We start from the raw sequence: 220,212 nt of genomic DNA on the forward strand, positions 1-220,212 counted from the left end.
CCGTTAGTCGCAACATATTGTTGTAGCCCTTTCAGAAACCAAGATTTACCGCTACCCGGTTCGCCAAGCAAAATAACACGCTGAGCCTCATTTAATTCCTGGATAAATTCCTCAAAAAAAGGGACCGAGGTAATTAATTCCTCCTGGACTACCGGAAAATCCTGGTAAACCGCACCATAATCCTGACGGATATCCAAGCGTCTGAAAACTTCAGTGGTGTCTAAATTTGTAAGTAAGCCGCTTCTTGCCTGTTTGATCAACTGAATCAGTTGAAGTAAAAATTCTTCTTTAGATTTTGTTTCGTTTGGAAATACGCCAATGCCTAAATCAGTGACTTGGTCCAATACTATGTATTCCAAATCTAAAGGCTGGTGTACGTTCAAACTGAATTTCGGCAGATTTACCTCGATATAAAACCTGCCACAAAAATCCACGAATTCTTTCCGGTCAAAATCAGCAGCAATTTTTGTTAACCTTTTCCAACTGGTCAATGGCTGCCCACCATGGGGCCAAATCTTATCAGGGTCTATTTGATAAACGACTGTCGGATAATTCTTGAAGGACTTGTTATTATTGTCCTTGATGAGCACGTTGATGATCTCATCAATTGGCTCATTCCAGGCTAGGCACAGGCGTAGTTTACATTTTGCTTTCTCGGGATGCTGTTGCCATGAAGTAAATAAAGTGTCTATTGCCAGATTATAGCCAGTAAGCGTGGCCAGGTCTTTTTTTTCGAGCACATGTTTACCACCTTCTCTACTGTATTTAACCTGGATCTTTTTAACGGCCGTTGCCGTCGAAATGGTCAGATCATCGATCCGATCCTCGTCGAACTCTTTGGTGTCTATGGTAAACCGGCTGTTGCTCTCAGAAAGTAGCTCATTCAGGATAAAATAGGCACTGAGTAAATCCTGGTACTCGTATCCCTCGTGTGCACGTGCTAAAGACATTCTGATGACAGGTTTAAGTAATTTTAGTAGAAATATAAAATTATAAAAATTTATTTCTGCTTAAGTATTTATTTGATCTCAGCAATTTATGGATGTAGGATATGTTATATCTTTCGTTATTGCTTATCAGGTGATGGAAATGACGGGCATAAACTTCAAGGTGATCCGAAGATTTAGCGCTCACTTTATTACGATGGCTTAGCAAACGGATCCAAATGTGACCATGCTATCAGCTATTTGTAAAGCACTGGAGATATAGTTATATGAACTGACTAATTCAGAACGATTAAGATAATATTTGCGCGGCTAGGAAACAACTCAGAAAATCTTCCTTAAGTCCATCCAGAAATGCCTAGGTTTATCAGATCAGGTGCCCTGTAGAGGCGCAAATTGTCGGGCAGTACACCCTCTTCCTGACTTTTATTCTTTACTACTTTTAAATCGAAAAACGCCTGCCTTCCCACCTGGCGGATTGGGATAGTTGGGTAATGACTGTCCGTGACTTTTTCACGAAATTACAACTGTCCCAAATGATTACCTTTAATTAACCATCGGTTATTTAACGCACCAGCTATATTTAATAATAAATATAGCTGGTGGTAATCATAAATCCGGTTAATTTTGAGTATTAATTCCCGATCCTGACCATGAACCTGAATGAAATCACTTATAGACAAATCGAAAGCCTCACGGACGTCCAGTTATCGGCGGTCTTATTGAACCTTTTAAAGCGGGAGGCGGCTGAACGGCAATTCTCGTCAGTAAGGGAGTTGATCGTCCAGCTCAAGATTAATGTTGCCGATGGCGGGCAGGATGGCAAAATAGATTGTGAGGACACCAGGGGATCGATTTATGTACAGAATAAGCTATCTGTTTTCCAGTGCAAGGCTAGCAAGATGGAAAAGGGAGCCATATATAGCGAGTTTTTCAGGGAAAAAGTCGATAAGAAAGGCAGCTTGCCTACAGTACTTGTATTAAAGGGCGGCATTAAGGAGGTACTCGACGCGGGGGGGCAGTATGTGTTTTTTATCAACCAGCCATACAGTCCGGTCCATAAAAAGCTACGTGAGCAGGCGGCGCAACAAGCAATCGATGATTATAATTCGATCCATTCGACCGGCTATCAAGCTGGGCAGGTACGTATCATGGATGCGCATGAAATCACCCAGTGGGTCAACCAGTTCATTGATGTGGTGATCAGGGTACAGGAATACAATCATATCCAGCGTCTCGCTGGACTGCAGACTTTAGATGAACTTGGTTATTTACCGGAGATCTATGAAATTCCATTCCATAGCAATCCTTCGCTGGACGAATATATGACGAAGATCAGCGAGGTGGCCAATAATCCCAGGGCGACGCTCCGGATCATAGGGCATTCCGGTTTAGGAAAAACCAGGCTGGTGTATGAAGCTTTTAAAAGATCAAAAAATAACAGCGCGCTCTATTACAAGATCGAGTCCCATCCGCAGGACATCGTCAATTTCGTTATCACCTATGGAACCTATTATACAGGATTGCTGATCGTTGACAATTGTGATCTGAATGCCCACCGGCTACTTAAACAGCAGATTGACAGGTTAAACAGCAGTTTTAAACTGATTACGGTGGATTTCAATGTCAGCGAGGAAACTGATGCGTCGGCCAGTTATGGCCAAGAATATTTATTTCTGAATAAGAATGATTACCGGGACATCGTTAAGATGATTTTAACGGACGAATACCAAAATAAACTGGGTGCTGCGCAGATCGACCAGATCGCTAATTACGCTGAGGGGTACCCAGGGATGGCGGTGCTTTTCGCCAATGCAAGACTGGATGGACGTGCTAACCTGTCAGAGCTGCTCAAAGACGATATTATCTTCCGGATAGCCTTTGGCCGGGACTGGAACAATCACGATAAGGGAATGCTGGAGTTGCTGAAGGCAGTGTCCGTATTCGGGTCGTTTTTTAAGCCGGCCCCCGGATCAGAAGATATTGTATCACCCCAGGAAGCGAAGTTAGCCGAGGACCAGGCATCTTTTATTACCACGCACGTTTGCCAGCCGGTAAAAACGATACTTGAATACCGTAAAGGAACGGATTACTTTGAGCGCAGCAGGGTAATGGAACGGCGAGGGCATTATTTAATGGTCAAGCCGACTCCTTTGGCTATCAAACTGGCCACGGAATGGTGGCGTTATACGGACGCCAGGCAGCTGATACAGTGGTTCCCCGAGATGGAGCGGATCGGCCTGGCGCTGCCGCTGGTCAACCGGCTTGCGGAACTCGACCAGTTAAGTCATGCGAAACGTATTGTGAATCAAATTTGGGGCCCAAAAAGCCCTTTTGGATCAGCGGAGGTGCTTAATTCGTCTTTGGGTTCGCGCATTTTCCGTTCTGTTGCACCTGTGAACCCGGAGAGTGCTTTAGAGACCTTACAACAAGCATTTGGAAACATGAGCACGGATGAGCTCAAAAGCAAGGTTCGTACCGGCCGCCGCAATATCATTTGGGCGATGGAAATGCTGGTATTTGAGCCGGGACTCTTTGAAGAAGTGGCGTTATTGTTTTTTAAGTTTGCGCTGGCAGAAAACGAAAACATTGTTAATAATGCTACCGGTCAGTTCCTGCAGTTGTTCCATGTCATCCTGCCCGGAACCGCGGCTGATTTAAATCAACGACTGGCGGTTATCGACAAGATCATGGAAACGTCCACTGGCGATGCCTACCATCTGGGCGTGGTGGCACTTTGCAGGGGCATGAAGGGAGATACCTTTAGGCGTGATATCGGCGCCGAGAACCGCGGAACTAGTGCACCATTAAAAGACTTTGAGCCCACCTGGGTCGAGATGGCCGGTTATTGGGAAAACATCATACAACGACTGGTTGAGGTGGCTAAAAATCACGAGTCAGAGCGGAAACTCATAAAAAGTACGTTTGCGGGTTCGATCAGGAACTTGTTCTATAACCGGATGCCCTTCCTGGTTGAAAAGGCGGTACTATTGATCTTAGCGTTTGACAGGTCCTATTGGGATCAGGCCATCAGCGAAATTAAAACAACTATAGCTTATGAGTTTCTGAATGAAGAAGATATCAAGTTAACGGACCGGCTGCTCGCTGAATTAAAACCAGTGACGTTGGCTGACCAGTTCCGGTTCTATGTTAGCTCGCCTGTCTGGAATTTCGAAGCGCGGGACGAGGAAGAACCCGTCGATCATACAGAGATCGCAGCCCAGCAATTTGCAGAAAGGCTAGTATGGGAGCATGTTGACCTGCGGGAGCTGATGGAGCAGATGCAGTCAGGAGAGCAGCGCAAGAGCTATATTTTTGGACGCACTTTAGGAAAAATGCTTCAGGACGTCGGCTTTGCCGAAAATCTACTGCATATACTTGCAAAGATAGCTCCCGAGAAACAAAATATAGAGGTCGCCGCAGCCTATATATCCACTTTAACCGATGATGCCAAACATGATTTATTTAGCCTGATACGCCAAACGCCGGAGATTGCTATACACGCCTTTTATGTGGCCCGGGTGATTGCGCTTCCCTTATCGGAGCTCCTGCCGTTGTTTGATCTGGTAGAACAGCAAATAGCCGGTATCGATTACTTTTACCAGTTCACCTATGGCAGGGGGCTGGATGCCCTTTCCGAAAAAGAAGTATTAACCTTTTTTGAAAAGATCAGCACATATTCGGGCGGTGAAATGCTCGCGCTGGAACTCAGCCAGGAATACATCGGTAAAATAACGGAACGCAGGCTACTATTCCACGATTTTCTATTGAAATTAATCAAGGGAAACAACCTGCTGCTGCAGCGAGGTCGGAACTCCAATTATGCGTGGCAGACAATGATCACCTGGTTGATCGATGAGGCCGGTGAAGCTGCGTTTACGCCGGTGCTCATCCCTCAGTTGATCGAGGCAGCGCAAACCGACCGGATCAGCGCTTTTGATGGGTATTTGACGAGCATTATTCGCCGGTTGATCGAAAAGGATTTTGCGGTCTTCTGGGACCTGATCGCGCCGTCGATCCTCAGCAACGATTATATCAACCTGCGTTTTTTCATGGGGGCTCATAATGGGAATATGGGGACGCCGGGCCTACTCGATAAAGCTGATATTCCAACCCTAATCAACTGGTGTAAAACAGCTCCGGAGATGGGGCTGCTTCGCATAGCCAGGATGATGCCCGTTACCCCGATTGGCAATACGAGGGAGTGGCATCCGCTCGCCAAGGCCATGATCGACAATTTTGGCAGCTCTGCGAAGTTGCTCCATGAAATCGGAGGGAATGTCAACAGCTTTGGATCTGTCGGTTCTAGGGTACCTTATTTACAGGATCAGAAGGAACTGATCAGCAAGCTTAGCGATCATCCTATCGAGCGTGTAAAAAAATGGGCTAAAAGTTTTATCAAACAAAAGGAAACCGAGATCAAGAGAACCATGGTGGAAGAACAATCTTACTATATTAACATTTAACGGATCAGGGGAGCCTAGCCTGCACCGGGCTTCGCGCTACTGATTCTCTGAGGATAAATCACCTGTTACAGACGTCTCCTTACCCATTAAGGTATTTTTGAAATGTTTGCCAACCAGCCCAATATGGGCTATATTTTTAGGTGTCAGGAGTTCTTCCTTTTCTGCGATGGGCCGGCATTGCCGAATCTCCGCCATAAGGCCTGCGGTCAGGTAAAGGAATGTAGAAATGAACCTGGCGCGGTTGGCTCTTTCCGGCTCTGCCGTAAATAATTGAAACTTCTTACAAAGCGCATCAATCGCAAGGCTTTCAAAATTTAAAGGCTGATCCGAGTGGGCAAACGTATTTCTGACATCGCGCAGGTTATCGATTTCGTTAAAATACCCTTTACTGATCAGGCCGAGGGAATAACACATTTTAATTTTTGAAGAAAGGGTGGCTAAAGCGCCATTGTTCCCAAAAAGTTGTTTTTTAAATGTTTTGGAGCCGACCAGCTTTTTATCCAGGAGGTCCTGAAGGATGACCTCCAGCCGTCCTACGGCAAACAGGCAAAGCCCGCGGTCTGATTCTTCAATAAGCTGGTCGCGCAGTTCATAGAGTTTCCGGTGATCCTTGAGTACCTCCGGGTCAAACTTTTCGATGGCTTGCTCTAGTTGACTAACGAATTCGACTACCTCTCTGGCCGCTTCTTTTTGACCCGGCGGCAAACCCTCAATGAATTTATCCAAATCTGAAATTTTTGTATGCATAGGTTGATTTTTGGTACAAATATGAAGATTAATTAAAAAAGATCACGTGTTTGTTATACTTATCACTGGGTAATGAACATAAGGCCATTAGCTGATCTGGTGACTCTTTAATACCTTAATCGAACGTTCTAAATCGCCCGGGGTACAGCTCAATGGCTAACCAAGTCCTGAAATCAAATTGACTAAAGCAGCGCGATTCAAGACTCCATTTTACGTAGAGTTTTATCCCAAAATGCCCCAAAATCAGCTGAAGATAGTACCTGTCGATTAGGTCAGAGGAAATTAAAAAATCATTAATTTCATTAATATTTCGTAAAGTGCTTTTTTGCCATCTTTAGAAATGAGAGTTTTGGAGACTCGAAACTCGTCTAGTGATAGATGATCTCAATACTTAAAAATTGATAAGATATTACTACGCAAATAGATTGCGTAGTAATATCTTTCTTTTGTCTAAGTTGTTTGAATAGCTTACAATTTGTTAGTATTAAGCTATTATATTTAAGAACATAAAATTGCTAAGAAAATGATTGGCCTTCAAGAAATGATATTAATAGGTGAGATTGTTCTACAATCTAAAATTGCAAAAAGAGCTGCTGAGCGTTTGCGCACTGCACATGAAAATTTCGATCATGTCGAAACATGGTGCTCAATTCAATCAATTCTTGTAGCAGCGGGAAATGTATCAAAAGTTCTTTGGCCTAGCGACAAATATAAAATACGTGGACAAAAACTAAGACAAATCCTCAAAATTGAAAAGAACAACCCTCTTTCTGTCCGTAAATTTCGCAACCATTTTGAGCACTATGATGAGCGAATTGAAGACTATTTTGAGTGTAATACGCAAGGGGCATACATAGATTTGGCGATGAACCCTTCCCTAACAAGCGGAATCTTCGGTGATGTCCCTTTGAAAACTCATAGGGGTTATAATTCATTTAATAATACGTTGGTATTCCGCGATGAAACGCTTGATTTAAACGAAATATTAATAGCACTAGACAATGTACTCAATAACTGCAAATCATACTCCCGAACAGTTTCATAACAAATATTAATAGTACCTATTGCGCAAAATATCAAAAAACTTATTGCTCCCATGCAAACTGTTTTGTCTATTTGTAGTACAACGATTAATGGCCAAATACAGTTTTGAATAAATCGTTGAATGATCTTTTTAAAATTTATAATCCATTATAATTTAAGAACTTATAAGCAAAGTTCGATTCCCGATCTCCCCGCAATTTTAAAGATTAAGGAATGTAGAAAAGAAACTGATTTAGACACCACCTCGGGACAAATTGTTTAAATTCTTTTAGGTATCGATCGCAGCACATATTGGAACAATGGGTATTAATGATTATTTTTACATAAGTCATTAGGAATCAATCTGTATCAAATCAATTGTGGGAAATTCGGGAATTACCACAGCTTGAAGATTATAAATTATTGAAAATAAGGATAATGCTGAACTCGGTTCGAGTCCCGTCCACAATTTGTTAAAAGCAAAATAAGAATTGTTAGTCAACGAAAGCTTTAGAGATACACCGACAATTCCAAATTGCAGTCAAATAAAATCAGCGAGAATATCTTGAATTTCGATCAAGAACAATGGAGCGATAAGACTATAGATATACCAATCCGAATTCCAGTCAAATAAGAAATAGGAAAGAATCCGTTGAATTCGATCAAGGACAATGGAATTTTAAAGACTCTAGATATAAAATTCCGAATTCCAGTCAAATAAGAAATAGGAAAGAGTCCTTTGAATTCGATCAAGGACAATGGTCTTTTAAAGACTCTAGATATAAAATTCCGAATTCCAGTCAAATAAGAAATAGGGAAGGGTCCTTTGAATTCGATCGAAGACAATGGATTTGTAAGACTCTATATATTACAATTCCGAATTCCAGTCAAATAAGAATTAGAAAAGAATCCTTTGAATTCGAACAAGGAAAATGGGTTTCTAAGACTCTATATATTAAAATTCCGAATTCCAGTCAAATAAGAAATAGGAAAGAGTCCTTTGGATTCGATCAAAGACAATGGATTTCTAAGATTCTATATATTACAATTTCGAATTCCAGTCAAATAAGAATTAGAGAAGAATCCTTTAAATTCGAACAAGGAAAATGGGTTTCTAAAACTCAAGATATTAAAACTCCGAATTTCAGTCAAATAAGAAAACCGGGGTCAACAATCATGAACTAAAAACTAATAGGCTATTCCGAACTTTCTTTGAATAAGAAATAGTTATGGGAAAAAACAGCAGATTTAAGCCCAATAAGGCCAATAAATTGTAAATTTTTTAGAGTCATTATCTGGGTCCTTTGATTTAATTCTGCCAGCATCAATTGCTTCTTTAATTAGTCTTGAAATTTGAGAAACTTGCTTGTCATGCATGCCGAATCTTTGCCGTAAAGAACCATTTGTCATGCCTTCATTTGCATAATACTGAACTACAGCATGTTGATAACAGGCTTCTATACGTTCTTGTAAACTCATGTCAGCAAATCGTTTAGGGCTGTACATAGTAACTTTAAAAGAATTCTCCGTTTCTGTGAATTTAATAGGTGGTAAACCGTAGAATTCAACTGCTCTAACAGACTTTTCAAATCCAGATCCCCTTTCTTCACAAATATTATATCTTCGAAATGCGGCAGCTAAAATCTCATTTCTAGATTCAGGTGAAGTTCGAATCAGTCTGTCGATTTTTTTACTTGGTAAAAGTCTACCGGGACTTGAAATTTCAATTCGATCTTCAAAAACCTCAATCATTGGTCCACTACCACGTATTGAAAAATCTTGATGAATCAATGCATTAGCAATAATTTCACGAAGCGCTATTTCGGGATAAACAGAAGTTTCTTCTCGTAAAGCATGTTTTATAATTTCGCTTCCTGGTAGTAAGCTTTTTATGAATTGAATTAGACCTTCAAAACCTATAGCGTAACCTTTATTTCCTGGATATTCTTTGCTACCAGCTGACTTGCTTTTTCCCTCATATTTAATTACTCGGATAGATTTTCTAGATAATCCATCAAATTCGTTTAAGTTTTGTGCTGCTGCTAATGCACCGAAGTTTGATATATAATAACCATTACCATCTACCTCAACAATCATTTTCTCCTCTTTTAGCCAAAGCATTATCTCGGGTATATTTGATGGTATTGGTTTTTTTAATAGCCGATAAATTGTTGCATAATCAAGAAGTGTCATAATTTCAACTTCATTCTTTAACTTAGAGGCATTTAATTCTTCAAAAACAGGTGTTTTGCTATTAAGCATTAACCCTCCTATTTCTTGTCGAGATGCTTTCCTAGTACTTCCACCACTACGGATATAACTATCCTCTATTGTTTTTGTGGCTAAGTGAACAGGCTTGACCGAACTTTCTTTGATATGGATAAATAGCAATTGCACACCTCTAAACTCTTCAATTGAATGGTCTATACTGATTAAAGGATCAACCCCATCCCGACATAAACTTGAAAGTTTACTAACAATAGCATTAGCATCTGTTTGATTTATTCCTTTAGGAGTTGCAGTCTTGTCTTCTATACCAAAAATCATATAACCTCCTCCAGGCAAATTTGAAAAGGCACATATGTGCTGACAAAGCTTTTCATTTTTAGGAGATAGTGTCTCTTTCCAATCTAATTCGTTTAGCTCTTGAGGAACTTTACCTAAACTATGATCCAAATATTCTTTTGCTTTTTGAACCCAAACCTTCATGTAGCCGTTTGTTTTTATTCACAAATATACCTTATTGCTTTTGAACATCTCATTTTGAGTTGTCAAGGATTCCTTGACGGTTCGTACCTTTGTCAATTAATTTCAATAGAGATTGTAATCAGAGTTGTATAGATTCAGATTAACAGTGTATTGCTTAACGAAGACTATTGAGAAATCTTTTACGTTCTATTGAACTGTTGCACAACTTGCAACTGTTTAAATCTATATTATTTACCCTCAGCATAAGCATTTCGAAGATATATATGTGGTTAGAAAGCACCTGTAATTCTTGTCGAAATTATAAATACTCTATTTTTCAGGCTGATCATATTGCCGCTAACTTTCCTTTTAAAGCAGCCATATCCTCGCTGATTTTCAAATCCACAATCTTGGCATAATGTTGAGTTTGTTTAAGCGACTTATGACCTAGCATCTTAGATACTGTTTCTATTGGTACGCCATTACTTAAAGTGACTGTAGTCGCGAACGTATGTCGAGCTATGTGAAAGGTCAGATTCTTATTAATTCTACAACTATCAGCGATTTCTTTGAGATAAGAATTCATTTTTTGGTTAGTAAGCACAGGCAGTACCAAGCCTTTATTGACGCATTTAGGATAATTCTCATATCTATCCATAATTTCCAATGCCATTGGCAGCAACGGTAAACGAGTAGGGGATTCTGTCTTTTGACGAGTAGTTACGATCCATTTGCCGCCATCAACGCCGGTAACAATATCAGAACGCCTCAATTGGTAAACATCTACGTAGGCTAAACCAGTATAGCAGCTGAAAAGAAAAATATCACGAACATGATTAAGCCGGTCAGTCTCAAATTCCTTGTTCGCAATGGCGTTTAGTTCTTCTTTAGTGAGCGCAACACGGATCACTTCTCTCCTGTTTGTCTTAAATCCTGCAAACGGATCTCTAAGCAACCACCCTTTTTTGATGCATTCCAGTACGATTTTTTTGAAATTGCCGAGGTATTTCATCGTTGCGTTATGCCCGCACTTCCTGACACTCTTTAGCCAAAAGGCAAACTGAGAAACAAATTCATAGTCTAGGTCTTTAACATCAACATCCTCTACATGGTATTTCCACTGTATAAAAGCTGCTGTATGGTCATGTGCAGTCTTATAGCGCATTAATGTAGATGGTGCGAACTCTTGGCCAACTAGGGCCTTCATCTGTTCATTGTGATGCTTGAAAGCGAGAAGAATCATTCTCTTTTCTTCGCCTTGCCCGGTCAGTACATTTTTGAGATTTTCTGCGGTCAATACCCTATCAGCATCCATTAGCAATTTCTTGGCCTGATATACCTTGCTGCACATGACGTCCAAATAGCTATTGAGTGCTTTTGCGTCTTCTTTTAAGCCGGTCGCCCGACCCGCTGAGGCATTCCATCGCAGATTGTCCCATTGTCTTTTAGTGGCTAAATCTTTTGATATGCCATCAATTGTCAATCGCAGGTAGATGTATCTAACACTACCTTTTCCATTTTTTGGCTTCTTCAGAAAGAAGAACAGCCCGAAGCTTTTTTCTAACATAACGAACATTAAAGGGTTAAACAAATGTCGAAATGCAGCGGCTTTAAATCAAGATGTTTAATCTTTGAACATGTTGACAATCAGTTTATTACATCGATTTCAGCGCGTCTTTTTTTTCAATTTTAAAGACGTCATGAATGACGCGCTTAAGTATTGAATAATTCGGTTCGCTTTGGAGGGGCTTAAAACCAAAAAAGCCTTTAAATCATATGATTTAAAGGCTTTTGAACATTTTTAAAATGCTTTTGGCGGAATGGACGGGACTCGAACCCGCGACCCCATGCGTGACAGGCATGTATTCTAACCAGCTGAACTACCACTCCGTTTTTGGGTCTGCAAATATACGCAGCTTTTTGTATTACGCAAATGGTTTTGAAAAAAAACTTATTTATTGTGGCTACATTACTCTTTACAGGGTATATTATGTATAGCCCGCTATTATCATTCACTTTTATAAACAACTCTATACCAACCAAAAGCAACTACAATTGCTTCAATAACTCTCGTTTGAGACCTTCTAATTTTTTTTTAATTTATTTTACGTCAAAGGTAAAATACCGGCTACCGGCATCTCCATTTGGGGTCAATCCTTGTATTAACCCTATAAATTTCCCGGTTTGATCAGAGGTATAGAACGATAGTTGTCCTTTGCCATCAGTGTTGATATTGACATTGGGTTGCCAAAATAAAAGATTTCGAAAGTCAGGTATCCGGCTTTTGACCGCTTCATCTGTATCATAAACCGGCGAATAAAACTCCCGCTGCAGCTGCAAACCTTCATAATCGAGCACCACGGCATGCGGATCCATTTCAACCCCTCCCAGGTCGCCTTTATAGGTGGTATAACTTAATATACCTTCATGTACCGATGGGCCATAATAATATCTTTCTCTGATTACTTCCAGTTTTTTCACCTTCAATGGGTCGATAGCAATTACTTTATCGATATTGAACACAGGTACATCGTCCAGCATAACCAAGGGGTCACCATCCAAAAATCCTTTGTCGTTCAATACTTTTATATGATACCTTTTATGTGACTGCACAACGTTCACCTCTCTTATATATTCGCGCAGTACCTCTTCCATAGTGGTAAAGCGGGTATAGTTATCTAAAAGATACGTTTTGTAGGGCTTTCCGAAAAAACCGGAGCTATCAACTCCCGGGTCATAAAACTGTTTTATTTTATTGCCTGCATATATATTTTGTACCTGCATAGCCACGCTATGCTCTTCCAGTGTTTTTTGCATCCCGGGTGTTATATTTATCCCGGGCATGTTATATTTCGTATACTGCTCAGAAAAAGGGCTCAAAACATCTATACGAAAAGTAGTGTCCCGTTCTGAGTTTGTTTGAGCAATGATTTCACCAGGGCCAAACAGTTGTTTGGTATTAAATATCAATCGGCCCAATGAATCACTTTTTGACGCGTATAATTGAACCCTTTTCCCCGGAACGCTTAAATACACCAATACATCTCCAGCCGGTTGACCTGTAACTGTATTCGAAACCTTCGCAGTTATCAAATGGTCATTATATTCTGGTAAAAAATTAAACGCCTCAGGCTTACCATTTAATATATTGCTCCACTGAAATCGTCTCCAACCCTGTGTAAGCATCAGGTTATCCAGGGCAACATCAGTTTCTGCGTTAATATTTTTAAAGTAATATCCTGGTGATTCGATATTGCCGCGCAGATCCGATTTCAGCCATAGGTAGTTCACAATATCATCCTCATCTGCATGCTGTAAGGTATCCACCCGAAAGACCGACAGGGACAAATTAGCAGGCAATGGATTCCCCACTATGCTTTTAGCCGAAATATTTATACTAACCTTTTTTCGCACCGCATATTGTGCCCGATCTGCAGAGGCTTCGATCAATAGCTGTTGTTTAGGGCGTTTAAAATAAAGCCGTTCGCAAACGGGTTGCTTAGCGTTGTTAAAAATGGTAATGTGCGATATTCCTTCTCCAAGTTTTGCTTTATCAATTGTAAAACTGGCTGTTCCGGAGTTCATAACGGCGCTTTCGGCTATTTTAATTATTTGCCTGGTATGTGCAAAAAGATATACTTCTCCGGCACCTACGCCATTCACGGTAACCTCCAACTGTGTCCCGCCATTATCTTTCAATTGCATGGTATAACCCTGGCTATTGATAGCCGGCAGTTCTTTAGAAATCACGTCTCCCGCAGCGGTTTTAATAATAGCCTTGTACGTGGTATTCATAGTGGGGTTGAAGATAAAGCTCCCCATACCAAATTTCAAGGGTTCAAACCGCGCTACTGTGTCATTATGCCCATCAACAATAAATCCCTTATAAGCTTCCAATCCCAGGCCTTTAGGGGTTGTTACCTTAAAAGCTACTTTACTGGCAATACCGCCGATCAAATTTCCGCCTTCAGGGAAAAACTGCACATCGTAGCCAACTTGTGCTTGAGTTGTTTCAGCCTCAGGCATTCTTAAAGGGTTGACGATAAGAATTGTTTTCTCAAAATAATAATCGGGACTGAAGTTTTTCATCCAGTTGGTGTAGCCTCTTAATTTATAATTACCGCTACTTAATGACACTGGTATATATAAAGAACCGTTTCCTATACCATTTTTCATGGCAATTTTTGCCTGTAATACCCCATTTTGCTCATGATCAAGCACATCTATGTATACAACCTTACTTAAATTGATTGGCTTATGACGATTGGCATCAACGCTATAAATTTTAAACCAAATGATCTCGCCGGGCAGATAGGTACTCTTGTCTGTATGAACAAATATTTTTTCCTGTACAGATTCGCGTTGGTATTGATTAAAACTATTGGTAATATGATCAAATGCCTGTGCCGAACACTTTGAATGGAGCTGCAACAAAGCAGTAATTAATAAAGCTATGATTTTAGCAATCGCCTTAATTTTTTTCATAACAGATACCTGACATTTAGTTCTATATTTTTATAGTAATGTGTTTATTTATCAATTGTCTATCCAGAATGAAGGCTTTTGTGCTTTCCCCCGTATGGTGCAGTCTGCGCAGTCTGGAGACGAATAAGTGTACCCAGCTATGCCCAAGGGGGTAAATATTCCAGTTACCGGTATTCCTCCGCCCTGAATAATATAAAATAATACATCATTTGTTCCTGTCATTGGGTGGAAAAAAAAGGCCGAATCGGGCATACCACATTCATAAGGGTATTTTTCTATCCAATTATCAGGTAGTTGGCCTTTATTGATGTATATTCTTTTCGATTGTGGATTGGTAATACTTATATACCCAATAACCGGCTCTGTGGGATCGCTTATATTATGAATATTCCCCTGTAACTGAGTAGGCTGTGCATCAAATATACTGCCCAATTGTTCGGTGTTTTTTTTAAGATTTTCCCAAAATTGATACCCGGCCTTGGTTAGTGCATATTGCTTAAGTAATATGCTATATCGTAATTCCAGCTTTTCTGCATCTGATGATATAGTGGTGATAGGCCCCTGAAATATAACATCCTGTGAGAGTTTTTCCGACGAACCTAACACGATATTACTGGATTTATCATTCCCATAGCAATAATATATCCCCTCATTAGCATGCCTGAGCCTTACCGCACCAGCATCAACAATAAAGCCCGATTGAAATTTAGCATGAAAGCGCCAGGTTTCTGAATAATCCCATCTGTAGTAGCGGGTATTATTTGTTGCGTCATGCGCATTGGCATATATCTGCAGGTAGTTACTTTTTGGGGTAAACCCAACACTGTCAATAGGTGGTGTTTGTTTTACTACTTCATAATCTGATGCGTATTGCTTGCCATCAGGAGTTGTAATATGCAACCTATACTTTTGTGATGGATCAAGATGCATGGGGCCAATATCATATATGCCGTTCCCTTCTGATTGTAAAGCATAACTATTGCCTTGCTCTCCTTCTACTGCTACGGTATAATTGGCTACTAGTTGCGTGCTTACATTTTCTGATAACTTCACCGTTCTGCTCAGGTTAATTATCGTGGAATCATTACCACTGTTAATTACTCCTTCTACAACCAGGTAATGATTATCACTACTCACAATAGGTGGGTTATATGGCTTTTTACAGCTAACTATAACTGCAAGCAGGGTAATATAGATGAGTTTATTTATTTTCATTGCTTAAAACCTGATGTTATAATTAATAAATGGTATCGGCTTGGCAAATATGGATAGCTTATAACCACTGATAACGCCATTTTGCGTTGTAAAGTAAGCCGAGTAAGCATTTTGCCTTCCGGTAAGATTATAAACTCCTAAAGTGAACGAATTATGTGTTCGCTGATGTACCTTATGATTGCCTTCGATGTTCATCGAAAAATCCGATCTGAAATAATCGGGTATACGGTAGGCATTTCTGTCTGAATAAAATACCCTTTCAGAACCACCATATTCATATTTAGCGATAGGCAGGGTAATTGGTCTGCCCGTACTATAAGTTACATTTAATGACACGCTAAACCTGTGCGAAAACCGGTAATTACCAATAAAATTAAAATCATGCGGTTTATCAAAATTGGCCGGATAATAGGCTCCTCCGTTAATCAATTCACCTTCATTCACGTTATCCTGCCTCAAAAATGTACGTGAGTAGGTATAGCTTATCCACCCGTTGGCTTTGCCCGTTGTTTTTTTGATCAGGAACTCAATACCATAGGCCTTACCCTGTGTGCCCAATACATCATTCTCAATATGATGATTGAGTACCAGGTTAGCCCCGCTTGTGTAGTCCAAATAATCTCTTAATCGTTTGTAATAAACCTCGACCGATGTTTCAATAGTATTTGCTTTAAAATTACGATATAAGCCTAATGATACCTGGTCGCCGTATTGTGGTTTAATGTTAGGATCGCTAAGCTGCCATACATCGGTTGGCGCTATGGCTGTGGTGTTTGAAAGCAGATGTATATATTGCCTTAAGGTATTATATCCCGCTTTTACCGAAGTATTATCTCCCAGATTGTATCGCGCCGAAAGCCTGAACTCGGGTCCGGAATACGTTTTGATCACTTTGTTTTTGGAATAGGTAGTACTATCTAACAAATTCGCACTTGTTTTTGGCAAATTGGGGGCATAATTATAAACTGTTTGCGGGCCCAGATAATTGTAAAGTGAATACCTGATACCGGCGCTTAATGAAAGATCGTCTGTAATGTCATATTTATCGCCAACGTAAGCCGCGCTTTCCAAAGCCTGCTGTGCCGGAACAACATCTGGCACTACTAGCGATTGTGCATCATTTGGCTGCAAATTACCCGGATGCAACTTGTAGTAAATAGTACTTACCCCAAAGTCAACCGTGTTTTTCCGATTAAGATAGTAAGTAAAATCAGCCTTAAGGTTGGTTTGATTGATATCAAAATTAAGTTTGTAGGCATTTACCACGTTATCAAAACTGGCAATATCGTATTGATACCTGTCAATGCCGGTTGTTATCAAACTAAACAGCTTATCGTTGAAATTATGTTTCCATTTGATATTGATATTCCTGTTACTGTAGCTATAAGCTGTGTCGCTGTTGAGTTTAAACTTATCGTGGCTCAGGTAACTGGTCAAATAAAGATTGTTTTTATCATCTATCTGGTGACTTATATCCAAATTAAGGTCGTAGAACGAGGCCTGGCTATGTTTATACGCATCTGGCAATAGCTTCAGCAACCAATCGGAATAAGTGATACGTCCACCAAATATAAATGAGGTTTTATCTTTAATAATTGGCCCTTCCACATTAAGCCTACTGGTTATTAAGCCTATGCCAGCCGAACCGGTAAACTTCTTTTTATTACCCTCCCTGTCTGTTATATCTAATACAGACGACAGACGGCCTCCAAATTTTTCGGGGATGCTGCTCTTGTACAATTCAACATCTTTTACAATATCAGGGTTAAATGCAGAGAAGAAGCCAAAAAAATGTGATGGGTTATAAATAGTAGCATCATTAAGCAATATCAGGTTCTGATCGGCAGAGCCCCCGCGAACATTAAAGCCGGTTGTGGCCTCACCTACCGACTGTACACCAGGCAGTGTTAATATTACCCGTAATATATCAGCCTCGCCAAATACCGTTGGTACCTGTTTAATACTTTTAATATCAAGCCGGTTTACCCCTAATTGTACATTACGAACATTGGCTACTTTTTCAGCAGATATTTTTACCTCTTTTAAACTGGTTATCTGCTCCTGCATTTCAATAATCAGTTTTCCATCAGCATATAGTATAATCTGACGCCGCGTATCGCGCATGCCAATGCCTCTTATACTTAAGATTTGCCGTCCTTTGGGTAATACGATGGTAAAGTATCCAAACTGATCGGTAGCCACACCGGTTTTGGTATTGGTAACATAAATACTGGCGCCCACTACCGATTCGCCTGATTTGCCGTCACGCACATATCCCGATAAGGTGGCCTTACCTGATGGAATAATATTGGTTTTAGTACCTATTTCGTACAATTTATTTTCTGTGGTGGCTTCCGGAACCTTTTTATCTTTTTCATCAGTAAAATCGGCTACGGTAGCATTAGTCGTAATATTTACGGGCTGCTTTGCCGCAGATGGAGTCGCTCCTGGTTTATTTCCGAAAAAGCCGGCGGGCAATTTGGTTTGTATTTCGCGCCCTCGCGTAAGGAATACCTGACGTTGTGCGGTAATGGCATAATGAAAATCGGTGTTTTTAAAAACCATATCCAGCACAGTTTCAATCGGCTTATTATTTACTTCAACAGAGATTTTTAAACTATCAAATTGGATGGGATTATAGTAAAAATGAAATCCGGTTTTTGCTTCCAGCTCTGTTACAAATTGGCCCATGTTGACCTGTTGAACATTTACACTTATTGATACTGTTGTACCTTGCTGGGCAAAACCCAACTTAGCAAGTACCAAAAAACAGAAAACCAGAAAGTAAATTTTTTTCATCCGCAATTTTATTTTTTACTCACGTCAGTAAAACATCAATTGATGCCCTTATTTTCAGTATACTATATTGCCGCTTGTGTTTAATACATATTATCTGGATAACTCATCATATCGGCCGGCTATAGCAACCATAGCTTCTTCCGGGGCTCTCCTATATTTGATCTTATTGGCTTTAATGTATTGTTGCAGCTCTTTCTTCTTATCTTTTAAAATATCAAGCAGGGCTGCTTGTCCGCTAATACTATAATAATTATTCCCTTTCTTCAGGAAAAAACTTTTACTTGATGAAAAATAAGTGTCGATAGTGTTTGAAATAGAGGTTGTTTGGAGTGATTTTGAGTACTTTGCCAGCACAACAACGTTGCCATGATATAACTCATCATAAAAACCCGCGTTTATACCGGCATTTGTCTGTAATGAATCTGCTATGATATTTACAAAATGATGGCTAAACAAATCAAAATGCTCCAACCGTTCATTTAACAGGGTATACATGGAGAATTTATTATACAAGAGCACTACCACAACGTCTTTATTCAGGTCGTACATCATAGGCACATCTTTAAAAAATAATCCATCGTAATTGACTGTGCCGGGGCTAAACTTGTTTACATCCTGAAAATAGGCGTTTCCTTTTATGTTTGGATTATACAGTTCATATTCTGGCCCATTATATAGGCGTGATTGTTGGCCAATAGCAGTATTGTAGGCATCTGCAATGTGCACCATAGCAATGCGCTGCTCAGATGTATCTGCTGATGAAGTTTGACCCAGGGTTTGTTTCGTAATAAAGGAGAGGAGGGTTACGATAACGCCCAGCAATAGTTTTCTGATCATTTAGGTTTTATAAAGAATGGAATTTACGTTACTTTTAATTAAAAATCAAAGAGTTACGAAAAATAGTTTAGCTCGCGCTTTCATTGTATTAATTATGTTACAATAATTAAGCGTGCTAATCACACCCCTCCGCACTGCTAAACCGATTAGAGAAGATCTAATGCCTTATTATGATATCACACAGGTACCCCGTTAATAACGATAGTTGATCACAATTCAGAATGAAACGCTATTGTTACATCTGCATTGGTTAAACCGCCAATCAAAATGCTTGTCTATCAGTTATACAATTAAATAAACATTTATGAAAGCTCTAAAAATATTAGCGGTTGTATTATTTGCAACATTTGCTTACACCGCAGCCAGCGCACAAACACATCACCGTCGTCATGTAGTGCACCGTCATCATCATCACGTGGTACATCATCCGCGTCATCACAAAATGTAAAATAAAAAAGGCCCTTAAAAGGGCCTTTTTTATTTGAATATGGGAAAGCTGTTATTACAACTTACGTTTCACTTCTACATTTTCATAAGCTTCAACAATGTCACCTACTTCAATGTTATTAAAGTTCAGAATGTTCAAACCGCACTCGTAACCGGTTGCTACTTCCTTAACATCATCTTTAAAGCGTTTTAACGAAGCCAGCTCACCAGTATAAATTACCACACCGTCACGTATAATACGGATTTTGCTGTTACGGTTAATTTTACCATCCAGTACCATACAACCTGCAATAGTACCCACCTTGCTGATCTTGAAGGTTTCACGTATTTCCACATTGGCCACAATCTTCTCTTCAAACGTTGGTGCAAGCATACCTTCCATCGCGGCTTTGATCTCATTGATCGCATCGTAGATGATAGAATATAACCTGATATCGATTTGCTCAGCCTCGGCCAGCTTACGGGCACTTCCTGACGGACGAACCTGGAAACCGATAATGATCGCGTCAGACGCGGAAGCCAGCAATACATCAGATTCAGAGATCTGACCAACTGCTTTGGATATGATATTAACCTGTATCTGTTCGGTTGATAGTTTCAGTAAGGAATCGGACAATGCCTCGATCGATCCATCCACGTCACCTTTAACAATAATGTTAAGCTCCTTAAAGTTACCCACTGCCAAACGGCGGCCGATCTCATCAAGGGTGATGTGTTTCTGGGTACGTAAACCTTGCTCACGTTGCAGCTGCAAACGCTTGTTAGCAATTTCACGGGCTTCAACTTCACTCTCCAGCACATTAAACTTATCACCTGCTGTAGGCGCGCCCTGCATACCCAATACCTGTACCGGCGTTGATGGCCCTGCAGATTCAACCCTTTGACCACGCTCGTTGGTCAATGCTTTAACACGACCGCTGTAACAGCCTGCCAGTATTGGATCACCTACCTTTAAGCGACCAGCTTGTACAAGGATGGTGGTAACAATACCACGGCCTTTATCAAGGGCTGCTTCAATAACAGTACCAACGGCACGTTTATTAGGATTGGCTTTCAGTTCAAGCAATTCGGCCTCAAGCAATACTTTTTCTAACAGCAGCTCGACATTTAAACCCGTTTTAGCTGATATTTCCTGGGTTTGATATTTACCACCCCACTCCTCAACCAAAATGTTCATGGCCGATAACTGCTCACGTATTTTGTCGGCATTAGCACCAGGTCTGTCAATTTTATTGAAGGCGAAGATGATTGGTGCTCCTGCAGCCTGCGCGTGATTTATAGCCTCGCGGGTTTGCGGCATCACACTATCGTCTGCGGCAATTACTATAATTACAATATCTGTTACCTGTGCACCCCTTGCACGCATGGCGGTAAACGCCTCGTGGCCCGGAGTATCCAGGAAGGTAATTTTACCTTTATCGTCTGGCAGGGTTACCTCATAAGCACCAATGTGCTGGGTAATACCACCGGCCTCGCCGCCTATTACGTTTGTTTTACGTATAAAGTCGAGCAGGGATGTTTTACCGTGGTCAACGTGTCCCATGATGGTTACGATTGGCGCACGTGGTATCAGATCTTCTGGTTCATCAACCTGGTCAAGGTTACCCTCTTCATCCTGTGGTTTTACAAACTCTATCTGGTAACCAAACTCATCGGCAACAATGCTTAAAGTTTCGGCATCAAGTCTTTGGTTAATAGATACGAACAGCCCCAGGCTCATACAGGTAGATATGATCTGCGTTACAGATACATCCATCATCAAAGCCAGCTCGTTCGCGGTTACAAACTCCGTAACCTTTAATACTTTCGACTGTAATTCCTGCTCCAATGCCAGTTCTTCGGCGGTAGAGGCTACATCATCACGTTTTTGACGACGGAATTTGGCCCTTTGCGCAAATTTACCAGACTTACCAGCTCCGCTTAAACGGGCCAGTGTAGCCTTAATCTGGTCTTGTATATCTTTTTCAGATGGTTCCTCTTTTGGACCGTTATTTTGAGGCGCATTGTTACGACTGTTCCTGAAGTCAGGACGATTGCCACCACCCTGGTTAGGGCCACCGTTTCCGGGAGCACCGTTACCACGGTTCCTGAAATCAGGACGGTTTGGATTAATGGTTCCGCCAGCTGCAGGGGGGGTAGTATGTCCTTGTCCTTGCTGCGGTTGCTGATGATTGCCACCACCTTGTTGCCCACCGCCATGCTGAGGGTTACCCTGGCTATCTTTACGTTTCCTTTTGCGTTTATGATCAGCGTTGTTGGCATTTGATGATGATGCCACCGGATTACGTTTAGGCGCGTTAACCGGCAATTGTATTTTACCGATCACGTTAGGCCCTGTAAGTCTTTCGGCTTTTGCCCTGATCACATCAGGTTCCTGGTTTTCCTCAGCTGCCGCCTCAACTACCGGGGCCTGCACAACCGGGGCAACTGGTGCTACCGGTGCTTTTGGCTCTTCAACTTTTGGAGTTTCAACAACAGGCTGTGGCTTTGGCTCTTCTGCTTTTGGAGCTTCCGGTGCTTTCTCTACAGGTACTTCGATCTTTGGTTCCGGTTTGGGTTCAGGAGCCACAATTTCCGGTTGTTTAACAACCTCTACGGGTTTTGCTACCTCTGCCGGTTTTTCAACCACTGGCTGAGGTTTTGCGTTCAGATTATTAAGGTCAATTTTACCCACTACCTTAACACCCGGCAAAACGTCATTACGTTCGTCAGTTTTTTCGGCAACTGGTTCAACAGGTTTTGGTTTCTCTGCCTGCGGCGAAGCATAATGACCGGTATTTTTGATCAATATTTCTTCGTTCTCAAAATCTCTTGAACGGCGGTTTTCAACCGGTTTTTCCGGAAACCCAGCAGGTTCTTCTTTCCTGATCTTTCCGATACTGATCTGCTTGGCTTCCTCCTTAATACTTTTGTCAACAGCAAACTCCTTCAACAATGCGGAGTACATGTCGCTATCCAGCTTCGCCATAGGTTGTTTTTCAACTTTATAGCCTTTTGTAGCCAAAAAATCGACAATGGTACTCATACCAATGTTGAGTTCTTTTACTGCTTTAATTAATTTTATTGATTTGTCTTCTGACATTTATTATAATTTCTCTGCTTATTATCGCAAAAATACGATTTTAATTTTGGTTTCTATGCTTATTCAAACTCAGCACTCAATATTGATAACACTTCTTTTACAGTTTCTTCTTCCAGATCTGTACGTTTTACCAATTCGCCTACTGTTAAAGCAAGTACCGATTTTGCGGTGTCTAAACCAATTCGTTTAAACTCATCAAGAATCCAGCTGTCAATTTCATCTGAAAACTCTTCGATGTCCACATCCTCGTCATGCTCATCTGCTTCACGGTAAACATCTATTTCATAGCCGGTTAGTTTACCAGCCAATTTAATGTTATGACCGCCACGGCCAATGGCCAGTGATACCTGATCGGGTTTTAAATATACTGCTGCTGTTTTTTTATCGTCATCCAGCTTAATAGAAGTTATTTTGGCCGGCGATAATGCACGCTGAATATATAACTGAACATTATTGGTGAAATTGATCACGTCAATATTTTCATTTTTCAATTCGCGAACGATGCCGTGTATACGTGATCCTTTCATACCCACACAGGCACCTACCGGATCAATACGATCGTCATATGATTCCACAGCCACCTTAGCTCTTTCGCCTGGTTCACGTACAATTTTCTTGATCGTGATCAGTCCGTCAAAAATCTCCGGTACTTCCAGTTCAAACAAACGTTGTAAAAACTCCGGAGCGGTACGCGAAATAATGATTTTAGGATTGCTGTTCAGCATATCTACTTTATGAACAACCGCTTTTACGCTGTCGCCCTTTTTAAAGTAGTCAGCCGGGATCTGCTCGGTTTTTGGCAGCAATAGCTCATTACCTTCATCGTCAAGCACCAGGGTTTCTTTTTTCCAAACCTGGTAAACCTCGCCGGTAACAATTTCACCAACACGGTCTTTATATTTTTTGAAGATCTCGTCTTTTTCCAGTTCCAGAATTTTGGAAACCAGTGTTTGGCGGGCGGCTAAAATAGCACGGCGACCAAAACTTTCCAGCGTAATCTGCTCAATGTAATCATCCCCTACTTCCAGATCCGCGTCAATCCGCTGCGCTTCGGCTAATTCTATTTCCAGGTCATCATCCTCACTAAATCCATCTTCCATCACCTTACGGGTACGCCAGATCTCTAAGTCACCGTTGTCCGTGTTTACAATTACGTCGCAATTTTCATCGGTACCATACTTTTTCCTGATCATGCTTCTGAAAACGTCTTCCAGAACGCTCATCATGGTTGGGCGGTCAATGTTCTTGAAATCTTTAAATTCCTGAAAAGAATCAATTAAATTAATATTGCTCATTTTCTACTTGAATGATATTAAAACTTTTGTCTCTGTTATTTTATCAATAGGGATCACGCTTTCAACAGCCTCGGCTTTTTTCCCTTTTTCTTTTACTTTTTCTTCAATTATAACGGCATCCTCTGTTATGGCCGTTAATTTGCCTTCTCTTTTGGTTCCGTCGGCCATTTTTATGCCTAAGTTACGCCCTATGTTTTTGGCGTATTGCCTGGTTGACGATAGCGGGTAATCAATTCCCGGCGACGATACTTCCAGGTTGTATGCGGTTTCTATCACATTTTCCTCTTCCAGATGGAAGCCTACATGCCTGCTTATCTGCACACAATCATCAATTCCCAGGCCGTTATCACCATCTATCAGCACAATCAGCTTTCCGTTCGAGTGCATTTTAATATCCACTATAAACAAATTCGGCTTATCGGCTATCTTCTCTTCAACCAGCTCTCTTACTCTTTTTTCAATATTCATTACCCTCCGGTATTTTGATTGATAATTTGATTGATAAAATAAAAGAGGGGACAAATCGCCCCCTCTTTTATTAATTAGATGCAAATATACATAATATTATTTGATTTTCAAGCAATTCGCAGTAGTTTATTGCTTAAAATGTTAAATCAATGTAATGTAAACTACCCGGCCGATTGTGCCCTCCTATAAAATCCGTAAGCTTGTTACCGCTATCCAATTTATAATACCGCACAAAATAAGTTTGATGACTTACAAACGGCGTATCCGGAGTAAAAATAACGGCGCCATCAGCTATATGGTATGTGCCGGGCTGCATGGGCTGATAATTTTTCATATCCGTATCAACCGGCATTTTGTATACCGGTATCAGCCCCTGCCAGTTTGCTCCCGACGAATCACGGGCGATATCCTGAATAACGGCAACATCTAAACCACTTATTTTGACAGAGCGCTCCTGATCAATCTTACCGATATGGATTACGGGCGACTTGGACGTATTGCTACAGCCTATACAGGAAAAAACCAAAAGAAACCATAACTTTTTCATATCGAATATCTCTTGTTTGATAAAATTATCCAAACCTTATCATTATAAGTAAAACGCTCGCTTCTCATTATTTGGAATTGCCTAAAAATAAGCTGAAATTAGTTTAACTATTACACTAAACCTTAAAACTTTTTTTGATGACATCAAAGACTTTCTGGACCATTATTCTGCGGATAACTGGCCTTTACCTTGCCTGGCAGTTTACTGCTCTTATACCCCAATTCCTCTCGGCGTTTATTTATTTTGGGCAAGACAAATTACAAGGGATAGCAACGGCTACTATACTTGTTTTTGAAATTGCTGTATATGCCCTGATGTTATATTCTTGCTTTTTTAAAACTGATTTGGTCATTGAAAAATTAAATCTTGAAAAAGGTCTTGAGGATGAAAAATTTGAAATCAATGTCCATCGATCTGTTGTCTTAAAAATAATTGTTGTTGTGCTGGGTGGCATATTCGTAGTTGATGCGTTTCCATCCCTTTTCCAAAATCTTTTCACCTACTTTCAACTTCAGGCTTCCTATGATGGCTTTAAACACAACCGGTCATCGCCATGGATAGTTTATGCGTTTCTCAAACTCGTTATAGGCTTTTTCATGATGGCCGATAGCAGATTGATTGTGAACTTTATTGAACGCAGAAGAAAAGGCTAACTTTTACCAATTACTTTTTCAGCGTTTGTTCAAATAGTTTAAATATGCGTTTGTACTCATCCGACCAGCTGCTGGGTTGTTCAAAGCCATGATCTTCTACCGGGTATGATGCCAGCTCCCAGTTCTCTTTATGCAGCTCAATCAGTTTTTGCGTGAGGCGGATGATGTCCTGATAATTCACATTCTGATCTATCATACCATGCAGCATCAGCAGGTTGCCTTTTAAACCATTGGCAAAATATATAGGCGAACTTTTGCGGTAAGCCTGCTCATCGGTAAAAGGTTCATTTAAAATATTGGAGGTGTATCCGTGATTGTAATGCGCCCAATCCGTCACCGACCTGATGGCCCCACCGGCTGCAAAAACATTGGGCTCGGTAAACATGCCCATCAGGGTGATAAAACCACCGTACGAGCCGCCGTATAAACCCACGTGCTTAGGGTTAACACCAAATTTTTCAACCAGGTATTTTACCCCATCCACCTGGTCGGTCAGGTCCTTGCCGCCCATATGGCGATATATCCCCGTACGCCAATCGCGGCCATAACCCGCACTGGCTGTATAATCGATATCCAGTACCGTGTAGCCATTGTCGGCCAGCATATTATTGAACATATACTCGCGGAAATAATAGCTCCAGGAATAAGTTACCTCCTGCAGATAACCGGCACCATGCACAAAAATAACGGCAGGTTTAGCCGGATCGGCTTTTTTAGGCAGATACTGGCGCGCGTAAACATCAGCCCCATAGCGGTTCTTAAAAGTAATGATCTCCGGATCGCGCCATGCGTATGAATTAAATTCTGCCGAAACAGAATGCGTTACCTGTACCGCCTTCGCCCCGGGTTTATTGGCTTGCAGATACAACTCCCAGGGCTTATTGGAGTAGGAATAACGGATAGCCAGCCATTTTTCATCAGGCGACAGCGTTACTTCGTTCCCCCCTTTCATCTCCGTTATTTTTACCGATTTACCACCGCTTACCGGAATGCTGTAAAAATGCGTAATACCCGGGTGATCTATATTAGCGGTGAAGTAAAATGTCTTTTTGTCGTTTGATAATTGCAGGGTTTGTACTTCCCACTTGCCACTGGTGAGCTGTTTTTTTGCGCCGCTTGTTACATCAACCAGGTAAATATGCGAATAGCCACTAGCTTCGCTCTGGAAATAAAAATGGGTGTCATCTGTAAAGCCAACATTCCCTGCAGCGCCCGTTTCAATACCCGGACCACCGATCCAGGCTTCATCACGCTGTCGATCAAGCAGGGCTAGTTTGCCTGTTACCGGGTCGAGGCGCATGATCCAGCGGTCTTTATTATCCTGCGCGCTGATCACCACAACCGCATTTTTACCATCCGCGCTCCAAAAAGGACCTTCTATATCCACCTGCCTGTCTGCATTTGCTTTTTTGCGCTCAGCCAGTTCTGTTGGATAATCTTTCACATAATCGGGTAGATCTTTAATACCCGGGATGTCCTGGGTAAGTACCGGGTAAACAGCTTGTCGACGGGTATCAAACACCAGCATTTTTGAAGTGGATGATGGCCGGCCAACTTTGGATCGGTTCGGAATATCCTCCGTAAAACCCGAAGCGGTTACATAATTAGGTACAATAGCGTTTTTTACGCCATCGGCGGCCTTGGTTAAGCGATAGGTAACGTACTTACCATCCGGACTTATTTTTACCAAACCCACACGATCGCCGCCGGTAACCAGTTCTTTTAATTGTCGGGGCTCCAAAGCAGCTGTTTGGGCCGAATCCTGTTTATCCTCTTTCGCTTCTTTTTTAATGATATCAAAAAGTTCTAGCTGTTGTTTTTTGAGCCACGATTGCTCATCATTCAGCTTTTCTTCGTCCTTCTTTTTTTCTGGTGAACGTACAAAATTGGTAAGCTGTTTTAACTGCCCACCATTAAGACTTAGTGCAAAAAGATTGTTGTTTTGTTTAAATATGATCTCACGCTCATCACCGTTGAAAATGGGATCATCCTCGCGCTGTTCCGTATTGGTTAATTGAATAACCTTCCCGCTTTTAATATCAGCCAAAAACAGATCTCCGTTTTTTTCAAAAACCTTTTGGGTGTGGCTTTTATTCCACTCCCCATCAGTTGTTAACCCACGCTGACCTGCAATACTTACTTTTTGCGGATTAGTGTTACCGATGGCAATAGCGTATAATACATCTGCATCATCATGGCCGGGGTTCCATTTAAAATAGATCTTTTTACTGTCGTCGCTCCAGCGGATATTGGATGGCGATACGCCTACCCATTTCGGGTCACGCATAATTTTTTCAACAGTCAGCGTATCCAGTTTCTGGGCAAACGCGCCGGCAGTGTTAGCTATAAGCAGTAAAGTGATCAGTTTTTTCATGTAATCAGTATGGCAAAACGCCTTAAAATGTCTGCAATTTAGCAGTTTCGGTTATCATTGCTATTTTTAAACATTTTATTGTTACAAAATGGAATTACAGGGCTCTACGTTTACTTTAAGGGGATGGTTTGATGGTGATGAAGAATCGTTGCAAAAACATGCGGATAACCCGAAGGTATCTGCCTTTTTATTGGATCGTTTCCCCTATCCCTATTCCCTGAGTGATGCCATTACCTGGGTGGCCTTTATGAAAAAACAAGCCACACAGACTAATTTCGCCATAGCTATTGACGGCCAGGTTTGCGGCGGTATTGCTGTAGATATGAAGGTTGATGCCAATCACAATGAGGCTGAAATAGGCTACTGGCTTGCCGAAACCTACTGGGGTCGCGGCATCATCACCGAAGCTGTACAACTGCTTACCCGTTATGCTTTTGAAACCTTTGGTATCATCCGTGTGCAAGCGGGTGTATTCGGTAAAAATACCGCATCCATGCGCGTACTGGAAAAGGCAGGTTATGTTAAAGAAGGTATTATGCGTAACGCGTTGATCAAAAAGGGTGTGGTAATGGATAAGCATCTATACGCCATTTTGAAACCCGAATAATTTAACGATTTGCCTAAGAGAATAATATCGAATAACGAACTTTGAATTTCCAATATCGAAATTATTATTCAACATATGACATGGAATACACTGCTCCAGGATGGTTAACACATTATATGATGATTTCATATTTAACATATTTATTTTCAATCATATAAGCCAGTGTTAACTATAAAATGTGTAAACCATGTAAACCCACTTTTGTTCACTCAGGGTCTCTCGGTGATGGCAAAAAAGGATGTCATGCTGAGCTCCGTCGAAGCATGGTGGGCAGGCCTCTGCGCTCGACCCTTCGACGGAGCTCAGGGTGACAGGCCTTTTTTAACATTTTGTCCACTCAGGGTCTCTCGCAGAGAACCCTGAGTTATAGAAGGCCTTATGCAACCTCCGGGTCCCTTTCAGGAGACCCGGAGGGGACAAACATTACTATACTATACTAATTCACCATCCGTCCGGAAAGATCAACAGTACGGGCAAAGGGGGTTAAAAATTTATTAGCCAAAATAGCAAACTCACGCCGGGTTACCGGTCGGTTCATGTCAAAATCAGAGCTGAATTTGTACTGCGTTTTCCAGGCTTTCTGCATACTTATCTGCAGGGTTTTAGGCTCCGTCAAGGTGATCTCACTAATGAATGATAACAGGTTACCCTGGGTAAACTTTTCGCCCGGCTTTTCTTTATTGAACCATAAAAAAGCACGGGCGTATATCTCTTTAAAAAAAGGTTCCACTTCGGCGGTGCTCACCACAGAATCTGGCATGAACAGTAACTGTGCACTGTTGCCGTTTACTTTTTGTATCCCTTTAAGCAAACCCGTAGCTCCAATTTGCTGCATCGGCCTGAAATAAGGGTCGTTGGGTTTGATATCCGTAAAGGGTAATAGCCATGCCTTAAAATCAAGCAGCTCGCCCTGTATTATCCGCACATTTAGTTTTTTGGTAGTGGTTTTAAAGAAAGCGCAAAAAGCAGCCGTTGCCCCTGCTCCCTGCCCTACACACATTTGAACAGAAGGATACATACTGCTGGCATTGACCAAATGTGATACCGAAAGGGCCTTTTCTGTAACCAGCAGATTGTCCAGATCTTTGAGCACAATAGAACCTAGCGGAATACTATAAGCCATAAACGGCGGGTAATCTGTCTTCGGCGCTGTACCCTCGCCATAATGCTGCCCGGGCGTGGCATCGCCAACAGCTATAGCAGTGCGGTACAATTTTGCCGCAAGATCATAAGGTTGATACAGATCATTCAGCGTCATACGTACCAGTCCTTTAGTACGACTAGCTTCCCGGATATAGGGAAGGTAAGGCAGATGATCTGGCGTTGGATATTCATCATCCAGTCCCAGATTTTTAAAGCCCAGTTCCGTTTGCAGATAATAAATGAGCCCCAAAGTATGCAGGCGCGCTTTAGCATAAAAAGCATCACGATTAGCGGGTTTCAGGTCATCAGCAGTAGTTGGATACTGGTTGCCGCAGCCCGCCCATTTGATCATGTATTTATCATTAGGCAACCTACCCTCGTTCAGCATTTTACTGATATCTTTCCCTTTTAAACAGGCATATTCTCCCGCGTCATAACCTTGCGGTTTGGCCATGGTTTTATCGGCCGTTTTTCCAAAATCTTTTACAATGGCTATCCAGGTAATATCCTGTATACGGGGTAAAGCTGTAGCAGGGGCCAAACTTTCGCCGGTATCTTGTGCACTGTCAAAACCCGATATGAACACCTCTCCTGCTTTAGCTGCTACATCGCCGGTTTCTGTGGCATCAATTACTACTTTGGCTTTTATGGTGGTTGTTCTGTTATTTTCGGTAATGCTTACCTGCCAGCCTGTGCCATCCTTTTCAATGGCAGTAAAAGGCGTGTTTAATTTTACGGTGAGATTTTTAACCGTATCAGTCATTTTTTTGAGGATGGCAGCACCGGTGTAGGGCTCAAAACGCAAGGTAGCATTATAGGTAGTATCATAACCTAGCCTGCTTTTATAAAAATCGCGTACATGCCTGCGAAATTCGCCCCAGATACCCGATGGTAAATTTCTGTTGCCTTCTACTACGCACATACCAGCGGCGGTCATGCTGCCACCCAGCCAGGGACCAGGCTCAACCAATAAAGTTTTTAGTTTGCTGCGTGCTCCCTGCATAGCAGCCGCGGTTCCGGCAGCTCCGCCACCAATAACCAAAATATCGATCTTAATGGTTTGGGCGTATGAAAATGAGGCGTTTAAAAGCAGGATTACTAACAATATCTTTCTAACCATCGGCTGAAGTAAATAGGTACAAAACGCTAAATTAGGGCAAAAGCTTGTGGTAGTTTTAAATTATACCTAAATTAAATTTTTTTACAGCCCATGACAGACGAACAAATGAAATTCCCGATAGGGAAATTTACGCCACCAGCGTCATATACCAACGAAGATATCCGGGAATGGATAGAGGATATCAGGACCCTGCCAGGTAAATTAAGACACGCTATTGCCGGTCTCAATTACCAGGAATTGGACACGCCTTACCGTACCGGCGGATGGACATTACGACAAGTAATACACCACCTGGCCGATAGCCACATGAACTCCATTACCCGCTTTAAGCTGGCACTAACCGAAAACAACCCGGTGATAAAGCCATACGAAGAGGCCGACTGGGCCCTGCTGCCAGATTACCGCCTGCCAGTTGAACCATCCTTAAAAATCCTGGAAGGTATACACCAGCATTTTGTTGCCCTGTTTGAAAGTTTTACGGAAAATGAATGGTCGCGCACCTTTGTTCACCCGGCTTCGGGCGATACCGTTTCGCTCATCAGGGGACTCGGGCTCTATGCCTGGCACAGCAACCACCATCTGGCCCATGTTACCGAAACCGTGAAGAAATTCAAGTTGAAGGAAGAGGTAAAAGGTTAAAGGCGAAAGGTCAAGACAAAAGATTAACAGTGAAATAAGGGCAAGCCAAGGGGAGTTACAAAGCAAAACCTTTATCCTTTCGCCTTTATTCTTTCATTTAAACAGCTGCCGGAAAGCTCAGGTAAAAAGAGGTGCCGCTGCCGATGGTTGTTTCGAACCAAATTTTGCCATTGGCATTTTCGATGGAGTTTTTAACAAATGCCAGTCCCAAACCCGTACCGGAGCTTTTGGTGGTAAAGTTGGGTTCAAATATTTTTTCGCGCATGTGCTCGGGGATACCGTTACCATTATCTTTAATGGTGAGCAGCACATTTTTACTGGTGATCAGGTAATTGATATCGATAACCCCCTGCCTGTCTGGTGGGGTTGCTTCAATAGCGTTCTTGAGCAGGTTGTTAAAACAGCGCAGTAACTGGTCGCGGTCAGCATTGATGATAAATGGAGTTTCCGGCGACTGATAGGCAATATGGATATTATCCATTTGCTTAAATATAGTAACCGCCTGCCCCAGCATTTCAAAAATGTTGATCTGTTCAATACGGGTATCGGGCATTTTGGCAAAGGCCGAGAACTCCGACGCAATGGACGACAAACTTTCTATTTGCTCAACGAATGATTTACTAAAACGCTCAAACTTCTGATCAAATTTAGGGTCTTTATCCTTCCATGACTTATCAAGCAGCTGCAAGCCCAATTTTAACGGAGTTAGCGGATTTTTGATTTCATGGGCCACCTGTTTAGCCATTTCGCGCCAGGCGCTTTCCCGCTCAGACTGAGCCAGGCGGTGCGCACTGTTTTCTAGTGCTGATATCATTTTATTATACTCAGTTATCAACGCCCCGATCTCGTCATTTCGTGCCCATTTGATGTGCTCGTTCTTTTTACCATATATGGTTTTACTCAAGCTTTCCTGTATAAAGTTGAGGGGTGCTGTAATTTGCCGGGCAATAATAACCGCAAACAACCCGATAGCCAAAAACACCACCGCGTAAACATTGATCATTACATTGAGCAAGGCACTGATACGCTCCCGATAATCGGCCTCGTTCGAAAAATACGGCAGCTGGATATACGCTATCGTTTTATTTGAACTGATGATAGGTGCATAGGCTGCTTTATAGCTCAAACCACCTATTTTTTCTTCATTTACAAACTCCGATTTTTGCAGCCTGCTTAGGTAAATAAAAGCTTTGGCATTCATTCTTTTGGCCGTTAATCCGTATTCGTAAATTTTGGGCTGGGTGGTTACCAACGGCACTCCATTGGTATCAAACAGGGTAAGATCGGTTGAATAATTATTGGCCAGCTCATTAAAGCTCACCTGACTTTCTTCGTTAACACTATAAATATACTTGTTGAATACGCCGCTTTCAAAAGCCGTAACTATACGGGTTATCTTATCACGGATCATTTTGTCCTGTTGGGTGTGATATTGCGTGCTGATGGATAAAAAAGTAATAAAACCAACCATCAACAGGGTGATCATTACAGCAAACACCATCGAGAACTGGATGCGTGTGCGGTATAATATCCTGTCGAAGTTTATTTTGAAGCCCCATTTCAATTCATGATCGTTAATACTCCATAACTGTACGCGCATCCGTAACCATCGTATGGTTAAAATAACCGCGCTAAACAGCAGCAACACCACAAAAAAGAAGGTAACGGAAGTAATCCCGTTATATAAAGGGTTCTCTTCTTTACTTACTACTATTAAATTACGGTTACTGGGCTTATATATTAAATGACTGTAGGTTGTAAAGCTATCATACCACTCCGCATTAGTACTACGGGTAGTTTTAATGATATACTTTTTAATAACTCCCTGAAATTCGGTATTATTAAGCGTGTAAACATAATTGCCTTTTTGGCTCAGCAATTTATTATCAATATAAAACGCGTAGGAATAATCTTTAAACTCATCCTCCGGTTTGATGTGCCCGTCAACCAGTAGCTCCGGAAAGGTGCCCGATGGTTGCAATGGTTTTGATTTTAATTCAATAACCAGCGTACCCCATTGTTTACCGCCATGGTTAACCGGTAAAATGGCAAAGTAATTCTGAAACCCGAACGATTCATTTTCGCGATAAAAATAATCTGATACCTTAAATGAACTGTACAATACCAGGTCTTTAAATACATTCAAAGTATAATTATCGTCTGATAAGGGCTGCTCCAGTTGGTTATACTCGTGCACCTTGAATTCATATTTGGATAAATAACCATCAAAATATAATTTCTGAAAGCGGGTTTTCAGGAAATCCTTATTGTGTACCGCTTTCGGGTCAAAGTAGGACATAATAGCAGTATCAGCAATGATCTGTCCTTCTATTTTTTTGAAAATATAATCGGCTGTCGCATCATCCGGAACTTCTAGTTTCTGGACAAGCGCTTTGCGTGTTTCCCGTTCCTTTACATTTTCAAACTGGTTAAGCTTAATAGCCGAAATAAGGGCACATATCAATATAATAGCCAGGAGCGTTGTACCATTAAGTCGTCCTTTGTGAAATAAATGCCCGTAGGCCCTGATAATAACCAGGATGCACCACAAAAGATAAAACGAAGTATACTCCCGGTACAGGGCAAAAACTACGGTTGTGGCAACCACTCCTAGCAATAGCAGGAATAGCTGATGTGAACGCGGTACTGACAGTTTCAGGCAAATAGAAAGAATGATCTCATCGATAAGATAAAAGATCAGGAAGCTAAAACACAGCATGATTACCCCAAGCAAACTAAAGCCCGAAAGGCTAAGCACATTATTGACGTTAAAACTTATTTTTGAATTGATGATTAGTCCATAAAATAATTTTAACAGTAACGTTGAGCTGGTTATAAGTATTAATATACAGGCTATAACAATAAAGTAACCGATTGTTTTACCGGGCACAATTGTAAATAACCTACGCCGTTGCAGGTATATAAAAGTAACAAACCAGCATATGCACAGGATATTGATACAAAAATCGCCCAGGGAGGGATATACTACACTGGAAGCGTAATATATAGGATTAAATACAGATAGCGAATAAGCAAAATCGGGCAGGTTATAATGCAGGTTAATATATCTGAACAATACGATAAACGCTGCCAGTAATATGATAGATAACACAGCATGCCCCTTTAAAGCTACGTAACTGCACACCCTATGCATTAAAACACAAAGCACTATAACGGTTAATATCCAAAACGCCAGCTCGTAATAAACAAAGGCGTAATTAATACTGTTGGCCTTTAATTTTATGGAGAATAAATAGCTGTGGTTGCTGCTGTGTACCTCATAGATATTCTTGTCGGCAAAATCGGCTATTTCAACATTGTTATATTTAACCAGGTCTTTATCAAAGGTATTTTGCAGATACTGATTTTCAAATGCATAGTTGATCTTTACCGGAATAAAAAAGATAACAGAAAAATCGCCTTTGGTTTTTCTTATCGTTTCATAGTAACCGTTGGATTGCCTGATAAAGGAGTAGCCCTCTTTTATAGCTCCCGGATTATCCGGAATAACCCTAATACCGCTCCAGAATCGTAAATTATTGTTTTTCAGCGTTATAAACAATATGCGGTGATTAACCGTAATATCATTAATATCATCCAGGGCATCCTGCTCATTATCAGGCAGGTACTTTAACAATCTGAAATTTAGTTTATTATTGATCAGCTCATTTACATAAGCCTCTTTTTTGTGCAGACTTTCCTCCAGCGTTGTGCCGGCCTTTACCAGATTATTTACGGGGGTATACTCTTTTTGAACAATAATAGCTGTAATTAATAAACTAAGGCCTATTAAGGTAAGCAACAAGCGTATTTTTCCCGAGGTTGTCAAATTCCCTGTATAATATAATGTTTAGTCCGGTATCAGGTAGTTAGTATCAAGTAACTAGAATTGAAAATCTTATATAAATCGTGATACTTGATACTAACTACCTGATACTGGATTTATTGTGGTAAAACCGCGCTGCTGGTGGGCACCGCCATATCTACCTTTTTTACTAGGCCCTGCAGCACTTTGCCCGGCCCTACTTCGGTAAATGATGTTGCTCCATCTTCCAGCATTTGCTTTACCGTTTGCGTCCATCTTACCGGCCCGGTAAGCTGGGCTATTAAATTTTGTTTTATGGATGCCGTATCTGTGTAAGGCTTGGCATCAATATTTTGATATACCGGGCAAATAGGCTCTTTAATCTCGGTAGCAACAATGGCTGCTTCCAGTTCTACCCTTGCCGATTCCATCAATGGAGAGTGGAAAGCACCACCAACTTTAAGCTTTAATGCCCTTTTTGCACCGGCTGCAAGTAATTTTTCGCAAGCTTCGTCAATACCTTCTATACTGCCCGAAATTACCAGTTGCCCGGGGCAATTATAATTAGCGGTAACCACTACACCGGCTGCCCGTTGGCAAACATCTTCTACCGTAAAATCATCCAGACCTAAAATAGCTGCCATGGTTGATGGCTGCAGTTCGCAGGCTTTTTGCATAGCATTAGCACGTGCCGCTACTAAACGTAACCCGTCTTCAAATGATAATGCACCTGCGGCTACTAAAGCAGAAAATTCGCCCAGTGAATGGCCGGCAACCATTTCTGGTTTAAAGTCGTCGCCTAAAACGGCGGCTAAAATAACCGAATGTAAAAATATGGCCGGCTGGGTAACATTGGTTTGCACCAGGTCTTCGGCAGTGCCGTCAAACATCACATCGGTGATGCGGAAACCCAATATCTCGTTAGCTTTTTCAAATAATTCACGGGCTTTATCTGATTGTTCATACAGATCTTTACCCATACCTGGAAACTGGGAGCCTTGCCCCGGAAAAACATATGCCTTCAATTTAGTGTTTAATTAGTTACAGTTTAGATTATTATAGATAAAAACAGCTTAAACTGAAAGCTTTGTTCAATCAGTAATAAGCTATTTTTTAATTTTTTGTTTTAGATTTTATTGTTGAATTGGTACTAATAAGCCAGGTAATTGCCGTTAGCCTAACTTTGCCGATATCAAATTTAAAAATTCCGTACGGGTTTTCTCTTTCAAAAATTCCCCGGTAAACGCCGATGTGGTGGTTACCGAGTTTTGTTTTTGTACGCCGCGCATGCTCATGCACAAATGGCGGCATTCAATAACAACCCCTACACCAATAGGATTCAGGGTATCCTGTATACAATCACGAATCTCGTTAGTTAAACGTTCCTGTACCTGCAGGCGGCGGGCAAAAACGTCAACAATACGTGGTATTTTGCTCAGGCCAACTACATAACCGTTAGGAATGTAAGCAATGTGCGCTTTACCAAAAAATGGCAGCATATGATGCTCGCACATGGAGTATACTTCAATATCCTTTACAATCACCATCTGGCTGTACTCTTCCTTAAACATGGCCGAATTCATGATCTCTTTAGCATCAAGATCATATCCATGTGTAAGGTATAGCATGGCCTTCGCCATACGCTCGGGAGTTTTTAATAAACCCTCGCGCTCGGGGTTTTCGCCAATTTGTTTTAAAACGTCATGGTAATGGCCAGACAGGTTTTGGATCAAAGAAGGGTTATAACGGTCAACTTTGGTATAGCCATCCAAATCGTCATCATCATCGCGATGAGGGAGGTGCTCTTTATCTATCATCTTATCAAATTATCCGCCAAAGTACTCGGCAGAATTGTTTTCAGTTTCATACAACTTAACCGAGTGCAAAAACACACCTTCGTAAGCTTCAATAGGTGCTTTAAGCTGGTTAAATATCTCAATACACAATAACTCGGTGGATGCCATTTTGCCTTCCATAAAAGGTACATCCTTATTGATGTTCTTATGATCGAGCTTTTCAATCACGTAATCGTTAATGATGGTTTTGAGTTCTTTCAGATCTATCAGGTAACCCGTAGCGTGCGTAACTTCGCCTTTAACGGTTACAAACAGGTTATAGTTATGCCCATGCCAGTTGGGGTTGGCGCATTTGCCAAATACCTCAAAGTTTTTTTCAGCGCTCCATTCCTCACGGTACATCCGGTGAGCGGCATTAAAATGTTCCTTGCGCGTAATATGTATCATCATAATATTTGTGGGTGCAAATATACAAAACAAAAATAGCTGAGTTGTTTTATCTTAGCGTTCAAAAAAAAGCAATATGCTGATATTAATTGTAGCAGCCACCTCTTTTGAAGTTGAACCTTTAGTAAACAGTTTTGGAAATAAGTTGGATGTACTGATAACCGGCGCCGGCATGGTGCCCACCGCCTTTGCCATGGGTCGCCAGTTTAATATGCACAAATACGACCTGGTGATTAACCTGGGTATTGCCGGCAGTTTTGACAGCGAAATTACCCCTGGCTACGTAGTGGAGATTACCGAAGATACCTTTGCCGAAACAGGCGCCGAGGACGACCAGGAATTTATACCTATTACCACCCTGGGCTTTGGCGAAAATACATTTAAACCAACAACTACCCTGGAGCAGGTTTGCAGCAGCCTTTACCTGACCAAAGCAAAAGCCATTACGGTCAATACCGTTCACGGCAACGAAGAATCTATCCAAAAAATACAACGGAGATTAAACCCGCAGATAGAGACGATGGAAGGTGCCGCCTTTTTTTATGCCTGCCGCCAGTTTAACACGCCTTGCCTGCAGATCAGATCAGTGTCAAATTATGTAGAAAAACGTAACCGCGACAACTGGGACATACAGCTTGCCATTAAAAATCTGAATAACTTTGCCATTGAACTGGTTAACCGGATCGTTAATAATTAAATTGAGGTGCGAGAAGTGAGTGTGAGTGACAGACTGATCCGATAAACTTATGGTCTCCCTCCTCGCACTCACTCTTCGCACCCGCAACACGCACTTACCATGAAACTAACACTCGGCTTTTCGCCCTGCCCTAACGATACTTTTATTTTCGACGCGCTGATACATCATAAAATTGATACCGAAGGATTAGACTTCGAGGTTTTTTATGACGATGTGGAAACCCTGAACCAGAAAGCTTTTCGCGGCGAACTGGATGTAACCAAACTGAGCTATCATGCCTTTGCCTACGTAGCCGATAAATATGTTCTGCTCGATTCAGGCAGTGCCCTTGGCTACGGTGTAGGACCACTCTTGATTTCGGATGTCAAAATTTCGATTTCGGATTTAAAAGAGGGACAAATCCAAGATTCAAAATCCGAAATCCGAAATCCCTTAATCGGCATTCCCGGTAAATACACCACCGCTAACTTTTTGTTAGGCTATGCATTCCCTAATGCTACTAACAGGGTTGAGCTGGTGTTTTCGGATATTGAAAATGCGGTTCTGGAAGGCCGTGTTGACGTGGGGCTCATCATCCATGAAAACCGCTTTACTTACCAGGAAAAAGGTTTAAAAAAGATCCTTGACCTGGGCGATTACTGGGAAAAACAAACCGGCTGCGCCATACCCCTTGGCGGCATTGTAGCTAATCGCAATTTACCTGTTGATGTTCAGCATAAACTGAACCGGGTACTGCGTAAATCGGTAGAGTTTGCCTTTGCCAATCCAAAATCCGGTCTGGAGTTTATCCGCTCGCATGCCCAGGAAATGAGCGAAGAAGTGATGTACAAACACATCGAACTCTACGTAAACAAATATTCTATTGACTTGGGCGAAGAAGGCCGCAAAGCCATCAACCTGCTTTTTGATACGGCGCTGGCCAATCAAACCATTCCGGCTATAAAGGAAGAGTTATTTTTAACTTCTCTTGCGCATTAAAGGGTATTAACTACTCATTCTCCACTTGTCATCCTGAGGCACGAAGGATCTTCTTCGAGAGTCCAGCAAACTACATGCTTGATAAAGAAGATTCTTCGCTGCGCTCAGAATGACAAACTTTTCTAATCTTTCATTCCTAAAACTTTTTTCAAATAAAGCTTGCGTAAGCAAATACTTACATATATATTTGAGTAAGCAAACGCTTACGCATTATGACAAGTACCAGAAGAGATGTATTCCAGGCTATAGCCGACCCTACCCGCAGGCAGATCATTAACCTGATCGCCCAGCAGCCCCTGAACCTCAATGCCATTGCCGACAATTTTGAAGTAAGCAGGCCGGCCATATCGCAGCATATCAAAATATTGATAGAGTGTGGTTTAATAGATGTTAAAAAAAATGGACGGGAACGGTATTGCGAAGTGAGGCTTGAGCCATTGAACGAGGTGGCCCAATGGATTGAGCCATACCGCAAAAGCTGGGAAGAACGCTTTACTAAAATGGATGATTTGCTGGCGCGTTTGCAAAAGGAAAACACATCAAATGATAAAAAATAAACAGACACCAATTAAAAATCAAGAAAATGGAAAAGAATAAAACAACCATCACCGCCGTACCCGGCAAACAGGAAATTTTCATCACCCGCGAATTTGATGCTCCCCGTGAGCTTGTTTTTAAAGCATATACCGATCCGGAATTGGTGATACAATGGCTGGGAGGTCAGTGCGACCTGACCATGAGGATTGAAAAATTTGAAGCACGAGCTGGTGGCTCCTATCGCTACATTCATACCGACCCAGCCGGAAATGAATATGGTTTTCATGGAGTTTGCCATGAAAGCACAGCCCCCGAACGCATCATCCAAACGTTTGAATTTGAAGGATTACCGGAAGCAGGTCATGTAGCATTGGAAACTTTAAAATTTGAAGCATTACCCAATAACCGGACAAGGATAGTTGCCCAGTCAGTATTTCAATCAGTTGCTGATCGCGACGGCATGCTGCAATCAGGCATGGAACAAGGCGTTCTTGACTCGCACGCCCGCCTGGAAGAACTCCTGGCAAGTGTTACCGCATGATATAAAGATGCATTGCAACCACCACGTCATTGAGGAGGAACGACGTGGCAATCCCCGATGTGCAGAGTCACTCTGTATTTTAGGGATTGCCACGCTATCGCAATGACGCATTTTTTACTATTTACACACCTCCCCTTCCTCCTAATTTGTAATCACCCCGTAACAAAGTTTTAATAACGTCCATCTGTTAAATAAAGTTAAATTACTCTTTATGATTGCTTTATAATCAAAACAATGGTATGTTGCCGTGATTAATCAAGCAATATCATGAAGTCATTGTTCTACCTGTTAACGGGCATCTTTTGGTCATTAACATTCACCTCCTGCAACAATCCATCTAAAAATTCTGGATCAAATGCTATTGATAAAACTGCCATTTATGATAACGGCGTCAATATAGCTTATACCGACTCCGGTAAAAATGATACTACTTTACTTTTTGTGCATGGCTGGTGCATCAACAAATCATATTGGACAAATCAGACCGCTTATTTCGGCAAAAAATATCGCGTGGTGGCTATTGATCTGCCCGGTTTTGGCAAGTCGGGTAAAAACCGGAAAGATTGGAGCCCTATGGCATTCAGCAGGGATGTCGATTCGGTGATTAAACAATTAGACCTGAAAAAGGTGATCCTGATAGGTCATTCCATGTCGGGTGATGTCGCTTTACAGGCTGCAGTTGATAATCCTAAACAGGTAATTGGCCTGGTTGTGGTGGATATTTTCAGGAATGTAGGCAAAGTATACGTCCAGAGCAAGCAGGATAAAATCCAATACGCTAAGGATATCGATTCGTTAAAGCGGTACTTTAAAAAAGTAACCTTTGATTATTTTAACCAGGAGTTGTTTTATAAAACTACATCGGCAGCGGTAAAAAAGAGAGTATTACATGATGTTGCTACCGGCGATACAAGTATAGCCGCAGCTTGCATGGAACAAATGGGCGATTTTAACGAAATAGAAAAACTTAAAGCTGCTAAAACTAAACTATATCTTATTAACAGCGACATAAAACCAACCGACACTACGCATCTGGCAGCCAATAAAATCCCCTTCAAGCTACTGTATATCCACGCTACCGGGCATTTCCCGATGATCGAAAAGCCACAGGAGTTTAATACCCTTTTAGATAAAGCAATTGCGGATATAAAAACCCGCTAACTTTCAATCGCAGAATTTTTAATTGACTCATTGCTGCCACCAGATCAGAATAATGTATCTTGTAGATGGATCGGAAAAATCAATTAAAAACACATGAAATATCTTCTTTTCTTCACCATTTGCTTATGGATTGAGGCGGGGTTTGCGCAATCAAAACTGCCGGTCATCAAAGCTACCTCAAAAGGTGTATCCATTAATGATGGGGGCTATTTAGATAAAAATTCCTGGACACTTTCGCCAAAGATCAGACCGGATGTTTTTACCGCCGAAAGATCCAGAAAAGCCAAGTGGGTGACCTTTTATACCGATATCGACTCCATCAGGGTAAAAGTAAAACCGGGAACCAGGTTTAATTTTGTGGTATTGCTAAACGGCAAAGACTCCTGCTACACACAAATTGCAAGCGCAATACCACCCGAAAATAAATCGCAAAATAATATTGCCACACATGATACTATCCCGTTTACTTTAACCGCTTATGATGCCATCTGTGTAAAAACTGTTATTAATAATACCGATACTTTAAATCTTGATTTTGATACCGGCTCCTGGGATTTTAGGTTAACCCGGGACGCTATCCTCAAAAAAACAAAACTACTCGCCAACCAGCCCGATGCTTTAGCCGGTAAAGCCAAACCCAATTACAATAACTTAAATAAGGTGTTTAAGTTACAAATGGGGAAATCCGTTTGGACCAATCCCGAAATAGTGGCTACAGGATTAACTGCGTACGAAATGGACGGACGTTTTGGCTGGAATTTGTTTGAGAGCAAAACTTTAGAGATCAACTACGATCAGAGTTTGCTGATCATACACTCCAAACCTCTAAAAATCCCCAAAGGCTATGTACGGTCGAAGCTGGAGATCATCCGTTCCTTTGTTATCGCCAAAGGGAGTTTTGAAATAGAGCATAAAAAATATAGCGGCAGCTTTTTATTCGACACCGGTTCGGAACAGGCCGTAGTTGTAGATAGCACTTGGGTAAGTCAGCAAAATTTCCCCAGGAATTTAAAGCTGCTTAAATCATCCGTACTTCATGACCCCAGAGGAGTAGGATACGAAACTAAAATAGTGCTTGTCCCTGCGTTAAAGATCAATGGTTTTGAACTGACCAATATCCCAACCCTTATTTTAGGCAGTAAAAACCCGGTGGGCTTTATGATCAACTATTTAGGCGACGATGTTTTGAAGCGATTTAATATGATACTGGATTTCAAAAATGATTACCTGTACCTGAAAACCAATAAATTAACTAATTTAAAATACCGGGAAAGCTCCTGACAAAAACAAAAAAGCATCTCTTGCTTCGAGATGCTTTTTTATTATGCTAGTCAAAAGTTCCCTCTTCAGGGGGGCTAGGGGGCTCAATACAACAACTGATCATACGGGTACCTTTCGGTATGTATGGCCTTTACCTCGTTATAAAGCAAATCCCTGAACTCATCTACATTTTCCTTTTTAGTAGCTGATATAAATATCGCCGGGCTGTTATTCTTCGCCATCCAGCTATGTTTAAAATCATCCAGTGTAAGCGGCTCGGCCTGAGGCTCCAACTGGTGCTCTTCGGGCTTAAAAGCATCTATTTTATTAAACACTGTGATCATCTTTTTATCAATAGCGCCAATGTCTTTCAGGGTTTCGTTTACCGTACGTATCTGATCTTCAAAATTGGGATGCGATACATCCACCACATGTACCAGGATGTCGGCTTCACGTACCTCATCCAGGGTCGATTTAAAACACTCCACCAAATGGTGAGGCAGTTTGCGGATAAATCCAACCGTATCCGACAGCAGGAAAGGCACATTCTCAATCACCACTTTCCTCACGGTAGTATCCAGGGTAGCAAACAACTTGTTCTCGGCAAACACATCAGATTTGGATATCATATTCATGATGGTCGATTTACCCACGTTGGTGTAGCCCACCAAAGCGGCACGCACCATCTGGTTACGGTTTTTGCGCTGGGTTTCGTTCTGCTTATCAATCTGTTTCAGTTTTTCTTTCAGCAATGATATTTTATCCAGGATCAAACGTCTGTCAGTTTCAATTTGCGATTCACCCGGGCCACGCATACCAATACCACCCTTCTGGCGCTCCAGGTGGGTCCATAAACGGGTAAGCCGTGGTAGTAAATATTGCAGCTGGGCCAACTCCACCTGGGTTTTAGCCTGTGCGGTTTGTGCCCGGTTGGCAAAAATGTCCAGTATCAGGTTATTACGATCAAGTATTTTCACCTGCAGTTCCCGCTCAATATTGCGCAGTTGCGATGGCGATAGCTCGTCATCAAAAACCACCATATCAATCTCTTCTTCTATTACAAAGGCTTTAATATCTTCCAGCTTACCAGAGCCTACAAAAGTTGCCCTGTCTGGCCGTTGCAGTTTTTGGGTAAAACTTGTTATTGTTTCGCCACCGGCAGTGGCCACCAAAAATTCCAGTTCCTCTAAATACTCCTTCTCCTGCTCATCGGTTACGTGCGGTGTCATTACACCAACCAAAACAGCTTTTTCCTGCTTCACAGCAGTATCATAAAATTTTTGTTTCATTAATTACAGTATATCAATCCAAATGCCATTTCAGCAAATGGCACATATTTAAGCACAACCCTTATTTTGCTGATGCCAAAATTACAGTAAAGCAATATATAAATTATATTCCTATTTATTATACGGAGTCACTTCAGCAATAATTACAAAGTCGGGAACGGAATAAAAATGAAAGAGCTACAATCAATTGAATAAATTGTTTTATTTTTTAAAAATTCTTATATTACTTTCGTATTCAATTGTAATTAGAGAGATTAAACCTTATCACATGAACAAGATTTTTACCCTACTCCTTTTAGGGTGTATGGCAGTTGCTGCCAACGCGCAAACACCCGCGCCTGTACCCACCGCTCAAGCATTTGGCAAAGCTGATAAAGCCGATCTGGAGCTTAAAGCCTGCGATTTTGAAAAAGACGCTAACGCTGAGATCCTTTTTGACAAGGCCGAGGTTTACTTTGACCAAACCTATAACATTGTGACCGAAAGACACAAGCGCATTAAAATATTTAACGATAACGGCAAATCAGAAGCCAACATCCGTATAGAATATTATAGTGCCAATCGTTCCGAATACATTAGCGGCTTACAGGCACAAACCATTAACGCAGCCAACGGCACTCCCGAAATAGTAAAAGTTGATAAAAAGCAAATATTTACTGAGGTGATCGACAAGTATCGCTCGGCCATGGTATTTTCTTTCCCTAACGTAAAGCCGGGTTCTATCCTGGAATATAAATATCGCTTAACATCTGCTTCCATCACTGATTTTCCCGACTGGTATTTCCAGAGTGATCTGCCAACCCGCTATAGTGAATTAAGCACCAACGTACCTGATATTCTATTTTATAAGCAACTGGTAAATGTACATTCTCCTTATGTGGTAGACAAAACCAATTCAAGTAATGCCCACATACAGGCACTGGCCAACATACCATCGCTAAAAGATGAGCCCTTTATGGGTTCCCGTAGTGATAATTCAGAACGCATACTTTTTCAGCTGTTAAGTATAAAACCAACCAACGGGTTTACACAAACTTATCAGGATTCCTGGAAAAAAGTTGGTGAGAATAAAGCAGACGACGAAGATTTTGGTGGCCAGATAAACCGTAAACTTACCGGCGAAGAGGCGATCATTGCTAAAGCCAAAGGTCTGAAAACTGACGACAATAAGATTTCTTACTTATTTAACGAGGTTAAGAATACAGTAAAATGGAACGACTCTTATGCCCGCTATACTAATGATGGCACGGTAAAAGCCTGGGACAAAAAAATAGGTAACTCAACCGAAATTAACCTTATTCTTACCCACTTGCTTAAAAAATCAGGAGTTAAAGTATATCCTATGCTAGTGAGTACACGCAGTAATGGTCGTGTTAATCCGGCTTACCCAAGCTTTTACCAATTTAATACTACGGTAGCCTATATTCCGGTTGATAGTAATAAATACTATGTATTGGATGCTACCAACAAATACAATATATACAACCAGGTACCTAACAACTATTTAAACTCATTTGGTTTGTACATCAATAAGGACGATCAGGTTTATGATCTCGCATTTTTAGATGATAAAGACCCGGTTAGACAGATAGTGCTCATTAATGCCGAAATAAAACCAGAGGGCAAGATGAGTGGCACAGCCGACATCAGCAGCTTTGCCTACAATCGTGTTAATTGCATCAAGAAATACAAAACCGATGGCGAAAAAAAATACATCGACTTTTTGCGTAACGATAACAATAACATGAAAATTGCTTCGGTAAAGTTTGAGAATATGGAGGTCGACACTTTGCCGCTGCAACAAAAGATGGACTTTAACCTCGATCTTCCCGGGGCTGATGAAAACTATATTTACTTTAACTCCAACCTGTTCACCAATCTTAAAACAAATCCATTCTTAAACGAAAACCGCGTTACAGATATCGATTTCGGTTACCGCGATAATTACGCTATAACCGGCATATTCAAATTGCCTGCCGGCTATAAGGTTGACGCCCTGCCCAAAAGCATCAGCATGATGATCCCCGACAAAAGCATTATCTTCAGGCGTATTGTGGCCGAACAGGATGGCTCCATTATGATTAGGCTCAACGTCGATTTTAAACAATCAATGTATTTTAAAGAGAACTATCCGGAGTTTCATGAATTCTGTAAAAAAATGTACGAAATGCTGAACGAGCAGGTAGTACTCAAAAAATCCTGATAAATCATGTTTACTAAAAAATATAACAGGCTGCTATTAACTATAGCAGCCTTGTACGCGGCACATAGTCAAAGTTACAGCCAGGATAAAAACATCCCGAAGGATCTGTACGTGGCTTCAACCATCCCCGATTCGTTAAAAGAGGATGCCAACGTGGTAATTCGCTATGAAGCACGTGAAACTATAGTAAAAGAACCCGGCAAACAGATAACCAAAGAGCATAGCATTGTAACTATACTCAATGAAAAAGGCGATGATGACGCTACCTTTATGTTACCCTACAATAAAAAATATGATTCCTACAGCGGTATCGAAATAAGCATTTATAATGCTGCCGGCCTGCTCATCAAAAAGTATCATAAAAGCGATATGTACGATGGCTCGGCTGCAGACGATGAAACCATGGTAACGGATCAGCGTTTTTTGGCTATAAGACATGCCATAGCCGCCTATCCGGCAACTATTGAAATTCAGTACGAAGAAAATGAAAGCAGCTTCATTAGTCTGAACAGCTGGTATGTGCAGGACAAAATGGAACAAGCAGTACAAAACGAATACTGCAAAATTTCGGTAAACCCTACCATAGGTTTCCGGTACCAGAACAGCAATACTAACCTTAAACCTGTTAAAAGCAGCGCCGACGGTCTTGACACCTATACCTGGACAGCTAAAAACCTGAAGGCCATCAAAAAACAGGAACATATTGTAAGCTGGACCATCATTCCCAAAATCAATTTTGCAGTAAATACCTTTAATTGCTATGGCTATCCCGGCGACTTTACCAGCTGGCAATCATTCGGCAACTGGATAAAATCGCTAAATGACGATGTTTCTTCCTTAAGTCCCGAACGTATAGCCCAGATAAAACAAATGACCGATACTATCAAAACCGATAAGGAGAAAGCCCGTTTTCTGTATAACTACATGCAAAAAAGCATGCGCTATGTTGGCATTCAGTTAGGCATTGGGGGTTTTAAACCTTTTCCGGCAACTTTTGTCGACCAGAAAAAATACGGCGATTGCAAAGCACTTTCCAACTATATGAGGGCCTTACTCAAAGCTGTAAACATTCCATCAAATTACGCTATCATCAGGGCAGGTTACAATGCTGAACCCGCCAGCGAGGCATTCCCCAATAATTCATTTAACCATGCCATACTATGTGTCCCCTTTAAAAATGACACCACCTGGCTGGAATGTACCAGCAGCACCACCCCATTTGGCAAACTAGGCCCTTTTACCGAAAACCGCAACGCCTTGTTGATTACAGACGAAGGTGGCAAACTGGTAAATACTCCCCGAAGCAATCCACAAGACAATCAGCTTAACGGCCAGGTACACCTGGTATTGGACGCAGATGGCGGAGCCAAAGCCCATATCAATATTTTAAGCAGCGGCGAATATCGCAGCATGTTTGTTGATGTACTGCCCAACTATAAAGCCGACGAACAAAAAGAATACCTGTTAAAAAACCTGAATATTAAACAGCCCTCTGTTTTTACCTTTAAGCCTGCTGATGATACAAAAGGCTTTAAGGAGGTAAACATTGATATGGAGTATGATAAGTTTTGCGACATCGCCACTGGCGATAAGCAATTTTATCGTCCGCTGGCCTTTATACTTTGGGATGTTACATTGCCTGCCGAAGAGAAAAGAAAAACTAATTACTATTTCAAGGCCCCGGTTGCTAAAACCTGCATCACCACTATCGACCTGCCTGCCGGTTTTGAGGTAGAGACCCTACCTACCGATCAAAGCCTAAAGTTTACCTATGGCAGTTACGAGGTAAAATATCAATATGATGCTACCAAAAACCAGGTGATCAGCACGGCAAAGTTCAACTTAACCAACCAGGTGATCCCGGCCGCAAAATACACCGAAATGCAGGTTTATATGGATGCGGTAGCCAAAGCGCAAAATAAAAAACTGGTGATTCGCCGCAAAGCTTAAATTTGCGCCTGATGATATTCAGGCTCAATAAACGTTTAGTATTTCCTGAGCCCGATCTGGCCGAACCAGACGGGCTTTTAGCTGTAGGCGGCGACTTATCGACCCAGCGCCTGCTGCTGGCCTATCAAAACGGCATCTTCCCCTGGTATAGTGATGATACGCCAATCCTGTGGTATTCGCCGCATGAACGTTTTGTGCTTTATCCGCAGGAGCTCAACATATCCCGGTCTATGCGCCGGGCGCTCAACTCAGGCCGGTTCAGCGTTACTGCCGATACTTGTTTCCATGAGGTGATCACAGCCTGCTCCACCGTTCCGCGAGAGGATCAGGACGGCACCTGGATCACCGACGATATGAAAGCTGCCTATAACCAACTACATGCCGAAGGCTATGCCCACTCCGTTGAGGTTTGGCAAAACCAGGAATTGGTTGGCGGCATTTACGGCGTACGGGTAGGCGATGTTTTTTGCGGCGAAAGTATGTTTAGCAAAGTAAGTAATGCCTCCAAAACCGCGCTCATCCATGTATGCCAAAGCGGTTTGTACAAATTAGTAGATTGCCAGGTACATACCAACCATATGGAATCTATGGGTGCCCGAATGATCAGCCGGGAGGAGTATATGGCCATTTTAAACTCCGAAAATTAAAAAGCTTTCGGCCTTGAGCCTTCCGCTTTTAGCTCCGATATAGTTACCTTTGAAACGTGCAGCAAGCAAACACCAAAGAACGTATTATTTTAGGCATCGACCCCGGCACTGCCGTAATGGGTTATGGCCTGGTTAAAGAAACCGGACCAAAAATTGAGCTCATAGCCCTGGGCGTAGTGAAAATGGAAAAGCTGGACGATCATATGCTTAAACTGCAGCGCATCTTCGAAAAAACCGTGGCTCTTATTGATAATTACAAACCCGATTGCCTGGCCATTGAGGCCCCATTTTACGGTAAAAACATACAGGTAATGCTCAAGCTGGGCCGGGCGCAGGGCGTGGCCATGGCTGCAGCATTATCACGTAGTATTGATATTACCGAATATGCTCCCCGTAAAATAAAACAATCCATCACAGGTAATGGCAACGCCACTAAAGAACAGGTGGCTGCCATGCTGCAAAACCTGCTCAGCTTTAAAGAAACCCCCGATTTTCTGGATGCTACCGACGGACTGGCCGTAGCGGTTTGTCACTCTTTTCAACGCATGTCCACAGGCAGTAAAACCGGCAGCAAAAAATCATACTCCGGCTGGGATACCTTTGTAAAAGATAACGTGAAAAGAATTGTGAAGTAGATCCGTAACATTTCCACCTACGCCAAAATTTTCGTATATTTATATTAATCAACAGCCCGGGTGTCTTTTAACAGACATCCGGGCTGTTTAGCTTAAAGAAAAACAGGCCCAAAAATCGACTAACTAACATCTAATCACTTTATAGTTAGTTATTTAATACTTTTTAAAGTTTCAAAAACACGTTAAAACTGTGCTAAAATTTGTTAAAAAGTGTTAAAATCAATGGTTTTGAATGAATTTTGAGCTGTTTTTACGCCATTTTCGACCAGAAATTTGTTAAAATTTAAGGTTTAAAAAGTTTTTTGGAACCATCTTAAAGGCGGTTGACATTTTAAATTCAGCTGCCGTGTATTTTTTATATTTTTGCTGAAAATAATTAGTCATGGCTGAGATCAGTATCACCAACAAAGATTGGGAGCGCATCAAAATAAAAGTACAACGCAAATATAACCACCTTACCGACGAGCAATTACAATACGCCGAAGGCCAGGAAGAAAGCCTGATAACCAAATTAATGGATCTGGTGAACCGTGACAGGAAGTATGTAGTGTTCACTTTGAAAAAGGCTTTGGTAAATATTGACAATAACCGGCTGTAAATAAGGCCTGATTTGTAAAAAACAATAAGCTTTTTTGTATTTTTATAGGCTTAATGAAGAAACTGGGTATGGCGATCAATAAAAGATACAAAAAGATAGGTTTAGTTGCCGGTATAGTATTGCTGGCAGGCGGTGGGCTGGCTTTTAATGACGACCTGTTCCAGATATCGAAAAACCTGGATGTTTTTGCCTCTGTTTATAAAGAGGTGAATATCAACTACGTAGATGACATCAATTCGGCTAAACTGGTAAAAACAGGTGTTGATGCCATGCTCGACGGGCTCGATCCCTACACCGAATTTGTTCCCGAATCGGAAATAGAAGATTATAAGATGCATTATGTAAGTACCCAGTACGGGGGCATCGGCTCCAGCATTTTTGCACGCAACGGCAAGGTATATGTGTCTGATGTTTTCTCGGGTTTTCCTGCTCAGAAGGCCGATATACACCCCGGCGACCAGATCCTGAAAATAAATGACATTGATCTTACAGGAAAAAATAACGACCAGGTAAGCCTGCTACTGAAAGGTTCAAAAGGAGCGCCTATCAAATTACTCCTCAAACGCGATAATACACCACAATCTTTTGAAAAGAACCTGATCCGCGATGAGATCAAACAACCCAACGTATCCTATTTTGGTATGGTTGACGGTAACATGGGCTATATCAAACTGGATAAATTCCTGGAAAATTCAGCCGCCGAGGTAACCAACGCGCTGGTAACACTAAAAAAGAGCAATCCTAACGGTATCATATTGGATCTGCGCTCAAACGGTGGCGGTATACTGCAGGAAGCGGTAAAAATCGTCAACCTGTTTGTACAAAAAGATGTAGAGGTAGTATCGCAAAAAGGGAAGATCAAGGATAAAAACTTTACCTATAGCACGGTTAATACACCATTAGAGCCTAATTTGCCTTTGGTGGTATTGGTAAATAGTCATTCAGCTTCAGCCTCAGAAATTGTAGCGGGCTCCTTACAGGATCTTGATCGCGCTATCATTATAGGGCAACGCAGTTACGGTAAAGGCCTGGTACAGCAAACGTTTAACCTCCCTTATAATAGCCTGGTTAAAATAACCATCGCCAAATATTATGTACCATCGGGTCGTTGCATACAGGCGCTTGATTATACGCATCGTAAGGATGACGGCAGCGTGGTAAAAGTAGCCGATTCGCTGATCCATGAGTTTAAAACAAAAAATGGCCGGTCGGTTTTTGACGGCAGTGGCATTTACCCTGATATTTTTATCAAACAGGAAAAATTTGCCAATGTAACCCAGGCCTTGGTAGGCAAACTGCTAATATTTGATTACGCTACCGTTTACCGCGATGCACATGCTAAAATAGCCGAGCCAAAAGAGTTCAGCCTATCGGATGCTGACTACGGTGATTTTGTAAAATACCTGGCCGGTAAAAATTACAGCTATACTACTACTGCAGAAAAAGTACTGAGCAGTTTGAAAACAGAAGCCACCAAAGAGAAGCAGTTTAATGATATTCAGAGCGAATACGATATTTTAAAGTCAAAACTGCTGACCAGCAAAAAGAACGACCTGCAACAGCACAAAGCCGAAATAAAACAGGTGCTTGAAAATGAAATAGCTTCCCGCTATTATTTTGAACGGGGCCGTTACGAAACCAATTTTAAATACGATAAAGAGCTGGCCCAAGCGGTAAAAACCATGCAGGATAAGGCCCAGTTAGCGTCGATATTAAAAGGTGAAGGCAACTACAAAGTGATTGGAAAACCCGTGCTGGCCATGACCGGAAAAAAGACTTCGGATAAGGACTCGGACGACGACCAATAGACTAACTTTCTGCATATCAATTCATTACACATTTGTAACCGATTAGTTACTCCGCAATACAGGCGTTAGCTAAACTTTTGTTTAAGCTGGTTGTCATACATACAACCAACACACAAAAACAAATGAAAAAGATCATTTTAACTGCGATTATACTGCTAAGCTGCTTATCAGTAAAAATAGCCAGTGCTCAAATAAGTTTAAGTATAAATATAGGCAGTCAGCCAGAATGGGGCCCTACAGGCTATGATCATGCTGATTATTATTACCTGCCCGATATCGATTCATATTATGATGTGAATGCCCATCAGTATGTTTATATGAACAATAACGCATGGGTACGTGGTGCCGCTCTGCCACCTCGTTATGGCAATTATGATGTTTATCACAGCTACAAAGTAGTTGTGAATCAGCGCACTCCATGGGTTCACAATGATGTGATCAGGCAGAAGTATTCAAGCTACAGGGGCCGTCGCGATCAAACTGTCATCCGCGACAGCAAAGAGGTTAAGTACACAAATCATTGGAGAGGCGACCGCGGAAATAGCCGCAGGGTTGTGGATCACAAAACCGTTAGAGATGATCACCGCGACGATGATCACCGCGGTGACGGACACAGGAATTAATTATTGTTGTTAAATTTTATATACGGAACGAGTCTGCCATGATGGGTGGGCTCGTTTTTTATGATATTGGTTTAGATGCAGAAAAGTCCGAAATGAAAAATTTAAACTTTTTGTGCTAACGAGTGTCATACATTACAAACAATGTTATAATAAGTGATCGTGGCCTGCTAATTCAGTTAAATGAAGTTTTACCACGATAACTTATCAACCACTTAAAAAACATTAAAAAATGAAAAAGCTCATTTTGTCGGCAGTTATACTATTAAGCTGCTTTACAGTCAAAAATGCCAGTGCCCAGGTAAGTGTAAGTTTGGGAGTGAATATCGGCAGCCAGCCGGCCTGGGGCCCTGTGGGTTACAATTATGCCAACTATTATTACATGCCCGATATTGATACTTATTACGATGTGCCTACCCATCAATATGTATATTTTGATAACAATATATGGGTACACCGCGCCTATTTGCCGGTACGCTATCGTCACTATAACCTATATAACGGTTATAAAGTGGTGATCAATGATCGTAACCCATGGTTAAGGCACGGGTATTACAGGGATCATTACGCTGGTTTCCGTGGCCGTCACGACCAGGTGATCATCCGTAACAGCCGGGATGCACATTATGCCAACTACTGGCGTGGTAATTATGCCCGCAGAACAGCTTATGCACGTCCACACTATAATAACGGCAACCATTGGGGCAACCGCGGTGGTAATCGTGGAAACGGTAATTGGGGTGGTAATCGTGGCGGCGGACGTGGTAACTGGGGAGGTGATCGCGGAAATCACGGCGGAGATCATGGAAACCATGGCGGTGGACGCGGTCCCGGAGGAGATCATGGCGGCGGCCATGGTGGAGAACATGGACACCATTAACTAAAAATATTTAGGATAAAAAACGGGCTTTCTATGATAGAGAGCCCGTTTTTGAGCTTTGATCAAAAATGTAAAATAACCTTAAAGCTTATATTTCGCCCCATATTATAAATACCAGTATGCCCATTAGGCGATGATTTATAATATTCAAAATACTTTAATCGGTTCAAATTAGCCTGGTACGCGGTATCAAATAAATTATCTCCCTGGATAAAAAACTCATAAAAGGAAGATTTAGCTTTTTCGGCTTTAATGGTAAAACCCAGGCCCGCGTTAAACAGGGTATATCCTTTAGTAAACGTTTCGGTATTATCCAGCGCATAAAAATGGTTCTGGTTAGTATAGCCATCAGCCTCAATGCGGGCGTTTAGTTTATTAAATACACCATAAGTTCCAGGCAATGTTGCTCTTAATGCCGACCGGGTATGCAACGGAGGTATAAAGGGAAGGTACTTTGCTGCTTCGCCATATTTATCTATCAATGGCTGATTTTTGTTTATCCCGGTTACATAGGATATGCTGTTGTCAAATGCCAGCCACTTGATGCTTTGCGGATGCAGGTTGAGGGTAAGTTCGGCACCATAAAGCCGGGCTTTTGATTGCTGGTATTGATAGGTGCTGTTTCCCGGTACAATAATAACAGGATTACCGTTGGCATCATTCAATTTGGCCTGGTAAATATAGTTGTTGATATTATTGTTGAATACTTCGGCAATGATGTCCATATCGGGCAGATAAGCAATAAAACCAAGATCTTCCTGCAAACTAAATTCGGGGTTGAAACTGCGGTTACCCAGGTAAACAATGTGCGCACCAGGATCAAGCCCGTTTGAACCAATTTCGGTAATGTTTGGTGCCCGATAGCCTCTGGCAATATTAGCTTTGAGCAGCAGGCGATCGCTGATATTATAGGTAAGACCTAAACTACCCGAAAAGCCCCGGTAATTATGTTTAAAGGCAGGAAACTGTAGACTGGCGCCCGCTGTATCAGGCAGATGTACTTGCTTACCAAACCCGGTTTGTGCATCGGTGCCCACATAAAAGTTGTTCCAGGTAATGTGCCTGGTATCATACCTTAAACCACCGGAAATATCGATTCGGCCAAAGCTCCTTTTAGCGAACAGGAAGCCTCCGGCATCAAACAAATTATAATCGGGTATCGGAAAATCGGTTGCAGCCTTACTACGGTTAGTTTGATACATACCATTGATACCCGCCGTCGTTTCAACACCACCTAAACTGGGCAGGTTATACCGCACATCATAATTAACGGTATTCAGTACCACATATAAGCCGGCCTGCTCCGGAATAGTAGGATGGTCATATTCCCTGCGGATACTTTGTTGAAAGCCCAATGATGTGTTGATACTGCCATCGCCGGTTTTAAAAGAGTTGGTATTGTATACCCTGTAATGCTGTATACGCTGATGTAAAGGTGTTATGGCATAAGAACGCAATTCATCGTTGGAAACTACAGGACGGTTTTTGATATCGTCTTGCCCTGCCTCATAGATCTGCTTGGTAAAACGGCGACTAAGCGAATCGCGACTGCCATCGGGTATTTCCTGGCGGTTATCATATAGTGTAGCGCCAATTTGTGAATAGCCCCATGATTTATCGACCCGGGCAATGCCGGATAAGTTAAACTCCCGGAAACCGGTATTATAAACAAAACCATCGATCTTATTTTGATAATCATGTGCCGCTTTGGCGGTAGCCCGAAAAGCGTATTTCCAGTTGTTCTGTTTGTAGGATAAGCCCACGGAAGTGCCGATCATGCCGTTGTTGGTATGATAATCGGTTATGAAATCGCCATTGAGCTTGCCATCGTCGCCACTGGGGATGTATGGGATGAGGTTGATAACACCGGCCAGCGCATCGGAGCCATAAGTTAAACTGGCAGGGCCCTTTACCACTTCAGCACGACCGATACCGTATTGATCTATCTCGATACCATGTTCGTCGCCCCATTGCTGGCCTTCCTGGCGTATACCATCGTATAAAGTCAAAACACGGTTGTAACCCAGGCCTCGAATAAAAGGTTTGGAAATATTGGGCCCGGTGGTAACCGCGCTTACACCTGGTACACCTTTGATAATAGCATCAATGATATTGTTATTGACATGCTGCTCGATCTCTTTTTTGCTCATTACCGTTATGGGCACGGGGTTGCTTCGTAGTTGTGTAGCTCGCGATACCCCTGTTACCACCACTTCATTGAGCTTAGATGGTTTTTCTTTCAGGCTCACATTTTTTATAACCGGTTCATTGTTGTTAATGGTGATACTGACGGTGTCGGCTTCATAACCGATGCTGGTAAAAGTGATACCATAGGTGCCGGGAGGAATGTTCTTGATCTCGAAATAGCCCTTGGTATTGGTACTTACGCCTTTCCCAAGCCCCTTAATGCTTACTGAAGCATAAGACAAAGGTTCATTATTGGCGGTAACATGCCCTTTTAAAACTCCGTTTTGGGCAAAAAGTTGATTAGTTATCAATAATATAAAAAGTAAAAGTAGTGCTCGCATATAGTTTAAATTTATGCAAACATATTTAATTTATTTGATTAATAAAATATATAAAATTAGTCTTAACTAATTTTATAATAAACGAAATGTTTTTAGCTATGTTTGTGTGTAATCATAAAGGTGGATGTACACATTATCAGAAGAGAATTACCTAAAATCAATTTACCGGCTTAGCCAGCAATCTAATTTTAAGATAACGCCTACAGCCATTGCCGAATCGTTGAAAAACAACCCGGCATCTGTTGTGGATATGATACGCAAGCTGACCGACAAGCAGTTGATAGAGTACGACAAGAAAAAAGGCGTTAAACTAACTCCTGTTGGTTTAAAAGACGCGGTGTTGATTGTTCGTCGTCACCGGCTTTGGGAAGTGTTTTTGTTAGAAAAACTGGGGTATCATTGGGATGAGATTCATGATATTGCCGAAGAACTGGAACACATCAGCGATGCTACACTGGCCGACAGGCTGGATAAGTTTCTCGGTTTCCCGGAATATGATCCCCATGGCGACCCTATACCAAAAGCAAACGGTAAGGTTCCGAAACCTTATTCGGTAACCTTAGCCGATCTGAAAATAGGAACTAATTGCCGGGTAGCCGCTGTAAAAGATACCAGCAGTTCGTTTTTACAGTACCTGCAAAAATTGGATATTGGCATAGGTACCAACATCAAGCTACTGGAAAAAATAACTTACGATAATTCGTTGGTGATCAGCATTAATGACAAAGAAAATACTACTGTATCACAAAAATTTGGCGAAAATATTTTGGTGGACTGAAGAGCTGAAAGCTCAAAGTACAAAGCCTAAAGCTATATAAGCAATGATAAAAAAAAGGCCTAAAGCAGAAGATGCTTTAGGCCTTTAGCTTTCTTCTTTAAGCTCGCTTACGGTGTTTTCCCGTTTATCTTGGCCGATTCTTCCAGTTCATTATCAACCTGATCGTCAAAATACAAGCGGTATATTAACCAATCGTTTTTGGGTTTGTAAAACATAAAGGTGAAACGTACCGGTTGGTTCTGGTGTTTTACCAGGTAACTGTACAATATCAGGCTGTTTGATGCCTTGCGTTGCACAATCAATTCCTTTCCGATGTATAGGCCAATTAAAGCCCGGGTAGTATCAATTTTGGCAATTAACCCTCTCAAACTGGTTGAATCAACCAGTGGATTAGTTTTAAAAATGTTGATGATAGCCCTTGAAGTACCATCTTTTTCATACGTTTTAAAAAACTTATCAATGTAGGCAGTTGCCCCGGTAGCATTGATGGTGGGCGCTTTTGTAGTTGTAGCCGCCGCCTGGGCTTGCGCATTTGTGCTGTTACAAATAATAAAAGCTATTGCTAATAGAAATATTGACTTTAATGCCTTTGGATTGAAGTATCGCATACTGATGATTTATTAGCTAAAATAAGCAATTAAATTATACCAGTTCCTCTTCACGGTAAAATGATGGTAAATTTATTGTTAGGAAACATGGTGAAATAAGGTTGCCCGAACCCGGTGCTTGGATAAGAAAGATAATATCGAACAATAAATCTTGAATTTCCAACATCAAAATCATTATGCAACATCTTAGTCTTCGCTACCGCGAGATTAGCGCAGCGTATCTCGTGGGTGGCATGGTTAAAGCTTCCAGCTTAAGTACTTTCAGCTGAAAGCTGAAGCCATGATCACCACAGGCTGGGTGGGAGCCTGAGGTAGCTTAAATTTAGCCAGAATCATGGTTTACACTATTTTGGGGTGCATTTGAGTTAATTTATTGACAATAAGTAAATTAACTCAATATTAACCGTGAAAAGTGTAAACCATGTAAACCCACTTTTTTAATAAAATGGCGTGCCTTTTCAGAAATTACACTTACCCATCTTTTAAATTGTATGCCAATAAAAAAGCCTGCTACAGGGAGCAGGCTTTATATAATATTGTATAACGTTATTATTTAGTAACGTACATTACCTCTTTAACTGCTTTAATCACACGTTCAGGATTTGGCAGGTATTCCTGGATCAGAGTTGGTGCATAAGGCAGGGGTACGTCGCCACCCATAATGCGTAATATAGGTGCATCAAGATAATCAAACGCGTCTTTCTGAACTTTAAAGGCAACCTCGGTAGCTATGGAGCCCAAAGGCCAGCTTTCTTCAATGATCACTAAACGGTTTGTTTTTTTAACCGATTCAATAACAGTAGCGTAATCGATAGGACGTACAGTACGCAGGTCGATCACTTCAGCATGAATACCTTCTTTTTCCAGTTCGGCAGCTGCGGCAATAACCACTTTCATGATCTTGCCAAAGCCTACTAAAGTAACGTCAGAGCCTTCTTTAACAACTTTTGCTTTACCTAAGGGTATATAATAAGTTTCTTCTGGAACTTCGCCTTTATCGCCATACATTAACTCAGACTCCATGAAAATAACCGGATCCGGATCAATGATAGCTGATTTTAATAAACCTTTAGCATCGTAAGGGTTTGATGGTACTACCACTTTTAAACCCGGGCAGTTGGCATACCAGTTTTCAAAACACTGGCTGTGCTGTGAGCTTAGCATACCCGCATTACCGGTTGGGCCGCGGAAAACGATTGGAACCGAGAATTGGCCCCCGCTCATAGACATGATTTTGGCTGCACCGTTGATGATCTGGTCAATAGCTACTAACGAAAAGTTAAAGGTCATAAACTCGATGATCGGGCGCAATCCATTCATGGCAGAGCCAATGCCGATACCGGCAAAGCCTAATTCAGAGATGGGCGTATCAATAACGCGTTTGGCACCAAATTCATCCAGCATAGCCTGGCTTACCTTGTAGGCGCCATTATATTCGGCAACCTCTTCACCCATCAGGTATATTTTATCGTCGTTGCGCATTTCTTCGACCATGGCCTCTCTTAGCGCTTCTCTGAACTGTATTTCTCTCATTATATTTATATAAAATGATGTTTTTTGCGACCGCAAATATAAACACTAATGTGTAAAATGCAATCCCTAAGCAAGTGCAGATAAGGTTTTACCGCATATATTTTACAAAAATCAGCACATTGGATAAATAAACCTTGTACCAATGAAATTTCCATCATTGAAAAACCTTGCCAGCGGTATTTAAGACACTAAATGCAATCCTTTTGAGGTTTTGATTTTTACATATTATCCAGCATACTCATATCAAACTTGGGTTTGAGGGTGTATTTAAGTTGTACCAAGCCGCTGCTGAATTGTTCACTACTGATTAGTGTTAGATCTATACGTTCTTTTATATTGATAAAAAGCGGTTTACCCCCACCTAAAATTACGGGATGAACGGATATTAATAACTCATTGATCATGTTATTGACTAGAAATGCCGATACCAATTCTGCCCCTCCAAACAACCAAATATTTGCGCCGGGCTGGTGCCTGATCTCTTCTATCCGGGTTTTAAAATCTGCCTCAGTAATAATTTCGGCATTGTCACCCACATTCTTTAAGGTATTAGAGAAAACGTACATTTTAATCGCCGAGAATACCTCAGGGCTTGCGCTCATGAGCATCTCGTAACTTTTGCGGCCAAGAAATATGGCATCGGTATTACCTAAAAATTCGGTCATACCATAATCCTGATCGGTAAAACACCAATCATACTCGCCATTAGGGCCTTCAATATATCCATCGAGGCTCAAGGCCAGGTTCAAAATTATTTTTCGCATGGTAGTTTTAGATGTTATACAGATTTATTCGTCTTCCACAACACGGTTTTTTTCCTGCCATTGTTTGCTGAACGATTTTTCGGCCACATTGGGCATATCACGCAGATGTCCCCATGTCTTTTTAAAGAAAGTTTTAAGCAGAAAATTTTTCATTTTGCCGCCAAAAAAGTCGGTAAGCTTGCGTTTAAGCATGCCCTTCGTCCAGATGGCCCAGCCCCAGCGTTCTTTAGTGGTAACAAGATGCTCCTTTACCGCATCACGGCGATTAAGCAGTAGCATTTTATGAATGTCGATCTTAACGGGGCAAACTTCGGTGCATCTACCACATAAGCTGGAGGCGTAGCTTAAGTGTTTAAACTCATCCATCCCTCTGGTATGTGGTGTAATAATAGAGCCAATAGGGCCGCTATAAGTAGTATTATAAGTGTGGCCGCCGATATTTTTGTAAATAGGACAAACGTTTAAACAAGCACCACAGCGGATGCAGTATAAACCCTGACGCTGCTCTTTCTGAGCTAAAAGATTGGTGCGACCGTTATCCAATAATATCACATACATTTCATCTGGGCCATCGGTTTCATTTGGTTGGCGCGGGCCGCTTAAAATAGTGTTATAAACCGTAAGATTTTGCCCGGTGCCATGGGTTGATAGCATAGGCCAGAACAGATCGAGATCGGTAATAGATGGTATAAGCTTTTCGATACCAACGATTGCAATGTGTATTTTAGGAAAGGTGGTACACAGGCGAGCGTTCCCTTCGTTTTCGCTAATAGCTATACTGCCTGTATCAGCCAGTAAAAAGTTGGCGCCCGTGATACCGATATCGGCTTGCAGATATTTCTCGCGCAGTAATTCACGTGCTTTAAGGGTAAGTTGTTCCGGGGTGGCATCAACAGGGGTGCCGAAACGTTCGTGAAACAGTTTGGCTATATCCTCTTTACTGAGGTGCATAGCCGGGGTAACGATATGGTAAGGCTTTTGCCCCAGGAGTTGCACAATGTATTCGCCCAGGTCGGTTTCTAATGACTCAATATGGTTACTTTCCAGGAACTCATTTAAGTGAATTTCCTCGGTAACCATTGATTTTGATTTGACGACAGTTTTGGCGTTAGCTTTGCGAATAATGCTCAAGATCTCACGATTGGCTTCTTCGGCATCATTGGCCCAGATTACTTTGCCCCCACGTTTTTGGAAATTGGCTTCAAACTCTGGTAAAAACTTATCCAGGTTTTCCATTACCTTCCATTTAATCACATGCCCCTTACGTTTGGCATTGTCAAGGTTAGTAATACGGGAGAGGCCTCGTTCCACAGCGGTGCTGTATTTATCAATGTTATTATTGATAATACGGCGGTGATCAACATCAAAGGCCTTCTCTTCAGAGGCTACTAAAAACTCTTCCGCTGTGCTTCCCATATATGCGAAAATAAGGTTTTTTTTGTTGAGACGCATATTTTGCGCCATCTGAATATCTGCAGGAAACAAAAAAGAGACGCAAATATGCGTCTCTACATTTTAAATCTTATAAAATCGATTACTCGAAATAATTTATCTTACTTCTTCAGATATCTTGCCGTCTACAAAAGGGCGTTTATCACGGTTCGCTAAATCCCAACCAGTATAAAACACCAGTTGCGCTCGCTTAACCAGCAACGGAAAGTTAATTTTACTTACCTCATCGCCAGGTGCGTGATAATCGGAGTGAACACCGTTGAAGTAGAAAATAATAGGAACACCGTGTTTGGCAAAATTGTAATGATCGCTGCGATAGTAAAATCTGTTAGGATCATTTGGGTCGTCATATTTATAATCTAAGTGCAACTTAGTATAAGTGTTATTGGCATTCTCTCCAATTTCATGCAGTTCTTTACTCAGCATGGCCGAGCCGATTGCGTATACATAATTGGCCGAGTCTGGTTTACCAATGTAGTCATAACCTACACGACCAATCATATCAATGTTGAGATCGGTAATGGTGTTAGCTAGCGGAAAAACTGGATGCTCAGAATAATACTCAGATCCCAGCAAGCCTTTTTCTTCACCAACGTTACCCAAAAACAGGATACTACGGCGAGGTCCATGGCCATCTTTTTTTGCTTGTGAAAATGCACGGGCAATTTCCAATATCCCGGTAGTACCAGAACCGTCATCATCGGCACCGTTATTTACTTTGTCTTTGGCATTAGGATCAGGGTTTAAGCCAATATGGTCATAGTGCGCCGAAAATACTAATACCTCATCTTTAAGATCTGTACCCGGCATGTAGCCCAATACATCAACTGCTTTTACTGGTTTCTTTTCGGTAATATAACTGATCACTACATCGGCTTTAACTGTAGTCGCAGGTATTATAGTGCCTGCAGCAGCCGTTTTTAGCTCATCATAAGTTTTTCCGATTGTTTTTAAAAACTCATTAGCAACAGGTATATCAATCATAAATACAGCAGCATTACCTGTATCTTCCTTTTTAATGCCTAAACGCGGACCTGTAACACTTTTGCTGTAACGTTTTAAAACCATTGGCACATCGGCATTTGTGGCCAATATAAGCGCAGGTTTTTTACTTTGCAGATCAGCCAATATCTTGTTACGTATAGCACTAAAGCGACCACTTATATTAGGTTTTGTACCCGCTTCTGGTCTATCCTCATTTATCCATAGTAATATTTTACCAGTCAGATCGGTGTTGGCTATTTCGCTTTCGGTACCATAACCTATAAATACTATATCATGAACATTCAGGTTTTTATCAGCATAAATGCCATTAACAAAAAAATCCTGGTTAAAAACAAATGGTTTTCCGTTTACGGTAAAGGTGCTTACATGTAGCTTGCTTTCAACCAGCGGCACATCCAGAAAATAAGACCCGTTTACGGGGGCTTGCAGGCCCAATCTTTTAAATTCGGCAGCAATATAGTTTGCCGCTTTCTCGGCGCCGGGCTTGCCGGTTTCGCGGCCTTCAAATGCATCGGATGCTATAATACTCAGATGCTTTTTGGCATCATCAGCAGTGATCAGTTTGGCGTACTTGATAACGGTTGGATTTTGCTGGGCACAGGCATTTAAAGCAAATACCGATGAAATGGCCCATAGATATATTTTTTTCATGTTTATAGGTTAGTTATGTTCATGGAATAATTTCTGCCTCCGGCTTCTTCAGCACGCAATTTTACCTACGCGTGTTGCATGGCGACCGCCTTCAAATTCTGTACTTAGAAATGCAGCTACAATTTTTTCGGCTTCATCAATACTGATAAAGCGTGCGGGGATGCATACAATATTGGCATTATTATGCTTACGGGCCAGTTCGGCGAGTTCAACTGTCCAGCAGATGGCTGCGCGAATGCCCTGATGTTTATTGGCGGTAATAGCCACACCGTTAGCACTGCCGCAAACCAGTATTCCCAGGTCAAATTCACCGCTTTCAACTGCCGAGGCAACGGGGTGAGCGAAGTCGGGGTAATCTGCCGAGGCATTAGAGTAGGTGCCGAAATCTTTTAACTCGGCGGCGGGTACAGTTTCCAGCAAAGCCTGTTTATAATCAAAGCCGGCATGGTCGGCACCAATGGCAATCTTTAGCCCTTCTTTCATCAGTTAAATAAGTGTTAAGTTAATATACAAATGTGCAAATTATTTAGCTGTACAAATGTGCAAATTTCACATATGTGGGTAGCTGCCTATAAAGACGCCATGGGTCTGGGCCCGATCCTTAAAAGCCAGACCATTTGCTTAAAAAGTGGGTTTACATGGTTTACACTTTTTATGGTTAACATGCACGTATATATTTATCAATCAAATAGTTATATAAATTAATGTCATAAAATGACGAATTTATGTTAACCATGTTATTAACTAAAAAAAGCCGTCCGAAGAGACAGCTTTTTTATAAATCATGTGTATATCTGTTTTATGACATTACCTCTTCGTGGCGTTTCCGTTTTCTTTTTTCAACCAGGCCAGCTACTATAATACTTACTTCATAAAGTACAAACAGCGGGATACTTACAACGGTCATGGTTAACATATCAGGTGTTGGGGTTACCACAGCCGCGATGATCAGGATGATCACAATAGCATACCTGCGTGTTTCGCGCATAAATTTAGGCGTTAAAATGCCCAGGTTTGCTAATATGTAAACCAAAATGGGTAACTGAAATACCACACCAGTGGCCAGGGTTAAGGTGGCAACAGATGATATGTAAGAATCGATCGAGAATAAGTTCTGAATCTGAGTACTTACTGTATAGCCCGACAAAAAATTGATAGACATAGGCGTAATAACATAATACCCAAACATAATACCCAAAAAGAACAGCAAACAAGCATAAAAAACAAAACCTGTTGCGGCCTTACGTTCCTTTTCATGTAGGGCTGGCTTTATAAAGCGCCATATTTCCCAAATGAGATAAGGAATACCCAGGGTAACACCTATGATAAGAGCCGAATTGATCTGGAGGGTAAACTGGCCGGCCATTTCGGTATTGATGAGATGTATATTGATCTTATCAATACAAAAACCCGAGCGATGCAAAGCCGCGCCAAGATCGCACAGCATACGATAGGTCCAGAAAGTGGGCTTGCTGGGGGCCATGATAACATGAGCAAAAATCCAGTCGTAATAATAAAATACTACAGCGGTAAATATTACAATAGCTATTGATGCTCTTACTAAGTGCCATCTAAGTGCTTCTAAGTGACCGAAGAAGGACATTTCTGCCTCCATCGTTTTTCCTTTTTCTTTTATGGCCTTAATTAGTTTGTTATCGCTCATGGTTTAAATACCGCTGTAAAAACGCTATTGTGCTAAGTACGTTTAATTATATGAAGATAGTTTGAATTTATTTTAAAATTCAAAGGTTTCCATAAACTTGGTGGTGAAATTACCGGCACGGAAGTTAGGATCCTGCAATAATTTAAGGTGGAATGGTATAGTTGTTTTTACACCTTCTATCACAAATTCACTTAAAGCTCTCTCCATGGTACTCAATGCTTCATCACGGGTTTGCGCCACGCAGATCACCTTCGCTATCATTGAGTCATAGTTTGGCGGGATCACATAACCGGTGTACACATGTGTATCTATACGCACGCCATGACCTCCTGGTGAATGGAAATTGGTGATTTTACCAGGTGAGGGACGGAAACCATTAAACGGATCTTCGGCGTTAATACGGCACTCGATAGCATGCATGGTTGGCTCGTAGTTTTTGCCAGAAATAGGTATACCTGCAGCAACTTTGATTTGCTCTTTAATAAGATCAAAGTTGATTACTTCTTCGGTAACCGGATGCTCTACCTGTATACGGGTGTTCATTTCCATAAAGTAGAAATTACGGTCTTTATCAACCAAAAACTCTACGGTACCGGCACCTTCATATTTAACGGCTTTGGCGCCTTTTATAGCTGCATCGCCCATTTTTTTACGCAGTTTTTCGGTCATGAACGGAGATGGCGACTCCTCAACCAGTTTCTGGTGACGGCGCTGGATAGAACAGTCACGCTCAGAAAGGTGACATACTTTACCATATTGATCGCCCACTACCTGTATTTCGATGTGGCGCGGATCCTGTACATATTTTTCCAGGTAAAGTCCGTCATTGCCAAAAGCAGCACCCGACTCAGCACGGGCCGAATCCCAGGCGTTCTCGAACTCTTCGTCTTTCCAAACAATACGCATACCACGGCCACCACCACCGGCAGTCGCTTTTAATATAACCGGGTAACCAATTTTATTGGATATGGCGATGCCTTGTTTTACATCGGTAAGTAAACCTTCTGATCCTGGAACAATAGGTACGCCGGCTTTTTTCATGGTTTCTTTTGCCGAGGCCTTATCGCCCATTTTATTGATCTGATCGGCAGTTGCACCAATAAATTTGATACCATAATCGGCACAGATGGCCGAAAATTTAGCATTCTCAGACAAAAATCCGTAGCCCGGATGTATCGCATCCGCATTGGTAAGTTCGGCTGCCGAAATGATATTAGGAATACTTAAGTAAGAATCGCGACTTGGAGGCGGACCTATGCAAACAGCTTCGTCAGCAAAACGTACATGAAGACTATCACGGTCGGCGGTTGAATATACAGCTACGGTTTTTATACCCATCTCTTTGCAGGTACGGATAATGCGTAAGGCAATTTCACCCCGGTTAGCTATTAATATTTTTTTAAACATCTTTTTTTAAATGTGCAGATTACAAATGTGCAAATATGCAGATGATAAATTACAGATATGCAGATGCGCAAATTATAAATGTGCAGATGAATTAAAACTGATCATCTGCACATCTGAAATCCGCATATCTGCACATCTACTAAATAGGTTCTACTAAAAATAAAGGTTGATCGTATTCAACGGGAGATGCATTGTCAACCAATACTTTGACGATACGTCCTGAAATTTCAGACTCGATCTCGTTAAAAAGTTTCATGGCTTCGATGATGCAAACAACAGTACCTGTTTTTATCTCATCGCCAACATTTACAAATAACGGCTTGTCAGGACTGGCCGAACGGTAAAAAGTGCCGATCATTGGAGATTTGATAGTAAGATACTTGGAGGTATCCGCCGCTGCCGGAGCAACCGGAGCCGCAGGCTCTGCTGCTGCAACTGGAGCAACCGGTAATGCTACCGGGGCAGTTTGCGCCGGGATACTTGCATGAATAACCTGTGGTTGTACCTCGTTGGTTTTTATGGTAATCTTAAAATCTTTTTGCTCAATTGACACTTCGTTTACGCCTGATTTTGAAACAAAACGAATAAGGTCCTGAATTTGTTTAATATCCATACTTTGGGATTGAGTGGTTTTGGATAAAGTTTATTATCTAAGTTAATATGATAATGTGCAAACTGGCAATATGCAAATAAGCAGACTGCAAATGTGCAAATGTTTTTTATGATTTAGCTATAAATTTAGTAACATATTAAAATGAACAGATGTTTTATTTTTGTGACCTGTACAGTTAATAAGCCCATTTTAAATAAATAGAACCCCAGGTAAATCCACCTCCAAATGCCGCTAAAATAAGATTATCACCTTTTTTAAACTTGCTCTCCCACTCCCACAAACATAATGGAATTGTTCCATTAGTAGTGTTACCATAACGTTCAATATTGATGATCACTTTATCGGCACTTAAACCGGTGCGGCTGGCGGTAGCGTCAATGATCCGCTTATTGGCCTGATGAGGTACCAACCAGGCCACATCATCAGCACTAAGAGCATTGCGCTCCATTACTTCATGGGCTACATCGGCCATGTTGGTTACCGCAAACTTAAATACTGCAGGGCCTTCCTGATAAGCAAAATGCTCACGGGCCTCTACGGTTTCATGCGTTGCAGGTTTTACAGAACCTCCGGCTTTTTGATGTAAATATTGTGCACCCGCGCCATCGCTTTTCAGGATAGAATCCATAATGCCATAGCCGTCGGTATTAGGTTCAAGCAATACTGCGCCGCAACCATCACCAAAAATAATGCAGGTAGCGCGGTCCTCGTAATTTATTATCGACGACATTTTATCGCCGCCAACTACCAATACCTTTTTATGTTTACCATTTTCAATAAACTGGGCACCTGTGGTAAGGCCAAATATAAACCCGGAACAGGCGGCCTGAAGGTCAAAACCCCATGCGTTCACTGCACCAATTTTGTTGGCCAGGATGTTTGCTGTTGCCGGAAATGGCATATCGGGCGTAGTTGTGCAAAAAATAACAAGGTCAATTTCCTCGGCACTTATACCTCGTTTTTTTAACAAGCCATTAACCGCGGGAACTGCCATATCAGATGTACCCAAGCCCTCGCCTTTAAGTATACGGCGCTCTTTAATGCCAGTACGGCTTACAATCCACTCATCGTTGGTATCAACCAGTGTTTCAAGCTCCTGGTTGGTTAGGATATAGTCGGGAACGTAACCATGTACAGCAGTAATAGCAGCATGAATTTTACTCATCTTTTATCTTTTTACTGAAAAGCTAGTTTAATTTTGTCCACCAATTTGCTCTCAATCATGTTTTTTGATAAAAGGATCATGTTTTTGATAGCTTCTGGACTCGAGATGCCATGGCCCACAACTACCGGTGCATTTACACCCAGAATAGGGCTGCCACCGTATTGCTCATAATTGAACCGGTCAAAAAACTCATCTTTAAGCTGTTTTTTTCGTGTTATCACATAAAACGATTCGGCCAGCTTTAATATGACGTTACCGGTAAAGCCATCACATACATACACATCGGCAGTTTCACTAAACAGATCGCGTCCTTCAACGTTACCTACAAAGTTAAACAGGGATGTTTCTTTCATTAGAGGGTAAGTTGCCTGACTTAGAATATTACCTTTTTCTTCTTCTTCGCCAATGTTCATTAACGCCACACGCGGATTGGCTATATCATATACCGACTGTGCGAGTAAGCTACCCAACACACCAAACTGCACCAGAACATCTGGCTTACAATCGGCATTGGCACCTACATCCAACAAAATACCCAAACCTCCTTTAAGTTTGGGTACAATAGTGGTCATAGCCGGGCGAATAACGCCGGGAATAGTTTTTACGCTGAACATGGCACCAACAAGCATGGCGCCGGTATTACCAGCCGATGAAAAAGCCTGTATTTGTCCCTCCTTAAGCAATTGAAAGCCCACCGAAATACTTGAATCCGGTTTTTGAACAATCGCTTTTGTAGGATGCTCGCCCATACCTATCACTTCGGTTGTGTGTACAAACTCAAAATGATCGGGGCTCATATTGTTTTCCTGAAGAATAGTGGCAGCAATTTCTTTATCGCCAATGAGCACCAGTTTTTGGTCGGCAGATAAAGCCTTATAAGCTTCGATTGCCCCTAAAACGGCTGCTTTGGGAGCAAAATCACCGCCCATAATATCTAAGCCAATCTTCATTTTCAGAAAATTAAACTTATGCTACTGCTGCTTTCTCTATCAGTAATTTACCGTTGTAGTAAACATTACCATCAACAGTATAAGCTCTGTGCGGTAAATGCACGGCACCTGTAGTTTGGCAGGTAGTTAAAGTTGGAGCTTCAGCTTTGTAGTGTGTTCTACGCTTATCTCTTCTTGATTTGGATATTTTACGTTTTGGATGTGGCATGATCCTGTTATTTGTTATTTATTTATTTTCCTGAGAACATCCCACCGTGGGTCTGTCTGCTCATTTTGTCCTTCATTTCCCGAAAGGTTATTTAACTTTTCGAGCATCTCTTTATCACAATAAGAGGTGTTACCCTCATCGCCGCATACCGATATAAATGGCATGGCAACGTTTATATATTCATATATCAACCCTGCTACATTGATCTCATGATCATTTTTATTCAGGGTGATGATCTCATCATCTTCATCAATCACCTCGTCGCTAAACTTGGCGATCTGTTGTTCGGTTATATCCAATGGCTGCGGATATTCAGCCAGACACCTGTCGCAGGTGGCATTAACAGTTCCGCTGATATGAAAATCCAAGATCAGCATGGTTTCCTGTTTATCCAATTCTACCTGGCACTGCAGATTAGCCTTTTTTACAAGCGAGTAGTCAAACTCGTCAAAAAAAGCATCGTCAACAGTGAATTCAAACTGGTGTTTTCCCAGTTTAAGCCCTGTAAAAGGAATCGAATATGTTCTAAGCGATTTCAATGAGCAACAATTAGCCCGCAAATGTAGGGAAAAATACCATAACTGGAAACTGTTTTTTTAATTTGCTTGTAGGCCTGGTAAAACACCAATGGTTAAAGGTAAAGATAATATTGTAATCTACAATGCTAATTATCAGAAACAGGGCATAATATAAACCAAATACCATTTCGGTATTTGAAAATCGATAGGCGATATTGGGGTCAAGCACGCCTTTTTTGATGTTTTATTGAGCCAGTATTTATGGGTTAAATCGGGATTGTTTTTACTTGATCAGGCTTTTATCATTGAGTGGGATGAGTATGTAAAGCAGATCGCAAATGGCCTGAAGTTTTTTTTCTGATAGGGTGTTTTTACCTGTAAGAAACAGGCTTACTTCTTCGTCACTGCCAACAATAAATGTTAGGTGAGACGGATTCATTTCGAACATTTCCATTTTAAGTTTAATCACATCTAAAAGAGCAAGCCGGGGCAACTCAATATTTGTGGCTTCGTAATGCCAGATGAGTGGTAGCAATAAAGATGGTTCACCAAATTCAGGTGTATCCGGCTTCGATTCAAATAGGGCGATCGCCCTATCCAAGGCATTTTCATATTCGGTTTTAGTTTGGAGATCAAACTCACTAACTATATGATCTTCAATTTTAGATGGAAATATTTCCGGAGCATTACCCAAATGAACATTGGTAAGATCAACAGGTATACCTACGGAAACAGTTTCATCGGATTCGCCCGACTCATAAAGGTTACCATCTTCTGTATTTACGGATGGTTCCGAAAATTCTGGGGCTTCGATTCGAATAGTGGTGGTAAACACTTTTCGCTGCGAGTCAGGGTATTTAGCCTTCAGCTTTTCAAACTCTCTTTCCTGGTGTTCAACAAGGGCTGCCTTAGCGCCAAGCCAAACAATATACCCGATTTTAAGCCATGGATTAAATTTAAATTCGACTGAATAATCGCCTCGACCTAAATCAAACCATCCGTTAAGTATATAATCAATAGGTTGATTTTTATGATCTTTAAACAAACTTTTGCCTTGTGAGTAAGGAAATTCTTTAATCCAGGTTAAAAAAGCGGTTTTAGCCTCGAGATGTTGCGCAATATAATCGGCTATTTTATTTTTGGTGATGAAGTACATATAACTAAGATAAGAAGCCTAATGCTAAAAGCTGTATTTGCTTTATGATTTGGGCCTTTGACTTTAAGCCTTAAGCTATATTTTCAGCCGGATATTGATCTTATCCAACAAGCCGGTTAGCCAAACCATTACAAATGCAAATAAGATACATTTGATTAATCCGCCGGTTCCCTGGTTTAGGTATTCAGGGTAGCCCAGGTTGCTCATTTCATATATGGGGTAAAACAAAAAAGGTACAATATAACAGGTAAATGTATTGGTACCGGCCGGCTCAATGATCTTGAACCAACTATATTTATGTTTAAAATCAACCACGTAAATAAAAATAGCATACATCACTAAGCTAATGCCTGTACAAATGAGCACCCATGAAGGGGTATCACGTGCTTTGGAAATACCACCACTAAAGTACCGTACAATAAAGCCCATGTTAAACATGATGATAGCGATCATGAACAGGGCAGCCCATAATAGTTTAAGCTCATTATTAGCTTTAAGCCGCATATAGAGTACGGATACAAACACGCCCGACATGGTAAAGGCCTGCATGGCCCCGTTGCCGGCTATCCATACATATTTTTGCAGGGGAGCCAGGAAGTTGAGGAAGCCAAAGTGAAAATCGATGTTAAAGAACATGAAGAATATCCATGCCGCTGCCTGGATCCATAAATATCCGCCTGAGTAATAGTATATCAGCGCACAAAGTAGGTATGCCCAGCCAATCAGTCCCAGGATGCCCCACCACGTAAAATGCAGCCAGGTATGCCCCGGATCGCTGGTTTTATAGAGGATGGACATGGCCAGGAGCAACGCAATGCCAAAACCTTGTAAAATGTACCGCTTAAGCTTGGAGGTGTCTTTACCGTAATCTAAAAAGATAAAGAAGAAGCTAAATGTAACCAGGCTTTCCCAAACGGGCTTGGGCAGCAGTGTAGTAACCTCATTATAGGTTTCCATATTGGCGTGGTAAAAGCCAATGAACACCAATGCGAACGAGCGGCTCATGATGCGCCACAACTGTTTATAATCGCCGCTCTTTAACCTGTTTTGAAACGCAAATGGTATGGATAAACCTACGATAAATAAAAACGCAGGGAAAATAGTATCGGCTAAGCCTAAAGCATCAACGTTTTCGCCAGCATGTTTGAGCCAGTTTGGTGTATTTGGAATACCGTCGAGGTCATTCACAAATATCATCAGGAACATGGTTACCGCACGAAAAGCGTCAATGGACCGGACTCGACTAAAAAAATCATTCATTAAAGTGGTAAATGCGATAACTAAGCAAATGTTTTAATCTAACGTTAATTAAATTGAAACATTATTATTACAGACCGGATATTTAATCTCTGTCGCGGCTCAGTTTGGTAAATACCAATGGATTTTCATTTAGCTCCAGGGTTTCACGGCGATGTTTCACAATATGTATAGCCGTAAACAGCGCCTCGCGGAAGGAGATTTCCGAAGCCTGATTCTTACCGGCTATGTCATAAGCGGTACCATGATCGGGCGAAGTGCGAACGAAGTTTAAACCAGCGGTAAAATTAACTCCCGATTCAAAAGCTATTTGCTTAAAAGGAATAAGTCCCTGGTCATGATACATGGCCAGTACAGCGTCAAATTGTAAATAAGTTCCGTTGGCAAAAAAACCATCGGCCGAGTATGGGCCAAAGGCCATGATGTCATTATTGCGGGCCTCTTCAATGGCCGGTATGATCACTTCTTTTTCCTCGCTGCCGATCAGGCCGTTATCACTGGCATGGGGGTTAAGACCCAGCACCGCGATTTTTGGTTTGCGTATCCAGAAATCATTTTGCAGGCTTTGGTTCATCAGCTTAAGCTTAGCCAGTATTTTTTCGCCGGTAATGCTTTCTGATACTTTACTGATAGGGATATGTCCGGTTACAACGCCAACCCGCAGGGTATCGCTCACCAGAAACATCAGCGATTCGGCCGCGCCATCGCGCTGTTGTAAATATTCCGTATGACCCGGAAAATTAAACTGATCGCTTTGTATGTTGTCTTTATTGATAGGTGCTGTGATCAGGGCATCGATATAACCCTCTTTCAGGTCAAAAGTTGCACGCTCCAAAGAGATAAAGGCGTATTTGCCACCGGCCTCAGTAACCTGGCCCATTTCAATTTTCACATCTTCTTCCCAGCAATTGATCATGTTGGGTTTTTTGGGTTGCGATTGTGACGGATCGTTAATAACATGAAAATTAAGCTCATTAACCTGGGTTGCACGGCGGTGAAACGAGGCAACCTTGGTATGCCCGTAAACAATGGGGGTACAATAATCGTAAATGCGGGCATCCGCCAGTGTTTTGATAATTATTTCTAATCCAATGCCATTTACATCACCTATGCTTATCCCTACTTTAATTTTTTCGCTCATGTTATTATGTATGATTACACGGATCATTCATTGATTTCATCGATTTTGGGATGATTTCACTGATGATGATCTGTGATTATTTTCGTTAATAATTCGTGGCTCAGACCTTCCCTTTTGCCCTTAACCTTTCGCCTTTTACTTCGTTTTTTTACTGCAAATAAAAGATTTTAAGCTTATAGTTCCCGAATAAAGCACAAATATGCCTTAATTTGCTCAAATATTTGATTAATAATGACGTTGGTAAGGGCAAAAAAACATTTAGGGCAACATTTTCTTACAGATAAAAATATCGCGGCCAAAATTGTGGACAGCCTGAAACCCGATGGCCGTTACAACCACGTATTGGAAGTTGGCCCGGGTATGGGTATCCTGTCCGACTTTTTATTGCAGAAACCGGAGTATGAAACATCCCTCATAGATATTGATGAGGAATCATATCAGTATCTGCAAAAAAAATACCCCCAGCTGGGCAATCGCCTCATTAATGCCGACTTTCTGGAGATGGATTTTAAAGGCGTATTTAACGGGTCGCTGGCTATTATTGGTAATTTCCCCTATAATATATCCTCCCAGATATTATTTAAAGTGCTCGACAACCGCCAGCAGGTGGTTGAGGTAGTGGGCATGTTCCAGAAGGAAGTGGCCGAACGCTGCGCCGCCAAAGCAGGTAGCAAGGAATATGGCATCCTAAGTGTATTTTTACAGGCCTATTACAAGGTTGAGTACTTATTTACCGTAAAAGCCGGTGTGTTTAACCCGCCACCCAAGGTACTTTCGGCAGTGATCAGGCTGACGCGGAATAGTGCGGAGGGGCTGGATTGCGACGAGAAGCTGTTTTGGCAAATTGTAAAGGCGGGTTTTAACCAGCGCCGCAAAACCCTGCGTAATGCCATATCATCATTGATCAACAAAGAACAAATGACCGGTAATGCGACCCTCGACCTACGGGCCGAACGCCTCACCGTTGCCGATTTTGTAAAACTCACCAACGAAGTAGCGGCTGGCAGAAGTCCCCAATAAAAATTTATCCAAAAACTTTTTAAACCTTAGATTTTAACACTTTTCGTATCGAAATTGGGGCAAAAACGGCTTAAAAACGCTCGGAAAATCTCCATTTTAACACTTTTTAACAAATTCTGCTACGATTTTAACGTGTTTTTAAAACTTTAAAAAGTACTAATATATTGATATTAAAATAACTACGCGCCAAACGCGTCGGTTTTTGGCCTGGTTTGCTCTTAACTAAACAGGCCGGTTTCCTTTTTATTAGGAAACCGGCCTGCCGTTTTTATAAATATACCAAAATTTTGGCGGATTATCAAATGAACAATACTGTAAGCATTATACCTTGAGTGGCATACCTATGGCATGCGAGATACTTATCTTTTGTTGACTACAAAGGTTTTACCCCTACGGAGTATCTTTCTTTAATTTTATAGCAGTATATGTTCCCCCTTTAGCGGATTAGTCAATGGGGATCACTACCGGGTTATCTTGCATTTTTTTAACCATTTCGCCCATGCGTTTAATGAACAGGTAATTGGCAGTACCTCCAATTACAGCGCCTACCACAGGTATCATTCTTTCGGCGGTGCGGGTGCCCAGTACCATCAGGAATTTTTCGGCAATGCCCTCCATCATGGTTTTGGATATGGCTACGCCAGCCTCCACTCTTAACGAAGTGGCAACCAGACCCATAAAATCATTAAATTCAATTTGGTAACTGCCCTTATTATAATACATAACAGCCATGGTTACCCTGAACTGCTGGGTAATAAGGTTAGCAAAGTCAATGGGCATACCTGCTATCAGCGTAATCATACCGCCACTACCGGCTACAGCACCCGAACCGGCTGCCATAAGTGCGCATTGGTTTATAAACTTATCCAACCCCATGGTATCTACACCTTTCTTTATCTTGAGCTGATCTATATGGACAAATATCTGTTTAAAGCCACTATCGGCCAATTTTTCGGCCTGGTGTTTTATATCAGCGCCCAGTTTTTTTATTTTGATTAATTTCATGTCTGTAATTACTTTTAAGTTGGGAGTATGGAGCTATAAGTAAAAAAACTCCCTATTTAATACTCAGGACTTTAGACTTATAAAGCCATTCCCGTGCCAATTTATAAAGGCATGCAAAATGGCAGACTATTATTTGGATGTTATTACTTCGCCTTTGTCATTCAGCGTTTCTATAACCGGCTGGTTTTGGGAATTGATATAAATTTTCAGCCGGGGCTTGCCTTTATCATCCCGCAAAAACAAGCCTACCTCGCCTTTGGTGTTTTTGCCTACAAAAAGCCGCTCGGCGGTTATTACTCCCGGTTGCTGTAGCTTTTTGATGCCGGCATTGTAGGCTGCTGTATCCTTTAGTTTCTTCAGCGAATCTATATTGGCCATTACCTTGGTTGAGGGATAATTATCGTATTTATCCCACAGTTTAAAGCCATAGCTGCGTTGCATGGTTTTACCCTCGTTATACTGATTATATTGTAACTGCATGATCTGATCGTTCAGGTATTGATCAATAGAATAAACCATACCGGCGCCCTTTTTGTTGCCATCGTACACCAGTCCGCCGCATTCGTCGCCATCATCATTAAAAAATATCATACCGGCAGGGCGGTCACGTTTGGGTAGCTCTTTACCCCCGAGGGTTCCCGGGTGCTGACGGTCGTGATTACTGATGGCCATACGGATCTGGCCATTAGCATCAACAATATCGATACGTTCGGCGGTGATATGTTTAAAATGTTCGTTGTCGCTATTGTTCTGTCTGAACGCTGTTACTATTAATGCCAATACCAGCATGGTTAAAATACCTGAGTATATTTTTAACGCCTTCATTTGTTTCTGTAAGTTTTCCATAATTGAGATTTGTTGCTAAACAAATATATTTAAATGCGGGCGAAACGACTCCCACAATCTGCGCAAGTATAAAGAGTGGGCAAAGTCTTTAAAAAACAGCGTCATTGCGAAAATAAAGTGTTCAAACCCTAAAATATATTCAAACTGTAAAAATCAAGGATACAATAAATAGCTAATGGCTAATAATAGGAGGTTTTGTAGATTTGCCCTTTCCTAATATTGCGAAATTGAAAAATAACATTCTTATTGTTGACGATGTGCACCCCATATTTATGGAGATGGCCACCACCAAAGGTTACCAGTGCGATTACAAACCACTGATCAAAGCCGATGAGGCTTTGCAGATCATTGGCGACTATGCCGGCTTGGTGATCCGCTCCAAATTCAGGGTTGATAAACAAGTGATAAATATGGGAACCAACCTGCGTTTTGTGGCGCGCGCCGGCGCCGGTATGGATAATATTGACGAGGCTTACGCTGCCGAAAAAGGTATCAGCCTAATCAACGCGCCTGAAGGCAACTCCGATGCTGTTGGCGAACATGCCATTGGTTTGCTGCTATCGTTGATGAATAATTTAAATAAAGGCGATGCCGAGATACGCGGCGGCAGCTGGCAACGCGAAGCCAATCGCGGATTTGAACTCAAAGGTAAAACCGTTGGTATTATTGGTTATGGGCACATGGGGCATAGCTTCGCCCGTAAACTATCTGGTTTCCAGGTAGAGGTAATTGCTTATGATAAATACAAAACCGGCTTTAGCGATCGCTACGCCCGCGAAGTAAGCATGGAGGATATCGTGAAACATAGCGATGTATTGAGTCTGCATATACCGCTTACGCCCGAAACAAACGGACTGGTGGATGATGAATATCTTTTCCACTTTAAAAAGCCTATATTTTTTATCAATACCTCGCGCGGTAAAACCGCTAAAGTGAGTGCCGTACTGAACGCTATTAAGCAGGGCAAAATACTGGGTGCTGGCTTAGATGTGCTGGAAGTAGAAAAATTCCCGGCCCTGGCCGAGCAGGTATGGTTTGATGAATTGCGCCAAAGCGGCCGGGTGCTACTGAGCCCCCACGTTGCCGGCTGGACATTTGACTCGTACCGCAAAATAAGCGAGGTAATGGCAGAGAAATTGGCTGCGGTATAATAATGTGTAGATTTTAAATGTGCAAATATGCAGATGAGAAAGAGCATTATTAATCATCTGCACATTTAAAATCTGCACATCTGCACATCAAATAAATTTGGATATTAAAATTTAAATAACTTATCTTCGTTAAATACAAAAGCAAGACTATGTAGGCTCGGGCCCATGTAGTCTTGTTTGTTTTTAGAGTCATTGCGTCCTTCTTAAAACAAGGGGGGCGGTTTTTTTTGGATGACCAACAGAATACACATTTAATAATTTAATGTTATGGCAGAGGTATCATACTTTACCAAAGATGGTTTAGAGAAATTAAAGGAAGAATTACAACGATTAAAAACAACCGGACGCTCGGATATATCAAAAGCTATAGCCGAGGCACGAGATAAAGGTGACCTTTCTGAGAACGCGGAATACGATGCCGCAAAAGAAGCACAGGGTTTGCACGAAGCTAAAATAGCGCAGATGCAGGAAACCCTGGCTAACGCCCGATTGCTTGATGAGTCGAAACTGGATGTATCAAAAGTATTGGCATTATCTATCGTAAAGATCAAAAATCTTAAAAACGGCACTACCATGAGCTACCAGCTGGTAGCTGAAAGCGAAGCTGATATGAAAGCCGGTAAAATATCGGTAACATCGCCTATTGCTAAAGGCTTGCTGGGTAAAAAGGTTGGTGAAACAACAGAGATCACCGTACCTGCCGGCGTAATTGAATTTGAGATACTGGAGATCAATAGGTAAGGTGAATGGTTGATTAGGTGAGTGGTTTTTTAAGTTTTAAAAGCCCTTAAACCAATCAACCGCCCACTTAATCAACTTAATAAACCACTCATCAATCATGAGCATTTTTTCAAAAATAATAGCGGGAGAAATCCCTGCGCATGTAGTAGCTGAAAGTAATGAGTTTTTGGCTTTTCTGGATATTAGTCCGCTGGCCGAAGGGCATGTGCTGGTAATACCCAAAAAAGAGGTTGACTATATATTTGACCTGGACGACGAAACCTATACCGGGCTACATATTTTCGCGAAAATTGTGGCAACAGGGCTCAAAAAGGCTATCCCCTGTAAAAAAGTTGGCGTGGCGGTGATTGGTTTAGAAGTGCCCCATGCCCACATCCACCTGATACCCATGAACCGGGTTGACGACATGAATTTTGCCCGTCCCAAATTAAGCTTTACTCCCGAAGAATTGAGCGCTACCAAAGAAAAGATCAAGGCCGCGTTGCGGGACTGAGTTACTGTATAGATGTGCAGATAAAAACATTTGTCATTCTGAGCGAAGCGAAGAATCTGATCTACAAGATACAAGTCAGCTAATAGATCCTTCGCTCCGCTCAGGATGACAAACTTTTATAATCAAATTTAATCTACCCTGCGCTAATCTCTCGAAAACCTGAAATTATCAAAGATAAACTCACTGACAGCAGGCGAATTTCAAATTGACATTTTTCCTGATCCTGATTTTCAGCCCGACTCAACAGCTAATGTTCATGAGTATAACGCCGTTTATGTTAATGAAGAGGGTTATCAATCTACATCAGCTTTTGGAATAAAGATTTATAAGGAGGGCTCACTTTTGAATAGTGCACTTATTGGTGCATCCGGCGGAGGTACGGCAATTCATGCAACCGGAATGATCGTTGAACCTGAAAAATTGGTGATCTGTTGCTCTGACAGTGTATTTTGCATGGCTATACCAACCTTATTGTTACAGTGGAAAACAAAAGGAGATTTTGCTACCTGTTTTGAAGTATTCAAATACAAATCAGACTACATTGTTCATGGTGAAGTGGAGATCAGTCGTTTAAGCACAGATGGGGATATCATTTGGCAGCAGAGCGGTGCAGATATTTTTGTAACGCTAGATAGCAATGAGGCTGAATTTATTATTACTGACGATTACATTTTAGCTACCGACTGGGAAAACAGAAAATATAAGTTCGATTTTGACGGAAACGTTATTCGATAAAATCTACCGTTGCCACCGCGAGCGTCCCGTTTAACTTAAACCAAAGGCTTTAGCTATTCTGCTAATAACAATCTGCAGCATTGGGCTAAAGCCTTGTTTTTGTAGCCAATTATCCGTTGGCTGAAGCCAACGGCAATGAATTAACTATTTATCATCCTTTTTAATTCATTGCCGTCCCTTTTAAGGGGCGGATAAATAGATCAACAGCCGATGGCTTTAGCCTAACCTCCTACTGCGAAGATTTGATTTGCCTATTTCTGCCCCTCACCCAATGAAGGAATCACACTCTATTTCTCCTTTATAGACTCAGGACTTCAAACTTTCGACTAAAGACTTCCAACAAGATGCGCTGGCAAAGGCATATGCTCACTGAATTTATCTGGCAGTGGTGCCATTCGTCCGTTTTGCAGCGGGATCAGTCCAGACCAGATAGGCAATGCCTCATCTTCTTCGTCGTCAACCGGCATACCTGAGCGGATCTTGGCCGATGCCTCATCTATTTTGAAAGCCAAAGCCGTTGTTTTACGTACTTCGTTTTCTTTAATAGGCCGCAGGTAATCCCAGCTGCCGGGTACAATTTTATCGGTGAGCCATTTAAAGGCTTCTATTTTATCCTCCACACTTTCCACTTTTTCGGCTTGCGCAAATATCACTACCGAGCGATAATTCACCGAGTGGTTAAAAGCCGATTTGGCTACCACCAGGGCATCCATCAGCGTTACTGTGATACAAACCGGGATGCCTTTTTCCAGCTCGCGGATAAAGTGACTACCTACCGAACCATGTATGTAAATTTTATCCTCATAACGCACAAAAGCTGTGGGAATGGAGAATGGTTTATTTTCATACGAATAGCTAATGGTGCAATAAAGGGCTTCATCAAGTATACTATGGATGGTTTCCGGTTCATAGTTGGCCCTTTTAGCCGACCGGCTCGGAACGAGATGCGATTTTGGAGTTGCCATAATTTTGTTTTATGTATTTAATATTAAAAATCCCCTCTTGAGGGGGCGCGTAAGGTTTAGTAGTGGCAGGGGTGTGTTTACGCGTTCATTCCGCCTTGATAAACACGCCCTCCGCCCCTCTCAAGAGGAGATTCGCACAATCCCCACACTTGGTTTTGTTTTTTTATAAAATTATGCGTTTATTGGATCATCGCAATCGTCCAATTTTTATAAAACCGATAGTCCAGTTTATTATGCAGGTACTTTCATCCTTTTTACATATCGATAAAAACGATACCTCGCCTGTTTATTTGCAGATAGGCAATCAATTAATGGGACTGGTGAAAGCGGGAACTTTACCTGCCGGATACCGGCTACCGAGTACCCGCCAGCTGGCACTTTCATTAAGCGTCCACCGTAAAACGGTGATACGCGCCTATGATGAATTGCTGGCACAGGGCTGGCTGGAAAGCAAAACCGGCAGCGGCACTTTCGTAGCCAGGCATTTACCCGCGTTTAAACCGCAGACCCTAACTCCCGGTTTGACCAATACCGCTCAGGTAGCCGGTTTTAATATTCATACGGCAACACATCTCCACCGGAAAGTGATCCTTACAAATACACCCCTGCACCTTGATGATGGCTTTCCGGATACGCGCCTGGCACCGGTGCTTGATATGTCAAGAGCATACCGTACCCAGCTATTAACCGGCAATCCTTATACCCGTTTGGGTTATGGCGATACCCGTGGCTCGGCCTGGCTGCGCGAGGAGCTGGCCACTTACCTGAACCAGACCCGGGGCCTGCACATTACACCGGCCAATATTATCCTGGTACGTGGAACGGTGATGGGCCTATACCTGGCCTGCACCGGTTTGTTGCAAGCCGGTGATACCGTAGTAACTGGCGAACCGGGTTGGATGGGCGCGCAAATGAACATTTTACAAGCAGGCGCAAACTTGATTAAAATATCTGTTGACGAATACGGGTTGGATATAGATGAGCTCGACCAGCTTTGCCGGCAACAACCGGTGCGGATGGTTTATGTTACCTCACACCACCATTACCCCACCACGGTAGCCCTGCGGGCAGACCGACGCGTGCAGCTGCTGGCATTGGCCCAAAAGCATGGCTTTATTATTTTTGAGGACGATTATGATTACGATTTTCACTACCAGAATAAACCATTGATGCCACTTGCCAGCGCCGATGAGGCGGGTATGGTATTGTACTGCGGTTCGTTTTCAAAAACCATATCACCGGCCATCCGGGTTGGGTATCTTGTTGGGGCCGAAAATGTTATTGAACACCTGGCCCGCCTGCGCCGCATCGTTGATCGTCAGGGTGATACTTTGTTGGAAAACGCGGTGGCCGAGCTCTTGCAAAACGGGATCATTCAGCGTCATTTGCGTAAATCATTGCGTGTATACCGGCAACGGCGGGATGTTTTTTGCGATCTGATGAACAGCCAGCTGCACAATCATGTACAATTTAAGATTCCCGATGGTGGCCTGGCCGTATGGACGCAGTTTGATCAGCACATAGATCTGACAAAGCTTTCGCAGAGTGCCTTAAAACAGGGCCTGTATCTAGATGGAGAGAGCGTCGATTCAAATACTATCCGGCTTGGTTTTGCATCATCCACCGTTGAAGAATTGGCGCTGAGTGTTGAAATTCTGGCCAAATTGCTTGGCGATATTTAAAATAATCATCTCAATTTTTTGTCGAGACTCATATATGTGTCTCCTGTAAAATGTATACACATATATGCTCCGTTAGGAGCTACCTGTTTATAGCATTAATGTACATCAATTTATGCCTCGTAGAGGCTACCCTTTCCAGGCTTTACGTGCAGATTGTGGGTTGCTTCTATGGAGCAAAGGATCTTTTTTATAACATACTACAAGTAGGTAGCTCCTAACGGAGTACAATATTTTTTGTACTCTGCTCAAAATTCTAAACAAGGTTGGCAGCATACCAGGAGCTGCAAATATGTCTCTACAACCAGTCATAAAACAGAAATGGCAAGCAACATCCAAACTTTTGGTGTGTCAATCGATAAGTTAGGTATACGCTTTAGTTATAAAATCCGTTTTATAAACTAATTTATTTTAAAAACAGTCGTGTGTGTAAACCAACAACCACACGGCATCACCAACATCAAGATTATGAAAAAATTATTATTGAGTGCGGCATTACTGATAGCGGTCAGCATCGGGGCCAAAGCACAGGTTTCATTAGGCATTAAAGGGGGTGTCAACTTTTCAAAAATCAGCACCGACAATGTAAAAGAATCAACCCTTACAGGTTACCAGGCCGGTTTATTTGCCCGTATAGGCAGCGCATGGTATTTACAGCCCGAGCTTTATTTAAGCGGTACAGGCGGTAAATTTGAATCGAGCGATAACAATACTGCGTTTGACGGCAAAGTGCGGTTCACCAACCTGAACGTACCTTTATTAATTGGCAGATCATTTGGTCAAAAAGATCTGAACTTCCGCGTAATGGGTGGGCCTATTTACACTTACCAACTAGATAACAGCGTGAGTTTAGGCAGTAATCTCAGCGGAGCAGCTAATAATTTTAACAAAAGTAATATCGGTTACCAGGTGGGCGCAGGCGTCGACATTGGATCGATCACCGCCGATCTGCGTTATGAAGGCGGTTTAACCAAGGTGAGCGACAGTTTTGCCAAACGCCAAAATCTTTGGGCACTTAGCGTAGGGTTTAAGATATTGTAAAGCGGAAGGTTTACTTAATGAATATTAAAAGCCCCGACAGATAATCTGCCGGGGCTTTTGTTCTTATAATTTGTACAGGTATTTTTTATTTCGCATTAAACAGCAAACCGGTTACGCCAGCCACCAGCGCTACCTGTTTTACAGGCTTGTAAATAAAGTACAGCTTATGCATTTTACCATCCGTTACCGGGTTGATGGCTACGTGAGTAAGGCCTCCTTTTTGATCGGCTGTAGGTACGGGCATGCTTCCTTTACCTATCAGTTCACCATCGGGCGCATCTAAGCGGGCCTCAAAATCAAGAGTGGTGCTTGGCGGTGCCTGCCAGAAGTTGGTCATATCTATGGAGCGAACACCAGTTAAATCAATATCGTCCACTTCAAACCAGCCACCGTTCTGCGGCATGATCATCAGGTTGATGCCGTTATATTTAAACGCGGTAAAACCGTTCGATTTTTCGGTGCCGGCAAATAAGTAGCTGTTGCTTTTTAACGTTGCCACACCCCTGCCGGTTAAAGCTTTGATGTTTTTACCGCCATTATCTGTATAAGCGGCTGATAATACCATGGTAGCATTTGGCTGTTTACCTGGTTTGGGTATGATGCTGCCTGCTGCAGGTAACGATTTCTTTTTATTGCCCTGGTTATTGATCGATAGTACCCAGGTAATAATCTGCTCCACATCGGCTTTCTTAATGCTTGGGTGTGCTGACATAGGCACTTCGCCCCAAACACCGGCGCCACCTTTAATTACCTTTTGGATCAGTTTATTCATCGCCTTAGGGTCTTTTTTATATTTAGCCGATACCTCGGTAAATGACGGACCTACTGATTTACCAACCTCTTTATGGCAGCTTTTGCAATCCATACTCAGCATAATGGCCTTGCCACTGTTTTCAGGTGTGGTTTGTTCTAATTGTGTTGCTGATATGGGCTTTTTATAATCATCGATATAATCAACCGCCACAAAAATACGGCTGCGGTCGACACTGGCAGTTTTAGTGCCATCGGTTACCTTAACCGCATATTTAACCGGTACTCCCGGAAGGTAAAAAGATTTGTTACCGCCTGTTAGTTTTACTGTTACCTGTGGCTCTTCGTTACCGGCATATACATTTAATGGCGTGCTTTTAGTTTTGGCACCGTGAATGTCCTTAGCGGTAACTGTAATATTATAGCTGCCCACCTTGGTGTAGGTGTAATTTAATTCCGGAGTTGTTGTTTCTTTAGTAACTCCATTACCCAGGTTCCAGGAGTAGGTAATATTATCACCTTCGGGATCGGTAGCCTTAGCGCTTAGCTTAACAGCAAACGGTAAATTACCCGATGTTTTATTCGCCTTTAAGAAAGCTATGGAAGGCGGTCTGTTGCCGCTGATATAATCAATACGGAACAAGCCGGCATCGGGGTTTTTACTGAACCAGCCGCTGCCATACTCTAAACCATATAACCGGCCGTCGGGGCCTACTTCCATATCAATCATGGAGTTTACTTTCAGTTTCGGGAAAAATGGCTCCATTTTATCAAAGTCGCCTTCTGGGGTCATGGTAACCGCTTTTACCCAGCCGCGCATCCAGTCGTAAGTAAGGAATTTACCATTATAATACTCGGGCAGACGTGTTGAATCCGGGAACATATCGGTATAATAAACCGGACCGGCCATAGCATTACGACCGCCTGTACCTACCTGCGGAAAATCGGCCGAAGGCCCGTACGGATACCATATAAATGCAGGCTGTGCCGGCGGCAGATCCCTTAAACCAGTATTGTTGCGCGACTCATTAATAGGATGCTGCGGATCAAACGCTGCGCCGGAAGTGCCGGTAGCGTAATCATAAACATGGTATGGTTTATTATCGGCCACAAAATACGGCCAGCCAAAGTTCCCGGCTTTACGGGCCTGATTCACCTCGTCGTAACCCATTGGGCCGCGGGTTTCTAAACTATCGTTGTGCGCGTCCGGGCCAACTTCGCCCCAGTATAGGTTACTATTCTTTTGATCGACAGTAATACGATATGGGTTCCTATCGCCCATTACATAAATTTCAGGACGTGTTTTTGGCGTTCCTTTCGGGAAAAGGTTCCCTGCGGGGATATCATAAGAGCCATCATCATTGATCTTGAGGCGCATAATTTTACCCCGCAAGTCATTGGTATTACCAGCCGAACGACGGGCATCAAACTGGTAGTGACCCGGTCTGTCATCTAAAGGTGCATAGCCGCTGCTCACATATTTCTGTCCTTTCTCGTCAAATGGCGTAGAGTTATCACCTGCGGAGAAGAACAATATTTTATCCGGACCCGGACCAAAAGCTATAGAACCACCGGTATGGCAGCAAATTTCGCGCTGGGCTTTTACTTCCAATATTACTTTTTCGGTTTTCTTGGTAATCGTATCTCCCTCAAAAGTAAATCTCGACAAGCGGTTAACCGAGCTATCGGCAGGACTGTAATAAATATAGATCCAGTGATTTTTGGTAAAATCAGGGTCTTTAGCCAGGCCCAGCATCCCTTCTTCGGCATTTACACCCGGAGTATGCAGGGTTTTATAATATACATCAAAAGCACCTACCTGTTTTACCTTTTGGGTGCTGTGGTTGTATAGCATGATCTCGCCGCGACGCTGCAATACCAGGATATCCAGGTTTGGCAAAATGGTCATCTCGGTAGGCTCATAAAAGTGACCTGTTACTAACTGCGTTTTTTTAAACCGGTCCTCATCAGGTGGCACCTGTGTTTTAACTTTTGAATAATCCAGATCTTTGTTTTCGCCAATGGCATATTTTATACCGCCAAGCAGCATTTTAAGGTAGTCGGTATCTTTATAGGTTTCATCGGTATGGCCAAGCTCTGTATAAAAGGCACGCCCGCCATCAAAATCATGGTACCATACCATAGGATGATAGCCCATTCTTTTGCCTCCGGTATAGCTGCTTTCATCAATAGTAACCAATACATGTACATCGGGTGCAGGCGCTTTTTTAAAGCTGTAAAACTCATCAGTATGTTTCCATACTTTGGGCAGGTGCTTGGTAGCTGCGTTATTATTATCTACTACGTTTAAGACACCCGGCTGCACGTTAGGGCTTTTATCATGAATGCCCGGATGGTCATAAAACCAGGCACCCGCCAAACGGCCATACCAGCCCCAATCATACTCGGTATCAGTAGCCGCGTGTACACCCACATAACCACCGCCGGCTTGTATATAACGCTCAAAGGCGGCTTCCTGCCGGTAATTGAGCACATCGCCGGTGGTGCTTAAAAAAATAACGGTAGAGTATTTTTTAAGGTTATCGTCGGTAAACATGTCGGCATTTTTGGTAGTATCCACATCAAATCCGTTCTCGCTACCCAGCTTCTGAATGGCTACTATACCGGCATCAATGGAGGCGTGATGGTAGCCCATTGTTTTTGAAAATATAAGCACACGGGGTTTACCGCGCCCGGCTTTATTGAATGCAAGATAAGTGATGCAGCAACAAGCTGTGAGCAAAAGGAGTAGGATTTTTTTCATGATGCTATTACAATTGGTTTGATTGGGTTTAATGATCAGGAATGGGGTCTTCGCAATCGATTACAATAATAAGTATTTGATCAAATTTATCATAAATTATTCATAGAATAATAACAATGCGTTAAAAAGACACAATAATATTTTTCCTGCAGGAAAAAGAATCAAGAAGTGAGAGTCAAGAATCAAGAAAGAAGCTCTTCCAAGGCAAAAACTAAGTAGACCAAGACGTAAGTGTCAGGAATCAAGAGAGGAAATATGCTAAATACAAGAATAAAAATAAGTGAGGTGTACTTTTTTGTCTTAATTCTTGATTCTAATGTCTTGACTCTTATTACAAAAAAGTCTTAAAAACAGCAAAGCCCCTGATGGGCAGGGGCCTTTACTAACCAATTATAAACCTAAATTATGAGAAGAGCTGTAGGAGAAGGAGTCGAACCTCCACGGAGTGGTTATTTTCATTACTGAAAGTTTCCCAATTTCTCCGCCACCGCGACAAGGAGGTGTGTCTGCCAAAATTTCACCATCCTACAGTAAAGTATTAAGTCTTCAGTTCGAAGTTTCAAGCCTTAGCCTTTTTGATGACTTCAGACTTTCGGCTTCTGACTTAGAACTTAATCGCTGTTGGGGAAGGATTCGAACCTCCACAGAGTAGTTAGCCCGCTTCGGGTTTTCTATGATCTCCGCCACCGGGACAAGGAGGTGTGTCTGCCAAAAATTTCACCACCCAACATTGTTTTTTTGATTAAAGAACAGAAAGCAATTGTCATTTGCTTGATACAAATTTAATAGACCCATCAATTCCTTGCAAATATTTCAACAAAAATATTTTATTTTTATTCAAATTTTAATTAAACTTGTATTTCAATATAGATATTCAAATTTATGTCCCACAGAAAAGCTCAAAATTTAGAAATTGATAATCTTGATATCCAGATTTTATCAATATTAATGAAGAATGCTACCACTCCGTACACCGAGATAGCAAAAGAGTTAATCGTTTCTGGCGGAACCATACACGTGCGAATGAAAAAGTTGGAAGAGATGGGTGTAATAAAAGGAGCCAGCCTGGAAGTAGATCCTCAAAAATTAGGTTATGATATTACAGCGTTCCTGGGTATCTACCTCGAAAAGGGCTCTCAGTACAACGAAGCGGTTAAGCAATTAAAAACCATAAAAGAAATTGTTGAGCTGCATTATACCACCGGCGAGTGGAGTATTTTCGCCAAGATTGTGTGTCATGATACTACCCACCTGCGCGAGGTTTTGAACGAACAGATTCAGGGTGTTAAAGGTATCCAACGCACCGAAACTTTTATTTCGCTTGAAGAAAGTATCAGGAGGCAGATCACTTTGGAATAAAATTTTACTCGATATATTAAGCTTCATAACGAGCCAAATCAAATTGGTTTATTATCAAGTTTCAACCCCAATATGTCATCCTGAGTTTGTTTCAGGATCTCTCCACTCAAAATCATCCAATGCAAATAGAATGCCGAATCTGGTTCGACATTCTATTTGCATTGGATATTATTTATTTAAACTTACTCTTTAAGGCAGCCAGCTTTAAGGCCATATCAGTTTCCGGTTCTTTTTCAACCCGTTTGTTATAAGTGGGTTTATTGTTACCTCCGGCGGGTCTTCTATCGTCATTCCGCCTTTCTTGCGGGGCGCTTTTATCATTTTCTTTCATCGATAAAGCTATGCGCTTGCGATTCACATCCACCTCGGTAACCGTAACCTCCACTTTCTGGTGTACTTTTAATACTTCGTTTGGATCTTTAATATATCGGTTGGTAATCTGACTCAGGTGAACTAATCCATCCTGATGAACACCGATATCCACAAAAGCCCCGAAATTGGTAATGTTGGTTACAATACCGGGCAGTTTCATGCCTACCTTCAGGTCGCCTATCGCATTTACACCGTCGGTAAAGCTAAATGCCTCAAATTGTTCACGCGGGTCGCGGCCTGGTTTGGCCAGCTCGGCCATAATATCATTCAGGGTAGGCAGGCCTACCGTTTCTGAGGTATATTTTTGCAGCGGGATGCTTTTACGCAATGGCGCGCTGCCTATCAAGTCTTTCACCGTGCAATTCATGTCTTTGGCTATTTGCTCCAGCAGGCTGTAACGTTCCGGGTGTACCGCACTTGAATCCAGCGGATTTTCGGCATTGTGAATGCGTAAAAATCCAGCGGCTTGTTCAAAAGCCTTATCGCCCAGACGGGGAACTTTCTTCAGTTGATCGCGGCGTTTAAAGGCGCCGTTCTGATCGCGGTACTCCACTATGTTTTGTGCCAACTGCGGACCAAGACCCGATACATAGGCCAATATCTGTTTGGAAGCTGTGTTTAGTTCCACACCAACAGCGTTCACACAGCTCATTACGGTATCATCCAGTGAGGTTTGCAGTTTGTTCTGATCCACATCGTGCTGGTATTGCCCTACGCCTATTGATTTTGGGTCGATTTTTACTAACTCAGCCAGTGGATCCATCAGTCTCCGGCCTATGGATACAGCCCCCCTTACAGTAATATCCTTATCCGGGAATTCCTCCCTCGCCACATCAGATGCCGAGTAGATGGATGCACCGCTTTCGTTCACCATAACAATAACCACGCCTGGTAAATTCAGATTGCGCACAAACACTTCCGTTTCGCGACCGGCGGTACCGTTACCAATGGCAATAGCTTCAATATTATATTTTTGAAACAAATGCTGAACAGTTTTTTCGGCTTCACGCGCCTGCCCTGCCCCAGTGTGCGGGTAGATGGCGGTATTTTCAAGCAGTTTGCCCTGTTCATCCAGGCAAACCAGTTTACAACCTGTACGGAACCCCGGGTCGATGGCCATAACGCGTTTTTGACCCAGCGGCGCACCCAATAAAAGCTGACGTGCATTTTCGGCAAAAACACGGATAGCCTCTTCATCGGCTTTCTTTTTGGTAAACAAGCGCACTTCTGTTTCCATAGATGGTTTCAGCAAACGCTTGTAACCATCGGTAATGGCCTGTTTTACCTGGTCGGCAGATGGATTGATGCCTTTTACAAAAGTATCTTCCAATATAGCAATCGCTTGCTCCTCTTCGGGCTTAATATCCAACCACAGGATCTCCTCCTTTTCGCCACGGCGCATGGCCAGGATACGGTGTGACGGTGCCGACTTTACAGCTTCTGTCCAGTCAAAATAGTCTTTATATTTAATGCCTTCCACTTCCTTACCATCCACCACTTTGGATTGAAAAGTTCCTTTTTCGATAAACAGTTCGCGGATACGGGTACGCACTTCCGCATTTTCGCTGATGGTTTCGGCGATGATATCCCTAGCACCAGCCAATGCTTCTTCTATACTGTTCACGCCTTTCTCGGCATCTATATAAGCTTCAGCAGCGGTTTCCAGGTCAACTTTGTTTTGTTCAAGTAGTAAATCGGCCAAGGGTTGCAAACCTTTTTCGCGGGCCGTGGTAGCACGGGTTTTGCGTTTGGGGCGATAAGGAAGGTAAATATCCTCGAGCGATACCATAGTTTCGGCCTCGTTGATCTGTTTTTCCAGTTCGGGTGTTAACTTGCCCATGTCGGTCAGCGATTTCAGGATGGCCTCACGGCGTTTATCCAGGTCGCGCAGTTGTTGCACACGGTCGCGGATCTCGGTCACCTGCACCTCATCGAGCGTACCGGTAACCTCTTTACGGTAGCGGGAAATAAACGGAACAGTAGCGCCCTCATCAAGCAAATCAACTGTGGCACTCACCTGCTTTTCGGCAATGGAAAGCTCCTGGGCTATTTTTTTATAATGCGATATCATAGTAAACTTTGGACTGCGAAGTTGGGTACTCTTTGGTAAAAAAACAAAAATGGTTTGTAAAAAGAATGGTGACGATATAATAAATCCAGTCATGTTGAATTTATTTCAGCATCCCTTTAGGATTACCTAAATCTCAAAAATGTCATACGAGGAGGAACGACGAAGCAATCTCGTAGCTATTCGTACCGATGAGAACGCGAGGAGATTGCCACACTGCGTTCGCAATGACATGATGTAGAATTTCATTATTCAGAATAATCTATCAATTAGATACCTTCCTCACCACCCTCTCAATCGCTTTACCCCAAAACTCACCTAAAACCAAAGCACCCTGTTTGTTCGGGTGCAGATAAAATGTACCCTGATTGCCCTTTTCGGGTATCAGATGGGTAAGGTGGTGTTTTTTAAAATAGTTGAATGCCTTTTTATCCCCCACAAAAACATGGCGGGGATTGGTTGCGCCGTAAGCAGCCACCAGGCTATCCAGCTTGGGCACATAACTTTGCAGGCGGGATAAACCCTCCTGTAAATATTTGGCGCCATTATAAGTGTTTGGACTATACCAGATGGGGTGCTGATAAATAATGATGGCTTTTGGAAAGTCGGCCAGTAGTTTATCTGTAATAGTTTTTACGTTCTGGATATAATCTGCCGGCGATACAGGCGCGCCGTGAGGGCCTTGTATAGCGCTGTCATTAGTGCCCAGCTTCATCGAAAATATAAGCAGCGCTTCTTTATCCATAAAAGCCCCTGCGGCTTGCTCTACCTTTGTAAAGGCATTGGTACCTGGTAAAAAATCAAGCGTAGTATAGCCGCTGTGGCCCTGGTTGCTAAATTCAACCGTACCCAGGCCTGTTTGTTTGCGCAGCCAGGCTATGGCAATAGCAGGGGGCGCTTCTGTAGCCGGATCACTCATTTGCACACCCTGTGTAATGCTATTGCCTATAAAAACTACGTTGATATTTGTTTTTTTTGATTGGGCAAAGGCTGATGAAATGCTGCAAAGAAATAATATCGCAATAAAAAAATGTTTCATAAACTTATTTAATCTACTCCGGATAGTGTAATGGCGGGGTGTGTTTATACGTGCTGAAGAACACACCCCGCCGCCCCTCTATACACTCAAATTTGCGCTAAAGTAATTACCTACTGGCCATGATGTTAAATTATGGCTTTGGGGTGGTCATTTTTGCATCGATCAAAGGTTTTTTACTTGATAATCCCTTCACTATGGAAAGAGAGTCTCGTAGAATTTTTGATTCTGATTTGAGAGAGTCTATTTCTTGTTGGTGAGATACTAATGTGGTGGTATTATTTAAGGATAGATAAGTAAATATTCCACTTGCAAGTATTGATACAGCCAACAAGCCATTAGATAGTCTATTAAATATTCTTTGCGTTCGAATTGAATCTTTAGAGTTTTGAAAGGCCGAATGCCGAATCAAAAAATCCATCCCCTCAAAGGTTATTTCACAACTTAATCCTATCTGTTTACCGGGAGTTTGGCCGCCAGATGGGTCTATTATTATTTCATCGAATTTATGATGAAATTTAATATGCTTTGCCTCAATGATTGCTTTCAGTTGTTCAACTGCATCTTCGTAGCTTTTTCCTTCAAACAAAGGCATAATATCAGTCTCGACATACATGCCTTTATTACTTAGGTATTCTAAAACCCGAATATAATGGTCTTTATTCACAAAGATAAATATATGAATTTTCGGACATTAATGTAAAAACACACCCCTCCGCCCCTCTCAAGAGGGGAATCGCACATACCCGACTTTCTCACTCACTACTCATCACTCACACCCCCCTTACCACTTCACGCCCATATTCCAAAACATGAAGGCCCATTTATCAACCTGTCCGCTGATCACTTGGGCTGTTGATTGTCCGGCGCCATGGCCCGCTTTGGTTTCAATACGGATGAGTACCGGGGCTGTGCCTTTCTGATATTCCTGCAAGCGTGCTGCAAACTTAAAGGAATGCGCGGGCACTACACGGTCGTCATGATCGGCGGTGGTTACCATCGTAGCCGGATATTGCTGTGGCTTTAGGGCATGATATGGTGAATAGTTATATAAATATTCAAACATTTCTTTGGAGTCTTCGGCTGTTCCGTAATCATAGCTCCAACCGGCTCCGGCGGTAAATTTGTTGTAACGCAGCATATCCAGAACGCCAACAGCGGGGAAGGCTACTTTAAACAGGTCAGGGCGCTGGGTGATCATGGCACCTATGAGCAAGCCCCCGTTAGAGCCGCCCGAAACTGCCAGGTGCTCTTTAGAGGTATATTTATTTTTAATGAGGTATTCGGCTGCGGCAATAAAATCATCAAATACGTTTTGCTTTTTCATTTTGATGCCTTTGCGGTGCCAGGTTTCGCCATACTCGCCGCCGCCACGTAAATTCGGCACGGCGTAAATACCACCGTGTTCCATCAATATAATATTTGATGTGCTGAAAGCCGGTGTTAAGCTGATACCGAAGCCACCATATGCATACAGCAACGTTGGGTTTTGGCCATTCAATATCGTACCTTTTTTATAGGTGATGATCATCGGAATCTTGGTTTTATCCTTCGAAGTATAAAACACCTGTTTCGATTCGTACTGCTCGGGATCAAACTTCACCCCCGATTTTTTATATAGTGTTGATTTACCCGTGGCTATATCCAGTTTAAAAATGGTTGGCGGATATACATAACTGGTAAATGTATAATAGGTTTCTTTCTCTGCCTTCTTGGTGCCAAAGCCAGAAGCGGTACCTACCGATGGCAGGTTTATGGTGCGCTCCAGTTTGCCGTTCATATCGTATTGCTGTACAAAGGAGGTAGCATCTTTCAGGTACTCAGCGAAAATTTTGCCGCCGCCTGTTGTGGCGCTCAATACATTTTTAGTTTCGGGGATGAGGTTTTGCCAATGGGTTACGGTTGGGTTTGCTGCATCAACGGTAACAATTTTAAAATTGGGCGAATAGATATTGGTAAGGATATACAGCTTACTGCCTACATTCCCCAGTATGGAATGCTGGTTATCAAAATTGTCAATCACGTTGATGATTCCGCTGCCGGGCTTGCTTAAATCCTGTATATATAGTTCGTTCCCGGTGGTTGATGTGGCTGCGGTAATCACCAGAAAGCGTTCATCTTCAGTAAGGTAAGCGCCAATGTAGCGGCGCGGGGTTTTATCGCCACCAAAAATGAGTTTGTCGGTACTTTGTGGTGTACCCAGCTTGTGGTAATATAGTTTGTGATACTGCGTCAAGCCCGATAACTGGCTACCGGCTTTGGGTTTATCATAACTGCTGTAATAAAAACCATCAGTACCTTTCCAGGCCAGACCGCTGAATTTGATATCAGTCAAAGTATCCCCTACTATGCTATTATCAGCGGTTTTGATCACGATTACCTTGCGCCAGTCAGATCCACCTTCAGATATCTGGTAAGCGGCCAGGTCGCCATCTTTTGTAAAATCTATCCCCTGCAGCGACGTGGTACCATCGGCCGAAAATTTATTGGGATCTAAAAATATCTCGGGCGTGCCGGTATCTCCTACCTGCCGGTATAAAACCGACTGGCTTTGCAATCCATCATTCTTATAAAAATAGGTGTATTTACCTTCCTTAAAAGGGGCGCTGTATTTTTCATAGTTCCACAAAGTTTCCAGTTGCTTACGCATTTCTTCGCGGTAAGGGATCTGACCCAGGTAATTTTGGGTAACCTTATTTTCGGCTGTCACCCATTCTTTGGTATCTACAGCCTGGTCGTTTTCAAGCCAACGGTATGGGTCGGGCACTTTGGTGTCAAAATAAGTATCAACGGTGTCAACTTTTTTGGTTTGGGGGTAGGGTAGCGTTTTTATAGTCATTTGTTGTGCATGTGTATAGCTGCAAAATAAAACAGCAAATGCAAATAAACAGGTAGTTAGTTTCATGTTGATTTTAAGTTACAGGAAAACTAAAGGTAGGAAATTGGTTCATTAGTTCATCGGTTCATTCGCTCATTGGTGCAAGACAGGTGATCATGCAAGACCATATCGCTAAGACTAATGAACAAATGAACCGATGAACTAATGAACCAATAAAGTTAAAAGTTGTTAATTTTAATCAATCCTGCTGTTTAATTGGGCGGGGCAAGCTATATTAGCCCCCGATTACGAAAACAAGCCAAAGCCGGGTTATTTAACCCCACTTGTATTGATAACAGACTCCGGATGTAATTATTTATTTACAATGGATTTTTACTATCTGTGTCTTTATTGATAATAATGCTTTTTTTTACACGTTTGCTAAACCGTATAAGATGGTAAATGGCAAACTTATACAAGTTGTTAGTACAAATTTATAACATGAAAAAAATCTTTACATTACTTACGGCAGCCTTAATGATGCTGATAGTGTTTAATGCACGGGCTCAGGATAGTCAAAATGATGGTGACGCTCCGGCCAAGCTTAAAAGCTATTTTGGCATATTTGGCGGCCAATCGCGCGCGCTCAGCGACTTTAAGAGCACCGATTACAGTAACACAAAAGCTGGTTTTGCCAAAAATGGGGTTGTATTGGGTATTGATGGAGCCTATTATTTTTACAAACATTTTGCTATAGGCTTTACCGTATCAAAACAAGATCAGGGTAATTTAACCTATAATGATGATCAAATAATTTCCCAAGGATATACTAATGATTTTAAAGCCGACGGCTCAACCGTTACTGCCGACAAGCGGTACAGAAGCTATAATGTTTTGCTTGGCCCGCAATACACATTTGTATACCATCACTTACGATTTGACTTGAGGGCATCGGCAGGCGCTATTAAAAATACCGCTACGCCAAGTGTAGCTGTTGATATTACCGGTGTGCCGGCACAAACCGGAACATTCACTCAACAAAGCTCAAAAGGTACCGCCTTTGCTTATGGCGGTAGTGTAGACGTTCGTTTTGATATGGGCTCTGGCTGGGACTTGCTGCTGAAAGGCAACTATATTAAGTCGGACGGCCCAACTATTTCTACCACTGGCCGTACCAGCAACCTGGGCCGTATAGTTACCAAACAACCGATGACCGAAGGTCAGATTGTGTTTGGCTTAGTAAAAGAGTTTTAATTGAAACAGGCTTTGCCTGTACATATATATAAAAAGGCCTCGTTGATCAACGAGGCCTTTTTTATTTTAGTGAACTTCTATTTGTTGAGGCTGACTGGCCACTACTTCGGGCTGTTCTTTAAACATTTCAAAAGTGCCGGTTACACAAACCTGTTTCCCTTTAATATGTGGCAGATCCAACTTTGTTTTACCCTTTACCGCAACGGTATATTTCTGATGCGGATAGGCCCCTCCCAGGTTTAACAGGGTAAGTGTATCGTTTACCATTTTCATGGAGTAAACGGTATCGCAAAGCGTACCGGTTTTACCCAGGTTGTTTTTAAATTCCGCAGCGTTAAAAGCGTGCTGGGCATTGGCCGCGCCTGCAAACAGAAACAACAAAGCGGCCGAGGTTAATATCTTTTTCATTGCAATTATTTGTTCGATGGTTTCATTCCTGTAATTATAATTCAAAGCATCGAAGTTATGGCATGAGTCATAACATATTTACAAATGTACCCAGCCTATGTTTATAAACAGTTAATTACCCGGCTGAGCATCTGGCTTTTTACCTGGCTGCTGATCGGCCCTTGGCGCAATACCATCTTCGAAGTTTAGTGTAAAGGCCGATTCTGATGCCCGGCTTGCCGCTTCTAATGCAGAAACATTAGGTTCATCGGTATCCAATATCTGATTGCCGGTATCTATTCCGTCGCCCTGTTCAAATTCATTGCCGGGGTCTTTATCTTCCTGAGCGTCGTCGAGGTTTGGGTTTTCTGGATTTGCCATAATTTTGTGGGTTTAATAACTATACAACGATAAAGATGCCCGGATGTTTCGTTTGGATGTCTCCGGGAGATGGGGTAATCATCAACACAAAATTCTCCCGGGTAAGGTTTTGCCCGGGAGAAAAGAATACGTTTTAGCTACCTATTTTAATGGAAATATTAAACAAATACATCTCCTGTGAAACAACCGTATCAAGTGTGACGATATATGGTGTGCTTTGTGTAACGCTGCAGCTGTAGGTTGGAGGAACAGGATCATTCGAATTATAGCCTGCTCCTTGATTATATGAATTATTGATGGAGATACTTCCCACACTATCTGCATTATTATTATCGGTAATAACTAAAGTACCATACATTCCAAAAATATACCATGTAGCAGGTCCCGAAGACCCCTCTTCTACCTCCCAACAGGTACCCGCCACTGTTTGCAGGCCATAAGGCGTTATTGATCTGGTTGTATTAGCCTCCAGGGCACCACTCTGACCTGGTGAGCCGCTAAAATTACATCCGTTTCCTAATAAGCCATAAAAACTCGATATCGTAATCAAAAGTTCCTGATTTGTAAAATTTTGTATGTTTACAATAGCGCTGGCGCCAAAGCTTGATGGCGCAGAATCTTTGCCACCAACCCATACAATATATTCACGAGGCAAGTTCCATCCGTTGATACCCCTGAAGAAACTGATAGGATCAACCCCATTAGCCCAAACAACATCCATCATCTGTTGGTTTACCGTTGTAGTATAAATGTTCTGCGTGCCATCATCATTATTTTCTACAAATGAGCCATCGCTTTGCAAACCCGCCGGGCTTAAGCTGCCCTGATTAGCATGCATAGTGGCACTAATCTTATAGCCGGTATTTGCCGGCATCAGCGTTTGCAGTACACCAATGGTATATCCGCCAAGCAATTGATTCGCCTGCATCGGTGTCATGGTTGATGGCCAGAAAAGTGATGACATGGTTCCTACGCTACGGGTCATATTATAAACAGCCCCCAATTTACCCCAATCAGATAAGATCAAAGCTTCTATCTGGCCCAACGTTGAGCCAATTGCTTCAAATTCATTTAAAAGCGCTTGCTGCATTTCCAAAACCGTCATTTCATAGTTATACATATTCTGCATAGCCTTATTAAATGCAGTTTCGTATTTTGCTGTCATGGCGCTTGCCTTTGTCTGCTGTATCCCCTGGGATGTTGTAAACCCGGTTGCCATCAAATTAGCGATGCATGGCAAACCATCTTTTACAAATTTCCCCGCCATAGTGCCCACTTCCGGATCACCAACAAAAAGCCCGGCCGCATTGAGCGAGGTATAAGCCAGGCCCTCTATCAGATCACCTATCCAGCTCTTTTTCTTTTTTTGAGGTTGTATTTTTGTTTGTAAACCTTTGGGCAGCTCGCATCCTGTTACCAGTTCAGATAGTGTCATGGCCTGTGCCTGGCTCAACGACAGGTGAAGCGCGGTAGCCTGCGCAAAAAGCAACTGAACAGCTGTTGCCGCTGTTAATTCTTTATTTAACTGGGTTACAACACTTATCCAGTCTTCAAGCTCCTCTTTTGATGGCTTTGTTTTACCGGTTAATGCTCCATCATTTACAAGAGGCAGCAGAATCAGATTCATCTGCAATTGGTAATTACTTAAAGGAGCTGCAAGGTTGGCATATTGCACGCGGATACCATCGGGCAAACCAAGCTCTTGATTAATAGCCTTGTATGCGATGGCCTGGCCCGGTGTCCAGGCAGGAAAAGGTACCGGCGATTGTTGCAGCGTTGTTTGCAAAGCCACCCCGGGCGAAAAATCCCAAAGCTGGAGGGCTGTCTTAGGACTATCGGAAAGGGCTGTTGTAATTGCATTTGATGGCGCAGTAGTTGCTGACGCCGTAAGCGCCTGGCCACTATATTGATTAACGATAAGGCCTTCGAGGCTAACGGACCAAAGCTGAAACAGCTGCACATCCGGCTGGCGGGGATAGGCAACCACATTATTGGTATAGGTGGGATTTTGAGGTGTGCTAGTAGGGTCCACCTCCAGCGACAGTACTACATCCGGATCTGTACCGCTTACAATGTAGCCCGGAAATTGAAACTGCCACATGGACAGGGCTGCAATATCCGACTTTTCATTTACCGTAGCTTGAAAGTTTCCTGAAGTGGCGCTGGCCGGCAATGAAAGAAACAGGCCTGCCACCTCATCTGTACCACCAACATTACGAATGGTAGTACTCTGTCCAAATGTTGGCGCATGGGGCAATACATACCATAATTGGTTGCCGGTATCGTTAATTGCCGCTGCCGGCTGAAGCGTTATTGAACCATTTGGTGAACCGGCAGCCCAAAGCACCTGGTTTTGCCCCAGGTTTTGAAGAACACCACAGGGAACATCGCCTTTGTGCCCTTCTACAGCCAAGGGCTGGGAATAGTCCCAAAACCATTGCTGATTTGTTGAACCAGGCTGCAAACCAGCAAGGGTCACAACACCACCGGCCGAAGCGCCCGTTAGTACCAGGTTAGGATTAACAGCGCTCACGATATTGCCATTAAACATTTTACGCCATAACTGGTTTATTGATGCTTGCCCCTGTGGCAGCACATAACCACCAAGCGGCGGCGAGGCCTCCAAATTCCCATCGGCAGATACGGTAAGCAATAACGTGGCTGGAGCCCCCGGCGGTGTTAGTGAATTCTGAATGGTAAACCACTGTCCCGAAGGTTCTGGTATATAAGGTATCGTGTTCCAGACACCATTTGATGAAGTATCGAATGTAAATGTAATAACTTCGGTACCAGCTGTAGCAGTTCCATCATCTACATTTAAAAACCATACATTACCCGATGTACCTACAGCTATCGTCCCATTGCTGTATCTGTACCACTGCTGCCAGGCCTGGTTGGACTGAACTGGCTCAATCGTTACCTGCTGTTTACCATTACTGCTTGCCGTTAATGCCATGGAGCTGTCGAGCGCGCTGAATATGACACCATTGGCGTTGATTTGCCAGAGCTGATTAACCGCGCCAGGCTGCAAAGGCTCTATAACTACGCCGGCGCCCGCCTTAGCCACGGTACCAGAGACAGTTAAAACAAAAGGCGGTGCATCGGAACCGGCCGACACTTCGGTTGCCAGATAAAACCACTCACCAATGGGCATGCTTTGTGCCGAAAGGGTATACCAGGTTTCATCGCTCATATCATTGCTGCTGTTGAGGTGCCAGGCAATAACAATAGCGCCATTGGACTGATCTGCATCATTTACATTCAGGTACAATGCATTGTTATTAGTAGACAAACAGTTATTTTCATAACTCCATTGTTGTGCATATGAATCTGATACCCCCGTAAGTACTACCTGATCAGTACTATTGCCATCATTGGGCAGCAATACCGACAGCAAGCCTGAATCTGACACCGAAGCGATAGTACCATCTCCATTAAATGCCCAAAGCTGCGATGGAGCACCTGGTTGCCACTGTTCAATTACTGCCCCAGATGCAGCTGCAGCCAGCATATATGGGTTAGTCCCGCTGTGAACATATCCGCTTAAAGCACTTTGGATATAAAATTGATTATAGGGTAATAACACTTCGTCCGCAGCTTGCATAGCCCAAAGCTGCCCGGGTGACGGCGGGCTGTTTAAAGCAGCCGTACTTAGGTTAGGAGCTATCGAATTAGAATTATAAACAACCTGCGTATCAGGCGCGGTAATGGCTTCCTGCGTTTGCTTATTCACTATAGTATAGGAGCCCGGGGTACCGGCTATTGTCCAGTACTGACTGGGATCGCTGTAATTTCTTATACAGGCTATTACAGTTGATGAATTAACGCCCAGCACTATTAGTGGATCCGACGGACATATAATCATACCCGTTGGTGTAAGAAACCAGGCACTGTTCCATGAAAACGTACCGGGGGTTATCGCCCATAAAATAATAGGCTGCCCAGCCCCTGCCACGCCTGCCGCTATATTCATAGCATTATTTGCAAAAACAGGGCTCGCCGCCGATACAAAATATAACTGGATGTTTGGCACAGGCGCTATGCCAATGGGGTTAGTGCTTAAATTAGGTGTGTTGGAGATAGACATAATTTGGGGTTTTAGGTTATATATTTATAATAAATACGCACTATAAATTTAGCCATTCAAACAGGAACAATCATATTATCATAATATTATTACAATTAATATGGCGATGATTTAACGCTGATTATCTATTATTTACATCTTTTTATTGATGATCACCCGGGTTCATTATACCAGCTTCGCGCTTTCGCGCTTAAAATGTATTTTTGCGAGGTATGGCAATCCGTAATAAACTTTACTTCGCTTCTGATTTTCATTTAGGCGCCGGCGGTTACGTTAATAGCCGCGACCGTGAAGACCGGATAGTGCGCTGGCTGGATAGCATTAAAACCGATGCCGCCGAACTGTTTTTAATGGGCGATGTATTTGATTTTTGGTTTGAGTATAAAACCGTAGTACCCAAAGGTTATATCCGCTTTTTAGGCAAACTGGCCGAGCTTACGGATGCCGGTGTAAAGCTTTATCTTTTTAAGGGCAACCACGATATGTGGATGTTTGATTATTTTGAAAATGAGCTGGGAGCTGTTATCATCAGCAATGAATTGAAGATAGAACGTAACGGCAAAAAGTTTTTCCTCCATCATGGGGATGGCCTTGGCCCGGGAGACGGCTTTTATAAAGTGATGAAAAACTTTTTCAGGAGCGGCTTTTGTCAATGGCTTTTTGCCAGAATACACCCCAATCTGGGGGTTGGCATTGCTAATTATTGGTCGACACACAGCCGCATCAGCAACGAGAAAAAAGAAAATCCAAAATCTGGCGAGCAGGAATGGCTCGTAACTTTTTGCCGTGAAGAACTGCAAACCAATTTTTACGATTACCTTATTTTCGGTCACCGACACCTGCCATTGGACATACAGCTAAACCCCAACAGCCGCTACATTAACCTGGGCGAATGGGTGAATTACAACACCTACGCCGAGTTTGACGGAACCGAACTCAAGCTAAAGTATTTTGAAAAGCTTTAATCTCTGTTTGAGTTTAAAATTTTGGCTTTTTGAATCTGATATTCGGCTTCTGTTATGGCACCGCTATCTAATAGCTGTTTATATTTTTTCAATTCATCCGCCGAGGATTGGTTAGGGAAGTTATAAAACTTTTGCTCATCAACCCTTTTGCTGCAATAAACTATAATTACACCAAATACACTCAAAAATAAGCCCAATAATAAACCTGCCACAGGCCCTATTGTTCTGTTTAAACCTGCATTATATCCCCATATTGGCGGGATAATCATGATGCCAAATGCGATAATAATAAGAATGATTTCTGGTGCGCCTAGTCCACCCATGATAAGTAAGATTTAAGTTGATGGTTAAATATATGGATTAGTTTTTTAATAATTTATGCTCTTATAACGCCAATATCTCTTTACTCACAACTTCCCTATCCATAACTTACAATACACTGAATTATATATGCCTGAAAATATGTACTTTTGTGCGCTTTTTGCAGTATGTCTGTAACCCGATCGAAAACATGAAGAACTTTCCTGGCCGGACCATCATTAACTGCAGTATTGCCATAGATATTGAGGATAATATATGTTAGAGAAATTAGAACTGATATTTCAACGTTGGAAAAGTGTAGAAGGTGAATTGAGCAATCCGGAAGTAATGTCGGATATGAAGCGCTTTGCCCAGCTGAATAAGGAATATAAAGACCTTGCCAAAATTGTTGATGAGTATAACATTTACCGCAACATCATGAGCAATATTGATACAAATAAACACATACTAGCCACAGAAAAAGACGAAGAATTTCGTGAAATGGCCAAATCAGAACTGGATGAGTTATTAACTCAGCAGGAAGAAATGGAAGAAACCATCCGCCTGATGCTGATACCTAAAGATCCGGAAGACAGCAAAAATGCCATGATTGAGATTCGTGGTGGTACCGGTGGTGATGAAGCAGCCCTATTTGCCGGCGACCTTTACCGCATGTACATGCGCTATTGCGAAAAACGCGGCTGGAAAACCGAACTGGTTGATTATACAGAAGGCACCAGCGGTGGTTATAAAGAAGTTGTATTTAACGTAATTGCCGAAGATGCTTACGGGAATTTAAAATATGAGTCGGGCGTTCACCGGGTACAACGTGTACCGGATACCGAAACACAGGGCAGGGTGCATACGTCGGCCGCTTCGGTAGTGGTATTACCCGAGGTTGATGAGTTTGATATCGACTTACAGGTAAGCGATATCCGTAAGGACCTTTTCTGCGCGTCGGGACCAGGTGGTCAATCGGTAAATACTACTTACTCCGCTGTTAGATTAACCCACCTACCTACCGGTATAGTAGCACAATGCCAGGATCAAAAATCACAGTTAAAAAATTACGATAAGGCTTTACAGGTATTACGTTCACGTGTTTATGAAATGGAATTACAGAAACACCTGGAAGAAACCTCTAAAAAACGTAAAACCATGGTTTCCACCGGCGACCGTTCTGCTAAGGTTCGTACCTACAATTATCCGCAGGGTCGTTTAACCGAACACCGCATTGGGCTTACTATATATAACCTACCCGGCGTAATGAATGGCGATCTGCAGGAAATAATGGAAGCCTTGCAATTTGCCGAGAATGCCGAAAAACTAAAAGAAGGAACAGTAGTTTAAAAATATCCACTTCTGGTTTTTCGAGATCGGGAAAGGTTATTTGATGATATATAAAATGCCATAAGTATGTTACTTATGGCATTTTTAATTTACAGGCAACCAGCTCCATCTAACCAACTGTAATCCAATTGTTAAAAAATGTAAAAACTATCGCGATGCGATAATTACAATCCCTTTTTCATCTTATTTTCATATAAGGGGGCTACTTTAGCCCTTGTACAGTGATCATGTAGCGCTTTTGATAACACTTTCGTATTGTACTTAGCACTTCATAACACCGCTTATTTTTTTGACAATAACTAAATTTTATTTATGCTGGCAGTAAAAACTTTAACCAATAATTTAACCACTTACAGGCGTAGTGTACGCCTAATGGGTGATAAATTTGAAATTAGTGTAGTTGGGAACGATCCCCTACTGGCCGATGAACAAATTGATATTGCCATCAACGAAATTAACCGCGTTGAAAAATTACTGTCGGCTTTTAGCGAAGACAGTAATATTAATCAAATCAACCGCAATGCGGGTATCGAACCGGTGAAAGCGAATGCTGAAATTTTCAGACTGATTGACAGGGCACTTCAAATATCAGAGCTTACACACGGAGCATTTGACATGACTTACTTTACCGGCAACGCTTATACCAGTGACGATGCCATGCTTACCGAAAATGCCGATGTTAAAATAGCACCTTCGCCGGTAATGCTTACCAATTATAAAAACGTAGTGGTTGATGCCACTAAACAAACCGTTTTTTTAAAGGAAAAAGGCATGCGCATTGGCTTTGGCGCCAATAGTAAGGGGTATGCTGCCGACCGCGCCAAATACATTTTGCAAATGAATGGCGTAAGTAGCGGTGTTATTAACGCAGGAGGCGATCTGCTAACCTGGGGTACACAGCCTAACCAAAAACCATGGACAGTTGGCACAGCCGATCCGGAACAAAGAAAACAACCATTTGCCCATCTGGACATCAGCAATATGGCCTTTGCCACATCCGTTAATGCCGAAAAATATGCCAGCATCAGCAACAAAAAATTTGTTAGCGTAATGACTGCTAAAAAAGGCTTCCCGGTAAGTGAGATCACCAGCGTGAGCATCATCAGCCCAACAGCCGAACTATCAGATGCTATGGCTTCACCACTGATTAACATTGGTGTTAACGCAGGCCTGTATATGATTAACCAGCTAAATCAAATTGCCTGTATTATTATCGACGACCAAAACCGTATTTATACGTCAAAGGATGTTAGTATCTGATACAAGCATTTATATTTAAACATATCATAATTATTCTGGCAAATCTGCAGCTTCATTACTCATCTGCCTTAACGCTTTGTATACAAAATGTTAAGGCAGATGGTATTTTATTAACAGTATCCCTCCCCTTGGATTTAACTGTATAAATTGACCGATATTTGACAACAATTTTAAGTTTTTCATCCCCTCAATGATAAAGTGGTTTGCGTATATTGTCCTGGTATTAATATTTGCACCATGTTTGTTATTTGCAGGCGCTAAAAACAGTCTGTCGGACCCCGTTTATAGCAAAATCCCACCCATTCTGCACAATAAAATTCTGGCGGATACGATATTGGCAAAAAATGCGAAACAGGATGAAAAAAATAAAATTAAAGAGGTAGCAAAACCAAAAAAGCAGGCTAAGCCCACAAAGGTTGATGATTCAGGGGAACCCGTGACCTCTAAACCCAAACCCAAGAGACAACGCCGGCCAGAGGGCCTGGAACGCCCGCCGGAGATACCCAGAAGAAATGGCAATTAACAGGTTAATAAAAAAATTTACCAATTATTGATGAAGTACCTTTGCTTACTTTTTTTTATTGCCGGCAGCAATGCCCTGTACGCTGCAGGTATTGACAGGAACCTCCTGACTATAGGTAACAGCTATCAGCTCAATGCCGATACCGATACTATTGTCAGAAAAAAATCGCTTTCTGTAGGTGTAAGTTATGGCAGCGATGCTTTGTTTTTTGGGCGTACAGGCCCCATCAAATATCCGTTCGTTACCGGCGATGCTATATATAACACTAAATCAGGCGTGTTTATATACGGTTCGGTACTCAAAGTATTAGGCTATGCCCCAGTTGATGAGGTTGATGTGGGTGGCGGTTATTTTTACAAGTTTTCAAAATCATTTTCGGGCGCGGTTAGTTACACCCGGTTCATATTTAACAAAAATGCCAATGTGATTAAGTCGGCATCGTCAAATGATATCAATTTTAAAAACGCCTACGACTGGAAACTCTTTAAAACAACCATTATTCTGGATTATCTTTTTGGAAAATCGAATGATTTTTTTACTACCGTAAGCACCTCAAAATATTTCGAAACCAGCTGGAGCATTTTTGACGATAAGGATTACCTGTCTTTCAACCCTTCATTCAACGTGATCGTGGGAACACAAAATTTTGTACAGCGTTATGAAGTTGATCATAACTATCAGTATGTTTTACCTCCAGCCGTATTAGAAAACCTCAACCTGAGCGCTGCGCGAAGAAACAGGATCTTCAACGTGCTTAATTATAGCTTTAAAGTACCAGTTGCCTATAATAGGCCGCATTATACGCTGGAAGCTTCCTGGCGCTATTCGATGCCCGTTAATGTGGAGGGAAGCCTCGAAAACAGGCGGGAATCATTTTTTAACTTTACATTTTACTACCTTTTTTATTAACAGCGTATGAATGTATTGATTATTGAGGATGAACGGGCGCTTGCACAGGAACTGGAAATATTTCTGACCAATTATAACTACATCTGCGATGTGTGCTTTAACGGAGCATCAGCTTCTGAAAAAATTGCGGTTAACCTGTATGATTTTATTTTAATAGACCTTGGCCTGCCTGATTATGACGGCCTGGATCTGTTAAAAGAAGCCAAAAAAATAGATTCCGAAGCTGCATGTATCATACTCACCGCCCGTGCAGAAATTAACGATCGCATTAAAGGGCTTGATCTGGGAGCCGACGATTATTTACCTAAACCATTTTCGTTGCTCGAGCTTCAAAGCCGTATGCAGGCCATTATACGTCGCAAATTTGGGGTAAAAAATAACACTATTGAACTGGGTGAATTCCTGATCGATCTGACTAATCGTACTATATCGCATGGAAATAGCGTTGTAAATACGATTACCAAAAAGGAATTTGACCTGATAGCTTATTTAATTTTACACAAAAACAGGACTTTAACCCGCATGCAGTTAAGCGAACATATCTGGGGTAGCGTGGTAAATAATGATTACGACTCCAACTATATCGATGCTCACATTAAAAATATACGAAAAAAGTTAAATGCCTTTGCCTCTCCCGATTGGCTGGAAACGGTACGCGGTTTAGGTTATAAAATAAAGATCAACGCTTAAGCATTGAGACTCAGGACAAAACTTACCCTTTTTAATGCCATATCAAAACTGGTGATCGTAGTACTGTTTGTACTGCTGGTACCCGTATTGATCAAAAACATAAGCAGTAATTATGTAGATAGTAAACTCATCAAGCAAAAAAACAAGCTTCTGCAAATAGTAAAAAGCCGGGGTATTGAAACCTATATAGAAAACGGCGAAGCTTATGGTAGCTACCTGCCCCTTAAAGAAGAATACATAGGTTTGGATGAGGTTGAACCCGGTTTTTTTTTAGACACCATTAAACTGGGCAAACGCAAGTTTAGCGAAGGTGATACACTGGAGTACCGGATACTAAGTCACACTTTTAAAGTCAAAAACCATAACTACTTGCTGGAGATAGGTAAAAGTGTAGATACGCTTGATGAAACTAGTGCCCCGCTGCAAAATATTGCTTTCCAGGTATTGCTGGGTATGATATTGCTTACCATTCTGGCCGATCAGTTTTATTCTAATTATGTGCTCAAGCCTCTGCGGCTCATTATTAAAACCAAACTTGTTGGCCAAAAGTTCCCTAATTTTAACTCCTACCGTAAGGTACGCACAACCACCAGCGATTTTGAATACCTGGATATCAGTATCCATAAAATGGTGGAGACCATTGCTGATAAATTTCAGAAAGAACGGGAGTTTATTTCCAATGCTTCGCATGAGTTGATGACGCCGATATCTATTCTGCAATCAAAAATTGAAAACATGTTTGAGGAGGAAGATATCAGCGATGACTTGAAGGGTCGCCTCATTGAGATGCAGAAAATACTGAACCGCTTAAAAAGCATCACCAAAACCCTGTTATTGATATCGCAAATTGAAAACGAACAATTTTTAAAAGAAGACAAGGTGCCGGTGGTTGAACTGCTTCAGGATGTATACGATGAAATTTCTATACGCTTACAGGACAAAAATATCAGTTATAGTATCGATATACCCGAGAATTGGAATTTGGTAAATATTAATAAGTTCCTGCTATTCAATTTATTTTTCAACCTCATCAATAACGCCATCAAATACAATAACGAGGGCGGCTATATTCAAATAACCGGAATCGCGGGGCACAATAACTTTATCATCAGCATAACCGATAATGGTATCGGTATCGACGCCGAAGCCATCCCTTTTATATTTAACCGCTTTAAAAAATTCAGGCAATCGCTTCGGCAGGATAGCTTTGGTTTGGGTTTACCCATTGTTAAATCAATAGCTACTTTTCATGATATCGATATGGAGGTGATTTCTGTTAAAGATACCGGCAGTACCTTTAAATTGATATTTCCAGCCACGCTCATTGTGGTGAATTAATCACCTCAGTGGCTATAATTGTATCGACAATTTTACATTCCTTGTACTAAAAATAAGCCATTTTTTGAGATTTGGACAAAATGTCAATTACTTATTTGAAAATTCCTTTCCTAAACATTAAAAAAATATAGCTATAGTATGCTTTTACTCGGTTTAAAAAACAATCGCTGTTTTTTGCTGTTTTTGGCATTGGCTTTGCAAATGATACATAAAACATATCATAATTATATATGAAAACTCTTAGAATTAAGATAGCCACTCTGAGTTTGGCTTTAGCCACCGTCGGTATTTTAGGCTCAGGTTGCGATTCATTGACCAAAACACAAAAAGGCGCAGCAATTGGTGCAGGTGCGGGTGGAACAATAGGTGCTTTTATTGGTAAAGCAGCCGGTAACACCGCATTGGGAGCCATTATTGGCGGTGCTGTAGGTGGTACCGCCGGTGCATTTATTGGTCGTAACATGGATAGGCAGGCTGCCGAAATAAAGCAAACCGTTCCGGGAGCTACTGTTACCCGTGAAGGTGAGGGCATTTTGGTTAAGTTTGACTCAGGTATATTATTTGATACCAACAAGTCTGATCTTAAACCAGAGGCACAAAGCAACCTGCAAAAACTGGCTACTTCATTACAAAACAATCAAAACACCAACATTTTAATAGTAGGGCATACAGACAATACTGGTTCAGATTCTTATAACATGGATCTTTCTGTAAGAAGGGCCGAATCTGTAAAATCATACATCGCAGCCAACAATGTAAGTCCATCACGTTTAACCACTTCAGGTAAGGGCGAAAGTGAACCAATTGCCGATAATACAACCGTTGAAGGTCGTGCTCAAAACCGCAGGGTAGAGATTGTAATTGTTGCTAATGACCAAATGAAACAGCAGGCTAAACAATCTGCTCAGTAATAACCATATAATAAGATCAAGTTAATTTCAAAGCACCGGGCCGCGAGGGTTCGGTGCTTTGTGCTTGTATAGGGTTTTGGTCATATTTCGGGAATACATAAAAACAATTTGTAATCAACAAGTTAATCCATTATTTTTGCTATTATGGTAAAAAGATCAGGAGCTTTATTATTGACCTTACTGTACACGGTTACGGTATTGGGCTTTGCTCTTAATCTGCATTATTGTGGTACGCAGATAGCCTCTGTTAAAATTGATTCCCCGGCTATTAGTTGCAAAATGGCCCAAAGTTGCGGCAAAATGAAATGCTGCAAGGATAAGCACCTGCAAATTAAAGTAAAGGACGCGCACCAGATTGAACCGGTTTCCATCATATCCAAACTTTTTGGGTTTGATATACCCCGGTTATCTTTCAACGGATTCTTTACGCCTTCCAGGCAATCATTCGCCAATCCGTCCCTTGAACGCAGGCCACCTGGTATGCCCTGGCAAAACATTGCCTCATTTATTAAAAATTGCATTTTTCGTATTTGATCAACACTGATTGTCCATAGAATACCCGGTAAAATTACCGGTGGTTTATTTCCCAGCAATTAATTAAAAGATCAAAATGAAAACCCTAAAAATATTTATCCTACTTTTTGTATTTACTGTTACAGTTGCAAAAGCCCAGTTCACCAAAGCCGAACTGCAGGTTAGTGGCCTTACCTGCGCATTGTGCGCCAAATCAACCGAAAAAGCGTTGCGCACCCTTCCTTTTATAAGCGATATCAAGACCGATCTGATGCACAACTTATACCTCATTACTTTTAAAAGTGATGTACCGGTAAATTTTGAGCAGATTAGCAAAAAGGTTCAGGGTTCAGGGTTTTCGGTAAACAGTTTAAAAGCCACCTTTAACTTTGATAATACCAAAGTTGCCGATAACATTTTCAGCTATGGCGGCGACACTTACAGATTACTGAATTCTGCAGATAAAGCTATAAGCGGCAATGTGAATTTCACTATAGTTGATAATGGCTTTGCCCCAAAATCTGTATCCAAAAAATACCTGGGTCAGGTTACCGATACTACTCCGGCAAGTGGTCGTATCTATCATTTAGCTATATAATCTTCATCAACAAACAATTATGAAGAAATTAATATTGGCTATTGGCCTTATGGCTTTGGCATGTTCTTCGTTTTCGCAGGAGCTGTATGTAAATACAGAACCGGCCAGTAACATGGCCACCGGCTCATTGGGCCTTCGTTTAGAGAACCAGGGATTTTTTAAACCCGATTATAAAAACCGTACAAGTTTTGAGGCGATGTATGGTGTAAGTCGGCACTTAATGGTACATGGATCGTTGTATGCATCCGACTATTACAGCAACGGCCAGCATTTTGAGGGTGGTAGTGTGTATGCCAAATACCGTTTTTTATCTATTGATACAGTGCAGAAACATTTCCGTGGAGCTTTTTTCGCGAAAGTGTCCAGTATCAATAACCCTATCGTTAACCAGGAAATAACACTCGAGGGTGATAATTCCGGCTTGCAAAGTGGTGTGGTATTCACCCAGCTTTTACATAAGCTGGCATTATCAGGCTCGGCAAGTTATTTGCGTGCTTTTGATAACCGGGGAGGCTATGACCTTACACCTTTACAGGCCCACAACGCGGTAGCCTATACCCTATCAGCCGGATACTTGTTATTCCCAAAAAACTACCGCGACTACCAGCAAACCAACGTTAACCTGTACGCCGAACTACTGGGTAAAACCAATCCGGGTCATGGGCAAAGTTACCTGGATATTGCACCGGCAGTGCAGTTGATATTTAACAGTGTTTGCCGCCTGGATTTGTCATACCGCACACCGATCTATAACGACATGACACGCAATAGTAAGAACATGTACCTAATACGGTTGGAGTATAACTTTTTTAATTTGTAAACCCCACCCAACCCTCCCCAAAGGAGAGGGCTTTATAAAAAACGCTTTAGACTCTCTCTTTTGGATGGTGGTTGGAGTGAAGTCGCTTAAAACAAAAAGCCCCGTTCCGGTATCCGGAACAGGGCTTTTATATATGTTTAAATAAGCTTATTTAAGTGTAAAGCCGGTTTTACCCATAGTACCACCATCGGCATAAAGCAACACGGTGTAGGTACCTTTTTGAAAAGGCAGGTTAGGATTTACCCAATCAATAGTGTATTGACTGCCATCGTCTTTAAAATCAATAGACGTTTTATAAGTGTATTGCAGATCCTGGTTATCAGCACTGAAAGTTCCACCATCGGCAGGTGTTATCAGGTTGCCGGTTGGGTCAATAATGCGCACATAAATATCATGCATGCTTTTTATAGCGATGCTGTTGCTGGCTACTGTAAAATTGATCTTGATTTTTTTAGCGGGATTTGCACGGGTAACATCAACCTCTTTACCACTGCTTTTAACCTTATATGCCACCACATTTGCCTGAGCCAGCTTGAGCGCCTGCGCCACCTTTACCTTCGCATCCAAATCCTGGTTTTGCTTAGTGAGCGTATCAGCCTTTTTAGCTACCGTAGCCAGATTGGTTTTTAGCGTATCCCTTTCTGATGCTAAGGATTGATTTTGCTTCTTCAACTCGTCGATGTCGGCGGTGTATTTAGTTACAAAATACCTTAATTGTTTTACATCCTCCTGTGCTTTGGCCAATTCTTCTTTGGTTAATTTACCTTTAGCCAACTGTGTTCTTAACACATGGATCTTTGCCTGTAACGAATCATTTTTGGCCTGCAATGCTACCGACATTTTGGCTTTACCTGCATTTACCTGCTGAATTTGCGACTCAAGACTATCTAATTCTGTTTGCAGGCGGGTTTGTTCATCATGCTGGTACACTATTTTAGTGTCCGACTTGTTTTTTTGCAAGTACAGATACACATCAGTACCCAATAGAGCCAATACCACCACAATGAGGAAATAAATGACGTTGGAGTTTTTCTTAGATGGTTGACCGGATTGATTTTCCATAGCAATTAAATGTTTAATGTTTTAATACAGTTAAAAAGCAAAGCTGTTTTAAAAAAGTGCAGCTATTTAACTGTTGTGATTAATTTACAAGCAACTCTAAACGGGTAGATATTGCCCGCTTTACCTGTATTTTTCCTTTGATCAGCACTTTCATGCCCAACAATATGTAAACGTTGAAACACTAAAAATATGATTTTTAATAGAATCACAGGTAAACAAATACCTTAGGCAACGGTTAAAAATAAATACAATATGCTAAAATCACAATAAACCTTCAAATTTTATACTTCATAATAAAAGTGCAGCGTTATGAGTTTTATATCTTTGCAACTTTTACTTTAATCCCCATTGATGCATATATTTCGCCGCTTTATACTATTGATCACACCTTTGCTTACCATGGCAACTGTTTATGCGCAGCCTGCCGAACCTTCATCTAATGAACCAATAGTTAAAACAGCACCTAAACGGGAATTTAGGGGGGTGTGGATAGCAACCGTAGTAAACATCGACTGGCCTACAAGTACCAAGTTTACCACTGATAAGCAAAAACAAGAGCTTATAGATATACTCAATTCACACCAGGAAACAGGCATCAATGCGGTAATGCTACAAGTGCGCCCTGCTGCAGATGCCTTTTACGCCAAAAGCCGCGAACCCTGGTCGAAATATTTAACAGGAAAACAAGGCCAGGGACCTAGCCCTGCTTATGACCCGCTGGAGTTTGCCATAACCGAAGCTCACAAACGTGGTATGGAACTGCATGCCTGGTTTAACCCCTATCGTGCTACTTTCGACGGCAATTTCGCCGCCCTGAGTCCGCAACATATCACCAAAGTAAAACCCGACTGGTTTTTTACCTATGGCGGCATCAAAACTTTCAACCCCGGATTGCCTGAAGTACGCGAATATATTGTACAAGTGATACTGGATGTAGTTGACAACTATGACATTGATGGCGTGCATATGGATGATTATTTTTATCCGTACCCTATTGCCGGCCAAAAGATCAATGACGACGAAACCTTTAAAAAATATGGCCAGGGCTATGATAATATTAAAGATTGGCGCCGTCACAATGTTGACCTGCTGATAAAAATGATAGGAGATAGTGTACACGCTCACAACCTCGATATTAAATTTGGCATTAGCCCATTTGGTATATGGGCCAATAAATCACAAAACGACGAGGGCTCTGAAACCAACGGTGGCTCATCTTACTATGAAAACTACGCCGACTCGCGCGAGTGGGTAAAACAGGGATGGATAGATTATATCAATCCACAGCTTTACTGGCCCATCGGTAACCGGGCAGCCGATTTTGAAAAACTGCTTAACTGGTGGAGCGACAATACTTATGGCAGGCACCTTTACATCGGGCAAGCGGCGTACCGCATCAACGAGCGTAAAACTGTGGCCTTTAAAAACCCCAAACAACTACCCGATCAGATCAATATGATGCGTGCCAATCCCAGGGTCCAGGGCAGTGTTTACTTCAGCTCGAATTCGTTAACCAGCAATCCATTGGGCTTTACCGATTCGCTTCGTGAAAATTACTACAAGTATCCGGCCCTCCCACCAGTGATGCTTTGGCGCGACTCTATTGCCCCTAATGTACCACGGGAATTCACCGCGAAAGCCATACAAGGCCATGTACAATTAAGATGGATGGCACCCACCCTGGCACGCGACGAACAACCCGTTTATGGTTACGTGATCTACCGGTTCACCGATGGCGAAAAGATCAATATCGACGATCCTAAAAACATACTGCGTATTCAGTATAACAATGGTTTAATCTTTGAGGATACTACCGCGCAGAAAGGCAAAACCTATATGTATGTGATCACCGCGCTCGACAGGTTAAAAAACGAGAGCGACCGGTCGCCTACTATCGCTGTAACCGTTCGGTAATCAGCTATTCATCACCGAACCGCCATTGATATCAAGGGTTTGCCCGGTGATAGATCGCTGACTTAACAGGTAGGCTACCAAACCGGCAATTTCATCGGGCTGGCTCATGCGCCGGAGTGGTACGCTTTGCATGGCTATTTCATAAAACTCCTGTTTGCTGATGCCTATACCATCGGCAATACCCTGCAAACCATCCTGCGACATTTCAGTATCTACCCAACCCGGGCAAATGGCATTCACCAGTATATTTTCTGGAGCAAATTGCACGGCCCATGAACGCATCAGGCCCAGCAAACCGGCCTTAGAAGCACAATAAGCCGAATAGTTGGCTATACCCAACCGCGCCAGTACCGACGAGGTGATGAGAATATGTTTCTCCCCCGTTGTATTCCGCAGTGCAGGTAAAAATGTATTGACAAAATTATAGGTACCAGTAAGATTGGTGCCAATGATGTCGGCCCAACGGTCATCATCGCCCCAATAATTTTCTCCACCGATACCAGAGTTGGCTATCAGTCCGTTTACTGCCTTGTTATTCAATTGTTCAAAGGCCAGTGCAAGACTTTTTGGCTCGCGGATATCCGCTACCAGCAGGTTATGATTACTCACCGGCAGACCATGCAGTGTTTGTTGCAGCTTTTGTTCATTACGTCCGAGCAAAATACAGGTATTCCCATCCCGTGCCAATTTTTGCGCGATAGCTTGTCCAATGCCGCTCCCGGCGCCGCTGATGATATAGGAATTGCCCATATTTTATAGGTTGAGAAGTTGCTTTTGCTGCAGCCGATCAAGGTAAATATCTATTTCTGTATCGCCCATACCAAATATTTTATCTTCGTTCCAAAAGGTAGCGTATATAGCCGATCGTGTTTTAGCGCCGCTATTGTAAATATCCAGCAGCCGTTGTTCAATATAACCTAAACCTACCTCATTTACCTGCAAGCGCTTCAAATGGGCCTCCAATGCAGGTTTTAGTAAAGGCACGCCACCCCAGAAGCTATTTTCACCCAGCCATTTTTCCAGTTCGGCGGCATCACCTTGTACATATAACTGCCAGGCTTCGTTGGCCAGTTCAAACTCCCATTCGTTCAGGCGTTCGCGGCTATCGTATAGTTCCTCAAACTGATCACCATTGAGCTCACCAAGGCCTTTGGCAAAATTAAACTGTGCACAATCGCCCAGGCAAATCAAATAAATAGCCGGGTCAGACATATCTGTTTTGCGACTAAGCATTTGTAAAACACCCAGTAAGTTTACCTGGCAATGCAGGTCAAACTCAAACCACAGGTTAATTTCGATATAGTCGCTGTTGAGCTTACCCAGCTCCTCAATTACTTTATGCTGATAGGCGTCAAAGTCCTCTTTGAACGTTTGGGTGATCCATTTGGCACGGGTGCTCCAGAAACTACCCGAGAGGATATTTTCCTGCAATGGGCCCTCAGAAAGCACTTCGCGCCATACCAGTACATCGCCGTCCAGGCCGGTTTCATTAAATCCTGACAGGGCGGCATCCCCGTTTAAAATATGCAATATGTTACTCATCGGTTTTAGAATTAGTAGTGAGGCAACGGCCTTAGTCGCCGAGCGTCCTGATGGTAAAAATAAATTTAAAAAAGCAGCAATTATATCCAATCAAAAATTTAAAGAAAATTCTGAAGATGAAATGACGCTCACGCTTTCGCCCGGAGCTGTTCTGCTGACTGAGGAAAGAAAAAATAAACATTTTGTTTTTCTAAAGCCCTTTCCTTTGGAGAGGGTTGGGTGAGGTCTACTTCGTTTTAATCAAGCTATCCCTCATCATTTTTTGCTGACTTACTTTGATATATACCCTGATATCATAGTCAGACATTTTTTTGATCTGATCGATGCCCGGGCGATATCTATCCATAAAATCCAGCAGGGAATCGCCTTTAAGGTTAGTAATAGAGCTAACCAGGTTTTCGCTGAACCGGCTGTCAATGTACCGGTTTTGTTCATCCCTGATCAGTTCTTTTTTTAATTTATACTCCCGGCTGTGTTTGTATGTTAAGGCCCTGATAACCTGGGATGGAACAATAGTAATGCCGACCATCGGTATAGGTCCGACATTACCGCCTGATGGCGCTATCATATCTTTGAGTTTAGGAGCCGAAGAATTAAACTCTTTCGCAAACATTTTACGGTTATTCAATGAATCTTTTATGCGGTCTCTTTTGGCGGTTACATGAACTTCGTTGAGTTCAATAACCGCAGCTTCTAAACCGATCCGGATACTTTTACTATTTGCCAGATTGAGTGGCAGCACATACAATTTATAGCCTTGCATTTTTACCCAAAGCGTATCTTTTGTTTTAGTTCCAACGATACTAAACTCACCCTGTATGCCGGTAATTACGTTTGCTTTGGATGTAGCTACCCAGGCGCCAGTGAGCGGCTGCCCGGTTCTTTTATCGGACACAATACCGCTTACAGTTTGCCCATAGGAGCTTAAACAGGCACATATCAAAAGCAGGATAAGCAGGCCACGCATAGGTTTGTATGTTTTGATAATCAAATCATTACAAACATAACTACCAGTTAGGCTTGGTGAAATTGATTTAACGTTTTTTAACTTATAACGGTTACTCCCCTTCCTACGGGATAAACCCCTCCCTTCCCCCTCCCGTTGGGAAGGAATCGCACCAGGCCAATGCTTTCATATGGAAAGTATAGGAGAAAGCATTGAAGATGGTTTAAAATACGGGGTAATTGATTGAAATATTGGCGATTAATAATTAAAAATTTCTGATATTTAATTACCATCAAAAACCAAAGCCATGAAAAGTATCTATATCGCAATCGTGTTCCTTATGGCGACTGTACCAGTAATTTTGGCACCGCCGTCACCTATCCTGAACAAAAAAGGCATGCATCATTCCAATATTTGTAAGGCGAGTATGCTTTTGAAAAAGGGAGGAAAGTCTGGGCGCTGCAATCATCACAGCCCGAAAATCCAGCACATTTAACAATAGATCCTTCACTGCGTTTAGGATGACAAAAAGGGTTTAGGAATTAGAGTCATGCCGAACTTGTTTCGGCATCCCATAAGCAGAGTTGTACAACCTGATGGACGTCTGTCCTGTGAGGTCCTGAAACAAGTTCAGGATGACTATACTTATTTGAACTTATCGCGCGTAAAAGATCTCTCCTCGTTCGAGATCACAACCGTTTGTTTTTAATTTTACTTTATCCTTCCCCGTCAGCAGATAAGCTTCGGATAAAAGCGGGCAGAACAATGTTGACCAGTGCGGTTGGCGGGGCATTAGCAAACCTCATCAAAGTAAGGGAATGAGCGAACAAAGTGGAGGTGAGGTTTAGCAGTCCGTGGTTCTGACTGATTTGCAGGGTAAGGGCCCGTGCGGCAAAGAAGCATTTCTGGTGACTTGATCTTTTGGTTACTTTTGTATCAAGACAAAAGTAACAGCCTTAGCGGCAATTGAGCGCTCTACGACATTCTCCTTCGCCCTGTATACGATGCGATTGCCACGCTCCGCTCGCAATGACATATAGTATAAGTATAATTACAGAACAAAAAACCCTGCCTTGCGGCAGGGTTTACACATTTAACTATTTATACTGAACAAAAAACTTCATTTGTTTAGCCCAACTTACGAACACCCCATGGAGTTACCGCAGTTAAGGCATTTGTAACAGGTGCCCGAACGCAGGGTGGTATGCCCGCATACGTTGCAACTGGGGGCATCACTTTGCACGCCCATACTTAGGTCGACAGAAAGACCTTGCTTTTTGGCGTTGTTAAAACCACCCGGATTGTTAACCTGCACGTACACATTGCTTTCGTCGGTATTAAAATCCTCATCGCCCATTTGGGGGTTACCGAGGGTAGCCTTATTTTCGGTAAGCACATGCACCAGGTCGGTACGGTTCTGGTATTCGTAGCCCAGCATCCTGAAAATATAGTCGATGATACTGGTGGCGCTTTTGATATTGGCATGGCCTACCACCATACCGGCAGGTTCAAAACGGGTGAAAGTGAATTTCTCTACATATTCTTCCAGCGGCACACCATACTGTAAGCCCACCGAAACGGCGATAGCAAAACAGTTCATCAAGGAGCGAAAAGTAGCTCCTTCTTTGTGCATATCCACAAATATTTCGCCCAGGGTACCGTCTTCATATTCGCCGGTGCGCACAAATACGGTCTGTCCGTCGATAATGGCTTTCTGGGTAAATCCGCCGCGTTTAAAGGGCAGGTTCTTTTTCTCTACCACGCGCGATAGCTGCCGCATAAAATTGGTATCCTTCGATCTTTCCATGATAGCCATGGCGGCTTCAATCACCTGCTCCGGGGTCAGGTCGCTTAGTTTTACGTTAGCCGCTTCGCCAAGTACCTCTTCTACGGTTTCCAGTTTGTCGTCGGCCTCTTCTTTGGTGTCTGATTTGGTGGATAATGGCTGACTCAGCTTGCAACCATCCCGGTAAAGCGCGTTGGCTTTTAAGCCCAGCTCCCATGACAGTTGATAACAATCCTTGATCTCATCAACTTTAGCCTCATTAGGCAGGTTGATGGTTTTTGATATGGCGCCGGACAGGAATGGCTGCGCCGCGGCCATCATTTTGATATGGCCATGCGCGTGGATGTAACGCTCGCCTTTGGCACCGCATTTATTGGCGCAATCAAATATAGGATAGTGCGCTTCTTTTAGATAAGGCGCGCCTTCCATAGTCATAGTGCCGCAGATGTATTCGTTGGCTTCGGCTATTTGTTTTCTGCTGAAACCCAAAGCGCGCAGTACATTAAAGTCGGGCGCGTTGTACTGGTCGGCGGTAATACCCAGGCGTTTCAGGCATTCTTCGCCCAGCGACCAGATATTGAATGCGAAGCTGATTTCAAAGGCCGATACCAGCCCTTTGTCGAGTTTTTCCAGTTCATCATCCGTAAAACCTTTCGCTTTCAGACTGTCGGTATTCACGTGCGGCGCACCTTTTAAGCTGGCCGAGCCTTTGGCATAGTTTACAATGGCGGTAACTTCGTGCTCGCGGTAGCCTAAATTGCGCAATGCTTCGGGCACGGCCTGGTTTATGATCTTGAAATAACCACCGCCTGATAGCTTTTTGAATTTCACCAGCGCAAAATCGGGTTCGATGCCCGTAGTATCACAATCCATCACCAAACCAATGGTACCGGTTGGTGCAATAACAGTGGTTTGCGCGTTGCGATAGCCATGCTTTTCGCCCATTTCTACAGCCTTATCCCAGGCGTTGCAGGCCGCCGAAAGCAGGTAATCCGGGCAATATTTAGGATCGATGCCCGGAGGAGCGATCTCTAAATCCTCAAAGTTTTCGGTAGAGTTATAGGCCGCGTAGCGATGGTTGCGCATCACCCGCAACATATGCTGTTTATTATCGTTGTATTTGCGGAAAGGTCCCAGCTCGCGGGCCATTTCGGCCGATGTAGCATAGGCTGTACCCGTCATGATAGCGGTGATGGCCCCGCCAATAGCACGGGCCTTATCACTATCATAAGGGATACCATTCACCATTAGGGCCGAACCTAAGTTAGCATAACCCAGGCCCAGGGTGCGGTAATCGTAAGATAACTGGGCAACCTCTTCGGATGGGAATTGCGCCATCAGTACCGAGATCTCCAATACGATAGTCCACATACGGCAGGCGTGTTCAAAACCTTTTACATCAAATACCCTGGTTTGCGGATCAAAGAAATGAGCCAGGTTTATAGAGGCCAGGTTACAGGCCGTATTATCCAGGAACATGTACTCGGAGCATGGGTTAGAGGCATTGATACGGCCACCTTCGGGACAGGTATGCCACTCATTAATGGTAGTATCAAACTGTACACCCGGATCGGCACAGGCCCAGGCCGCGAAAGCGATATCATCCCACAGTTTTTGTGAGGCAACGGCTTTGGTCACCTTACCGGTAATGCGACTGGTAAGCTCCCAGGGCTTGCCACCTTTAAGCGCATGGAAAAAGCTATTGGGTACCCGCACCGAATTATTGGAGTTTTGGCCCGATACGGTACGGTAAGCTTCGCCCTCGTAATCGGATGAATAACCGGCAGCAATTAGCGCGGCTACTTTCTTTTCTTCCTCTACTTTCCAGTTTACAAAACCTTCAATTTCGGGGTGATCCAGATCGAGGCAAACCATTTTAGCAGCCCGGCGTGTTGTACCGCCCGATTTGATAGCACCTGCGGCACGGTCGCCTATTTTAAGGAAGGACATTAAGCCCGATGAATAACCACCGCCGGCCAGTTTTTCTGTTTCGCCGCGAATTTTGGAGAAGTTGGTACCCACGCCCGAGCCATATTTAAATATGCGGGCCTCGCGAACCCAAAGATCCATGATGCCGCCCTTGTTCACCAGGTCGTCATCAACAGAAAGTATAAAGCAGGCATGCGGCTGCGGGCGCTCGTAAGCGGAGGTCGATTTGCTCAAGGCTTCGGTAAGCGGGTCGATAAAGTAATGTCCCTGCGGCTTGCCCGTAATGCCATATGAATTATGCAGCCCGGTATTGAACCATTGTGGCGAATTTGGCGCCGCCAATTGCCCTACAATGGTATAAACTATTTCGTCATAAAAAATATCGGCATCTTTCGGGGTGGCAAAGTAACCGTAGCGTACACCCCAGTCTTTCCAGCAGTTGGCCATGCGATGGGCCACCTGCTTTATGCTTTTTTCGGCGCCGATGCTGCCATCGGCCTGCGGTACGCCAGCCTTGCGGAAATACTTTTGTGCTAGTATATCGGTTGCCACCTGGCTCCAGGTAACAGGCACTTCTACATCGTTCATTTCAAATACAGCATCGCCCGATGGGTTACGGATCACCGACGATCGTTTATCGTACTTAAACAGATCAAATACGTTAGTTCCTTCTTTAGTGAAGTAGCGTGTTGTTTTAAGCCCTTTCCCGCTGCTGGTGGCGGACATTTTGGAGGTAATGTTTCTGGCCATAGTATAATAGATTGAGGATGAGTAGTGGAATTTTCAAAACACTAAGGGTGTTTTAATCAAAGCTATTAGTATCGGTATTACCTTTTATTTCAGAGTTTTCCACACATGTCAGTTAATAGGCCCCTGCGCCATATATTAATTTTCAATTACCTGATTATTAAATAATTATACGTGTTAATAATTAAAAAACTATCGTTCAATATCATTTTTTTGTAGCTTAGAGCATATTGGTCCGGTTTGATACGCGTATATTAAACTGTCAATTAAATTACCGATCCCTACACATGAAAAAATTAATTCTGATCGCGTTCGTCGCTGCTTTTACACTGAGCGCCCGCGCGCAGGAGCAACCTAAAATATACAACTCTGATGCCGATGCCAAAGCAGAGATTAAAGCCGCGGTAAAACAGGCGGCACAACAACATAAAAACGTGCTTTTACAAATTGGCGGCAACTGGTGCATTTGGTGCCTGCGGTTTAACGACCTGGTGACCAAAGATGCCGACCTGAACAAATACCTGAACGATAATTATGTGGTTTTGCACGTAAACTACAGTAAAGAAAACGAGAACAAAGCGGTGCTGGCCGATCTGGGCTATCCGCAGCGTTTCGGTTTCCCGGTATTTGTGGTGTTAGATGGCAAAGGCGCACGCCTGCATACCCAGAATTCGGGCTACCTGGAAGAAGGCAAGGGCCACAGTAAAGAAAAAGTCATGGATTTTTTGAAAGACTGGTCGCCGGCAGCAATCGATCCTAAAACTTACGAAAAGGCGAAATAAGCCTCTCTCCAACCCTCTCCAAAGAGAACAAAAAAGCGGAAGGTTGTGCGATTCCCCTCTCTTGAATAACTGTAACAATTTAAACCAATGGCAATCAAAATGGCAGTTATAATCACTAACCTATACCGCAATGACTGATCTTACCACCGGTTTATCCCCTCAAAAAAACGCCAGGATTGCAGGTTTGCTATACCTGATCAATATAATTACAGGCATTTTTGCCCTGATGTACGTTCCAGGAAAGCTGATTGTTTGGAGCGATGTCGCTAAAACTTTTAAAAATATCACCGAATCCGAAACATTATTCCGCACCGGTATTTTGGTTTATTTGGTTTGTTATATTTTCTTTTTGCTGCTTCCACTGGCTTTGTACAAATTATTAAAACCTGTAAATAAAACCTATGCTATCCTGATGGTGATATTGGCTGTGGTTCAGGTGCCAATGGCATTTGTAAATATCCTTAACTATTTTGCGGTATTAACCCTTATTGGTAAAGCGGCGTACCTGCAAGTATTTGACCTGCCCCATTTGCAGGCCCAGGTCATGTTAAACCTTCATTTTTATAGCCAGGGTAACCAGGTAGCTACCATATTCTGGGGTCTTTGGTTGCTCCCTTTTGGTTATTTAGTATATAAATCGGGCTTTCTGCCTAAAATTTTAGGCATTTTTTTGATCCTGGGAGGCTTTAGCTACCTTATAGATTTTACCTGTGATTTCCTTTTTACAGGCTATGGTAAAATGACCATTTCCAGTTTTGTTACTATACCTGCCAGTATCGGCGAAATAGGTACCTGCCTGTGGCTGCTGATCATCGGCGTAAAAAAACAACAAAAGGCTTAAGACTATCCGCAATAAAATTATAATCAACAAAAAAGGCTCACCATTACGGCGAGCCTTTTTCCATTAAAAGTATATTTAAATAAGGTTATTCAACAATGCTTACTTTAAGCATATTGGTTTTACCTTGTTTAATAATAGGCACAGCAGCAGTGTTGATCACTACATCGCCGGCTTTGATGAGGTCTTCTGATTTCAGGATGCCATTCACATCAGCAATGGTTTGATCGGTGCTTTCCAGTTTATCATAGAAAAAGGCACGTACACCCCAAACCAAACTTAATGCATTTAGCAATTGCTTGTTGGATGTAAATATATAGGTGCTTGCCTGTGGTCTGTGGCTCGAGATCTGGAAAGCTGTATAACCCGATGTGGTCATGGATACGATACCTACCGCATTGGTATGCTGTGCCAGGTGAACTGCCGATTCGCAAACCGCGTTGCTCAGATAATCTGGCGATGACGGGTCGGTATCACTAACTCTGGCGGTATTGAAGCTATAACCAAACTCTTCTACGTTACGCACAATTTTGGCCATGGTTTCAATAACAATAACCGGGAACTCACCAACTGAAGTTTCGCCGCTTAGCATCACCGCGTCGGCACCATCCAGTACAGAGTTGGCTACGTCATTAACCTCGGCACGTGTTGGGCGCGGGGTAGTGATCATAGACTCCAGCATCTGGGTAGCCACAATTACCGGTTTTGAAGCCGCACGACATTTCGCGGCAATCATTTTTTGCAGCAATGGCACTTCTTCCAATGGCATTTCTACACCAAGGTCACCACGGGCCACCATCACGCCATCAGTAGCGGCAATAATTTCATCAATATTATCAATGGCTTCTGGTTTCTCTACTTTAGCAATAACCTTAGCTGCTTTACCGCTTTGGGCTATGATGTGTTTAAGCTCGATAATGTCCTGACCTGTACGTACAAATGATAAACCTATCCACTCCACATCATATTTTAATGCGAATTGCAGGTTGATCAAATCTTCTTCGGTTAAACTTGGGATAGATACTTTGGTGTTTGGCAGGTTAACCCCTTTACGTGAAGTTAGGATACCGCCGTGTACCACTTCGCAGATAACGGTGTCTTTTTTGTTGGTTTCAATAACCCTTAACTGCAGTTTACCGTCATCCAGCAAAATAATTTCGTTGGCCTGTACATCCTGAGGGAAAGTATCATAAGTAATGTAGATCTGCTCGTCATTACCGATACATTCCTGAGTGGTAATTTTAATATGAGTTCCGTTAACCAGGTGAATACCACCATCTTTTACCAAACCGATACGAATTTTGGGGCCCTGTAAATCGGCCAGAATGCCTACGTTGGTTTTGTATTGTTCGTTAATTTCGCGAATGATGTCAATTACGGCTTTATGATCCTCCGGTCTTCCGTGCGAAAAATTAAGGCGGCAAACATTAACACCGGCTTTGATCATAGCTAATAAAACATCTTTTTTAGCTGACGCCGGGCCCATGGTGGCTACAATTTTAGTACGATTATAGTATAGTTTCATATTGTTCGGGTTAAACTGGCTTACATTATATATTTAGTGTAAAACCAACACTCTATTTATAAATTTTGCGCTAAAATAACAGATTTTCCCGTGATTTTATTTTTTTCGGATCAATCTTTACGGCGGCCACAACTTCGGGTATCTTATTAATGGTTGATACCAGGTTGTCAAGGTCGTCGTCGTCAATGTAATTCTTGATCATGATGAAGTAATCGGCGCTCCTGATCTCGGGCACCAGATAACCGTCAGACCCCTTATTACCAATAAAATAGAAGTCAGTTTCGGTGGTTTCCCACTGGTAATGAAATAGCGAGAACAATACAGGTTCGGCCCCCTGATAGATATCAACAGAAAGGTCGTTTGTTCTCACGAAATTAAAATTTAAAGATTTGTTGATAAGGTAACAAATACGGTAGTCTTTTAATGATGTGGTTATGGCGATAAGCACAAAATCAAAATCGATCTCAAACTTTAAAAATTTCCTGTTCAAAATCATTACTTTTACAAACGTCAAAATTACGAATACAAACCCTTTGAATAAAATTTTGTTACCGAAATATATTGTAAAAGTTTTAGATTTGATAATTGACAGAATTTATTTTTCTTTGCACTGAATTTTTATTAATCATTAAACTATAAAGACTATGTCTGATATCGCTTCAAGAGTAAAAGCTATTATCGTAGAAAAACTGGGTGTTGACGAAAGTGAAGTTACACCAGAAGCGAGTTTCACCAATGATCTTGGTGCCGACTCGTTAGACACCGTGGAACTAATCATGGAGTTTGAAAAAGAATTTAACGTGGCTATTCCTGACGATCAGGCTGAAACTATTGGTACTGTTGGCCAGGCAGTTGCTTATCTTGAAAAAAACGTTAAATAAGACTCCCTAACTGGATTAAATGGAGTTTAAAAGAGTTGTAGTAACCGGGCTTGGAGCACTTACTCCAATTGGTAACACAGTTTCAGAGTACTGGAACGGTTTGATCAATGGGGTAAGTGGCGCTGCCTTAATTAAAAGTTTTGACACTGAAAAGTTCAAAACTAAATTCGCATGTGAAGTTAAGGGCTTTGATGCGGATGGTTTTTTGGGCCGTAAAGACGCCCGTAAATTAGATCCTTTTGTTCAATACGCCCTTTTCTCAACCGAGGAAGCCGTAAAAGACGCCGGATTGGATTTTACAAAATTAGATACCAGCCGTATAGGAGTTATCTGGGGATCAGGTATTGGTGGTTTAAAAACGTTTTTGGACGAAGTGGTTAACTTTGCCAAGGGCGACGGTTCACCCCGTTTTAACCCCTTCTTTATCCCTAAAATGATAGCAGATATTGCTCCCGGCCATATTTCTATCAAATATGGTTTACGTGGGCCAAATTTCTCAACTGTTTCTGCCTGTGCTTCATCAAACAATTCATTGATTGATTCATTTAACTATATCCGCCTGGGTAAAGCTAACATGTTCATCAGTGGTGGTTCTGAGGCAATCATTAACGAAGCAGGTATCGGGGGCTTTAACGCTATGCACGCTTTATCAACCCGTAACGATGACCCGGCAACGGCATCACGTCCGTTTGATCTGGACAGGGATGGTTTTGTGGCCGGCGAAGGCGCGGGTACCATTATTTTAGAAGAACTGGAGCATGCAAAGGCCCGTGGAGCTAAAATTTATGCCGAAATGATGGGCGGTGGCATGAGTGCCGATGCTTACCACATGACAGCACCACACCCTGATGGGCTTGGCGCGGCATTGGTTATGCGTGCCGCTTTGGAAGATGCTAACCTTACCCCTGCAGACATTGATTATGTAAACGTTCATGGAACATCTACACCAATTGGCGATCCGCAGGAAATTAAGGCTATACATGATGTTTTTGGCGATGATCTTTATCGTATCAATATCAGCTCAACCAAATCAATGACTGGTCACTTGTTAGGTGCAGCGGGTGCGGTTGAAGCGATAGCGTCAATATTGGCTTTAAAAAATGGTATCATCCCCCCTACTATTAACCATTTTACCGACGATCCTGCTTTTGACCCCAAAATCAACTTTACCTTTAATACCGCTCAAAAGCGTGAAGTAAGGATAGTCCAAAGCAACGGATTTGGTTTTGGTGGCCATAATGCTTCTGTTATATTTAAAAAGTACGAAGATTAATTGTGGTTGTGGATGCCTATCAGTCAGTTTTATAAGCTATATATATCACCCAATAGGAAATACGTTAAGATTTTAAAGAATTTGCTCGGTTTTGTGCCGGGCAATTTGTCTTTATACCGTTTGGCTTTTCGGCATAAATCGGTTGCCCAAAACGTAAAAAAAGGGGTAAAAAACAGCAATGAACGCCTGGAGTTTCTGGGCGATGCTGTGCTGGGCAGCGTTGTGGCCGAAGTACTCTTTAAGCTATATCCCTACGAAGATGAAGGCTTTTTAACCGAGTTGCGCTCCAAAATAGTAAGCCGCGTAAACCTTAACCAGCTTGCCCGCAAACTGGGGTTTGATAAACTCATTGAGTATGATAGCCGCATGCTTAACTCAAGCCGGCAGGGGTCATTATTGGGCGATGCTTTTGAAGCACTCGTGGGCGCTGTTTATTTAGATAAGGGGTATGATTTTACCAAAAATTTCCTGATCAACCACATCATCAAATCGCATATTGATATCCACAAGCTGGAGCAAACCGAAACTAATTTCAAAAGCAAATTGATTGAATGGTGCCAGCGCCATGGTCGTGATATTATTTTTGAACTGGTAACCAACCTGGAGGGCGAAAGCGCCAAACTTTTTACTATACAAGCCAGTGTTGACGGAGAGGTTGTGGGCGAAGGCAAAGAGTTTAGTAAAAAGAACGCCGAAAAACTGGCAGCCGAAAAGGCCTGTGAGTCTTTAGGGATTTAACTATCCTGTTTAAACACGTCATCCTGAGAATTAAAATCAGCGAATCTGAAGGCAAAATGACGTGTTATTTGGAAAATCCAAGCTCAACCATTTATAAAGAATATGTCATTGCGCAGCGTGGCAATCTCCTCGCGTTCTCATGGATAGGAATGGCCACGAGATTGCTTCGTCGTTCCTCCTCGCAATGACATGAGGGAGACTCATGATGCCTTCTCTAATGTTTTTCCTTTTTCAACGTTTCCCCTGGCTCTGACAGCCTCAACGTAGTATCTTTTTTGATAAAGGTTGGTGAATTCAATCCCTCCAGCATATCTTTTTCCCCGCTGTTTTTATAATACTCATATGACTTTTGCATGTGTTTGATCAGGTCATAATCAGTCCAACCTTTCAGGTCCTCGTATGATGGAGTATAGTAATTCATGAACCTGCGGGCAGCACTATCTGTTGGCAATTTGGTATATTGTTTTACAAAACTAGTATTGTACCGCCTGTTAACCTCGGCCTGTTCAGCCTCTCCTTTAGCAAAATTGGCAAAACGGCGCGCACGGCCGGGAGTTTTACCAAACAATTCGTAAAGCCCCGTAAGCGGACTGCTTAAAAACGAGAGTACAGGGGGTTTACCGTTATAAAAAGTCCCCTGCTTGCGGTAATCGCTCATGATCTCGTTAAGCTCCTGCTTTTTGGTTTGGCCCAGTACCCTTACTTCACTTAACTTGATTACCGGCTGCATATATACCGGCATATCGCTATTATTCAGCACCAGAATTTTTTGCGGGGTAAACTCATCCTTAGTAAAAAGCAAGGTATCGCCAGCAGAAGCTTTTATCGAAAACCAACCCAGGTCGTCGCTGATCATCAGGCTGTTTGTTTTGAGGTTTTTGATCAAAACCTGGCCCACACGTTCGGGTGTGCTCTTTTTGGAGATCACTCCTTTGAGTGTAAATTCCTGAGCTGAAGCTATTAAAGCAGAACAAATGCAGGCAATGAGAAGCAGGGGAAAACGATAACGCATGAGTGTGATATAACGTAAAGATACCAACTGTATTTTACACCAAATGTAAAAAAGTGTTAAAGTTGGTTTTTGAGTCTGATGTCTTGTGTTCTGAGTCTAAAATCCAAAAGTAAAGAAAAAGGATTCTTTATTATACCAGTATTCAGTAAAAAATCAATTAATGGTTCTAACTTCCGGCTTAAAACTCAAGACTTCGGGCTCAGAACTTCCCTCTTTCAAACTTCAAAACAAAAACCCTATCTTTGCACATGATAAAATCCATGACAGGGTATGGAATTGCCAGTTTTGACTCCGGTAATACTAAATATACCGTTGAGATCAAATCCCTGAACAGCAAATTCCTCGAACTATCCCTTCGCTTGCCGAAAATTTTCTCTGAAAAAGAGTTTCAACTGCGTAATGATTGCAGTAAGCAAATTGAGCGTGGCAAAGTAAACCTGTCTATCAACATTGAGCAAGTCAATGCCGCGGTAAAAGCTGCCGGCATTGACAAAGACTTGCTTAAACAATATTACCTGCAGCTTAAAGAAGTGAGCCAGGAACTTAATGAACCAGCTACCAACCTGTTACAGCTTGCTTTAGGGTTACCAGAGGTGGTGAAATATGATGATGAAACCGCATCAGAAGATGAGTGGAAACTGGTTGAAAAAACATTTCAACAGGCTTTAGCTGCGTTTCAACAGTTCCGCTCAGATGAAGGTAATGTATTGGAAAACGATGTTAAACATCGCATCAACATCATCCTGAAAAACCTGGAACTGGTAGAATTGGAAGACCCTAAACGTGTACCCCTGATACGCGAACGCCTGAACACCTTTTTAAGCGAAGCTACCGACAGGGAAGCTATCGACCAAAACCGTTTTGAACAGGAGCTGATATACTATATTGATAAGCTGGATATCACCGAAGAAAAAATACGTTTGAAAACGCATTGCGAGTATTTTATTGAAACCCTGAAAAATGCCGATGCAAACGGCAAAAAGCTCGGTTTTATCTCTCAGGAGATCGGTCGCGAAATAAATACCTTGGGCTCCAAAGCCAATGATGCCAATATTCAGAAACTGGTAGTGGGCATGAAAGAAGAACTCGAAAAAATTAAAGAACAACTGTTAAACGTATTGTAGTATAGTCATTGAATCATTTGGTCATTAAGTCATTACAAAATCAAGATGAATAATGACCTAATGATATTAATGACCCAATGACAGAATCAAGAATGGCCATAGAAGGTAAACTCATCATATTTTCAGCTCCGTCTGGAGCAGGTAAAACAACCATAGTACATCACCTGCTTAGCAAAATGCCCGAGCTTGAATTTTCCATTTCGGCAACCACCCGTGAATGCCGTGGAGATGAAGTTCACGAACAAGACTATTACTTTATCAGCAAAGAAGAGTTTTTGCACCGTATAGCTAAAAAACAGTTTGTGGAGTTTGAAGAAGTTTACTCAGGTACATTTTACGGCACTCTGCGTACCGAAATTGAACGGATCTGGGCAAAAGGCAAAACCGTTATATTTGATATTGACGTAGAAGGAGGCATGCACCTGAAACGTAAGTACGACGGACAAGCCCTGGCCATATTTGTACAACCCCCGTCACTGGAAGTTTTGATAGAGCGCCTTACCGGCAGAGGTACCGATAGCGAAGAAAAACTGAAGGAGCGTTTTGCCAAAGCCGAAAAAGAACTAAAATACGCTCCCCAATTTGATATTATCCTTAAAAATTACGATCTTGAAACGGCTTGTAACGAAGCTGAGCAACTGGTTCGGGATTTTATTAGCTCCCCGGCCCTCTAAAGGCGGAGCATCAGTTTGCTAAATCAAGGGTTTTAATTCAAAAATATAATTTATTCATTCCCCCTTTAGGGGGTTAAGGGGCTTCAACTGATGAAAATAGGCTTACTGTTTGGTTCATTTAATCCCATACACATAGGGCACCTGATTATTGCCAACTATATGGCCAATCATACCACTTTGGATAAAGTTTGGCTGGTGGTATCTCCGCAAAATCCGCTTAAAAAGTATGGCGACCTGATTAATACTTACGACAGGTTGGAAATGGCTAAACTGGCTACAGACCATGCCACCAACATTAGTGTAAGCGATGTAGAGCTAAAACTACCCCAACCATCGTATACCATTGATACCCTCGCCCATTTGAAAGAAAAATATCCGGAACATGACTTTGCCCTCATTATGGGTTCAGACAACCTTGGTACGCTGCATAAATGGAAAAATTATAAGTTGATACTGCGCGATTACAAAATATATGTATATCCACGCCCCGGTTATGAAAATGCCGAACTGGCCGATCATCCTTCGGTAACCATCACCATGACGCCGCAAATGGAGCTATCGGCTACCTTCATCCGCAAATCCATCGCCGAAAAAAAGAATGTGCAATATTTTGTCCCAGATCCGGTCTTGAAATTTATTGAAAGCAAGGGACTATATAGGTAGGTAAAAGGCGAAAGGTTAAGAGTTAAAGGTTTTTGTATTAACCATCTTTCATTCTCCTTGCCTTTTACCTTTCGCCTCCTTAAACTATCTTTGTTCCTGTGAGCGAAAAAACTATATTGAAACTGCAGCTGCCTACCGATCCGCTTTGGGTTAAAAACGTGGTGGAAAGCAATATTGAAGAGTTACTGACCGATCATGCTTATTGTGAACAAAAGGCCGCTACAAATGGCATTACGCTGATTGTTCAAAACCCAAACTTGTCTGATCTGGTGCAGGAAATGATTGCGCTGGTACAAGAAGAAATGGACCACTTTAAACGGGTTCATGAAATTATTATAGCACGCGGCTTTGTACTGGGTAAGGAGCGGAAGGATAATTATGTGAATGAGCTGCGTAAATTCATCATTATAGGCGGTGGCCGCGAAGCCCAGTTGATTGACAGACTGCTGTTTTCGGCCATGATAGAAGCCCGTAGTTGTGAACGGTTCAAGGTATTATCAGAAAATATTGGCGATACCTATTTATCTGAGTTTTACCATGAACTGATGGTGAGCGAAGCCACCCATTATGCCATGTTCATTCGCCTGGCCAAAAAGTACGCTGTGGAAATCGACGTAGAAAAACGCTGGAAAGAATTCCTGGAATATGAAGCCCGGGTAATACAGAACTACGGCAAGAGCGAAACCATACACGGGTAATTCGTCTATACAAACAGGCTAAATACCGATACATTTTTTATTACTGGCTTTGAATGCGTTACTTTATACATGTTGCGCTTTAAAGCTTTTTCTGTTATTATACATATTGCCGGCTGGCTATTGTTCATGGCTTTCCCGCTGCTTTTCATAAACAACCGGGGGCAAGATGATATTACCTGGTCGTTATTACAAAAGCACAGTTACTGGCTCTTTTGCTACACTTATATTTTTCTTTTTTACAGCAATGCCTACTTTTTTATCCCTGAGTTTTTTTTAAAAAAGAGGTATGTGTTGTACAGCATCATTGTAGTGCTGCTATTTGGCGGGGTGTATTATCTGCAACCATTTGACAAGCTGTTACGCAGCATTGGGAACCGCGGAAAGGGCACGTACGGAATTAACAGGCCACCATTCGGATCATTCCCTCCAGGATATTCGGGGCCCGGAGCTCCGCTACCTGATGGAAGGATGGGGCCGCATGCCGACTCTCCGCAGGATGGACCGAGGCAATTCCCGCCGTTTAATGGACAAGACCGCGGCAGGCATCATTTTCTGCATTTACGACCGATGGATAGCATCAGTCTGTTCATATTTATTATGGTTATGGCATTAAGTACCGCTATCCGCATCATACAGCAATGGCGGCTTACCGAGCGCCGCGCCATACAAGCCGAAGCAGATAAAACTACCGCCGAGCTTTCCTTTTTAAAGGCACAGATCAATCCACATTTTTTGTTTAATACGCTCAACAATATTTACACATTGGCCGTTATAAAGGATGATCATGCAGCAGATAGCATCATGAAGCTATCGAACATTATGCGTTATGTGACCGATGATGTAGTGGCTGACCTGGTACCGCTGCAAAGCGAAATTGATTGTATCAGCGATTATATTGAATTACAGCGTTTACGCATTGGCAATAATACCAGGGTCAATTTTATTGTGACGGGGGATGTTGAAAGCAAAAAAATAGCGCCCCTTGTTCTGATGACCTTTATTGAAAATGTATTTAAATATGGTGTAAGTAAACATGAAAAAACAACCATCGATATTAAGATCAGCGTGAGTGATACCGATATTTCATTCTTTTGCAGAAACCATATTTTTGTACTCCGGGAGGAAAATCAGCGCGGTGGAATAGGCATCAGGAACACACAGCTGCGTTTAAATCATTTGTACCCTGACAAGCATTTACTCAACATATGGAATGAGGATAAAGAGTATTCGGTACAGCTTATCATTAATCAAATATAGTTTATGACATTGCAATGTATAGCTATTGATGATGAGCCCCTGGCTTTAAGGCTGATAAGCGAGTATGTATCGCGCTTCCCGGCCCTGCAGCTAGTGAAAACATTTGATGATGCCATATCAGGCGCTGAGTTTTTAAAAGCCAAGCCCGTCGATCTACTTTTTATTGATATCAATATGCCCGATATTACCGGTATCGATCTGGTACGATCTCTGGAGATAAAACCCATCGTCATATTTACTACCGCTTATAAAAACTTTGCCTACGAGGGCTTTGAGCTGGAGGCGCTTGACTATATCCTGAAACCCATCGACTTTAAGCGGTTTGAAAAGGCAGTAGAAAAAGCCATTGATTACCACCGTTACAAGAACCAGGCAAGCGGCGAAAAACCCGAAGAAAGCTTATATGTATATTCAGAATACCGCATGGTAAAAATTGACTTGAACGCCATTGAATATATTGAAAGCATGGAAGATTATATCAAGATACATCAAACCAATGCCCCCACGGTGCTTACATTGATGTCCCTAAAAAAAGTGCTTGAAAAACTGCCTGCCGATAAATTTCAGCGCATACACCGCAGCTATATTGTACCGCTGGGCAAGATCCGCTCTATCCAGAACCGTAAAATTAAATTGACCGATGTGGAGCTCCCGGTAAGCGACAGTTACCATGACATCATTCGCAACTGGATGAAATTCAGATGAAAAAACCGCATCTATCGGCACAAAATCGCTGTTCACCGATACATTCCGCTTCCTGATTACTTCCTCACATACATTTACAGGAGTTAATAAAATACATTGTTTAACTCCTTATTAATCCTGTAGATCATGGAACGTAAAAGCTTTCTTCGCACCTTTGCTGTAGCTGCAGCAGCGGGCCCTTTGCTCATTGAAGCCTGTAAAAAAGATTCAACGTCAACCCAAACAGACAGTACCACCACAACTACTACATCAACTAACGGCACTACCTGTACCACCACCCCAACAGAAACAGAAGGGCCTTACCCTTATGTTGGCGGCGAAATAACCAACCCGCTGAACCGGGCTGATGTTACCGGTGGGCAAACCGGAGTACCCCTGGCCGTGAATTTCCTGGTAGTAAACGTGAACGACAACTGTAACGTAGTTACCGGTGCCCGGGTAGATATATGGCATTGCAATAAAGATGGCTACTACTCCGGATATGCAAACCAACCAGGATTGCTGGGCAGCAAAAGCTACGTAGGCGAAACCTGGCTGCGTGGATACTTACTTACTGATAGTTCTGGGCTGGCCAAATTCACTACTATTTATCCTGGTTGGTATGGCGGCAGGGCCACCCATATACACATGGAAGTTTTTGTAAACAGCGTATTGAAAAAAGTATCACAGCTTACTTTTTCTGAAACTATATCTGATGCCGTGCATGTTTCTACTTTATATGCTACGCACGGGGTAAATCCTATACGCAACGCAAACGACAGCGTTTTTGGCGACTCAGCAACCGATCTGGCTTTGGAAACCCTGGCTTTAACCGGCAGCGTTTCAGCAGGATATTCCGGCACTTTTACTCTTGGCGTAGCACTTTAACGTTTTACGTACGACGTTTAAAGTTGTACGTAAAACATCAGTACTTCTAGATCAAAACGTATCACATACAACATATAACCCAAAATGGCACTCATCAAATTAGCGTACAAACAGATCATTGATGCATCGGCGCAGGGCAAGTTTGAAAGAAGCGTGTTGCAGGCATCGTACCAGGAATTTTTACTCAAAATGCAGACTTACAATCCCAACCGGGAATTTAAAACTTTTACAGCGTTAAAGGTACATGACGGCCGGGCCAATTCATTGCATTATAAATTGAGTTTCGCGGTTGGGCATTTTATACAGACGTTGGATAATAAGATACCTGGACTTAGCGATAACCTGGGCAATCCCGTCAAATTTGAAATACCGCAATTTGAGCTCATAGAATCGCACATCAATGATATCTCATCGCACAAAGTGGCTATCACTTATACTACCGGTATTTTAACCCTGGTAAATCAACTGGCGGAGTTTATGGTATTGGCAGAGGGCGATGTATCTGAAAAATTTGTGGCCGATACTTTTATATTAAAAATGCAGCAGGGGCTTTCTATAACCAGTTACCAGGAATATCAGCCCGAGTCGCTGTTTAAAGATACTTTCCAGCAGGTTTAATCCTATTACCCCTTTTTTCATCATGTCAGGTTGGGCGTCTGTGTGTTTTACATGCAGGCGCTTTTTTGTTATGCTTTAACAAAACCCACTACGTTTTGCAGGTAGTTATCCATCATTTCCATATCTACCACATCATTAATAAAACCGATGTGCATATCCGGGCGAACGATGAGCGCTTTTTTCTGCTTTTCTTTAATGCCGAAAGCATCAAATACGTGTTGATTTTTAGCTGATGGCGGCAGGTAAAAAAAGTTGAGGGCACCTGTATAATTCTGGGTAATCCATTTGGCGAGGGTAAACAAGTCGAGCTCCTGCAATTTGCCCAGGGTTATCATGGTAAAACCAGGCTTGCTGCACCATTCATGCAGATCGGTTTCCTGTTGTTTCTTTTCGTCGAACACTTTGAGGTATGGCAGCCTGTCACCTGCTTTTATGGGCGAATCATGGCTCAAATGCAGATTGATCTGGCTTTCACGATAGTTAATGCCGGTTTGGGATATCCGCTTAAAAAAAGCTTCTCGTAATGCCGGTTTGCCCCAAACGTTTTTCAGTATAACAGGTAACACCCATTTTTTGAACAGGCCAACAAACCAATTACGCGACAGTATTAATTTAAAAACACGGTCGGTGGTGTTCAGCAGATCTTTGGCTACTGGCATGCGTTCGGCAGCATAACTTTCCAGTATTTTTTCCTGTAGTTGATTATTTACGACGCCAGCCAGTTTCCAGGCCAGGTTGTAAGCGTCCTGCAAACCGGTATTCATACCCTGTCCGCCTACCGGCGAATGGATATGTGCGGCATCACCAATTAAAAAACACCTGTTCTGCCTGAAATTATCGGCCATTCGGTGATGCAGCCGATAGGTGGTAAACCAGTTAGTATGTTCTACGCCGATAGTTTGCCCGGTAATGGCATTCAAAAAAGGCAGTGCTTCTTCTATTGAGAAGTCACCTCTTTGATCAAGTCCAGCAGGCAACTGACCAACAATACGGTAACACTGCTCTTCGGGCATTGGAAAAAATGCGGCGAATCCTTTTTTTGCTAGAAACAGGTTCACTTTATCGCCAAAAGCATTATTTATCTTTACATCGGCCAGGTAAAACTGGTGTTGGTAGGTATCGCCATTAAAAGGTATCTGCAGCTGTTTACGCACCAGGCTGTGTGCACCATCGGCACCAACGAGCCAATCGCAGGTGATGTGTTGGGTTTCTTCACTGGTTTGCAATTGCACCAATACTTTACCCTTCTGCTGTTCAATAGTCAGTAAGGATGTATTCCAGTAAACCGGGCAGCAGTTGAGCGTTAAAAAATCGAGCAGAAGGCGTTCGTTCTTGCTTTGCTGATACAGGTGCACAAACGGGAATGCGGTTTGACCATCGCCCACATTACTTAATGATAATGAGGCTACTTGTTTACCCTCCTGGTTAAATACTACGCCCAAAGCTTGCTTACCACCTTTTATAATGGTATCAATAAGCCCCATTTGCCGGTAGATCTCCAGCGAACGGGCCTGTACTGCAAGTGCTTTAGAATGGGTTGTTGGCCCCTGCTTACTATCAATAATAACGGGCTGCACACCATAACGCAATAGCTGGGCAGCCATCATCAAACCCGAAGGGCCGGCCCCTACTATCAACACGCTGGTATGCTGCTGCGTAACCGTCATTTAATTCTAATGAAAAAGCAGGAAAATGGTTGGCCGTTTATGCAGCTCAGGCACCTTTTTTTGCCACTCGGCAATGGTTTTGGTTTGTACAAATTCTGTAGGGGCGGTAAGATCGGTTGCTATGCAGAGCTTGGTTCTGGGGTTGGCAGTCTTTAATATTTCTTCCAGCATGGGGTTATTGCGGAAAGGTGTTTCAATAAACAGCTGCGTTTGATCGAGCTTAATAGCTGCGGCTTCCAGTTCTTTGATCTTTTTGCTGCGTAGCACCTTATCAATAGGTAAATAACCATGAAAAGTAAAGCTTTGGCCGTTAAAGCCAGAAGCCATCAACGCCAGTAAAATAGAACTGGGACCTACAAGTGGTACCACTTTAATACCCATGCGGTGCGCTTTATCTACAATTTCGGCGCCGGGATCGGCAATGCCAGGGCAGCCTGCTTCGCTCATGAGGCCCACATCGTTACCGGCCTGCAAGCCTTTAAAAAAGTCGGCCGTACCCATGTCGCGGTTATATTTACTATAATCATGAATGAGGAGTTCGCTTTGAGGTATTTTTAAACCGGCCAGTTTTAAAAATTTTCGGGCGGTTTTTTCATTCTCCACAATATACTCTTTGATACTGTTAATGGTATCAACCAGGTAAGGGGTAAATGATTTGGCAGCCGTTTCTTCGGCCAGCGGTACGGGGATTAAATAAAGGGTTCCATAAGGCATATTGCAAAGTTGGTGTTTTTTGTTTAATTTAAGCTATTGAAAGGGGGCCGAAAAAATGAATTCATTAGGCGTAAACTGGTTTATTGAGGGATATATTGATTTTGAGCAAAAAAAATATGTATTGTTAAATTATTTACAGGAAATTAACCGCCACTTTGATAAGAGCCGGCTATACCCCAACCTGGCCGATCTTATTTTTCATTACAACAACCTGGTTGATTTCAGGAAAAACAAAACGGTGCTGCAACAAGCCTTCCCCCAGCGCTTAACACAGGCCGATATCGACGCGGTAAAGCTTACCTATCAAAAGATTATTAAGGATGATCAAAACATGCAGGAAATAGAGCAGATCATCGCTTACGCTATGTCGCAGATGGATCCTGCTATACAAACCGGTAAAGAAATATATGATTTTGTGGAGAGCCGGCTTAATATTGACCCGGTAGGTATTGTACCGCTGATGCCTTATCATGGTTATTTTTCGTTACGCAACGGCAAGGAGCGTACTAACTGGATATATGAATATCACCTTACTATTTTTGAGGACAAGGACGCTAAGTACCGGGGTATCAATATATCATTTATTGATACCTATGAGCACAGCATCACCAACACGCCAGAGGCCATAAAGCTGGGCCTGATCAACCGGAACAAATTTTTACCCAACCCCGCTGTATATTATGTACACAGCGATATTACATTCCCGCTGGAGCAAACCTTATTGCCGGTAGCCAAAAGGAGCCTGGTAAAATACATTTCGAGCGCAGCGTAAACCCCTCTAATCTCCCCCGATCGAGGAGACTTAAAAAAACAAATTAAAGCCCTATCCTTTGGAGAGGGTTGGGAGAGGTGAATAAATCTTAAACTATTGTGATAGCCCAAAGTTTTATTATTTTTGAGCACATAAAATCAACATCATGAATTTTCCAGCTGAATTAAAATACACTAAAGACCACGAGTGGGTAAAAGTTGAAGGCAATGTTGCTACTATCGGCATTACCGAATTTGCTCAACGCGAATTAGGTGATATTGTTTTTGTTGACATCCCTACCGTAGGAAAAGCCCTTGAGCAGGAGGAGACTTTTGGAACTGTTGAGGCTGTAAAAACAGTATCAGACCTGTTTATGCCTATAACAGGAACGGTTACAGAATTTAACTCGGCCTTAGAGGGGGAACCTGAGTTGGTGAATACCGATCCTTATGGCGAAGGCTGGATGGTAAAAATCACGATAACAAATGCATCAGAAATAAATAACTTATTATCGGCTGATGCCTATACTACGTTGGTTTCTTAAATGAAGCTGTTTCTAAAATATCATGGGCTCACTATTTTGTGGGCCTTATTTGTTTTTACCATGTGTGCTGTTGACTTGGGGGATGCTGGCAAGTCGCCGATGTTTTTCCCGGGTTTTGATAAATTGACCCATACCGGCTTCTTTTTCACGTTGGTAGTGCTTTTTTGCAATGGACTAATAAGGCAACAAAAACCACGGCGGTTCTCGTATAAACAGATAGTTTTAGTTACAATAGTTGCCATTTTTTTTGGTGGGCTGATAGAGATACTTCAGCTCACCATTTTTACTTGGCGCAGCGCCGAGTGGGACGATCTTTTTGCAGATACTTTGGGTACCTGCATGGGTATGTTTGCGATATTGGTAACATTAGGAGCAACGGGTTATGGTAAAAAATAAATTCATTGTATTAGGGGCATTCGTGTTATTGACGAGCCTGTCGTCATGCGGCATATTTAAAAAAAGCTGCAACTGTCCGCACTTTGGGAAGATAAATCTTCCTGATGTGCAGATGTGCAAATATGCAGATGTGCAGATGATGGGATAGATTGATGTACAGGTGCGTAAATGATGGGTTATCATTAAGTAGTGTATTGCACATCGTTTTTCATAAACCCTAACTGATTTTTATATTCCTTTATCACTTTTCATATGCATATCCGCATATCTGCATATTTGCACATCGTAAATCGTCATCCTTTTATCATTTCACATCTGCACGTTTAAAATCCACACATTTGCACATCAATTGCACTCTCCTTATTTGGATTTAATATAAATAAGATTACATTTGCTGTGGTTTAAAATTATACGATGACACTTTCACAACTTGAAGTAGGCGAAATAGGAATTGTAAAGGAATTTACTGATCTGGAAATGTCGGTAAAGCTGATGGAAATGGGTTGCCTGCCAGGCGAGGAAATAAGAATTTCGCGTATTGCTCCCCTTGGCGATCCCATCGCTATCCATGTTTCGGGCTACCAGTTAAGTTTGCGTAAATTTGAGGCCTCCACCATTGTGTTGCAGTAGTTTTATAAAAATTGAAAGCCGATATAAGAGTTGCACTTGTAGGGAATCCCAACACCGGTAAATCAACTCTCTTTAATATACTAACCGGTCTTAATCAAAAAATAGGAAACTTTCCAGGGGTTACTGTTGACAAAAAAACAGGTTTTTGCCAGCTGCCAGATGGCCGTACCGCCGAGATCATTGACTTGCCCGGCACTTACAGCATCTACCCCAAAAGTAAAGACGAATCCGTTGTATTTTCCGTATTGGCCGATAAAGCCAAAGGACTAACACCCGATCTGATCGTGGTAATACTGGATGCTAGCAATCTTAAACGCAACTTACTGCTTTATACCCAAATAGCCGATCTTAAAATACCCATAGTGGTAGCCTTAAATATGATCGATGTATCTGAAAAAGCAGGCATTGATATCGACATTGATCTGTTTGCGAAAAAATTGGGGGTACTGGTAGTGCCTGTTTCCGCGCGCAAGATTAAAGGGATCGATCAGCTTAAAAACGCGATTGCCTATACCAATAAAATAGCCCTGCAGCAAGATACCATTGATGTAGAGGTTATCGCCCCGCAAATTATAGCGCAGATTAAGGATGATCTAAAGATCGACAATCCGTACCTTGCCCTGCAACTGGCGCATCAGCATGAAACGCTGAGCTACCTTTCAACCGAGCAAAGCGACAGGATCGAGAAGCTGGAACATGAATTTTCGTTCCACTCGCAAAAATCGCAGGCTGCAGAAACGATTGCCCGCTATAATTTTATCAATGATTTATTATACGACACCGTTAAAAAGCCCGAAACGGCCCATGACGAAACCGTAAGCAATAAAATTGATAAGATACTTACCCATAAGGTATTTGGCTTTGTGATCTTCTTTGCCATATTGATGTTCATTTTCCAGGCCATTTTTTCGTGGTCGGCCTACCCGATGTCATTGATTGGGGATCTGTTTCTCTGGTTACAAAAAGTGATAAGCAACGTATTGCCTGCCGGTCCGCTGGTAAGTTTAATAGTTGATGGTGTGCTGGCTGGCTTAAGCGGCGTAATGGTATTTATACCGCAGATAGCTATACTCTTTGCCCTGATATCCATACTAGAAGATACCGGCTATATGTCGCGTGTTACATTTATGATGGATAAGGTGATGCGCAAGGTTGGCCTCAATGGCAAATCGGTAGTTCCGCTCATTGGTGGTTTTGCCTGTGCGGTGCCCTCTATTATGAGTACCCGCAACATCGAAAACTGGAAAGACCGGATGATCACCATTATGGTTACTCCCTTAGTTGCCTGTTCTGCACGGTTGCCTATTTACACCCTGATGATCGCCCTGGTGGTACCCAACCGTAATGTATGGTGGATATTTAACTTGCAAGGTTTGGCGCTAACCGCTATGTATCTACTTAGCATTGTATCGGCTGTTACGGTGGCCTTTGTCATGAAATTTATTTTAAAGGCTCGCGAACGTGGTTACTTCATCATGGAGCTGCCAGTGTACCGCATGCCCCGGTGGAAAAACGTAGGCTTTACCATGTATGATCGTTCCAAAACATTTGTACTACAGGCCGGTAAGGTAATTATAGCCGTATCGGTTATATTATGGGTACTGAAATCATACGGCCCGGGAGATACTTTCTCCCATATCGATCAAAAATATCATCAAACACAATACACCAAAACCATGACGCCTGATAGCCTGACCAAGGTTATTGCCTCAGAAAAACTGGAAAGCTCCTACGCGGGTGTATTCGGCCACGTCATTGAACCGGTGATTAAACCATTAGGCTTCGACTGGAAAATAGGCATAGCGCTCATCAGCTCCTTTGCCGCTCGCGAGGTTTTTGTGGGTACTATGGCTACCATTTACAGCGTGGAAGGCGATGCGGATAAGATGGAATCGGTACAGCAAAAAATGCACAGCGCGACCAATCCCGATACCGGGCAACCGGTGTTTACATTGGCGGTGGCTTTTTCGCTCATGATGTTTTATGCCTTTGCTATGCAGTGCGCCAGTACCGTGGCCGTGGTATACCGAGAAACCAAAGACTGGCGCTGGCCGGCAGTGCAGTTTGCCTACATGACCGCCCTGGCTTATACTGCTAGCTTCATAGTTTATCATTGGCTGAAGTAGGTTTTGGGTTCATGGTTGATAGATCATAGTTCATGGCTACTTGATTTTCGAATCATAAACAAATAATAATCTCTTTGTAAATACTTGAAAAACTTCTGGCTATGATCTATGAACCATCAACTATGAACTGATGATTCCCTATATTTGTGTTGAGGTAAAAATTGGATAAAGTAAAAGTTTTAGAAAAGTATCTTCCGTCAGACGCGGCGCCATTGATTGGCCGCTGGATAGATTACTTTAAATGTGAGTTTAAAATTTCGCGCAACCGCGGCAGTAAATTTGGCGATTACCGTTCGCCTTACGGCGGTAAAGGGCATCGCATCTCCGTTAATTACGACCTTAACCCCTACGCTTTCCTGGTAACTACTGTACATGAATTTGCGCACCTGCATACCTGGAACGAGCATAAACAAAAAGCCAAACCGCATGGCACCGAGTGGAAAGCTAATTTCAAAAAAATGATGCAACCCTTTTTTGAAAAAGATATTTTCCCCGCCGATGTAAAACACGCCATCACCAGCTATTTGAATAACCCGGCCGCATCCAGCTGCTCGGATCTGAACCTGTACCGTTCCCTGCGCAAATATGACGTGCCAAAAGAGTCGGTACTTACAGTAGAAAAAGTTCCTCTTAAAGCTTTGTTCAAAATAAAAGGGGGACGAGTTTTTCGTAAGGAAGAACAATTGCGTAAACGTTTTAAGTGTGTAGAAATAGCCACCAAACGCGTTTACCTGTTTAGCCCGGTTGCCGAAGTGGAGTTGGTGGAAGATTAGTTTTGATTTGGGATTTCGGATATTCGATTTGGGATTTATTTATTTGAAACTCCAATCAAAGTTCAGAAATCAAAAATTCCCAAATTCTCAAAATCCCAAATCGAATATCCGAAATCCGAAATCAAAAAACATCCTTACTTTTACGGCATGGCAAAAGTTAAATCATTTGTAAATAACCCTTACCAGGAAAACACATACCTTTTATATGACGAAACCGGTGAATGTGTCATTATTGATCCCGGCATGTATACCGCTACCGAACAAAATGTAGTTACCCATTTTATAAAGGATAATAATTTAACACCGGTAATGTTGCTAAATACCCATTGCCATATTGACCATGTGCTGGGGAATAAATTTGTATTTGATCAATACGGGTTAAAACCAAAGTTCCATATCGGTGAGTCGGAAGTGTTGGCAGCCGTGGTAGCCTACGCCCCGCAAATGGGCATCCGTTATGAAGTATCCCCCCTACCCGATGAATATCTACCCGAAACCGGCAGCATACAATTTGGTCATACCACACTGCATTTGATCTTTGCACCCGGTCATTCCCCTGCATCCTTGTGTTTTTATGATAAAGAGGCCAATATCTTGATAGGCGGCGATGTGCTGTTCAGGCTGAGCATCGGCAGGTATGATCTCCCCGGCGGAAGTTTTAGCACACTGGTGGATAGCATCACCACCAAACTGTTTCTCCTGCCCGATGATTGTACGGTTTATCCCGGCCATGGCCCCGAAACTACCATCGGTTACGAAAAACAAAACAATCCGTTTATGAATTAACCCTACATTAGGGTTTTACGTGATACGTTTTATGTAGTACGTTTACAAAAATTAGTAATTTACAGATCAAAAAAACGTATAACGTTATACGTAAAACTTACAACGTAATTGAACACTTCGATATATATAGCTAAACGGTATCTGTTTTCGGGCAAAAAAATGCACGCTATTAATATCATTTCGGGCATTTCTATGCTCGGTGTTTTAATAGGCAGCGCGGCGCTTATCATTATTTTATCGGTATTTAATGGTTTCGAAAAGGTGATCCTTTCCCTGTATAGCAACTTTACACCCGAGATCAAGATCGAAACCCGCCTCGGTAAAACTTTTAATCCGGATACCCCTTACTTCAATACCTTACATCAGGATAAGCGCCTCATCTCGTATACAGAAGTACTCCAGGAAAAAGCCTTGATCAAGTACGGCGACAAAACTTTTTTAGGAACCGTAAAAGGTGTAAGCGACGATTTTTTAAAAAACAAGCGCTTGGATAGTACGGTACAGGTAGGCTCTTTCACTTTAAAAAGCGGGGGACAAAACTTCGCAGTTATTGGGGCAACTATTCAAAATAACCTGGGCGTTAATGTTCACGACGAGCTTTCGCCCATACAAATATATTCACCCCGGCGTGGAACCGAAAGCTCAGACAATCCGCTTAATGAATTTGTGGTACGTTCTATCAATCCGTCGGGCGTATTCGGTATACAACAGGAGTTTGATGACATCGTAGTAACACCACTCGAGTTTGCCCGCGACCTGCTCGATCAACCAAAAGAAGTATCATCTATCGAGCTAACTTATAAAAAAGGCACCGACCTAACATCAGTACAAAGCAAAATCATAGATGATATAGGCACAAAGTTCACCGTAAAAAACCGCAAGGAGCAAAACACAGAGCTATATAAAACGCTCAATTACGAGCGCTGGTCGATATTCATGATACTTACCTTTGTACTTATCATAGCAATATTTAACATCATTGGTTCGTTAACCATGCTGGTGATTGATAAACGTAAAGATATTGCCATACTAAGCAGCCTGGGCGCTAACAAGCAAACCATACAAGGCATTTTCTTTTTTGAAGGGATGATGATATCATTCATAGGCTGCATTGCCGGCATTGTTTTAGGTTTGATATTCTGCCTGTTACAGCAACATTTTGGCTGGATAAAAATGGGCGCGCAAATGTCGGTAATTGATGCCTACCCGGTTGATATTAACCCGGTTGATGTTGGCCTGGTATTTTTAACAGTTGGCATCATTTCTGTAATAGCATCGGGCATCAGCGCACGATTAAGTATTAAAGGTTTAGATGAAATCAAACAGGATTTGTAAATTTGCCATATGAGGATAGGTTATATTAAATATTTCGCGTTCTTATTTGTTTTAATTGCTGCATGCTCATGTAACAGGAGCCCGTCAAAAACCAAAGAGTCAACGATTTATAAAGGCTTGTACAGTTTTGGCCCCGAAATAAAATCATTTAAGGATTGCGACAGCGGCAGAGAGTTTTGGGTTGCCGACAGTTCGGCCCAGTTAGAACTGCAATATTCGCAGCTCAATTTCGAAAAACCTTATGAGCCCGTTTATGTTGAGGTAGAAGGTATCAAATTAAAATCAGGGAAAGAGGGTATGGGATCTGAATATGACAGCACCCTGGTTGTAAAAAAAGTTATAAAAATAACCAAAGAGATACCCCAGGACATTTGCAATTAATAACTTATTATTAATAGCTTTAATTATTCGCAACGCCTGCTATATTTCAGCCGTTCTAAACCAAATAAATAAAACTCATTTGCCACAGTGGCGTTAACTAACTATTATGGAATCAAAACGTCAGCAAAAATTTGCAGGAGTAATACAGCAGGACCTGGCCGCCATATTTCAGCGCGAAGGCATGAACTATTTGCCCAATACCATGGTAACCATTACTAAAGTGCGCGTAACGCCCGATTTGGCGATTGCCCGCATATTTTTAAGCTTCTTTGGCAATAACAATTTGCAGCTGGCCCTGCAAACCATCAAATCGCACGCCTCCGAGATCAGGTACAAACTGGGTGCCCGCATTAAAGACCAGGTAAGGATCATTCCGCAACTGGAGTTTTTTGTGGATGACACTAGCGAGTATGTAGAGCGCATGGACAAAATATTTGAAAAAATAAGCAAAGAAGAGCGCCAGCCCGATACCGAATAATTGCCGGATGAATCTGCATGCCCGTTTAAAAACGTATTTGCAAAACAACCCTACTGCTATTGGCAAAGTGGTTGACTATAATGCCGGCACCGACCGGCTTTTTCCGTTGGATTTTACTGCTGCCAACATCGAGCTCAACATGACCATTATTGCAGATACGCAGCAATTTAGTGATTGGGTAAGTGAAAAATTAAAGGTCAATAACTGTCGTTATGGTATTGGTGGCTATATGGAGCATCGCACCATTTATGCTGTAAGTCCGCATTTTGATACTGATGCCGAGCCTCGTCGTTTGCATTTAGGTGTTGATATCTGGGGTGATGCCGGCACACTCGTTTATTCGCCGTTTGACGGTACCGTGCACAGCTTTCAGGATAATAATAATCTGGGCGATTATGGCCCTGCCATTATATTAAAACACAATCTTGATGGCTTAACCCTATACAGCCTCTACGGCCACCTAAGCCGCAAAAGTTTGATCGGACTGACCATTGGCATGCCCATCAATAAAAACCAGCAGATAGCCACGCTGGGCAACAACCAGGAGAATGGCCAATGGCCACCACACCTGCACTTTCAGCTCATGTATGATATGGAAGGCAAACATGGCGACTATCCGGGGGTGTGCAAATATTCTGAAAAGGAACAATACGGGTTGAATATTCCTGATCCAAACCTTGTTTTGAGGTTTTGACATCCGAATAAAAGCGAATTCGCATTAAACTTTATATCCGTTTTATTGTCGATATTTATAGTATGGTAAAACGCTTGTTTATACTTGTTTCGATGATGGCAACAACAGCCTCTATGGCTTTTGCCCAGCCCGCTTTTAAGGGCGGCCAAAACGCGCTCATGGACTTTTTAAGAACAAAAATTGTATATCCGGAATATTCCAGCAAAAATTGCATCTCAGCCACCATTGACGTGGCCTTTAGGCTTGATAATAATGGTAAGGTTACCAACGCTAGCGTGCAGCGCGGACTGGGTATTGATCTGGATGATGAAGCTCTGCGCGTTATTAAATTGACATCTGGCCATTGGACCATACCTGCTGATTATAATGAGAACACCAACCTGGTACAACCCATTCGTTTTGACCCTTCCCAAACCAATTGCGGCACCTTAAATAATGCAGCAAATATGCAGGCTGCTATCGACGATTATAAAAACCGGCAGGAGCTGGAAAACGCCGTAACCAATTACTATATCAATAAATACAAAGGCAAAGCTGACACCAGTAAAGAACCTGCCATTCTGGCTTTAAAGAAGCAATTGGGTTTTGATGACGAGCTAATTGGCGACCTGCTGAAACAGGCTAATCAAAAATTAAAACAAGACGATAAAGAAGGCGCCTGTACCGACTGGACTTTTATCCGCAACATTGGCAGTGATAAGGCCGATAGCTTTATTAAAAAATATTGCGGGCAATAATTTTATAAAACCATTACATTCACTGCATGGTTCAACACGAGCAGCAATTACGCAAAAAAATAAAAACCTGGATCATTATATTCATCATCGGCTTAGTATTAAGTGGCGTAACCGCCTTCCCAATTGAATCAGAATTGGCTTTTTTCGCATCGCACACTCAGGCTTTTCCTGCCTTTATGCAGCCCTGGATTATAAAGGTTTATCTAGCTGTAAAAACCACTAATCAAAACTATCCCTACTTAAGCTACGGTACCGATTGGCTAGCATTTGGTCACTTGGTGATAGCTCTGGTATTTATTGGCCCGTTAAAAGATCCTGTGAAAAATAGCTGGATCATCCAATTTGGGATGATTGCCTGCGTCATGGTTTTTCCGCTGGCCTTTATTGCTGGCCCCATACGGGGGATACCACTTTACTGGCGTTGCATTGATTGCTGCTTTGGCATTTTTGGTATTATACCGCTTTATATCTGCTATCGCGATATCAAAAAACTGGAGACCTTAACGTTAACTCCCTGAAGGCTGAATAACTGATCTCGATTTGGAGATAACGATATTTCTGTTTCCCAGTGGTACCTGTGAATTACTTCGATGCAGCTGATCCAAAATATATTGCACAATCAATTTTCCCATCTTTTGTTTTCCGGCTGTTGAAAGATGCCCGCTGTTACGATACAATATCTTATGCTTTTTATAATCGTCGCATACCATATTAAAGGGCACTACGATGGTTGAATCCTGCAGATGGGTATCTTTTAACAATTGACCAATCTGCTTTCTGTAATCATCAAGACTGCCGGTGCTGCCATTATCAATAATTAAAGAGGCCACCTCATTACGGGCTTTTTGTAGTACGTCGAGACTATCGGTTGTTTCTTTAAAACCAAAGTCGGGCATGGTTATAAAAACCGGTTCGATATTATTTTTCAGCAAATCGCTTATAATGAGCGAGCAGTAGTAAGCGTAAAATTTGGCTCCCATCTCACCAGTGGCATCGCTGGTACCTGTCAAAACAATGCAGTAATCAAGGTTATGATGTAAAATTTCGCTGCTGGAGTAAGGCGAACCCGAGCTCGCATAAAGGTTATCATAGATCTGTTTTGTTTTGGCTTCTGGTTCGCCAAATGAAATGATCTCTGTTTTTAAGCCATGTTTTAAAAACTCATTACTAATAATGGTATCCAGGGTAGTTCCGCTGGCCCAGCTATCACCTATAATACCAATACGGAGTACCTCGTTTCTGTGCTTTACCTCATGCCGGGATATGTGCCTTGGCTCAAAAGAATATCTTTTATACAAGTAATAACCAAATTCAGCTAACAGCATACCTGCTAATAATAACAACAGCTTTATTCGCATACTTATATCCAGTTACAAAGGGGGTTACGTAACAGCACTATTTTACGATCAAATATCCGATAAAGATTTGCTTTTTATAAAAAAAATTTCATGTGTAATTATAGGAAAAACAGGTAGGTTACATGTTTTAAAGTTTGCCTCAATTTTTCAAGTGCTATACCTACCTGGCGCTCAACAGTTTTGGGCGAAATATTGAGTTTACTGGCAATCTCTTTATACTTCATATCACTGAAGCGACTCATCACAAAAATTTCACGACACTTTTCTGGCAGGGTATCAATGGCTGCATTAATTTGATGAGTTAGTTCTTTTTCTTCGTACCCACTTTCTACGGTATTCCGTACTTCATCGAAAAGATTATTCTTTTCCAGGTAAGCCGCGTATAAGTTCTCTATTTTTTGATGTTTTAAATAATTCAGGCTCCGGTTTTGCACCATTTTAAATAAATAAGAGCCTACCGAGGTTGAAAAAGTAACTTCATGCCCCTTCTCCCATAAAAGAGCGAAAACATCAGCAACAATTTCTTCAGAAATAGAAAGATCATTTACAAAACGGTTGCAAAAAAGCGTAAGCCGGGTATAATAAAGCTTAAATAAAGCCTCAAATGCCCTTGCATCGCCTTGTGTAAGTTTGGTAATGCGTATTTCGTCGTTTTTAGTAATCATTTATTCATAATCCAATCAAAATGAGGCACTTTTTAAAAAACTTTAACAAGTTAGATAAAAAAATTTAAATGTTTCAAATTTAATATGGAAATAATGATAAAGTAATTATAAAACATTCTGCATAGTGTAACATAAACACAATTAACTCGGGGTTTTAAAGCCCATTACCGAATATTTACAAAAAATATTTTCAATGTGTTTGAGGGTAAGCCGTTTTTTGATTGTCTTGCTATTATAATAAGAATGGATAACGACGAGATAAAACTATTATTGGTAAAGTATATTACCCGTGAGGCTAACGAGCAGGAGACCGACCAGGTTAGGGAATGGGTAAAAGCACACCCAGAGAATGAGCAGTACTTTGCGCAACTATATGAGGCCTGGCAAAATATGATGTATCTGAAGCCGGAAATTATTGATGAAGAAAAAGCATATCAAAAATTTTTGTCGACCATACCACAGGAAACAAAATACAGGCAATTATATAGATGGAGTAAGGTAGCAGCCGTTGTAGCGCTGTTTAGTGTGCTTTCTGTTTTCTTAATAAGGCATTATTCACAAAATGTAAAAAGCATCAGGATAGTGTCTGTTAATAAAGGGGGGATTAAAAAAATAGTTTTAACAGATGGTACACTTGTTTGGCTAAACGCAGGCAGCAAGTTAAACTACAATACTGATTTTGGTAAAAAAAACCGAACGGTTTATTTAGAAGGCGAAGCGTTTTTTGAAATAGCGCCCGGTAAAAAAACTATACCCTTTATTGTAAATACAAAAAATTATACCATTAGGGATATCGGCACCAAGTTTAATTTGAAATCATATCCAAATGACTCTTTCTTTGAAACAACGGTTGTAAAAGGCGAAGTTTCGGTTGAAGGCAATATTGATAATAACAACCGCGAAATGAGTCGCATATACGTTAAACCGCGACAGGTACTGCGGATCTATCGTCAACAACAGAAAGAAAAATACACCTATAAACCAGATGATCAGACTACTAAAGAACTGAACGAGATACAGGTTTTACAGATCGACTCAGCCAACACGGATAAATATGATGGCTGGAAAGAAGATTTGCTAGTATTTGATGGAAATACGCTTGATGAGATATCGAAAGTGCTGGAACGCCGGTACAATGTAAAAATAATCATGAATGATGCCAGGCTACAAAATATAAGATATTCCGGAAGTTTTAAAAAAATAGCCACTATTGACAAGGTATTGAGTTTAATAAAAGGGAATACAGACATTGATTATACAATCAATGGCAATACTGTAACCATTATCAAAAGAACCAACTAATCAACTATAAAACATACACCATTAAAAAAGCAGCTATGGCAAAAAAATAACTTCTCTCTCCTTTCAATAAAAAACCCGGCGTGCGCTAACACTCCGGGCTATGTAAAAAATTAATAGCTAATACCCTACGCTTGGGGAAGCATAGTATTAACTAATTAACAAACACAAATTTATGATAAATTTTGACAGAAAATCTGTAATGGCTGTGCATGCATGGCAAAAAACCATTAAAATTATGAAGCTTGTTACTGTTTTGCTCTTTATGGGTATAATGCACATACATGCTGCTGTTTATTCACAAAACGTTTACAATTTCAATCTCAATAACATCTCGGTAAAACAGATGTTCAAGCAAATAGAAAAAAACAGCAAATACACTGTTTTTTACCGGCTTGATCAGGTAAATGCCGACAAAAAAATAAGCGTGGAGTTACAGGACGCCAGCATCGAAACGGTGATGAAAAACGTGCTTCAGAATCAGCAATTAACTTTTCAGGTGGTTGATGATATTATTGTGATTAAACCAATGGGTAGTAATAACGTGGCAACTGTTGCGGTAAAGGGTTTAGTTACAGATATAAACGGCATTTCGCTCCCAGGAGTAAGTGTTAAGCTTAAAGGCACCTCACTGGGTACAATAACAGACGCTAACGGAAAATACAGCCTCACACTTCCTGATGGCAACGGAATACTCGAATTTTCTTTTTTGGGTTTTACAACTCAACAGGTACCTGTTAACGGACAAACAACTATCAACGTAAAACTACTGGAAGAATCAAAATCATTAAACGAAGTTGTTGTTGTAGGTTATGCTACACAAAAGAAAAAGGACCTGACCGGCGCTGTTGCGGTAGTTGATATACAAAACCTGGTTAAAACTCCTACATCTTCTGTCAATAATCAGTTACAGGGACAGGCTTCGGGAGTTACGGTAATCGGTTCCGGTCAGCCGGGACAAGAGCCAACGGTTCACATACGCGGGTTTAACACCTTTGGCGATAATACCCCTTTGTATGTAATTGATGGTGTACCCACACAGGATGTCAGTACCTTAAACCCTAATGATGTGGCCAACATGCAGGTATTAAAGGATGCAGGTTCGGCATCTATTTATGGTTCAAGGGCATCAAACGGCGTTATCATTATTTCTACGAAAAAGGGAGCCGGAAAGGTTAAAGTTCAGTACGATGCTTATTATGGATCACAAATACCCAAAGGTGGCAATGTGTATAACACGCTTTCGCCGCAGGAGATGGCAAATTTAAAAAGGATAGCACAAACCAATTCGGGTGTTACAACCTTTAATGATGCTCAATACGGTAGTGGGCCAACTTATGTATTACCAGATTATATTTCGCCAGCTGGCGCAAAACTGGGCGACCCAGCCGCCGATCCTTCCAAGTATTATGTTAATCCTTTCTATACCTCGTCTGACGACTATAATAATTTTTATCGCATAGTAAAAGCAAATAAAGCAGGCACCGATTGGTATCACGAAGTATTTAAAACAGCTCCCATCATGAGCCATAACGTTGCTTTAAGTGGCGGCAATGACCAAGGCAGCTATCTATTTTCCTTAAATTACTACAATCAAAAAGGCACCTTAATTGACACCTATGAAAAGCGATATACTATACGAGCTAACAGCCAGTATAATTTAGGCAAGCATGTAAGGGTGGGCGAAAATTTAGCGTATTCCATTATTGATAATCCGCAGGTAAGTATCAATAACCCAGACGCAGTACTGGCTATGGTGTTTCGAGAGCAGCCTATCATTCCGGTATATGATATTAAAGGCAATTATGCAGGAGGCAGCGGGCCAGGTTTAGGAGACGCGGCCAACCCCGTAGCCATACAGGAACGTACCAAGAACGACAGAGCTTATAATTACCGTTTGTTTGGAAACATCTTTGCGGAGGCAGATATTCTGAAGTATTTTACCCTGCGTACCTCATTTGGCGGCGAGGTTAATTCAGGCACCTCACATTCCTTCCAATACCCAACCTATGAAAATGCCGAAAATTCACAATTAAATCAATACTCCCAAAGTTCAACCAGTGGATATAACTATACCTGGACAAACACACTCTCCTATCATCAAACCTTTGGAAAACATGATCTGAAAGCTTTAGTGGGTGTAGAATCTTACCAGAGCCGGCTTGACATACTTGGTGGCACCAGGCAAAATTATTATTCGTTTGATCCCAATTATGTCAATCTTTCAACAGGCGCCAGTGATGGTCAAAGCAATTATAGTTATGCCCTTACACCTCCAGAAGGCTTATTCTCTTACATAGGCCGGTTAGATTACAGCTACAACGACAAATATTTGTTAAGCGCTGTTATCAGACGCGATGGCTCATCAAAATTCACTAATCAATATGGTTGGTTCCCGGCAATAAGTGCCGGCTGGCGCTTATCGCAGGAAAATTTTATGAAAAATATTTCCTGGTTATCAGACCTGAAAATACGAGGCGGATACGGCGTTTTGGGAAATCAGTTTAATATTACTGCAGGAAACAGATTTACCAACTTTTCAAGCTCAATTGGCCAATCGTATTACGGCATTGGCGGTGGCACAAGTATAGTGCCCGGATATTATCAAAGCACGCAGGGCAATCCGGATGCTAAATGGGAAAAAGACATCAACAGCAATATTGGTATTGATGCCTCTCTGTTTAATGACAAACTATCTTTTACAATTGACTACTATAGAAAAGACATACGCGATTTGTTATTTAACCCTCCGAGCCTGGCAACCTATGGTAATGCGACACCAGCCTACGTGAATATCGCAAAAATGAAGAACGATGGTTTGGATGCCTCCGTTACTGGTAATTTTAAGGTAAACCATGATATTGGCATTAATGCAACACTATCGGTTACTACTTATAACAATAAGATAGTTAAAGTATCAAATGATGCCAATTATTTTGACACTGACAATGGCCGCCGGGTTGGAGCTAGTTTAGTACATAACGCCGTTGGGCATTCCATCGGAGAATTTTATGGTTACCAGGTGGTTGGCTTTTGGAATTCACAAGCAGAAGTAGATGCCGCCAATGCAAAAGCACGGAAAGCAACCGGAGATCCGAACGCGGTATACGAGCAGGACATTGGTGTTGGTCGCTTTAAATATGCTGATATCAATGGAGATGGTCAAATAACTGCTGCAGACCGTACCTATCTGGGTAACCCTAACCCTAAATTCAGCACAGGGCTTAACCTGGGATTTAATTATAAGCAATTTGATTTCAGCATCTTTTTATATGGGGTATTTGGGAATAAAGTATGGAACAACGTAAAATACTGGAGAGATTTTTACTCATCATTTGAAACGGCAAAAAGCCATACAGCACTATATGATTCCTGGACGCCACAAAATCATAATGCAAAAGCGCCTATACAAGAACTGGGCGGCTATTTTAGCACCAATGGTGCACCAAACTCTTACTTTGTAGAGAATGGATCATACCTGCGGGCCAAAAACACTCAAATTGGATATACTTTTACAAGTGGAGCCTTAAAAAAGCTCAGTATACAAAAGTTAAGGGTGTATATTTCTGCTGCAAATTTATTTACAATAACCAAATACTCGGGGCTTGATCCTGAGCTTGGCGGCACCACAACCGACTTTGGCGTAGATGAAGGCACCTACTCAAGTTCACGTACCTTTTTAGTAGGTGTTAATCTTTCATTATGATAAACGTTTAAATTTTAGCGACATGAAAACATCAAAATATTTACTGGTTGTACTGATATTAAGCATCACACAATCATTTTACTCGTGCAAAAAATCATTAGATAAGCCACAGATAGGCTCATTAAGTCCGGAATTATTGCAAACAAAAGATGGCGTAAACGGCCTTTTAATTGGCGCATACAGCGCTTTGCGTGGTCAGCAGGGCGGCGACCAGAGCTTTGGCGGCGCAGATGCATGGCAGTCATCGCCAGACAACTGGATATACGCCGGCGTGGCCGGCGGCGATGCATCGAAGGGAAGTATTGCCGGCGACCAGCAGCCTATTGAGCCCATTGCAAACTTTTATATTGATGCAAGCAATCCATTTTTAAATACCAAATGGATTGCCATTTATGAAGGCGTTTCCAGAACAAATAATGTTTTACGTACACTTCCAAAAGTAACCGGTTTTGCAGCTACAGACGCAGCAAACATTCAGGCGCAGGCACGGTTTTTAAGGGCCCATTTTTACTTTGAGGGGAAAAGAATGTTCAACAATATACCCTACATTGATGAAACAACAACCGACTTTAATCAACCTAACACAGTTGATGTATGGCCAAAAATTGAAGCCGATTTAAAGTATGCATATAATAACCTGCCCGCAACACAATCAGATATAGGCAGGGCCAATAAATGGGCAGCCGGCGCTTACCTGGCCAAAGTTTATATGTATGAGTTAAAATACGCCGATGCCAAGGCACTCTATGATATTATTGTTACCCAGGGAGTTACATCTGGCGGCTTACCATATGCTTTAACACCGCTGTTTCATGACAATTTCAGGGTTGCTACAAAAAACAACTCAGAATCTGTTTTTGCCATACAAGCGGTGGCCAATGTAGACCCAAGCGCACCCTCCCAGGCCAATGATTTCGATCTGTTAAACTATCCGTATGGCACAAGCAGTCCATTTAGTTGCTGCGGGTTTTATCAGCCGTCTGTTGATCTGGTAAATCATTATCGCACCAATCCTACAACTGGCTTGCCTTACCTGGATGATTACGACGCACACCCTATAAAAAATGATATCGGTATATTATCAGCCAATGATTTTGTACCCGATGACGGCGCCATTGATCCTCGTTTGGACTGGACCGTTGGTCGACGCGGAATTCCTTATCTTGATTGGGGAATCCATCCGGGTAATGACTGGATCCGTGGTCAGGATTATGGCGGCCCTTATTCGCCAATAAAACATGTTTATACCCAGGCTAACCAAAATACAGAAGGCGACCAGCACTCTTACGGGCCAGGTACAGCCGTAAACTATAACATCATTCGCTTTGCCGATGTTTTATTAATGGCTGCCGAAGCAGAAGCGCAATTGGGTAATTTATCAAAAGCCGAAGATTATGTAAACATGGTGCGCAACAGAGCCGCAAACCCGGATGGATTTGTTTTCAAATACACGGATGACTCTAACCCAACCGGTGGTGTATCCACTACGCCGGCTGCCAATTACAAAGTAAGCCCTTACCCTCCCGGCGATTTTACAAAAGGATTAACCTATGCCTTAAAAGCCATCTATTATGAAAGGCAGATAGAATTGGCTATGGAAGGGCACCGCTTTTTTGATGTGGTAAGATGGGGGATAGCAGATCAGGCGCTAAATGCTTATTTCCAATATCAGGGAAAAATCACCAGCGATGTAACCCAGGGACACTTTATAAAAGGAAAGAACGAGTACTATCCTATCCCTCAGATACAAATTGATTTGAGTACAAAAAATGGCAAACCTGTGCTTAAACAAAATCCGGGATATAATTAATTATAAAACTAACCAAAACATACAGGGGTGACCCACCCCTGTATGTTTTTTTAACCACAGCTTATCATCGCTCCTGTTTTAAGCATTAAAAAATCTTAATATTAGTTTTTATGAATAAATCATCAACGCGGTTTTTATCGTTGGATGTGTTTCGGGGAATGACTATTTGCTTTATGATCATTGTAAATACCCCGGGCAGTGGCGCGGCCGCCTTTTCGCCGCTTGAACATGCCGCCTGGCACGGCTTTACCCCTACCGATCTTGTATTCCCTTCCTTTTTGTTCGCAGTAGGCAATGCCATGAGTTTCTCGATGAAACGTTATCAGGAAATGGGCAACGCGGCGGTTTTAGGCAAAATATTTAAACGTACCCTCCTGATTTTCCTGATAGGGTATCTCATGTACTGGTTCCCGTTTTTTAATTTCAAGGGCGGCCATATTTCCTTATCACCTATTGCAGATACCCGTATCATGGGTGTATTACAGCGCATAGCCCTATGCTACTGCTTCGCATCACTTATGATCCACTTTCTTTCAAAGCAATCGGTTATTATTGTATCAATCCTGTTATTAATTGGCTATTGGGTTTTGCTCCTGGTTTTTGGCGACCCTAACGATCCGCTGAGCATGACCGGTAACGCCGGTATATTCCTGGATAAATTTATCCTGGGCGACAACCATCTGTATCATGGCGAAAAAATAGCCTTTGACCCTGAGGGCATCCTCAGTACCCTGCCCGCTATCGTAAACGTAGTTATTGGCTATTATGCCGGCAAATTCATACAGCAAAAAGGTAAGGGTTATGATACCATAGCAAAAATGCTGCTTACTGGGGCACTGTTTATATTTCTGGCTCTGTGCTGGAACATGGTATTCCCTATCAATAAAAAATTGTGGACAAGCTCCTTTGTATTGGTTACCACCGGGCTCGATCTGGTGATCCTTTCCTTCCTGGTTTACGCACTCGAGATCAATAACTGGAACAAAGGAAACTGGACACGCTTTTTCACTATCCTGGGTAAAAACCCGCTGCCTATCTATGTGCTGTCAGAAATACTGGTGATATTTTTTTACATGCTCACCGTTAAAGGAACCAGCTTCTATGACTGGATAAATACTTCTGTATACCAGGTAATAGCTCCGGGAGCTATCGGCTCACTGCTGTTTGCCATAAGCTACATGCTTATTTGCTGGTGTGTAGGCTGGATATTGGATAAAAAGAAAATCTATATCCGGGTTTAAATTTTTCAACCTAAATATATTGCTAAAAGGGGCTGTATCATATATCATGATCAGCCTCTTTTTTATTTGATTTATCCGGATACTCAGCCAAGAATTGATGTATAATTCTGGGTTGGATAGATCGGCTCTATTAGCAAAAAAGTGGGTTTACATGGTTTACACATTTTATGGTTTACATTGATTTATATTGCTTAAAATCAATTAGTTATGAATTTATTTGACAAAAAAGTGTAAACCCACTTTTTGCATAAATATCACCGGCTTAAAGTCAATTCACAGGTGACAAAATATCAGTGAGAATCAATTCGATTTATGATAAAGCCTCTTTTTATGTCATACCCCTTGGTCATCAGCCTTGTTTGCCAATGAGCTTGTATCCATCGGCCATATCTGGTATTTGATCAAAGGACATACCTGCATACCGCTTTTCTATCCTGCCAATATGAGTGCAGGCATGTTCCAGATATTCATCGTCAATAACTTCCTGTATCGTATCTCTTATACCTTCCCGGCTCAAATTTGCCGCGATGATCATATCAGATGCCCAGAAACTGGCCGAACTGGATTGGGTCATTAATTTTTGAATATTGGCCAGCGTGAATAGCGTAGCTACAAACACATTGCCATTTTCAAGTATAATATGAACATCGATATTGTCATCAAGTTCATTGGTTTCATTATACCCTGCCGGAAAAGTGATCTTAAAATCCATCATTATCTTAAAAAGAGTAAAGATAAAACTTGGCCAGCCATTAATTTCAACTAATTCATTTATAACTTTTCAGCACAAAAAACAACAATTACATAAATAAAGAATTAAAAATTAAAATTATTAAGCATAAATTCAGTTAAAATGAAAATTTGATATAAATAATTGAATTTTTTTATCAAAAATTTGCTTTTTTATCAAAAACACTTTATAAATTACATTTTTAAAAATAACTGATTGATAAATTTCTAATTAATTACGATTTTATATGGAGGAATCAGCTTATTTTAACAAATACGACCCTATTAACGGCGTATGGGATGAAATGTATGGCGCCAATTGCAGCGTTCGCGATCATTATTTGAAAGTAATCGAATATATCTCGAAAGAATCTGCCGATGATCTGAACAAAAAGGAAGAACTGGCCAAGAGCCTTTTCATGAGCCAGGGTATTACTTTTACGGTTTATAACAGCGGCGAGGGTATCGAAAAGATATTCCCTTTTGATATTATCCCCCGTATTATTACTGCCAGCGAATGGGCTTTTGTAGAGAAGGGCATCAAACAACGACTGACTGCCCTTAACCTGTTTCTGAAGGACATATACAACAACCAGTTTATTGTAAAGGATGGTATAGTACCCATTGATATTATTTACTCCTGTCCGCATTTTTTGCGTGAGATGTACCAGCTCAAGGTACCTTATGATATTTATGTGCACATATCCGGCATCGATCTGATCCGCGATGAAGATGGCACTTTTTATGTACTGGAAGATAACCTGCGTACCCCATCCGGCGTAAGCTATATGCTCGAAAACCGGGAGATCACCAAGCGCCTGTTTCCCGATCTGCTGCCGCAATGCGGGGTTCGCAGCGTAACCGAGTATCCAACCATACTGTATAAGAACCTTTTGGCGCTATCGCCGAGGCAAATATCAAACCCAACCATTGTATTATTAAGTCCGGGTATATACAACTCGGCTTACTTTGAGCATACCACCCTGGCCCGCCTCATGGGCGTTGAACTGGTGGAGGGCCGCGACCTGGTGGTTAATAACCATAAAGTATACATGAAAACCACAACCGGCCTGCAGCAGGTAGATGTGATATACCGCCGTGTAGATGATGAGTATCTTGATCCGCTGGTATTTAACCCCGAAAGCATGCTGGGTGTTGCGGGCATTATGGGCGCCTATCGCAAAGGCAATGTGGCTATAGTAAACGCTATTGGCACCGGCGTTGCCGACGACAAAGCAGTTTACGCCTACGTGCCGGATATGATACGCTATTACCTGAACGAGGAACCCATCCTTAAAAACGTGCCTACTCACCAATTGGGCAACCCCGACGAACGCGAACATGTTTTCAAGAACCTGAACAACATGGTAGTTAAAAAAACCAATGGCAGCGGGGGCTATGGTATGCTCATGGGCCATGCCGCGTCTGAACAGGAAATTGACGACTATAAAAAAGAGATCCTGAAAGATCCGCGCAATTTTATTGCTCAGCCAACTATTAGTCTTTCGGCGGCGCCTTGCTATATGCAGGGTTTATTAAAACCCCGCCGTGTCGACCTCCGCCCCTATGCGCTTTACGGCCCGGACGGCATTGAAATAGTTCCGGGCGGATTAACACGGGTGGCCCTTAAAGAAGGCTCACTGGTGGTAAACAGCTCGCAGGGCGGCGGCAGTAAGGATACCTGGGTGCTCGCCTGATTTGGGATTTCGGAATTTTGATTTCGGATTTAGTGGCAGTCCATTACTTTCATAATTTAAACTCCGCAACCCATCAGGCACAATAAATAATCAAAATAAATCCGAAATAGAACATCCGAAATAAAAAAGACATATGTTAAGCAGGGTTGCAGCAAGTTTTTATTGGTTAAGCCGTTACATTGAGCGCAGCGATGGCATGCTGCGGATGCTCAAAATAAACTATGCCTCATCGCAGGATACCGTACAGGAATTTACCTGGGAACCGGTGATTAGGATATTTGTTGGTCTGCATGAGACCGATGCCGACACACTGGATAATGATAGCCGGTCGGTTTTAAAGTATATGGTTACGGGCAAAAACAACCCAAATTCCATACTCAATATTATTACACTGGCCCGTGAAAATGCCCGGGGCGTTCAGGAACACATCACCAAGGATCTGTGGCAATGTCTCAATGAGTATTATCATACCGTAAAAGATCCGCGGATAGAGCGTGCTTTACAGCGGGAAGACCCTATTGGCGTACTCGATGTTCTGATCAAACAAGTGATGCTCTACTACGGCACCGTCGAGATCACGATGGAACGCGGCGAAGGACGTAGTTTTATGAATATCGGCAAATACCTGGAACGGGCCATACAATCGGTCGATATCCTGGATACTAAGTTCAGTTCCGTAAGTGATAACCCCAACCTGCTCACCGATACCACTTATTGGAAACACCTCTTACTTTCATTGGGCGGCTATGAACTGTATCTAAAAACCTACCGTGAAGGCTTTGAAGCCGAGAATATCCTGGAGCAAGTAGTGCTCAACAATGATTTCCCACGATCGGTTATTTACGCGGTAAACAATATCCAGCGTTATTTCGACAGGTTGAAGAACGATACCAATGTGGATACCTACCGGGAAATGTCGTTCCAAATAGGGCGTTTGCAAAGCCGGATTAAGTATAGCTCGGTACGCAGCATTAAGCAGGAAGGCCTGCACGGTTTTTTAACCCAGATCCGGACCGAATTGTACAATGTCGGTAACTCGCTGAATGAGTACTATTTTGCCAATTCATAATTTAATTTGACAATTATGCCTGAATTTAAAATACAACACATCACCCGCTATACTTACGAAAGCCTGGTGCGCGACAGCGCCAACCAGATCATTCTTTTCCCCATAAAAGATGAATACCAGGATGTAATAAAGCAGGAACTGCACATCACCGGCAACCCGGTTGTTGACACCCATATTGACTATTACGGCAACGAAGTAGGCAGTTTTACCTATAGCGAACAGCATTCCCAGCTAACCATAAACTCCAAGCTCGATGTAATTACCCGCCAGCGCCCATTGCCCGTGAATGATATTTTCCCCGAACAGCAATGGGAAGATCTGAAACGCCTGCAATACAGGGTACCCTATATTGATTTTTTAAAGCAGGAATATTTTGAGGGCCTGCCCGAGCTGCAGGTTATTGTTGAACAGGAACGATCAAAGGACGATACGCCTTACCGGATAGCGCTCCGCTTTTGCAATTATGTATACCAAAACTTCGACTATATTAAAGGCGTTACCACTGTTGAAACCACGCTCGACGAGGTATGGAAATTAAAGGCCGGTGTTTGCCAGGATTTTGCCCATATTTTAATGGTGATGCTTCGCCTGCTCAAAATACCGGCACGCTATGTAAGTGGTTATATATGCACCCACAGCAGCTCCATGCGTGGTGAAGGCGCCACCCACGCCTGGGCCGAGGCTTATATCCCGGATTATGGTTGGCTGGGTATCGACCCTACCAATAATTGTATAGCTAATGAAACCCATGTACGCCTGGCCGTTGGCCGCAGCTTCCCGGATTGCTCACCGGTAAAAGGTGTTTACAAAGGATCATCGGGGCATAAGCTGGAGGTTTCTGTAACGGTTGATGATGAAAATTCTCCGGCTTACGATAATAACGCTATCCATGAAACCGCCCCGCTGCAACCAGTAACGGAGTACACCAAAAACAGCTATCAACGGCATATGGAAATCATTCAACAGCAACAACAGCAGCAACAGCAATGATGTGCGGATGTGCAGATGTGTGGATATCTGCACATCCGCACATCTACAAGCTTAAACTTTTTTAATAGCCGCCATCAGTACAGGGATTGTTGGCACCCTTGGATATGTCTGGGATAATTTGCCATCACGGTCATAAATAGCGATAAAGGGTGTTTGTCCTATCTTATAATATTTTTGTACTAAATAAGTATATCCCTCTGTACCTATAGTTATGTTATGATATTGGGCCAAGTCAAAATCTCGCTGAAAAACCTGTATTGCCTTTAGCCTGAGCACAGCAGAGATCATAACTATCTGTATATCTTTAAGATTTTTTAATTGCGGCTTCAGGTCATACATCAAGTGCTGGCAATGACCGCAGTCTGGCATAAAATAAATAATCATTACAGGTTTATTCTTTTTTAGGTTGGCCGGCGTAACATAGACGCTATCAGTTGTTAGTATGTGATAAGGAGGTATCCCCGTATTAGGGGAAATAGTTTGAGCCTTTACCTGTGAGTTATTACCCGCAATGAAAGCCACAATACCTAAGTATGCGAATAGAACTTGAATAATTTTTTTATGTTTCATATGATTAAAAGTGCAAATAACTTTAACGCACATTAGTTAAAGTTATTTGCAAAGGGTTGAGAAATCTAAAAATTTGATTTAATTTAAAAAGGTCCAGTTATCATAGATTCCGATGGGACTTTACAGGCTACCTGAATCATCTCCAGGCAATTAGCAGTCGCCTCACTTCTATTATCTGCATAGAGCCCCCAACTATCCCCTGAGTTTGTACGACAAACGTACAGACCCGGACCGTCACCACCGCCGCCGCCGCCCCCATCATTATTGGGGAATGGCATTTTTAAGTCTCCTCCTAAAACATCTTTCAATTGCGATCTGGTAAGCATTATTCCATTAGAACTAAGAGGAATGTCTTTTAATTTAGATTTTTTCATGTTAAAAAAATTTTATTATTTAATTTATTTTTAAATATAAATATATTAAAAAATAAACCTCTATGCGTATAAAGAATATTAGCTGAAATTGATGAGGTTAATCAACTTTGTTAATATTTTTAACTTTCCAGCAATTCCAGCTGCCAGGCTATCTGCTCTTCGGTTATAGGGAACAACGCGTTTTCCCGCACGGTATGATAAACCGCGTCAAATAAACCATTATAATTACCCTTGTCTGACGCAATCCATTCTACGGATTTCTGATTATCCACCCCCATCAGTACCAATTTACCTTCGCTGCCTTCGGGTTCAATACCAAAACCCGCGTCGGTTGGCTTCATCCCCGCATCCAGCTGCGCCTCTTGTACATCGGTACGCAGCTTCACAAAGCTACCCAGCGTTCCGTGGATCACAAAGCCAGGCAATTGCTCAGCTATCAGCAAACCGGAGGTTAAGTACACATTGAGCTGATTAGGGTACGACAGGTGGATATTAAAATAATCATCAACCTGCGAACCGGGCCGGTGCGAGGCTGTTGTTTTTACATAGCTCAACGGCTTGCCAAATATGCTGATGGCATTATCCACCAGGTGCGCGCCCAAATCGTAAGTAAGCCCATTACCAGGAGTATCTTTAGTCTCTTTAAATACCTTAGCTCCAATTGGCATACGGTACCTGTCCAGCCTGAAATGTACTTCGATGAGTTCGCCCAGGCGACCGCTCTCAATTACTTTTTTTACCGATATAAAGCCACTATCATAACGGCGGTTCTGATAGATCATCACCTTCAGATTGAACTTTTTACCCAGGTCGAACAAAGTTTTCACCTCTGCCGAAGTTACTGCAGCCGGCTTTTCTATCAGTACATGCTTACCCCCGTTTAGGGCTTGTACGGCATAGTCAAAGTGGGTATTGTTGGGTGTATTTACGATGATCAGTTCAATTTCGGCATCGTTCAGCAGTTCATCGGTAGTATTATAACTGATCACCTCAGGATAAACCTTTCCGGCCTTTTTTTCGTGGCGTTCTACCACCGCTTTAAAGGTGAAACCCGGGTTGGTGGTTAAAAATGGCGCGTGAAATATCCGGCCCGACATGCCGTAGGCCATAAGGCCCGTTACGATTGGTTTTGATGACATAGATAGATAATTATTCCGAGCCGAAAGTTCCAAGCCGAAGGCCGAAAGCTTTGCTTATTTATTTTTTAGTGTTATTATAAAAATCAAACAACGTGTATCTCAAAAATACTTTTTAAACCTCAATTTTTAACAAATTTCTGGTCGAAAACAGCATAAAAACATCTCAAAATTCGCTCAAAACCATCGATTTTAACATTTTTTAACAAATTTTAACGCGGTTTTAACGTGTTTCAAAAACCTTAAAAAGTATTAGATTATTGAAAATCAATAAAATACATTACAAACGGTCGATTTTTGAGCCTTTTTATTCCTTTAACCAAACAGCCCTGCTTACATTTTTCAAAGCAAGCAGGGCCGTGGAGGTGATACACCTAAAGATACGATCTTTTAAAGCTAAATCCTAAGGTTTTAATCACTAAATTCTAAGTTCTAAATCCTAATTTTTAAAACCCAAACTTTAAATTCGAACCCGAGCACCCGAAATCGAAACAAATCCGAAATCATCTGTACATCTGTAATTTGCACATCCGCACATCTATATTATTTCATTCCTTTTTTAATGGCTTCTATTTCGGTCAGGTGACCTTTTATAACCGGCAAGGTACTGGTTGCAAACGCTTTCAGGTCGGCATCTTTGCAGTTTTTAGCCGCATCCTCAAACATCGCGATGGTTTTTTTGTGCCCATCAACCATGGCATCTACATAAGCCTTATCAAAATCGGTTGTTGATTTGGCCGAAAGATCTGCCAGTTCCTTTTTCTTGTCTTCGCTTGGTTCGGCAGGCAGGGTAATGTTCTTGGTTTTCGCGATAGTAGCTAACTCCTCATTGGCTTTGCTATGATCTTTTACCATCATCTCGGCAAATTTTTTCACTTGCGGATTAATGGCTTTTTGTTCTGCCACTTTGGCTACTGCAACTTCGGCCATACCGCCGTTGGCAGCATCAGTGGCAAATTTAGCGTCATCCTTATCAACCGCGATGCCTGTAGCACCGGTTGTGGTGGTATCCTTAGTATGATTTGCGCTGTCTGCACTTTCTTTACTGTCTGTCTTCGCGCCATTATTACAAGCCTGGAACATCCATGCCGATAGCACAACCATCATTATTAAACTTAACTTTTTCATAGGTGAGTGTTTATATTGTTTTTATAGTAACAGTTTTCACTCAGATAAGTTTCATTTTCTTATTTGTAAATTTTTTTACCTTTTAATATTGCGGATTATTTAAACTGGAGATATCTATCAAAGAAAGGGAGCACTTCTGTGTAGACTCTTCCATCTATACCCGCCAATTGATCTATATGCCCACCTCTGTACTCTTCAGCAAAATGGCTTACGCCATATCTTTCCAAAACCTTGCTGAACTCTGTGCAGGTTAGTGGTATATGCCTTCCTTCATCATTTCTCCCCCAATCAAACTTAATGGCGTTCATGCTTTTCAAAGCCTTCAAATGGCCCAGGATCATTTGAGTGGGTAAATTGACATTCCAACGCGCAATCACAGCCGTATCCACAATCATATCATCGTTAATATAATTTGCAGGCATATCTGCATAAAATGGTGGTTTGTTGATATCTGGCGAAAAGCTGCGGGCCAAATCCACCATCAGTGTTGCCGGAAAACTTTTAAATATATCATGTTCAGATTTTGCACCTGCAATCTCTTCAAAAGCTTCACTGCTGGTATTGTTTCCATCCGACCAATTTAAAACTGCCGGACTCATGGCGTATACAGCACCAAATACATCGGGATAAAGCATAGATAATTTTAATGCACCGTGCCCTCCCATCGAGATGCCTGCTATTCCACGACTATCCCGATTGGCTATGGTTTTGAAGTTGTGATCTATAAAGTTAACCACATCTTTTCCTATAAAATCGGCCCAATTACCATTTAAACTGGAATTGGTATAAAAGCTACCTTTATAACGGGTGTTACTATTAGGTAATACAATGATACACGGCCGTATGTGATTGGTATTTAGTGCGGTATCCATTAACTTATCCAGTTTAAGGAACGCTAATGTCGAGGTATCCGTTCCGGTATATCCATGTAAAAAGTAAATCACAGGATATTTTTTCCCATCCTGATTATATCCCGGAGGCAAATAAATGGTGACACTTCTTAGGGAATCTTCCCCGGCCGGGTTACCTTTGAGTGATTGCGAAAGAAGTTTCATAACCACTACCCTTCCTTCCGGCACTTTCTGGCCGAAGGAAGTAGAGGCTATACATATCATTAAAGCTATAAGGAGAGATTTCATCTTACAACAAAGCTAAGCTTTTACCTTATCAGGCTCTCTTTCTGATAGTGAAACTATTGAAAAAAACGTCCCCTCAAGGTCGCCTGCAAGTTTAAGTTAACCCATAAAATTGATCAACTTGAAATTTCAACGGGAGGCACCTACGGAGCCAAAGAACGTGCTTTTTTAGAGCTATAAACAGGTGGCCCCGCTGGGGCCAGCAATGCTTTATACTATAATCAGTATACCTGGAGTACCATTCGGCCTCAGAGAGGCCACCTGTTTATAGATAAAATCTAAAGAAATACCGGACTCCTGCGGAGTCTCCTGATCCTGAACTTGCCTTCCGGGGACTCTTTAGTTCATATTTAGATTTTATGGGTTAACTTAAATCTCCGAGAGACCCTGGGTAGACAAAAGTCGGAGATTGCCACGTCGTTCCTCCTCGCAGCAATGACGCGTGGAGGAACGAAATTATTTAACATTAAATATTGTCATTGTTTTTAATTCCCTCCACGGGAGAGGCGTGTTGGGTAGGTGTAATGGCTGGGAGGGGTTTATACGCGCAGTAATTATCCTATTCCATAAACCCCTTCCTCCCCTTCCCGCAATGTCATTAAGTTAAGCACATATAGCCCCACCTAAATCCTCCCCGGTAGGGAGGACTTTAAAAAATTGAAGCTAAGTCTCCCCTTCCGGGGGAGATTTACATGAGGGCTTCGCCGTTTAGAGGGGGCTTTTGCGGAATTGCTTTTGCGTTTCCCCTTAACTTAATGACATTGCCCCTCCCCGAGGGAAGGAATCGCACGGGGCCTTGGCTTTTGACCGGGATGACTGGCTTTTCGACCTCTACCGGTGCTATCTTTTTGTTCCCTTCTCAAGAGGGGAATCGAACGAGGGCTTTTCCGCATATTTAGCTTTAAACCCAAAAAGGCCGTCATGCAAGCATGGCGGCCTTTGTAAACATATAAATGAAAATTATTTCAACTTTGCTAAAGCAGCTTTAACACGTGGTATCAACTGTTGGATATCTTCCAGGGTGCTGGCACCTACTGAGGCACGGAACCAGTTTACTTCATCGCCGGTACCAAAGGCAGAAAACGGCACGAAGGCTACTTTTGCTTCTTTGATAAGGTAAAAGTTAATATCGGCCGAGTCTTTCAATACGGTTCCATCGGGAGTGGTTTTTCCGGCGTAGTCAATTTTCAGCGTTAGATAGATAGCACCCATCGGTTGGATAGAATCGACCTGGAAACCTTCGGCTTTTAATGCCTGGAAACCTTCGTGCAGCGTATTCAAGCTAGCTTGGATTTTTGCTTTGATATCTGTCAGGTAAGTATCAACCGCAGCTTCATTGGTAATAAAGCTGGCCATAGCCACCTGCTCGGCTTTGGGCGACCATGCCCCCATGTGCCCCACAATCGCTTTCATATTATCAATAACGTGGGCTGGACCAAAGCCCCAGCCTACCCTTACACCGGTTGAGGCGAAACATTTGGATGCACCATCGATAAATATGGTATAATCTTTCAATTCCGGGCGCAATGTAACCGGATCAAAATGCTCGAAGCTTCCAAAGGTAAGTTGCGAATAAATCTGATCGTACATCAGGTACAGCGGTTTTTCGCCGGCCGCACGACTTTTATTTTCGGCAATAACCAGGTCGCAAATTTCTTCGAGGTCCTTTTTGCCGAACATGGTACCTGTTGGATTTAATGGCGAGCATAAAGCCAGTAATGCCGCGCCTTTTAAATGCGGACGGATCTCATCGGCTGTAGGCATAAAGTTATTTTCGGCCCTGGTAGGTATCATGATGGCTTCGGCGCCCAACAAATCGCTGTAGTGGTTATTGTTCCATGATGGTAAAGGGAATACTACCTTTTCGCCGGGGTTAACAACCGCCAGAAAAGTAGAATAGATCAACGGACGTGAACCGCCGGAGATCAGTATTTCATTATTGGCCGAGTAATCTAAATTAAAACTCTTCTTTAAAAACGCAGAAACACTTTGACGCAAACTAAGCATACCATCGGCCGGTGGGTAGTTGGTTTGGTTTTGGTTATATGCCGCTACAATACCGTCCTTCAGTTCGGTTGGGATGGGATAAATGTTGGAGTCAAAATCGCCGATGGTTAAATTAGCAATATTTTGGCCTTGTCTTTTCAATTCGTTTATCTCGCCTGCTATCTTGATGATCTCAGAGCCGCGCAGATTTTGAGCTAATACGGAAATACTCATGGAAATATGAATTTTATGAGCGGCAAATATACGGGGAAAAGCCGAAAGCGAAAGGCCTCAAATAAGCCTAAAGCTTAAGGCAGAAAGCGGAAAGCCCAAATTTGGTGATGAGACTCACCCGATCTGGGTTACATATTTCCTATATGTCATTGCGAGGAGGCACGACGAAGCAATCTCCTCGCGTTCTTACGAACAGGAATAGCTACGAGATTATTAATATCGTTAATCGTTTTTTTAAGGCATTAATGAGCTCCCTCCGGTCGGTTATCCGCGCTACGCTCAATGACATGGTTTTGTTTGCGCTTCGCTGGACATCCCTCTTTCCGCCGCGGGCTAAGAGAGGGATGTCCAGCGAAGCGTAGACAGGGTGAGTCGATTATACGCCAGGCATACGGAGAGGCGCCTAAAGCAGAAAGCTATAAAACAAAAAAGCGAAAAGTAAACATCCGGAGACTTCACTTTTCGCTTTAAGCTTTTTGCCTTTGGCTTTTAGCTTACAAATATGCTTTTCTTAGTTTGATAATGCGCATCCAGTGCATGAGTTTCATGACCGGGTAAACGGGATCTATCTCAAACCATTTTGCACCAAAGTTGGCCCTGTTAGGGTTTTTGTGGTGATTGTTCTGAAATAATTCGCCCAGCATTAAAAAGTCAAATGGAGTAGTATTTTTTGATTTGTCGCCATTGTCAAAATTGGCATAACCATATTTATGACCGCACCAGTTTACGATAGCACCGTGGATAGGGCCCATTAAAAAGTGGATCGGGATTAACAGGTACATCCACCATTGGGTAGCAAAAACCACATAAAAAGCGATGTACAATATCCCGAATGAAATACGTGAAACAGCTGATGAGCCAATATAATCAACAAAACGCCATTCAGGAATATTGCCTTTAAAGCGCTCTTCGGGTTCTTTTAATTTTTTAACATGCAAACGATAACTTTTAGCCGTATAGATCATCATCTGGAAAACATCTTTGAAAAAATGCGGGGAATGCGGATCTTTTTCGGTATCACTGTAAGCATGGTGCTCGCGGTGCATAATAGCGTAAGCCCGGGGATTTAAAAACGAAGAGCCCTGGCAGATATAAGTAAGCAGGTAAAATGTTCCTTCGTAAAACTTGTTCGTAGTGAACATTTTGTGAGAAGCATACCTATGTAAAAAGAACGTTTGGAAGAATAGCGACAAAAACCAGTGCGCTATAAAGAATATGATGATTACCACTGAATTGAATGAATTAGAATTTGAATGTTATTTATAATCTTTCCAAAGATACGATTAAAACCCAAATAAAGTTTTTACAGTTTCAGAATGATTACTATCTAACGCAAAAAAGACTGTTCTATGTTTATAAGAATGGTCTTTTTTTATCAGTCGGCAGGGTATATTCTTCGCTACCGCTCAGGATGACAACTTTTTGTGTTATAAAACCAATTTTGTCATGCTGAACGAAGTGAAGCATCTATTGTGCGACATCCTTGTTGAAAAAGATCCTTCGCTGCGCTCAGGATGACAAGCTGTTTTTTGAGGCTATTACAATTCAAACTGTTTAGCCAGCAATTCATATGATTTTAACCTGTCATCAAAGTTTTCGGTGATGGTTACGGCCATAATTTCATCCACATCATAATCTTCGGCCAGCCAGGTAAGTTTTTTCTTTATTTCCATTGGCGTGCCGGTAATTACCCGGTAGCGGTTTTGTCTGATGCGTTCCAGATCGCTGGGAGTATATACTTCATCTTTTACATCATCGTAACTTAACGGTACAATAGGTCCGCCTTTTTCAAATTGTAAAAAGCGATGATCCATTACTGCCTGGTGCTGCTTTATTTTTTCCTCATCTTCCGAGCAAAAAACAAATATGGCCACATTAACCTCCGGTTGCGCCAGATCATCAGACGGCTGAAAACGCTCGCGGTATAGCTTTACATTGAGCGGACCACCACTAGGGTTTATAAAATGCGCGAAGGAAAAGCCCATGCCAAAGTGCGCGGCAAACAAACCGCTTTGTCCGCTTGAGCTCAGCAGCCATTTATCGGGTACGGTTTTTACCTGCGGAATGGCCCTTATTTTGGCCTGTACGGTACCGGGTTCATAAGTATCATGAAAATAATTATTCAGATCGGTCAGCTGCTCTACAAAATCATCTTCCCTGAACTGGTTTGACGGATTGAGCACAGAAGCGGTAATACGGTCGGTACCTGGTGCGCGGCCCATGCCCAGGTCAATACGGCCGGGGAAAAGCGCTTCGAGCATCCTGAAGTTTTCGGCAACTTTCAGCGTACTGTGATTGGGCATCATGATACCTCCCGAGCCAATGCGCATCCGTTGGGTTTGCGAGGCCAGGTAAGCGATCAGTACTTCGGGTGTTGAGCCGGCCAGGATGCCGGTATTATGATGCTCGGAAACCCAGTAACGGGTATAGCCCAGCTGTTCGGTATATTTTGCTAATTCGATGGTTTCTTTTACGGCTTGCTCGGCAGTGGCGCCTTTTCTTATTGGCGACTGGTCGAGCACGCTTAAACGGATTTTCTTTGTGTCCATAATGATGATAAACACAAATGTAATGATAGGGTTGCGGCCGGGGTTTAGGTGCGGCTTTTTATGGCATTGGGATTACTTTGGGAGAGTGCGGGATCGAGGTACGTGGATCGGGGTGCGTGTAAGAAATCAGGAAAACCCGATCCACGTACCTCGATCCCCGATCCTTGCTCTCAATCAATAAAATGATACAGAAAAACCACATCACCGGCAAAGGCGGGTTTCTTTTGGCCTTCAATTTCCAGCTCGATGGTCATGGTGGTTTTTGTAACGCCGCGTAAATTGATCAGGTTGGAGAGTTTAACTTTCAGTCGTACTTTGTCATTTACCAACACTGGTTGCGCAAAACGCAAGTTTTCGATGCCATAGTTGATCTCCATTTTAAGGTTACGGATATCGGCTACCTGTTTCCACAAATATGGGATGAGCGACAAGGTCAGATAACCATGCGCGATGGTAGTTTTAAAAGGGCTTTCGGTTTTGGCTTTTTCCGGATCGGTATGGATCCACTGATGATCAAGCGTGGCATCGGCAAATTTATTGATCTGTTCCTGGGTAATGGTATGCCATTCAGACACCCCTAAATCTTTACCTAATTGCTGCTCAAACTCGTTATAGTTATTGATAATGATCATCGGTATGCTGTTTATAATTTGTACAGCAAAGTAATAAATTAATTATGTGAACTGATATTAAATTATCAATCGCCCAGCAAAGCCCTTAAACTCTCCAAAGTATCGGCCTCCTCTTTGGGTTTATCATGCCGCCATCGCAGTATCCGCGGAAAACGCAGGGCGATGCCCGATTTATGCCGCGTTGACCTGTTGATGCCTTCAAACCCTATCTCAAACACCAGCTCGGGTTTTACGGTACGCACAGGGCCAAACTTTTCGATGGTGTTACGCTTGATGAAATAATCAACCTTGCCAATCTCGGCATCGGTTAAGCCCGAATAGGCTTTGGCAAAAGGCACCAGTTTATCGCCATCCCAAACGGCAAAGGTATAATCGGTATACAGATCGGCCCTCCGGCCATGGCCTTTTTGCGCGTAGATCATGACGGCATCAACAGATAATGGGTCAATTTTCCATTTCCACCAGTCGCCCCGGCGGCGGCCCACCTGGTAAGCGGCGCTTTTTCGCTTCAGCATAATACCTTCGGCAATCATGGCGCGTGCTTGCTCCCTGATTGTCCCCAGTTCATCCCAGGTATCAAATTTTATCAATGCCGAAATCCTGAACACTTCCGGATATGGCGTAGCCGCCTGCAATTGTTCCAGCACAGCTCGTCTTTCCGTTTGGGTTTTATAACGAATATCTTCACCCGCATACTCCAGGCAATCATAGGATATCACGGCCACCGGACTTTCTTCCAGTATCTTTTTACTCAGATTTTTGCGACCAATGCGGGTTTGCAGCACATTAAAGGGCATGGGTAAACCGTTTTGAAAACTCAGTATCTCGCCATCTATCACGGTACCATCGGGCAGGGCATTTAGGAACGGGTGCAACTCCGGAAATTTTTCGGTAGCCAGGTCTTCACCCCTGCTCCAGATAAATATTTCGCCGTCGCGTTTAATCATCTGGGCACGGATCCCGTCCCATTTCCATTCGGCCTGCCAATCGGCGGCATCACCAAGCGCAGCGCCTACCTCCTGGGGTGTTTTCTGTTTTTCGGATGTTTCCTGTATGGGATAGGCCAGGAAAAACGGATATGGCCGTGATCTGTTTTCGGCTATATCCTGCTCACCCATCAACTGGGTATATGAAAAAGTTTCGGGCATCCAGCTCCCCATGATGCGGTGGGTAAGTACGGTAGCTTCCAACCCCGAAATATCTGCCAGCGCTTTGATCACCAGGTTTTGTGATACCCCCACCCTGAAACTGCCGGTCAACAGTTTGTTAAATACAAAACGTTCCTGGCTATCCAGCATGTCCCACGAATCCAGCAACCATAGCTTTTTTTCCGTCTCTGTTTTATTATTCAGCCCGTTAATTTCGGCTATCCATTCGGTAAGGGTTTTATTGCTGCTGTTGGTGGTTTTGGGCATCAGTAGCGCCATGGTTTCGGCCAGGTCGCCTACTACATGATAGCTTTCTTCAAACAGCCAGGCGGGTATATTGGAGGCCTCGATGGCCCAGTTACGCACCAGCGTGGAGTTGATCTGCCGTTTGGGTTTGCGCCCCGTGAACAGGGCCAGCATATGCATTTTGTCGGTATCGGGAACACTGTTGAAATAATCTTTCAGTACCCTGACCTTTTCATTGGTCTTATTGGTTTCATCTAACGACAGGAAGAGTTGAGCAAAGGCTTTCATGATACCGGGCCTCCAGCCTCACCTAAATCCTCCCCAAGGGAGAGGACTTGATCTGCATTTTTCTGCTTTTCATCACCCTCACTTGTCTGCTCCCGCTCCTCTGAAGAGGGTTGGGGCGAGGCTTCTTCGTCATCCCCATACAATGTATGCACCTCATGGGCATCAAAACCTATTTCATTCAAATATCTTGAAAACGATGCTGTATAGCCGTGTGTGAGGTAAACACTTTCACATCCCGTGGCATCAATAGCGCTGATGAGGCCATTCCAGTCGGCGTGATCTGACAGGACAAAGCCCCGATCGGCAGCCCGGCGGCGTTTAGCGCCCCGAATAGCCATCCAGCCGGAGCAATAGCCGAAGCTATAGGGCTGAAATTTACGCATCCAGGTTGTACCAACAGACGATGGCGGTGCCAGGATGATCCCTTTTCTAACTTCTTCTTTAATCGAATCGGGCGTTATCCTTTCCGTTGGATTTAACAACACCCCGTTACGGCGCAAGGCATCGTTGGTATTTTCAATAACGCCATGGGTATATACTTTGCCGTTAAACAAATCGAGGTTTTGTAATATGCGCTGCGCTTTACCTAGTGAATAACCTACCAGAACCGTAGCCATGCCATTGTGTAAATTAGTACGCCACCAGTTATTGATATCCTCAAATATCTGCACCTGTGGTTTCCAGGTATAAACCGGCATGCCAAAGGTGCATTCCGAAATAAAGTGATGACATTTTACAGGTTCGAACGGGGTTGATATACCATCATCCTCTACTTTATAATCGCCAGATACTACCCAGACTTCGCCCTGGTATTCTACCCTAATCTGTGCCGAACCGATGACATGGCCCGCCGGGTATAGCGAAATAACTACACCATTCTTCATCACGGTTTCGCCATATTCCACTGTTTGCAGCTGAATTTCGCCCAGGCGGTAAAGCAATACTTCTTTTGATAAATGGTGCGCCAGGTAATGTTTGTTTCCCGGGTAGGCGTGATCTGCATGTGCATGGGTGATCACGGCATCATCAACGGGCTGCCAGGGGTCAATATAAAACTTGCCCCGGGCGCAATAAATCCCTCTGTCGGTAAACTCCAATAATGGTTTTTTAGCCATGGTGTTAACATAACCCACGGAGAGCCAATTGGTTTGCCCTCTAACCCCCAATAAAAAATGTGCAGATGTGCAGATTTCAGATGTGCGGATTTTATATCCTGCTAATCCTAATCATTCGCATATCTGCACATCTGAAATTTGCACTTCCAGCCTTTGGGGCTTATTGTTTTATCATCATGCCGGTGCTTGTTAGTTTAGGCTCCAGGCTAATGTAGTCGGTCATGATCTGGCCGGCTTCTTTTTTTACAAAATCCAGGTCCTCATCTTTTGGCTTGGCCTGTCCTTTTTTAAGCGCCGGTAAACCGAAAGCTATCCTGCGCAGATTATTGCGTTCAAATGCTTTCTTTTCGTCGGCATCGCGTTGTTTCTTTAAAGCGGCTTCGTTTAAGGTTACGCTGTCTTCAGCATCGTGTTTTTTGAAATCGGCAATGTCTTCCAGCATATATTTATAGCTTTCGCTGGTGGTCATACGCTGATCATGCAATTTCTGCAGCTGCGGTAAAACCGTATTAAAGTTGCCCACTTTGGTATAATCCGTTTTAGCAATGATGTCAAATGGCATAGCCGAAGGCTCGGTATCCTCACCATATTTATCCAGCGGAATTAATGACGGGAATGAAATATCTGGTGTTACCCCTTTATGCTGTGTTGAATTACCACTAATGCGGTAAAATTTGGCAATAGTGAGGTTAAGCTGGCCGTAAGTGCTTTGACTACCTGTTGATATTGCTTTCTTGCCTCCGGTTGCTGCGCCAGCCAGTTGATTAATTTTATCGCGTATCGGCGAGCCTAAGACCCTGTCCAGATCGATAGCGCTTTGAACAGAACCCTTACCATAAGTTTGTGAACCCATGATAATACCACGACCATAATCCTGTATCGCTCCGGCAAATATTTCGGATGCTGAAGCACTGAAACGATCGACCAGGATACTCAACGGACCTGAATAGGCTATTGCAGGATCATCGTCTTTGTCTACCTCTATCTGACCCTGGGTATCTTTAACCTGTACTACCGGACCGGTTTTAACGAATAAACCCGTAAGCTCAATAGCTTCCATTAAAGATCCGCCGCCATTTTCGCGCAGGTCGATGATCACGCCATCCACATTTTGTTGTTTCAGGGAGTCCAGTATCAGCTTCACATCGTGGGTGGTGCTCTTGTAATTGGGGTTACCTGCTTTATAATCGTTAAAGTCGATATAGAAGGCCGGGATAGATATCACCCCTATTTTAACGGCTTTACCATTACTGTTATAAGTACGTATTTCCTTTTTAGCAGATTGATCTTTCAGGATAATCTTCTCGCGCACCAGTTCAACAATCTTAGGTTTGCTGCCGGCACCTGCACCTGCTGGTAATATTTCCAATTTTACTACAGTACCTTTTGAACCACGGATGATGGCAATAGCATTATCAACCCTCCAGCCTATGATATTCTGAAATTCGCCGGTTTTGCCCTGGGCCACACCAACTATACGATCATTGATATTAACCTGGTGGCTTTTATCTGCCGGACCGCCCGGAACTACCGTTTTTATAGTCACGTATTCGTTCTCGGTAAGGAGCGAAGCACCGATACCCTCCAACTGGCGCGACATTTCGATATTAAAGTTTGCCGCGTTTGATGGGTTAAAGTAATTGGTGTGCGGATCAATAGCCTCGGTAAAGGCATCCATAAAGTACTGGAAAACATCCTGGTTGGATAGTTTATTGGCCTGCGTTAATAAATTCTGGTAGCGTTTTTTTAGTGTTTCTTTATTTTTAGCCATATCGCTGTTGGCTAATTTCAAATTCAGCAAATCGTATTTAACACGTTGCGTCCACATGGCATCCATATCGGCTTGGGTTGCAGGCCATGGCAATTTATCGCGGTCATAAACAAAGTTTTCATCTTTATTGAAATCAAAGTTTGAATTGATCTGCGCCAGGGAATAGTTTACATGTTCCAGGTATCTTTTTTGAAATACATTAAATATATAAAACGCGTCATTTAAATTTCCGCTCTTCAAATCGTCGTCTAAAACGGTTTTATATTTTTCAAAATCTTTGATATCAGATGCTAAAAAATAACTGTGGTTTTCGTCCAGCAGTTTAATGTAACGATCAAAAACCACGGTTGAAATAGAATCATTCAGATCAACCTTTTTATAGTTGTGGTTCAATATCAATGAGGTGATCTGCTTACAAACAACACTTTGCTGTTCATCGGGTTGCAGATCGGTTGAGCCTGGGACTTTTATTGGTTTTGACGGCGACGCTTTACAAGCAAGTGCGGCAGCCAATAGCAATACTAAATATACTTTCTTAAACATATCTTTTACTGTAGTTAAGTCGGGGTTTGTGTAAAACATCAATACTTGTGCCTTTTATTAATTTGCTAATGTAAATAAAAAGAGACAGTGAAATACTGTCTCTTAATTACAATAACAATTATACGATAATGTTTTGCTTGTAGTATATAACTACCCGCATTTTACGCTATTGTTACATAAAAATTTTACTTTATAGCCGAATTGCCGTCACTATCAGCCGTTTCGGCATAGCGGATCTCGGTTTTTAGGCGGGTTTTGTTCTCTTCCAGGTAGCGCATTTGTTTATCAACCGCGGCTACATCCATACTAAGCCCTAATGAACTGGCCAGCGTACGGGCTTCTATCAGATCCTGTTTGGCCTGCGGAAAATCGCCATAACCGGTTTTTACCGCGGCCAGGTTAATGAGGTTGGTGATAGTATGCCGGCTATCATTTTGCTGGCGCGATATCTGCAGGCTTTGCAGTAAATACCATTTAGCCTCTGATAACCTATTCTGTTTCAGGTACATTTGAGCCAGATCACTAAAATTATAGCTGGCCGAATTATAAACCCGGAAACGCATATTATGCTGCGCCGTTTTCATCACCGAAGCCTCCATCAGAAAAAGGGCGTATGGCGTACGCTCTATTTGAGCATACATAATCTTGGGTTTAGCAATCTGTGCAACGGGCAATCTTTTGATAGAATGATCCTTCAAAAGCGCAAGTTGCGGATAGCGTTCATGCTTCTTGAAAGGGTTGTACTTATACCACTGTGCAGATGCAGAGAGGCTAAGTGAACATAACAATACGAGTAAAGTGATCCTCATCTAATCTTTTTAACTTGGCTTAATCAATTTAATCAGCAAACAAATATAATAATATATATTATTGTTATGCAACATCCTGTATGTGGGCTGCTTACATAAACAGCTTCTTTAACGCAGGAAAGTGACCCAATGTTATAATTAATTATTTTAATTTATTCAAAAAAGACCATTTGAATTTGATTCAGATTATTTATATACCATGTAAAAATCATTGCCGTTGACTAAAGTCAACGGAATAGTGACTGAGAAACAAATGGCTTTAGCCAAAATACCGCTTAGATAATTGGGCTGAAGCCCGCCTTAATACTTTCTTTTTACCGTTGACTAAAGTCAACGGCAATGAATAATCTTCGTTTTAAACAGTTGCTTTATTCAAAAACCTCCACATCGCCATCATGCAGGGCCCAAACCATATAAGGATGGGTGTCGGCATGATAAATATGACCATCGGCTGATATTCCAATGATGCCGGCAAACCCGTCAAAAGGTTTTAATTCATCGAGGGATTTGTGGGTAGCTACCGATATAGGCATGCCATCTGTAACCCGTGTAACAATTTTTGAAGCAACAGAACCGCTTACAATATCTTCGCCAACACCGGTGCAGGAGATACCAGCATGGGCATTGGCATAATTACCGGCAGTAGTAGCCGAATCGCTCACGCGGCCGGGAATCTCAAAGCCTTTGCCCCCGGTTGAGGTAGCCGCCGCCAGATCGCCGTAGATATCAAGCGCTACACAACCTACGGTACCCAGGCGGATAGAGTCGCGCAGTTTTTGTTCATATTCCTGGCGGCGCTGCGGGGTTTCGGGGTTATAATAGCCTATGCCATTTTCGGTAGCAAAATCCCGTGCTCCCTTGCCGCTCAACACCCGATCATCATAAGCCAATAACTTTTCGGCTATACATATCGGGTTCTTCACATCCTCAATATTGATCACGCCCGAAAAGCGCTGTGTTTTACCATCCATCAGTGAGGCGCTTAACCTAATCCTGCCATCGCTTTGTATTTGTGAACCGGTACCAGCGTTAAACAGGTCGCAATCTTCCAACAGCCTAACCGTGTACACTACCGTTTCCAGCGCGTTATGCGTTTGCAGATATTTATGACCGGCCTCTACTATTTCTTTTAAAGCCTGTTGTTTGGCCTGCTTTACTTCCTGGTTGGTTCGCGATTCACTAAAGAAACCGCCGTGTATTATGATCTTCATAGTAGGTTGAGTTAATTGATCAAAACTGTATAAACTATAACTCTTTTGTGATGGGTTTATTTTGAGTGGCACGAAGCCCTGCCCAGCCCCCTCTAAACGGCGAAGCCCTCATGTAATAATCTTCCCCGGCAGGGGAGACTTTTGATTGTCTTCTTGTTTTAAAGCCCTCCCTTCCGGGGAGGGTTTTGGTGGGGCCGGTTTATTGTAACAGGTCGCTATCAGGCGCCTGTATAAAAACGCCTTCTTCTACTTTAAGTGTTTTTTTTATAATTAAACGGTGCTGGGAAAGGTCGTATATATCAAATATCGACATTACATGTACTTTAAGGTTATCGATAGATACCGGCGAGCCCATCTCCACATCGTAAATATTGGTTGCTACAATATTACGGCCATCTACCAGGATAATTAGTCCCGAGCCTATAGCTTCCATCATATTGCCTTCGGTGATCAGCAAGCCAGTATCTTCGCCTAGTCCAATACCTAAAATGCCGGGATTAGTAGCCACCGCGTACATTAAACGGCCAATACGGCCACGCTGTACAAAGTGGGTATCTACTATGACCGAGTCGATAAAGCCTAAACCGGCTGTGATCTGCACTTCGCCTTTGATCAGGGCTTCGTTACTTTGACCCCGGTAAATCATATGTGTGGATGCCGCCGCTGCGCCTGCAGACGTGCCTGCTATCACAAAATTTTCGTTTTGATAACGCTGTTTCAGTATCTGTAAAAATTCGGTACCGCCAAAAATAGCTGTTAGCCGCAACTGGTCGCCACCGCTAAACATCACCACATCGGCTTTGCGAATCCGGTCGAGATATTCCGGGTTAGCCGCATCTTCTCGATTTTTAATATGCAATACGTTTACATTGGTTACATTTAATTGCCCAAAAGCCTTTACATATTCGTCGCCAACCAGCTCCGGGATCTGCGAGGCTGTGGTTATTACTTCAATTAATGAACCTTCATGCTTGTCAGATTCGGTAATAATTCGCTTTAAAATTCCCTGTTCAAAAAATTTAATATAATCGGGCTGCAAAATATGCTCCTGGATGGTCACGTTACTTCCCATGTCAACAGCGCCGCCTATAATGATTAGTTTTCCTTTCGGGACAGTCATAGTTCTTTTGTTTAGTTGAAGGGGCTGATTGGGCTATATCAGGCCGACCGAGTTAGCCTAAATTGGGCAATATCCCATAAATAACCACTTACTCCGTCAACTTTTTCACCTAATCAACCGGTTTTAAATACAAATTAAGATAAAAACCCGCACAAACGCAGGCTGTTGTGAACATTTAATGCTTTTTACCTGCAAAAGTTTTATTTACACTATTAAGTTTTATAGTTTTAAAGAAATTAAGCCGGCTTAAATTTTTGTAACCAAGGTATGAAGATCGAGAATATACAAGTGTTACGCGGACCAAACATCTGGAGCATCCGTCGTAAAAAATTAATACAAATGCGGCTTGACCTGCAGCAGATGGAGCATAAGCCCACCAATGAAATTGAGGGCTTTTATGACCGGTTGGAGAGGCTGTTGCCAAGCCTGTACAGTCATCGTTGCTCACCAGGCGTACCGGGCGGATTTTTTCAGCGGGTGGTAGCAGGCACCTGGATGGGGCACGTAATAGAACACATCGCATTAGAGATACAAACCCTGGCGGGCATGGATACAGGCTTTGGCCGCACCCGCGAAACCAAAAGCAAAGGTGTATATAATGTAGTATTTGCCTACCTGGAAGAAAAGGTGGGTGTTTTTGCCGCCGAATCGGCCGTGCGTATAGCCGAAGCCTTAATAGCGGGCGATGACTATGCCATGCAATTGGAAGATGATATACAACAGATGCGCGAGATACGGGAAAATACCCGCCTGGGACCAAGCACCGGCTCTATTGTGGAAGAAGCCATTGCCCGCGATATTCCCTGGATCAGGTTGAATAACCAATCTCTTGTACAGTTGGGTTATGGTAAAAACCAGGTACGCTTCCGGGCTACCATGACCGAAAAAACCAGCAGCATAGCCGTTGACATTGCCAGCAATAAAGACGAAACCAAACGTATGCTGCAGGAACAGGCTATCCCTGTTGCCAAAGGCATCACTATATCTTCTCTGGAAGGTGTTGCCGAGGCAATACGCAAAGTAGGTTTCCCATTGGTATTTAAACCATTGGATGGTAACCACGGTCGTGGTATCTCCATCAATATTAAAACTGAGGAGGATGCTATCGCAGCTTATGAACATGCCGCTAAAATATCGCGCCGGGTAATTGTAGAGCGCTTTGTTTCCGGTTATGATTTCCGCGTACTGGTGATCGATAACAAAATGGTGGCGGCCGCCCTTCGCGATCCGGCACATATTATAGGTGACGGCACCCTCACCATACAGGAACTGATTGACAAAGAAAATGCCGACCCACGCCGCGGCTATGGACATGAGAAGGTTTTAACCCTCATCGACATCGATCGCGATACGCTCGACCTGCTGGAGAAGAAAGGTTACACACTGGAGACCGTACCCGCAAAAGGCGAAAAGATCTTTGTAAAATCAACTGCCAACCTAAGCACCGGTGGTACTTCTGTTGATGTAACCGACCATGTTCATCCGCAGAATATTTTTATCTGCGAGCGCATTTCCAAAATTATTGGTCTGGATATATGCGGTATTGATATTATGGCCGAAAACCTCACCGAACCGTTGACCGAAAACGGCGGTGTGGTGTTGGAAGTAAATGCCGCGCCGGGCTTCCGGATGCACATTGCACCCAGCGAGGGCCTGCCGCGCAATGTAGCCGGGCATGTGCTGGATATGCTTTATCCTACCGGCAAATCGGCACGGATACCCATTATTGCCGTTACCGGTACCAATGGTAAAACCACAACCACGCGCCTGATTGCCCACATTGTAAAAAACAATGGCCACAGGGTAGGTTTTACCACCTCAGATGGCATTTACGTACAGAACAACATGATGCTGAAGGGCGATACAACCGGCCCGGTAAGCAGCGAATTTATATTACGCGACCCTACGGTTGATTTTGCCGTGTTGGAAACCGCACGCGGCGGTATTCTTCGTTCGGGTCTGGGTTTTGGTTTTTGTGATATTGGCGTAGTGACCAACATACAGGAAGATCACCTGGGATTGGCCGATATCCATTCGCTTGATGACCTGGCCCGTGTAAAAAGCGTGGTACTGAACTCCGTAAAAAAAGATGGCTGGGGTGTTTTAAATGCCGATAACGAGCATTGCGTGCGCATTGGCAACAAGGCTGACTGCAATATTGCCTATTTCAGTTTAAATGAAAACAACCCCATCATCAAATCGCATTGCCGTAAGGGTGGCATAGCTGCCATTTGCGAAAACGGCTTTATTACCATTCAAAAAGGCGACTGGAAGATCCGCGTGCAGCGTACCATACTGATCCCGCTAACCTTTGGGGGTACGGTTCCATTCATGATCGAGAACGTCCTGGCCGCTACGCTGGCCTCGTTTTTATGGGGATTCAAGACCGAGGATATTAAAATGTCTTTGGAAACCTTTATCCCATCGGCAGCGCAAACGCCGGGCAGGATGAACATCTTTGAGTTCAAGGATTTCCGTTTTATGATCGATTTTGCGCACAATCCAGATGGCTATAACGGGATCAAGGCGTTTTTAAGCCATATCGATTCTCCACTCAAAATAGGTATTATAGCCGGCACCGGTGACAGGCGCGATGACGACATCCGCGAGTTGGGTAAATTATCGGCCGAGATGTTTGATTACATCATCCTGCGCCAGGAAAAACACCTGCGCGGCCGTACTGCCGAAAACATCATTGGCTTATTGAAAGAGGGTATAGCGTCTGTTGATGTGAATAAGCCTGTAGAGATAGTACCTAAAGAGGTCGACGCCATAAAACATGCCATGAGTCTGGCCAAACCCGGCACCTTCATTACCGCCCTGAGCGATGTGATAGACAACGCCATCGAAACTGTACAAAACTACCAGGAACAAGAGAGGAACGGGCTGTTTAACGTGTAGAGCGGCCCCTTCTAAATCTCCCCCGGTAGGGGAGACTTTTGATTATCTTTTTATCTTAAAGCCCTCCCTTCCGGGGAGGGCTGGGTGGGGCTGGTGTTCGCGCGCTCAGGTAATAATGCCACAGCAACATACTCGCCACCGTACGGTATGGCACCCATTTTTCGGCTATGGCTATCACCTCCTCGCGGGTAGTTTCTTTGGGTAATGATTTTACTCTTTTTAGCGCATTCACGGCGGCCAGATCACCGATGGGGAAAATATCGGCGTGTTGCAGTACAAACATCAGGTATACATCGGCGGTCCAGTTACCAATGCCTTTGAGGGCGGTTAGTTTGGTACGGATAACATCGTCGGACAATTGTTCCAGTTCGGTCAGGTTGATCTGCCCGCTCAGGATGGCCTCGGCCAGGTATTTGGTATACGTAGTTTTTTGGCGACTGAAATAACAGGCTTTAAATTCCTCATCCTTCAACAGCAATACCCTTGCCGGGGTAATTTCCTGTATATACTCCTTTAATTTATTTAACGCCGATAAAGCAGAGGCCAACGAAACCTGTTGCTCCAGGATAATGTGCACCAAAGTTTCAAACGTATTGGGCCTCGACCATAATGGTGGATAACCATGCGCCTTGATGATATTGGCCAGGTCGGCATCTGATTGGGCAAGCTTATCGCAAATAGAATGGTAGTTGGAATGGTTAAACTGTTTTAACATAGGGATGTTGATCAATTGATGCTTTTCACAAAATAAATAATTATTTTAGCATTAAATTCAATGGTATGGACATTCAAGCAGAAAAGTTGAGTCTTTTACAAACTATTTTAAACTCCAACGATGAGGGTTTAATTATGGATGTGAAAGCCTTTTTATCTGGCAGAAAAGCCGACTGGTTTGATGAACTGGGAACTGAACAACAAAAAGACATATTGGAGAGTATATCAGAAGCCGATCGTGGCGAAACTGTTCCTCATGCCGAAGTGGTAAAACTATTCGGAAAATGGGGATTGAAATAGTATGGACCCAAAAAGCTGTTGAAACATTTGGCAAAAGAATAGCTTATTTACAAGAACACTGGACAGAAAAAGAGATATTTAACTTTACAGCCCGTGTAAACGAATATCTCGAAACATTGCAAACTCAACCTTTAATGTTTCGTAAATCTGTCAGGATAAAACATACACATATCGGTGTAATCATAAAACAAGTTTCACTCGTTTACAGAATAAAACCTAAAAGTCAGCGCATTGAACTGATTGCGTTTATTGACAATAGACAAAATCCCAGGAAAAACAAAAGTTAAACACCGATTAAATTACTAATTTTTTTAGGATTTAGCATTTAGTTTTCTGAATTTTACCTTTATGAACAATCTGCCTCCTTTAGCCGAACGTATGCGCCCGGGATCGCTCGACGATTATGTGGGCCAAAAACACCTTGTAGGGCCGGGTGCGGTTTTACGTAAAGCCATTGAATCGGGCTCACTGCCATCCATGCTATTCTGGGGGCCTCCCGGTGTTGGTAAAACTACTTTAGCTTATATTATTTCGCAGTCCTTATACCGGCCGTTCTTTTCCCTGAGTGCCATTAACTCTGGTGTAAAAGATGTTCGGGAGGTGATTGAAAAAGCATCCCAGTTGAAAGAACTGGGCGAAACCTTACCCGTATTGTTTATTGACGAGATCCACCGCTTCTCCAAATCGCAGCAGGATTCATTATTAGGCGCTGTAGAGCGCGGCATTGTAACCCTCATTGGTGCAACTACCGAAAATCCATCGTTCGAGGTGATCTCGGCTTTGCTCTCCCGTTGCCAGGTATATATCCTGCAGTCCCTCGCAGAGGAAGACTTGCTCAACCTGCTTGACAAAGCCATGAAGGAAGATGTGGTATTGAAAGATAAAAAGATCGTCATCAAAGACCATGAAGCACTCCTCCGGCTTTCCGGCGGCGATGCCCGTAAACTGCTCAATATATTCGAGCTGTTGGTAAATGCCTTTGATACCGATGAAATAGTTTTAACAGACGAGGTAGTGCTGGAACATGTACAGCAAAACATGGCCCTGTATGATAAAACCGGCGAGCAGCATTATGATATTATTTCGGCCTTTATCAAATCCATGCGGGGATCTGACCCTAATGGCGCGGTGTACTGGCTGGCCCGCATGATCGTAGGCGGAGAAGACCCTTTATTCATCGCCCGTCGTATGCTCATCCTCGCGTCCGAAGATATTGGCAATGCCAATCCCAATGCTCTTTTACTGGCCCAAAGTTGTTTTGAGGCTGTCAATAAGATCGGCATGCCTGAGTCGCAATTGATATTATCACAAACGGCTATCTACCTGGCCACATCGGCCAAAAGCAATTCGGCTACCACGGCTATTGGGGCGGCTATAGCATTGGTACGTCAAACCGGCGATCTGCCTGTTCCACTACATTTGCGTAATGCCCCGACCAAATTCATGAAAAACATTGGCTATGGTAAAGATTATAAATACGCCCACAGCTACGAAGGCAATTTTACCGATCTGGATTTTTTACCCGATGCCATCCGCGGTACTCAGATCTATCAGCCCGGCAATAATGCCAAAGAGAATGAATCAAAAGAAAAGCTCAGAAAACTCTGGGGCGACAGGTATAAGTATTAGTTTGGAGAATTAGGATATAAGAGCCAGGAATCAAGAGAGAAAAAGCGGTTGATGCCTTTCCTTTGTCCTGATTCTTGACTCTAATATCTTGCCTCTATTTATCCTTTGTGAAAAAAAACCTGGATACGTTTTCGTCACCTAAAATTTTTGCACTCGAAACAGTAACCAGTTTCCAACCATCAATATAATAGGGTTCCAATAGCTTCATGATCTGGTTTTCATGGGCCGCTTCTACATCTTTCGCTTTAACCTTGAGATTAAATTCCACATATTTCTGAACTTGTGCCGTATCATCCCGGTTAATGAACATATTTGGATCATGCCCCCGTCCGGAGTATGTTTCTATAATGGAGATGGTCATATGCCTGGTTTTAGTACTTTGCTGGGCAAAGGCATGATAAACCGAACCGATAATCAATATCGGGATCAGAATTGCTGTTTTCATAGTTGAGTTTGAGTTGTTGTTTAATTGATAGACTAATTCTTTTATATTGGTTTAATGCACTTACAACTAATATTTTAAAGACACTTGCCAGCCTCTGCAAGATTTACAGGGATTGTTTTCCTTCTCTCTTGATTCTTGACTCTTATATCTTAACTCTTATTTTGTATATTGAGCCCTTACTTAACCTAATACTTTAAACAGCCCATGGTATCTACTTTCATCAGGCACGAATTAAAAGCTTTCTGGCGATCAAAAAACACAGGTAAAAGCGTTGCTATACGCGTGGTCATGGCGCTGCTCATTCTCTATTTATTTTTAAATGTATTATTTGTAGGCATCTTTTTAGACAAGCTTCTGGGAGAAATATTCGCCAATGATGACCTGGTTAAATCATTTTGCGGTATCCTGCTCATCTATTTTTTGTTTGATTTGCTGATGCGCCTGCAATTACAGGAATTACCTACCTTAAGGGTACAACCTTATCTGCATCTGCCCATTAAAAGAAATACCCTGGTAAGATACCTGGCACTGACCGCCGTTTTTTCGGTATTTAACCTGTGGCCTTTTGTATTGTTTCTGCCCTTCATATTCAAGATTATTGCTCCAGATTCTGGTTTTGTTACCGCTCTTGCTTTTATTATAGCCATTGCGGGGCTCACCGTTTTTAATAATTACCTGGCATTGTACATCAAAAGAAAATCGAACTTAAACGGCTGGGTTTTCCTGGTTTCGGCAGTTGTATTGATATTGATCACCTCCTGCGATTTTAAATGGCACTTATATTCCCTGCACGATATCTCTTATGCTTTTTTCGGTCGCCTGGTTACTTTCCCTGTTCTGGCTATTGTGCCATTAGTTTTAGGAATTGTGATGTACTATTTTAATTTCCTGTACCTCAAACAAAACATGTACCTGGAAGAACTTACGGCGCATAAAGTAAAAATATATAAAAGCAGTACTGATATTCCGGTACTGGCCCGCTTTGGCGCCGTTGGCGACCTGGCTGCAAACGAAATAAAACTGATACTCCGCAACAAGCGGCCACGCTCGGCCCTGGTTATGGGTTTGTTCTTTATGTTTTACGGGCTTATATTTTACACTAACAGCCACTACGGCCAAAACTGGTACATTTTTGTGGGCATGTTTATGACCGGTATATTCATTATTAGCTACGGCCAGTTCATGTTTAGCTGGCAGGCCTCACATTTTGACGGTATCCTGGTAAGTAACATTAGTTTTTCTGATTTTTTAAAGGCCAAATACCTGCTGTTTACCATGGTATCAACAGTAGCCTTTTTATTAACCACGCCTTACGCTTATTTTGGCTGGAAGATAGTGGTAGTACATTTTGTAATGTATTTATGGAACATCGGCATCAATACCACGATGGTGCTGTTTTTTGCCAACCGCAATTTTAAACGCATCGACTTATCAAAAGGCGCATCATTTAACTGGGAAGGTGTTGGTGCAACCCAATTATTATTGTCGTTCCCGCTTATTTTAGCACCATATCTTGTTTACCTGCCCTTTATGGTTTTTAAACATCCCGACATGGGACTGATAGCTCTGGGAGTTATTGCCACTTTATTTATACTAACCCGTAATTATTGGATAAAACAACTGGAAGCCGATTATTACTCCAAAAGATACCAGATAGCCGAAGGCTTCAGAAACAAATAATATGATTGAGATAAAAAACCTAAAAAAAGTATATAACGACGTTACTGTTGTTGACATTCCGCACTTGACCATAGCCAAGGGCGAAAGTGTTGGTCTGGTGGGTAACAATGGCGCGGGTAAAACCACGCTGTTCCGCATGATATTGGATTTGATACGCCCGGAAAGCGGTGAAATACGATCAAACGGCGAAGTAGTTGCCGGACACGAAAACTGGAAAACTTACACCGCATCGTACCTGGATGAGGGCTTTTTGATTGACTACCTTACCCCCGAAGAGTACCTGTATTTTGTTGGCGGTTTGCATCAGCAAAACCGCGCTCAGGTTGATGAAACGCTGGCTGCTTTGGGCGATTTTTTCAATGGCGAGATATTAAACCGGGGTAAATACATCCGCGACCTGTCAAAAGGGAATCAATGTAAAGTCGGTGTAGCATCGTGCCTGCTGCAAAACCCACAATTATTGATGTTGGATGAACCTTTTGCTAATATTGATCCCAGCACACAGTTCAGGCTGAAAAACATGCTGAAGGACGCGAATAAGAGCAAGGGCATTACCACCATTGTATCCAGTCATGACCTTAACCACATCACCGATGTCTGCGATCGGATCCTGCTGATGGAAAAAGGTGTGATCATTAAAGATATAGCCACCAACTCATCTACGTTAAGTGAGTTGGAAGATTATTTTGGAGTAGGACAAACCTTGGGCTCGGTACCGGTTGCAGGTATTGACGAAGAAGAGAATCATTAAATGAAAAAGTTTGTCATCCTGAGAAACGAAGGATCTATACTATGCATAGCTGAATAATGGATTCTTCACTTCGTTCAGAATGACAAATTTTATATTTTACTTAGAAGCCTCTCCCTTCTCCGCCAGCAAATCCTTAGTCAGCTTTTCAAACTCACTGATAAACTCGGTATAATATTCGCCGGTTCCGGGGCCGCTGAAACCGGTATGTATCTTGCGTACATCGCCACTTTTGTCAATAATAATGGTGGTAGGGAAACCCACTACTTTGGCCAGCATAGGCAGGCTTTTAGCCGTTTCGGCCTTGTTACTCGTGTAACCGGTTATCAGCAAAGGATAAGGTACATTAAACCTGTTTTTTACCTGCTGCAAAGCTTTTTTTGATTTTTCAAAATCATTGGTACGCTCGTAGGCCAGGCCTATAACCTCCACGCCTTTCGGCTGAAACTTTTTATAATAGTTTACCATATAAGCCGTTTCGTCCATACAGTTGGGGCACCAGGAGCCGAGTATCTGCACAATTACTACTTTGTTTTTATAACGGGCATCCTGAAGGGAAACTTCTTTGCCGTTCATATCCTTAAAGCTGAAATCTATTTTCTTATACCCTGGTTTTAGCGCGGTAAGTGAATAGGCATCGGGCAGTTTAGCGTTCGCGTCTTTTACTGCTGTCCATGATTGTACCGATGCTACACTTATAAATTTACCCTGGGTTATGGTTTGCGCATCCTTAACCGTTGCCGTAAAAGTGTAAGCATGCCCGCCATCAAAACAGGAAAGATATAATTGGTTGCCAGATACCGATCCTTCCAGGAAACGGTAATCGCCTGTAGTGGTTAAAAAGGTACCGGTAAGTTTATTGCCGGTTTGCTTAAACTCGCCAACCGTGGTATCGGCCTGTTCACCCTCACCAATCACAGCCGACCAACGCCCGCTCACATCAAAGGTTGCCTTCTCCGGTGCAGTCGCAAAACGCCAGGAAGTATTTGGGGTGGCCGAAAATTCGATCAATGCATCGCGCTCACCTAAATGCCTTACCCAGTTCCCTTTTAAGTTGCCGGCTTCCAATTTCAGTTTAAATTCTGAATCAAACAAGGGCATGTGGATGAATACCGAATCGCCTTTGGTGGTTACATCGGTTACTTTCAATCGCTCGGTACTGTTTATTACAAACAACTCTTGTTTGCCGGCATTATCTTTTACCTCAAAATTAAAGGGAATATCTGTACCTGATTTTGTTTTAAGGGCACCGCGCCACACCCCGGTTTTAAGTTTGGTTTGCGCAAATGATGCCTGTAAAGTTAAAACGAGTATCAGTGCTGTGATGATCGATTTATAGTTCATTTTTAAAAATAGTCTACTAAGTTGATATACTTTGTCAAAAGTATAAAAACTGCCCGCTATTTCAAAACCATTTAAGCTCTCCCACACTTGAGAGAGGCTAAAACAGTAAACTATTTCAAAACTCCGCGTGAAATTACAATCCGCTGAATTTCGGATGTGCCTTCATATATCTGGGTGATCTTGGCATCGCGCATTAAGCGCTCTACATGGTATTCTTTTACAAAACCATAACCACCGTGTATCTGCACCGCTTCGACGGTAGTACGCATAGCCACTTCAGATGCAAAAAGCTTGGCCATGGAACCTGCCTGTGTGTATGATTTGCCATGATCTTTTAACCAGGCTGCTTTAAGGCACAATAAGCGGGCAGCTTCAATCTCGGTAGCCATATCAGCCAGTTTAAACTGGATGGCCTGCAAGTCGGCAATGGTTTTACCAAAGGCCTTACGCTCTTTGGCGTATTGAACGGCCAGCTCATAAGCGCCGGAAGCTATTCCTAATGCTTGCGCGGCAATACCTATACGGCCGCCCTCTAAAGTGCTCATGGCAAATTTAAAACCGAAACCCTCATCCCCTATGCGATTCTCTTTAGGTACTTTCACATCGGTAAACATCAGGGAATGCGTATCAGAGCCACGTATGCCCATTTTGTTTTCTTTTGGGCCTATTGTAAATCCTTCCATGCCTTTTTCCATAATAAGGGCATTAATACCATGATGTTTTTTGGAAGCGTCTGTTTGAGCCATTACAATATAAGTCGACGCGGAATTTCCGTTGGTGATCCAGTTTTTGGTGCCATTAACCAGGTAATAATCGCCCATATCAATAGCGGTGGTGCGCTGTGAGGTGGCATCCGATCCTGCTTCCGGTTCCGAAAGGCAGAAAGCACCTATCACTTCGCCTTTAGCCAGGGGTACCAGGTACTTTTGTTTTTGCGCTTCTGAACCATATTTCTCCAGGCCATAGCAAACCAGCGAGTTATTTACAGAAACCACTACTGATGCCGACGCGTCAACCTTGGAGAGTTCCTCCATCACCAGCACGTAGGATATGGCATCCATACCACTCCCCCCATATTGCGGCGAAACCATCATTCCCAAAAAGCCCAGCTCGCCCAGTTTTTTTATTTGCTCGGCCGGAAACTTTTGGTGTTCGTCGCGTTCTATCACTCCCGGCTTTAATTCTGTTTGTGCAAAATCGCGAGCCGCCTGGCGTATCATGAGTTGTTCTTCTGTAAATTCGAATTGCATAATATTTAAAAAAATAAATATAGTAATTACTATGCACGCATAGCAAATTTATTGCATAAAAAAAAGAGAGCTCTTTTCAAAGCTCCCTTTCCCCTAATTAATTTAAACTATTGATTAAACCCAAAACAAAGAACAAAAAATCTCAACTTGGGCGTCTGAGAATTCAAAAAAAGTTTTTCATTGGTAGATGATTTTTTAATTTTTTTCACAGATCAAATGCAGGGCGAGTTGTAGTAAACAATTTTGTTGCCACAATTCTTAATTTCGCTAACTTAAACGTCAGTAAATATCTGTTCAGACATATATTATTATCAATATTTTTACGCAATTTTAAATACTTATAGTTATTTATTTTTTCATAAGCGCAATTACCCGATTTATAAACCAAGCCGACACGCTATATGCTACTTACTGATTTTGAATACCTTAACAACTCCGACGAAGCCTTTAAAAAGAAAGTAGCCCTGCAAATTAAAAACCTGAGAAGGCAGAATCAGGTAACTCAGGAAAAATTCTTTACCGAAACAAACATCAACATAGCCCGTTTAGAATCAGGTAAAATTGATATCAGATTAGATACTTTAAGGAAAGTTTGTTACTATTTTGATGTTTCTTTAGCCGGTTTTTTCCAAGGCATTTATTAAACAGGTATTTTTTTTATTAAATTGCTATTTCAAATTCTATTATTCCATACATCCGTTGTATTTTATAACATACACACTCAAAAATTTATGATCAAAAGAACATCCCCCCCGGCAGCTATCGCAATTGCTTTTGGCTTGCTGGCGCTTACCGCCTGTAATGATAAAACCAAGACCTATGCCGATAACGATCCCGTTTTTAAAAACATGGATACAACCGTAAAGCCTGGCGACGATTTTTTTAAGTATGCCAACGGTGCCTGGCTCAAAAAAAATCCCATACCCGCGGCCTATGCTTCCTGGGGAATAGGCAATGTGGTGGAAGAGGAGTTACGCAACCGCATGAAAAAAATAAATGAGGATGCGCTTAAAGCCGATGCCCCCAAAGGCAGTAATACTCAAAAAATTGGCGATTTTTATTACAGCGGCATGGATACTGTTGGTATCGAGAAGCAAGGTTTATCGCCCCTTAAAGAAGAGCTCTCTAAAATTGACCAGGTAAAAGATATTAAAGGCTTAATAGAAGAGTTTGCACACCTGAATACCATTGGCGTTACTACGCCTCTGGGCACTTACGCTGGTCAGGATGCTAAAAACAGCGGCAAAATCGTTCTGCAACTCGGCCAGGACGGTATTGGTTTGCCAGACCGTGATTATTATTTTAATACAGATGCACATAGTATTATTGTACGTAACGATTATCAGCAAAAACATCTGCCTACCCTGTTTAAGCTGATTGGCTTGCAACCTGATGCGGTAACTATAGCAACCAAACAGACCTACGCTCTTGAAAAATCACTGGCCGATAGCAGTCGTAAACTCGAAGACCTCCGCGACCCCTATCATAACTATAATAAATTGCCGCTGGCTGGTTTAAGCAAGCTGGTGCCTGAGGTTGACTGGAAACCGACATTCGAAAAAATGGATTATAAGAATGTGGACACTGTTATTGTTGGTCAGCCGGAATATTACCGGGCGTTCAGCAAAGCGCTTCATACCTATAGTATAGACGACTGGAAAAATTACCTCCGCAAAAACCTAATCTCCAGTTTCGGATCTTACCTGAGTAAACCTTTTGATCAGGAACTTTTCCGCTTTTACGGAACTGTGCTTAATGGTAAAAAAGAACAGCTCCCCCGCTGGAAACGTGTACTGGATACCGAGAACGGCGTTATGGGCGAAATACTGGGGCAGATATTTGTAAAAGAATACTTTCCCGAAAAAACCAAGGAACGTTATGTGAAACTAGTGGAGATCATGCGTGCTACCTTTAAAGAACATATTGAAAGGTTGGACTGGATGAGTCCGCAAACCAAAGAAAAAGCATATTATAAACTAAGCAAAGTAATGCCAAAAGTAGGTTACCCGGATAAATGGAAAGATTTTTCAAGTCTGGAAATTAGCCGTGGCCCCTATGCTTTAAATGTAATGCGTGCCAATAATTGGTGGCATAAATACAGCGCAGCCAAACTGGGCAAACCGGTCGACCGTACCGAATGGGGTATCACTCCGCAAACTTATAATGCCTATTACAATCCATCAAATAACGAAATTGTATTACCTGCGGGTATATTTACTATCCCGGGTGCCAAGGATGAAGATATTGACGATGCGGTTATATACGGTTATGCAGCAGCTTCTACCATTGGTCACGAAATGACTCACGGTTTTGATGATGAAGGCCGTCAGTTTGATGCCGAAGGTAACCTGAAAGCATGGTGGCTGCCGCAAGATTCGGTAAAGTTTACTCAACGCGCCCAAATGCTGGTGAACCAGTTTAATGGTTATAGTATTTATGGTTTGCATGTAAACGGTAAAGCCACACAGGGTGAAAACATTGCCGACCTTGGCGGTATAGTGATTGGGCTGGATGCCTTTAAGAAAACCGAACAATATAAAGAAGGAAAAACCATTAACGGGTTAACCCCGGTACAACGCTACTTCCTGGGTTATGCACTGGGTTGGCTTGGGCAGGATCGTCAGGAATCTTTATCTAGCCAGATACTCACCAATCCACATGCTCCTGGTTTTATGCGTGTAAACGGACCATTTACCGATGTGCCGGAATTTTACGATGCATTCCATATTAAAAAAGGCGATAAAATGTGGCTGGATCCGGATAAAAGAGTGAAGATCTGGTAGCGAGCCCCCCAGCTCCCTAAAGGGGGAGCAATAAGCCCCACCCAACCCTCCCCAGAAAGGAGGGCTTTAAAATATTTCCAAAAAGTCTCCCCTTCCGGGGGAGATTTAGAGGGGGCTTATCTCGCTTTGTACCCCCCATCAATACTTTTACAAACAGCAGTAAATGAACAACTTGTTTTTATTTAAATTTACCAAAAAACACATACCCCATATGATAAAACTTTACAAAACAACTCTTCTGGGCTGTGCCTCTGTAGTTCTTTTAACATTAAGCGCCTATCAGATTAAACAAGCCGAAACGCCTAACGATCCGGTTTATGATAACCTGGATAAATCTGTTGATCCGCGTACCGATTTTTTTAAATATGCCAATGGCGGATGGCTCAAACGCAACCCTATCCCCGCAGCATATTCCAGCTGGGGAATTGGCAATGTGGTGCAGGAAGAGATCCGCAACCGGTTAAAAAAGATAAATGAAGATGCCTTAACCGCCAATGCGCCAAAAGGCAGCATCACCCAAAAAATCGGCGATTTTTATTATAGTGGCCTGGATACTGTTAACATCGAAAAGCAGGGCATAAATCCTTTAAAAAGCCAATTGGACCTGATAGATCAGGCCACTGATATTAATGGCATATTGAATGCCGCAGCTGTTTTAACTACTACAGGTACCCGTAATTTTATTGGCAGCCGTGTTGGCCAGGATGCAAAGAATAGTTCAAAAATGATGTTGCAACTAGGTCAGTCAGGTTTAGGCTTACCTAACCGTGATTATTATTTTAAAACCGATGCCCGCACTACGCGCGTACGTACCGATTATAAAACCAATCACCTGCCAACCATGCTTAAAATCAGTGGATGGGATGAGCAGCAGGCTGCTAAAGGGGCGGAAAGCATTTTTAAGATAGAACAGTTTTTGGCCGACAGCAGCCGTAAACTCGAAAACCTGCGTGATCCATATCGCAATTATCATAAAATGACTATTGCGCAGTTAAATACCCTTACCCCCAACATCAACTGGGCATCCGTATTTAAAACGCTGGAGTTAAAACCGGTGGATAGCGTAATAGTTGGCCAGCCTGAATATTACAGGGCAGTTAATACCGCATTGAAAACATTCCCGCTTGATGATTGGAAAGCTTACCTCCGCTGGAAACTGATATCATCTTATGCTGCCTATTTGAATGCTGCTGCTGAACAGGAAAGTTTCCGTTTTAGCGGTAAAGTAATATCTGGTCGAAAAGAGCAGCTACCCCGTTGGAAACGGGTATTGGATACCGAAAATGGATTGATGGGCGAGGCCTTGGGTCAGCTGTTTGTGAAAGAATACTTCCCGGCTACAGCCAAACTACGTTATACCGAAATGGTAGAAGCCATCAGACAGGCCTATCGCGAACATATTGCCAAATTGGATTGGATGAGCCCTGAAACCAAGCAAAAAGCATTAATAAAATTGAACGCCATTCATCCAAAAGTGGGCTATCCGGATAAATGGAAAGATTTTTCGACTATGGTGATGGACCGCGAATCATACGCTGGTAATGTGATGCGTGCCAGGCATTGGGCATATACGGTAAATATTAACAAATTAGGCAAACCCGTTGATCATACTGAATGGGGCATGACACCGCAAACCTACAATGCCAGCTATAGCCCATCCAATAATGAGATCACGCTGCCTGCTGCCCAGTTCACCATTCCCGGAGTTAAGGATAGCGAAGTTGATGATGCCGTGGCTTATGGCTATGTAGCGGCATCAACCATTGGGCACGAGATTACTCATGGTTTTGATGATGAGGGCCGCCTGTTTGATGCCAAAGGCAATTTAAAAACCTGGTGGACCGCTACCGACTCCGTTAAATTCAACCAACGTGCTAAAGTACTGGCCGATCAGTTTAGCAGCTATATAGTATTAGATAGCCTGCACGTAAACGGGAAAGCTACTCTTGGCGAAAACATCGCCGACCTGGGCGGTATTGTTTTGGGTATTGATGCCTTTAAAAAGACTCAGCAATATAAACAAGGCAAACTCATTAACGGATTGAGCCCTATGCAGCGTTTCTTTTTAGGCTACGCGCTGGGCTGGCTTGGGCAGGAAAGGGATGAGGCACTGGCTAACCAGATATTGACGGATGTACATGCCCCCGGCTTCTTACGCGTTAACGGCCCTTTTAGTGACGTACCTGAATTTTATCAGGCATTTAAAGTTAAAAAAGGCGACAAAATGTGGATAGACCCGGCTAAGCGGGTAAAGATTTGGTAGGTTAGGATATAATAATGTGCTGTAAGGGTTTAGTAGGTTAGAATCTCTTTCGCAACGGCGAGTCATTCTCCGTTTAGCTATTCATTTTAGCAAAGGCTCTCCGTATCTTTGCTATGTATGCCAAACGAACCTACGCAGATTATCCGTAAAATTATCCATATTGATATGGATGCTTTTTACGCGTCTGTTGAACAGCGCGATTTTCCGGAGTATCGTGGCAAAGCGCTGGTGGTTGGCGGTTCGCCGCAAGGCAGGGGCGTGGTAGCTACAGCCAGTTATGAAGCGCGTAAGTTTGGGGTTCGGTCGGCCATGTCATCCAAAAGGGCCTTACAGCTTTGTCCTGATGTCATATTTGTACGGCCACGATTTGCGGCCTATGGCGAAGTATCACAAAAGATCAGGGAGATATTTAGCCGGTACACAGACTTGATTGAGCCATTATCGTTAGATGAAGCTTACCTGGATGTAACCCATGATAAGCTGAACATAGGCTCGGCCATTGAAATAGCCCAACAGATAAAACAGGCCATCAAAGACGAATTACAGCTCACGGCATCGGCAGGCGTTTCCATCAATAAGTTTGTAGCCAAAATAGCGTCGGATATCAATAAGCCCGACGGGTTAAAATTCATAGGTCCATCCAGCATCGAAGATTTTATGGAGCAATTGCCTGTTGAAAAATTTTTCGGCGTAGGGAAAGTTACTGCTCAAAGAATGAAACAAATGGGCCTGCACACCGGCGCCGATCTGAAAAGGCTAACTGAAGAGGAATTATTAAGGCATTTTGGCAAAACCGGCAGGTTTTATTACCAGATAGTACGGGGGGTAGACAACCGCGAGGTACAACCCCATCGCGAAACAAAATCATTAGGTGCCGAAGATACTTTTGTGTATGACCTTACCACACTGGAAGAAATGAATACCGAGCTGGATAAAATAGCGCTCACAGTTTATAACCGCTTGCTTAAATATGACCTGAAGGGCCGTACACTTACCCTCAAAATAAAATACAGCGACTTTAAACAGATCACCCGTAACCAATCATTTCCCGAAGCTTTTAGTGATCTGGAAACCATCAGCCAAACGGCTAAACAAATTATGGCAGTAACTTATACAGAGGAGGCTAAAGTAAGGCTGTTGGGTATATCCCTGTCCAATTTTGGCGATGTGGCGCCTAAATCTAAACAAGAAAAAGAAGCAGGCCCGGGCGATCAGTTGACGTTGGAATTTTAGTCCCCTCCCGCCAATGTCATTATTTAAGCATACTCCGTAGGAGTAAAAGCTTTGTAGCAAGCAAATAATAAGCATTTAGCATGCCGTAGGTATGCAACCTGAGTACAGTACCTACTGCACTGAGTATGAATTGGCTTTTTTCTACAAAGCTTTAACCCCGATGGGGTTACAAAATCTCTTAATTTAATGACATTGCCCCACCCCTAAATGGGGAACTAAATCAACTTTTAATTAAATAATAAGCCGTGTTAACAATTATTTAACAGAAAACACTTTCAAATAAAGTAAATTCTCATTACGTTTGAATTTTTTGTTGATGTAGCTTCTATTAATTTTTTATCAAAAGTTAATGTTACGCGTCGACAGTACCAAACCATGCCAGATCATTTATGCCATTGCCCGGCATGAGTATTTGTCGTACGTTATTGAGCCACACATCGTTCAGCTTAATCCCAACGGCGAATTTTCATTAACCCACCAGCGTTTATTCTCCAATACAGCCAAAGAATTTATCCATTGTTTGGATGATACTGATATTAAATTGATCAGGATATTGGAGGAAATGGAACAGGGTAACGTGATCAAGCGTTACTACAAAAAGCCTATCCGCCCTTTTGAGTTTTTCTCTAAGATATTTAACGAGCAGCTTTTTGATACCATCCGCCCCAAAATGGAAAAGCGTATGGCCGAAGCGCTAGCGTTGCTATGCAGCAAACAGGTATACCAGATGAGCAAGGAAGGCTATCCGGCTGAGCGTAAGCTGCAGATAGCTACCGAAGCCGCTTCGATATTGTTTCATTTCAGGCGTAACGAGGAAGAGATCAGGTATTTCCCTACTATCAAATACCAGGGCATGCGCATTGAATTCATGTTCAAAAACGCCGAGATCATTTGCAACCACCCGGCCTGGATGTTGTTGGACGATACGCTGTATTATTTTGATAAAGAGATAGAGGGTAAAAAGCTGGTGCCTTTTCTTAACAAAAGGTTTATTGCCATACCCCGATCGTCAGAGCAATCCTACTTTGAAAAGTTTGTGGCGCCGTTAATCGAAAAGCATAATGTATATGCCGAAGGTTTTATCATCAACACCGAAAAGTACGATGCACAGGCGGCGCTGAAACCTATCTATATCGAGGGTGGTACCTCACAGCTGCAATTGTATTTTAAATATGCCGGCTATATTTTTCCGTATGGCGATGGCAGGCATGTATCCGTGCGGATGGAAAAAAATGGCGATGATTATATCTTTCACCGTATTAAGCGTTCCATCACCTGGGAAAAGAACAAAATGCAGCAGCTGGAGCAAATGGGCCTCAAAACGGCATCGAGCTTGTTCCAGAACCTGGAAGTGGATAACCATGATGAGGATGCCGACCATTCTTTCTCGGTTTTTGAGTGGCTTAACCAACACCACGACCAGTTGATTGAGCAAGGCTTTGAACTGGAACAGCCCGAGGGCCAAAAACGCTATGTATTTGGCAACAGTAAAATAGACCTGGAAGTAAAAGAAAATAACGACTGGTTTGATATCCATGCCATTGTATGGTTTGGGCCGTACAGCATACCATTCATCCAGCTTAAGAATCATATCCTTAACCGTAAAAAGGAATTTACACTACCATCCGGTGAGATTGCGGTGATTCCCGAAAAATGGTTTTCGCAATACGGCAACCTGCTGCATTTTTCTGAAGGTGGTAACGATCTGAAGCTGCGCCGCCATCATATAGGCCTGGTAAATGATTTGGCAGAAGGCGAAATGGCCAACGTGACCATGACGCGCAAGCTCCAGAAACTAACCGACTTTGAGGAGCTGGAAGAGGTGGAGATGCCGCAACATTTTGCCGGTAATTTAAGACCCTATCAAAAAGCCGGGTATAACTGGTTCCACTTTTTAAAGAACTATCATTTTGGCGGTTGCCTGGCTGATGATATGGGGCTTGGTAAAACCATACAAACCCTGGCTCTGTTACAAAAGCATAAAGAAGATACCGAGGCGGCAGATAGCAAAGCTACATCGCTGGTAATTATGCCTACCTCACTCATTTATAACTGGCTTAACGAGGCTAAAAAATTTGCACCACAGCTTAAACTGATGGTGCACACCGGCACCATGCGCTACCGATCGGCCGATGTGTTTGCCAATTATGATGTGGTGATCACTACCTATGGCATCAGTCGCATTGACATTGGCATGTTCAAAGAGTACTTTTTTGATTACGTGATACTGGACGAAAGTCAGAACATCAAAAATCCATCGTCCAAATCGTTCCAGGCGGTTAAGCAGCTTAAATCGCGCTTTAAACTGATACTGAGCGGTACCCCGGTTGAAAACTCGGTGAACGATTTGTGGACGCAAATGTCGTTCATTAACCCGGGCTTGCTGGGTGGGCAGCAGTTTTTCCAAAATGAATTTGTAACGCCCATTGAAAAGAAAAAGGATGAGGATAAGGCCCGCAAGTTGCAGGCCCTTATAAAACCTTTTGTTTTGCGCCGTACCAAGGAGCAGGTAGCCACCGAGCTACCGCCAAAAACCGAAAACCTTTTCTATTGCCAGATGAGCGAAGAACAGGCATCGGTTTACGAAAAAGTTAAATCGGAATATCGTAACGAACTGCTCAAAAGTTTGGAAGACGGCACTTTTGCCAAAACCCAGATACAGGTATTGCAGGGCTTGATCAAGCTAAGGCAGATTGCCAATCATCCAATCATGATAGATAGTGATTATGAGGGCGATAGCGGTAAATTTGAAAACGTGGTGCATACCCTGGCCAACGTATTGGATGGCGGGCATAAGGTGTTGATATTTTCGCAGTTTGTAAAACAGCTGAGCATTTATCGTGAACATTTTGAGCGCGAAAGCATACCTTATGTATACCTGGACGGCAGCACCCAAAACCGTGGCGACGTAGTAAAACAATTCCAGGAAGACCACAAAACACGCGTGTTCCTAATCTCGATAAAGGCAGGTGGTGTAGGACTAAACCTTACCGAGGCCGATTATGTATTTATACTTGACCCCTGGTGGAACCCTGCTGTGGAGCAACAGGCCATTGACCGCACCCACCGCATCGGGCAAACCAAAAACGTATTTATCTATAAATTCATCACTAAAGATACGGTGGAAGAAAAGATACTGGCCCTGCAACAACGTAAACTCAGCCTGAGCCGTGCACTCATCACCACCGAAGAAAGTTTTATCAAATCGCTTACTGCTGATGATATCAGGGAGATATTGGGGTAAAAAACATTTCTTGTCATGCTGAACACAGTGAAGCATCTGTTATACAACTAGCATATCGAAGAAGATCCTTCGTGCCTACCCATGACATACCGGCTTTACAGATAACCCTTCAAAGCCTCTTCCAATATCGCAACCAATTCCGGATCATTAAATTGGTAGTTGTCTTCAATATCCAGTATTACCAATTGTCTATCGCCTATATCAAAACGTTGCTTTAACAGTTGCTGATGTTTACGTTCCATTACAAAAATAATGTCGGCCCGATCAATCATTTTCTGATTGATACGGATGCGCGCCTTATCGCTGGTGCCGGCAGAATATGCTTGGTGCACAGGGTGGTTCCTGAATAAAAGCTCGGCTGTTGGGCTTCGCCATTGATTTTTACTGCAGATGAAGAGGAGGATAGACAATTTAAAAGCTAAATTAAATTATCAGAGACCATTTTTGGGGACCCAGGCCTGGCTTTTGATGAGCCATTTATCGCCTACCATGCGGAGTACAAATGAAAATGCGCCTTCTTCATTAAATGGGTCGCCATTAATGGTTCCAGTATATTCAACGGGAACAACCAGGTAGGCTACTTCTTCGGTTTGCTGAAAAACTTTAATGCGTTTTACATCAACCTTAAAATCCTTTATTTTAAAACCCTTTACAGCTTTTTGTACCGAGTTTATCCATTGTACACCTGCCAATGGGCCCGCCCAGGAAAAAGGTGGCTGTTCATCGCTTATTACAGCATTAGGTGTATAAAATTCAGCTACTTTTTCGATATTAAAAGTATAGGACGCTTTCAACACCGTGTTCACAATTTCCAGAACCTCGGGCTTTAATGTTTTTATGGTTTTTGCAGTATCCACACTATTGATGCCTGTGGCATATGTTTTATGCCCAACCGAAAAGGTTAAAAGCAAGCCTGCACATACTATCGTGAATATGTTTTTCATTTCAGGGAGCAATTAATATGATCTGTACTATTTACCATAGCTATTCATATAGTCCAAAGTTAAGTTACAAAGGGCCTTAACTCCTAATGTAAATCCACTTTCATCAATATAAAAATCGGGCGTGTGGTGTGATGGCGCTTTGAGCGGGTCCTGGCCTTTGGGCATTCCGCCTAAAAAGAAGAATAGTCCGGGCACTTTTTCCTGGTAAAAGCTAAAATCTTCGGCGCCGGTAACGGGTGGGCGCAGTAGCACATTTTCGGAGCCGGCGGTATGTTGCAGGCTGGGCAGCATTTTTTCGGTTAGCTTAGGATCATTAAAGGTAACCGGGTAATGGTTGCTGTACGGGATCTTCACTTCGGCGGTAGCCCCCTGTGCTTCGGCGGTTTTGGTGGCTATTTGTTTAACCCGCTCAATCAGTAGCTTCTCATCGGCCAATGTAAAAGATCTAAGCGTACCCAGCATTTCTACCTGCTCGGGTATAATATTTGATCGATTGCCTCCTTTAATAGCGCCAATGGTAACCACCGCCGGGTTTTGTGTTACATCAATATTACGACTTACAATGGTTTGCAGGTTATTAATGATCTCGGCCGAAACCACTATCGGGTCGATGCTTGACCATGGGTAGGCGCCGTGAGCAGATCGTCCTTTTACAATGATCTGCATATCGTTAACCCCCGCCATTGTTCCACCCGGGCGATAGGTGATCTTACCCACCTCGGTTTGGGAATTGATGTGCAGGCCAAATATGGCATCAACCTTTGGATTTTCCAGCACGCCTTCTTTCACCATTTCTTCGGCACCGCCTTTTTGACCAGGCTCTACCCCCTCTTCCGCAGGTTGAAAAATAAATTTTACGGTACCGTGCAACTCACTTTTCATGGTGGATAGCACCTGAGCAACAGCCATCAAAATAGCCATATGCGAATCGTGCCCGCAGGCATGCATTACACCAACTTCCTGTCCGTTATAGGTAGTTTTTACTTTGGATGCAAAGGGCACTGGTGTGCGTTCAATTACGGGCAAGCCATCCATATCGGCCCGCAAAGCAACAACCGGTCCGGGTTTATCGCCTTTTAAAATACCTACTACACCGGTGGTAGCAATCCCGGTTTGTACCTGTATACCTAACGACTGCAGATGTTTGGCAATAATACCCGAGGTACGCACCTCATGGTTCCCCAATTCCGGGTGTTCATGAAAGTCCCGTCGCCAGGCAACAATCTGGCTTTGTAAAGCATCAGCTTTGGTATTTATTTGTGCGGTTACATTGGTTTGAGCAATAGCTTGCAGGCTGCTTATGGATAGTAATAAGGTGTAAAGTTGTTTCATGCCGTATTATTTACTCTAAATATAAGCATAAACAATAAAAAACGGCTGTATTTTGAAATGTAGCCGTTTTTGTGGATAGTTATATAAAAACTTAATTGATGCTGATAAGATCTATCGTAAATATCAATACGGAGTTAGGTGGTATCGGGCCATTGGCCACATTGCCATAACCTAATTTGGATGGGATAAGCAGGATAATGCGCCCGCCTTTTTTTATAAGAGGCACACCAATGGTTAAGCCAGGTATAGCTCCCGATAAACTAATTTGGTAATTAACTTCGGAATCAAAAGGATTGTCATTAAGCAGCTTGCCGGTAAAACTAATCGTAACGTTTGATCCTCCCGATGGATTAGCAGGTCCTGTTCCGGGGTTAACAATCTGGTAATAGAGGCCTGTTGTAGTGTCTTTGGTAGCCGTAATATCGGTATGCGCAGCCAGGTATGTTTTTATGGCCGCATCATCGGTGGCTGCCTGTGTCGCAGGGTCAACCACAACGGGAGGCTTCTGTGGATCTGTTTTTAAACAGGCTGATAAAGTGATGATGGCCAGGCCCAATAGTACAAAGTATCTTTTCATGTTCATATATCGCTAATAGCAGTTTTTTAAATCTAATATAAATTTAACTGTTTATTAAAGCGAAAAATTCTTGAAATTCAATTCCTTATACAGAATAGTATTAAACAAAACAGGCCCGGGGAAATTCCGGACCTGTTTTGTTTAAAGACGGATGTGGTATGATCAATTAAAGCCAGTTAGCCCAATAGTAAATACCAATACTGAATTTGCGGGTATATCGGGGCCCGGCGAGGTATTGCCGTAGCCCAATCGTGAGGGTACAATTAATAAAATACTGCCCCCTTGTTTTATAAATGGTAAACCAATTTGCCAGGCAGGAATTAAGTTGGATAAAATCCCGGTAAATCCGGTGCTTGAACCAAATACAGATCCGTTTAATAAACTGCCGGTGTAAGAAACCGTTACGGTTGAGTTGATAGTTGGGCTTGTAGTACCTGTACCCGCATTAAGTATCTGATAATACAAGCCGGATGTATCTTTTTTTGCCTTGATGGTTGGGTTCGCCGCCAAATAGGCTACAATTGCAGTGCTGTCAGCTGCGGCTTGTTTTACAGGGTCAACAGCAACCACAGGATTGACGACTTCTTGAGGATCTGAATTTGTTTTTAAACAGGATGATAAAATAATGGTTAATAAACTTAAGAGTAAAAAATATTTCTTCATAATCGATCTTTAACGTTATAACAGATTTTGTGACCAAAAATTATAGTAATTCAAGGGAGCTCGGGCATAAAAATGCCCTCTTCTCTGATAAACAGGTTTAATTTACTACGTTGACCTTGTTATAGCTGTTTCGTATCGATAATGTTACCTGACCGGGGCATTATTGGCTGCCCGCAATAATGATTTATTGAACGCTGATGAGGTCAATATCAAATGTAAGTACCGCGTTTTCGGGGATCGGGCCGGCACCATTTACACCGTAGGCCAGGTGTGAAGGCACATACAGAATCATGTTACCACCGGGTTTTAAATGAGGTACCCCTATTTGCCATGCCTTAACCAGGCCGGATAAAGGACTCGAGAAATTACTGCCTTTGTCATACAGCTGCCCACCCATGAGGGAGCAGGTATAATTAACGGTTACGGTTGAGCCTTCGGTAGGTGCAACACCGGTACCCGGTTTTACAATTTGATAGTACAAGCCCGACGGGTCTTTTACTGCCTTGATCTGCGGATTGGCTTTCAGGTATACGCGAATCAGGGAATCATCAACTTTGGCCTGCTGCGCCATCTGGCCCGACATGGAACCGCCGCACGAGGTCAGAAAGATAACAAACGCGCTTAATAGTAAAATGTATTTCTTCATGGTAGTATAATCAAAAAAGCTCCCTCCAAATATCAGCTAAAGCGCGGAATTTGAAGAGAGCTTTTTTGATTTTTATTGTTTTGATTTAAACCCTCGCTACCGCGAGCGCCCCGCTTGTGCTTAACTATGATTAGTCAATTCATTGCCAGTGTCCACAAGCGGGACTCGTACGGCAGCGGGGAGGATGATGCCCGTGCAGGGCCGATTTGGTATGCGTTCCAAACCGGCCTTGATCAAGTTAGCTAACTGATCGTACGCGTGAGCAGATTTGATGTCGTTTTCAGATCTGGCTAATATACCCGCCTGTAAAAGCTATCATAATATCCTGGTATATCTTCTGCAATTCGGTCTCGCCTTTCGCAAATATCATTAGCCCTGCCATTTAGTGATCTGTTTGGGAACTTCTTATTCACTGTAAAACATCCATAGGATTTTCCGCTTCTATCTAGTATTATTGGTGGGTATTTGGCTTTTTCATTAAAAACAGAGTAATTACTTGTTTTACTGCCATATTTCCCATCGGGGTTCCATATGGAATTTGCACTATGTATAATACCATAATCACTGTAGGGGCTCCATATCGAATTTAGATCCTCGTTATCGCAAGTTAGGCAACCCAAAAACTGATCGTGATTTTTACCTCCGTAAATTTTCAATTGCTTTTACATTAAGGGGAGTAAAAGCAATTAAGGAGAATAATATTAAGAGGTATTTCATTCTTTCAACATTGGTAAACAAAGCCGAATCACAAGTGTAAAGTTTGCGTTAATGCGTAAATATTTAATATGGCCATATTATTATTTTTTATACTTAATGCCGAACGCCATTTTATAATGACCAGGTATGTCTTCTACAATTTCGTCTCTCCATTTGCAAATATATTCGGTCATCCTGTTCGAGGCCCGTTTGGGAAACTTTTTATTGACGGTAAAATAACCATACGGTTTTCCGTTTTCATCTAATATTATCGGTGGGTATTTGGCTTTTTCGTTAAAAACGGAGTAATTACTTGTTTTACTGCCATATTTACCATCAGGGTTCCATATCGAATTTGGATTATGCATAGAGCCATAATCACTATAAGAACTCCATATTGAATTTGAATCTTCATCATCACAGGTCATACAACCTAAAAACTGATCGTGATTCTTGCCTCCATAAATTTTGAATTGCTCTTTAGGGCTGTGAGATATAAAAGCGATTAAAGCGAATAATATTGTTAACTGTTTCATGATTTTTAATTTATGGTGAACATTTATGTCCTACAGAAGTTCCTTTAGTAACATCTCGTTCGGCATCGTTATAATTTTTAAATAAATCAGTTTTGGTTTGAATAATGCCTGTTTGAGCTAATGCTAATGCTCTATCAGATGGAAAACTGGGATTGTAAGCAAGAATAGCATCCCGAAGCCCGTTTACGAAATAATCGGCCATTGTTAAATGGTCTTTACCCACAATTTTTGTTTGATACGCGGGATCGATATAATAATCGTATTTGTCGGCATTTACTACCTGAGAAAAATTTTGTCTTGGGAACACATTTATCATGGGGTATTTGGAAGCAAACGCAGCATCACCTAAAGTAGTATGCTCTGAATTTAAAAACGCATGTAAAGCCTCGTGATACAATGTTACTAATCTATACTCATTTGTTGAATTTGCCAATACCGCAGGATTAATATATACACTGCTAATAAGGACACCATTAACTTTATCCGTATTGGTATAACCATCTTCATCAGCATCGGTACCGGTAAAATGAGCAGGATCTCCCTCAAGGAATATGATATCATTACTGGTGTTCGTGCTAAAGGCCTGATAAATAAGCTGGGCGATATTGGTATTCAAATTTGGCAGTGCGGCTATCAGTACCTTGGTACACGGATATTTTTTGCCCAAACTATCTACTATAGTAGGCACTGGTATGGTTATAGTACATGGAGTAGATGGCGGCGGCGGTGGTGGCATTGTCGGCGGTGGGAAAGTTCCGTCGCCATCACCAGGGGGTGGTTGTACCACATTTTTGTAAACAACCAAATGCCCATCCGTTGATTGCACTTTTAATGTGCTGGAATTAGTACCGGCACATGGTGGTGGCGTTGGCTTCGATGGTGTAGAACCGGCACTGCCTGCTCCTCCGCCACTGCCGCTCGGAGCACCTCCTTTACCACTATTATCGCCACCACCTCCAGAGTAATCACACGTCGGACCGAGGTATTTTACATCTACTACAGTACCATCCACCTCCGAATATTGGTACCAGTCTGTACAGTTTACCTGGGCTAAATCCGGATGCAGGCTTTGTACCTTTTGACCACCGCCCGTTGCAGCGCTGCTATTGGGTTGCATGGTATGGATAATGCTGCCATTTTTATAAAACCAGCCGCTTACAAAAGTCCCTTTGGGTGTACTATATAAAACTACCCCGCTAAAATCAGTATCTCGTTTATTGTATTTGTTATGATCTAGCTTGGTCATGTCATTTTTAAGATATGCTTCATCAGCAATAACGGTCATGATATAGGCATTGTACTGCTCCCCATCTTTTAATAACAGGAAAGAGCTACGGCTGTTATCTTTGGAATAAACAATACTATTGGTAGTCATGTTTTTCATGGACTGTGCAAATTTAGCCGATGGGTCAATGGGTATTTCAAGTACTGGTTGATCACCTCGCTTATAACTGGTTGTATGTTGCCAGTCGGGTTTAATAATCTGACTTAGGTCAGAATTTGTACCCGCAGCCTGATTAGATATTTTGGGCGCATTCACGGGGTACGCGCTTTCGTACCAGCTTTTTGCTTGTGCGATGGCCGGATAAGTAACAGAATTTTGTTGATCAGTTCGGGAGTCCTTTTTACAGCTATTGATAATAACAGCAGCTAAACACGCAGTGGCGAGTAATAGCCAGGAGGCTTTTTTTATAATGGGTCTATGCATAGAGCAGCTGGATTCATTTCTTATTAGTAATATGCCTAATATGTATTTAATACTCTAGCGCTGCAATAGGTGAAAACACGGTATTTGAAAAAACTTATAAATATAAAGTATCTGTATACGGCCCCGAGAAGAGGTGTTACCAATGAGCTTGAAAACTCATCGGTAATAGAAGTATTTTAATCAAAAAAGCTCCCTCCAAATATCAGCTAAAGTGCGGAATTTGAAGAGAGCTTTGGTTATTTTTATTGTTTTGATTTAAACCGTTGTTTTGATCTTGAGTTCGGTCATTTGCGCATCGGCGATGGTGGATGGCGAATCGATCATTACGTCGCGGCCTGAATTGTTTTTCGGAAAAGCGATCACGTCGCGGATAGAATCCAGTCCGGCAAAAATAGATACCAAACGATCGAAACCCAATGCTAAACCACCATGCGGAGGTGCGCCGAATTCAAAGGCATCCATCAAAAAGCCGAATTGCTTTTGTGCTTCTTCCGGCGAAAAACCAAGGTGTTTGAACATCAGCGATTGCATAGCGCGGTCGTGGATACGGATAGAACCACCACCAACTTCGGTACCATTGATCACCAGGTCATACGCGTTGGCGCGTACTGCTCCCGGATCGGTATCCAGCAGGGCAATATCCTCTGGCTTTGGTGAAGTGAACGGATGGTGCATCGCATGGTAACGGCTGGTTTCCTCGTCCCACTCCAACAGCGGGAAATCGAGTACCCATAGTGGTGCGAACTTGTTTTTGTCGCGCAGGCCTAAACGGCTGCCCATCTCTAAGCGTAGCTCATTCAGTTGCTTGCGTACCTTATCGGCATTGCCGGCCAGTACCAGCATCAAATCGCCTTTTTCGGCGTTGAAAGCGGCTGCCCAGTTGGTGAGCTCGTCTTCACTGTAAAATTTATCAACTGATGATTTCAGTGTGCTATCCTCGTTATAGCGGCAATAGATCATCCCGGTAACACCAATTTGCGGGCGTTTTAACCACTCGGTGAGTTCGTCTATTTGTTTGCGGGTGTAGCTGGCGCAACCTTTAGCGTTGATACCTACTACCAGTTCGGCGTTGTCAAAAATGCCAAAGCCTTTACCTTTAACAATGTCGTTTAGTTCTACAAACTCCATCCCGAAACGAACATCGGGCTTGTCTGATCCATACAAACGCATGGCATCAGCATATTGCATACGCGGGAAATCGCCCAGGTCGATACCTTTTACGGTAGTGAACAGGTGGCGGGTTAATCCCTCAAAAATATTTAATATATCTTCCTGGGTGATGAATGATAGCTCACAATCTATCTGAGTAAACTCCGGCTGACGGTCGGCACGTAAGTCCTCATCGCGGAAACATTTCACGATCTGAAAATAACGGTCGAAACCGCTTACCATCAATAGCTGCTTAAAAGTTTGCGGCGATTGCGGCAGGGCATAAAACTCACCCGGGTTCATACGGCTTGGCACCACAAAATCACGCGCGCCTTCGGGTGTTGATTTGATCAGCACCGGGGTTTCTACCTCAATAAAATCCAGCTTATCTAAATACTTGCGAATCTCCTGTGCCATTTTATGGCGCAAAACCAGGTTGTTGCGTATTGGCGTACGACGCAAATCCAGGTAACGGTATTTCGCACGAAGCTCTTCACCACCATCGGTTTCATCCTCAATTAAAAACGGGGGCAGCTTGGCTGCGTTCAGTATTTCAATATCCTCAACAGTAATTTCAATTTCGCCTGTTGGTATTTTGGTATTCTTATTAGAACGTTCAAGCACCTTGCCCGTAACTTTTATTACAAATTCCCGACCAAGCTCCCGGCTTTTTTCGCGCAGATTAGCATCTGAATCGGTATTGAATACCAATTGAGTTAAACCATAACGGTCGCGCACATCAATAAAGGTGGTACCGCCCAAATCGCGCGATTTTTGTACCCATCCGCACAAAGTAACCGATTGGCCTAAGTTGCTGATATTTAATTCGCCGCAGGTATGAGTTCTAAGCATAACAATTTTGTATAAAAGTCTGCAAAAGTAAACTTTTGATTTCGGATTTTTCACTGCTGTTTATTTTTTAAAGGTGTTCAAGGGGGCATTGCCGTTTCGGAAGTTCGATTTCGAAATTTAAATTTTAGAAGTAACTTTAAATTGGTTAAGGGTGTGGCTGAGTGGAGAAGGCTATTGCTGAATAAGCGGTATACTTGTAAAAGAGTTCCGGGGTTCGAATCCCTCCATTCTTAACTTTATATTAATCTATCTGTTTCGGTACAATCAGGAAATCCGAAATCCCACATTCGAAATCCAAAATCAAACCCTATCTTTGCCCTATAATTTTCTCAAGGGGGTGCCTTGCTTTGAGCAATCAAACTGAAAGACAGGCTGAGATCAAACCCATTGTTTTGGAAGTAAAAAGTAAAAAGTCAAAAGCAGTTAAGCGACTTAAGACCCGATACTTAGAACTGAATACTTAAGAAACATGCACCTGATCCGGATAATGCCGGCGTAGGGATAGGTAATAAGTTAAGTGTACTGCGTATTTACCCTGATGGGCAGATGGTTTAACTATTTTTAGTTTATTAGTTATTTTGAAAAATTTGTTTGCAGCCATTGCTGCTTTGCTGTTGCCTGTTGTGGCATCGGCCCAGCTTTCCATCAGCGGAAAGATCACCAACACCGTGGGCGAGGCGCTACCTGGCGCTACCGTATCTATTAACAACCCAACGGCCAGCGCTGTTGCCGACGCCACCGGTAAATATCATTTTAACGATCTGAAACCAGGGAACTATACCCTAAAAGTAAGCTACATCGGCTATCAATCCCTTACTAAAAATGTGGTTTTAGGAGCTAATGAGATAGTAAACATTGCCCTGAGTAATGGTACGCTCACTGCCGAAGAGGTGACCGTAAGCTCTACCCGGGCCATTAAAAATTCGCCCACGGCTTATACCAATTTGAGTAAGAAGGATCTGGCGAAAAACAATTTCGGGCAGGATCTGCCTTATATGCTCAACCAAACCCCATCGGTAGTGGTTACTTCTGATGCCGGGGCGGGGATTGGTTATACCGGTATCCGTATCCGCGGATCAGATGCTACCCGTATCAATGTTACCATCAACGGTATTCCGTATAACGATTCAGAAAGCCAGGGCTCGTATTTTGTCGACCTGCCGGATATCACCTCCTCTATCGATAACATCCAGATCCAGCGCGGCGTAGGCACTTCCACTAATGGCGCGGGCGCTTTTGGCGGCAGCATCAACGTACAAACCACCACCCGTCGCGATACCGCTTATGCCGATATCAACGCTTCGGTGGGCTCCTATGGATCCATCAAAACTACGGCCAGCGCGGGTACAGGTTTGCTGGGTGGACATTTTAGCCTGGACGGCCGGGTATCACGCATCCACTCCGATGGCTATATCGACCGGGCATCATCCAACCTTAAATCGTTTTTTGTGAGTGGTGCCTGGTACGGGAAAAACAGCACTTTAAGGGCCAACGTGTTTTCTGGTTACGAAACCACTTACCAGGCCTGGAACGGTATTGCCGATTATGTGATTGGTGATAATACCCGTTCAGATAACCGTACCTATAATGAATTGGGATATATAGATGCAACCAACTCGTTCTATAAAAACCAGGTGGATCATTATACCCAAAACCATTATCAGTTACTGTACGATAAAAAAATATCCAACAAGCTATCCTTTAGCGGGGCCCTGCATTATACCAAAGGCAAAGGTTATTATGAAGAATACCGCAATGCCGACTCGCTAAAAAACTATGGTATAGCCCCTATTGTGGTTGGCGGTAACACCATCAGCGCTACCGACCTGGTACGGCGGCTTTGGCTTAATAATGATTTTTATGGCGTAACCTACGCCCTTAAGTATCAGCCCCAAACCAACCTGAACATGACCCTGGGTGGCGCTTATAACCAGTACAAGGGTGCGCATTATGGCGATGTGATTGATGTCTTTACGCCTATCGGTCTCCCATCCAATTATGAATACTACCGCGATAACGCCAAAAAGAACGATTTTAACATTTTTGCCCGTGCCGAGTGGCATTTGGATAAAGTTTTGCTGTATGCCGATATGCAGTACCGCCATATTTATTATTCATTTTACGGGATAGATAAGAACCTGAACAACGCGCAGCAAACCGCCGAACTTAACTTTTTTAACCCCAAAGCAGGTATAACTTACCAGTTTAATGAGCATAGCAATGTATACGCCTCCTTCGCGGTAGGTAATCATGAACCCAATCGTGATGATTACGTCGACTCGCCGCCGCAAAACAGACCAAAATCTGAAAACCTGAAAGATTTTGAAGCCGGTTACCGCATCAGCGGCCCCGTATTTACAGGTGGTATCAACGGGTTTTATATGTTGTACAAAAATCAGCTGGTATTAACCGGGGCGTTAAATGATGTAGGCAGCCCGGTGCGTACCAACGTGAAGGACAGCTACCGGGCCGGCTTGGAGTTTGATGGTAAGGTAAAAATTGTCAACCAACTTTACTGGGGCTTAACCGCTACCTGGAGCGCCAACAAGATCAAGAACTATCAGCAGTTTTTTGCCAACGAAGATGGCGGTCCTTTAGTAGGCGAAACGCTTAAAACAACAGATATTGCTTTCTCCCCATCGTTAACAGGTTCAAGTGTCATCAGCTATAACCCGGTAAAAGGCGGCGAGATTGCTTTCATCAGCAAATATGTAAGTAGGCAGTATATCGATAATACCTCCAACCAAAACCCGCAGGGCTATACTATCACCCCGGAAAACGCGGGTAACCCGTATGCTGCCAACCGCTTATTAAACAGTTACTTTGTGAATGATGTACGGATAAGGTATACCTTTAAGGTGAAGGGTGTAAAAAACATTGGACTGGGCTTGCAGGTGAACAATATCTTCAGCGAAAAATATGAAGCCAATGGTGCTACCTATGCCGATGTTAAAGGAAATAATATCCTGAATTATAATTACTTTTTCCCACAGGCGCCACGCAATTTTATGGCCTCGGTGAGTTTGAGTTTTTAACGGACACTAATTGCACGAATTACACGAATGGGATGCACAGCTTATTAAATCTGTTTATTGAACAAATACGGGAAACCACCTGGGTACAATGGCTTGCTGTGGTACTGGGTGTTGCCGAAGTGTTGCTGGCGCGGGTAAATAACATCTGGCTTTACCCTGCGGGGATACTAGGCACGGCCCTATCCATCCTGTTATTGATGGAAGCCCAGTTGTACGCAGAATCGCTGCTTAATGTGTACTACATTGTGATGAGCGTATACGGTTGGATATACTGGATAAAAAAACGCGATCAGCCATCGGTGAAGGTTACATGGTCTACAAAAACAGAATGGATCATCAGTTTATCCATATCATTGGGTGGTTGGGCAGTACTGTATTTTTTGCTCCGGTATTTTACGCCCTCAAATGTGCCGTTATGGGATGCTTTTGTATCCTCAACCGCCTGGGCAGGCATGTGGCTGCTGGCCCGCAGAAAAATAGAAAATTGGATATTTTTAAACATATCCAACCTGTTTGCTGTGCCGCTGTTGTTTTATAAAAAACTACCCATGTTTGCCGCACTAACCATATTTTTATTTATAGTGGCCTGCTTTGGCTATTTTGACTGGAAGCGGAAAGCGGTGAAAAAAGATATGAGATTTGAGACATGAGATTTGAGATCGGGCGGTCGATTTCCTGGCAACATCTTTTAATTATTAAGCTATTATTTTTTTGTCTCATATCTCATGTCTAAAATCTCATATCTAATGAGTCATCCCTCAACCCACCTCAAACCCGAATGGGTAAAAATAATAAGGGAGGCGGTACCCGCGGCCGAGAAGGCGGGAATGCTGCAACCATCACAATTGGAGTTGGTTCATGAACAGGGCTGGTTTAAGTTTTTGGTACCTGAGGTTTATGGTGGCTTGCAACTGTCGCTGCCTGATATGGTGAGGCTGGAAGAAAGCCTGGCCTGGGCCAATGGCAGCCTGGGCTGGGTGGTTACGCTTTGCGCCGGAGCAGGCTGGTTTGGCGGATTTTTATCGCCCGGGATTGCTCCCCTCATTTTTGCCCATCCTCTATTATGTCTGGCTGGCAGCGGTGCGGCAACGGGAACAGCAACGATAACTGAAGGCGGATACCTGATAAACGGTCACTGGAAATATGCCAGTGGGGTACATCACGCTACGCACTTAACGGCAAATTGTATCATTAAACAAGGAGAAGAAACGGTATTGAACGATGATGGCACACCACTGATATTACCTTTTATTTTCGATCGTAAAGATGTCAGCCTGATATCGGCCTGGAAGTTTATGGGAATGATGGGTACAGGCAGCGATGCCTATGAAGTGCATAACCTCTTTGTAGAAAAGAACCGGTGTTTTAAAATCGACCCGGACAATGCAGCTATCGGCGGGCCTTTATATCAATACCCTTTTATGCAACTGGCCGAGGCAACACTGGCGGCCAATATATCGGGTATGGCGGTTCATTTTACCGATCTGTGCGCTGCTGTTTTTGACGAAAAGCCGGAGAACAAATACCTTAACGCCAACAGGCGGGCGAATATCAAACAGCTGCATGAAAAACTAACCGGCAGGTTAAACGCGGCACGCCTGGAGTTTTACAGCACCGTTGATGCTTCCTGGCAGGGTGCACTGATGGGCAAAGCCACGCAACTACAACAAATTGGTCAAAGCAGCCGCAAGCTAGCCCGTACAGCGCGGGAATGCGTAGACGAGCTATATCCCTACTGCGGTCTGCAAGCAGCTAATCCCGATACGGAACTCAACCAGGTATGGCGCGATCTGCATACCGCCAGCCAGCATTCGCTGCTGGTGTTTGAAGATGTCTGAACCAGGATTAACTCCGTTGAGAGCCACGTCGTTTACCGAATTTTGGAATTAACAGAATGTTTTTAGTTGCACTCTTTCAGCCTGTGGCTGGTGCTATCACCACAGGCTAAATGGGACGAAAATGAAGGATAAATAGCTATGGGCTTTAGCCTAATTTATTTGCTTTCGTTTTTCCGAATACCTACCATAAGCTGAAAGATTGAAAATTAGGCTTTAGGCCTTCCAAAAAACAAAACATAGCCATCAGCATCCATTACTTCAAATCCGCGCAGCCCATCGCTGTTGTCATGAATAGGTTTCCGAAATGTAATACCGGTTGAACTAAATTCTTCAAATAAGGTATCTGGTTCTTCGGTAGAAATGTACGCATCCCAGGAGGCCCATTCATGCCGGGTATGATTGGGAATGGGTTTTATGTCGTCAATAATTACCTTTAGCATAATAGAAACAGAACCCCGACCCACCATAGCCCAATATGGACTATCGTCAGGGCCAGTATACCATACCTCAAAGCCAAGTTTATTTTCATAAAATGATACCGAATCTTTTAAATTCGAAACAATAAAAAAAGGCGTAATGAAGTTAAGTTTTGACATCGTTTTGCGTTTTTTATCTTGAAATAAACAGCTAATAAATACGGCGTTGTTACAAATATCGGGAGTTGAAAGAATGAAAGCAAATCAAAACTTTTACTGAATACGGAGAGCGAATTGTAACAGCCCGAACGGAGTCACCACCCAACAGTTATATTTAACAAAAAACTATACTGCATTTTAAAAGCATTGTTGATATTTGGGCTTCTCCAAATTCATAAAAAATGAAGCTTAAACATCTGCTTTTTATTCCTCTCTGCCTCGCTGCCGTTTCGGTATCAGCACAAAAAAAGAAAGTTAGTATCTCACCTGCTAGTGCATCATTATCTCACCCCAAATTGGTAGTAGGCCTGGTGGTTGATCAGATGCGCTGGGATTATCTGTACCGGTATTATGACCGCTATCAGACAGGAGGTTTTAAGCGTTTATTGAACGAGGGTTTCACTTGCGAAAATACCAATATTGATTATATACCAACCGTAACTGCTGCGGGTCATACCTGTATCTATACCGGATCAGTACCGGCCTTGCATGGCATTGCCGGCAATGATTTTATTATACAGGCCACCGGAAAATCTATGTACTGCACAGACGACAGCACCGTGCAGGCAGTGGGCAGTACTTCAAAAGCTGGCCAAATGTCGCCGCGCAATTTACTGGTTACTACCGTGACCGACGAATTAAGGTTAGCTTCCAACTTCCGCTCCAAAGTTATCGGTATCGCCCTGAAAGACAGGGGTGGTATCCTACCCGCCGGGCATACTGCCAATGCCGCTTACTGGTTTGATGATGAGAGCGGTAACTGGATCAGCAGCACTTACTATATGACCGATCTGCCGGCCTGGGTTAAGAAATTCAATGATCAGAAAATAGCCGAAAAATATCTGAAACAGGATTGGAACACACTGTATCCTGTGAATACCTATCTGCAGAGCGCACCAGATAACAGCCCTCGTTATGAAGGTAAATTTGGCGGCGCAGAAGCCCCAACCTTTCCCATTAAAACATCCGAATTATATAAGGGTAAAGTAGGGCTAATTCGTTCAACGCCGTTTGGAAACAGCATGACGCTCGACCTGGCCCGCGCCGCGGTTGATGGCGAACAATTAGGCAAAAACACCGTGACCGACTTTTTAGCGGTTAGTTTGTCTTCTACAGATTATATTGGTCACCAGTTCGGGCCCAATTCGGTGGAGGCAGAAGACACCTATTTAAGGCTGGATAAAGACCTGGCTTCATTTTTTAGTTACCTGGATGCTACTGTTGGCAAAGGCAATTACGCTGTTTTTTTAACGGCCGATCATGGCGCTGCCCATAATCCAACCTTTTTAACCGATCATAAAATACCGGCCGGTTTCTGGGATGACGGAAAAGCCGTTGTGGATATGGAAAAGCTGATGGAGGATAAATTCAAAGTAAAAAACCTGATCCGCAGTATGGCCAACTATCAGGTTACTTTTAACAACCCCATTATCAAAAAAGAAGGTTTAAATATTGACGCACTGAAACAGATTTGTATCGATTACCTGCAAACACAACCGGCCATTGCTTTTGCTGTAGATATGCAAAAGGCTCAAACCGCCAATATTCCCGAAGAGCTGCGCAGCCGTATCATCAACGGGTATAACGTGGAGCATAGTGGTGTGATACAGATCATCCTGAAGCCGGGATATTTTACAGGGCATGGTAGTACAGGGACAACTCACGGTTCCTGGAACCCTTATGATACCCACATCCCACTGGTATTTATGGGCTGGGGTATTAAGCACGGCAGCCTTACCCGTCAAACACACATGACGGATATTGCCCCTACCGTAGCTTCGTTATTACATATACAAGCGCCAAACGGCAACATTGGTAAAACCATCAGTGAAGTCTTGACGCAGGAGAAATTGTAGTTTGGAGCGAGTTGCGGGTTATGTGGATCGAGTGTTTTAATGTAACAAAAATTAGAACAATGCAAGGATGTGTTACGACATCTCTGCATTAATAAATACAGGATACCGGAAACCCGAACCTGGCAACTAAATCAAATGAAAAAATACATCTCCAAATTTCATTACCTCACGCAGGATCTGCCCGATCGCAGCCACGTACAGCAAGTACAGCTAGCCTGCGAAGCAGGGGCCAACTGGGTACAATACCGCTGCATGACCAAGGCCGAAGATGAGCTGGTTGATGAACTGAACGAAATAGCCGGCATCTGCGATGATTGGGGCGCAACACTCATCATCACCAATCATTACCATTTACTGGATAAGGTAGATGCCCAGGGTGTGCACATCGAAGATCCCCTGGCCGATCTGGCAGCTATACGCGCTACCATAACGGATGAAAAAACATTGGGCGCATCTGCCAGTAACACGGACGCCCTGTTAAAAATACAAAATCTGGGCGTGGCCGATTATTGCGGCTTTGGCCCCTTTGCGCATACCCATACCAAACAAAACGATTACCCGCTGCTGGGTTTCGATGGCTATCGCCAACTGGAAAAATTACCCATAGATATCCCAGTGATAGCTGTAGGCGGCATACAGTTGAATGATGTAGAGCACCTGCTGCAAACAGGCATTTATGGCATAGCCGTATCAGGAGCCATCAACCTTGCGCTCAATCCTGGGGCAGCGTTAAAAGAGTTTTACAGGAAGGTTTATTGAAAGCTTATTTGTTGTAATGGATTTCCTTCACTCCCGCGAGATTAGCGCAGCGTATCTCGTGGGGGGGGGCATGGTTAAAGCTTCCAGCTTTAGTTCAGCAGAAAGCTGAAATCATGAAAAACAACGGGTCTAAAGTCCAGGCGACAGAATTTAAATCAGTTTTTTTGACTTATGACTAAAAACTTCAGACTTAAATACCATTCCCCAAGCTTGGCATTCTGTCCGATATTTCGTATCTTTATATAAATCACAGCCCGGCTTTCTTTTTATAGAGAGCCGGGCTGTTTTATTAAGGGATAAAGCAGCCCAAAAACCGGCTGCTTTGCGTATAGATACTTGATAATCAATAAATTAATACTTTTTAAACTTTTAAAAGCGCATCAAAATAGCGTTGAAATTTGTTAAAAAGTGTTAAAATGGGCATTTTGGGGTCAATTTTTGAACAGTTTTGCCCTGTTTTTAAGCAGAAAAGTGTTAAAATTTAAGGTTTAAAAAGTTTTCGTGCGTAGGGGTACTAGTTTAACACTTGTTGTTTTAACACATTCATTAAATATTCATTTATTCTATCTACTTTTAATCGATGTCTTCTCACCATATTGTAAGGGAAAAACAGGAACCGGCATTATTGGTGTTGGGGCTTGATGATTTTCCGGAGGAGTTATTGGGTCAGTTGCTGGAGTGGAGCCCCACGGTAATAACCACCCCCCATACCGCCGAAAAGCTGAATATGCTGGGTATTAAGGTTGATTGGGTGATTGGTAACGGTGAAGAAGACATGGTACAATCAGATGTAAAACTGATGTCTCCTGGCAATAATACGTTGGCAGTAACGGCATTAAATTACCTGATAGCCAACCATTACCCGGCCGTAAACGTAATAACAGACGAACCTGCATTTGATGATCTGTTAAATTACGCCGGGAAAATTGACTTGGTGATATTTCAGGGGCTTCAAAAAATTTATGCCATAAGCTCCGGTTTTAGCAAATGGAAACCGGCTGGTGATGAAATACGGGTACTAAACAGTACAAAAGGACTAAATTACACCGGTTTGGAGCAAATAGCTCCTGGCAGTTTTAAAACCACACATGATGGTTTTTTTACCCTGAGCTTTGAACAATCCTTTTTATGGGTTGCAGAAGGGCTGGATTAGGTCAGAAAAATGTATAATTGAGCTGTTTTTACAGCAAACTACTATATTGGTGTACTTTTTGTTAAATATAATTAAAAACGCGTTAAACCGTTTAATCATTTATTAGTCTATATACTTATATCAGCAAAGAATACCAGGCTGATTAGTTAAAAAATTTTCATCATGAAACGCACATATAAAAATTTATTCACACTTGCTTTAGGAACTCTGTTGAGTTTGTCTTTAGCTTTTACCGCCAATGCACAGCATAGAAGTGGCGGTGGTGGTGGCGGCGGTGGCGGCTCAAGATCATCTGGTGGTGGAGGCGGAGGTGTCTCCCGTTCATCTGGTGGTGGCGGCTTTTCACGTCCATCATATGGTGGTGGTGCACAACGGTCGGCAGTAGCCGCGCCTCAGCGTACCTATGGAAGCAGTGGTTTTGCTTCACGTACTAATGTTACCGCAGCTCCACAACGTACTTATGGTGCCGGAACGCGTACTAACGGGAATGTTGCGCCTGGTCGTACCAGTGTTAATGGAGCCACTCGTAGCTATGGTTATGGAACCCGTGGATATGCCAGCGTGAGCAGAAATTCATATGCCGGTGGCCGTGGTACTTACTACAGAAGTGGTGGTAACGGTTATGGAACCCGTGTTTATTCTAACTACCGTTACGGCGGTCGTGGCGGTTACTTCGGAAACCATTACTGGTACCCATACCATAACTACTATAACTCATACTATTTGCCAAGATTAGGCTTTAGCATAGGATTTTTGCCTTATGGTTACTACCCATTTTTTTGGGGCGATTATCAATACTACTATAGTGATGGTTTGTATTACCAACAGGTTAATGATCAATATACTGTAGTTGAGCCACCTGTAGGTGCCGAGATCAAGAATCTGCCAAAAGATGCGCAGTCTATCATGATCAATGGCGAGCAGTATTACGAGTCAAATGGTGTTTACTACCAACCAATTACTAAAGACGACGGCACCGCCACTTATGTAATTGCAGGTAAAGACGGTGAATTGAATACTGATCAGGGTGGTAACGGTAATGTTCAGCAAGCACCTCAAATAGGTGATATAGTTGGCCAATTACCACAGGACAGCAGAAAAATAAAGATCAACGGCGAAAAATTGTATGTATCTCCCGATGGCTACTACTATCAGGATACTACCGACAATAATGGTAACAGGGCTTACAAAATTGTAGGTACACCATCTGATGACCCTGCGGATCAGAACCAGCAATAAGGCGTATAAATTACCTTAAATAGCATATAACGGGCTGCCTCTTCATTGAGGCAGCCCGTTTTTTTATAAATTCAGGGAACACTGCGGCGGTAAAAACGTTATAGGAGTATTTGACCGGTATCCGTAGAAGCTAATTTTACGCTATAACTTTAACCTGATATGATAAAATATATAGCTGGTTTACTTTTTGCCCTACTGCTGCAGCTATCCTACAACACCCATGCAGCAATCCCCAAAGCAGCCTTAAAATTATACAAGGCCAATAATGCGTACATACAATACGTAGGGCGTATTGACTTTACCAATCCGCTAAAACCCAGAATGTGGTCGCCGGGTGTTTACATCAAATTGCGCTTTGAAGGCAAAAAATGCGAGCTATTGATCAATGATGAAGTGCTGTATGGCAAAAGTCACAATTACTTGGAAATAGCCGTTGATAATAATGCACCGTATCGCATACAAACTACAGGCAAAACCAATGTGATCACGGTGGCTGATGGATTGACGGAGGGCGAACATACGGTTGTTATTTGCAAAGACACCGAATCGCAGATCGGTTATATTGATTTTGTAGGTGTGAAGTGTACTAAACTTTTATCGCCACCTGCTCAGCCAACTCGTAAAATTGAATATATTGGAGATTCTATTACCAGTGGAGCCGGTATGGATCAGTCGACTACCCCATGTGGGAAAGGCGAATGGTACGATCAGCATAATGCTTATATGAGCTATGGGCCGCGCACGTCTCGCAACTTAAATGCCCAATGGCAGCTTACTTCGGTTGCAGGTATTGGTATGGTACATAGTTGTTGTAATATGAATATCACCATGCCCCTGATATTTGATAAAGTTTTCCTGCGCAATGATTCCGTCGCCTGGAACTTTAAACATTACCAGCCAGATGTAGTAACCGTTTGTCTTGGTCAAAATGATGGCTTTGGCGATTCTATCCGCTATTGCGATATCTATACCAAGTTTATTAAAACGGTAAGGCAAAAGTACCCCACAGCCGATATCGTATGTTTAAGCAGCCCCATGGCCGATGACAAGCTATCAGCCGCATTGCAAAACTACCTAACTGCTATTACTGCCGAGGCCAATAATAGCGGCGATAAAAAAGTATATAAATATTTCTTTTCCAGGCGATATTATCAGGGCTGCGGCACACATCCGGATATGAAAGAACATGAATTTATAGCTGACGAGCTAACCGCTTATCTGAAGCAGCTTAAAGGTTGGTGAATCCGCCTAAATAAATCACGTCACTGCGAGGAGGAACGACGTGGCAATGACGCCCCACGCAACCCTCCCCGGAAGGGAGGTCTTTAAAATTTGCTACCGCGCCGTTGTTGGTGTTGTCACCAACAACTTATTATCACTGACCGAACAGTAGAATGTTGGTGACAACACCAACATTGGCGATAGAGCAAGGAGTGGAGATGAGCGTAGTGCGAAAAAGAAATCTTTTACAGTATACAAATCCTCATTGCAAATCCTAGAAGATTTCTCCTCGTACCTCGTTCGAAATGACACTCTTTTTATTTCTTCCGAACACCAACATTGGCGAGTAGACTTTTAGAAAATTTTAAAGCCCTCCCTTCCGGGCTACTGTGTGTACACATCTTTTTAGTTATAATCTTGAAAGAGCAGCCATCCTTCATAAACATTATAGAATTTAGCCAGTCCTTTTTGGAGTACAATAGGACCTGGTTTTCTTTGAGAGATATATCCTTTCCATCCACCCATTCTGGCAATTATCCAGGTTGCCCATTTCAGGGTGTTTACTTTTGCGGGATTTCTTAGCTTTTCGGTTGTCCCGTCCATTTTTTTACCGATCATTTGTAAACAGTCTTGCTCTTTTTTATCAAATACCTCGTCTATAGATTGCTCATTATCATCTAAATAAGCAAGCATCATCTGCAATATTCTAAGGCTTGCCATCATCGCCAG

186 protein-coding genes, 2 tRNA genes and 1 pseudogene (1 of these 189 cut by a window edge) are annotated in these 220,212 nt (G+C 42.5%); 96 read left to right on the top strand and 93 right to left on the bottom strand.

All coding sequences use genetic code 11. The features are described 5' to 3' along the window. Nucleotides 1-950: the beginning of an NACHT domain-containing protein gene (locus tag BW976_RS13450; RefSeq protein WP_076373822.1), read on the bottom strand. Its footprint begins 4,687 nt before the window's first position; the window shows 950 of its 5,637 coding nt (coding positions 1-950); the start codon lies at nucleotides 948-950; the stop codon falls past the left edge of the window. 647 nt (nucleotides 951-1,597) lie between these two features. Between BW976_RS13450 and BW976_RS13455 the strand changes: the two genes are divergently transcribed. After that, nucleotides 1,598-5,410, top strand: a complete 3,813-nt coding sequence (locus BW976_RS13455; protein WP_076373823.1) for a hypothetical protein — start codon at nucleotides 1,598-1,600, stop codon at nucleotides 5,408-5,410. A 36-nt stretch (nucleotides 5,411-5,446) separates the two neighbouring features. On the opposite strand, the gene BW976_RS13460 is transcribed toward BW976_RS13455, so the two are convergent. Beyond that, entirely contained in the window at nucleotides 5,447-6,157 is a 711-nt protein-coding gene (locus tag BW976_RS13460; RefSeq protein WP_076373824.1) for an MltR family transcriptional regulator, read from the bottom strand. A gap of 523 nt (nucleotides 6,158-6,680) precedes the next feature. On the opposite strand from BW976_RS13460, the gene BW976_RS13465 reads away from it, so the two are divergent. Beyond that, nucleotides 6,681-7,202, top strand: coding sequence for a hypothetical protein (locus BW976_RS13465; RefSeq protein WP_076373825.1), 522 nt, complete (start codon nucleotides 6,681-6,683; stop codon nucleotides 7,200-7,202). A gap of 1,226 nt (nucleotides 7,203-8,428) precedes the next feature. Here the strand turns inward: BW976_RS13465 and BW976_RS13470 are convergent. From BW976_RS13470 to BW976_RS13500, 7 genes are all read right to left on the bottom strand, one after another. Further along, complete coding sequence (locus BW976_RS13470; RefSeq protein ID WP_076373826.1) at nucleotides 8,429-9,889, bottom strand: ATP-binding protein; 1,461 nt, start codon at nucleotides 9,887-9,889, stop codon at nucleotides 8,429-8,431. A 325-nt stretch (nucleotides 9,890-10,214) separates the two neighbouring features. Beyond that, nucleotides 10,215-11,435: a site-specific integrase gene (locus tag BW976_RS13475; protein WP_076373998.1), complete on the bottom strand. Its 1,221-nt coding sequence runs from the start codon at nucleotides 11,433-11,435 to the stop codon at nucleotides 10,215-10,217. Between the two features lie 246 nt (nucleotides 11,436-11,681). Then, nucleotides 11,682-11,758: transfer RNA gene (locus BW976_RS13480), tRNA-Asp, on the bottom strand. A gap of 210 nt (nucleotides 11,759-11,968) precedes the next feature. Further along, complete coding sequence (locus BW976_RS13485) at nucleotides 11,969-14,353, bottom strand: hypothetical protein (protein WP_076373827.1); 2,385 nt, start codon at nucleotides 14,351-14,353, stop codon at nucleotides 11,969-11,971. A 51-nt stretch (nucleotides 14,354-14,404) separates the two neighbouring features. Beyond that, nucleotides 14,405-15,568, bottom strand: a complete 1,164-nt coding sequence (locus tag BW976_RS13490) for a DUF4249 domain-containing protein (RefSeq protein WP_076373828.1) — start codon at nucleotides 15,566-15,568, stop codon at nucleotides 14,405-14,407. A 3-nt stretch (nucleotides 15,569-15,571) separates the two neighbouring features. Next, the gene (locus BW976_RS13495; protein WP_076373829.1) at nucleotides 15,572-18,367 is read right to left on the bottom strand and encodes a TonB-dependent receptor; all 2,796 of its coding nucleotides are present in this window, start codon (nucleotides 18,365-18,367) and stop codon (nucleotides 15,572-15,574) included. 90 nt (nucleotides 18,368-18,457) lie between these two features. After that, nucleotides 18,458-19,204, bottom strand: a complete 747-nt coding sequence (locus tag BW976_RS13500; RefSeq protein WP_076373830.1) for a hypothetical protein — start codon at nucleotides 19,202-19,204, stop codon at nucleotides 18,458-18,460. Between the two features lie 304 nt (nucleotides 19,205-19,508). Here BW976_RS13500 and BW976_RS29390 point away from each other — a divergent pair, with 304 nt between their 5' ends. Then, on the top strand, nucleotides 19,509-19,652 hold the full coding sequence (locus BW976_RS29390) for a hypothetical protein (protein ID WP_175614105.1): 144 nt from the start codon (nucleotides 19,509-19,511) through the stop codon (nucleotides 19,650-19,652). Between the two features lie 54 nt (nucleotides 19,653-19,706). Here the strand turns inward: BW976_RS29390 and infB are convergent, their stop codons facing one another. From infB to BW976_RS13520, 4 genes are all read right to left on the bottom strand, one after another. Further along, entirely contained in the window at nucleotides 19,707-22,733 is a 3,027-nt protein-coding gene (gene infB / locus BW976_RS13505; protein ID WP_076373831.1) for a translation initiation factor IF-2, read from the bottom strand. 59 nt (nucleotides 22,734-22,792) lie between these two features. After that, nucleotides 22,793-24,028: a transcription termination factor NusA gene (gene nusA, locus BW976_RS13510; protein WP_076373832.1), complete on the bottom strand. Its 1,236-nt coding sequence runs from the start codon at nucleotides 24,026-24,028 to the stop codon at nucleotides 22,793-22,795. A gap of 3 nt (nucleotides 24,029-24,031) precedes the next feature. Continuing rightward, nucleotides 24,032-24,496: a ribosome assembly cofactor RimP gene (gene rimP / locus BW976_RS13515; RefSeq protein ID WP_076373833.1), complete on the bottom strand. Its 465-nt coding sequence runs from the start codon at nucleotides 24,494-24,496 to the stop codon at nucleotides 24,032-24,034. 133 nt (nucleotides 24,497-24,629) lie between these two features. After that, nucleotides 24,630-25,043 (bottom strand): hypothetical protein, encoded by a 414-nt coding sequence (locus tag BW976_RS13520; protein WP_139332297.1) that lies wholly within the window; start codon nucleotides 25,041-25,043, stop codon nucleotides 24,630-24,632. A gap of 137 nt (nucleotides 25,044-25,180) precedes the next feature. Here BW976_RS13520 and BW976_RS13525 point away from each other — a divergent pair, with 137 nt between their 5' ends. Further along, the gene (locus tag BW976_RS13525) at nucleotides 25,181-25,696 is read left to right on the top strand and encodes a hypothetical protein (RefSeq protein WP_076373835.1); all 516 of its coding nucleotides are present in this window, start codon (nucleotides 25,181-25,183) and stop codon (nucleotides 25,694-25,696) included. Between the two features lie 10 nt (nucleotides 25,697-25,706). On the opposite strand, the gene BW976_RS13530 is transcribed toward BW976_RS13525, so the two are convergent. Continuing rightward, entirely contained in the window at nucleotides 25,707-28,070 is a 2,364-nt protein-coding gene (locus BW976_RS13530; protein ID WP_076373836.1) for a S9 family peptidase, read from the bottom strand. 88 nt (nucleotides 28,071-28,158) lie between these two features. Here BW976_RS13530 and BW976_RS13535 point away from each other — a divergent pair, with 88 nt between their 5' ends. Continuing rightward, on the top strand, nucleotides 28,159-28,677 hold the full coding sequence (locus BW976_RS13535; protein ID WP_076373837.1) for a GNAT family N-acetyltransferase: 519 nt from the start codon (nucleotides 28,159-28,161) through the stop codon (nucleotides 28,675-28,677). A gap of 436 nt (nucleotides 28,678-29,113) precedes the next feature. Here BW976_RS13535 and BW976_RS13540 read toward each other — a convergent pair whose 3' ends face one another. Further along, nucleotides 29,114-30,940, bottom strand: coding sequence for an FAD-dependent oxidoreductase (locus tag BW976_RS13540; RefSeq protein WP_076373838.1), 1,827 nt, complete (start codon nucleotides 30,938-30,940; stop codon nucleotides 29,114-29,116). A gap of 90 nt (nucleotides 30,941-31,030) precedes the next feature. Between BW976_RS13540 and BW976_RS13545 the strand changes: the two genes are divergently transcribed. Next, complete coding sequence (locus BW976_RS13545; protein WP_076373839.1) at nucleotides 31,031-31,579, top strand: YfiT family bacillithiol transferase; 549 nt, start codon at nucleotides 31,031-31,033, stop codon at nucleotides 31,577-31,579. A gap of 97 nt (nucleotides 31,580-31,676) precedes the next feature. Here BW976_RS13545 and BW976_RS13550 read toward each other — a convergent pair whose 3' ends face one another. The 4 genes from BW976_RS13550 to BW976_RS13565 all read right to left on the bottom strand — a co-directional run bounded on the left by BW976_RS13550 (nucleotide 31,677) and on the right by BW976_RS13565 (nucleotide 37,627). Beyond that, nucleotides 31,677-35,408 (bottom strand): sensor histidine kinase, encoded by a 3,732-nt coding sequence (locus BW976_RS13550; protein WP_076373840.1) that lies wholly within the window; start codon nucleotides 35,406-35,408, stop codon nucleotides 31,677-31,679. A 113-nt stretch (nucleotides 35,409-35,521) separates the two neighbouring features. Beyond that, a complete protein-coding gene (gene fabD / locus BW976_RS13555; RefSeq protein WP_076373841.1) occupies nucleotides 35,522-36,409 on the bottom strand; it encodes an ACP S-malonyltransferase in 888 nt (295 codons plus the stop codon). 147 nt (nucleotides 36,410-36,556) lie between these two features. Then, nucleotides 36,557-37,201, bottom strand: coding sequence for a GTP cyclohydrolase I FolE (folE, locus tag BW976_RS13560; RefSeq protein WP_076373842.1), 645 nt, complete (start codon nucleotides 37,199-37,201; stop codon nucleotides 36,557-36,559). Between the two features lie 9 nt (nucleotides 37,202-37,210). Then, complete coding sequence (locus BW976_RS13565) at nucleotides 37,211-37,627, bottom strand: 6-pyruvoyl trahydropterin synthase family protein (protein ID WP_076373999.1); 417 nt, start codon at nucleotides 37,625-37,627, stop codon at nucleotides 37,211-37,213. Between the two features lie 76 nt (nucleotides 37,628-37,703). Between BW976_RS13565 and mqnB the strand changes: the two genes are divergently transcribed. From mqnB to BW976_RS13595, 6 genes are all read left to right on the top strand, one after another. Next, nucleotides 37,704-38,324: a futalosine hydrolase gene (mqnB, locus tag BW976_RS13570; protein WP_076373843.1), complete on the top strand. Its 621-nt coding sequence runs from the start codon at nucleotides 37,704-37,706 to the stop codon at nucleotides 38,322-38,324. A 99-nt stretch (nucleotides 38,325-38,423) separates the two neighbouring features. After that, entirely contained in the window at nucleotides 38,424-39,302 is an 879-nt protein-coding gene (locus tag BW976_RS13575; RefSeq protein ID WP_076373844.1) for a menaquinone biosynthesis family protein, read from the top strand. Between the two features lie 212 nt (nucleotides 39,303-39,514). Next, complete coding sequence (locus BW976_RS13580) at nucleotides 39,515-39,859, top strand: ArsR/SmtB family transcription factor (RefSeq protein WP_076373845.1); 345 nt, start codon at nucleotides 39,515-39,517, stop codon at nucleotides 39,857-39,859. Nucleotides 39,860-39,885: 26 nt separating this feature from the next. Continuing rightward, complete coding sequence (locus BW976_RS13585) at nucleotides 39,886-40,380, top strand: SRPBCC family protein (RefSeq protein WP_076373846.1); 495 nt, start codon at nucleotides 39,886-39,888, stop codon at nucleotides 40,378-40,380. A 267-nt stretch (nucleotides 40,381-40,647) separates the two neighbouring features. Beyond that, complete coding sequence (locus tag BW976_RS13590; protein WP_076373847.1) at nucleotides 40,648-41,541, top strand: alpha/beta fold hydrolase; 894 nt, start codon at nucleotides 40,648-40,650, stop codon at nucleotides 41,539-41,541. 93 nt (nucleotides 41,542-41,634) lie between these two features. Then, complete coding sequence (locus BW976_RS13595; RefSeq protein ID WP_076373848.1) at nucleotides 41,635-42,822, top strand: hypothetical protein; 1,188 nt, start codon at nucleotides 41,635-41,637, stop codon at nucleotides 42,820-42,822. Nucleotides 42,823-42,905: 83 nt separating this feature from the next. On the opposite strand, the gene hflX is transcribed toward BW976_RS13595, so the two are convergent. After that, on the bottom strand, nucleotides 42,906-44,090 hold the full coding sequence (gene hflX, locus BW976_RS13600) for a GTPase HflX (RefSeq protein WP_076373849.1): 1,185 nt from the start codon (nucleotides 44,088-44,090) through the stop codon (nucleotides 42,906-42,908). 268 nt (nucleotides 44,091-44,358) lie between these two features. Here hflX and BW976_RS13605 point away from each other — a divergent pair, with 268 nt between their 5' ends. From BW976_RS13605 to BW976_RS13640, 8 genes are all read left to right on the top strand, one after another. After that, nucleotides 44,359-46,293: a DUF3857 domain-containing protein gene (locus BW976_RS13605; RefSeq protein WP_084192187.1), complete on the top strand. Its 1,935-nt coding sequence runs from the start codon at nucleotides 44,359-44,361 to the stop codon at nucleotides 46,291-46,293. 6 nt (nucleotides 46,294-46,299) lie between these two features. Then, the gene (locus BW976_RS13610) at nucleotides 46,300-48,243 is read left to right on the top strand and encodes a DUF3857 domain-containing protein (protein WP_076373851.1); all 1,944 of its coding nucleotides are present in this window, start codon (nucleotides 46,300-46,302) and stop codon (nucleotides 48,241-48,243) included. 11 nt (nucleotides 48,244-48,254) lie between these two features. Beyond that, nucleotides 48,255-48,890: a leucyl/phenylalanyl-tRNA--protein transferase gene (gene aat / locus BW976_RS13615; protein ID WP_076373852.1), complete on the top strand. Its 636-nt coding sequence runs from the start codon at nucleotides 48,255-48,257 to the stop codon at nucleotides 48,888-48,890. A 56-nt stretch (nucleotides 48,891-48,946) separates the two neighbouring features. Next, nucleotides 48,947-49,525 carry a crossover junction endodeoxyribonuclease RuvC gene (gene ruvC, locus BW976_RS13620; protein ID WP_076373853.1) on the top strand — a complete coding sequence of 193 codons (579 nt, stop codon included), beginning with the start codon at nucleotides 48,947-48,949 and terminating at the stop codon, nucleotides 49,523-49,525. Between the two features lie 382 nt (nucleotides 49,526-49,907). Then, the gene (locus BW976_RS13625; protein ID WP_076373854.1) at nucleotides 49,908-50,123 is read left to right on the top strand and encodes a hypothetical protein; all 216 of its coding nucleotides are present in this window, start codon (nucleotides 49,908-49,910) and stop codon (nucleotides 50,121-50,123) included. 53 nt (nucleotides 50,124-50,176) lie between these two features. Further along, a complete protein-coding gene (locus BW976_RS13630) occupies nucleotides 50,177-51,931 on the top strand; it encodes a S41 family peptidase (RefSeq protein ID WP_076373855.1) in 1,755 nt (584 codons plus the stop codon). Between the two features lie 122 nt (nucleotides 51,932-52,053). Then, nucleotides 52,054-52,554: a hypothetical protein gene (locus BW976_RS13635; protein ID WP_076374000.1), complete on the top strand. Its 501-nt coding sequence runs from the start codon at nucleotides 52,054-52,056 to the stop codon at nucleotides 52,552-52,554. 229 nt (nucleotides 52,555-52,783) lie between these two features. Continuing rightward, entirely contained in the window at nucleotides 52,784-53,431 is a 648-nt protein-coding gene (locus BW976_RS13640) for a hypothetical protein (RefSeq protein ID WP_076373856.1), read from the top strand. A 62-nt stretch (nucleotides 53,432-53,493) separates the two neighbouring features. Here BW976_RS13640 and BW976_RS13645 read toward each other — a convergent pair whose 3' ends face one another. Next, on the bottom strand, nucleotides 53,494-55,959 hold the full coding sequence (locus BW976_RS13645; protein ID WP_076373857.1) for a TonB-dependent receptor: 2,466 nt from the start codon (nucleotides 55,957-55,959) through the stop codon (nucleotides 53,494-53,496). A gap of 124 nt (nucleotides 55,960-56,083) precedes the next feature. Between BW976_RS13645 and BW976_RS13650 the strand changes: the two genes are divergently transcribed. Further along, nucleotides 56,084-56,737 carry a metal-dependent transcriptional regulator gene (locus BW976_RS13650; RefSeq protein ID WP_076373858.1) on the top strand — a complete coding sequence of 218 codons (654 nt, stop codon included), beginning with the start codon at nucleotides 56,084-56,086 and terminating at the stop codon, nucleotides 56,735-56,737. 107 nt (nucleotides 56,738-56,844) lie between these two features. On the opposite strand, the gene BW976_RS13655 is transcribed toward BW976_RS13650, so the two are convergent. The 16 genes from BW976_RS13655 to pdxA all read right to left on the bottom strand — a co-directional run bounded on the left by BW976_RS13655 (nucleotide 56,845) and on the right by pdxA (nucleotide 72,828). After that, nucleotides 56,845-57,345 (bottom strand): hypothetical protein, encoded by a 501-nt coding sequence (locus BW976_RS13655; RefSeq protein WP_076373859.1) that lies wholly within the window; start codon nucleotides 57,343-57,345, stop codon nucleotides 56,845-56,847. Between the two features lie 549 nt (nucleotides 57,346-57,894). After that, complete coding sequence (locus BW976_RS13660) at nucleotides 57,895-58,878, bottom strand: pyruvate dehydrogenase complex E1 component subunit beta (protein ID WP_076373860.1); 984 nt, start codon at nucleotides 58,876-58,878, stop codon at nucleotides 57,895-57,897. A gap of 218 nt (nucleotides 58,879-59,096) precedes the next feature. Beyond that, complete coding sequence (locus BW976_RS13665) at nucleotides 59,097-59,642, bottom strand: dihydrofolate reductase family protein (protein ID WP_076373861.1); 546 nt, start codon at nucleotides 59,640-59,642, stop codon at nucleotides 59,097-59,099. 24 nt (nucleotides 59,643-59,666) lie between these two features. Further along, the gene (locus BW976_RS13670) at nucleotides 59,667-61,058 is read right to left on the bottom strand and encodes a LutB/LldF family L-lactate oxidation iron-sulfur protein (RefSeq protein ID WP_076374001.1); all 1,392 of its coding nucleotides are present in this window, start codon (nucleotides 61,056-61,058) and stop codon (nucleotides 59,667-59,669) included. A gap of 132 nt (nucleotides 61,059-61,190) precedes the next feature. Beyond that, nucleotides 61,191-62,750 carry a M28 family peptidase gene (locus tag BW976_RS13675; RefSeq protein ID WP_076373862.1) on the bottom strand — a complete coding sequence of 520 codons (1,560 nt, stop codon included), beginning with the start codon at nucleotides 62,748-62,750 and terminating at the stop codon, nucleotides 61,191-61,193. A 48-nt stretch (nucleotides 62,751-62,798) separates the two neighbouring features. Then, nucleotides 62,799-63,233: a ribose 5-phosphate isomerase B gene (gene rpiB / locus BW976_RS13680; RefSeq protein ID WP_076373863.1), complete on the bottom strand. Its 435-nt coding sequence runs from the start codon at nucleotides 63,231-63,233 to the stop codon at nucleotides 62,799-62,801. Between the two features lie 316 nt (nucleotides 63,234-63,549). Continuing rightward, nucleotides 63,550-64,413 carry a twin-arginine translocase subunit TatC gene (tatC, locus tag BW976_RS13685; RefSeq protein WP_076373864.1) on the bottom strand — a complete coding sequence of 288 codons (864 nt, stop codon included), beginning with the start codon at nucleotides 64,411-64,413 and terminating at the stop codon, nucleotides 63,550-63,552. A gap of 72 nt (nucleotides 64,414-64,485) precedes the next feature. Beyond that, nucleotides 64,486-65,820 carry an acetyl-CoA carboxylase biotin carboxylase subunit gene (accC, locus tag BW976_RS13690; RefSeq protein ID WP_076373865.1) on the bottom strand — a complete coding sequence of 445 codons (1,335 nt, stop codon included), beginning with the start codon at nucleotides 65,818-65,820 and terminating at the stop codon, nucleotides 64,486-64,488. Between the two features lie 139 nt (nucleotides 65,821-65,959). Further along, the gene (gene accB / locus BW976_RS13695) at nucleotides 65,960-66,433 is read right to left on the bottom strand and encodes an acetyl-CoA carboxylase biotin carboxyl carrier protein (protein ID WP_076373866.1); all 474 of its coding nucleotides are present in this window, start codon (nucleotides 66,431-66,433) and stop codon (nucleotides 65,960-65,962) included. A gap of 175 nt (nucleotides 66,434-66,608) precedes the next feature. Then, on the bottom strand, nucleotides 66,609-67,598 hold the full coding sequence (locus BW976_RS13700; protein ID WP_076373867.1) for a beta-ketoacyl-ACP synthase III: 990 nt from the start codon (nucleotides 67,596-67,598) through the stop codon (nucleotides 66,609-66,611). Nucleotides 67,599-67,609: 11 nt separating this feature from the next. Next, nucleotides 67,610-68,548 carry a phosphate acyltransferase PlsX gene (gene plsX, locus BW976_RS13705; protein ID WP_076373868.1) on the bottom strand — a complete coding sequence of 313 codons (939 nt, stop codon included), beginning with the start codon at nucleotides 68,546-68,548 and terminating at the stop codon, nucleotides 67,610-67,612. A gap of 16 nt (nucleotides 68,549-68,564) precedes the next feature. Then, entirely contained in the window at nucleotides 68,565-68,756 is a 192-nt protein-coding gene (gene rpmF, locus BW976_RS13710; RefSeq protein WP_076373869.1) for a 50S ribosomal protein L32, read from the bottom strand. Nucleotides 68,757-68,770: 14 nt separating this feature from the next. Then, on the bottom strand, nucleotides 68,771-69,295 hold the full coding sequence (locus BW976_RS13715; RefSeq protein ID WP_076373870.1) for a YceD family protein: 525 nt from the start codon (nucleotides 69,293-69,295) through the stop codon (nucleotides 68,771-68,773). Nucleotides 69,296-69,557: 262 nt separating this feature from the next. Continuing rightward, the gene (locus BW976_RS13720) at nucleotides 69,558-70,430 is read right to left on the bottom strand and encodes a hypothetical protein (protein ID WP_076373871.1); all 873 of its coding nucleotides are present in this window, start codon (nucleotides 70,428-70,430) and stop codon (nucleotides 69,558-69,560) included. Nucleotides 70,431-70,505: 75 nt separating this feature from the next. Further along, complete coding sequence (locus BW976_RS13725) at nucleotides 70,506-71,690, bottom strand: heparan-alpha-glucosaminide N-acetyltransferase domain-containing protein (RefSeq protein WP_076373872.1); 1,185 nt, start codon at nucleotides 71,688-71,690, stop codon at nucleotides 70,506-70,508. An 82-nt stretch (nucleotides 71,691-71,772) separates the two neighbouring features. Continuing rightward, nucleotides 71,773-72,828 carry a 4-hydroxythreonine-4-phosphate dehydrogenase PdxA gene (pdxA, locus tag BW976_RS13730; protein ID WP_076374002.1) on the bottom strand — a complete coding sequence of 352 codons (1,056 nt, stop codon included), beginning with the start codon at nucleotides 72,826-72,828 and terminating at the stop codon, nucleotides 71,773-71,775. 231 nt (nucleotides 72,829-73,059) lie between these two features. Here pdxA and rsmA point away from each other — a divergent pair, with 231 nt between their 5' ends. Beyond that, nucleotides 73,060-73,848, top strand: a complete 789-nt coding sequence (gene rsmA, locus BW976_RS13735; protein ID WP_076373873.1) for a 16S rRNA (adenine(1518)-N(6)/adenine(1519)-N(6))-dimethyltransferase RsmA — start codon at nucleotides 73,060-73,062, stop codon at nucleotides 73,846-73,848. 444 nt (nucleotides 73,849-74,292) lie between these two features. On the opposite strand, the gene BW976_RS13740 is transcribed toward rsmA, so the two are convergent. Beyond that, on the bottom strand, nucleotides 74,293-74,853 hold the full coding sequence (locus tag BW976_RS13740) for a hypothetical protein (protein ID WP_076373874.1): 561 nt from the start codon (nucleotides 74,851-74,853) through the stop codon (nucleotides 74,293-74,295). A gap of 129 nt (nucleotides 74,854-74,982) precedes the next feature. Continuing rightward, the gene (locus BW976_RS13745) at nucleotides 74,983-75,699 is read right to left on the bottom strand and encodes a hypothetical protein (protein ID WP_076373875.1); all 717 of its coding nucleotides are present in this window, start codon (nucleotides 75,697-75,699) and stop codon (nucleotides 74,983-74,985) included. Between the two features lie 227 nt (nucleotides 75,700-75,926). Between BW976_RS13745 and BW976_RS13750 the strand changes: the two genes are divergently transcribed. The 4 genes from BW976_RS13750 (at nucleotide 75,927) to BW976_RS13765 (ending at nucleotide 78,819) form a co-directional block, all read left to right on the top strand. Beyond that, a complete protein-coding gene (locus BW976_RS13750; protein WP_076373876.1) occupies nucleotides 75,927-76,850 on the top strand; it encodes an NAD(P)-dependent oxidoreductase in 924 nt (307 codons plus the stop codon). A gap of 267 nt (nucleotides 76,851-77,117) precedes the next feature. Then, a complete protein-coding gene (gene greA, locus BW976_RS13755; RefSeq protein WP_076373877.1) occupies nucleotides 77,118-77,591 on the top strand; it encodes a transcription elongation factor GreA in 474 nt (157 codons plus the stop codon). A gap of 94 nt (nucleotides 77,592-77,685) precedes the next feature. Next, on the top strand, nucleotides 77,686-78,084 hold the full coding sequence (locus BW976_RS13760; RefSeq protein WP_076373878.1) for an HIT family protein: 399 nt from the start codon (nucleotides 77,686-77,688) through the stop codon (nucleotides 78,082-78,084). A 342-nt stretch (nucleotides 78,085-78,426) separates the two neighbouring features. Next, the gene (locus BW976_RS13765; RefSeq protein ID WP_084192190.1) at nucleotides 78,427-78,819 is read left to right on the top strand and encodes a hypothetical protein; all 393 of its coding nucleotides are present in this window, start codon (nucleotides 78,427-78,429) and stop codon (nucleotides 78,817-78,819) included. 326 nt (nucleotides 78,820-79,145) lie between these two features. Here BW976_RS13765 and BW976_RS13770 read toward each other — a convergent pair whose 3' ends face one another. Continuing rightward, the gene (locus tag BW976_RS13770) at nucleotides 79,146-79,784 is read right to left on the bottom strand and encodes a pyridoxamine 5'-phosphate oxidase family protein (protein ID WP_076373879.1); all 639 of its coding nucleotides are present in this window, start codon (nucleotides 79,782-79,784) and stop codon (nucleotides 79,146-79,148) included. Between the two features lie 233 nt (nucleotides 79,785-80,017). On the opposite strand from BW976_RS13770, the gene pdxR reads away from it, so the two are divergent. Both pdxR and BW976_RS13780 read left to right on the top strand, forming a co-directional pair. Next, on the top strand, nucleotides 80,018-81,466 hold the full coding sequence (gene pdxR, locus BW976_RS13775) for a MocR-like pyridoxine biosynthesis transcription factor PdxR (protein WP_076373880.1): 1,449 nt from the start codon (nucleotides 80,018-80,020) through the stop codon (nucleotides 81,464-81,466). A 465-nt stretch (nucleotides 81,467-81,931) separates the two neighbouring features. After that, complete coding sequence (locus BW976_RS13780) at nucleotides 81,932-82,504, top strand: porin family protein (protein ID WP_076374004.1); 573 nt, start codon at nucleotides 81,932-81,934, stop codon at nucleotides 82,502-82,504. A gap of 85 nt (nucleotides 82,505-82,589) precedes the next feature. Here BW976_RS13780 and BW976_RS13785 read toward each other — a convergent pair whose 3' ends face one another. Then, on the bottom strand, nucleotides 82,590-86,018 hold the full coding sequence (locus tag BW976_RS13785; RefSeq protein ID WP_076373881.1) for a ThuA domain-containing protein: 3,429 nt from the start codon (nucleotides 86,016-86,018) through the stop codon (nucleotides 82,590-82,592). Nucleotides 86,019-86,636: 618 nt separating this feature from the next. Beyond that, nucleotides 86,637-86,748 (bottom strand) — tRNA-Asp (locus BW976_RS29395). Between the two features lie 152 nt (nucleotides 86,749-86,900). Here BW976_RS29395 and BW976_RS13790 point away from each other — a divergent pair. After that, nucleotides 86,901-87,377 carry an Lrp/AsnC ligand binding domain-containing protein gene (locus BW976_RS13790; protein ID WP_076373882.1) on the top strand — a complete coding sequence of 159 codons (477 nt, stop codon included), beginning with the start codon at nucleotides 86,901-86,903 and terminating at the stop codon, nucleotides 87,375-87,377. Nucleotides 87,378-87,549: 172 nt separating this feature from the next. On the opposite strand, the gene BW976_RS13795 is transcribed toward BW976_RS13790, so the two are convergent. The 4 genes from BW976_RS13795 to BW976_RS13810 all read right to left on the bottom strand — a co-directional run bounded on the left by BW976_RS13795 (nucleotide 87,550) and on the right by BW976_RS13810 (nucleotide 93,758). Continuing rightward, a complete protein-coding gene (locus tag BW976_RS13795) occupies nucleotides 87,550-89,820 on the bottom strand; it encodes a Tex family protein (RefSeq protein WP_076373883.1) in 2,271 nt (756 codons plus the stop codon). A 262-nt stretch (nucleotides 89,821-90,082) separates the two neighbouring features. Next, nucleotides 90,083-90,856 carry a GDSL-type esterase/lipase family protein gene (locus BW976_RS13800; RefSeq protein WP_076373884.1) on the bottom strand — a complete coding sequence of 258 codons (774 nt, stop codon included), beginning with the start codon at nucleotides 90,854-90,856 and terminating at the stop codon, nucleotides 90,083-90,085. Between the two features lie 130 nt (nucleotides 90,857-90,986). Then, a complete protein-coding gene (locus tag BW976_RS13805; protein ID WP_139332298.1) occupies nucleotides 90,987-91,520 on the bottom strand; it encodes a hypothetical protein in 534 nt (177 codons plus the stop codon). A gap of 117 nt (nucleotides 91,521-91,637) precedes the next feature. Continuing rightward, nucleotides 91,638-93,758, bottom strand: a complete 2,121-nt coding sequence (locus tag BW976_RS13810) for a prolyl oligopeptidase family serine peptidase (RefSeq protein ID WP_076373886.1) — start codon at nucleotides 93,756-93,758, stop codon at nucleotides 91,638-91,640. Between the two features lie 414 nt (nucleotides 93,759-94,172). Between BW976_RS13810 and BW976_RS13815 the strand changes: the two genes are divergently transcribed. After that, nucleotides 94,173-94,925, top strand: coding sequence for an outer membrane beta-barrel protein (locus BW976_RS13815; RefSeq protein ID WP_175614106.1), 753 nt, complete (start codon nucleotides 94,173-94,175; stop codon nucleotides 94,923-94,925). Between the two features lie 66 nt (nucleotides 94,926-94,991). Here the strand turns inward: BW976_RS13815 and BW976_RS13820 are convergent, their stop codons facing one another. The 3 genes from BW976_RS13820 to BW976_RS13830 form a co-directional block, all read right to left on the bottom strand. Then, on the bottom strand, nucleotides 94,992-95,333 hold the full coding sequence (locus tag BW976_RS13820; RefSeq protein WP_139332299.1) for a hypothetical protein: 342 nt from the start codon (nucleotides 95,331-95,333) through the stop codon (nucleotides 94,992-94,994). A 111-nt stretch (nucleotides 95,334-95,444) separates the two neighbouring features. After that, on the bottom strand, nucleotides 95,445-95,693 hold the full coding sequence (locus BW976_RS13825; RefSeq protein ID WP_076373889.1) for a hypothetical protein: 249 nt from the start codon (nucleotides 95,691-95,693) through the stop codon (nucleotides 95,445-95,447). A gap of 133 nt (nucleotides 95,694-95,826) precedes the next feature. After that, a complete protein-coding gene (locus tag BW976_RS13830; RefSeq protein ID WP_076373890.1) occupies nucleotides 95,827-99,780 on the bottom strand; it encodes an RICIN domain-containing protein in 3,954 nt (1,317 codons plus the stop codon). Nucleotides 99,781-99,992: 212 nt separating this feature from the next. Here BW976_RS13830 and BW976_RS13835 point away from each other — a divergent pair, with 212 nt between their 5' ends. Continuing rightward, a complete protein-coding gene (locus BW976_RS13835) occupies nucleotides 99,993-100,745 on the top strand; it encodes a UDP-2,3-diacylglucosamine diphosphatase (protein ID WP_076373891.1) in 753 nt (250 codons plus the stop codon). On the opposite strand, the gene BW976_RS13840 is transcribed toward BW976_RS13835, so the two are convergent. Then, on the bottom strand, nucleotides 100,742-101,068 hold the full coding sequence (locus tag BW976_RS13840; RefSeq protein ID WP_076373892.1) for an SHOCT domain-containing protein: 327 nt from the start codon (nucleotides 101,066-101,068) through the stop codon (nucleotides 100,742-100,744). The genes BW976_RS13835 and BW976_RS13840 overlap by 4 nt on opposite strands. Before the next feature lie 253 nt (nucleotides 101,069-101,321). Between BW976_RS13840 and prfA the strand changes: the two genes are divergently transcribed. From prfA to BW976_RS13890, 10 genes are all read left to right on the top strand, one after another. Next, entirely contained in the window at nucleotides 101,322-102,395 is a 1,074-nt protein-coding gene (gene prfA / locus BW976_RS13845) for a peptide chain release factor 1 (RefSeq protein WP_076373893.1), read from the top strand. A 312-nt stretch (nucleotides 102,396-102,707) separates the two neighbouring features. Further along, the gene (locus BW976_RS13850) at nucleotides 102,708-103,655 is read left to right on the top strand and encodes an FAD:protein FMN transferase (RefSeq protein ID WP_076373894.1); all 948 of its coding nucleotides are present in this window, start codon (nucleotides 102,708-102,710) and stop codon (nucleotides 103,653-103,655) included. A 190-nt stretch (nucleotides 103,656-103,845) separates the two neighbouring features. Further along, nucleotides 103,846-104,178: a hypothetical protein gene (locus BW976_RS13855; RefSeq protein WP_076373895.1), complete on the top strand. Its 333-nt coding sequence runs from the start codon at nucleotides 103,846-103,848 to the stop codon at nucleotides 104,176-104,178. Between the two features lie 30 nt (nucleotides 104,179-104,208). Further along, nucleotides 104,209-105,087 (top strand): hypothetical protein, encoded by an 879-nt coding sequence (locus BW976_RS13860; protein WP_076373896.1) that lies wholly within the window; start codon nucleotides 104,209-104,211, stop codon nucleotides 105,085-105,087. A 6-nt stretch (nucleotides 105,088-105,093) separates the two neighbouring features. Continuing rightward, entirely contained in the window at nucleotides 105,094-105,777 is a 684-nt protein-coding gene (locus BW976_RS13865) for a response regulator transcription factor (RefSeq protein WP_076373897.1), read from the top strand. 3 nt (nucleotides 105,778-105,780) lie between these two features. Further along, nucleotides 105,781-107,115, top strand: coding sequence for a sensor histidine kinase (locus BW976_RS13870; protein WP_076373898.1), 1,335 nt, complete (start codon nucleotides 105,781-105,783; stop codon nucleotides 107,113-107,115). 230 nt (nucleotides 107,116-107,345) lie between these two features. Continuing rightward, nucleotides 107,346-108,026, top strand: a complete 681-nt coding sequence (locus BW976_RS13875; RefSeq protein WP_076373899.1) for a YiaD family glycine zipper/OmpA-like lipoprotein — start codon at nucleotides 107,346-107,348, stop codon at nucleotides 108,024-108,026. A gap of 144 nt (nucleotides 108,027-108,170) precedes the next feature. Next, nucleotides 108,171-108,560 (top strand): HYC_CC_PP family protein, encoded by a 390-nt coding sequence (locus tag BW976_RS13880; protein WP_076373900.1) that lies wholly within the window; start codon nucleotides 108,171-108,173, stop codon nucleotides 108,558-108,560. A 76-nt stretch (nucleotides 108,561-108,636) separates the two neighbouring features. Next, on the top strand, nucleotides 108,637-109,137 hold the full coding sequence (locus BW976_RS13885) for a heavy-metal-associated domain-containing protein (RefSeq protein WP_076373901.1): 501 nt from the start codon (nucleotides 108,637-108,639) through the stop codon (nucleotides 109,135-109,137). Nucleotides 109,138-109,156: 19 nt separating this feature from the next. After that, complete coding sequence (locus tag BW976_RS13890; RefSeq protein ID WP_076373902.1) at nucleotides 109,157-109,957, top strand: hypothetical protein; 801 nt, start codon at nucleotides 109,157-109,159, stop codon at nucleotides 109,955-109,957. A 147-nt stretch (nucleotides 109,958-110,104) separates the two neighbouring features. Here BW976_RS13890 and BW976_RS13895 read toward each other — a convergent pair whose 3' ends face one another. Continuing rightward, nucleotides 110,105-111,019, bottom strand: a complete 915-nt coding sequence (locus BW976_RS13895; RefSeq protein WP_076373903.1) for a hypothetical protein — start codon at nucleotides 111,017-111,019, stop codon at nucleotides 110,105-110,107. A gap of 351 nt (nucleotides 111,020-111,370) precedes the next feature. Between BW976_RS13895 and BW976_RS13900 the strand changes: the two genes are divergently transcribed. Continuing rightward, nucleotides 111,371-112,933, top strand: a complete 1,563-nt coding sequence (locus tag BW976_RS13900; protein ID WP_076373904.1) for a glycoside hydrolase family 10-like protein — start codon at nucleotides 111,371-111,373, stop codon at nucleotides 112,931-112,933. Here BW976_RS13900 and BW976_RS13905 read toward each other — a convergent pair whose 3' ends face one another. Continuing rightward, nucleotides 112,934-113,683 (bottom strand): SDR family NAD(P)-dependent oxidoreductase, encoded by a 750-nt coding sequence (locus BW976_RS13905; protein ID WP_076373905.1) that lies wholly within the window; start codon nucleotides 113,681-113,683, stop codon nucleotides 112,934-112,936. It lies immediately after the preceding gene. Between the two features lie 3 nt (nucleotides 113,684-113,686). Beyond that, the gene (locus BW976_RS13910; RefSeq protein WP_076373906.1) at nucleotides 113,687-114,475 is read right to left on the bottom strand and encodes a DUF1835 domain-containing protein; all 789 of its coding nucleotides are present in this window, start codon (nucleotides 114,473-114,475) and stop codon (nucleotides 113,687-113,689) included. On the opposite strand from BW976_RS13910, the gene BW976_RS13915 reads away from it, so the two are divergent. Next, on the top strand, nucleotides 114,465-114,698 hold the full coding sequence (locus BW976_RS13915; protein WP_076373907.1) for a hypothetical protein: 234 nt from the start codon (nucleotides 114,465-114,467) through the stop codon (nucleotides 114,696-114,698). The genes BW976_RS13910 and BW976_RS13915 overlap by 11 nt on opposite strands. A 3-nt stretch (nucleotides 114,699-114,701) precedes the next feature. Here the strand turns inward: BW976_RS13915 and BW976_RS13920 are convergent, their stop codons facing one another. Then, nucleotides 114,702-115,442, bottom strand: coding sequence for a carboxypeptidase-like regulatory domain-containing protein (locus BW976_RS13920; protein ID WP_076373908.1), 741 nt, complete (start codon nucleotides 115,440-115,442; stop codon nucleotides 114,702-114,704). Between the two features lie 286 nt (nucleotides 115,443-115,728). On the opposite strand from BW976_RS13920, the gene BW976_RS29400 reads away from it, so the two are divergent. Further along, nucleotides 115,729-115,917, top strand: coding sequence for a hypothetical protein (locus BW976_RS29400; protein ID WP_175614107.1), 189 nt, complete (start codon nucleotides 115,729-115,731; stop codon nucleotides 115,915-115,917). Nucleotides 115,918-116,559: 642 nt separating this feature from the next. Here the strand turns inward: BW976_RS29400 and BW976_RS13925 are convergent. Further along, nucleotides 116,560-119,886: a vitamin B12-dependent ribonucleotide reductase gene (locus BW976_RS13925; RefSeq protein ID WP_139332300.1), complete on the bottom strand. Its 3,327-nt coding sequence runs from the start codon at nucleotides 119,884-119,886 to the stop codon at nucleotides 116,560-116,562. Between the two features lie 284 nt (nucleotides 119,887-120,170). Between BW976_RS13925 and BW976_RS13930 the strand changes: the two genes are divergently transcribed. Beyond that, nucleotides 120,171-120,665 carry a thioredoxin family protein gene (locus tag BW976_RS13930; protein WP_076373909.1) on the top strand — a complete coding sequence of 165 codons (495 nt, stop codon included), beginning with the start codon at nucleotides 120,171-120,173 and terminating at the stop codon, nucleotides 120,663-120,665. Between the two features lie 130 nt (nucleotides 120,666-120,795). Beyond that, the gene (locus BW976_RS13935; protein WP_076373910.1) at nucleotides 120,796-121,506 is read left to right on the top strand and encodes a DUF4386 domain-containing protein; all 711 of its coding nucleotides are present in this window, start codon (nucleotides 120,796-120,798) and stop codon (nucleotides 121,504-121,506) included. Nucleotides 121,507-121,591: 85 nt separating this feature from the next. On the opposite strand, the gene pyk is transcribed toward BW976_RS13935, so the two are convergent. Continuing rightward, on the bottom strand, nucleotides 121,592-123,028 hold the full coding sequence (gene pyk / locus BW976_RS13940) for a pyruvate kinase (RefSeq protein ID WP_076373911.1): 1,437 nt from the start codon (nucleotides 123,026-123,028) through the stop codon (nucleotides 121,592-121,594). Between the two features lie 70 nt (nucleotides 123,029-123,098). Beyond that, nucleotides 123,099-123,518, bottom strand: a complete 420-nt coding sequence (locus tag BW976_RS13945; RefSeq protein ID WP_076374006.1) for an IPExxxVDY family protein — start codon at nucleotides 123,516-123,518, stop codon at nucleotides 123,099-123,101. 154 nt (nucleotides 123,519-123,672) lie between these two features. Here BW976_RS13945 and BW976_RS13950 point away from each other — a divergent pair, with 154 nt between their 5' ends. The 3 genes from BW976_RS13950 to rnc are packed head-to-tail and all read left to right on the top strand — an operon-like array spanning nucleotide 123,673 to nucleotide 125,920. Beyond that, nucleotides 123,673-123,909 carry an acyl carrier protein gene (locus BW976_RS13950; RefSeq protein WP_031266521.1) on the top strand — a complete coding sequence of 79 codons (237 nt, stop codon included), beginning with the start codon at nucleotides 123,673-123,675 and terminating at the stop codon, nucleotides 123,907-123,909. 19 nt (nucleotides 123,910-123,928) lie between these two features. Beyond that, nucleotides 123,929-125,182: a beta-ketoacyl-ACP synthase II gene (fabF, locus tag BW976_RS13955; RefSeq protein ID WP_076373912.1), complete on the top strand. Its 1,254-nt coding sequence runs from the start codon at nucleotides 123,929-123,931 to the stop codon at nucleotides 125,180-125,182. A 12-nt stretch (nucleotides 125,183-125,194) separates the two neighbouring features. Next, nucleotides 125,195-125,920 carry a ribonuclease III gene (gene rnc, locus BW976_RS13960; RefSeq protein WP_076373913.1) on the top strand — a complete coding sequence of 242 codons (726 nt, stop codon included), beginning with the start codon at nucleotides 125,195-125,197 and terminating at the stop codon, nucleotides 125,918-125,920. Nucleotides 125,921-126,134: 214 nt separating this feature from the next. Here rnc and BW976_RS13965 read toward each other — a convergent pair whose 3' ends face one another. Then, the gene (locus BW976_RS13965; protein ID WP_076373914.1) at nucleotides 126,135-126,932 is read right to left on the bottom strand and encodes a hypothetical protein; all 798 of its coding nucleotides are present in this window, start codon (nucleotides 126,930-126,932) and stop codon (nucleotides 126,135-126,137) included. 248 nt (nucleotides 126,933-127,180) lie between these two features. Here BW976_RS13965 and BW976_RS13970 point away from each other — a divergent pair, with 248 nt between their 5' ends. The 8 genes from BW976_RS13970 (at nucleotide 127,181) to BW976_RS14005 (ending at nucleotide 133,538) form a co-directional block, all read left to right on the top strand. Beyond that, the gene (locus BW976_RS13970; protein ID WP_245834693.1) at nucleotides 127,181-128,056 is read left to right on the top strand and encodes a YicC/YloC family endoribonuclease; all 876 of its coding nucleotides are present in this window, start codon (nucleotides 127,181-127,183) and stop codon (nucleotides 128,054-128,056) included. Between the two features lie 77 nt (nucleotides 128,057-128,133). Next, nucleotides 128,134-128,730, top strand: a complete 597-nt coding sequence (gene gmk / locus BW976_RS13975; protein WP_245834695.1) for a guanylate kinase — start codon at nucleotides 128,134-128,136, stop codon at nucleotides 128,728-128,730. A gap of 90 nt (nucleotides 128,731-128,820) precedes the next feature. Further along, entirely contained in the window at nucleotides 128,821-129,393 is a 573-nt protein-coding gene (gene nadD / locus BW976_RS13980; RefSeq protein WP_076373917.1) for a nicotinate (nicotinamide) nucleotide adenylyltransferase, read from the top strand. A 98-nt stretch (nucleotides 129,394-129,491) separates the two neighbouring features. Continuing rightward, nucleotides 129,492-130,091 carry a MiaE family protein gene (miaE, locus tag BW976_RS13985; protein ID WP_175614108.1) on the top strand — a complete coding sequence of 200 codons (600 nt, stop codon included), beginning with the start codon at nucleotides 129,492-129,494 and terminating at the stop codon, nucleotides 130,089-130,091. Between the two features lie 69 nt (nucleotides 130,092-130,160). Further along, nucleotides 130,161-131,348: a sensor histidine kinase gene (locus BW976_RS13990; protein ID WP_076373918.1), complete on the top strand. Its 1,188-nt coding sequence runs from the start codon at nucleotides 130,161-130,163 to the stop codon at nucleotides 131,346-131,348. Nucleotides 131,349-131,351: 3 nt separating this feature from the next. Further along, a complete protein-coding gene (locus BW976_RS13995; RefSeq protein ID WP_084192191.1) occupies nucleotides 131,352-132,053 on the top strand; it encodes a LytR/AlgR family response regulator transcription factor in 702 nt (233 codons plus the stop codon). A gap of 126 nt (nucleotides 132,054-132,179) precedes the next feature. After that, nucleotides 132,180-132,920, top strand: coding sequence for a dioxygenase family protein (locus BW976_RS14000; RefSeq protein ID WP_076373919.1), 741 nt, complete (start codon nucleotides 132,180-132,182; stop codon nucleotides 132,918-132,920). Between the two features lie 84 nt (nucleotides 132,921-133,004). Beyond that, on the top strand, nucleotides 133,005-133,538 hold the full coding sequence (locus BW976_RS14005; protein ID WP_076373920.1) for a hypothetical protein: 534 nt from the start codon (nucleotides 133,005-133,007) through the stop codon (nucleotides 133,536-133,538). Nucleotides 133,539-133,606: 68 nt separating this feature from the next. Here BW976_RS14005 and BW976_RS14010 read toward each other — a convergent pair whose 3' ends face one another. Then, nucleotides 133,607-135,205, bottom strand: a complete 1,599-nt coding sequence (locus BW976_RS14010) for an FAD-dependent monooxygenase (protein ID WP_076373921.1) — start codon at nucleotides 135,203-135,205, stop codon at nucleotides 133,607-133,609. 6 nt (nucleotides 135,206-135,211) lie between these two features. Beyond that, nucleotides 135,212-135,919, bottom strand: a complete 708-nt coding sequence (locus BW976_RS14015; RefSeq protein ID WP_076373922.1) for an SAM-dependent methyltransferase — start codon at nucleotides 135,917-135,919, stop codon at nucleotides 135,212-135,214. A 55-nt stretch (nucleotides 135,920-135,974) separates the two neighbouring features. Here BW976_RS14015 and BW976_RS14020 point away from each other — a divergent pair, with 55 nt between their 5' ends. The 13 genes from BW976_RS14020 to BW976_RS14080 all read left to right on the top strand — a co-directional run bounded on the left by BW976_RS14020 (nucleotide 135,975) and on the right by BW976_RS14080 (nucleotide 146,068). Then, nucleotides 135,975-136,691 carry a hypothetical protein gene (locus BW976_RS14020; protein WP_076373923.1) on the top strand — a complete coding sequence of 239 codons (717 nt, stop codon included), beginning with the start codon at nucleotides 135,975-135,977 and terminating at the stop codon, nucleotides 136,689-136,691. Between the two features lie 145 nt (nucleotides 136,692-136,836). Continuing rightward, nucleotides 136,837-137,214, top strand: a complete 378-nt coding sequence (gene gcvH, locus BW976_RS14025; RefSeq protein ID WP_076373924.1) for a glycine cleavage system protein GcvH — start codon at nucleotides 136,837-136,839, stop codon at nucleotides 137,212-137,214. Continuing rightward, nucleotides 137,215-137,610 carry a VanZ family protein gene (locus BW976_RS14030; RefSeq protein ID WP_076373925.1) on the top strand — a complete coding sequence of 132 codons (396 nt, stop codon included), beginning with the start codon at nucleotides 137,215-137,217 and terminating at the stop codon, nucleotides 137,608-137,610. Between the two features lie 414 nt (nucleotides 137,611-138,024). Beyond that, nucleotides 138,025-138,240: a FeoA family protein gene (locus tag BW976_RS14035; protein WP_076373926.1), complete on the top strand. Its 216-nt coding sequence runs from the start codon at nucleotides 138,025-138,027 to the stop codon at nucleotides 138,238-138,240. An 11-nt stretch (nucleotides 138,241-138,251) separates the two neighbouring features. After that, complete coding sequence (gene feoB / locus BW976_RS14040; protein ID WP_076373927.1) at nucleotides 138,252-140,366, top strand: ferrous iron transport protein B; 2,115 nt, start codon at nucleotides 138,252-138,254, stop codon at nucleotides 140,364-140,366. A gap of 161 nt (nucleotides 140,367-140,527) precedes the next feature. Then, the gene (locus BW976_RS14045) at nucleotides 140,528-141,139 is read left to right on the top strand and encodes a SprT-like domain-containing protein (RefSeq protein WP_076373928.1); all 612 of its coding nucleotides are present in this window, start codon (nucleotides 140,528-140,530) and stop codon (nucleotides 141,137-141,139) included. A 147-nt stretch (nucleotides 141,140-141,286) separates the two neighbouring features. After that, nucleotides 141,287-141,925 carry an MBL fold metallo-hydrolase gene (locus BW976_RS14050; RefSeq protein WP_076373929.1) on the top strand — a complete coding sequence of 213 codons (639 nt, stop codon included), beginning with the start codon at nucleotides 141,287-141,289 and terminating at the stop codon, nucleotides 141,923-141,925. A 108-nt stretch (nucleotides 141,926-142,033) separates the two neighbouring features. Further along, nucleotides 142,034-143,260 (top strand): FtsX-like permease family protein, encoded by a 1,227-nt coding sequence (locus tag BW976_RS14055; RefSeq protein ID WP_076373930.1) that lies wholly within the window; start codon nucleotides 142,034-142,036, stop codon nucleotides 143,258-143,260. Between the two features lie 9 nt (nucleotides 143,261-143,269). Continuing rightward, a complete protein-coding gene (locus BW976_RS14060) occupies nucleotides 143,270-143,641 on the top strand; it encodes a hypothetical protein (RefSeq protein ID WP_221276035.1) in 372 nt (123 codons plus the stop codon). A gap of 106 nt (nucleotides 143,642-143,747) precedes the next feature. Then, nucleotides 143,748-144,119, top strand: a complete 372-nt coding sequence (gene rbfA, locus BW976_RS14065; RefSeq protein WP_076373931.1) for a 30S ribosome-binding factor RbfA — start codon at nucleotides 143,748-143,750, stop codon at nucleotides 144,117-144,119. A gap of 7 nt (nucleotides 144,120-144,126) precedes the next feature. Continuing rightward, nucleotides 144,127-144,813 carry a peptidoglycan DD-metalloendopeptidase family protein gene (locus tag BW976_RS14070; protein WP_076373932.1) on the top strand — a complete coding sequence of 229 codons (687 nt, stop codon included), beginning with the start codon at nucleotides 144,127-144,129 and terminating at the stop codon, nucleotides 144,811-144,813. Nucleotides 144,814-144,875: 62 nt separating this feature from the next. Continuing rightward, the gene (locus tag BW976_RS14075) at nucleotides 144,876-145,550 is read left to right on the top strand and encodes a TonB family protein (RefSeq protein ID WP_076373933.1); all 675 of its coding nucleotides are present in this window, start codon (nucleotides 144,876-144,878) and stop codon (nucleotides 145,548-145,550) included. Nucleotides 145,551-145,576: 26 nt separating this feature from the next. Continuing rightward, a complete protein-coding gene (locus BW976_RS14080) occupies nucleotides 145,577-146,068 on the top strand; it encodes a hypothetical protein (protein ID WP_076373934.1) in 492 nt (163 codons plus the stop codon). Here BW976_RS14080 and BW976_RS14085 read toward each other — a convergent pair. Beyond that, nucleotides 146,057-146,908 carry a hypothetical protein gene (locus BW976_RS14085; RefSeq protein WP_076373935.1) on the bottom strand — a complete coding sequence of 284 codons (852 nt, stop codon included), beginning with the start codon at nucleotides 146,906-146,908 and terminating at the stop codon, nucleotides 146,057-146,059. The genes BW976_RS14080 and BW976_RS14085 overlap by 12 nt on opposite strands. A 98-nt stretch (nucleotides 146,909-147,006) precedes the next feature. After that, nucleotides 147,007-147,573, bottom strand: a complete 567-nt coding sequence (locus BW976_RS14090; protein WP_076373936.1) for an RNA polymerase sigma-70 factor — start codon at nucleotides 147,571-147,573, stop codon at nucleotides 147,007-147,009. 243 nt (nucleotides 147,574-147,816) lie between these two features. On the opposite strand from BW976_RS14090, the gene BW976_RS14095 reads away from it, so the two are divergent. The 4 genes from BW976_RS14095 (at nucleotide 147,817) to BW976_RS14110 (ending at nucleotide 155,629) form a co-directional block, all read left to right on the top strand. Then, the gene (locus BW976_RS14095; RefSeq protein WP_076373937.1) at nucleotides 147,817-148,875 is read left to right on the top strand and encodes a FecR family protein; all 1,059 of its coding nucleotides are present in this window, start codon (nucleotides 147,817-147,819) and stop codon (nucleotides 148,873-148,875) included. A 235-nt stretch (nucleotides 148,876-149,110) separates the two neighbouring features. Further along, complete coding sequence (locus BW976_RS14100; RefSeq protein WP_217696253.1) at nucleotides 149,111-152,578, top strand: TonB-dependent receptor; 3,468 nt, start codon at nucleotides 149,111-149,113, stop codon at nucleotides 152,576-152,578. Nucleotides 152,579-152,600: 22 nt separating this feature from the next. Continuing rightward, entirely contained in the window at nucleotides 152,601-154,388 is a 1,788-nt protein-coding gene (locus tag BW976_RS14105) for a RagB/SusD family nutrient uptake outer membrane protein (RefSeq protein ID WP_076373938.1), read from the top strand. Nucleotides 154,389-154,498: 110 nt separating this feature from the next. Further along, on the top strand, nucleotides 154,499-155,629 hold the full coding sequence (locus tag BW976_RS14110; RefSeq protein ID WP_076373939.1) for an acyltransferase family protein: 1,131 nt from the start codon (nucleotides 154,499-154,501) through the stop codon (nucleotides 155,627-155,629). Between the two features lie 349 nt (nucleotides 155,630-155,978). Here the strand turns inward: BW976_RS14110 and BW976_RS14115 are convergent, their stop codons facing one another. Then, nucleotides 155,979-156,344: a hypothetical protein gene (locus BW976_RS14115; protein WP_076373940.1), complete on the bottom strand. Its 366-nt coding sequence runs from the start codon at nucleotides 156,342-156,344 to the stop codon at nucleotides 155,979-155,981. Between the two features lie 262 nt (nucleotides 156,345-156,606). Here BW976_RS14115 and BW976_RS14120 point away from each other — a divergent pair, with 262 nt between their 5' ends. The 3 genes from BW976_RS14120 to BW976_RS14130 all read left to right on the top strand — a co-directional run bounded on the left by BW976_RS14120 (nucleotide 156,607) and on the right by BW976_RS14130 (nucleotide 160,114). Beyond that, a complete protein-coding gene (locus BW976_RS14120) occupies nucleotides 156,607-158,055 on the top strand; it encodes a circularly permuted type 2 ATP-grasp protein (RefSeq protein ID WP_076373941.1) in 1,449 nt (482 codons plus the stop codon). Nucleotides 158,056-158,188: 133 nt separating this feature from the next. Next, on the top strand, nucleotides 158,189-159,124 hold the full coding sequence (locus BW976_RS14125; protein WP_076373942.1) for an alpha-E domain-containing protein: 936 nt from the start codon (nucleotides 158,189-158,191) through the stop codon (nucleotides 159,122-159,124). A 15-nt stretch (nucleotides 159,125-159,139) separates the two neighbouring features. Further along, nucleotides 159,140-160,114 carry a transglutaminase family protein gene (locus BW976_RS14130; RefSeq protein ID WP_076373943.1) on the top strand — a complete coding sequence of 325 codons (975 nt, stop codon included), beginning with the start codon at nucleotides 159,140-159,142 and terminating at the stop codon, nucleotides 160,112-160,114. Nucleotides 160,115-160,165: 51 nt separating this feature from the next. Here the strand turns inward: BW976_RS14130 and BW976_RS14135 are convergent, their stop codons facing one another. The 15 genes from BW976_RS14135 to BW976_RS14205 form a co-directional block, all read right to left on the bottom strand. Continuing rightward, entirely contained in the window at nucleotides 160,166-160,684 is a 519-nt protein-coding gene (locus BW976_RS14135; protein WP_076373944.1) for a TlpA family protein disulfide reductase, read from the bottom strand. Nucleotides 160,685-160,767: 83 nt separating this feature from the next. After that, nucleotides 160,768-161,058, bottom strand: coding sequence for a hypothetical protein (locus tag BW976_RS14140; RefSeq protein WP_076373945.1), 291 nt, complete (start codon nucleotides 161,056-161,058; stop codon nucleotides 160,768-160,770). Nucleotides 161,059-161,177: 119 nt separating this feature from the next. Further along, on the bottom strand, nucleotides 161,178-162,197 hold the full coding sequence (locus BW976_RS14145) for a Gfo/Idh/MocA family protein (RefSeq protein WP_076373946.1): 1,020 nt from the start codon (nucleotides 162,195-162,197) through the stop codon (nucleotides 161,178-161,180). 540 nt (nucleotides 162,198-162,737) lie between these two features. Then, nucleotides 162,738-163,322 (bottom strand): DUF4142 domain-containing protein, encoded by a 585-nt coding sequence (locus BW976_RS14150; protein WP_076373947.1) that lies wholly within the window; start codon nucleotides 163,320-163,322, stop codon nucleotides 162,738-162,740. Between the two features lie 95 nt (nucleotides 163,323-163,417). Beyond that, nucleotides 163,418-164,461: an alpha/beta hydrolase gene (locus tag BW976_RS14155; protein WP_076373948.1), complete on the bottom strand. Its 1,044-nt coding sequence runs from the start codon at nucleotides 164,459-164,461 to the stop codon at nucleotides 163,418-163,420. Nucleotides 164,462-165,418: 957 nt separating this feature from the next. Beyond that, on the bottom strand, nucleotides 165,419-166,678 hold the full coding sequence (locus BW976_RS14160) for a pyridoxal phosphate-dependent aminotransferase (RefSeq protein ID WP_076373949.1): 1,260 nt from the start codon (nucleotides 166,676-166,678) through the stop codon (nucleotides 165,419-165,421). Nucleotides 166,679-167,172: 494 nt separating this feature from the next. Next, nucleotides 167,173-167,907, bottom strand: a complete 735-nt coding sequence (locus tag BW976_RS14165) for an acyl-CoA desaturase (protein WP_076373950.1) — start codon at nucleotides 167,905-167,907, stop codon at nucleotides 167,173-167,175. A 309-nt stretch (nucleotides 167,908-168,216) separates the two neighbouring features. Next, entirely contained in the window at nucleotides 168,217-169,227 is a 1,011-nt protein-coding gene (locus tag BW976_RS14170) for an LLM class flavin-dependent oxidoreductase (RefSeq protein WP_076373951.1), read from the bottom strand. Between the two features lie 170 nt (nucleotides 169,228-169,397). Further along, nucleotides 169,398-169,859 (bottom strand): MaoC family dehydratase, encoded by a 462-nt coding sequence (locus BW976_RS14175; RefSeq protein WP_076373952.1) that lies wholly within the window; start codon nucleotides 169,857-169,859, stop codon nucleotides 169,398-169,400. Between the two features lie 65 nt (nucleotides 169,860-169,924). Further along, a complete protein-coding gene (locus tag BW976_RS14180) occupies nucleotides 169,925-171,541 on the bottom strand; it encodes an ATP-dependent DNA ligase (RefSeq protein ID WP_076373953.1) in 1,617 nt (538 codons plus the stop codon). Further along, on the bottom strand, nucleotides 171,538-172,656 hold the full coding sequence (locus BW976_RS14185; RefSeq protein ID WP_076374011.1) for a ligase-associated DNA damage response exonuclease: 1,119 nt from the start codon (nucleotides 172,654-172,656) through the stop codon (nucleotides 171,538-171,540). Before BW976_RS14185 ends, BW976_RS14180 begins: the two co-directional genes overlap by 4 nt. A 160-nt stretch (nucleotides 172,657-172,816) precedes the next feature. Then, nucleotides 172,817-174,970: a carboxy terminal-processing peptidase gene (locus tag BW976_RS14190; protein WP_076374012.1), complete on the bottom strand. Its 2,154-nt coding sequence runs from the start codon at nucleotides 174,968-174,970 to the stop codon at nucleotides 172,817-172,819. Between the two features lie 185 nt (nucleotides 174,971-175,155). After that, nucleotides 175,156-175,779 carry a hypothetical protein gene (locus BW976_RS14195; RefSeq protein ID WP_076373954.1) on the bottom strand — a complete coding sequence of 208 codons (624 nt, stop codon included), beginning with the start codon at nucleotides 175,777-175,779 and terminating at the stop codon, nucleotides 175,156-175,158. Between the two features lie 368 nt (nucleotides 175,780-176,147). Further along, on the bottom strand, nucleotides 176,148-176,990 hold the full coding sequence (locus BW976_RS14200; RefSeq protein WP_076373955.1) for an isoaspartyl peptidase/L-asparaginase: 843 nt from the start codon (nucleotides 176,988-176,990) through the stop codon (nucleotides 176,148-176,150). A gap of 199 nt (nucleotides 176,991-177,189) precedes the next feature. Continuing rightward, entirely contained in the window at nucleotides 177,190-178,110 is a 921-nt protein-coding gene (locus tag BW976_RS14205) for a cyanophycinase (protein ID WP_076373956.1), read from the bottom strand. A gap of 267 nt (nucleotides 178,111-178,377) precedes the next feature. On the opposite strand from BW976_RS14205, the gene cphA reads away from it, so the two are divergent. Next, nucleotides 178,378-181,011: a cyanophycin synthetase gene (cphA, locus tag BW976_RS14210; RefSeq protein ID WP_076373957.1), complete on the top strand. Its 2,634-nt coding sequence runs from the start codon at nucleotides 178,378-178,380 to the stop codon at nucleotides 181,009-181,011. Nucleotides 181,012-181,066: 55 nt separating this feature from the next. Here cphA and BW976_RS14215 read toward each other — a convergent pair whose 3' ends face one another. Beyond that, entirely contained in the window at nucleotides 181,067-181,726 is a 660-nt protein-coding gene (locus BW976_RS14215) for a DNA-3-methyladenine glycosylase family protein (RefSeq protein WP_076373958.1), read from the bottom strand. 65 nt (nucleotides 181,727-181,791) lie between these two features. Here BW976_RS14215 and BW976_RS14220 point away from each other — a divergent pair, with 65 nt between their 5' ends. The 3 genes from BW976_RS14220 (at nucleotide 181,792) to BW976_RS14230 (ending at nucleotide 183,654) form a co-directional block, all read left to right on the top strand. Continuing rightward, nucleotides 181,792-182,025: a hypothetical protein gene (locus BW976_RS14220; protein ID WP_076373959.1), complete on the top strand. Its 234-nt coding sequence runs from the start codon at nucleotides 181,792-181,794 to the stop codon at nucleotides 182,023-182,025. After that, nucleotides 182,010-182,312: a type II toxin-antitoxin system RelE/ParE family toxin gene (locus tag BW976_RS14225; protein ID WP_076373960.1), complete on the top strand. Its 303-nt coding sequence runs from the start codon at nucleotides 182,010-182,012 to the stop codon at nucleotides 182,310-182,312. The genes BW976_RS14220 and BW976_RS14225 overlap by 16 nt, the downstream gene beginning before the upstream one ends. 61 nt (nucleotides 182,313-182,373) lie before the next feature. Further along, nucleotides 182,374-183,654, top strand: coding sequence for a replication-associated recombination protein A (locus tag BW976_RS14230; protein ID WP_076373961.1), 1,281 nt, complete (start codon nucleotides 182,374-182,376; stop codon nucleotides 183,652-183,654). A gap of 94 nt (nucleotides 183,655-183,748) precedes the next feature. Here BW976_RS14230 and BW976_RS14235 read toward each other — a convergent pair whose 3' ends face one another. Next, nucleotides 183,749-184,099 carry a hypothetical protein gene (locus BW976_RS14235; protein ID WP_076373962.1) on the bottom strand — a complete coding sequence of 117 codons (351 nt, stop codon included), beginning with the start codon at nucleotides 184,097-184,099 and terminating at the stop codon, nucleotides 183,749-183,751. Nucleotides 184,100-184,303: 204 nt separating this feature from the next. Here BW976_RS14235 and BW976_RS14240 point away from each other — a divergent pair, with 204 nt between their 5' ends. Together BW976_RS14240 and BW976_RS14245 are read left to right on the top strand one after the other, a co-directional pair. Next, on the top strand, nucleotides 184,304-185,779 hold the full coding sequence (locus BW976_RS14240; protein ID WP_076373963.1) for a DUF5687 family protein: 1,476 nt from the start codon (nucleotides 184,304-184,306) through the stop codon (nucleotides 185,777-185,779). 1 nt (nucleotide 185,780) lies between these two features. Further along, complete coding sequence (locus tag BW976_RS14245) at nucleotides 185,781-186,530, top strand: ABC transporter ATP-binding protein (RefSeq protein WP_076373964.1); 750 nt, start codon at nucleotides 185,781-185,783, stop codon at nucleotides 186,528-186,530. Between the two features lie 96 nt (nucleotides 186,531-186,626). On the opposite strand, the gene BW976_RS14250 is transcribed toward BW976_RS14245, so the two are convergent. Both BW976_RS14250 and BW976_RS14255 read right to left on the bottom strand, forming a co-directional pair. Continuing rightward, a complete protein-coding gene (locus BW976_RS14250) occupies nucleotides 186,627-187,871 on the bottom strand; it encodes a peroxiredoxin family protein (RefSeq protein ID WP_076374013.1) in 1,245 nt (414 codons plus the stop codon). Between the two features lie 110 nt (nucleotides 187,872-187,981). Next, on the bottom strand, nucleotides 187,982-189,121 hold the full coding sequence (locus BW976_RS14255) for an acyl-CoA dehydrogenase (protein WP_076373965.1): 1,140 nt from the start codon (nucleotides 189,119-189,121) through the stop codon (nucleotides 187,982-187,984). 401 nt (nucleotides 189,122-189,522) lie between these two features. Between BW976_RS14255 and BW976_RS14260 the strand changes: the two genes are divergently transcribed. The 5 genes from BW976_RS14260 (at nucleotide 189,523) to BW976_RS14280 (ending at nucleotide 198,644) form a co-directional block, all read left to right on the top strand. Further along, nucleotides 189,523-189,765: a helix-turn-helix domain-containing protein gene (locus tag BW976_RS14260; RefSeq protein WP_076373966.1), complete on the top strand. Its 243-nt coding sequence runs from the start codon at nucleotides 189,523-189,525 to the stop codon at nucleotides 189,763-189,765. 87 nt (nucleotides 189,766-189,852) lie between these two features. Continuing rightward, on the top strand, nucleotides 189,853-191,904 hold the full coding sequence (locus tag BW976_RS14265; protein ID WP_076373967.1) for a M13 family metallopeptidase: 2,052 nt from the start codon (nucleotides 189,853-189,855) through the stop codon (nucleotides 191,902-191,904). A 211-nt stretch (nucleotides 191,905-192,115) separates the two neighbouring features. Next, nucleotides 192,116-194,167 (top strand): M13 family metallopeptidase, encoded by a 2,052-nt coding sequence (locus BW976_RS14270; protein ID WP_076374014.1) that lies wholly within the window; start codon nucleotides 192,116-192,118, stop codon nucleotides 194,165-194,167. Between the two features lie 117 nt (nucleotides 194,168-194,284). After that, the gene (gene dinB / locus BW976_RS14275) at nucleotides 194,285-195,400 is read left to right on the top strand and encodes a DNA polymerase IV (RefSeq protein WP_076373968.1); all 1,116 of its coding nucleotides are present in this window, start codon (nucleotides 194,285-194,287) and stop codon (nucleotides 195,398-195,400) included. A 349-nt stretch (nucleotides 195,401-195,749) separates the two neighbouring features. Beyond that, complete coding sequence (locus tag BW976_RS14280; protein ID WP_076373969.1) at nucleotides 195,750-198,644, top strand: DEAD/DEAH box helicase; 2,895 nt, start codon at nucleotides 195,750-195,752, stop codon at nucleotides 198,642-198,644. Nucleotides 198,645-198,739: 95 nt separating this feature from the next. On the opposite strand, the gene BW976_RS14285 is transcribed toward BW976_RS14280, so the two are convergent. From BW976_RS14285 to aspS, 9 genes are all read right to left on the bottom strand, one after another. Continuing rightward, nucleotides 198,740-198,976 carry a protein tyrosine phosphatase gene (locus BW976_RS14285; RefSeq protein ID WP_245834697.1) on the bottom strand — a complete coding sequence of 79 codons (237 nt, stop codon included), beginning with the start codon at nucleotides 198,974-198,976 and terminating at the stop codon, nucleotides 198,740-198,742. Between the two features lie 99 nt (nucleotides 198,977-199,075). Further along, nucleotides 199,076-199,588 carry a nuclear transport factor 2 family protein gene (locus BW976_RS14290; protein ID WP_076373971.1) on the bottom strand — a complete coding sequence of 171 codons (513 nt, stop codon included), beginning with the start codon at nucleotides 199,586-199,588 and terminating at the stop codon, nucleotides 199,076-199,078. 27 nt (nucleotides 199,589-199,615) lie between these two features. Next, on the bottom strand, nucleotides 199,616-200,920 hold the full coding sequence (locus BW976_RS14295) for an amidohydrolase (RefSeq protein ID WP_076373972.1): 1,305 nt from the start codon (nucleotides 200,918-200,920) through the stop codon (nucleotides 199,616-199,618). Nucleotides 200,921-201,011: 91 nt separating this feature from the next. After that, nucleotides 201,012-201,497, bottom strand: a complete 486-nt coding sequence (locus BW976_RS14300) for an FKBP-type peptidyl-prolyl cis-trans isomerase (protein ID WP_175614109.1) — start codon at nucleotides 201,495-201,497, stop codon at nucleotides 201,012-201,014. Nucleotides 201,498-201,659: 162 nt separating this feature from the next. Then, nucleotides 201,660-202,160, bottom strand: a complete 501-nt coding sequence (locus BW976_RS14305; protein ID WP_076373974.1) for an FKBP-type peptidyl-prolyl cis-trans isomerase — start codon at nucleotides 202,158-202,160, stop codon at nucleotides 201,660-201,662. A 184-nt stretch (nucleotides 202,161-202,344) separates the two neighbouring features. Next, a complete protein-coding gene (locus tag BW976_RS14310) occupies nucleotides 202,345-202,806 on the bottom strand; it encodes an FKBP-type peptidyl-prolyl cis-trans isomerase (protein ID WP_076373975.1) in 462 nt (153 codons plus the stop codon). Nucleotides 202,807-203,603: 797 nt separating this feature from the next. Next, nucleotides 203,604-204,038 carry a hypothetical protein gene (locus BW976_RS14315; RefSeq protein WP_076373976.1) on the bottom strand — a complete coding sequence of 145 codons (435 nt, stop codon included), beginning with the start codon at nucleotides 204,036-204,038 and terminating at the stop codon, nucleotides 203,604-203,606. Nucleotides 204,039-204,048: 10 nt separating this feature from the next. After that, the gene (locus tag BW976_RS14320; RefSeq protein ID WP_076373977.1) at nucleotides 204,049-205,746 is read right to left on the bottom strand and encodes a hypothetical protein; all 1,698 of its coding nucleotides are present in this window, start codon (nucleotides 205,744-205,746) and stop codon (nucleotides 204,049-204,051) included. Between the two features lie 255 nt (nucleotides 205,747-206,001). Beyond that, nucleotides 206,002-207,747, bottom strand: coding sequence for an aspartate--tRNA ligase (aspS, locus tag BW976_RS14325; protein ID WP_076373978.1), 1,746 nt, complete (start codon nucleotides 207,745-207,747; stop codon nucleotides 206,002-206,004). 578 nt (nucleotides 207,748-208,325) lie between these two features. On the opposite strand from aspS, the gene BW976_RS14330 reads away from it, so the two are divergent. The 3 genes from BW976_RS14330 (at nucleotide 208,326) to BW976_RS14340 (ending at nucleotide 212,620) form a co-directional block, all read left to right on the top strand. Then, complete coding sequence (locus BW976_RS14330; RefSeq protein WP_084192193.1) at nucleotides 208,326-210,782, top strand: TonB-dependent receptor; 2,457 nt, start codon at nucleotides 208,326-208,328, stop codon at nucleotides 210,780-210,782. Nucleotides 210,783-210,814: 32 nt separating this feature from the next. Beyond that, the gene (gene pnuC / locus BW976_RS14335; RefSeq protein WP_076373980.1) at nucleotides 210,815-211,432 is read left to right on the top strand and encodes a nicotinamide riboside transporter PnuC; all 618 of its coding nucleotides are present in this window, start codon (nucleotides 210,815-210,817) and stop codon (nucleotides 211,430-211,432) included. Between the two features lie 96 nt (nucleotides 211,433-211,528). Beyond that, nucleotides 211,529-212,620 carry an acyl-CoA dehydrogenase family protein gene (locus BW976_RS14340; protein WP_076373981.1) on the top strand — a complete coding sequence of 364 codons (1,092 nt, stop codon included), beginning with the start codon at nucleotides 211,529-211,531 and terminating at the stop codon, nucleotides 212,618-212,620. 206 nt (nucleotides 212,621-212,826) lie between these two features. Here the strand turns inward: BW976_RS14340 and BW976_RS14345 are convergent, their stop codons facing one another. Next, on the bottom strand, nucleotides 212,827-213,216 hold the full coding sequence (locus tag BW976_RS14345) for a VOC family protein (RefSeq protein ID WP_076373982.1): 390 nt from the start codon (nucleotides 213,214-213,216) through the stop codon (nucleotides 212,827-212,829). A gap of 221 nt (nucleotides 213,217-213,437) precedes the next feature. On the opposite strand from BW976_RS14345, the gene pafA reads away from it, so the two are divergent. From pafA to BW976_RS14370, 5 genes are all read left to right on the top strand, one after another. After that, nucleotides 213,438-215,111 (top strand): alkaline phosphatase PafA, encoded by a 1,674-nt coding sequence (gene pafA / locus BW976_RS14350; RefSeq protein WP_076373983.1) that lies wholly within the window; start codon nucleotides 213,438-213,440, stop codon nucleotides 215,109-215,111. Between the two features lie 135 nt (nucleotides 215,112-215,246). Then, entirely contained in the window at nucleotides 215,247-215,870 is a 624-nt protein-coding gene (locus tag BW976_RS14355) for a thiamine phosphate synthase (RefSeq protein WP_076373984.1), read from the top strand. A gap of 580 nt (nucleotides 215,871-216,450) precedes the next feature. Further along, nucleotides 216,451-217,023, top strand: coding sequence for a hypothetical protein (locus tag BW976_RS14360; protein ID WP_076373985.1), 573 nt, complete (start codon nucleotides 216,451-216,453; stop codon nucleotides 217,021-217,023). Nucleotides 217,024-217,185: 162 nt separating this feature from the next. Then, entirely contained in the window at nucleotides 217,186-218,262 is a 1,077-nt protein-coding gene (locus tag BW976_RS14365; RefSeq protein WP_076373986.1) for a DUF6515 family protein, read from the top strand. Nucleotides 218,263-218,421: 159 nt separating this feature from the next. Then, nucleotides 218,422-219,504, top strand: coding sequence for an SGNH/GDSL hydrolase family protein (locus BW976_RS14370; protein WP_076373987.1), 1,083 nt, complete (start codon nucleotides 218,422-218,424; stop codon nucleotides 219,502-219,504). Between the two features lie 384 nt (nucleotides 219,505-219,888). On the opposite strand, the pseudogene BW976_RS29405 reads toward BW976_RS14370, so the two are convergent. Further along, a pseudogene (locus BW976_RS29405) lies at nucleotides 219,889-220,212 on the bottom strand (IS4-like element ISSysp3 family transposase); the annotation flags it as partial.

Source organism: Mucilaginibacter lappiensis (assembly GCF_900155965.1).
GTDB classification, from domain to species: Bacteria; Bacteroidota; Bacteroidia; order Sphingobacteriales; family Sphingobacteriaceae; genus Mucilaginibacter; species Mucilaginibacter lappiensis.

Coding starts and splice junctions, on each gene's coding strand:
- BW976_RS13455 (WP_076373823.1), top strand. CDS start 1,598: ATGAACCTGAATGAAATCACTTATAGACAAATCGAAAGCCTCACGGAC.
- BW976_RS13460 (WP_076373824.1), bottom strand. CDS start 6,157: ATGCATACAAAAATTTCAGATTTGGATAAATTCATTGAGGGTTTGCCG.
- BW976_RS13465 (WP_076373825.1), top strand. CDS start 6,681: ATGATTGGCCTTCAAGAAATGATATTAATAGGTGAGATTGTTCTACAA.
- BW976_RS13470 (WP_076373826.1), bottom strand. CDS start 9,889: ATGAAGGTTTGGGTTCAAAAAGCAAAAGAATATTTGGATCATAGTTTA.
- BW976_RS13475 (WP_076373998.1), bottom strand. CDS start 11,435: ATGTTAGAAAAAAGCTTCGGGCTGTTCTTCTTTCTGAAGAAGCCAAAA.
- BW976_RS13485 (WP_076373827.1), bottom strand. CDS start 14,353: ATGAAAAAAATTAAGGCGATTGCTAAAATCATAGCTTTATTAATTACT.
- BW976_RS13490 (WP_076373828.1), bottom strand. CDS start 15,568: ATGAAAATAAATAAACTCATCTATATTACCCTGCTTGCAGTTATAGTT.
- BW976_RS13495 (WP_076373829.1), bottom strand. CDS start 18,367: ATGAAAAAAATTTACTTTCTGGTTTTCTGTTTTTTGGTACTTGCTAAG.
- BW976_RS13500 (WP_076373830.1), bottom strand. CDS start 19,204: ATGATCAGAAAACTATTGCTGGGCGTTATCGTAACCCTCCTCTCCTTT.
- BW976_RS29390 (WP_175614105.1), top strand. CDS start 19,509: ATGAAAGCTCTAAAAATATTAGCGGTTGTATTATTTGCAACATTTGCT.
- infB (WP_076373831.1), bottom strand. CDS start 22,733: ATGTCAGAAGACAAATCAATAAAATTAATTAAAGCAGTAAAAGAACTC.
- nusA (WP_076373832.1), bottom strand. CDS start 24,028: ATGAGCAATATTAATTTAATTGATTCTTTTCAGGAATTTAAAGATTTC.
- rimP (WP_076373833.1), bottom strand. CDS start 24,496: ATGAATATTGAAAAAAGAGTAAGAGAGCTGGTTGAAGAGAAGATAGCC.
- BW976_RS13520 (WP_139332297.1), bottom strand. CDS start 25,043: ATGAAAAAGTTATGGTTTCTTTTGGTTTTTTCCTGTATAGGCTGTAGC.
- BW976_RS13525 (WP_076373835.1), top strand. CDS start 25,181: ATGACATCAAAGACTTTCTGGACCATTATTCTGCGGATAACTGGCCTT.
- BW976_RS13530 (WP_076373836.1), bottom strand. CDS start 28,070: ATGAAAAAACTGATCACTTTACTGCTTATAGCTAACACTGCCGGCGCG.
- BW976_RS13535 (WP_076373837.1), top strand. CDS start 28,159: ATGGAATTACAGGGCTCTACGTTTACTTTAAGGGGATGGTTTGATGGT.
- BW976_RS13540 (WP_076373838.1), bottom strand. CDS start 30,940: ATGGTTAGAAAGATATTGTTAGTAATCCTGCTTTTAAACGCCTCATTT.
- BW976_RS13545 (WP_076373839.1), top strand. CDS start 31,031: ATGACAGACGAACAAATGAAATTCCCGATAGGGAAATTTACGCCACCA.
- folE (WP_076373842.1), bottom strand. CDS start 37,201: ATGATAGATAAAGAGCACCTCCCTCATCGCGATGATGATGACGATTTG.
- BW976_RS13565 (WP_076373999.1), bottom strand. CDS start 37,627: ATGATACATATTACGCGCAAGGAACATTTTAATGCCGCTCACCGGATG.
- mqnB (WP_076373843.1), top strand. CDS start 37,704: ATGCTGATATTAATTGTAGCAGCCACCTCTTTTGAAGTTGAACCTTTA.
- BW976_RS13575 (WP_076373844.1), top strand. CDS start 38,424: ATGAAACTAACACTCGGCTTTTCGCCCTGCCCTAACGATACTTTTATT.
- BW976_RS13580 (WP_076373845.1), top strand. CDS start 39,515: ATGACAAGTACCAGAAGAGATGTATTCCAGGCTATAGCCGACCCTACC.
- BW976_RS13585 (WP_076373846.1), top strand. CDS start 39,886: ATGGAAAAGAATAAAACAACCATCACCGCCGTACCCGGCAAACAGGAA.
- BW976_RS13590 (WP_076373847.1), top strand. CDS start 40,648: ATGAAGTCATTGTTCTACCTGTTAACGGGCATCTTTTGGTCATTAACA.
- BW976_RS13595 (WP_076373848.1), top strand. CDS start 41,635: ATGAAATATCTTCTTTTCTTCACCATTTGCTTATGGATTGAGGCGGGG.
- hflX (WP_076373849.1), bottom strand. CDS start 44,090: ATGAAACAAAAATTTTATGATACTGCTGTGAAGCAGGAAAAAGCTGTT.
- BW976_RS13605 (WP_084192187.1), top strand. CDS start 44,359: ATGAACAAGATTTTTACCCTACTCCTTTTAGGGTGTATGGCAGTTGCT.
- BW976_RS13610 (WP_076373851.1), top strand. CDS start 46,300: ATGTTTACTAAAAAATATAACAGGCTGCTATTAACTATAGCAGCCTTG.
- aat (WP_076373852.1), top strand. CDS start 48,255: ATGATATTCAGGCTCAATAAACGTTTAGTATTTCCTGAGCCCGATCTG.
- BW976_RS13625 (WP_076373854.1), top strand. CDS start 49,908: ATGGCTGAGATCAGTATCACCAACAAAGATTGGGAGCGCATCAAAATA.
- BW976_RS13630 (WP_076373855.1), top strand. CDS start 50,177: ATGAAGAAACTGGGTATGGCGATCAATAAAAGATACAAAAAGATAGGT.
- BW976_RS13635 (WP_076374000.1), top strand. CDS start 52,054: ATGAAAAAGATCATTTTAACTGCGATTATACTGCTAAGCTGCTTATCA.
- BW976_RS13640 (WP_076373856.1), top strand. CDS start 52,784: ATGAAAAAGCTCATTTTGTCGGCAGTTATACTATTAAGCTGCTTTACA.
- BW976_RS13645 (WP_076373857.1), bottom strand. CDS start 55,959: ATGCGAGCACTACTTTTACTTTTTATATTATTGATAACTAATCAACTT.
- BW976_RS13650 (WP_076373858.1), top strand. CDS start 56,084: ATGTACACATTATCAGAAGAGAATTACCTAAAATCAATTTACCGGCTT.
- BW976_RS13655 (WP_076373859.1), bottom strand. CDS start 57,345: ATGCGATACTTCAATCCAAAGGCATTAAAGTCAATATTTCTATTAGCA.
- BW976_RS13660 (WP_076373860.1), bottom strand. CDS start 58,878: ATGAGAGAAATACAGTTCAGAGAAGCGCTAAGAGAGGCCATGGTCGAA.
- BW976_RS13665 (WP_076373861.1), bottom strand. CDS start 59,642: ATGCGAAAAATAATTTTGAACCTGGCCTTGAGCCTCGATGGATATATT.
- BW976_RS13670 (WP_076374001.1), bottom strand. CDS start 61,058: ATGGGAAGCACAGCGGAAGAGTTTTTAGTAGCCTCTGAAGAGAAGGCC.
- BW976_RS13675 (WP_076373862.1), bottom strand. CDS start 62,750: ATGAAAAAAATATATCTATGGGCCATTTCATCGGTATTTGCTTTAAAT.
- rpiB (WP_076373863.1), bottom strand. CDS start 63,233: ATGAAAGAAGGGCTAAAGATTGCCATTGGTGCCGACCATGCCGGCTTT.
- tatC (WP_076373864.1), bottom strand. CDS start 64,413: ATGAGCGATAACAAACTAATTAAGGCCATAAAAGAAAAAGGAAAAACG.
- accC (WP_076373865.1), bottom strand. CDS start 65,820: ATGTTTAAAAAAATATTAATAGCTAACCGGGGTGAAATTGCCTTACGC.
- accB (WP_076373866.1), bottom strand. CDS start 66,433: ATGGATATTAAACAAATTCAGGACCTTATTCGTTTTGTTTCAAAATCA.
- BW976_RS13700 (WP_076373867.1), bottom strand. CDS start 67,598: ATGAGTAAAATTCATGCTGCTATTACTGCTGTACATGGTTACGTTCCC.
- plsX (WP_076373868.1), bottom strand. CDS start 68,548: ATGAAGATTGGCTTAGATATTATGGGCGGTGATTTTGCTCCCAAAGCA.
- rpmF (WP_076373869.1), bottom strand. CDS start 68,756: ATGCCACATCCAAAACGTAAAATATCCAAATCAAGAAGAGATAAGCGT.
- BW976_RS13720 (WP_076373871.1), bottom strand. CDS start 70,430: ATGTACTTCATCACCAAAAATAAAATAGCCGATTATATTGCGCAACAT.
- BW976_RS13725 (WP_076373872.1), bottom strand. CDS start 71,690: ATGAATGATTTTTTTAGTCGAGTCCGGTCCATTGACGCTTTTCGTGCG.
- pdxA (WP_076374002.1), bottom strand. CDS start 72,828: ATGAGCGAAAAAATTAAAGTAGGGATAAGCATAGGTGATGTAAATGGC.
- rsmA (WP_076373873.1), top strand. CDS start 73,060: ATGACGTTGGTAAGGGCAAAAAAACATTTAGGGCAACATTTTCTTACA.
- BW976_RS13740 (WP_076373874.1), bottom strand. CDS start 74,853: ATGAAATTAATCAAAATAAAAAAACTGGGCGCTGATATAAAACACCAG.
- BW976_RS13745 (WP_076373875.1), bottom strand. CDS start 75,699: ATGGAAAACTTACAGAAACAAATGAAGGCGTTAAAAATATACTCAGGT.
- greA (WP_076373877.1), top strand. CDS start 77,118: ATGGCAGAGGTATCATACTTTACCAAAGATGGTTTAGAGAAATTAAAG.
- BW976_RS13770 (WP_076373879.1), bottom strand. CDS start 79,784: ATGGCAACTCCAAAATCGCATCTCGTTCCGAGCCGGTCGGCTAAAAGG.
- pdxR (WP_076373880.1), top strand. CDS start 80,018: ATGCAGGTACTTTCATCCTTTTTACATATCGATAAAAACGATACCTCG.
- BW976_RS13780 (WP_076374004.1), top strand. CDS start 81,932: ATGAAAAAATTATTATTGAGTGCGGCATTACTGATAGCGGTCAGCATC.
- BW976_RS13785 (WP_076373881.1), bottom strand. CDS start 86,018: ATGAAAAAAATCCTACTCCTTTTGCTCACAGCTTGTTGCTGCATCACT.
- BW976_RS13790 (WP_076373882.1), top strand. CDS start 86,901: ATGTCCCACAGAAAAGCTCAAAATTTAGAAATTGATAATCTTGATATC.
- BW976_RS13795 (WP_076373883.1), bottom strand. CDS start 89,820: ATGATATCGCATTATAAAAAAATAGCCCAGGAGCTTTCCATTGCCGAA.
- BW976_RS13800 (WP_076373884.1), bottom strand. CDS start 90,856: ATGAAACATTTTTTTATTGCGATATTATTTCTTTGCAGCATTTCATCA.
- BW976_RS13810 (WP_076373886.1), bottom strand. CDS start 93,758: ATGAAACTAACTACCTGTTTATTTGCATTTGCTGTTTTATTTTGCAGC.
- BW976_RS13815 (WP_175614106.1), top strand. CDS start 94,173: ATGAAAAAAATCTTTACATTACTTACGGCAGCCTTAATGATGCTGATA.
- BW976_RS13820 (WP_139332299.1), bottom strand. CDS start 95,333: ATGAAAAAGATATTAACCTCGGCCGCTTTGTTGTTTCTGTTTGCAGGC.
- BW976_RS13825 (WP_076373889.1), bottom strand. CDS start 95,693: ATGGCAAATCCAGAAAACCCAAACCTCGACGACGCTCAGGAAGATAAA.
- BW976_RS13830 (WP_076373890.1), bottom strand. CDS start 99,780: ATGTCTATCTCCAACACACCTAATTTAAGCACTAACCCCATTGGCATA.
- BW976_RS13835 (WP_076373891.1), top strand. CDS start 99,993: ATGGCAATCCGTAATAAACTTTACTTCGCTTCTGATTTTCATTTAGGC.
- BW976_RS13840 (WP_076373892.1), bottom strand. CDS start 101,068: ATGGGTGGACTAGGCGCACCAGAAATCATTCTTATTATTATCGCATTT.
- prfA (WP_076373893.1), top strand. CDS start 101,322: ATGTTAGAGAAATTAGAACTGATATTTCAACGTTGGAAAAGTGTAGAA.
- BW976_RS13850 (WP_076373894.1), top strand. CDS start 102,708: ATGCTGGCAGTAAAAACTTTAACCAATAATTTAACCACTTACAGGCGT.
- BW976_RS13855 (WP_076373895.1), top strand. CDS start 103,846: ATGATAAAGTGGTTTGCGTATATTGTCCTGGTATTAATATTTGCACCA.
- BW976_RS13860 (WP_076373896.1), top strand. CDS start 104,209: ATGAAGTACCTTTGCTTACTTTTTTTTATTGCCGGCAGCAATGCCCTG.
- BW976_RS13865 (WP_076373897.1), top strand. CDS start 105,094: ATGAATGTATTGATTATTGAGGATGAACGGGCGCTTGCACAGGAACTG.
- BW976_RS13875 (WP_076373899.1), top strand. CDS start 107,346: ATGAAAACTCTTAGAATTAAGATAGCCACTCTGAGTTTGGCTTTAGCC.
- BW976_RS13880 (WP_076373900.1), top strand. CDS start 108,171: ATGGTAAAAAGATCAGGAGCTTTATTATTGACCTTACTGTACACGGTT.
- BW976_RS13885 (WP_076373901.1), top strand. CDS start 108,637: ATGAAAACCCTAAAAATATTTATCCTACTTTTTGTATTTACTGTTACA.
- BW976_RS13890 (WP_076373902.1), top strand. CDS start 109,157: ATGAAGAAATTAATATTGGCTATTGGCCTTATGGCTTTGGCATGTTCT.
- BW976_RS13895 (WP_076373903.1), bottom strand. CDS start 111,019: ATGGAAAATCAATCCGGTCAACCATCTAAGAAAAACTCCAACGTCATT.
- BW976_RS13900 (WP_076373904.1), top strand. CDS start 111,371: ATGCATATATTTCGCCGCTTTATACTATTGATCACACCTTTGCTTACC.
- BW976_RS13905 (WP_076373905.1), bottom strand. CDS start 113,683: ATGGGCAATTCCTATATCATCAGCGGCGCCGGGAGCGGCATTGGACAA.
- BW976_RS13915 (WP_076373907.1), top strand. CDS start 114,465: ATGTTACTCATCGGTTTTAGAATTAGTAGTGAGGCAACGGCCTTAGTC.
- BW976_RS13910 (WP_076373906.1), bottom strand. CDS start 114,475: ATGAGTAACATATTGCATATTTTAAACGGGGATGCCGCCCTGTCAGGA.
- BW976_RS13920 (WP_076373908.1), bottom strand. CDS start 115,442: ATGCGTGGCCTGCTTATCCTGCTTTTGATATGTGCCTGTTTAAGCTCC.
- BW976_RS29400 (WP_175614107.1), top strand. CDS start 115,729: ATGAAAAGTATCTATATCGCAATCGTGTTCCTTATGGCGACTGTACCA.
- BW976_RS13925 (WP_139332300.1), bottom strand. CDS start 119,886: ATGGCCAGAAACATTACCTCCAAAATGTCCGCCACCAGCAGCGGGAAA.
- BW976_RS13930 (WP_076373909.1), top strand. CDS start 120,171: ATGAAAAAATTAATTCTGATCGCGTTCGTCGCTGCTTTTACACTGAGC.
- BW976_RS13935 (WP_076373910.1), top strand. CDS start 120,796: ATGACTGATCTTACCACCGGTTTATCCCCTCAAAAAAACGCCAGGATT.
- pyk (WP_076373911.1), bottom strand. CDS start 123,028: ATGAAACTATACTATAATCGTACTAAAATTGTAGCCACCATGGGCCCG.
- BW976_RS13950 (WP_031266521.1), top strand. CDS start 123,673: ATGTCTGATATCGCTTCAAGAGTAAAAGCTATTATCGTAGAAAAACTG.
- fabF (WP_076373912.1), top strand. CDS start 123,929: ATGGAGTTTAAAAGAGTTGTAGTAACCGGGCTTGGAGCACTTACTCCA.
- rnc (WP_076373913.1), top strand. CDS start 125,195: ATGCCTATCAGTCAGTTTTATAAGCTATATATATCACCCAATAGGAAA.
- BW976_RS13965 (WP_076373914.1), bottom strand. CDS start 126,932: ATGCGTTATCGTTTTCCCCTGCTTCTCATTGCCTGCATTTGTTCTGCT.
- BW976_RS13970 (WP_245834693.1), top strand. CDS start 127,181: ATGATAAAATCCATGACAGGGTATGGAATTGCCAGTTTTGACTCCGGT.
- gmk (WP_245834695.1), top strand. CDS start 128,134: ATGACAGAATCAAGAATGGCCATAGAAGGTAAACTCATCATATTTTCA.
- nadD (WP_076373917.1), top strand. CDS start 128,821: ATGAAAATAGGCTTACTGTTTGGTTCATTTAATCCCATACACATAGGG.
- BW976_RS13990 (WP_076373918.1), top strand. CDS start 130,161: ATGTTGCGCTTTAAAGCTTTTTCTGTTATTATACATATTGCCGGCTGG.
- BW976_RS13995 (WP_084192191.1), top strand. CDS start 131,352: ATGACATTGCAATGTATAGCTATTGATGATGAGCCCCTGGCTTTAAGG.
- BW976_RS14000 (WP_076373919.1), top strand. CDS start 132,180: ATGGAACGTAAAAGCTTTCTTCGCACCTTTGCTGTAGCTGCAGCAGCG.
- BW976_RS14005 (WP_076373920.1), top strand. CDS start 133,005: ATGGCACTCATCAAATTAGCGTACAAACAGATCATTGATGCATCGGCG.
- BW976_RS14010 (WP_076373921.1), bottom strand. CDS start 135,205: ATGACGGTTACGCAGCAGCATACCAGCGTGTTGATAGTAGGGGCCGGC.
- BW976_RS14015 (WP_076373922.1), bottom strand. CDS start 135,919: ATGCCTTATGGAACCCTTTATTTAATCCCCGTACCGCTGGCCGAAGAA.
- BW976_RS14020 (WP_076373923.1), top strand. CDS start 135,975: ATGAATTCATTAGGCGTAAACTGGTTTATTGAGGGATATATTGATTTT.
- gcvH (WP_076373924.1), top strand. CDS start 136,837: ATGAATTTTCCAGCTGAATTAAAATACACTAAAGACCACGAGTGGGTA.
- BW976_RS14030 (WP_076373925.1), top strand. CDS start 137,215: ATGAAGCTGTTTCTAAAATATCATGGGCTCACTATTTTGTGGGCCTTA.
- BW976_RS14035 (WP_076373926.1), top strand. CDS start 138,025: ATGACACTTTCACAACTTGAAGTAGGCGAAATAGGAATTGTAAAGGAA.
- BW976_RS14050 (WP_076373929.1), top strand. CDS start 141,287: ATGGCAAAAGTTAAATCATTTGTAAATAACCCTTACCAGGAAAACACA.
- BW976_RS14060 (WP_221276035.1), top strand. CDS start 143,270: ATGAGGATAGGTTATATTAAATATTTCGCGTTCTTATTTGTTTTAATT.
- rbfA (WP_076373931.1), top strand. CDS start 143,748: ATGGAATCAAAACGTCAGCAAAAATTTGCAGGAGTAATACAGCAGGAC.
- BW976_RS14070 (WP_076373932.1), top strand. CDS start 144,127: ATGAATCTGCATGCCCGTTTAAAAACGTATTTGCAAAACAACCCTACT.
- BW976_RS14075 (WP_076373933.1), top strand. CDS start 144,876: ATGGTAAAACGCTTGTTTATACTTGTTTCGATGATGGCAACAACAGCC.
- BW976_RS14080 (WP_076373934.1), top strand. CDS start 145,577: ATGGTTCAACACGAGCAGCAATTACGCAAAAAAATAAAAACCTGGATC.
- BW976_RS14085 (WP_076373935.1), bottom strand. CDS start 146,908: ATGCGAATAAAGCTGTTGTTATTATTAGCAGGTATGCTGTTAGCTGAA.
- BW976_RS14090 (WP_076373936.1), bottom strand. CDS start 147,573: ATGATTACTAAAAACGACGAAATACGCATTACCAAACTTACACAAGGC.
- BW976_RS14095 (WP_076373937.1), top strand. CDS start 147,817: ATGGATAACGACGAGATAAAACTATTATTGGTAAAGTATATTACCCGT.
- BW976_RS14100 (WP_217696253.1), top strand. CDS start 149,111: ATGAAGCTTGTTACTGTTTTGCTCTTTATGGGTATAATGCACATACAT.
- BW976_RS14105 (WP_076373938.1), top strand. CDS start 152,601: ATGAAAACATCAAAATATTTACTGGTTGTACTGATATTAAGCATCACA.
- BW976_RS14110 (WP_076373939.1), top strand. CDS start 154,499: ATGAATAAATCATCAACGCGGTTTTTATCGTTGGATGTGTTTCGGGGA.
- BW976_RS14115 (WP_076373940.1), bottom strand. CDS start 156,344: ATGATGGATTTTAAGATCACTTTTCCGGCAGGGTATAATGAAACCAAT.
- BW976_RS14120 (WP_076373941.1), top strand. CDS start 156,607: ATGGAGGAATCAGCTTATTTTAACAAATACGACCCTATTAACGGCGTA.
- BW976_RS14125 (WP_076373942.1), top strand. CDS start 158,189: ATGTTAAGCAGGGTTGCAGCAAGTTTTTATTGGTTAAGCCGTTACATT.
- BW976_RS14130 (WP_076373943.1), top strand. CDS start 159,140: ATGCCTGAATTTAAAATACAACACATCACCCGCTATACTTACGAAAGC.
- BW976_RS14135 (WP_076373944.1), bottom strand. CDS start 160,684: ATGAAACATAAAAAAATTATTCAAGTTCTATTCGCATACTTAGGTATT.
- BW976_RS14140 (WP_076373945.1), bottom strand. CDS start 161,058: ATGAAAAAATCTAAATTAAAAGACATTCCTCTTAGTTCTAATGGAATA.
- BW976_RS14145 (WP_076373946.1), bottom strand. CDS start 162,197: ATGTCATCAAAACCAATCGTAACGGGCCTTATGGCCTACGGCATGTCG.
- BW976_RS14150 (WP_076373947.1), bottom strand. CDS start 163,322: ATGAAAAAGTTAAGTTTAATAATGATGGTTGTGCTATCGGCATGGATG.
- BW976_RS14155 (WP_076373948.1), bottom strand. CDS start 164,461: ATGAAATCTCTCCTTATAGCTTTAATGATATGTATAGCCTCTACTTCC.
- BW976_RS14160 (WP_076373949.1), bottom strand. CDS start 166,678: ATGAGTATTTCCGTATTAGCTCAAAATCTGCGCGGCTCTGAGATCATC.
- BW976_RS14170 (WP_076373951.1), bottom strand. CDS start 169,227: ATGGACACAAAGAAAATCCGTTTAAGCGTGCTCGACCAGTCGCCAATA.
- BW976_RS14175 (WP_076373952.1), bottom strand. CDS start 169,859: ATGATCATTATCAATAACTATAACGAGTTTGAGCAGCAATTAGGTAAA.
- BW976_RS14180 (WP_076373953.1), bottom strand. CDS start 171,541: ATGAAAGCCTTTGCTCAACTCTTCCTGTCGTTAGATGAAACCAATAAG.
- BW976_RS14185 (WP_076374011.1), bottom strand. CDS start 172,656: ATGGCTAAAAAACCATTATTGGAGTTTACCGACAGAGGGATTTATTGC.
- BW976_RS14190 (WP_076374012.1), bottom strand. CDS start 174,970: ATGTTTAAGAAAGTATATTTAGTATTGCTATTGGCTGCCGCACTTGCT.
- BW976_RS14195 (WP_076373954.1), bottom strand. CDS start 175,779: ATGAGGATCACTTTACTCGTATTGTTATGTTCACTTAGCCTCTCTGCA.
- BW976_RS14200 (WP_076373955.1), bottom strand. CDS start 176,990: ATGAAGATCATAATACACGGCGGTTTCTTTAGTGAATCGCGAACCAAC.
- BW976_RS14205 (WP_076373956.1), bottom strand. CDS start 178,110: ATGACTGTCCCGAAAGGAAAACTAATCATTATAGGCGGCGCTGTTGAC.
- cphA (WP_076373957.1), top strand. CDS start 178,378: ATGAAGATCGAGAATATACAAGTGTTACGCGGACCAAACATCTGGAGC.
- BW976_RS14215 (WP_076373958.1), bottom strand. CDS start 181,726: ATGTTAAAACAGTTTAACCATTCCAACTACCATTCTATTTGCGATAAG.
- BW976_RS14220 (WP_076373959.1), top strand. CDS start 181,792: ATGGACATTCAAGCAGAAAAGTTGAGTCTTTTACAAACTATTTTAAAC.
- BW976_RS14225 (WP_076373960.1), top strand. CDS start 182,010: ATGGGGATTGAAATAGTATGGACCCAAAAAGCTGTTGAAACATTTGGC.
- BW976_RS14230 (WP_076373961.1), top strand. CDS start 182,374: ATGAACAATCTGCCTCCTTTAGCCGAACGTATGCGCCCGGGATCGCTC.
- BW976_RS14235 (WP_076373962.1), bottom strand. CDS start 184,099: ATGAAAACAGCAATTCTGATCCCGATATTGATTATCGGTTCGGTTTAT.
- BW976_RS14240 (WP_076373963.1), top strand. CDS start 184,304: ATGGTATCTACTTTCATCAGGCACGAATTAAAAGCTTTCTGGCGATCA.
- BW976_RS14245 (WP_076373964.1), top strand. CDS start 185,781: ATGATTGAGATAAAAAACCTAAAAAAAGTATATAACGACGTTACTGTT.
- BW976_RS14250 (WP_076374013.1), bottom strand. CDS start 187,871: ATGAACTATAAATCGATCATCACAGCACTGATACTCGTTTTAACTTTA.
- BW976_RS14255 (WP_076373965.1), bottom strand. CDS start 189,121: ATGCAATTCGAATTTACAGAAGAACAACTCATGATACGCCAGGCGGCT.
- BW976_RS14260 (WP_076373966.1), top strand. CDS start 189,523: ATGCTACTTACTGATTTTGAATACCTTAACAACTCCGACGAAGCCTTT.
- BW976_RS14265 (WP_076373967.1), top strand. CDS start 189,853: ATGATCAAAAGAACATCCCCCCCGGCAGCTATCGCAATTGCTTTTGGC.
- BW976_RS14270 (WP_076374014.1), top strand. CDS start 192,116: ATGATAAAACTTTACAAAACAACTCTTCTGGGCTGTGCCTCTGTAGTT.
- dinB (WP_076373968.1), top strand. CDS start 194,285: ATGCCAAACGAACCTACGCAGATTATCCGTAAAATTATCCATATTGAT.
- BW976_RS14280 (WP_076373969.1), top strand. CDS start 195,750: ATGTTACGCGTCGACAGTACCAAACCATGCCAGATCATTTATGCCATT.
- BW976_RS14290 (WP_076373971.1), bottom strand. CDS start 199,588: ATGAAAAACATATTCACGATAGTATGTGCAGGCTTGCTTTTAACCTTT.
- BW976_RS14295 (WP_076373972.1), bottom strand. CDS start 200,920: ATGAAACAACTTTACACCTTATTACTATCCATAAGCAGCCTGCAAGCT.
- BW976_RS14300 (WP_175614109.1), bottom strand. CDS start 201,497: ATGAAAAGATACTTTGTACTATTGGGCCTGGCCATCATCACTTTATCA.
- BW976_RS14305 (WP_076373974.1), bottom strand. CDS start 202,160: ATGAAGAAATATTTTTTACTCTTAAGTTTATTAACCATTATTTTATCA.
- BW976_RS14310 (WP_076373975.1), bottom strand. CDS start 202,806: ATGAAGAAATACATTTTACTATTAAGCGCGTTTGTTATCTTTCTGACC.
- BW976_RS14315 (WP_076373976.1), bottom strand. CDS start 204,038: ATGAAACAGTTAACAATATTATTCGCTTTAATCGCTTTTATATCTCAC.
- BW976_RS14320 (WP_076373977.1), bottom strand. CDS start 205,746: ATGCATAGACCCATTATAAAAAAAGCCTCCTGGCTATTACTCGCCACT.
- aspS (WP_076373978.1), bottom strand. CDS start 207,747: ATGCTTAGAACTCATACCTGCGGCGAATTAAATATCAGCAACTTAGGC.
- pnuC (WP_076373980.1), top strand. CDS start 210,815: ATGCACAGCTTATTAAATCTGTTTATTGAACAAATACGGGAAACCACC.
- BW976_RS14340 (WP_076373981.1), top strand. CDS start 211,529: ATGAGTCATCCCTCAACCCACCTCAAACCCGAATGGGTAAAAATAATA.
- BW976_RS14345 (WP_076373982.1), bottom strand. CDS start 213,216: ATGTCAAAACTTAACTTCATTACGCCTTTTTTTATTGTTTCGAATTTA.
- pafA (WP_076373983.1), top strand. CDS start 213,438: ATGAAGCTTAAACATCTGCTTTTTATTCCTCTCTGCCTCGCTGCCGTT.
- BW976_RS14355 (WP_076373984.1), top strand. CDS start 215,247: ATGAAAAAATACATCTCCAAATTTCATTACCTCACGCAGGATCTGCCC.
- BW976_RS14360 (WP_076373985.1), top strand. CDS start 216,451: ATGTCTTCTCACCATATTGTAAGGGAAAAACAGGAACCGGCATTATTG.
- BW976_RS14365 (WP_076373986.1), top strand. CDS start 217,186: ATGAAACGCACATATAAAAATTTATTCACACTTGCTTTAGGAACTCTG.
- BW976_RS14370 (WP_076373987.1), top strand. CDS start 218,422: ATGATAAAATATATAGCTGGTTTACTTTTTGCCCTACTGCTGCAGCTA.